The organism is Campylobacter concisus (assembly GCF_003048375.1).
Classification (GTDB): domain Bacteria; phylum Campylobacterota; class Campylobacteria; order Campylobacterales; family Campylobacteraceae; genus Campylobacter_A; species Campylobacter_A concisus_T.
In genome coordinates this window covers 979287-1209972 of the sequence record NZ_CP021642.1, presented here as the reverse complement: position 1 = coordinate 1209972, position 230686 = coordinate 979287, and the positions used below count along the sequence as shown (strand labels likewise).

The following is a 230686-nucleotide window of genomic DNA, read 5'->3' as shown; positions in this document are numbered from 1 at the left end:
TACTCTATCGGCGATGCGCTGGCTAGATCATATAGAAAAAGTGGTTTTAACGTGCTTCATCCTATCGGCTTTGATAGCTTTGGTATGCCAGCTGAAAACGCAGCCATAAAACATAAAATTCACCCTAAAATTTGGACTTACGAAAACATCGACTATATGAAAAAGGAGCTTGCAAGCCTTGGCTTTTCATTTTCTAAAAAGAGAATTTTAGCTACATCTGATCCGCTTTACACAAAGTGGGAGCAAAGCTTTTTTATAAAGATGTTTGAAAAAGGGCTTGTTTATAGAAAAAATGCCATCGTAAACTGGTGTGAGTACGATCAAACTGTGCTTGCAAACGAGCAGGTTGAAGACGGAAAATGCTGGAGATGCGGTAATGATGTTGTGCAAAAAGAGCTTCCAGGATACTACTTCAACATCACAAAATACGCTAGCGAGCTACTTGAAGATCTAAAACTTCTTGAAGGTAAGTGGCCAAATCAAGTCATCACAATGCAAGAAAACTGGATCGGCAGAAGCTACGGCTTGGAGTTTAAATTTAGCCTTGATGAGACTTCAAAAGAGACTTTGGGCGGTAAATTTGATGGCTTTGAGGTATTTACTACAAGACCTGATACGATTTATGGCGTTAGCTACACAGCCCTTGCGCCAGAGCATCCTATAGTAAAAGCGCTTCTTGAAAGTGATAAATTTGATGAAAATAAAAAGGCAAAGATAAAAGCAATACTTAATCAAAGCCCAAGAGAGCGTCAAGCAAGCGATAAAGACGGAGAATTTTTAGGAATTTACGTCATTCATCCACTTACAAATGAAAAGGTCCCAGTTTGGGTTGCAAATTTCATCCTAGCTGACTACGGCAGTGGCGCTATCATGGCTGTTCCTGCTCATGATCAAAGAGACTTCGAGTTTGCAACTAAATTTAATCTACCTATAAAACCAGTCGTAAAGCCGCTTGAGGGTGAGAGTGACGGCTCTAAGGTGTATTCAGAATACGGAGTTGCTATAAATTCTGAGCTTATAAACAGCCTTAGCTCAGAGGATGCCAAAAGCTTTATAATAGAGAAATTTGAAAAAGATGGCCTTGGCAAAAGGATCACAAACTACAAACTAAGAGACTGGGGAATTTCTCGCCAAAGATACTGGGGTGCGCCGATACCTGTCGTGCACTGCAAATGCTGCGGCGTAGTGCCTGAAAAAGAGGAAAATTTACCTATCGCACTGCCTGAAGATGTCAAGATCACAGGCGAGGGCAATCCTTTGGATAAACATCCAACTTGGAAATTTACAAAGTGTCCAAAATGCGGCAAAGACGCGATCAGAGAGACTGATACGATGGATACATTCGTAGAGAGTAGCTGGTATTTTGCTAGATTTGCAAGCGATGAGAAGACGTGGGAGCAAAAAGCACTTGATGAAAAGAGCGTGAATTATTGGATGAATGTAGATCAGTACATCGGCGGTATCGAGCATGCGATCTTGCACCTTTTATACGCTAGATTTTTCCAAAAGGTCTTAAGAGATCTTGGCTATCTAAGAGACGATGAGCCGTTTGAAAATTTACTAACTCAAGGCATGGTCTTAAAAGATGGCAAAAAGATGAGTAAAAGCAAGGGCAATGTCGTAGATCCTGATGATATCATAAATAGATACGGCGCCGATACGGCAAGGCTATTTATACTTTTTGCTGCTCCTCCTCAAAAAGAGCTTGAGTGGAATGACAGCGCAGTCGAGGGTGCGTTTAGGTTTTTAAATAGGCTTTGGGAGAAGGCACAAACTATCAAAAAGATAGATAAACTACCTGAGATAGATCATGAAAGTCTAAATAAAGATGAAAAATTTGCAAGGCTTAAAATTTATGAAGCGCTTAAAAAATCAACCGAGGTTTTTGGCGATACATTTGCTTTTAACACTTTAATCGCTGCTTGCATGGAGGCACTAAACGCTATAAATGCGCAAGATAATGAGGATGTAAATGCTGAGGGCTTTTTTATCATTTTAAATTTACTAGAGCCTATCGTGCCGCATATCGCAAATGAGCTTAGCGAAGAGCTTTTTGACAGAAAAAATTTCACAAAGATAGCTGTAAAAGAAGAGGTCTTTGTAAAAGATAGCATCGCTCTTGCAGTTACAGTTAATGGCAAGAAAAGGGCTGAGTTTGAAGTAGTAGCAAGCGAGAGTGAGAGTGAAATTTTAAAACAAGCTAAGCAAAATGTGGCTAAATGGCTTGAAGGAAAAGAAATTTTAAAAGAGATTTATATAAAAGGCAAATTAGTAAATTTTGTCATTAAAGGATAAATTTTGAGATATTTTTTAGCGTTTTTTATTGCTATATTTATCTGCGGATGTGGCTATAAACCAGTTTCAAAGATCTCGCAGGATTTGGTTGGAGATAGAGTTTATGTTGATGTTATCATCAGCAAAGAAGAGCCAAAAAATAGTGTCTGGATAAAAGACGCCGTAAAAGAGGGCATGGTCGCAAGGCTGCATAAATCACTATCAAGCAAAGATAACGCTGATACTTCGATAATTGTCTCAGTGCAAAATTTAACCTATGAGGCGATAATCTATGATGAATATGGCTATATTACATCGTATAAAGCTTTTTTAATTCTAAATTATAAAACCAAATTTAAAGATGGTCGTGTCGTAGATATACCTGCTACTGGAGAGTATGATTTTAGCGTGGCAAGACGTCAAAAAGATGTAAGATTTGCAGATAGCGTTCTTAGTGATACTCAAAAATATGAAGCTATAAAAGAGGCCTCAAAAGAGGCGTTTGATGAGTACATCGCAAATTTAGCTGTAAAAGGATATAAAAATGGCAGCAGTAACCGTTAGTCAAATAGTCAAGGAAGCCTTGAGCGAGATAAAAGATCGCCATTTGATGCTAACGCCAGAAAATTACACCGAAGTTTATAATGAAATTTCTAAAAAATATGGCTTTACTACCGAAGAGAGCAAAAAGATAGAAAAATATATCTCAAGGCTTGGTGATGACTATAAAGCGCAAGCTATAAGCCTTCATATAAAAACGGTCGATGAGTTTGTAGCTTTTATGACCGCTAGGCTCTCTCATGGTGCTAAAAATGGCACAGCACAAGTGGTTGATGATAAAAAGTTAAAGTCACTAAACGCCTTTGCAAGAAGAATCCTCCAAGCTATCTCTATGCTTCACAACAAAGATGCAAAAGCTCTAGCAGAGCAGGGCATGCAGCTACTTGCTAGAAGATATGATGAGAAAAATCTTGAAGAGATGTGCCTTAAATGGTTTGACTTTGTAAGCTCTTACGATGCTGAATTTTTGGACTTTTTGAAATATTACGGCGTGAGAGACTTTGACGATCTAAAGACTATGAGCGCTGAGCTTGAGAAATTCTTATCTCAAAAAAATGAAAATGCAGAAGAAAATGCTTTAGTGGAGCTTTTAAATTTTGCGCTTGAGCCTTCTATCACAAAGGAGCTTGGCGAAGAGCTTAGCAGCATTAGAAGCGTTTTGAAGCAAAATCCACAAAGCCTAAATAGCAAAGAAATTCAAGATAAGATAAAGACCTTTGTTGATCGCAGGATAGAAGAGGATAGAAGCGAGATCATCGAAAAAGTGGGCTCGATAAATAACATCTTGCAAAACATAGGCGATAGAATTTCTGACATCGCAGCTAGCTCAAAAAGTAGCTCAGCTAAGGCGCAAAGTATCAAAAACGACCTTAAAAAGGTAAATTTAAATGAGAATAGCATCGATCATGTAAAGAGCATGCTTATCGAGATCGCAGGTGCGCTTGAGATCGAGAGCAAGGAGCTTGGCCTTGAGATGAACAGCAAGCAAGCGACCATTTCTGAGCTTCAAAACAGGGTCACAAGCCTAGAAAAAGAGCTTGAAGCTGCTAAGCTTGAGAGCAAAGAGGACTTTTTGACAAAAGTGGCTACAAAAAGAGCTTTGATGAGTGAAATTCAGCGTATCGAAGAGGCTTATAAGCGTTACGGCACGGACTATTCGATCTGCTTTGTTGATATTGATTTCTTTAAAAAGATAAATGACACCTACGGACACGAGGCTGGCGACGTGATCCTTTCAGCCGTGGCTCAGGTGCTTAAGAAAAATGCTAGAAAGGTTGATTTTGTCGGTAGATATGGCGGCGAGGAATTTGTCATTTTGCTACCAAGTACAAGCCTAAAAGATGGTGTTAGATTTGGCGAGAAGCTAAGAAGCATGATCGAAAATTTCAAATTTATCTATAAAAACGAGCGCATCAAAGTTACCATTAGCTCTGGTGTGGCGACAAGAAGTGCAAATTTAAGTGACACGATGACGCTTGAGGGTGCTGATAAGATGCTCTATCTTTCAAAAGAGGGCGGCAGAAACCAAGTCATGCCAAAGATAATCGAGGAAAAATGAGCCTAGCGAAATTTCTTGATGGCAAGCCACTTTACTACAAAGAGATCGACTATGGCAGGATCATAAGGGCTTATGATACGATCAAAGGCTATCTAAAGCCTTTTAAGATAATCCACATCATCGGCACAAATGGCAAGGGTAGCACAGGCCGCTTTTTAGCGCAAATTTTAAGCCAAAAGGGCGCAAAAGTAGGCCACTACACGAGCCCACATATATTTAAATTTAACGAGCGATTTTGGTTAAATGGCGAGGTCGCTAGCGATGAAATTTTAGAGAGAGCTCATGAGCGTTTGCAAGCTCTTTTGAGTGATGAATACAAGATAAAAACGAGCTATTTTGAGTATATGACGCTACTTTCTGCGGTGCTTTTTGAGGGTTGTGACTACTTTGTCTGCGAGGCTGGCATGGGCGGCGTACTGGATGCGACAAATGTCTTTGAAAAAGAGCTAAGCATCTTTACTCCGATCGGCTTTGATCACACGGCGATATTAGGCAATAGCTTAGAAGAAATTTCACGCACGAAATTTGAAGCCATGGGCAAAAGAGCTATCTTAAATGATGAGATGAACGAGATAAGTGTGGCTATCGCAAAAGAGATCGCAAGCGAAAAAGGCGCAACTCTGAGCTTTCCAAGAGAAATTTTGACCAAAGAGAATTTAAACGAGATCGCAAACTACGCAGATAAATTTAACCTACCAGAGTTTTTGCGCTCAAATTTAACTCTAGCCTACGCCGCGGCTAAAATTTTAGATAGTAGCATAGATATCAAAAAGCTTGGCGCTTTATCGCTTCACGGCAGATGTGAAAAGATCGCTTCAAATTTATACGTTGATGTCGGTCACAACGAGCTTGGTGCAAAGGCTGTGGCTAAGAAATTTAGCCAAGAAGAGTTTAGCGGCAAGAAGCTAACGCTAGTTTATAACTCGTTTTTAGATAAAGATTTCAAGGCAGTTTTGGCAGCTCTTAAGCCAGTTGTCAAGGACGTGCTACTTTATCACTACCACTGCGAGGGCAGGGAGCTTGGCGGAGAGCTCATAAACAAAGCGCTAAATGAGCTTGAAATTTCGCATAGAGAGTTTGAGCCAAGCGATATGAACGATATAAAAGAGGCAAAAAACGGCAAAATTTACCTAGCATTTGGCTCGTTTCACCTGGCCGAAGCCTTTTTAAAAGAGTACTATGCAAGCAAAGGTCTATGAGTATCTTTTAACACACGCCCCACAAATTCTCATCTGCGAAGATGACAAAGAGGCGGCACTCTGCGCTGATGCGGCCAGTTTTGCTGGCTTTAGCGCATTTAAACTACCTGATTTTAGAGCTAAAAAGGGCGATGATCTAAGAAGTTTTAACGAAGAGCTCTTTGAAATTTCATCCGTTCTTAGCAAATATTATAAATTTGATGGCAAAAAGATCATCATAAGCCCATTTAGCACGCTTTTAAACCCACTTCCAACGCAAAAAAACCTAGAAAGCTCAACGATCAAGCTAAAAGATAATCTAAATTTAAACGAATTTGCCGACTTGCTCATACGATTTGGCTACGAGTGCGTCGATATCGTTGAGAGCGTTGGCGAGTTTAGCATACGCGGCGAAGTGATCGACATTTATGGCGTAAATATGGATGATCCTGTTAGAATTTTACTCTTTGGCGATGAGGTGGAGAGTATCAGAAACTACAACACCGCCACGCAAATTAGCAACAAAAATGAGCTAAGCGAAGCCGAGATCGTTCCGTTTATAGCAAATTTGAGCAAAGATGAGTTTGAAAAAGTTAGCCAAAAGATCGAGGATATGCAAAGCGACGCTTTGGTGAGCGATCTAAATTCGCTTGGATTTTGGGCGATAGATAGCTTTAGCGACTACTTGAAAGTTTTTGACTCAAAACTTGTTAAAAAGATCGATTTTGAAATTTATGATGCGCCTGAGGAGAAATTTAAGGGCATTGAAATTTTGCCTGAGCCAAAGGTCTATAAAGACCTAGAAGTTACTTTAAATTTTGACTTTTTTGAGCTAAATAAGAGCAAAAGCATAACCGTTCTTTCAAGAAATGAGGGGCTTTTTAAGGGCTATGAGCTTGATGGCTTTGCCAACGTAAAGCTTGAGATTTCGCCCCTTGTAGTAAATTTAACCTCAAGCGACAAGATCGTAGTATCACTTAATAAATTTGAGAAAAAAAGGCGAGTTAAACGCTCAAGCCTCGTGGTAGATGAGCTAAAAGTAAATGACTATGTCGTGCATGAAGATTATGGCATAGGCAGGTTTTTAGGCCTTGAAAAGATCAAGGTTTTGGGTGCTACGAAAGAATTTGTAGTAATTGCCTACCAAAATGATGACAAGCTTCTTTTGCCAGTTGAACATCTAAATTTAATAGATCGTTATATCGCGCAAAATGGCTCTATGGCGGTGCTTGATCGCTTAGGCAAGGCAAATTTTGCCAAGATAAAAGAGAAGGTTAGAGAAAAACTCTTTGCGATCGCTTCAAAGATCGTAGCGATGGCGGCAAAAAGAGAGCTAATCGCAGGCAAAATTTTACAAAAAGAGGATATCTCTTATCTAAATTTCGTCCAAGACGCTGGCTTTTCATATACGAGCGACCAGCAAAAAGCGGTAAATGATATAAAAGATGAGCTAAAAAGCGGCAAGGTGATGGATAGGCTGCTTAGCGGAGATGTTGGCTTTGGCAAGACTGAAGTTGCGATGAATGCCATATTTACCTGCATAAAATCAGGCTTTAGCGCGTTTTTCTTTGTGCCAACGACGCTTCTTAGCTCGCAGCACTACAAGACGTTAAGCCAGAGATTTAGCAAATTTGGCATAAAGGTCTTTAGGCTGGATCGCTTCTCAAGTGCCAAAGAGAAATCAAACCTGCAAAAAGCGCTAAAAGAAAATGAGCCCATAGTTTGCGTGGGTACGCATGCGCTTCTTAGCGTAAAGGCTGAAAATTTAGGGCTTATCGTCGTTGATGAAGAGCATAAATTTGGCGTCAAGCAAAAAGAGCAGCTAAAAGAAATTTCTCAGCACTCACACATCCTAAGTATGAGCGCCACGCCGATACCAAGAAGCCTAAATATGGCGCTTAGCAAGATAAAAACATATAGCATTTTAGCCACTCCGCCAAGCTCAAGGCTGGATGTGAGAACAAGCGTGAGAGAGTGGGACGAAAAGGTCATCAAAGAGGCGATTATGCGTGAGCTAAGACGCGGCGGGCAGACCTTTTACATCCACAACCACATCGCAGACATCGAGCAGACGGCAAATGAGCTAAGAAAAATTTTGCCAAAGCTTAGAATTTTGATACTTCACTCAAAGATAAATGCAAAAGTCGCTGAAGATGAGATGATGAAATTTGAGCGGGGCGAGTATGACCTACTACTTTGCACCAGCATCGTTGAAAGCGGCATCCACCTGCCAAATGCAAACACCATAATCGTAGAAAATGCTAATAAATTTGGCATGGCTGACCTGCACCAGCTGCGCGGTCGCGTGGGTAGAAGCGATAAGCAGGCTTATTGCTACTTTTTGGTTGAGGATAAAGATGCCATTAGCAAAGACGCGCTAAAACGACTTGTGGCACTTGAGGGCAACTCATTTTTGGGTGCTGGCTCAGTGCTAGCCTATCACGACCTTGAGATAAGGGGTGGTGGTAACATCATCGGCGAGGCGCAAAGCGGTCACATCGAGGCTATCGGCTACTCGCTATATCTAAAGATGCTAGAAGATGAGATAAACAAGCTTCTTAATCAAGACTCCGCAAAGCTTGACAAGATCGATCTAAAGCTTAGTGTGAGCGCCTTTTTAAATCAAGAATTTATAAGAGAAGATAGGCTAAGGCTTGAAATTTACAGGCGCCTTAGCAAGTGTAAAGAGGTCGCTGAAGTCTATGAGATACAAAGCGAGCTTGAGGATAGATTTGGCAAGATAGATACATTTACAAAGCAGTTTTTAGACCTTATCATCATCAAAATTTTAGCTCTAAAAGCTGGTATAAAGACGATCTCAAACAGCGAGCAAAATATACTAATAACAAAAAATGATGACGAGAAGATCAGGCTAAAGTCACGTAGTAAGGACGATGACGATGTTTTGGCTGAAATTTTGGTCTATCTAAGAAAGGATAAGAGATGATAGATTGGGGTATGAAGTACGCAGCGATTTATAAAAGTACAAAAGGGATGTTAAAGCCGGTTGAGGATATTGATTTTGTCGATATAGACTCACTTTATGGACTAGAGAAACAAAAAGAAATTTTGCTAAAAAATACTAGAAATTTTATAGCGGGCGACGAGGCAAATCACGTGCTTCTTTGGGGCGAGAGAGGATGTGGCAAGTCAAGCCTTGTAAGGGCTGTTTTTACTAAATTTTATAAAGAGGGACTTCGCATCATTGAGATTGGCTGCGAGGATCTAAAATACCTTGGCGACATCATCGACGAGATTAGAAAGAGCGAGTTTAAATTTATCATTTTCTGCGACGATCTAAGCTTTGAAAATGGTAGCAATGAGTATAAATTTCTAAAGCCTATCATGGATGGCTCTATCCAAAAGCCGCCAAAAAACGTCCTTTTATACGCCACATCAAATCGCCGCCACCTAATAAGCGAGTTTAAAAGCGAAAATGAAAACTCAGAGCTAATAGACGGAGAAATCCACTACAGCGACGCAGCTCAGGAGAAAATTTCTCTCTCAGATCGCTTTGGTCTTTGGATCAGCTTTTATCAAGGCAACTACGATGAGTACCTAAAAATGGTTGATTTTTACTTTAAAGACTACACTGGCGACAAAGATGAGCTTCACACGCTTGCTAAAAATTTCGCTACCCTAAGAGCTAGCAGAAGTGGCAGGACTGCAAAGCAGTTTTATCTAACTTTTAAAGAAAATTTAAAATGAGATCAACTGATCTGTTTTTAGCTCTGCTAAATCACAAAAAGAGAAATTTAGACGAGCTAAAATGGCCAGGCGAGGACACTTTTGAGGTTATTTTGGGCGCTATTTTGGTGCAAAATACCAACTGGAAAAACGTAGAAAAAGCGCTAGATAATCTAAAAAATGCCAGCAAAGATAGCCTAGACGCCATTTGTGCGCTTGAAAACAGCGAGCTTGCCACTCTCATAAAGCCAAGTGGCTTTTACAACACAAAGGCAAAACGACTAAAGACGCTTTGTCTAGCTATAAAAAATGAATTTGAGAGCTTTGATAATTTTAAAGAAAATGCAAGCCGCGAGTGGCTCATAAGCGTAAAAGGCGTTGGCGCTGAGACTTGCGATGCAATACTTGCTTATGCTTGCGGCAAGCCTTACATGGTTGTTGATGCTTATGCGCTTAGGATAATGGCATATTTTGACTACATTTTTGAGAGCTACGACGAGGCGGCTGAGTGGTTTAGCTCGCTTGATTATGATGAAATTTATAAATTTCTTGATAGTGAGAAATTTGACGAAACTGAGGTTTTAAAGCTCTATCATGCGCTTATTTTGGAGTTTTGCAAAGAGAATTTTAAAGGCAAAATTTTAAGCCAAAGCGGACAAGAGGTGCTTGATAGCATTAAAAACTAAATTTTTATTTTAAATTTAGCGCAAATTAGGACTTTTTATGTTTTATTTTAAATTCTATGCTAAATTTACGAGAAATTTATTTTAGGAGGAGTGATGATCTACGATAACATCGTAAAAACGATCGGTAATACACCTATCGTAAAGGTTAAAACAGGTGCTGACGAGGCTGAAATTTACGTAAAATTAGAGTTTTTTAATCCAGGCGGCTCTGTAAAAGATAGGATCGCATTTAATATGATCACAAAAATGCTAGCTGATGGCACGCTAAAACATGGCGACACTATCGTTGAGCCAACAAGTGGCAATACAGGTATCGGCGTAGCTATGTGCGGTGCTGCACTTGGCTTTAAAGTGATCCTTTGCATGCCTGAGAGCATGAGCATCGAAAGACGCAAGATCGTTGCTGCTTATGGTGCTCATCTTGAGCTAACTCCTGCAGCTGGTGGTATGAAAGCAGCGATCGCAAAAGCTACTGAGCTAGCTTCTCAGCCAAATCACGTAATGCTAAGCCAGTTTGAAAACAAGTACAACCCACAAGCTCACGAGCTAACAACAGCTGCTGAGATCGTGGCTGATTTTAGCAAGCTTGATGCCTTTGTAGCAGGCGTTGGTACAGGCGGCACGATAAGCGGCGTGGCAAAAGTTCTAAAAGAAAAAGGCTATGACACTAAGATCATCGCAGTAGAGCCTGAGGCATCACCGGTTTTAAGTGGCGGCAACCCAGGACCACATAAAATTCAAGGCATCGGAGCTGGATTTTTACCAAATACAATGGATATGAGCCTAGTTAGCGAAGTAGAAAAAGTAAGCAACGATGACGCACTAAACGCAGCTAGAGCGATCGCAAAGAGCGATGGCTTGATGATAGGCATAAGTGGCGGCGCTTCTTACGTGGCTGCAAAAAGAGTGGCTAAAAGACTTGGCGCTGGCAAAAAAGTGCTTTTCATAGCTCCAGATAACGGCGAGAGATACCTAAGTACAGAGCTTTACGGAGCGTAAAATTATGTGGGAGAGTCTAAAAGAGCTAGTTCAAACCGTCCGTGAAAAAGACCCATCGGTGCATAGTTGTTGCTTTTTGGCGATACTTATAAACACTCCTGGCATCCATGCGGTTTTATTTCACAAAATTTCTCATTTTTTATATGAGAAAAAGTGGTTTTTTCTAGCTAGACTCATCTCGCAAATCGCAAGATTTCTAACAGGTATCGAGATCCACCCGGGCGCTAAGATCGGCAGGAGATTTTTCATAGATCACGGCATGGGCGTGGTTATCGGCGAGACAGCTGAGGTCGGTGATGATGTGATGATGTATCATCAAGTGACACTTGGCGGCACTGGCAAAGAGTGTGGCAAGCGCCATCCGACCATTAAAAATGGCGTGACTATCGCCGCTGGCTCAAAGATACTTGGTGCTATAACGATCGGTGAAAATGCCAAGATCGGCGCAAACTCGGTCGTGCTAAAAAACGTCCCAGCAAACGCAACCGTAGTTGGCATACCTGCAAGAGTTGTCAGGGTAAATGGGACAAAATTTGAGCCAGAATTTATCATTTAAAATTTAAATTTACTCCCACTGCACCATAAAAAAGCAAATTTTTGATACGGCAAATTTACTATCCATAATGTTACCAGTGTTTTTAGCTTTGCGCTACCTATCATAATATTTGTCATTTTAGTAAATTTGATAACAAAATTTATCAGACAAAAGCTGCGCCAAAAATCTTACGTAAAATTTAATCAAAGAAATATAGCTGATACGTTTAGTGCAAAAGAGATAGCAAAGAAATTTGGCAAAAACGCAAAAGATGTAAATGAGGTTTTGTTAAATTTAGGCTTTATAAAAAAATGTGACAACGGCTACAACGTGACAGATGTTGGCAGATACTATGGCGGCATGCAAAATTTCTACATGGGCAGGGCAAGCGTTAGGTGGGATGAGAGGCTACTTTGTAATGAAAATTTCATAGACGAGATTACAAAAGCTGGCGAAAAATCTAGCAAAAAAGAGCAAAAAGAAGACTTTAGAGAGAAATTTAAGGCTGAATACCGAACAAACGACGGTCACTATGTAAGAAGTAGGGCAGAGCTAGTTATAGCAAACTGGCTTTTTGCTGAGGGCATGGCTTATGAAAAAAGAGTGCCGATAAAAGAGGATGTCTATTGTGATTTTTACATACCAAAAGGTAAGGTCTATGTTGAGTTTTGGGGCTTGGAAGATGACGAGGCATATCTAAAAAGAAAAGAGAAAAAGATAGAGCTTTATAAAAATATGATCTAAATTTAATAGAGATAGATAACGACAAAATCGGTAATTTAGATGACTATCTGCCAAAAGAGCTTTTGAAATTTGGTGTGAGTTTAAATTTGTAGAAAAAAAGGGGCGAGCGCCCCTGTGATTATTTTAAAGTTTGGATGTATTCAGCTACTGCTTTTGCATCTTCATCGCTCATTGGAGTAGCGATAGGCTTCATCATAGCACCAAGACCAAATTTATTTGCTCCTGTTTTGTAGCCTTTTAGAGCTGCTTCGATAGCTGCTGCATCAAGTGATGTTAAAGCTGGAACTTTGTTATTGAAAACTTTTTCAGCTTTAGCGCCATGACAGGCAACGCATTTTTTATAGATAGTAGCGCCATCTGCAGCGAAAGCAGCAGTTGAAAGTAGTGCTGCAACACTTGAAACGATTAGTAGTTTTTTCATTTGTCATCCTTTTTAAAAAACGTGCCGGCATTATAATACAAAAATGTAAATTTGCAAGGGGCGGGTTAAAATATTTTGGCTATAATCACCAAATGATAAAAGAAACAGCCAACAAAGCACTTTTTTTAGACCGAGATGGCGTCATAAATGAAGACGCTGGATACGTTTGCGAGATCAAAGACTTTAAATTTATTGATGGCATTTTTGATGCGTTAAGAGAATTTGCTAAGGCTGGCTACAAGCTCTTTGTCGTGACAAATCAATCAGGCATCGGCAGGGGCTACTACACACAGGAGCAGTTTGACGCTCTAAATAAATTTATGCTAGAAAGCTTTAAAAAAGAGCAAATTTTTATCACCAAAGTCTATTTTTGTCCGCACTCTCCAGAGCAAAAATGCACCTGCAGAAAACCAAATCCAAAAATGATACTTGATGCTTGCAAAGAGTTTGACATCGACCTTGAAAACTCGCTCATGATAGGCGATAAACCAAGCGACGTCGAGGCTGGCAAAAGGGCTGGTGTGGGCAGAAATTTCTTGCTTGATGGCATAAATTTTAAAGATGTAAGAGATGTTTTAAATAAGCTAAAAAAGGAAAAATCACTATGAATTTAAAAGGAAAAATCACTATGAATTTAAACGGAAAAAAGATAGTTGTAACTGGCGGCGCTGGCTTTATCGGCTCAGCTTTGGCACACTATTTTGATGAAAACTATAAAGATGCTCACGTGCTTGTTGTGGATAAATTTAGAAACGACGAGACATTTAGCAATGGCAACCTAAAAAGCTTTGGTCATTTTAAAAATTTACTTGGTTTTAAGGGTGAAATTTACGCTGGCGACATCAATGATCCTAGCACGCTTGAAAAGATAAAAAGCTTTCGCCCAGACGTCATCTACCACGAAGCAGCGATCTCAGACACGACCGTAAAAGAGCAAGACGAGCTAATAAAAACAAATGTAAATGCCTTTGTAAATTTGCTTGATATCTGCGAGAGTTTGGGCGCAAAGATGATCTACGCTAGCTCAGGGGCGACTTATGGCAATGCAAAGAGCCCACAAACAGTTGGCGAGTGCGAAGCGCCAAATAACGTTTACGGCTTTAGCAAATTAAGCATGGATAATATCAATAAAATTTACGCAAAGCGCGGCGTGAGTGTGGTTGGACTGAGGTATTTTAACGTCTTTGGCAAGGGCGAGTTTTTCAAAAACAAAACAGCCTCGATGGTGCTTCAGTTTGGTCTGCAAATTTTAGCTGGCAAGACCCCAAGGCTCTTTGAGGGCAGCGACCAGATCAAACGCGACTTTGTCTATATAAAAGATATCATTGACGCAAATATAAAAGCGCTTGATGCGCCAAGTGGCGTCTATAATGCAGCTACTGGCAAGGCTAGAAGCTTTCAAGATATCGCTGACATCTTGCAGCGTGAGATCGGCGTAAATTTAGGCAACGAATATATCAAAAACCCATTTATCGGCTCTTATCAGTTTCACACCGAGGCCGACGTGGCCCCAGCTCGCGAGGCATTTGGCTTTAGCGCGACTTGGAGCTTAGAGGAGGCGATAAAAGACTACTTGCCAGAGATAAAGAGAATTTATAAGGAAGAGATAAATGGCTAAGAGAGTTAAAATTTTAGTCGTCGGCGATTTGATGCTAGATCACTACATCTGGGGCAGTTGCGAGCGCATCTCGCCTGAAGCGCCAGTGCAGGTTGTTAAGATAAATAACGAAACCTACACGCTTGGTGGCGCTGGTAATGTGGTGAGAAATTTACTCTCGCTTGGCGCAAACGTGAGCGTGGCTAGCGTTTTAGGAGATGATGAGGCTGGCAAAAAGATAAAAGAGAAGCTTGCTGAGCTAAATGTAAAAGATGAGCTGATCCTCACTGAAAAAGGGCGCGAAAGCTCGATAAAAAGCCGTATCATGGCATCTCATCAGCAAGTTGTCAGGATCGATAAAGAGAGTGTTGTAAAGATAAATTTAGAAGATGAGCTAGTCTTAAAAGTCAAAGAAAATCTTGCAAATTTCAAGGCGGTCTTGCTAAGTGACTACGGCAAAGGCGTGCTTAGCGACAAGATCTGCCAAGAGATCATAAACGAGTGCGTGAGGCTAAAAATACCAGTGCTCATAGACCCGAAAGGCAGCGACTACTCAAAATACAAAAACGCGACCCTTCTAACGCCAAATAAAAAAGAGGCGAGCGAGGCTACAAATTTAAAGATAAAAGACAAGGCCGAGCTTGAAAAGGCGATAAAGCAGCTAAAAGACGAGCTAAATTTAACCTATTCGATCATCACAATCTCAGAAGAGGGCATCGCGCTTTATGATGACAAATTGCACATATTTGCGGCAAAAGCAAAAGAGGTCTTTGACGTCACTGGCGCTGGAGATACGGTGCTTGCGACACTTGGCTACATGCTAGCAAACGGGGCTGATATAAAAGAGGCGATCAAGATAGCGAACCTCGCAGCAGCCGTCGTCGTAGCAAAGATAGGTAGCGCAACGGCTAGCTTTAACGAGATCGAGCAGCTGCTAAATAGCTCGTTTGGGGCAAATTTCGAGCACAAGCTTAAAAGCGTTGAGGAGTTAGAAGAAATTTTGAGCCAAAAGGGCAAGAAAAAGGTTGTTTTCACAAATGGCTGCTTTGATATCTTGCACGCTGGGCACGTAAAATACCTTGCACGTGCAAGAGAGCTTGGCGATCTTTTGGTTGTTGGGCTAAATTCAGACGCTTCAGTTAAGAGGCTAAAAGGCGAGGCTAGGCCTATAAACTCGCAAGATGATAGAGCCTGCGTGCTAAGCGGGCTTGGATTTGTTGATTATGTCGTGATATTTGATGAGGATACGCCATTAAATTTGATAACAAAGATAAAGCCTGACGTGCTTGTAAAAGGGGCTGACTATAAAGGCAAAGAGGTCGTTGGCAGCGAGATCGTAAAAGAGGTCAGGCTGATAGACTTTGTCGAGGGCAAAAGCACAACAGGGATAATAAAAAGGATAAAAGATGCTAAAAACGATGATAAAAAATGAGCTCGAGGCTCACCAAAAGACCTTTAGCGAGCATGTAAATTTACTTGACAGCTTGGAGCGTGCTTGCCAGATGGTGGCTGATACGCTAAAAAATGGCAAAAAGGTACTGATATGTGGCAACGGCGGCTCTGCGGCGGACGCACAGCACTTTGCAGCCGAGCTAACTGGCAGATATAAAAGCGAGCGTCAGCCACTACCTGGCATCGCGCTAACTACCGACACTTCGGCACTTACGGCCATTGGCAACGACTACGGCTTTGACTACGTTTTTTCACGTCAGTTTGAGGCCTTAGCTCGTCCTGGTGACTTGCTCGTGGCGATCTCAACAAGTGGCAACAGCAAAAATGTCCTTGAGGCTATAAAAAGTGCTAAGAAAATGGGTGTATCAGTGCTTGGACTTAGTGGCAAAGGAGGTGGCGCTATGAATGAGGGCTGCGATCTAAATTTAGTCGTTAGCTCAAGCGATACAGCAAGAATTCAAGAGTCACACATCTTTTTTATCCACACGATCTGCCAAGCTGTAGATGAGGCTTTTAGGGGCTAAAATGCAAGAAGCGATGGATAAATTTTTAAGTGATCCTAGCGAGAAAAATGAGATAAATTTGATATCGGCTTTAAAAAAGGCTACTTTTTTTGCTCCAGTGCTTTTAAACCAAGCACTTGCAAAGCCTGATGGCGGCGTAGTTTATGAGGAGGAGGGCTCAAATATCAAATTTATCCTGCTTGAAGATGAGGGCGAGAAGCTTAGCTATTTTCCGGCATTTACTAGCAAAGAGGCGATGAAGCTTTGGCGAAACGACAGCGAGCAAGAGAGCATTGAGATAGGCCTAAAGGAGTATCTTGCGATGCTAAAAGAGAGCAGTTATGCTGGCGTCGTTGTGGATGCTTTTAGTTATGACTTTGTGCTAAAAAGAGAGCTGATAGAGAAAATCCTCGCTTAGTGCGTAATAAAATTTATAAAATTTTATGTATTATTTTATGCAAATGGCTTTGATGAGGTAAATTTAAACTGCTGGCTTGTTTGATTTTGTTTTATGGGCTAGCTTTGCTGGGACTGGCGCTGATTTATAAATTTAACTTTTTTGAGCGCGTTTATTAAATTTGATATTAGAGATGAGTTGAGGCTAAATTTGTATGAGGGTTTAAATTTAATGAACCACAAAAATTTATTAATTTTTAAATGCTTATTGGCTGAAAATTTCAAATTTATATTTTAGCACTCTAGTGATACGTAACTTTAGCTTTTACTAGAGAGATTGATAACCACATAAGCTAAGACTAAAATTTATAACTGAGCTTAAATTTAATGAGCTGCAAAATTCATTATCTCGTTTATAAAACTTAGTTTCATATATCAAATTTACGCTTTTATTATTGGTAGTAAGATTAAATTTAATATACGATTTTCAAAGCCAAAAGGGCGCTTTGAATTTTGAAGATTGGTTGCTATCCTGCAGCAAAGATATGTGCATAAATTTTATAGTTTTTTGCTTGAGAAATTTACATCGCAGATGAGTTTTTGGGCTGTTTTAAAACAGCTGTGAAATTAAATTTATTCGATGATGCTTTAAATTTGGCTCTTAATGGATTAAATTTGACTTTCAGCATAGAAAATTTACAGGTCTAGTGCTGTATTTGCTAAGGTTGAAGCGGACATTTACCTGAAAACCTGAGTAAATTTGCTGCTTAAGGCTTTAAATTTTACTTTTCAGATTAAATTTATAGCTAAAATTAAGCCCAAAAAATAGTTGTAATAAACTAAAAATAAATAAATTTACCGATAGAAATTTTAAATTTTGCAGGCTTAACGCTTTAGTGTAAATATCGTAAAGGTAAAATTTACTGGTTGAGCTTTAAAATTCACTCTTTTGTGGGTCAAATTTGTTGCCTTTATACTCTAAATTTAAATGCAAAAGCAGTTTATCTCAGAGATAAAATAACTAAAATCAAATTCACGGTTTTACTCTAATTATTAATGTTTGTGGGCGCTCTAGCTTGAGAGTTGGAGTAAAATTTAGTTTTAAATTTGATCTTTGTAGATCAAATTCGCAGATAGAAATTTTAAATTTTTGCAGACTTGTTAAGATTGTTGTAGAAAATTTGGTGATAAAAAGTTTAAATTAGCCTTTAGTAGATCAAAATTTACAGACTAAAACGCTCTATTTGCTAAAAAATTTAGAGAGATTTTCTATTTGAACGCCGTTTGCAAATAAATAGCCTCTATTTATCGCTGGGAGCTTTAAAATTCTAGCTTTTTCTTTAAATATTTTTGGCATTACGGCTTTGCAAAATGGCGTCACTAAAACAAATTCATTAGCGTAGCCAACGGCGATCTTGCCGCTTAGCACCACGCTTGTTTGCTTTGCTAAATTTATGCTTAGCTCATCTTTTTGAGCCTTGCTTAAGAGCACATTTAGCTCTTTTGCCGCCATATCGATGCCTCGAACCACGTTACTATCATTTTTTATAATGAAAATTTCATCATCTATCTTTGTGATCTCTGGTAGCAAAATTTGCCTATCAGCCTCCAAAAACTCAAAGCTTTTCTTCACGCCGCTAAAATACTTGTCCAAAAATGGCTCACTAAAATTTAGTCTCACAAAGCTTCTTTTAAGCTTGCCATCTAAATTTGTCTCATCGACAAAATAGCGCAAACCTCGCTCGTCAAGGTAGTTTTGAAGCTCTTTTTTGCGTAAATTTAAAAGCGGCCTAACCAGCCAAAAGTACTCCCTCTTCTCAAGCTCGCTCATGCTAAAGAGCTCTTTTAGTCCAGCGCCCTTGCCAAGCTGCATTAAAAACCACTCAAATTTATCATCAAACTGATGCGCTAGGATCAAATTCTCATAGCCATATTTTTGGCAAATTTCTCCAAAAAACTCATACCTCGCCTCACGTGCGTTTTTTTCAAAATTTGACTTACCTAAATTTACGCTTTTTATGTAGATTTTTTTGCCAAATTTACTAGCAAGCTCTTTGGCGCTTTCAACTTCAATTTTACTCTGCTCTCTGGCGTTGTGATCGACTATGGCTAGATCAAACTTGACCCCAGCCTCGTGTAGAATGTAAAAAAGTGCAGTGCTATCGATGCCGTGCGAGAAGGCAAGCAGGTTTGCGCCCAAGCTTAGCCTATCAAGCGCATTTTGGCTTATCATTTTGCTTTTTTGACGATGGTGGCGACTAGTTTTTGATCAACCACGTCGCTAATCTCACAAAGGTAGAGCGAGCCGATCTCAAGCTCTTTTACGTCGCTTTCGTTTATTAAAATTTCGCCGTCTATATCTTTGTCCCAGATATCTTTTTTGGCAGCGTAAAACATCTCGCCCTCGCTGCTAATGCCCTCAAGCGATGCGTAAATTTGCTTGCCAAGCTCTTTTTGCAAGCTCTCGTTTATTGCTTTTTTGGTGATCTTTTCTATCTTGCTTAGCCTTTTTGAGATGATTTTTGCTGGTATTTGCTCCATTTCAAAAGAGGCTGTGTCTTCTTCTTTTGAGTAGGCAAAGGCGGAAATTCTATCAAATTTAAACTCTTCTAAAAACGCGCAAAGCTCGTCAAAATCCCCCTCGCTCTCGCCTGGGTGTCCCACGATGACGCCAGTTCGTAAGAATGAATTTTCGGCATTTCTCATCAAATTTAAAAGCTCTTTTATCTTTTTAGCACCACTTCCACGCTTCATTATCTTTAGCATATTTTCGCTGATGTGCTGGATGGGCATGTCAAAGTAGTTGTGAAAGATGGGCGAGGCGATGATACGCTCTATTAGTCCTTTGCTGGTCGTGCTTGGATAAAGATAAAGTATCCTAGCACTCCTTACGCCTTTTATCTTTTCTATCTCGTCTATTAAATTTATTAGTCCGTCGCTAACGCCCTGATCACGCATATATGAGCTTGAGTCTTGTGATAAAAAGCTAAAGTCGTAGTAGCCTTTTTTGACTAGATTTTTGACCTCATTTACGATGTTCTCAAGCGAGCGTGATTTTAGCTTGCCCTTAAATGTCGGTATCGCGCAAAAGCTACATTTTTGGTTGCAGCCCTCTGAAATTTTGATGTAGGCGTGGTAGTTTGAGCCAGTTATCACACGCTCTTCGTTTGCTTGCAGATAAGTCTGCGGGCTAAATAAATTTTGCTTTTTCAAGATGATCTCATCGATCTTGTCATAATCAGCCACGCCGGTAAAGAGATCGACCTCTGGTAGCTCTTTTATGAGCTCATCTTTGTATCGCTGCATAAGACAGCCAGTCACCACGAGCAAAGAGCCATTTTTACGAGCTTCGTGCATCTCAAGGATGGTTTGTATGCTCTCTTCTTTGGCAGACTTGATAAAGCCACAAGTATTTACGATGATGACGTCGGCGTCGCTGATATCGTCCGTGATATCGTAGTTTTGCAAGCGCCCAAGCATGATCTCTGAATCAACTAAATTTTTATTACAACCAAGCGAGATTAGATGAAGTTTTGGCATTTTTAGATCCAGATGTTGTCTATTAGCCTAGTTTTGCCAACATAGGCGGCTACTAAGATGATGGTATTGCCTTTTTCTACCTTTGAAATTTCATTTAAATTTCTATCTGTAACCGCGACGTAATCAACTTTTAGTGGCTCTAAAACCTCAAGCATATTTGCCTTGATCTCGCTTGCGTCCTCTTCGCCATTTTGGATCAAATTTTGCGCTTTATTTAGCGATCTTGAAAGCCTTAATGCGTTGCACTTATCTTCGTCGCAGATATAGATGTTTCTGCTTGAAAGTGCTAGGCCGTCTGGCTCTCTAACGATATCGCAAGCTACTAGCTCGATGTTTAAGAAAAATGTCTTTATCATATTTTGCACGATGATGAGTTGCTGGGTGTCTTTTTTGCCCATATAGACGCTATTTGCACGAGTTAGGCGAAATAGCTTATTTAGCACTCTTAAGACGCCATCAAAGTGCCCAGGCCTAGTTTTACCCTCTAAGATGGCTGAAAGCTTCTTTGGAGCGACGATGAGAGGCTCATCTTCAAAGTAAAGCTCATTAGCATCTGGTATAAAGATAGCGCTAACGCCGTTTTGCTCGCAAATTTGGATGTCGCTTTGCTCTTTTCTTGGGTATTTGTCCAGATCTTCGCCTGGTAAAAACTGAGTTGGATTTACAAAAGTTGAGACGATGCTTGTCTCGTTTTGGCTCACACATTTTTTGATGAGGCTAACGTGTCCGTTGTGAAGTGCGCCCATTGTCGGCACAAAACCGATCTTGCCGCTTGCATTTTGGACAAAATTTTCAAGCTCTTTTATAGTTCTTATGATCTGCATATTTGACTCTTTTTATCTAAATTTTAACTTGGCATTGTAACAAAAAAGGATTAAAAGGGCGTAAATTTAAAAATGTAAGCAACTTTTGGCTAAAATCGGCAAAAATTTATGGAGAAAAACTTGGATAGTTACGAATACAACGAGCTTTTAAAGAAGCTACAAACAAAAGTTGAAAACATAGGCTCTATCGTAAAGCCTGACGAGATAAAGGCTAGGCTAAAAGAGATCGAGGACACTGAGCAAGACCCTGACTTTTGGCAAGATATCGCAAGAGCTGGAGCGCTAAATAAAGAAAAGACAAAAATTTCAAATATGCTTGCTAAATTTAGTGACGCCAACCAAGCAGTTAGCGACGCAAAGGAGTTATTTGAGCTAGCAAATTCTGAAAATGACGAGGAGACTATAAATTCTCTATTTGAAGATGCTAAAAATTTAGATGAAAAGATAGTAAATTTAGAAATTTCTATGCTTTTAAGTGGCGAAGATGACGGCAAAAACGCGATCGTATCGATACACCCAGGAGCTGGTGGCACTGAGAGCAACGACTGGGCGAGCATGCTTTATAGGATGTATCTTAGATTTTGCGAGCGTGAGGGCTTTAAGGTTGAGACTCTGGACTTTCAAGAGGGCGAAGAGGCGGGGTTAAAGGATGTGAGCTTTATCGTAAAAGGCGAAAACGCTTATGGTTACTTCAAGGCAGAAAATGGCATCCACAGGCTCGTTCGCACAAGTCCATTTGATAGCGCAGGACGCCGCCACACTAGCTTTTCTAGTGTCATGGTAAGCCCTGAAGTAGATGATGATATAGAGATCGAGATCGAAGAGAAGGATCTAAAGATAGACACTTATAGAGCCAGTGGCGCAGGCGGTCAGCACGTAAATAAGACTGAATCAGCCATCCGCATCACGCATATACCAACTGGCATCGTCGTGCAGTGTCAAAACGACCGCAGCCAGCACAAAAACAGAGCCACAGCGATGAAGATGCTAAAGTCGCGTCTTTACGAGCTTGAGCTGATGAAGCAGCAAGAGGCGAGCAACAGCGTCGAAAAGAGTGAGATCGGCTGGGGGCATCAGATAAGATCATACGTGCTTTTCCCGTATCAGCAGGTAAAAGACAACCGCAGCGGCGAGGCATACTCGCAAACTGACGCGATACTTGATGGTGATATCAAAAAGATGATAGAGGGCGTTTTAATCGCCCAAAAGGCTGAGGCGTAGTAAAATTTAAAAGAGATGAGAGCTAAAATTTCATCTCTTTTAGCTTCGTGCAGGCTTTTTCTTTGCCATGGTAGCAAGCCTCATCAAGATAAATTCTAGCTTTCTTATAGTCATTTTTGCCAAGATATATAAGCCCTAGATCATAGCTAGCCTCGCTTGAGCCAAGGCTAGTTGCTTTTTCGTAAAAATATATCGCTTTTTCTAAATTTTTATTGACCCCAAGGCCGTACTCGTAGATGTATCCAGCATTTCTTAGTCCGTCTATGTTGCCGTATCTACCAGCTGTCTCAAACCAAAAAAGCGCCCTTAAGATATCCTTACTAAAGCCTTTGCCGTCACGAAAACAAACGCCAGTTTGCTGCATGGCTAGGACGTTGCCATCTTTTGCGTAGTCATAAAATCTCTTGCAAGCCTTTGGGTAGTTGCCCTCGTTATATAGATAGATGGCGTCTGCTATCTGCTCGACTTCAGGATCAAGTGGTGGCTCGCTAAGACCTAAATTTTGCGAAATTTGATCTGCAGAACAGCCCCAAAATAGCAAAATGCTAAATAGAAAAATGATAAATTTTTTCATATTTGTCCTTGAAAATTTAGGCGATTTTATCGAATTTTATCTTATAATGATCGCAAATTTAAGCAAAAAGGAACGATATGGATCATAACGCACTTTTGACACAGCTTGGCTACAACATAGATGAAACGACCACTGAGCATATGCGTAGAATTTTAAATAACACTGACGGCCTTTTGCCAAAGAGTGTGATCGAGCTAAACGATCATCTAAAGCCGCACCTTTGCTTTGTAGCGATGAGCGGGAGTGAGGATAGGCTAAAGATAAAAAACGTTGCAACCGTCAAAGAGATAAAAGAGCGTGTTGATGAGATCATCAAAAGCTGGGCAAATAAATACAAAATGGATATCAAAAAGATAAACGAAACTACATACTACATAATGGGAAAAATTAAATGAAATATGACATTGTTATTATTGGATTTGGTAAGGCTGGCAAGACGCTAGCTGTAAAGGCTGCTGCGCTTGGCAAAAAAGTCGCTCTAATCGAGAGATCGCCAAAGATGTATGGAGGCACTTGCATAAATGTGGGCTGCATACCGACAAAGCGTCTAATCACAGCTGCAAAAGAGGCGATATATGCAGATAATAGCGTTGAAAACGAGTATTACACGCTTAGCATAGAAAACAAAAATAAGCTAATCTCAGCTTTAAATTCTAAAAACTATGCGATGCTAAATGATAAAGAAAATATCGACGTGATCGATGGCGTTGGCTCGTTTAAAGATAAAAATAGCGTCCTAGTTACGACATCAAATGGCGAGCAAAAAGTCGTTGAAGGCGAGTTTATCATCATAAATACCGGCTCAAAAGAGGCGTATGCGCCATTTGAGATAACAAACTCAAACGTCTTTTCAAGTAAAACTTTGCTCGATCTAAAAACTATGCCAAAGCATCTTGTCATCGTTGGCAGCGGATTTATTGGCATCGAGTTTGCATCGATGTTTGCGAATTTTGGCTCAAAAGTGACCATCGTCGGACGCTCACCACTTCTAAAAAACGAAGATGAAGACATAGCTAAAAGTGTAAAAGATGCGCTAAACGTGCAGGGCATCGAAATTTTAGAGGGTTGCGAGATAGAGAGTCTAAAAGACAATGCACTAAATTTCAAACAAGATAATGAAGATAGGCTCATCAAGGCAGATGCGTTCTTAGTAGCGCTTGGCAGAGTGGCAAATTTAGATGATCTAAATTTAAAAGCAGCTGGCGTCGAGCTAAATGAAAAAGGCTTTATAAAGACAAATGAGCACCTTCAAACAAATGTGTCAAACATCTATGCAGTGGGCGACGTGCGCGGTGGAGAGCTTTTTACCTACACGAGCTTGGATGATTTTAGGATAGTTTTCTCGCAAATTTTTGGCGATAAAAAGCGCACTACACAAAACAGAAGTATCCATGCAAATGTGCTATTTACCGACACTCCGCTAGCAAGAGTTGGCGTAAATGCAAAAGAAGCTAGCAAGCTTGGGCTAAATTTCAAGGAGCTAAAACTTAGCATGGCAGCAGTGCCAGGAGCAAAGGTGCTAAATCACGATGTGGGCATGCTTAAAGCGATCGTTGAAGCTAGTAGTGGCGAAATTTTGGGGGCTAGCTTTCACTGCATCTACGCAAATGAGATCATAAATGAGATCGCGATCGCTATGAATTTAAAAGCAGATGCAAATTTCTTTAAAAACCAAATTTTCACTCACCCAAGCATCAGCGAAGCCCTAAATGACTTGTTTGGACAATATTAAAAGGACAAAAATGAAAAAATATCTACTACTTTTAACTGCTCTATTTTTCACAGGCTGCTTAAACGTGATCGGCATCGGAGAGACGCCAAAGCAAGATGACTCATGGCAACAACCAAAGGACGAAAAGGTGGTGCAAAACAAAGAGCAAATTTCAAAAAATGCCATCGATCTTTTAACACCAAAGTGCGAGAGCGGCGATGCTGAAGCTTGCAACGATTTGGGTGTAAATTTTGAGCTTATGAAAGAGTATGACAATGCCTACGCAAACTACAAAAAGGCTTGCGATGCGAAGGTGCAGCTTGCTTGCTCAAACCTTGGCACACTCTATGAAAACGGCCTTGGCGTGAAAAAAGATCCAAAAAAAGCGGTCGAAATTTACAAAGATAGCTGCAACAGTGGCGGCGTACAAGCTTGCTACCACCTAGGAAACGCCTACCGCAAGGGCGAGATCGTAAAACAAGACTACTATCTAGCGATGGAGGCCTACACAAACGCTTGCAACGCTGGAGATCTCCCAAGCTGCGCAAATATCGGTGCGATGTATGAGCTAGGTCTTGGTATGAACAAGGATGAAAAGAGAGCTTATGGAATTTACAAAGTCGCTTGCTTTCGTGGTTTAAACAAGGCGTGCCCACAGATGAAAAGACTAGGCGCAAAGCTTGGCATGTAAGCAGGAAAATAAGTGAAAAAAGTTTTAAATTTCGGGCTTATCGTAGCTGCTAGCTTTATGCTAAGTGGCTGCTGGTCGTGGCAAAAGATGGTGAGCTTTGGCTTTTGGCAAAGTAATGAGGAGGCTAGGGCAGAGCGTCTTGAGCTTGAAAAAGAGAAGATGGTGCAAAACTGCGAGAGCGGAAATAGCATCGACTGCAACAACTTAGCTGTAAATTTTAGCAACGAAAAGGACTTCGTAAAGGCAAAAGGCTACTACGAAAAGGCTTGCAATGCTGGGCTTGCAACGGCGTGCTCAAATTTGGGTCAAATTTACGAGCAAGGGCTGGTTGAGGAGCAAAAAGATCTAGAAAAGGCTCTAAAACTTTATAAACTTGCTTGCGATAGTGGCGACGGCGTTGGCTGCTACAACGAGGCTATGGGGCTAAAGTCATACATCGAAAGCGAAAATTTAAAAACTCATAAGATAGATAGAACTAAGGCCGAGGCTAGGGTGCTAAGGCTTTTGGCAAAGAGCTGCGAGCTTGAGTATGCGCAGTCTTGCTTCTTGCTTGCGAAGCTAAGCGGCGATGAAACAAAGGCGGACGCACTTTATAAAAGAGCCTGCCAACTTGGCAAATGCGTGGATAAAAAGTAAGAATTTGTGTAGCTTAAATTTATAAAAGCTACACAAAGTTAAATTTAGTTTAATCCACTAAGTCTATATCCCACACCTGAGATGTTTTTGATGAGGTCGGCGTCAGTTTTTGCCCTTATCTTTTTGATAGTCATTCTAAGGGCTTCGTTGCTCATCGATTTTTCACCCCAGACATAGTTTTCTATCACTTCGTAACTCACCACTTTTTTATATTACTCACGAGCAAAAAGAAGAGTTTTGCCTCATTTTTTGGCATCTGTACCTCTTCACCATTTTTGAAAAGCTGCTTGCTCTTCATATCGTATTCGTAAATTTCTTTAAATTTGATCCTGCTTTCAAGAATATCTTTTGTCGCCATTATGATCTTGGTTTGAAGCTCTTCACATAGTTTTGCAACCTCGCTTTGTGTGCCAGCATCTGCGTGTAAGAGCTTGTTTGACCTCTTGTAGCAGAGATGGCTCTAGCTTTTTTATATCCAAGTATTTGCTAAGAAGCGGTGCAGTTTTAATTTTATGTGGAGAAATTTATTAAATTTAATTACTTCAATCCAAAAACTTTTATGTTAAAGGTTGTGTGGATTTTGTCATTTTCGCCTTTCATGACGATAGGAAATTCGGCTTTTATGATGCTGTCATAGCTACTAAGCGCGTCTAAAAAGTCATAAAATTTTTGTGGGGTTTTTAGTGAGCTAGTGACATTTAGGCGGTATCTAAAGAACTTCTCAGTTGCGTTATTCTCGCCTTCTTCTATCTTGCTAAGGCTCACTTCGCTAAAAAATTGCGATGCGAAATTTATAAATTTATCCTTATCAAAAGCTGTATCATAAGCCAAGATGATAGCACCATCTTTTTGTCTTGTCGCCTCAAGTGCTTTAAATTTAGCTTCAAATTCATTTTTTACCTTCGTGTATGATGAGGTTTGCGAGTAGTTTTGTCTTGAGAGGTTTTTAAATTCTTTTATGTTTGGCACGATAAAGCCAAATATCATAATGAAGCAAACTATGATAAAAGCAAATATAAAAAGTAAAAGCTTTACTGGGTCGATTTTTTCTAAGCTCGTATCTTTTTTACTCATTATATCCCTCAGAATTATCAATCTTATTTGTGCTTATAAAGCCGTACCAGCCGTTTTTGCTCTGATAAAAGCTAGTGTTTGACGTGGTGAAAATCGACCTTAGCGGCGAGGCTAAGAGCTGGTTAAAGACATCCTTTGTTGGCGTTATGCCGCGGATGATGAGTGAGTTTTTGTCCATAAAAACCTCTTCAAGCGTGATGCTATCAGGCACAAGGTCAAAAAGGTTGTGCAGGCTTTGCTTTAGGATAGAATTTGACGTAAAGATGTCGTTTGCAGAGTCTATCTGCACGGCAAGCTTGGCTGAAATTTCATCCGTAGTGACTATCTTTTGGCTAAGCTCTTTTTGCTCATTTGCTAGGAATTCTATATTTTTCTTGGTTGAGTAGTTTTTATAAACGATGAAGAAATTTGCCACCAAAAGCACCACAAAGACAAAGCCGATAAGGCTTAGCCAGAGCTTACTAAAGATAGATAGAAGCGGTCTTGGTTCTGGAGTGATGAAGCTAAATTTCATAGTGTTATCTCTTCTTGCATGATCTCATTCATGATGTGATTTGTGTTGATCGGATAGCTTGATGTCTCCACAAATAGCTCTGATTGCAGGTATTGTAAAAAGGTCGCACTTGTTTTTGTGTTTTCAAAAACGATGATCTGCTCGATAAAATCGCCGCCGTAGATTGGATTTTCATAAAATTCTTTCATAGCTTTTGCGATGTAGTCAAACATCTTCATATCGCGCCCAAAGATCGCCACTGACTTCTCGACATTTGTCGAAGCTGGCATGTTTAGCTCGTAGTTTAGATCTTCAAATTCTTTTGGTTTATCATCGCTTAAGAAATCATCCAAACTCTTAAAATCATCAAGCGCCGTTGCGCCATCTTCTTCTTTTACGATGAGGTTATCTATGTCTGTTATATCCTCTTCTTTTAGGCTTTCGATCTCTTCGTTGCCCTCTTCAGCGTCACTCATATTTAAAAACGTAGAGAGCTTCATCTGCTTATCTTTAAATATCGCAAGCGCAAAAGAGTGCGAGTGGATGTAGAGATATAGCGTGGTTTTTGGCGAAATTCCACGCTTTAAAAGCTCGTGAAAGAGCAGGGCGATAGGCGAGTAGATAAGATCAACGCTGCCTTGCCCAAAGAGGTTCTTATATCTTCTTATAGCATTTAAATTTGCATATATGCTCCAGCTATCTTGCATCACAAGGCTGGTTAAATTTTGCGTGTTGATGTTAAAATTTTTATACTCGTCAAAGTTAGCAGTAGGCAGCGCACCTTGTGAGTCGTCGTTAAAAAAGAGCGAAACATAGACGCCAAAATATGTCTTTTCTTGCTCTTCTATGTATTTTAAAACTTTTTCATCGACACCATCGATGCTTATGTCTGTAAATTTAGCATTTATGGTTTTTATAAGCTTGCCATTTCTAAAGACCTGACCGTAAAAAACGCACTCATTGCCCTCGATCACGGCGCTTAAGAAAAGGTTTGAAAAAAGCTTTTTGATGCTAAAAGACATAACTCTCCTAAATTTAGTGCATTATTTTTGATATGTTAGCCAAAAAGGGATTAAATAAGTTTAAAACAGCTCGTTTTTTAGTTTTGCAAACGCCTCTTTCATCTTCAGAGCTTCGCTTTTTAGCTCCTCATCAAGCAGTGCAGAATTCTTTAAGCTTTCAAAATCCTCTATCATCACATCACACATCATTTTGATGCGCTCATTATCAGCCTTACTGACGCCATTTTGGCTCATTTTTTTGATGCGCTCTAAATACTCTTTGCCGTTTTTTATGTATGAGCTAAATTTCATAGCTGCATTGCTTTGATTAAGCGTGGTGGCTGCCATCTTATTGTAAGCATCAAGATCAAGGGCTTTTTGGCTTAAATTTATAGCCTTTTCATACTCTTTGCTCTCGTAGTAAAATTTCGCTTCAAGAGCGAGTTTATAGGAGTTGTCGCTGTAAAAAAATAGCCCAAACAAAGCTATTATAAAAATGGCTATAAAGATAGAAATTTTATTTTTCATAAATTTCGTCCAAAATTTCTCTTATATCATCGCTTATTTGCGGATTTTTATGTGCATATTTTTTCCACCAAATTTTTAAATTTGACCTAAAGTCCTCTTTATTTTGCTCTGCGCTCTTGCCGCCGTCATTTTGCGAGGCCCGCCAAAGCTCATTTTGTATCTTCTCTTTTGCCTCTTTTTGTTCTAAATTTGCCACGCTAAAAGGGGCTGAGAGACTAAAATTTATAGTTGAAAATGGCTTTGGAAGTATCATCTTGTCCCAGCTTTTAAACTCCCAAAACGAGTTTGCTTCGAAATTTAGAGCATAAATTTCGCAAGACGACTTTTGCGCGATCACCGCAGCTCCGTCTGCGACGCTGTGTCTTGGACCGCGTGGGCCATCTGGCGTGATGATGACGTCGTGGCCTTGTTTTATCTCTCTTAGAGCCTCTATAAGCGCCCTTGCACCGCCTTTTGAGCTACTGCCTCTAATGGTACCGATGCCAAAAAATTTGATTATTCTGGTGATGAGCTCGCCATCTTTGTGGTCGCTTATTATCACCTTGCCTTGTTTTCTGTTTTGGCTGCTCCACCAGCGTCTGTAAGCAAAGCTCATAAAGCTAAGCCTGCCGTGCCAAAAGACGACGACGCAGCCATTTTGTGGCAAGAAATTTGGAGTGTAGCTCTTTTTGCAGGTTAGAAAAATGAGCCACATCAAAATGTAGATGAAAAAGACGCCAACGCTCGTGGCGAGCTTTTCAAGGGTGTTTTTAAATTTGCAGCTCGCCATACAAAACCATTCGTTTTGGGTTTGTGATCTTTACTTTTTGCGTAGTGCCAAGAAGCTCCTCGCTGCCATCAACTTGAACTAAAAAGTTGTTAAAACTTCGCCCAGCAACGCCGCCGTTTGCTCTTAGCTCTTCAAAATATACATCAAAAATTTTATCTTTTTGTGCCGCCACGATCTCGTCTAAAATTTCGCTATGGCGATTTTGCAGGCGCGTTAGCCTTTCTGAAGCGGTCTTGTCGTCTATTTGATTTGTAAAAGTAGCTGCCTTTGTAAGCGGACGAGGCGAATACTTAAAGCTAAAAATTTGCTCAAATCTAACTTGTTCAAGTACGTCCATCGTATCTTCAAACTCGCTATCACTTTCGCCCGGAAATGCGACGATGATATCAGTTGAGATGCTCACATCTGGACACATCTTTCTAAGTCTTAGCGCGCGGTCTAGAAACCACTCTTTTGTGTATCCGCGCTTCATTTCACGCAAAACTTTGGTGTTTCCGCTTTGAAGTGGCATGTGCATAGACTTGCAAATTTTTGGGTTGTTTGTGAAAATTTCAAGAAATTTATCATCCATATGAAGTGGGTGCGGGCTTGTAAATCTTATCCTCTCAAGGCCCTCTATCTCGCTTATCTTTACTAATAGGTCGCTAAAATCGATATTTTCTTGCACGCCTGAAAATCTTTTGCCGTAGTTATTGACATTTTGTCCTAGTAAAAATATCTCTTTTGCACCGCTTTTTGCGGCCTTTTCTACCTCTTTTAAGATGAGGCTTGAAGGGATAGAAATTTCATCGCCTCTGGTGTGCGGGACGATACAGTAGGTGCATTTTTTATCGCAGCCGATCGAGATGTTGATGTGGCTTTTGTATGGCGAGCCTCTAAACTCGCCAAATGCGTATTCGCTCTCGTCGTGGTTGATATCGGTTGAGATAAATTTAGGCGTATTTACAGCCTTTGTGATCTTGCTAACATTTCTTGCGCCAAGAACAAAATCAACATAAGGTGCGCGCTTAAAAATTTCACTACCCAAATGGCTTGCAGTGCAGCCACAAACGCCTATCTTTGCACCTCTTTTTTTGGCTTTTTCAAAAGCTCCGACCTCGCTAAAGAGCTTGTGAACTGGCTTTTCACGAACTGAGCAGGTATTTATAAGGATTAAATCAGCTTCTTCAATGTTTTGTGTTAAGGAGTAGTCTTCTTTTTGTGAGAGCTCGGCTATGATATGCTCGCTGTCACGAACATTCATAGCACAACCTAGAGTTTGGATAAAGAGTTTTTTACTCATTAAAGTATATGCACTTCATACATATAATCGCTATCATCAAGGCCGTATTTCACGGTTCTGTGATAAACGCTTAGTCCTTTTTCTTCAAAGTGCTCGACTAAGGCGATTAGTTGTTTGTGTGTGTTTTCTTTATCAAAATAGAAAATTTTCTGACCTTCTTTTTCGACAGCTGCCTCTATCTTTTCTAGTGAAATCGTTTTTGGTTTTGCGTCTAATTCGGCTCTTGCAAGTTTTAGCTCCATTTTTAATCCTTTCAAAATCTTAAATTTTAATCGGTCAATATATCAAAATCATCATAAAAAATGGATTAAATAAAAGTTAATAACAAGCTTAATCTTATTAAAAGTATGGCTTATGTATAATTTCAAAACTTCACGAAAAATCCCCGAAATTTATCGTCACAATGGAGAAAAAATGGAAAGAATATCAGACATTATAGAGTCAATTGCAAATGAGAAAAATTTAGAGATAGAAGATGTAAAAGAGCGCGTCATAAGAGCCTTGATAAACACTGCAAAAAGGGTTTATGGCGAAAATTATGAATATGATGTAAGTATCGATGCGAATAAAAATTTAAAGCTTTATCAAAAAATTTCAATCGTAGCAAACGACGATGAGAGGCTTGCTGAAGACAATGAGCACTTTTTAAGCTTAAAAGAGGCTAAAAAGATAGATAGTGGCGTAGAGATCGGCGACGAGCTCACTTACGAGCTAAGCCTTGATAACCTTGGCAGAACCGCGGCTCAAACGCTTCACAAGGAGCTTGAGTATCACATCCAGCGCCTAGTTGAAGAGAAAATTTTACAAAAATATAACGAGATGAGCGGTCACATGGTCTTTGGTCCGGTTGTTAGGGTTGATAACGACGAAAACACCTTTATCGAGATAGATGAGCTTCGTGCCATCTTGCCACGTAAAAACCGCATAAAAGGCGAGAAATTTAAAGTAGGTGACGTGGTAAAAGCGGTCATTAGAAAAGTTTTTACAGATAAAAATTTAGGCATAAAAGTAGAACTCTCAAGGACTTCGCCTAAATTTCTTGAAGCACTGCTAACTTCGGAGGTGCCTGAGATAAAAGATGGCGGCATCATCATCCAAGGAAGTGCGAGGATCCCTGGCGAAAGGGCTAAAGTAGCGCTCATCTCAACCACTCCAAACATCGATCCAGTCGGCGCAACCGTTGGCACAAAGGGCGTTAGGATAAATGCCGTAAGCAAAGAGCTTCACGGTGAGAGCATCGATGCGATCGAATACACCACTGAGCCAGCGATCTTAGTAGCTCGCGCTATGGCACCTGCGATCATCACATCTGTAAAGATCGAAGAAAACAAGGCGATTGTGACACTTGCGAGCGAGCAAAAAAGCAAGGCAATCGGTAAAAATGGCATAAATATCCGCCTTGCAAGCATGCTAACTGGCTATGAGATCGAGCTAAATGAGCTTGGCTCAAAAACTAGCAGCAGCGGCGAAAATGGCGAAATGGTTAAAGATCTAAAAGCTCTTTTTGGTGATAACTAATGAAATTTCAAATAAGAAAAGCGACTGAGGGCGATATAGACGTGATCTGTGAGCTTGTAAGAGAGCTTGCGAGCTATGAAAAGATGAGCGATCAAGTCACTTTTACAAATGAAATTTTTGCAGACTCTATCTTTAATAAAAATCACGCAAAAGCCCTTATCTGTGAGAGTGAGGGCAGGGCTATTGGCTATGCTATCTATTTTTACACATTTTCTACATTTTTGGGGCTTGGCGGGATGTACCTTGAGGACATCTACGTCAAAAAAGAGTTTAGAAATCAAGGCATCGGTAAGGCATTTTTTAAATTTCTAGCTCAAATTTGCAAGGATGAAAATTTAAAAAGGCTTGAGTGGTGCTGCCTAAACTGGAATGAGCCAAGTATCAAATTTTATGAAAGCATGGGTGCTAAAAATCAATCTCTTGAGTGGAGAACCTACCGCTTAGACGGCGAAAATTTAGAAAAACTGGTAAATTTATAGTTTCTAGTAAAAGCTCAAATTTGCTTTGAAATTTGAGCTTGCTGGTGATTAAAATTTATATGTATATCCCATATAAAGACCGAGATTTGTCTCTTTTGTGTCAACAAAATCAAATTTACTAATCTTGCCGTAGTCAGTTCTATCAGCTTTTAGACCAAACTCAACTGCATTGTTTTCATTTATAGAGTACTCAGCGCCAACTCTTGCACCTAGTATCCAGCCGTTCGTGCTAGCACTTTCCATCGGATTTTCAGCATCGCCACCTCTTAGTTTAAGCTTTGAAAAACCAGTGTAGCCACCAAGAACTAGTTTAAGATCTTTTGCCACACTTGGAGTATAGTCAGCTCCAACTATAAATTTATGAGTTTTCCACTCAGCTACGCTTTTATCTTCGTCATTTGCTGTTTTCTTAACTTTAAAATCATAAATGTAAGCACCATAAACTCTAGCCACATCAAAGTCATAACCAGCTTTTATGCCAAGACCTGGTTGAGCTTTTTTAAATTTGATCTTTGAGCCGTCATCGCCTTTTACAGTAAGCTTTGATCCAAAAGAGTAGTCTCCTTCAACTCCTACAAAGGCTCCTTGCGCTAAAGCAGCGGCACTAGCTAGGCTTAAACCTAAAGCAACTTTTAAAACTACATTTTTCATTTTTACTCCTTATTTAAAAAATGTTACGTGGCTATTTTAAATTTTCTTATATTAAATAAAGTTTAAATATTCAATGAAATTAATAAAAAACATAAAATAATTCAATTGTTTTCTTATCAGAATAAAATTTATAAAATCACTCAAAAAGAAGGAGTGTAAAGTGGGTAAGATGACAAAACGTGATATGGCTTATCATTTAGACGTTGATGTCGCGACGCTTTACAACTGGCGAAAACACAAACCAAACCTTTATCGTATCGTGATGCTTGGATTTAAATTTGATGAGCTTATCGAGCAGAGCAAAAAGACTTGCAACGAGCTTTGTGAATATGAAAATTTAATCAATCAAGACATAGAAAAATTTAGTAAATAATCGTTTAAAAATCGTAATCTCTTTTATAATTGCAAGTGCTTGAAAATTTAAAATTTCTAAGATATTTTTGGCTAGATATTTTAAGTGAAAATTTGAGCTCAAAGCAAGCGCTTTAAGCTCAGTTAAATTTACTCGTTTAGGATAGAGAGAAGCTCTTTGTTATCTTTTGTTTTTAGCATTTTTGCGTATAAGAATTTAAGTGCTTCGACATCGTCCATTGTCGCGATCGCAGAGCGAATAGCCCAAATTTTTTGAAGCTCGTCAGGTTTTTGAAGTAGCTCTTCTTTTCTTGTGCCTGATTTTAGCACGTTGATAGCTGGGTAAATTCTGCGGTCTGAGATGTTGCGATCAAGCACGATCTCGCTGTTTCCAGTGCCTTTAAACTCTTCAAATATCACTTCGTCCATGCGTGAGCCAGTGTCGATTAGCGCGGTTGCGATGATGGTTAGTGAGCCGCCGTGTTCGATGTTTCTAGCTGCGCCAAAGAAGCGTTTTGGCTTGTGAAGTGCGTTTGCATCCACACCGCCTGTTAGCACCTTGCCGCTTGGTGGGGTCACTGTGTTGTAGGCGCGTGCTAGACGGGTTATGCTATCAAGCAAGATGATGACGTCTTTACCCATCTCAACTAGACGTTTTGCCTTTTCGATGACTAGCTCTGCTACGCGGACGTGGTTAAGCGCTGGCAGGTCAAATGTCGAGCTAAATACCTCGCCTTTTACGCAGCGCTGCATGTCTGTAACTTCTTCTGGTCTCTCATCGACTAGAAGCACCATTAGCTGCGCTTCTGGGTGGTTTTTAGCGATGCCGTGAGCTAGCTCTTTCATAAGCTCAGTTTTACCGCTTCTTGGAGGTGCGACGATGAGGCCACGCTGACCCTTGCCAATAGGCGTGAAAAGATCAAGCACACGGCCTGTTAGCTTCATCGGGTCATACTCTAAATTTAGCTTTTCAGTTGGGAAAAGTGGGGTTAGGTTGTCAAAGAGTGGCCTCTCTTTTGCATCTGCTAGAGGCATGTAATTTACAGCTTCGATCTTTAAAAGGGCGTAGTATTTTTCTTGATCTTTTGGCTCTCTTACTTGGCCGGTGATGATGTCGCCCACACGAAGTGCAAATTTGCGGATCTGAGAGTTTGAAACATAAGCGTCGTTTGAGCTGTCGCTTAAATTTGCATCAACAGCCCTTAAAAAGCCGTAGCCCTCGTTTGTGATCTCTAAAATTCCAGTAAATAGTATAAAGCCGCCTTGTTTTGTCTGGGTTTTTAGTATCTCAAATATCAAATCCTGCCTGCGAAATTCGCGTGGATTTTCGACGCCAACGCCATTTGCGATCTGCACTAGCTCGTCTAAGCTAAGCGTTCTTAGCTCTTCGATCTTGTGTCCGTCGACTGGTACGTGGGTTCTTGATGCTTGATGTTTTTTTGTAGTTTTTGTGTTTTGAGCAGCACTTTGCTCAGTTTGGTTGTTGTTTTCCATTTTTCCTCTTTAAATGCGGGGATAAGATTGCAGAATTCTGGGCTTCAAAAGTTTTTTGAAAGTTTTGGCATTTTATAAAAATAAAACTTTGTTGTCAAGAAATGATATAATCTTGCGAAAATGAAAAGGGATCTCAAAATGATGGATTTTAAAGATGGCAAACGCGAAAAGAAGATAATAAAAACGACGTTTATCGGCATAATTACTAATTTTTTCTTAGCTGGAGCAAAAATTTTTATAGCTATGGTTTCAAACTCAGTTGCATTGATATCAGATGCTATAAATAACATTAGCGATGCAGGCTCAAGTTTCATCACGATATTTGGCTCAAAGCTAGCTAGCAAGATGCCTGACGAGGATCATCCGTATGGATATGGCAGGACCGAGTATATCGGCGGTCTCATCGTTTCAGTTATTGTGCTGATGCTTGGTTTTCAGTTTCTAAAAACATCGGTAGAAAATATCTTTGCGCCAGAGCCTACTAACTTTACGATGCCATTTTTGGTATTTTTATTTTGTGCAATATTTGTCAAATTTGCACTTGGATTTTACTACAAAAAGGTCGGCAAAGAGACCAAGTCTATCTCGCTTAGGGCTGTGGGACAAGGGGCTTTAGGCGATGCTATCATCTCGTGCGTGATCTTAGTTTCAGCAGCACTCTCATACTTTGCCAACATTCAGATAGATGGCTATGCGGGCGCTTTGGCATCATTTTTCATCATTATAAACGGCGTGTTTTTGATAAAAGAAACCTTTGATAAGATCATCGGGCAGCGTGTAGAAAAGGAGATCAGCGATGAAATTTATGCTGCTGTAAATCGCTGCGAGATCGTGCGCGGGGCATACGACCTGATACTGCATAACTACGGCACGCAGCGCTACGTGGGCTCTGTAAATGTCGAGATAGACGAGCATTTGCCACTTAGTGAGGTTTCGCAGAGGCTAAATGAGCTTCAGATTGAGATATATAAAATTTATAGGATATATCTGGTTTTTGGCGTTTATAGCGTAAATTTAGGTCAAGAAGAGAGCCGTGCCTGCGTGGCAAATTTACTCTCACGCTTTAGCAGCGTGCGTGGATTTCATGCATTTTTTATAGACACCAAGAAAAAGAGCGTGAGGTTTGACGTGGTGGTTGATTTTGCTGAGAGAAATTTAGGCGAGCTACGTGCTGCGATCGAGCGTAAGATCTCGTTAAACTATCCAGGATATAAAATTTTCATCGTGATAGATAGGGAATTTGCGTGAGATTTGGGGATAAATTCGGTAGCGGTTAGGGCACTTTAATATGTTATAATCATGTGGCTTTAAAAATATAAAACTAGAGCATAAAAATTTTAATCTAATCGTGAGAAAATGGCGTTTTTAAAAATTTTGACTTGTGCGTTTTCGATGAGTTTTTGCTTTATGAGTATCTACGGGCTTACGACTAGCGCGGTAGAGCTTGTGTTTTTTAGCGAATATAACCCCGCGGGAGATGCTGATCCTCTCGGCGATTTGGGCGATACGCTTGATTGGCTTCAGTTAAATATCGCTTATTTGGTTGGTTTTTGGATATTTTTTAGCGGCGTGTGCGCAGTGCTTTATAAGCGGCTAAGTTATTTTGACGAAATTGCAAAATTTTTCATAGATTTGTTTTTACCTGCCACTGCGACGATTATTTTGGCGCTTATTTTGGGTGCGATACTCCCGTTTGCGGTTGGGGCACGGCGAGGAGACTTTGTTATTGCTCAAGGGGTTGGCATATTTTTAGCCGAAATACTTTTTATAGTCACAATAGCTCGCTTGCTAAAAAGAGAGCAAAAGTAGTAAATTTAGCGCTCAAGACGCCATTTATATTACTACAAGTTTCCAAGGAGCGGTTATGGGTAAAAATTCTTTGTAAAATTCGAGGCCAAAATTTGCAAGCATTAAAAATTCGCTCGTAAATTTGCCAGCGTTTTCAAAATGTGAGTTTTGCCAAAAATCTGCTGTAAAATTTGACGGCTTTTGCAAAACGTCTGCCAAATTTAGTCCGCTCGGTGCAAAAACTCGGCTATAAAATTTACATGTAAATTTAAGCATCGTAAGTTTGGCTTCATTAAATTTAACTCCGCTAAACACTCGAAAACGAGGCAAAAATCGGCTATCAAATTTGATAGCCGATTTAAATTCGTCAAATTTACCGCCAAATCGACGCATCCGTCAAAAAAGACTGCACTCGCTTACATGCGCAAAAAGCAAAAAACTAAAGCGATAAAATTTAAAAAATCAGTGTTCGCTCTTTAGCCCAGCACCGCACATCGATATGATGCTTCTGCCTTCTATCTTGTGCGATTTTACGTAGCTTGCGTAGGCGGCGTAGATGGCTGCTGTGGTGTGCTCGACGTAAAAACCGCGGCTTGCTAGGAAATTTCTAGCTGGCTCAATATCCTCTTCTTTTATCGTGATCACTTCGCGTTCTCCTGCGTACCTGCTAGCTAATATCTCAGTGCCACGAGCAGGTTTTGCTATCGCTATACCCTCAGCCAAAGTTGGCTCTGGCTTGATCGTACGTGGCTCGCTTGTTGCCCCTAAAAATGGCGCGCACTTTTCGCTTTGAACGATGAAAATTTTAGGTAGTTTTTTGATCACTCCAGCCTCAAATAGCTCGTTTAGCGCTATCTCGCAGCCTATTAGCAAGGTGCCGTTGCCAACTGGCAGAAATAAATTTTTAGGAACAAAGCCAAGCTGCTCGTAAATTTCATATATATATGTTTTGGTGCCTTGGTAAAAAAGCGGGTTAAACACGTGGTTTGCGTAAAATATGCCCTCATCTTTTGCCCTTTTTCTACAAGCATCTGCCGTCTCGTCGCGTGTGCCGTCAAAGACAACCGCCTTTGCGCCGTAGTACTCAAGCATCTTTATCTTTTTCTCGCTTGTGCCTTTCGGGACGTAAATTTCACACTCTATCCCAGCTCTTGCAGCGTATGCAGCGACCGAGTTTCCAGCGTTTCCGCTGCTATCTTGCAAGATCTTTTTGATGCCATGAGTTTTACAAAACCAAATAAGCATCACCGCACCTCTATCTTTAAAGGAGAGCGTTGGCATCGCGTAGTCCATTTTAAGGTAGAGTGAGTCATCAAATTTCACGCTCTTTGTTAGTCCTTCGCCAAGACTGATGTCACGCCAGAGCTCATTTTTGATAGGGAAAAACTCGCGGTATCTAAAGAGGCTAAACTCGTGCTGGTCGATCAAATTTAGATCAAATTTGGCTGGCTTAAACTCCAGATCATAAAGCCCGCCACACTCGCACGCAAATATAGGTGTCTCAAAATCTGCGCTCTTGCCGCACTTTGAGCAGATAAATTTAGGCATTTTTGCTCCTTTTAAAATTTTCTATCAAGTATCGCTGTGGCTTCGATCTCTAGCAGGCAGCCAAAGTGAAGTTTGTTTGTTGGTACTACGACGCGAGCTGGCTTGTGCTCGCCAAAAAATAGCGCATACTCGTCATCTATCTCGTCCCAAAAGTCGATATCTGGCGTATAGATGCGGCACATCAAGATGTCATTTCTTGTCGCATTTGCTAGTTTTAGCACATTATCAAGGTTTTTTAAAGCCTGTCTTGTTTGCGCCTTTAGCCCCTCTGGGATCTGCCTAGTCTTTGGGTCCATGCTAAGCTGACCTGAGATGTAGAGGATGCCGTTGTGCTCGGTCGCCAAAGAGTAGTGAGCCTTTTTCTTTTTTGAAATTTCGGTCTCATAAATTTTCATATTTTCTCCTTAAAAATTTAAAGGATTATAGATAAAAAATTATTATTACCACTTAAATTTCATAAATTTTCATAAAAAATTATATTTTTTCTTATCGAAATTTTAAAAATATTTTGGCTAAACTTAAACAAAAACAAAAGGCGCCTTATGCACCATATATTAAAGGCATTTATCCCAACGGCAAATCTCATACAAAAAAGCTCGCCATTTGCCTGCGAAGTCGTGCTACACGATCTCTCACACCCGCAGTGCTCAGTCGTATATGTAGCTGGCGACGTCACTGGCAGAAAGGTCGGACAAAGCTTTGACCATCTTGTAAGTGAGGTCTTAAATAGTAAAAATTTCAAAGACGACTACGTGGCAAACTACTTTTTTACAAAGGACGAAAAGCTGGTGAAGTCTTCAACCGCCTTTATCAGAGATGAAGCAGGCGAGATCATAGGGGCGATATGCGTAAATGTCGATGCGAGCGTGGCAAAGAGCCTTTTTGAAATGGCTGGGAATTTCTTAAAGACGAGTGAAAATGAGCCAAAGAGCGAGCAAAATGACGATGTGATGCAGATAGTTTTAAATTTAATCGACAAAATCATCGCCAAAAACGAGGGTAAGAAGCTTAAAAAAGAGCAAAAGCTAGAGCTCGTTGGCTTTATGAACGAAAAGGGCATTTTTAACATAAAGGGCGCTATCGAGGTCGTGGCAGCCAAGCTAAACGTCTCAAAGATCACGATATATGGCTATTTAGACCAGCTTAAAAAGAAGCGCCCGTGAAGTGTAGGTGTGCTCACTGCAAGCAAAGCTTTGATGAAAGCGCTATGATAGAGGCTAAAGGCGGGCTTAAGTTTTGTTGCGTCGGCTGCAAAGGCGTCTATGAAATTTTAAATGAAAATGGCCTTGGCGAGTTTTATGAACGACTTGGCAAAAACACGCTAAATCCTGCTAATAGCGGCGCAAATGTCAAAAATTTAGCGGCAAATTTTAGCGAGCTAGTGACAAAAGAGGGCGAGTTTTCTAAAATTTCGCTTCTCATTGACGGCATCACCTGCTCAGCGTGCATCTGGCTGCTTGAAAAGGCGCTTTTTAGCCTACCTGGTATCTTGGAGGTAAATATCAACTCGCTTAGCCAAAAGGCAGTCATCGTTTACGATGAGCAAGAGCTTTTGGTGGAGCAGATAATCGAGAAAATTTACGCCGTTGGCTACACTCCAAAGGCCTACGCAGCGAGCCAAAAAGAGGACGAGCTAGTCAAAAAAAGGCGAAATTTCTACGCAAAAGCGCTTGTTGGCGTCTTTGCCACGATGAATATCATGTGGCTGGCGATCGCGCAGTATGGTGGCTACTTTAGCGGTATCAGAAGCGACGTGAAAGACCTGCTAAGCTTCGCGCAGTTTGTGCTGGCAACGCCTGTGCTTTTTTACACTGGTAGCGAGTTTTTCAAGGGGGCAAAGATCGCCATTAAAAACGCCTCGCCAAATATGGACCTGCTCGTTATCACGGGGGCTAGCATAACCTATATCTACTCGGTTTTTGCGATGCTTACAAGAAGCGGCGAGAGCTATTTTGACTCGGTTGCGATGATCATAACCTTTGTTTTTATCGGTAAATTTTTAGAAATTTTAGGCAAGAAAAAGGCACTTGAGACTTCAAATTTTTTAAGCGATATGTTGCTTGCAAAGGTGTGCGTTTTAGAGGACGGCAAGGACATTTTAAAAGAGCCAAAGGATGTAAATTTAGGCGAAAAGATCGTGCTTAGATCAGGCGAGAGGGCGCTACTTGATGGGGTGGTGCTTAGTGGCGAGGCAAGCGTGGATAGCTCAAGCTTAACAGGCGAAAGTTTGCCACTTTTGCTAAGCTGTGGAGACGAGGTTAAAAGTGGCGTTGTCTGTCTAAACGGGCAGATCGTCTATGAGGCAGGGCAAATTTTTAAAAAACTCATATCTTAATAAGCTTATAAATTTACTCCAAAACGCAGAGCTAAAAAAGCCAAATATCGAGCTAGCAGTCAATAAAATCGCCTCGAAATTCTCTCTTGGCGTGCTAACTCTAGCATTTTTTACATTTTGGTTTTGGTATTTTAAATTTAGCTTTTCAGAAGCGGTAGTGACAGCCGTGAGCGTCATCGTGATCGCTTGCCCTTGTGCGCTTGCCCTTGCCACGCCAGTTAGCAGCGTCTGCGCCCTTGGGGTTGCCTTTAAAAACAAGGTGCTTTTTAAGGAGGCTAAATTTTTTGAAAGCCTTGCAAAGTGCGACGTGGCGGTCTTTGACAAAACTGGGACGCTCACAAAGGCTAAATTTGAAGTTGGCGAGTTTTTTATAAAAGATGGCGCGAGTATAGATAAAATTTACTCGCTTTGTCTCATCTCAAACCACCAAATAAGCGTGGCAGTGGCTGAGCTTTTAAAGCAAAAAGGCGCAAAAAAAGTTGAGCTTGAAAATGCAAATTTAAGCGTGGCAAAGGGAGTTAGCGCTGATATTATTGGTGAGCATTTTGTGGCTGGAAGTAGGCGCTTTTTGGCTGAAAATGGGGTGAAATTTGATGAGAGCGAAGAAAATGTGAGCTTTTTTGTTGGCAAGCAGGGCGAGCTGGTGGCTAAATTTTACCTAAAAGATAGCGTAAAGCCCGAAGCAAAGGCGCTTATGAACGAGCTAAAGAGCGCTGGTATGAGTGTGTGTATCCTAAGTGGCGACGTGCAAAATGTGGTAAAAAATGTGGCAGATGAGCTTGGCGTGAGCGAGTTTGGAGCAGGGATGCTGCCTGATGAAAAGGCTAAATTTATAGCTGGTCTTAAGCAGCAGGGCAAAAAGGTGCTGATGGTGGGGGACGGCATAAACGACGCAGCTGCGCTTAGCCTTGCTCACGTGGCTATTTGCATGGGAAGTGGCGCGGCGGTGAGCTTAGAAAAAAGCGACGTGGTGCTACTTGATGATAGCCTGCAAAGCCTTGCAAAAGCGGTGAAAATTTCAAAATTTACTTATAAAACGATAAAGCAAAATTTGCTCTTTTGCCTGCTTTATAACGCCCTTAGCCTGCCATTTGCCGTGTGTGGCTACGTCATGCCGCTATTTGCTGCGCTTTTCATGTCGGCAAGCTCGCTAAGCGTCATACTAAACTCGCTTTTTATAGTTAGAAAATTTAAGGACAAATAGTGGATACAACGACTCTTGCCATGCTTGTTTTTATCTCGGTTTTGATGGGGGCGGCCCTGCTTTTTGGCGTGCTTTGGGGGATAAAAAATAGGCAGTTTGAAGACTACCGCAAATTTTTAGACGGAGCGAATTTGGACGACGAAGACGCGCTAAATGAAGCCTATGCGCTCGAACTTCGCAAAAAAGAGGCTCTAAAAAAGAGGCTAGAAGCTAGCAAAAATGAGCATGAAAGCAAGGGCGAGCATGATGAGGCCGACAAAAAACTCTAAAACTTTCCAAGAGATGGGCCTTGCAAAAATAGGCGCTAAAAACCTAGCCAGATAGCCAAGTGCGAAGAAAAAGCAAAACGAGGCAAGGCTAGCTCCCACGCCAAATATCAAATTTTCTTCTTTAAATTTAGTCGAAACCGAGCCTATTAGGATCATGGTGTCAAGATAGACGTGAGGGTTTAGCCAGGTAAAAGCGAGCGTTAAAAGGATGTTTTTCTTTAAATTTGATCTGGCATAATCGCTGCTGGTATCCATACTAAGATCCTTAAAAAAGCACGAGTGAAAGCTCTTTAGCGCGTAAAATAGTAAAAATAAAAAGCCACCATATAGGGCGATTTGCTTGATGATGGAGAAATTTTGCACGAGGCTACCAAGCCCAAAAACTCCTGCAAAGATCAAGAGGGCGTCACTAATGGCGCAAATAAGGCAAATGATAAAGATATTTTCTCTTTTAATGCCCTGTTTTAGCACAAATGCGTTTTGCGCGCCAATGGCTAAAATGAGCGATAAAGAGGTGAAAAATCCAGATATAAATGCTTGCAAATTTATCCTTTCCGCTAAAGTTTGGCTTAAATTTAGCAAAATTTAACTTTATCATAACCATAAATTTATGCCTTTTTTTATAAAATCAGCAAATTAAAATTGCAAAAAGGAAAGCAGTTGCAAGCACTAGCCCTAAAATATCGACCAAAAAATTTTGACGAGCTCATCGGACAAGAAGCCGTAAGCAAGAGCCTAACCCACGCACTTGACGAAAACAGAGTGAGCCATGCTTATTTGTTTTCAGGCCTTAGGGGAAGCGGTAAGACATCGAGTGCTAGGATATTTGCAAAGGCTTTGGTTTGCGAGAAAGGGCCAACTTCTAGGCCTTGTGAGGTCTGTGCGCAGTGCGTGATGGCAAACGAGTCGCGCCACATGGACATCATCGAGATGGACGCAGCTAGCCACAGAAAGATCGACGACATAAGAGAGCTCATCGAGCAGACAAAATACGCTCCTACGGCTGCTAGATATAAAATTTTCATCATCGACGAAGTGCATATGCTAACAAAAGAGGCGTTTAACGCCCTTCTTAAAACGCTTGAAGAGCCGCCAAGCTATGTTAAATTTATCTTAGCAACGACCGATCCGCTAAAGCTTCCAACGACTGTGCTTTCAAGAACGCAGCATTTTAGATTTAAGCAAATAAGCAGATACGAGATCGTAAAACATCTTGAATTTATCCTTAGTAAAGAGGGCGTGAACTACGAGAGGGAGGCGCTTGAGATACTAGCTAGAAGCGGCGGCGGCTCGCTAAGAGATACGCTAACGCTTCTTGATCAAGCTATCATTTATGGCGCTGGTAATATCACAAAATCAAGCGTGGCAGCGATGCTTGGACTTCTTGATCCAAGTAGGATCGAGCAGATCATTGAGCACGTCGCAAATGCCGATAAAAACGCCATTAGGGTGCTAGTAACCGAGCTTGAGACTTATGAGCCAGAGATGATCATAGATGAAATTTTGGCAAATTTAAAGCAGAGATTTTTAGACAACGACCCAAAATTTTCGCTTCTTATATATGAGAGATTTTTTAGGATTTTGGCGCAGGCAAAGTCGATGCTAAGCGTATCAAGCGACAATGGCTTTGTGCTGATGCTTATGCTTTTTATGATGATAGAGGCGCTAAATCTGCAAGATATCGATGAAGCTATAAAGCTTGCTAAGAGCGAGCCTAGCGTGGCTATGGAGCCAAAAGCTGGCGTGAGTGAGCAAATTTTAGCCATAAAAGAAGCGCCAAAGACGCCATACGAGCAGTTTGTGGCAAAAATTTATGATAGAAGTTTTGAGCTTGGTGAAATTTTTAAAAATCACATAAGTTTTAGCTTTTTAAATGAAAATGAGCTTGGCTTAGTCGTCAATGCAACTGGCGATGATCTGGCATTTTTCAAAAAAAGCTGGGGCGTAATGCATGAAATTTTACATACAATTTTTGGTAAAAAAATAAAAATTGTAAATGCTAAGACTCAAATTCTTGCCCCAAAGCCTGAGCCACAAACTCCGCCACAAGAGCCACAGGATAAATATAGCTACCTTGATGAGGAGATCGCTAAGATAAAGGCTAGGCAGCAAGACGAGCAAAAAGATGAGCCAGCAAGCCAGCCAGCCGTAGTGCCTGAAACTAGGGTAAATGCGCTATCTCAGTCTCAAAATGACTTTGCAAAAGAGCTGATGTCGCTAAGTCAGAGCAAAAGCCCAGAGGAGCTTAAAAAACAAAGAGAAGAGGGCGTGATAAAAGAGGCAAATAGGCTCTTTGGACAGCCTGAAGTGCAAAATAGCTAGGGATTTGGCTCTTTGCAAATTTGCTTGATTTAGCGTTTTAAATTTAGCTTTTTGGCGTAAATTTATAAATAAAAGTTTTTTAATGAATTTATCTGCTGCTATCCTGACTAAATAAAATCTCAAATTTATATTACAAATTTAAAAGAGCTAGGGCTTATTAAATTTGAGCTTTTAATGATGCAGATAAATTTAAAACTCTGGCAAATTTACCCCTTGTTTGCAAAATCAAATTTAGCTCAAATTTATCTGCTATGACTATTTTTATATATAAGCTTTAAATTTCTAAATTTGCATGAGTTTTGGCTTATTAAATTTAAAATTTATTCTTGTGCGTAAAGCCAAGTTTAGCTCAAAATTTAACTATATAGATTTTATATTTTTTAAAAATTTATCTGTTGTGGTTAAAAAATTTCTAAGCGATAGAGCTTATTGGATTTAGCTCTAAATTCAATAGCCGCAGGATTTTATATTTTAAATTTGATTAAAAAAGTCTCCAAGCCCAAAATGAGCTTGGAGACTCTCTTTTTAGCAAGAGAAGCAGGTCTTAAACTCATAAGCGGTTGGGCGTGCTTCGTAAGGCCAAACCTGAGTTTCAAATTTCATGTGCTGATAAGTGTCGATGAAAAGATCGGTCATTATCGGTTTTAGGTATTCGTTATCGCGGATAAGCGCTTCAAGGCTGCCACGAAGTGTGTGTGGGAGCTGCTCTATGCCACGCTCTCTAATCTCATCAAGGTGAAGTTTAAATAAATTTTCATCCATCGGACCAACTGGCTCGTATTTGTTTTTAACGCCGTCAAGGCCCGCCATTAGCATCGCTGAGAAGGCTAGATAAGGGTTTGCTGTGCTATCTGGAAATCTCATCTCAGCCCTAACTGACTTCTCGCCAGCGCCGTAAGGTATGCGGATGCTCGCTGAGCGGTTTTGGCTCGAGTAGGTTAGGATAGATGGCGCTTCAAAGCCTGGGATTAGGCGTTTGTAGCTGTTTGTGCTTGGGTTTGTGAAGGCTGCAACGCTTCTTGCGTGTTTTAAAACGCCGCCGATGTAGTGCCTTGCAAAGTCACTTAAATTTGCGTAGTTGCCCTCTTTGTAGAATAAATTTTTGCCATCTTTCCAGACTGATTGATGCACGTGCATGCCGCTGCCGTTGTCGCCATAAAGCGGTTTTGGCATAAATGTAACTGTCTTGCCGTTTAGGTGAGCGACCATGCGAACGACGTATTTGTAAATTTGAACGTTGTCAGCAGCCTCAACTAAGTTGCCAAATTTCACGCCGATCTCGCCTTGACCTTGTGCGACCTCGTGGTGTCCTAAAAATACTTCAAGACCAACTTGCTCTAAAACTTGCATCATTTCAGCTCTTAGATCGACCATGCTGTCGATTGGCTGGGTCATCAAGTAGCCGCCTTTTCTGCGTGGGCGGTGACCTGTGTTGTAGCTATCTTTGAAGTCTGCAGCGTCGTTCCACTCGCCTTCTTCGCTATCTACTTGATACATCGCACAGTTTGGACTGTCGATGATTTTGACGTTGTCAAATACAAAAAATTCATTCTCAGGGCCAAAATATGCCTCATCGCCAAGTCCGCTATCTTTTACATATTGCATCGCTCTTTTTGCGATCGAGCGAGGGCATTTTTCATAAATTTGACCTTTGTAAATGTCGTAGATATCGCAAAAAACAACGACTGTGATATCAGAGGTAAATGGGTCCAAAAACGCAGATGTCGCTTCTGGCTTCATTATCATATCGCTCTTGTCGATAGGCTGCCAGCCATTCATCGAGCTAGCGTCCATTGGGATGCCGTTTGTGAAATTCTCTTTTGTAACAGCTTTTATGTTGTAGCTTATGCTGTGCCAAGCGCCGTTTAGATCGGTAAATCTAAAATCTACAAATTTAACTTCATTTTCTTTGCAAAAATCAAAAAAATGATCGATGTTTTGGACAAATTTTCCCATTTTTTATCTCCTTCTGGTTTTCAATTTTAGTATTGTATCACAAAATTTTATATTTAAGATTATCTTTATATTTTATTTGACCCCAAACTAAAATTTTACTAATTCTCTATCTCTATTTTTAAATATCGCACACTTTGAATATCCCAAATTTCTAGCTATCTGCTCGCAAATTTCGCCGTTTTTGCCGATATCTTCTTTGGCGTGAGCGTCTGAGCCAAAGGTGATAGGTATATCATTTTGGGCGATGAGCTCTAGTAAATTTACGCTTGGATACTGCTCGCCGATAGGTTTTCTAAAGCCAGCTGCGTTTATCTCAACTACCAAATTTGCCTCTTTTATCGCTTTTATCGCGTTTTTAGCTAGGACCCTGACATCTTTTTTAGGTAAAAATTTAAAGAGTTTTAAAAGATCGATGTGCCCCATGATGTCAAATTTACCAAGTTTGGCTGATCTTTCTATGTGGTCAAAATACTCTTGCCAAATTTGATCCAAGTCTTTGCCCTCGTAACCACCGATAAATTCAGGGTTGTCAAACGCCCAGCCATTAAAAAAATGGACAGAGCCTATTAGATAATCAACCTTTCTAGCAAAAACTCGCTCGTCCATAAAACCATCTAAAAAGTCCATCTCGTAGCCAAGTAAAATTTCTATCTCACCGCTAAATTCCTCTCTTAAACGTAAAATTTCGTCTTCGTAGCTTTGCATCTCTTCAAATTTCATCCTATAAGCTTCATCGTAGTTCATCGGTGCGTGATCGCTAAAACCAAAGTATCTTGTGCCAGCTTTTATGGCGCATCTCACAAATTCTAGTGGTTCGCCAACTGCGTGGTTGCAAAGAGGTGTGTGGTTGTGAAGATCGACGGTCATTTTTAGCCTTTTAAAGTCGTTTATTTTTCAAAAATGCTACCTAAAATTTGATAAATTTAAAGATAAACGCATGCTTTTTAAACTTTCTTTTTATTTAAATCCTATATAATCAAGGCAAATTTTATTAGGAGCTTTTATGACCCAAGAGGAACTTGACGCACTTATGGCAGGCGGATTAGAGGATGATTTAGGTGATACTAAAGATGCCAGCCAAGAGACCGCGGACGTCAAAGAGGAAACAGACGAGGTAGCAGAAGTTGCAGAGGCAATGAGTGCTAAAGCAGATGAGCCACAAGCAAAGTCAGAGAGTAGCTCAAAACAGAGCGAAAACTACAGAGTGAGTGCAGACGGCGTTTGGCCACCACCACCACCGACTGAAGACCATAAAATGGTACATCAGCTTGACGATGTGACAAGAGATAGCGAAGAGAAAGCTACTCAGATGTTTGACAAGCTTGAGACGATAAATAACTTTTTTATGGACGCTGAGAGCGACTCAAACAGCCTAAAAGACGCGATAAACTCAAACGTTGAGTTATTTACGACACTAAGTGAGAAATTTCCAAATATTGCTGCATTTAGCGAAGCTTTGGAGAACAATAACTCGCTTCTTGGCACGATCGATAATATCATCTCAAATTTACAAATGGGACAAGATGAGATCATGATGGCTATGGATATGATGCAGTATCAAGACATCCACAGACAAAAGATAGAGCGTGTTATCAACGTTATGAGGGCACTTAGCAAATATATGAATACATTGTTTGAAGGTCGTATCGATGATGATAAGCGTGTTGGCTCTGCTGTTCATATCGCTGGTGATACAACGACTGAAAACCTTGTCAGCAACGACGACATCGAAGCCTTGATAGAAAGTCTGGGTAAAAAATAGTGCTAAAAAGGCCTGAGCTTTTATCTCCAGCTGGGAATTTAACAAAACTTAAAATCGCCCTTGAGTATGGAGCCGACGCTGTTTATGGCTCGGTGGCTAGCTTTTCGCTAAGGACTAGATCGGCAAGGGAATTTAACCTTGAGACCTTCAAAGAGGCGATAGACTACACACACGAAAAGGGAAAGAAATTTTATGCGACCATAAATGCCTTCCCTTTTAACTCTCAGATAGAGTCGCTAAAAAGGCACTTACAAACCATCTCAGCGATGAAGCCAGACGCCTTTATCATCGCAACTCCAGGCGTCATGAGCCTAGCAAAAGAGATCGCTCCAGATATCGAGATACACCTCTCTACTCAGGCAAACGTTATGAACGTGCTGGATGCTAAAATTTATCACGATATGGGCGCAAAACGCATCGTCGTGGCTAGAGAGATGAATTTAAAAGATGTTATAAAGATAAAAGAGGAAATTCCAACCCTTGATATCGAAATTTTCGTCCATGGCTCGATGTGTTTTGCCTATTCTGGAAGATGTTTGGTAAGCTCAGTGCAAAGCGGACGTATGTCAAATCGTGGCAGTTGCGCAAATGACTGCAGATTTAAGTATGAACTCTACGCAAAAAACGAAGAGAGCGGCGTACTTTTCCGTCTAGAAGAGGATGAAAACGGCACTCACATCATGAATTCAAAGGATCTTTGCCTCATCTCACACATCAAAGAGATCGTTGATAGCGGTGTCATTGATAGCTTTAAGATAGAGGGTCGCACAAAGAGCGAGTACTACGCAGCTTGCACGGCAAGAGCCTATAAAATGGCGATAGATGACGCCATTGACGATAAATTTGACGCACAAATTTATGAAAATGAGATAAATACGCTGAAAAATCGAGGTTTTACGGACGGCTACTTGGTGCATAGACCTTATGAACGAACCGATACGCAAAATCACACGAGCAGCCTAGAAGAGGGCACTCATCAGGTAAATGCCATAAGTGAAGATGGTGAGTTTTTTAAATGTAAATATAAAATTTTCCCAGATAAGAGCTACGAGATCGTTGCGCCAACTGGCTCGCATATAGATGATAGTGAAAATGAAATCTCTAAGGTCTATTCGCAAGATGGCAAGAAATTTATCAAATTTAAGCAGCTCATCACCAAAAAAGGCAAGGTTATGAGCGAAATTCACAGCGGCAATGAAAATGAGATAAACCTCGGCGTTAAGCTGCCAAAATTTAGTTTTTTAAGGGAGAAAATATGAAATTTGTTTCTATTATAATGGGAAGTAAAAGTGACTATGAGATCGTTAGCGAGACGGCAAAGACTCTGGAGAAATTTGGCGTAAAATATGAACTGATAATCAGCTCAGCCCACAGAAGCCCAAAAAGAACTAGCGAATACGTCGCAAATGCCGAGAAAAAGGGCGCAAAAGTCTTTATCGCAGCTGCTGGTATGGCGGCTCACCTAGCTGGAGCGATCGCTGCAAACACAACAAAGCCAGTGATCGGCATACCAATGGCAGGATCGGCTTTAAGCGGCGTTGATGCACTTTATTCAACTGTGCAAATGCCAAGTGGTATGCCAGTGGCGACCTTGGCTATCGGCAAGGCTGGCGCAATAAATGCAGCCTATCTTGCGGTGCAAATTTTAGCCCTTGAAGATGAGGGGCTAGCAAACGCGCTAAAGGCCGACAGAGAGGCAAAGATAAAGGCTTTAGAGGAAGACTCTTCAAAGGTTGAAGTGATACTATAAAAGGAGAAGCGGTGCAGACCTATCTTGGAGTTGATGAATTTTGCAAACTTGTGCACTTGGAGCGCGAAGTTATCGAGGATATGATAAATCGTGGCGTTTTAAAAACCAAAGAGGAAAACGGAGAAATTTTGATAGAAGCGAGCGAGGGAACGATGAGCGTGGTGCCTAGTGTTTCGCAAAATTTATCCTTGCAGCCACAAAGCCAAGATGGTTTTAGCTTTGTGGAAAAGACGATTGGCACGATACTAAATTTACACGAAAAGGTGCTTGACGCAAAAGATGAGACGCTTGAGACCTTAAGAAATGAGAATAAATTTTTAAAAGAGGCGCTCATTTCGATGCAAGAGCTCTATGATGAAGATAGAAAAACGGTCGAGACGCTTACAAAACAGCTTAAAATTTCACAAGATGAAGTTGAATTTTTAAAACGAAAATACAAGCTCATGTGGAACCAAGCGGTTGAAAATTTTAACGGACAAAAGTAGTTTATGAAGATTATAAATTTAGATGATAGCTTTGAAATTTATGGAGTAAAAACTCGCACTAAAAATGAAGATGAAATGGACGGCAAGGGCAAAATTCCAGCTTTATGGTCTAAATTTATGGGCGAGCTCTATGATGGCAAGAGCGAAATTTATAGCGTTTACTGCAATTACGAAAGTGATCTTAATGGACATTACGATAACTTTATCGGCACAAGATCACGCCAAAAGGGTGATGAAAATTTAGATATACAAAGCGGAAAATACGCTCTTTTTAGCTTTGCAAATGAGCCGCAAAATGTTGCAAAATTTTGGGGTGAAATTTGGAGATATTTTGAAAGTAGTGAGCTAAAAAGAACCTATAAAACAGACTTTGAAAAATACCTAAAAGACAAAATAGAAATTTATATATCAATAAAATAAAAGGCAAAAAATGACATTTTCACAAATAATACTAACGCTTCAAAACTATTGGCAAGAGCAAGGCTGCGTCATACTTCAGCCATACGACATGCCAGCAGGTGCGGGCACATATCACCAAGCGACATTTTTAAGAAGCCTTGGACCAAAGCCATGGGCAACCGCATACGTAGCTCCAAGCCGCCGTCCGACTGATGGCAGATACGGCGAAAACCCAAACCGCCTTGGCGCTTACTATCAGTTTCAAGTACTCATAAAACCAAGCCCAGAAAATATCCAAGAGCTTTATCTAAAAAGCCTTGAAAGACTTGGTCTAAATTTGAAAAATCACGACATCCGCTTTGTCGAAGACAACTGGGAGAGCCCTACACTTGGTGCTTGGGGACTTGGCTGGGAGGTCTGGCTAGATGGCATGGAGGTTACGCAATTTACCTATTTTCAACAAGTTGGCGGCATCGCATGCGAGCTCATATCTGGCGAGATAACATACGGCCTTGAGCGCTTAGCCATGTATCTACAAGACGTAAATAGCGTCTACGACATCGTTTGGGATGACTCTAATGGCAAGATCGTAACCTACGCTGATGTGCATAAACAAGGCGAGTATGAGTGGAGCAAATATAACTTTGAAGTGGCAAATGTTGATATGCTTTTTAACCAGTTTGAAAACGCATTTAACGAGTGCAAGCGTTGCTTGGAAGCTAAAATTTCACTGCCTGCTTACGACTACTGTATGCTTGCGGCTCATACGTTTAACGTCCTTGACGCGCGCGGAGCGATAAGCGTGACGCAAAGACAAGACTACATCTTAAAAATTCGCGAGCTTGCGAAAGAGTGCGCGCTAACATATAAAGAGAGCTTAGAGCAAAAGTAAAATTTGATGAAAATAGCTGAAATTTATAAAATCTTAGATGAAATTTGCCCCTTTGCTAGCCAAGAGTCTTGGGATAATAGCGGCCTGCAAGTTGGCTCATTTGACAGCGAATTTGAGCGAATTTATCTAAGCCTTGATCTTGATAGCGAGCTTTTGCAAAATGTCTTGCCAAACTCGCTCATTATTACACACCATCCGCTCATTTTTAAGGGGCTAAAGTGCCTAGACTATAGCCTCTATCCAAGCTCGCTCATAAGAGAGATGGTGATAAAAAATATCTCGCTCATCTCGCTTCACACAAATGCCGACCTTGCATTTTTAAATGAAAAATTTGCGACGCAGGTTTTGGGGCTTGAAATTTCAAGCAAAGAGGGCTTTTTGATCTACGCTGATGTGAAGATGAAATTTGGCGAGCTTTGCAAATTTGTAAAAGAAAAACTTGGGCTAGAAAATTTAAGAGCCGTTCATGCAAAAGATGAAATTTCTAAAATTTGTATCTGCACTGGAAGCGGCGCAGATCTCATCCAAGAGGTCAAAGCAGACGCCTTTTTAACGGGTGATCTAAAGTATCACCAAGCCCTTTATGCAAAGGAAAATGGACTAAATTTGATCGACATAAATCACTATGAAAGCGAGCGTTATTTTAGTGATTTTTTAGCAAAATATTTGCAAAATCTAAAAATTGAAGTTATAATAAGCAATTCTAAAAACCCATTTACATATTGCTAACAAAAAAGGAAACATTATGAATAAATATTTGCAACAATTAGTTGAATTATCTGATCTTGACAAACAAATAGACGGCTTCACACCGCGCATACAAGAAGTAGAAAAAGCCTATAAAAGCATAGAAGAAGAGTGTGAAACTATAGCGGTTAATGCAGAAAGACTTGACGAAGAGGTAAATGATCTAAAATCACAAAAATCAGGCACAAACGCTCATATCGCAGAATTTAGTGCTAAGATCAAAGATGTGGCTAAAAAAAGCTCAAGCGCAAAAAGCGAAAAAGAGATAAAAGCACTAGGTCTTGAAGAAGATATCGCAAAAGAGCAACTTGAAGCAGCAAATGAAGAGATCGCTAGACTTGAAAAACTAATAGACAATAAAAATGCTCAAAAAGATGAGCTAAACGCTAAAAAAACAGAGCTTGAAGGAAATTTAGAAAAGATAAAAAGCGAGGTTTCATCTGAGCTTGAAAAGATCGAAAAGGAGCGCAAAGAGGTCTATGCTAAAAAAGATAAACTTGTCGCTGCGATGAACCAAAAAATCCTAGCATTTTATGAAAAAATAAGAAAATGGGCTCACAACACAGCCGTTGTGCCTGTTAAAAAACAAGCTTGTTATGGTTGCTTTATGCAGATAAATGATAAAACTTTCTCTGCGGTTGTAAAAGGCGAAGATATCGTTACTTGCCCGCATTGTGGCAGAATTTTGTATAAACAAGAACAATAACACATTTCGTGATAATAATATATTATTTTTTAGCCTCAATACTCTATTTTTTTGGGGCTATTTTTCTACTTTTGTTAAGTTTCAAAAAAAAATACCATAGATCGATCCCGGCACGTTTTTTTCTCTTTAATAATCCTAAATTTAAAGACGCGGATGTGCATTTTCACGCTTGCTCATTTGGCGAGGTGCAAGCGCTTAAGCCTTTGATGCAAAAATTTGATAGCAAAGCCATAAGCGTGGTGACAAATACGGGCTTTGAAGCAGCAAGTAAAATTTGTGCTAACACAAGATTTTTGCCATTTGAAATTTTCTTGCCATTTTGGCTAAAAAAGAGCAAAATTTTAGTCATTTTTGAGGCTGAGCTTTGGCTCATGCTAGTTTTCATGGCGAAGCTAAAAGGCAGTCGAGTGATACTCATAAATGCAAGAATTTCAGATAGAAGTTACAAAAGCTACTTGATATTTGGCTTTTTTTACAGATATCTTTTTAAATTTATAGATAAAATTTACGCCCAAAGCGAGCTTGATAAAGAGCGGCTAAAGTCGCTTGGAGCAGGCGAAATAGAGGTCGTTGGCAACATAAAAGCTGCGTTTTTACCAAGTGTAAGCAAAATTTATGAAAAGCCAAAAGTTAGAGTGATCGTGCTAGCAAGCACACATACTGGCGAAGAAGAGATGATTTTAGATAATTTAAATTTAAAAGAAAACGATCTTTTAATCATCGCACCACGCCACCCTGAGAGATTTGCTGAAGTGGAAAAGCTAGCGAGCGATTACGCTAAAAAGTATGACTTTAGCTTTGCTAAATTTAGCCAAAAGCATAAATTTGAAGCTAAAGTAAATTTGCTTGATACTTTAGGCGAGCTTGTAAATATCTATGCTATTAGCGATGTAGTCGTACTTGGAGGCAGTTTTGTGCCAAATATCGGTGGGCACAATCCAATCGAGTGCGCACAATTTAGCCCAGTGATAATTAGCGGCGAGTTTATATTTAATCAAAAGACGCTATTTGGCCTAGTTGAAAACATCTACATCGCAAAAGCAAGCGAGATCGGTGACATAATAGATAGTGACGCCAAAAAGAGCAAGATCGCCGTGCAAGCAAGCGCTGATGCGATCATAGAAGATATAAGGAGCACTTTATGAGTGAAGAAAAAGCGTATAAAATTTTAGCCAAACAAAAAAATATCTCAAACAACGAGGCAAAGGAGCTAATCGACAGCGGGCTAGTCTATGCCAAGGGACAAAAAGTGATGATCGCTCGTGCGCTAATGAGCGAAAATACTAAATTTAGCGTCGAAGAGATGCCAAAGCCAAGCATTATCTTTGAAGATGAAAATTTAATAGCCATTAACAAACCAGCTGCCATAACTAGCGAAAAAATTAGTCAAATTTATAAATTTCCACTCCTTCACAGGCTCGATAAAGACACAAGCGGCGTGCTGCTTCTTGTAAAAAATGACGAATTTGCGAGCCTTGCCATAAATGAGTTTAAAAAGATGAAGGTTGAGAAAATTTACGTGGCAGCAGTTAGGGGCATCATGAGCGAGGAGGTCGTCGTAAATGAGCCGATCTTAACGATAAAAAATAAAAATGGCGCCTTCTCAAAGATCTCAAAAGATGGCAAAGAGGCGATCAGTGAAATCTCACCGCTCATGGTTGTGGGCAAAAAAACGCTGGTAAAAGTTGCCATAAAAACAGGTAGGACGCATCAGATAAGAGTGCATTTGGCTAGCTTAAATTTACCTATCGTTGGCGATGAGAAATACGGCAAAAATAGGGCAAATAGAATGTTTTTGCATGCCTATTCTATCGCTCTTTTAAACTATAAATTTAAAGCGCCGATCCCAAGAGAATTTAACTCTCTTGGATTTGAGCTATCTAATAAATTTGAAATTTAAAGAGCAATAAAGAAATTATTTAGTAATATACGCCCTTTAATAACAACTTACGAAAGGTGATTAGTGTTCGAACAAATTAGCGAGTCTTTTAGATTAGCTGTTAGCAAGATACGTTTTGTAGATGACGAAAAAGCTCTAAAAAACGCACTTGACGTGCTCAAAAAAGCTCTTTTAAAAGCTGATGTTCACCACAAAGTCACTAAAGATCTACTCGCGTCTATCGAAAGCGAACTAAAGCAAACTGGCGTTGGTCAAAAGAATTTCTTAGATGCGATCAAGTCAAATTTAACTACTATCTTAACAGCTCCTGGCAACCAAGGCTTTGTCTATGCACCAGTTGCACCGACCATTGTTTTGATGGCTGGCTTGCAAGGTAGCGGTAAAACAACGACAACTATCAAGCTTGCAAACTATCTAAAGCTAAGAAAGAAAAAAGTTTTAGTTGCGGCTTGCGACTTGCAAAGATTAGCAGCGGTTGAGCAGCTAAAACAGCTCTGCGTTGCAAATGATATCGATCTTTTTTATATAGAAAATGAAAACAACCCTATAAAAGTAGCAAAAGAAGCACTAGAAAAAGCAAAAAGCGGCCTTTATGACGTGCTTTTAGTGGATACTGCTGGTCGTCTTGCGATCGATGAAAAGTTGATGCAAGAGATAAAAGATGTAAAAAATGCGATAAATCCACATGAAATTTTCTACGTAGCTGACGCTATGAGCGGACAAGATGCCGTAAAGACAGCTACAAGTTTTAATGAAATTTTGGGAATTTCTGGAGTTATCCTTTCTAAATTTGACTCTGACTCAAAGGGCGGCGTAGCTATTAGTATCGCAAAACAGCTAAATATCCCACTTAGATTTGTTGGTACTGGCGAGAAAGTAGCTGATATCGAGAGCTTTATACCAGACCGTATCGTAAGCCGTATAATGGGCGAGGGCGACCTAGCTACTTTGGTAGAGAAAACATCGACTATTATCGATGAAAAAGAGGCAAAACGTCTAAATCAAAAGATAAAAAAAGGTCAATTTAACTTTAATGACTTTTTGGATCAAATGGAAAGCGTTAAAAAACTTGGTAGTATGAAATCTTTGATGGGGATGATACCTGGACTTTCAAATATTGCAAATCAGATAAAAGATATAGACCTTGATAATTCAAAAGAAATTTTGCATATTAAGGCTATGATAAACTCTATGACGCAAAAAGAGCGTGAAAATCCAGACCTTTTAAACAATAGTAGAAAAAGGCGTTTGGCAGCTGGCTCTGGACTATCTCAAGTAGAGGTAAATCGCTTTTTAAAGCAGTTTGAAAATGCTTCAAAGCTTGCTAAGAAATTTTCAGGAAAGGGCGGAGCAAAGGGACTTGCAAATATGCTTTCACAAGCAAATTTAAAAAGACCTGTTTGATAAAAGGGTTTAAATTTGGATATTTGTTATCTAAATTTAAGCTTTATTTAAAAACAAGAGGAGAATATAATATGGCAACAGTAGTAAGACTAACAAGAATGGGACGCAAAAAAAGACCTTTTTATCGTATAGTTGTTACAGATAGCAGAAAAAGACGCGATAGCGGTTGGATAGAGAGCATTGGTTATTACAACCCTATGGTTGAGCCAAATGTTATAAATTTCAACAAAGAGAGATTGGATTACTGGAAAAGTGTCGGTGCTAAACTTAGCGACAGAGTTGCACAAATTACAAAATAATGGTTGAAAATTTTTTATACGAATACGCCAAGCTTATAGCTGATTTTCCTGAAAAGGTGACTATTGAGCGTCAAGAGCTTGGTGAAAATTTTGTCGAGATCATTATAAGTGCTGATAAGGTTGATACTGGAAAGCTTATCGGTAAAGACGGCAAAATGATAAATGCTATAAAGACCGTTATTATTGGCTGTAAAGCCAAAGACAATACAAGTTATAGAGTAACGGTAAAAGCTATTGAATAGTGATATTGTTGAAGTCGCTACCATCGGTAGATGTGTTGGTTTAAAGGGCTATTTAAAGCTTCACAACAAGAGCGACTTCCCAGAGCAATTTAAAAAGGGCGCGACTTTTTTTGATAAAAACAATGATCAGCTCATCATAAAAGATTATAACAGATCAAAAGAGCTGGTTTTGTTTGAAAATTTTGATGACTTAGACTTAGCTAAAACACTTGTAAACAAAACTATTTATACTACAAAAGAGCTCACCAGAAAAAACTGCAAACTAAAAAAAGATGAATTTTTTCAGTTTGATATTGTTGGCTTAAAAGTTGTAGAAAATGGTGAAATTTTGGGTGTCGTAGAAGATATCCAAGATAATTTTGCAAATTCACTTTTATACATAAAAACTGATGAAGAGCTTATCGCAGGTGGTAAACCAAAGAATTTCTACATTCCATATTTGGAGCGCTTTATTGAAAGCGTAAATTTGGATAGTGGAGAGATTTTAGTAAAAGGCGCTAGAGATATCTTAGAAAATTCATGAAATTTACGTTTATTACACTTTTTGAAAATTTAGTCAAACCTTACTTTTGTGATTCTATTTTAAAACGTGCGATTAGTAATAAATTTATTGAAATTGATTTTATAAATCCAAGAAATTTTACCAACGATAAGCACAATAAAGTTGATGATTATATGATTGGAGGTGGAGCAGGGCTCTTGATGTTTCCACAGCCTTTAGATGAGTCGATCAAACTTCTAAAAGAAAAAGACAAAAATACCCATGTTATTTTTTTAACGCCAGCTGGTAAAAAATTTAGTCAAAATGACGCAAAAAGACTCTCTAAAAAAGATCATATTTGTTTTGTCTGCAGTAGATATGAAGGTCTTGATGAGAGGGTTATTGAGCTTTGGGCGGACGAAGTTTTTTGTATAGGTGATTTTATTTTAACTGGCGGAGAGCTGCCTGCACTTTGTATGAGTGACGCAATATCAAGAAATGTGCCCGGAGTTTTAGGAAACGACATGAGCCTTGAAGTGGAGAGTTTTGAAGATAATTTGCTTGAAGCCCCATCTTTTACAAAACCTGATAATTTTAAATCCATCTTTGTGGTTTCAGAGTTTTTAAAGGGTAATCATGCTAAAATCCACAACTTAAAAAACAAGATGGCTCACTGCAAAACAAGGTACTTTCGCCCTGATTTATATCAAAAGCTAAAGCCACATAAATAAGGAAAAACATGAGAAATAAATACATTGAAGCGTTTGAAAATGCTCAAATTGTTGGTAAGAATATCCCTGACTTCCGTGCAGGAGATACATTGCGTGTGGCTACTCGTATTCACGAGGGAGACAAAACGAGAATTCAAAATTTTGAAGGCATTTGTATAGCTAGACGTGGTAGCGGCACTGGTGAAACATTTATCATCAGAAAAATCGGCGCTAACAGTGTTGGTGTTGAGAGAATTTTCCCGATATTTAGCGATTCTATCGAAGAGATAAAGGTTCTTAGAAAAGGTCGTGTTAGAAGAGCTAAGCTATTCTATCTACGCGAACTACGCGGTAAAGCAGCTAAGATCCGCGAACTTAGAAAATAAAGCTTTTTCCCTGAAATTTTTCAGGGATTCTCTCCTATAAACTATATTTAAAATCATTTTTATATTACTTCATATTTATACTTCATTAATCACTCTTTGCTAGAATTTTACCTCAAATTTACTTTTAAGGAATGGAAATGAAAAAAATTTTGATTTCACTTGCAGCTATTGCGTCTTTGGCTATGGCAGCAATCAATCTAAACACAGCTACAAAAGAGGAACTTATGAGTCTTGATGGTATCGGCAGTGCAAAAGCAGATGCTATCATCGAGTATAGAAAAGCAAATAAATTTAACTCAATCGACGATCTCAAAAATGTAAATGGCATCGGCGATAAAACTTTTGATAACCTAAAAGGTGAAATTTCTACTACTGGCAAGAGCGAAGTAAGCGAAAAAGCAAAAGCTAGTAAGAAGAAAATGGATGAGGTAAAAGACGAGATGAAAGATAAAATCTCTGATAAAAAAGATAAATTTAAAAAGAAGGCTTCTAAAACTAAAGAAGAGCTAACTTCTAGCAAAGAAGATGAAACTAGTATGGGTGAAAAAGCAAAAGATGAAAAAGACAAAGTTGTTGACAAAGTAAAAGAAAAGAAAGAAAAAGCTGCTTCAAAAGCTAAATCTAAAAAAGAAAAACTTAAAGAAAAACTAGAGAAATAAAACATTTTAAAACCTGCTTGTCTTTACAAGTGGGTTTTATAAATTCATATATTTTTTGTTTTAATTATAATTGACAAAAAGTATTATAACCTTCTTTAAATTTCATTGATCCGATAATTTATTTTATTTTAATATTTGGTCAAGGCGTTTTTCTGAATTGTGTCAAAACAGCTGCCATCTAACTTTGCCAACTAAAAATTTATATGGAACTGCCCCAAAAAAACGACTATCAAAAGAGTGATTGCGGTTGTCGCCAACCATGTTTGGTGGATTTCAAACTCCAACGGAGTAAATTCTAATCGGAAGTGGAGAGCTTATAGGCCAACTTCACCAGTTGTTTCAAACTCCAACGGAGTAAATTCTAATGAAAATTCGGCTACTTTCAGCGATATTGCCGAAAGTTTAAAACTCCAACGGAGTAAATTCTAATATGCTTGCCCTTATTCTTCTTAGCTCGCTTATTAGCTCGTTTCAAACTCCAACGGAGTAAATTCTAATGCGCTTGCTTCACTTTTGCCTTTACAAGACGAACGTTTCAAACTCCAACGGAGTAAATTCTAATCTAAGGCACTTAAAAGATGATGGTATTCTTAGTTTTGGTTTCAAACTCCAACGGAGTAAATTCTAATAAAAGTATTAAAAATGACTAGGCAAGAATTAGCAGAGTTTCAAACTCCAACGGAGTAAATTCTAATTTTATGATATTGCTTAACCAGTTTTTAAAACCATTTTGTTTCAAACTCCAACGGAGTAAATTCTAATACCACTAGGATTATTAATTGAAGTTTGAAAGCCGTGTTTCAAACTCCAACGGAGTAAATTCTAATACCACTAGGATTATTAATTGAAGTTTGAAAGCCGTGTTTCAAACTCCAACGGAGTAAATTCTAATAGATATTTCAAAGAAAACATAATGATCTCAAAGCGTTTCAAACTCCAACGGAGTAAATTCTAATGACGAAGTCCGCCAAATGGTGGCTCTTGTCAAATGTTTCAAACTCCAACGGAGTAAATTCTAATCTACAAGCGCAGGCATATACTACCACCCCATAAATGTGTTTCAAACTCCAACGGAGTAAATTCTAATCTAAAGCAAAAAACAAAACATAAGAAACAACTATAGTTTCAAACTCCAACGGAGTAAATTCTAATTCGGTTATGCTGGCAAAAGACAAGATGGAAACTGGTTTCAAACTCCAACGGAGTAAATTCTAATGCAATGCAGTAGTTGTTTCTAATTTGGAAACATGGTTTCAAACTCCAACGGAGTAAATTCTAATCTTTTTAACTGGCTTTAGTCCTCGCCCCTTAGCGGTGTTTCAAACTCCAACGGAGTAAATTCTAATGCCTTTTTGTTTGGCAAAATCTCACAAGTGACTGCCTCGTTTCAAACTCCAACGGAGTAAATTCTAATGGCGATGGCGTTTGGCATTGTCGATCAAGAGGGCATGTTTCAAACTCCAACGGAGTAAATTCTAATAAGTTGAAATAGTAGAATCAATCTTGCCAGTTTCTCGTTTCAAACTCCAACGGAGTAAATTCTAATTATCCAGCACAAATACAGATAGCTATATCATCATTAGGTTTCAAACTCCAACGGAGTAAATTCTAATTTGTCGCTTTTCTCACTGCTGTTTCTACTGCTGAAATGTTTCAAACTCCAACGGAGTAAATTCTAATTTTGAATTTTTTGGAGCAGACCAAAAATTAGAATGTTTCAAACTCCAACGGAGTAAATTCTAATTTTATGATTGCTCGCAGAGTTAAGGGCTTCATAAAAGTTTCAAACTCCAACGGAGTAAATTCTAATGAGATATTAGATCAATCCTGCCATTTAGTTTTCTAGTTTCAAACTCCAACGGAGTAAATTCTAATATATAGCTAGGTTTATGTGTAGTTTCAGCCATTTTAGGTTTCAAACTCCAACGGAGTAAATTCTAATAGTAGTTTATCTGCCTTAGAATATCGAAATATTACTTTGTTTCAAACTCCAACGGAGTAAATTCTAATTCTTGGCTAAATATAATATAAGTGTGTACAAAGGTGGTTTCAAACTCCAACGGAGTAAATTCTAATTAATGAGCCTAGTGTTATTGAATATACTATTACTGGGTTTCAAACTCCAACGGAGTAAATTCTAATTAGGATTTCAAACTTACGACAATTGTTTATTTTATAGTGGTTTCAAACTCCAACGGAGTAAATTCTAATTTGAACTTCTTACAAGACCACCTTTTAGAATGTATTTGTTTCAAACTCCAACGGAGTAAATTCTAATTTTAAGCCACTCAATCACGGCGATTTAGCCTACTATAGTTTCAAACTCCAACGGAGTAAATTCTAATTTCACTTATCCTTACTCTTTGTGAGCGAGTGACGTCTTGTTTCAAACTCCAACGGAGTAAATTCTAATTATAAAATGAGAGAAAATCTATTAACAGTCGATCAGCGTTTCAAACTCCAACGGAGTAAATTCTAATTATCTGGAGATGAAAGTAGGGCAGGGACTAAATTTAGTTTCAAACTCCAACGGAGTAAATTCTAATTAATGAGCCAGCTGGGTCATAAAAGCCCCCCTTCGCCGTTTCAAACTCCAACGGAGTAAATTCTAATTTGCAGCTCCTATTCCGTTACCGCCATTCGTGGGAGGTTTCAAACTCCAACGGAGTAAATTCTAATTTGGAAAAACGGCTGCAAAGCAATGTTTTATGATGAGTTTCAAACTCCAACGGAGTAAATTCTAATTCAAATCGTCAGGAAAGAGTTAGTCAATATACTAAGTTTCAAACTCCAACGGAGTAAATTCTAATTCAAATTTTCTACATTAAAGACCCAAATTTTCTACATGTTTCAAACTCCAACGGAGTAAATTCTAATTTTTGTATCGCCAAAATTTGGCTTATCGCTTGCAATATGTTTCAAACTCCAACGGAGTAAATTCTAATTTTGGTTGGCGATCTCTGCGCCTTTGCCAAAAAAGCGTTTCAAACTCCAACGGAGTAAATTCTAATTTGTATGCCTGCTCCGAAAATAGCGATCTAAACAAAAGTTTCAAACTCCAACGGAGTAAATTCTAATTAGCACCAAAAAGCTGATTTTATAGGTGTTCTAGTGCAAGAAGTCTATATTTTTTCGCCTTAAATTTGACTAAAATTTAGTCATGTACAAATACGCCAAGCCCTAAATTTCAAGCATTTTAAAATCTTAAAAAACGCTTTATTAAAATGCGATTTCACTCCCACCTAAAGCCTTCATAAGGCGCGTCCTCGCAGATACACTTTTTAAGCTTATTTGCTTCGCGGCGGATCACCTGCCTCCACGTTAGCTCCCTACCGCCCACCGTGAGCGTCTCGCAAAGGCGCGAGATCATCTTTAGCTCGATCTTTTGCACGGCGTCGTTGCTAAATTTTATCCTGCCAGCGTCCGTTTGGAAGTCTTTTGCGGTGATCTCTTTTTTATTTAGCATGTTAAAAATCAGCGTGTCGCCCAAGATCGGCTTAAAAATCTCCGCAAGGTCGAGGTGAAGGCTTAGCGCGCGGTAGTTTGGCTCGTGCAAAAAGCCAATGCGAGGATCTAGCTCGGTCTTGTAAATTTCGCTTAGGCAGATGTTGTAGATACGCGTATTTACGTAGCTTATGAAGCTATTTATCTTATCAGCTGGCGGGCGTTTTGAGCGGACGGTAAATTTAAAGCTTCGCTGATCTGCGATGATCTCGTTCCACTTTTCGTAGTAGAGCTTTTGAAATGCACCCTCTACCGCCATGATAGCAGGCACGCTAGTGGCGGCATCTAGTGCCTTTATGTGAGGCTGCACGTCAAATTTTACGCCGTGTCTTTTGCAGTTTGCAGCGTCATTTATGATGTGGGCTCTAGTGATCTCGCGCGCGATATATGCACGTTTGATCGGATCATCAAAAGAGCGGAGCTGGCAAAGCAGCACAAAGCCGCTTTTATTTACGGAGTTTGGCGTGTTTGGGTAGAAATTCCCGCGAAAGCTCTGATACGGACTAAAGATGTGCAAAAGGATGTTATTATCCGCTAAAAATGCGATGGTGTAGGTGTCGATCTGCACCTTTGCCAGCATGTAAATTTCATCGATCGCGTTTACCGGCAGGATCTTGCACGAAGCTCGCTCGCCCATCTCGTCAAATTTTTCAAAATAGATATTGTTATCTTGCCTATAAAGCCTACCTGGACTAAGTATAAAGTGCGTCCTATCGTTCTTTTGCATATTTGCTCCTTAGCTAAATACCGGGCTATTTTTATCTACGCCAATGACGATGCGCTCGGAGTATTTTAGTGAGTTAAATGTATAGATGACGATGGAGTCTAGCTCGCTTACGCACTCTTTTTGCAGCGTCTTGCTTAGTTTTTTAAAGTCGCTCTCGCGGATCTCGCCCTCATAGACTGAAAACTGCACGCGAGGCAGAAACTTCTCGACCGCTTTTCTGATACGATTTGCGTTATTTCGCTCTTTTTGCTCGCGCCCTACGATGTCGTAAAAAAGTATCACATACATCTTGCCTCCTAAACAGTGCAATAGTCGTGATATGCGCAGTTTTGGCAAAATTTGCCCTGCGTAAATTTGGGTGGCTTTTCTAAATTTGCAAGTGCGCTTATCTCGCCTAAAATTTGCTCCATTAGAGCGAAATTTTCGCTGGTGTCATCAACTAATATCACCTTTTTACCGCTTATTAGTTTGCCTTTTACCTCTTTTAAATTTAAGCCAGTTTTTAAAAGATAGATGTAAAAAAGCAGTTGCATCTTGCCTGCAAGCTCGTTTTTTAGGCTCTTTTTATACTCAGTGATGAGGTAGTGGCCGTGCTGTTTTGAGAGTTTGTCAAATTTTAGGTTGCCAAAGGCAAATTCTTGCAAATCGCGCTCTTTGATGTCCGCCAGCGCCTTGCCCATCAGCACGTTTTCATCCTCTTGGTCGGCATGGATCTGATGCGCGTAAAGCCACGCCTCGCGCTTACAGGTGAAGTAGTAATTCACAAGCGTGCCAGTGATCTGATCTTTTGAGAACATTAGTCAAATACCTCATCGGTTATGTCTAAATTCGTATCTTTTTTAAGGCCATACTCGGCACTATAAAAATAAGACGAGCCAAACGGCAGATAAAACATATCTTTTAGTCCGTTTATTTGTTTTAAATTAGGCATTAGCTTATTCATATCTTTTAACGTTACGTTTATGCTAAATTTTGACAACTTTCTGATGTGGTTTTTAAAAAGATCTTTTATGGTAAATTTCTCATTCGGACTATTTTTTATTTCAAAAATTTTAGCTTCAAAATCTTTAATAAAATTTTCTTTAGGCTCGATTATTATGGTTTGTTTGTAGTTGTCGTTCATGATTTCCTCTATTTTTTGATTTATATTTTCAAATTCCAACTTTTCTATCTCGCTTTTTACATGCAAATTTTCCAGTTGATTGCTTATCTTTTGAAAATACAAATTTGAAATTTCTAAAATTTCGCTCTCTCTCACCTCTTTTTGCTTAAGATCGCTCAAAATAGTTCCACTTACTTTATACAAATCGCCGTAAATCAAATTTGTAAATTTGCTTATTTCAGGAAAGACGTATAGCTCGCCTCTTGTTGCTCCAAAATGCCTATTTACGCGCCCTGCTGTTTGTATGATAGAGCTAATGGGCGAGACTTCGCGAAACCCAATGTCAAAGTCAAGATCCACTCCCGCCTCGATGGACTGCGTGGAGATAAGTAAAATTTTGCTTGCGAGCGGATCAACTTTACTTTTATTTACCGCGCACCTTACAGCCTCTATAGTAGCACGCTTGTGATCATCATACATATATCCGTTTAGGCAAAAGCAGCTAAATTTATCCCTTAGTTTTGTAAAAAGCTCCTGCGCTTTTTTGATAGTATTTACGACGACTAGAGTATTTTTATCGCTTGCAGCCTCGCAAATCTTTTCTAAAAGCTCATCTTCGCCGCCTATATCAAGCCATTTTATGACGTATCTGTCCTGCTTTGAAAAATAGTCTAAATTTGAAATTTCTTTAAAATTTTCGCTTTTTATGACCGGCATCGTCGCTGACATAAATATAAAAATAGTGCCAAGCCTCTGCGAAATGATCTCGCAAAGCAGGATAAAATCTTTTCTAAAATTATATGGGATCGCTTGCGCCTCATCGATGATAACGACGCTATTTTTTAGCTGATTAAATTTAACATTATCTTTGTTTTTATTGCCAAATAGCGCAAATATCAGCTGATAAAGCGTAGTTACGTTTATCTCGCCGCTAAAAGACTCCATCAAAAATTTGATCTTTGAGTATCTATCCTCTTGGGTTAGATTTTCTTCGCCTATCGTCGTTTTGTGATGTGCCTTGCTGACCAAAATATCGCTATTTTTATAAATTTTCGCGACTATATCGTAGGTTTGATCGATTATCGAAGTAAATGGAAGCGCATAAATTATGCGAGGTTTATTAAATTTCAATGCAAAATTTAATGCCGTCAAAGTCTTACCATAGCCAGTGGGCGCAGTCAAAGTAAAAAGTTTGCACTCTTTGTCAAAGTTGTTTAAGACAAAATTTCTAAACGCATCTCGCTTTTTATTTGGCGGCAAATTTTGGATATCACTCTCTAAAACATCTATCGGTATATCTTTGCTTTGCTGTTTTGGCATGCTAAAGATAGCTTCAAATTTATCGTTATAAATCAAATTTGAATATAGGCTTTTGAAATTTATAAAGTCCTCATAGGTAAATTTGTGCCTGTACTGCGATAAAACTAAGTATTGACGAAGCTTTTCCGCTCTATCTAAAAACTCATCCTTTTTTGTAGATAATCCAGAATAGATCTTAATGTTTTTAGCAGCGCCAGCCACTTCATCCCACTGCTCTAGCTCTTTTTGGTTTTTAAAAAATTTATTAGCTTCTCTGGCTAGCGTCATTAAATTTACCACGTCGCCGTGGTGCGAAACGATAGCAAGAAAGCCAAACAGGGTTGGTATCTCATCAAATTTTGAGTTTAACAAGAAAAAATATGCCGACAAGAGCGAGTGGTTTTTATCCAGCTTGTCGTTTGAAGTATCTCTGATGTAAATTTGAAAATTATTTTTCAGTTTTGCGATGTCGTGGTAGAGTTTGACCTGCTTACCCAGCTCATCGTCGTCAGGCGAGATCATATTTTTTATATGATTTTCTAAAAGTTTATTTGGATGAGACCAAAACTCGTCAAATAAAATAGACTCTTTCATCATTTATCTGATAAATATTTCCATGATTTTTAGATTTTATAAGCTCTTTGCCATTTATCTCCATAACAAAGTCTTTAAAATCTTTAAAAATTCGTCCATTTTCGCAGCCACAAGGCATTCTTGCCGTAGTTAATTTCGCATTTTCATTAATGTCTTCAAAAATAAAATCATCCATAAGCGTAAATGTATTTATAAAGCTTTCAGCTTGCGATATTTTTTCGCATATTTTTATATCGATCCAGCTAAAATCCGCTATACAAAAATTTATCCCAAGATAGGGCGTAAAGGCGGTTTTATGCTCTTTTAAATTTGAGATTATTTTATCTTGATACCTTTGCCCTAAATTTTCTAAATTTAAAAATACGACATAAGATGGCGAGCAGATTAGCTCTCTGTAAAACTGCTTTTTCTCTTTTGCGTTTTGATAACCTTCCTCTATGTGCATATTGCTTGATAGGGCAAATTTTATGCCGTTAAAGACAAAACTTTTTTTTAAAATTTGCCTATCTATTTTTACGCTGTATTGGATGTTTGATAGCTTAAAGTACTCTTCTTCGCCTATAACAGCGCCTAAAAAGCCCATTATAGTGGTCTTTGGCGGTACTGGATAGGTCAAGCTAGAGTAAATCGTCGCTGGATGCGAAAAATGAGCGTAATCGCCAAATAATCTAAAAGCAACAATGCTCATTTTATGCCTCTATCTTTTTCCAACTGCTGTCAAAATTTTCTTTGTTTATCGTTTCAAAATCATAATCGCTCATATACTCTATCTTTTCTATATTTGCGGCGTATCTCGCGAGTTTATTTTTTAAATTTGTAAAGTCGATAGTGTATTCATTGATGCTTCTTATCACTCTATCTTCTTTTTCGCTTTTTAGGCTTATGCTATTGTTTAGATCGCCTGCAAACGTATCGTCTTTGTATGTGATGATTAGCATAAACCTCGGAGTTTGACCGATTTTGGAGCGAGTTGTTAGGTTTTTAGTGCCGTGCCATAAAGCTTTTAAAATTTTAGCCTCATCGGCTTCGTTAAAGCCTGTTTTTGCTGCATTATAGTTATCTATGATGCCATAAGTAGCAAAAATAGCGTATTTTATAAATTCCTCTTCTCTAAAAGTCGCTTGATCTTTTTGTTTTTTTGGATCATTTGGATCGTAGTCGCTAGCAAAAGCGCCAGTTCCTTTAACATGCTCTACTTCGACCTTGTTTAGGGATTTGCTTAGTCTAAACTGCACTGGTCCAGTAAACTGAACGCCTGCAGTTTTTATCTCTTTGTCTTGCTTCATCTCGTCTTTATCTGAAATAGGCAAAACTCCGCCAAATGCGCGGATATCGATAAATTTAGACAAAATTTCTTTTTGCAGTTCGCTTTTGCCTTGCTTTATGTTTATACTCTGTCTGATAGCCGTTTTAGCGTCTAGCAGGGCGTCTTCTATCCTATACTCCTTTATAAAAATCGACGCCTCATCTTTTTTCATGATCTCATCTCTAATAGTCCTTTTTATGCGCACGTCCGTCACCTCGGCTACGCCAGTTTCATCATCTCGCCTAGGAGCGTTATCCTTTAGCATATCACCGTTTGGGTTCCAGTTCTCTCCGTCCCATAAAAAAAGTATCTCTTTTTTTTGCATCTTATTCTCCTTATTTTGTTTTTTCTTTTATAAATTTACGATAGTCACTTCCGCCCATAGCAAAGGCAAGTGTAGTATGTGAGGTTTTTACCATCTTTCTCTCCTTAGAAAAGACCTGCGGTAAAATTTCGATCAAACACTCTTTTATGTTTTCAATGTTAGCATTTGGCTTGCCAGAAGCAGCCTTAAGCTTTCTAATCATCTCATCGCACTTGGTCCAAATTCGTTCTAAATTTTCCATGCTTATCGATCCGCAGTCGTTAAGCCAGTTGCTAAAGGATACGCCGCCGTTCACGCCAAGCTGCCAGTTTATCATGGCCGCGCTTAGCATACCGAGCAAATAAGCGCTAGTGAGCGCATCGTTTTGATTTAAAAACTCGCTATTTTTGATTAGCTCTTTGATTAGTTCTTTTTTATCGGTTAAATTTTCCAAATCGCACTCCTTTTGAAAGACTAGTTTTTTGTTTAAGACATTGATCTCATTAAAGAAATTTTGATATTTTGCAATATTTTCAAACTTTCTTTCTTTGTAAAAATCGTTAAAGTATTTGCTCCATTCCAACTTTTTTGCATAGCTTTTATTGACGCTACCATAATAAATCAGATCGCTATATCTTTCTATCATAATCTCTAAATCAAATTTATTTCGCGATAACAAAAAGCTCATCACGCCAAGCCTGCTTTCAAATAAATTTTGCAGATAGATCGTCTCTTCTGTGCCGCTATTTTTTTCATAGAAGGCTTTTATGTTAAAATGGCTCATTAAATTTGAGATGCGAGAGATAAAAGATGGTAAAACATCGTCTATCGCAAGCTTTAAATCGATAGCAGCGTTGCTTTGCGTGTAAAATAAAATCGTATTTAAAACAGGTAAATTTTCCTGCTTTTTAGCTGTTGTCTCGAGATAATAATCTATGCTAAATTTTATGGCTTCCTCGGCGATTTCAATATTTTTTATGTCGTTCTTTGAAGTCTCTTCAAGTATTTTTACAATTTCTTCTAAATTTACTGAGCTACTCAAAATAGTCGGTAAAATCGCCATTTTCATACCATAAAAATTATGCGATAGCTTATCTTTTATCGCCTTAAAGCCATTTTCTACCTTTTTTGCACTATTGGCGCTCAGTGGCAGTAGTTTTGATTTGATAAATTGCATATTAGCAGGCATCTCATTTACCGAGCAAAACGCTAAATTTGCATCACCGCCGATACCTTTTTTGTTTGTCAAAATATCGTATCCGTAAGATGATTTTTGCTCTTTTACGCTGATATGATTTTCAAAAATTTGCTTAAAATATGCAGAAACTGGCTTGCCATTATATGAGAGCGAGAAAAAAGTAGCAACTTTTTTGCCTTTTTCGTTTTTTAGCTCATCAAGACCTTTGATCTCATCTATAATACCAGCAAAATACTCTTCGTTTATGCTTGATAGTATGGATAAAATAGCGTCTTTTTCTATAATGCTTGGCTCAAAAAAAGAGAGCAAATTTGATATGGATTTTAAAATGCCTCTTATAAATTTAGCTTCGTCTTTATTTATTTCTTTGGATAAAAATTGAGAATTTGGGAAAAGATTGCCAGAATTTGCCCCAACGCCAAATCTACATATTATTAGGTCGTCTTTGCTTATGTTTAAATTTGGCTCTATTCGCTTGGTTTTTATGTCGCAGAGATAGACTTTGATCTTGTCATATTTGTGAGCGCCATTTTTGAGCTTAAGCTCTTCTTTTTCATATACCTCGCCTATGTCAGCAAGAATTTTAACTATATCAGCCAAAACATGTTCCTTAAACTAAGTAAGCGTTACTTTACTCCAAATATTTTTAAAAGTCAAATTATCATATTTTATACAATGATATTTTGATCTATTGTCTATTTTGTTGTACAATAATCCAAGAAAAGCAAGCCAAATAGTAGTTTCCTTGTAGGATTTGAAATTCATATTTTATTCAACTTGCTTTTCTTCTACTGCTTCTAAAAACCCTAGTCCGCAGTTCATACATCCACTACCAACCCCCACATCAAGGATCAAATTTATAAGCTCTGGCCTTGCTTTGATGTGCCATTTTGCAGGCCATGCCTTGACTGGCATATTGTTGTTACCGTAGTAAAAATATAATGGCTTTTGTAAATTTTGCCAAAGCAAATTTAGCTCAAATTCGCCCTTATATTTATACCCCATAAGTGTTTCAAATCTTTGCAGCGCGTTTGTTTTCATCATTTCAAGATGTCTAGAGTCTTGCGGCTCAAGATGCACTTTGTATCCCAAAAGTCCAACGACCGAACACGCAACACATCCCTGAAAAGTAGCCTCATTTTGTAAAATTCTATGCTCTTTTACCGACACAGATGTATCAACTAAATAAATGTTGCCAAGTTTTAATCCATCTTTTAGCACAGCAAAAGCGATCGTTTTTTCAAATTCTGGCACAAACGAGCTAAATCTTATCTCTAAGCTTAAGCCATTTAGATTAAAATCAAAATTTGATCTTTTAAAATTTTTACCGCTTTCTTTATGTGTGTATCCGTCATGTTCAGCCTTTGGCAAATAGCTATAAATATAGCCTTGTATGAGCCTGGATAAAGACTTTACTATTTTTAAATTTTGAGTAGGTAGGCGTGAATTTATAATGATCATCCTTGCTCCTTATTTGTTGCTAAAATGGATTATAACTCAAAATTTTGTAAAAAATAGACAATTATATAAAATAAATTTTTTAGAATTTATTTTTTATTTTAAAATAATGTAGCTAAATAAAATCAAAGACTTATTTTAAAATTCAAATGCTCTTTTCTTGACATATAATAATGTTTTTTGTATAATCTCAATTCTTTTTTAAATAATCATGTCTTGCTAGCTCAGTCGGTAGAGCATCTCACTTTTAATGAGGGGGCCGTTGGTTCGAATCCAACGCAGGACACCATTTTTTGGGTTTATGACCCTTTCGTCTAGTGGCTCAGGACTCTACTTTCTCTGTGTAGGAACAGAGGTTCAAATCCTCTAAGGGTCGCCAGATATTTTAAATTTTAGGTCGCTTAGCTCAGTTGGTAGAGCGCCACCCTTACAAGGTGGATGTCATAAGTTCGAGTCTTATAGCGACCACCATTACTTTTAGGTGCAGCGGTAGTTCAGTTGGTTAGAATGCCGCCCTGTCACGGCGGAGGTCGCGGGTTCGAGCCCCGTCCGCTGCGCCATCTACTTTTAAATTTTTCATTTTTTTATTTTTGTCTTTATTTTTTAAGTTTAATGCAATTTTTTTATAAAATATTCTGTTAAATAATATGTAAAATAATACATAAAATATTGTCTTTAGAAAAATTTAAAATATATTTTTCTTTATTAAAAATTTTTAGTTTTTATAGCAAAAATAACAATGAAAGCCCAATTTTCACTCGATTTTCTAAACAAAGAATATTTTAATTTTAAAACCAAATTTAATATAAAATTTTTTAATTATCTTTATAGCATTATTGAAAATCAAAATAAAAAAATATCTATATTTAATGTACGAGGCATATTTTAAAATTTAAAGTCAAAATTTGTTTTATCGCGCAAATATATAAATTTTATGCCTATATGAGATAAATTTATCCTGCCAAATGGCTAATATAAACCTCAAAAGCTTAAATTTTGGTGTAAATTCTATTTTTTCTCAAAAGTGATTACCGGCAAAGAAAAAATATTATTTTTATCTTTTGATTATCAAAATATCAATATAATCGTAAAAATTTATAAAAGGATAATTATGGCACTTGAAAATGTATTAAAAGCGATTGAGGATATAAAAAATGGGAAAATGGTCGTAATGGTCGATGACGAGGACCGCGAAAACGAGGGCGATCTAGTCTTTTCAGCAGCTAGCAGCGACATGCAAAAGGTAAATTTTGCTATCACTCATGCAAAGGGCGTGCTCTGTCTTGCGATGGACGAGGCAAACGCCAAAAGGCTTGACTTGCCGCTAATGGTAGCCAAAAACACATCGAGCCACGAGACAGCTTTTACGGTTACGATCGACGCAAAAGACGCAACAACGGGCGTGAGCGCATACGAGCGCGATATGACGATCAGGCTTGCAGCTGATGCTAGCTCAAAGCCTGAAGACTTTGTGCGTCCAGGACACATCTTCCCGCTCATCGCCAAAAATGGCGGCGTACTAGTTCGCACAGGCCACACCGAGGGCTCGGTCGATCTTTGCAAGCTCGCTGGCGTTGCTCCGATGGCTTCGATATGTGAGATCGTAAAAGAAGATGGCACCATGGCAAGACGTGATTATTTAGAGGAGTTTTGCAAAAAATTTGGGCTAAATATGATCAGCGTTTCTGACTTGGTTGAGTATAGGCTAAGTCATGAAAGCCTCATAAGAGTTGGCGAAAAAAGTGACGTGATGATCGCAGACTGTGCTGCAGCAAGATACGATATCACCGATCACAAAGGCAAAATCCACTCAGCTTATATTTTTGGCGAGCCAAAGAGCAAGACAAATGTCAAATTTCAAAAGATCATAGCCGATCACGAGCTTTTGAGCAGTCCAAAATACGAAGAGCTTTTAAAAACTATCAAATTTCTAAGCCAAAATGGTGGAATTTTGATCTTTTTAGATAGTGACAACTCAAACACAAGCAAAGACTACGGCATCGGAGCGCAAATTTTAAATCACTTTGGCGTAAAAGAGATCGAGCTTTTAAGCTCAAATAAAAATAAAGAATTTGTAAGCTTAGCTGGTTTTGGGCTAAATATAGTCGGTTATAAGGAAATTTAAATATCACCAAATTTAGCCAGTTTAGCTTAGCTCTGGCTAAATTTTATAATACTTTCTGCATTATTTTTTACAGATAACACACATTTAAATTAGTATTACACATTAAATTTAAGAAGTTTCTTTTTTGTTTAAGTTTAACTAGCATAATTTTAGTTCATAAACCAGTTTTCATGCTAAAAATTAAATATTTTACTTCAAATATATTTTATAAAATAAATCAAATTTAATTAAAAAATTTCTATTATATTGCTAATTTACGTTATTTTTATAGATTTAATCACTCTTTAATATAAAATATTATTTAAAACAAAAGATTAAATTTATATTTTAAATTTTATAATTCTACTAATATTTCACAAGGAGGATGAAATGAGATCTATATCAAACAAGATCGCATTGACGCTTATTGTTCTTTTGAGTGTATGCTTTGCTGTGATGTCGGCTGTTAGCTACTTTAACGCAAAGGATGAGGTGGTGAAACTGATCAGCCAAAACCAAGATCAAATTCTATCTGACATAAAGTCTGTGACGCAAAGTTTTATTGATGACTACATGGAAGACTCGCAAAAGCTTGCAAACAAGCTAGCAGGTAGCATTGGTAGAGAAGATGAAATTCTTGCTCGTTTAAAATCTACAAAAGAAAATTTAAAATCAATAGTCATAGGTGCTTATTTTGCAGCAGAGAGCAACGGCTATACTTATGGCTCAAATGGTAAAACCTTAACCCCAGAAAAAGATAAATACGAACCAAGGGGCAGGGGCTGGTATATCGCCGCAAAAAGTAGTGGAAAAACTATCTTTACAAAGCCATATATAGACATGGTCGCTCCAGAGCACGATCTGTGCATGACTTTCTCTACACCGATAACGGAGGGCGGCAAGCTTTTAGGAGCTACATTTACTGATGTTAATATCAGGCTTTTAAGTAAAAAGCTTCTAAAGATGGGTAAAACCGAGTTTGGCTATGTTTATTTTATGGATAAAGATGGTGTTATCTTGTTACATGATGACGAAAGTCTTATAAATAGTTCTGTTGAAGCGACTAAGACCTTGGCTGCTAAATTTGCAAGTAAAGACTTTGATGAAAACGGACTAATCTCTTATAAAAATGCGAAAAATGAAAATGTCTTGGCTAAAATTTTGCCTATAAACGACGACGGCTGGCTCGCAGTTGCTGCGATAAATGCCGATACTTTCACGAGCCAGACTATGCCCCTCCTAAAGATCCAACTAATCCTAGCAGTGCTATTTATCGTTATCCTCTCAGCATTTGTCTATTTCTTACTTAAAAAGTCTCTTAACCCTATAAAAACTATCCAATCTAAGCTTGATGATCTATTTAAATTTGTAACTTACGAAGCAAAAGCACCAAGCAAGCTAGAGGTAAGATCAAATGATGAATTTGGTGAGATGAGTAAAGCTATAAATGAAAACATCGACAAAGTCGTAGCTGGCATCAAAAAAGATAGCACTATGATAGATGAGCTAAATAAGGTAGCAAATTTAATGATTAAAGGAAGCCTTGGAGCAAAGATAGGCTCAACTCCAAACAACCCATCGCTAAATGAGCTAAAAGAGCTACTAAATAAATTCTTTACATCTATCTCAGCAAATTTAAAGGGCATAACAAATGTTCTTAGCTCATATACTAAAAATGACTTTACTGCAAAGGTTGAGATAAACGAAGAGCTAGAGGCTGATCTAAAGGCTATGATACTTGGAGTATCTAATATGGGCGAGGTAATTTGCACTATGCTAAACTCAAATTTAAATGATGCCAAGATGCTTGAAGAAAAAGCTACAACCCTAGCTTCAGCTATGAAAGAGCTTACACAAGGTGCTAGCACACAAGCAAGCTCACTTCAAGAAAGTGCAGCTGCAGTTGAGCAAATGAGTAGCTCAATGAATGCCATCTCTCAAAAGACAGCTGATGTTATAAGACAATCAGATGAAATTAAAAACATCATAACTATCATTAGAGATATAGCAGATCAAACAAACCTTCTAGCTCTTAATGCTGCAATAGAAGCAGCACGTGCAGGAGAACATGGTAGAGGATTTGCAGTTGTTGCTGATGAAGTTAGAAAACTAGCTGAACGTACTCAAAAATCTCTTGGTGAGATAGAAGCAAATACAAATGTATTAGCTCAATCAATAAATGAGATGAGTGAATCAATCAAAGAGCAAAGTGAAGGAATAAATATGATAAATCAATCAGTTGCTCAAATAGATCACCTAACAAAAGAAAATGTTGTAATTGCCAATAGGGCTAATGAAGTAACAAGCGATGTTGATAACATGGCAAAGACTATAGTAAGTGAAGTAAGAAAGAATAAATTTTAATCAAACTGCTTCATAAATCTTTATAAATTTCAACCTGGTTTAGACTGGGTTGGAATTTAATATTTTTAAATTTAATTTTTATCCAACTGCTTTAAATTTAATAATCAAAAAGCTTAAACAAAAATGCATGCAGTGCTTTAGCACAATTGCATGCCACCTCTAACGTGCGAGGGGATTGGGGGATTTAAAAAGGGGGATAAGGGGACGGCTTTGCTTCGCAGGCTCGCAACTGCAAGCAGACCGTAATTCAAGTCCCCTTGTCTCCCTTTAGAATAATTTGAATAAAAAAGAAATTTACAAATTTAATCAAGCTATTTTACAAATTTTAAAATTTCATGAACGAGTAATTTCGGCTTTAAAATTTGAGCTAAGCGCTAAGCGAAGCCAAATTTTAGCAGTCAATTCTTAGGGGTGAATGAAAGTTTAAAATTTGCAAAGCAAGTTTAAATTTGACTGCGTGATATGCTCGCTCATAAATTTTAAAATTTAATAAAAACTTTTGAAGGTCAAATTTAAATTTATAGCTATTTATGCTTTGCTTCGTGCTCTAGTAGCCAAATTTTAGTTGGCAGACCCTCGCCGCCTGAGTAGCCACCAAGGCCACTGCTGGATAGCACCCTGTGGCAGGGGATGATAATAGGCACTGGGTTTTTGGCATTTGCTGAGCCCGCTGCTCGGTAAGCGTTTTTGTGGCCTGCAGCAAGTGCAAGAGCAGCGTATGTGGTCGTCTCGCCGTATGGTACTTTTTGCAAAACATCATAAATTTTAGCTCTAAATTTGGTCGTTTTTACATCAAGTCTAACGCTAAATTTTTTAAGCTCACCCTTAAAATAGGCTTCTAGCTCATCCAAACAAAGCTTTAAATTTTCATCTTTTACCGCAACTTTTTCAAATTTATCTACAAAATTTATCTCACAAATTCCATTTTCACTAGAAACGATCTCTAAAATTCCAATGGGCGATTTTAGGTAGGCTTTTGACACATTTGCTCCTTGAAATTTGAAATTTTGGGCAAATTTTACTTTAGATTGTTTTGCTTTTTGATAAAATGCAAGCAAAATCAGCGATTTTGGACTAAAAACGAGCAAAATCACAAAGGAAATTTATGAGCTTTTTTACCGACTACGAAAAACACGTGAGTGAGCGAGAAAAAGAGGGCGTGCCGCCGCTTGCGCTAAACGCCAAGCAAACAAGCGAAATTTGCGAGCTTATAAAACTTGCTGGCAACTCTAGCGGCGATGAGAAGGTGCAAAACGAGCTAAATTTTCTTATAAATTTGCTCACAAATCGCGTAAATCCTGGCGTTGATGACGCGGCAAAGATAAAGGCAGAATTTCTTGGCGAGGTGATAGAAGGACTTAAGATAGACGGGCTTGATGCAGTTCGTGCCATTAAAATTTTAGGCAAGATGCTTGGCGGATACAACGTAGAAATTTTGGTGCGAGCGCTAAAAAATAGTGATGATGTTATCGCACAAGCCGCCGCAAATGAGCTAAAAAATATCATTTTGGTGCATGAGCATTTTGATGAGATCGCAAAGCTAGCAAGCAGCAATAAATTTGCAAAAGAGGTGCTTGTTTCTTGGGCAAATGCCGAGTGGTTTGCACATAAAAAGCCACTTGATGAGTGCATAAAGGCAGTGGTTTTTAAGGTGCCTGGCGAGACAAATACAGATGATCTAAGCCCTGCAAGCGAAGCCTATACAAGGGCTGACATACCGCTTCACGCAAAAGCGATGCTTGTTAAAAAGATGCCTGAGGGGCTAGAAATCCTAAAAGAGCTAAAAAGCCTTGGCAAGAGCGTGGCGTATGTTGGCGACGTGGTCGGCACTGGTAGCAGCAGAAAGAGCGGTATAAACTCGATCCAGTGGCACTTGGGTGATGAGATAGAGGGCGTGCCAAATAAAAAAACCGGTGGCATCGTGATCGGCACGACCATAGCTCCGATATTTTTTAACACCGCTGAAGATAGCGGCGCGCTCCCGATAGTTGCAAACGTAAATGAGCTAGAAATGGGCGATGAGATAGAGATTTATCCATTTAAAGGCGAAATTTATAAGCTAGCAGGCAATGAAAAAAAGCTCGTGGCAAATTTTAAACTAAGCCCAAACACCCTAAGTGACGAGATAAGAGCAGGCGGCAGGATACCTTTGATGATAGGTAGGCAAGTCACCAAAAAGGCTAGAGAGGCCTTGGGGCTTGGCGAGGAGCAAATTTTCATAAAGCCAGATCAGCAAAAAGAGCTAGGTGGTGGCTATACGCTCGCTCAAAAGATGGTCGGCAAGGCTTGTGGCAAGGCTGGCGTGAGAGCTGGGGCCTACGTGGAGCCTGAAATTTTGACCGTTGGCTCGCAAGACACCACTGGGCCTATGACTAGAGATGAGATAAAAGAGCTTGCTAGCCTTAGTTTTGGGGCGGATTTTGTCTTGCAAAGCTTTTGTCACACGGCTGCTTATCCAAAGCCAAGCGACCTTGAGATGCAAAAGAGCTTGCCTAAATTTATGACGCTTCGTGGTGGAGTTAGCCTAAGGCCAGGTGATGGCGTCATCCACTCGTGGCTAAACCGCATGGTCTTGCCTGACACGGTGGGCACTGGCGGCGATAGTCACACGAGATTTCCTATTGGCATTAGCTTTCCAGCAGGCAGCGGCCTAGTGGCGTTTGCGGCGGTGCTTGGTATGATGCCGCTAAATATGCCAGAGTCAGTTTTGATCAAATTTAAAGGCGAGCTAAAAGAGGGCGTGACGCTTCGTGATCTTGTCAATGCGATACCTTATTTTGCTATCAAAAAAGGGCTTTTAAGCGTTGAAAAGAAAAACAAAAAGAACATTTTTGCGGGCAAAATTTTAGAGATTGAAGGGCTTGAGAGCCTAAAAGTAGAGCAGGCGTTTGAGCTAAGTGACGCTTCGGCTGAGCGCTCGGCGGCTGCTTGTGTGGTAAATTTAAGCGTTGATAGCGTTGCGGAGTACGTTCGCTCAAACGTTGCGCTAATTGAAGCAATGATAAAAGCTGGGTATGAGAGCCGTGAAACGCTTGCCAGGCGAAAAGAGAAGATGCAAAAATGGCTAGAAAACCCAACTCTTTTAAGAGCCGACAAGGACGCAAGATATGCTGAAATTTTAGAGATTGATTTATCCAAGATAGATGAGCCGATCCTCGCCTGTCCAAACGACCCAGACGACGTGGCTACGCTAAGTGAAATTTTAGCCGATAACAAAAGAGCGCATAGCATCGACGAGGTCTTTGTGGGTAGCTGTATGACAAATATTGGCCATTACAGGGCGCTTGCTAGAATTTTAGAGCGTGAGAGCAAGCTTACTACTAGGCTTTGGATCGCGCCGCCAACAAAAATGGATAAAAAGACGCTTGAAGATGAGGGCGTTTATGAGATATTTAGAAGGCTGGAGGCTAGGACAGAGGTGCCAGGCTGCTCGCTTTGCATGGGCAATCAAGCAAGAGTGAACGATAATGCCGTTGTTTTTTCGACCTCGACTAGAAATTTTGACAACAGAATGGGTATGGGCGCAAAGGTCTATCTAGGAAGTGCCGAGCTAGCCGCTGTATGCGCGCTACTAGGGCGTTTGCCAAGCGTTAGTGAGTATAAAAAAATAGTAAGAGATAGTCTTAGTTTAAACAAAGATCAAATTTATAAATACCTAAATTTTAATGAAATAAGCGAGTTTAGTATATAAATTTGTTACAATATCGCGAAATTTTAAGGAGCTTTGATGAAAAAAGTAGCTTTTTTTCTCTTTTTTAGCAGTTTTCTTTTTGTAAATTTACACGCATTAGAGTGCGGTGATCTTGCTAAAAAAGAGAGCTTTAAAACTACTCCAAACGAGCTTGCTTACGCGAATGAGGGGCTATTTTATTGCGATGGCTCGCTTTTAAATTTAAAAGAGGTAAAAGAGCTTTTTGATGCGAGTGTGGCTGTTAGAAGCGAGTCTCAAAGCTGCGTTGGCGAGGGCGTTTATAGAGAAAATTTAAATAAATTTAGATGGGTCTTGCTAAAGGCTTCATTTGCCCCTGAAATCTATCAAAAAGAGCTTGAAAAGCCAGAGGTGGCTGAAGCTCAAAAAGATGCTCAGATGGAGTACTTTAGATACTGGGCGAATGAGAGCTTGTTTAACTTTTTAAAATATAAAAAATTCAGCGAAGCTTATAAAAACGCTCAAACTCCGCTGGTTAAATTTTACGAGGCTTTAGGCGTTGATAGTGCAAGTGCCGCCTACTACGCAACTAGCGTGATAAATGAGTTTTTAAGCTTTAGCGTCGGCAAAAAGGTAAATAAGGCTAAAACTCTAACTTCTGAGCAAAAGATGATGGCTCAAAAGCTAAGCCAAGACGAGCTTGCAAATTTGCTTTATTCTAAAAATTTCACCACCGCTGAGCTTACAAATTTACTTGATATTGCACTGCTAAATGACAAAAGTAGCGAGATGATAGAAGAGATCATAAGGCGCGGGGCTGACGTAAATTTAGGCGATGAGACACCGCTATTTTTTGCTCTTAAAAATTTAGAAAATGTAAAAATTTTGCTTAAAAATAGAGCCGATGTAAATCACAAAAATTTCTTTGGCAAAAGTGCGCTTTTTTACGCTGTGCAGTTTGAGGATGCGCCTCTTTGCGAGCTTTTGTTAAAGAGTGGGGCAAATGCAAACGAGAGCTATATCGACGAGCAGTCTAAGATGAATATGATAAATTTAGGCATGATGCAAGTAGAGGATACGTGCGGCCTAGAGCATACAAATAGAAGCGTTTTCATGCATGCAGCAGCTCATGCGACGCCTGAAATTTTAAAGCTTTTGATAGATAACGGTGCCGATATAAACGCCACTGATGATGCTGGATTTAACGCGCTTGATTATGCGATTAAAGATAAAAATGAAAAAAATATTAAATTTTTAGAAGAGCTTGGGTTAAAGCCAAATTTTAATTAGGAAGAGATATGAAAAAGACAGCTTTTGTGACAGGTGCGACATCTGGCTTTGGCGAGGCGATCGCTAGACGACTTTCTAAAGAGGGCTACAAGATAGTAGCTCTTGCAAGGCGCGAAGATAGGCTAAAAAAGCTTGCGAGCGAGCTTGGCGATACGCACATCATCGTAGCTGACATACGTGATAAAGAGGCTGTTTTTGGCGCAGTTGATAGCCTGCCTGATAAATTTAAAGACATCGAAGTGCTTGTAAATAACGCTGGGCTTGCCTTGGGACAAGAAAAGACGATAGATGCGAAGGTAGAGGACTTTGATACGATGATAGATACAAACGTAAAGGGTCTCATCTACTCGACAAAGGCCGTTTTGCCGCTACTTTACAAGCAAGAAAAGGGCTATATCTTTAACCTAGGCTCGACAGCTGGCTCGTGGCCATATCCTGGTAGCAACGTTTATGGCGCTACAAAGGCCTTTGTAAAGCAGTTTAGTCTAAATTTAAGAAACGATCTAGTTGGCACTAATATCAGGGTGACAAACATCGAACCAGGGCTTTGCAAGACTGAATTTAGCGAGGTTAGATTTAAGGGCGATAAGGCAAAGGCTGATAGCATCTATGAGCATACAAATTTCATCACGTCTGAGGATATAGCGACCATTTTGCTTAACTGCCTAAATATGCCTGAGAGCGTAAATATAAATAGGGTCGAAGTCATGGCAAATACGCAGACTTGGGCTGGACTTGCGATAGAAAAATTTTAAGGAGTTCTTGTGAGACAAATTTTATTATTACTATTTTTTAGTGCCACGCTTTTTGGTGTCGACCCAGAAGTCGCCAAAAGAAACGCACAAATTTACGGCGTTTTCACGCTTATACCGCCAGTTGTGGCCATAGCGCTTGCTTTTATCACAAAAGACGTTATATTGTCGCTATTTATCGGTGTTTTTAGCGGAACTTTTCTTATAAATATCGTTAATGAAAATGTATTTATGGGCATCATCAAAGGCTTTACAGGCATCGTTTCAAGAGTGGTTGAGTCGATGGCTGATAGCACTGATGCAGGCATCTTGCTTCAAGTGCTTTGTATAGGTGGCGTGGTCGCACTTATCACAAAGATGGGCGGCACAAAGGCGGTTGCTCTTTGGCTTAGCAAAAAGGCAAAAACTGGCGTTTCAGCTCAAATTTCAACTTGGCTTATGGGTATTTTTGTATTTTTCGATGACTACGCAAACGCCCTAATCGTTGGCCCTATCATGAGGCCAATAAGCGATAAATTTAAAATCAGCCGCGAAAAGCTAGCCTTCATCATCGACGCCACTGCAGCACCGATTGCAGGTATTGCTATCATCTCTACATGGGTCGGACTTGAGGTTTCGCTCATCGAAAAGGGCTACGAGCTAATCGGCGAGACAGGCATAAACGCTTATTCTATATTTATCGAGACCATTCCATATAGATTTTATAACCTCTTTATCTTGTTTTTCATCGTCTGCACAGCTTTGATGCAACGCGAGTATGGCCCTATGCTAGCAGCTGAAAGACGCGCTAGAAAGGGCGAGCTTCACTCTGGCAAAACTCAAATTCAAGACCTTGAGGATAAGACTCTTGAGCCAAAAGAGGGTGTAAAACTAAGCGCTTCAAATGCGATCGTGCCACTTCTTGTGCTAGTTATCGGCGCATTTACTAGCTTTTATTTTAGCGGTCTTGCTGCACTTGAGGGCGATACTCTTAAAAATGCACTTGCAAATCCGCTTTCATTTTCAACATTTAAAGATACTTTTGGCGCAGCTGACTCTGCTACATCGCTATTTCAAGCAGCACTCCTTGCTAGTATAGTAGCTATCACGATGGGCGTTTGGCGCAAAATTTTTGATGTAAAAGAGGCTATTAGCACGTGGGTAAAGGGCTGGAAAACTATGATCATCACGGTAGTTATCTTGCTTCTTGCGTGGAGTCTTAGCGCGGTTATAAAAGAGCTTGGCACTTCAAGATATTTGGTTGATTTGCTAAGTGATTCAACGCCTAAATTTATCTTGCCAGTGGCTGTTTTCATCCTTGGCTCATTTATCAGTTTCTCAACTGGCACTAGCTACGGCACGATGGGCATTTTGATGCCTCTTGCTATCCCGCTAGCTTATGCAGTGGGCAAAAACTACGGCCTAGATGGCGATGCGATGCACGCTTATATGATCGTAAATATCTCAAGCGTTCTAACTGGCGCTATCTTTGGTGACCACTGCTCGCCGATCTCTGATACTACGATACTTTCATCAATGGGCGCAGGTTGTAGCCACATCGATCACGTCTCAACGCAGATGATCTACGCACTTAGCGTTTGTGCGGTTTGTGTGCTTGTTGGCTACTTGCCTGTCGCACTTGGTCTTAGCGTTTGGATCGCACTTCCTTGCGGATTTTTAGCGATCTGGGCTTTGGTTAGATTTGTCGGTAAAAAAGTCGAAGAGAAAGCGGCATAAATTTGGACTGCAAATACCTAAAAGAGTGCGGATCATGCACTCTTTTTACCCCTTATAGTGAGCAAATTTCATTTAAAACTGATCTTATCAAGCAAAATTTCTCCCACTTTTACGAGGGTAAATTTGATCTTTTTAGCTCAAGCCCAAAGCACTACCGCACGAGGGCTGAGTTTGGCATCTGGCACGAGGGTAGCAAGCTTAGCTATACGATGCACGCTAGCGAAAAAGGCAAAAAGGTATTCATAGATGAGTGCCCAAAGGTTTGCGAGCAAATTTCACATCTCATGCCAAGGCTACTTGAGAGCTTGCAAAGTGATGAAAATTTACGCACAAAGCTCTTTGGAGTGGAGTTTATCGCCTGTAAAAGCGGCACATTAGTCACGCTTCTTTATCACAAAAAGCTTGATAGTGAGTTTGAAGTGGCGATGAAAATTCTAGCTAGCAAGCTTGATGTGATGATCCTAGCTAGATCTCGCGGTCAAAAGCTGCTAAGTGGCGAGCTAAATTTAGTTGATGAGCTAAATGTTGATGGGCAAATTTATAAATTTAGCCTAAGTGAAAATGCCTTTATCCAGCCAAATAAAGCGGTAAATGAGAAGATGATAACTTGGGCAAAAGAGTGCGTGCAAGGTGGCGCTGACCTACTGGAGCTTTACTGCGGACATGGGAATTTTACTATCCCGCTTTCGTTTAAATTTAAAAATGTCCTTGCCACTGAAATCTCAAAAAGCTCGATCGCAAATGCCCTTAAAAACTGCGAGCTAAATGGGGCAAAAAATATCAAATTTTTGCGAATGGACGCCGATGAGCTGATGAGTGCATTTGCTGGTGTTAGGGAGTTTAATAGGCTAAAAGATATAAGCTTAAACGACTTTAACTTCTCGTACGTCCTTGTCGATCCGCCTCGCGCAGGACTAAGTGAAAGCGTCATAAATTTCATTAGAAATTTCAAAAACATCATCTACATCTCGTGCAATCCAGAGACATTAAAAGAAAATCTAAATGAGCTTACTAAAAGCCATAAAGTGATAAAATTTGCGCTCTTTGATCAGTTTGCTAACACTCATCACATCGAGTGTGGCGTGCTACTAGAGGCAAAAGATAAATTTTAAAAGGAAAGTTAAAAATGGTTTCATTAAACAAAATAATCCAAGCAAAGATAACGATCGGTCACTTTGTAAATAAAACTCCGTTTGCGCTAAGTGCAAAACTTAGCAAAATTTTAGGCGCAAATGTCTATCTGAAAGAGGAAAATTTACAACGAACCGGAGCTTACAAGATAAGAGGCGCTTACAATAAAATAGCTAGCCTAAGCGATGAGGAGCGAAAACGTGGTGTCGTGGCTGCAAGCGCTGGCAATCACGCTCAAGGTGTGGCGATAAGTGCAAAAGAATTTGGCGTGCATGCTTGCATCGTCATGCCAGAATCAACCCCACTTCTGAAGGTGGCTGGCACGAAGGATCTTGGCGCTGAAGTCATTTTAAAAGGTGATAACTTTGATGAGGCGTATGAATTTGCAGTAAATTATGCCAAAGAAAAAGATATGACCTTTGTTCATCCATTTAACGATGAGTACGTCATGGCAGGGCAGGGCACTGTTGGGCTTGAGATGCTTGATGAGATAAGCGACCTTGATATGGTTGTAGTGCCAGTTGGCGGCGGTGGCTTAGCTAGCGGCGTGGCAAGCTGTATAAAACAAGTCAATCCAAAAACTAAAGTCGTTTGCGTCGGTGCAAAGGGCGCTCCAGCGATGTTTAATAGCTACGGCGCTAAAAAGAGCATAAACTCAAAGTCAGTTCGCACTATAGCCGATGGCATCGCTGTGCGTGATGCGAGCGAGATAACACTTAAAAATATCGTTGAGTGCGTGGATGAGTTTGTTCAGGTCGATGATGAGGAGATCGCAACTGCGATTTTGTTCTTGCTAGAGACGCAAAAGATCGTAGTTGAGGGAGCTGGCGCAGCTGGCGTGGCAGCACTTATGCATGATAAGATCAAATTTAAAAAAGGTGCAAAGATAGGCGTGGTGCTAAGTGGCGGAAATATCGATGTTCAGGTGCTTTCTATCATCATCGAAAAGGGTCTTATCAAGTCTCACCGCAAGATGACCTTGCAAATCACGCTTGTAGATAAGCCAGGAGCACTCATGAGCTTAACTGATAGTCTTAAATCAGCAAATGCAAACATCGTTAAGATCGACTACGACCGCTTCTCTACTAAGCTTGACTACGGCGATGCAAGCATCACTATCACGCTTGAGACAAAGGGTCTTGAGCATCAAGAAAAGATCAAAGATACGCTTAATAAAAACGGCTTTTCTTTCACTCAACTCTTCTAAATTTACAAGCTCGCTACCTTTTAAAGTAGCGAGCATTTCTAACTAAAACAATATCTCAAATTTAGCATTTACGCTGTTTGATCTTACATCTTTAGCAAAAGCTCCAGTGTAAGAAAGGCCTAAATTTACATTTTTATAGACATTTGCTTTTATGCCAAGGCTAGCTGTGCCAAGGTTTTTAACCTCTTTACCCTCTAGCTCTAGATATCCAGCATTTGCGACATTTACGCCGATAGTTGGTTTTGTGTCGCCAACTAGTCTGTTATATGCTAGATCAGCTTCAAATTTCATCTTGGTGTTACCTAGACTAAATGGTACACTAGGGTTTAGACCAAGGCTAAAAATGCCTAAATTTCTAGTTTTTTCATCAACATCCATTTTGAAAATTCCTACATTTTGGCTTGTGCTATCAGTTTTCATGCGTAGATAGCTTGCACCCACATAAGGATTTAGCGAGAAATTTTCTGTATTAAAGCTAGTTAGGGCTAAATTTGCATAAGCATTAAGCGCTTTTTCTTTGCTTTTTATATGATCGTTTGAGTAAAAGCTTGCGATTGTTGCACCATTTTGAGTTTTGCGCTTAGCATCTGTGTATAGGACGCCAAGGTCTAGTTTCGTGCTAGCGATCTCGCTTTTGCCGTATATGCCGATGCTTTTGCCTTTTGTCTTATAGGCATCATCACCGTCTTCTTTTACTTTTTCTGTGCTAGCACCAAGAATACCGCCAAGTACAAATGCGTCATTTACACTGCCGTCAAATCCAAAAAGCTGTGTCATAGAGTTTGCTTTTATGTCATTAAATTTCATAGCGTCAAACATGGTATTTGACCAAAATTTCATACCGTTTGAGTCGCTTGCTCTTATGCCAAATGGGTCAGATTCGTGGTTGATGACTGCATTTTTAAGCATGATGCTTTCTAGTAAAAATGCATTGTGCTGAGCTAAATTTGCCTCATTTGCAAATGTTTTTAGAGTTTGTTTTGCCTCTTTTGGTGTAGTGTAGATGAAGTATCTATAAAGATCGCTTGTGATAACTGCTGGCCTGCTTCTAAATGGCGAAGGAAGTAGCGCTGGCTTGCTAGCTGTGCTTTCTATGAGCTCTGCAACTTTCTTTTGGTTGTCATTAGCTGCGATGCTTGTCATTGTATTTTTTGATTTTTTAAGAGTAAGCTCTAACTTGTTGTCGCTATAGTTTTTACTAAGATCAAAAAACGCATACTCTCTTGAAAGGGTATCTTCATAGCCTTTGAAATTTCCAGTTGCAGTAAATGTCTTTGATTTTGTGCTGTCGTTATAGAGCCTTTGCATGATCTCTAAGCTTGGCTCACTTATGTTTATAAATGAGTTTTTCTCAAAGTTTAGATCCAAATTTGAAGCGCCGTTTGAGACGATGTAGCTACCGCCTGATTTGATAGTGGCTTTTACTACGTCATTTGAGCTTTTTTTGGTCACTTCTCCTAAAGATAGTTGCAAGGTAAATTTATTTCTACTAACCTTTGGCACGCTCATTTCTCTTACAATTTCTAGTGCGCCGCCATTTTCTACTATCACGTCGCTTGATTTTAGAGATTGATTAAGAGCTGTGATCTTGCCGCCTTTTATTATGGTCTTGCCAGTGTAAGAGTTGTCTCCTGCTAGGCTTAGTGTGCCTTGACCTCTTTTTATAAGAGTACCTTCGTAGCCCTCACTTGCCCTTAACTCTCTTGCTCTTTCTCTAGCGTTACCTATCTCAAGTTCGGCTTTTTGCTCTGGTGTTAAATTTGCTATTTTTTCTAGCTCAGTCTTGCGCTCGGTCCAAATTTTAGCCTCTGCATCATCTTCTGTTTTTCTAAATTTGATGGCCACATCGCTTATGTTGTTTGAGTAGATATCATCGCTATTTAAATTTATATCAAACACGCCTAGAAGCTGACCTGGTCCAAACATCGCCTTATATAGATCCACTACGCCCCAGCCCCAGCGCTCATCAGGCACTCCAAGCGCAGCACTAAAGCCTGAAATTTTTCTAGTATCAGCTGGCTCTTTGAAGTCATCATGAATTTGCCTTGCAGTAGTTAGTAACACCTCTCTTATCTGAGCGTTACTCATATATGGGTATCTTTGCATGATGACACCAAGTGCACCAGTGACGTGTGGAGCTGCCATTGATGTGCCGCCTTTTGTGCCGTAGTCTGCTTTGCCAGTTTTTAGATCAACGACGGTTGAGTATATAGGTTTTGCAGGTGCTGCCACGCTCCACCATTTTGAGTGGCCAGGTGTGTTATAGCGCTGCGTGTCGCCCTCTAGCTGGCCAGTGACGTTTAGCCAGTACTTCTCAGCATCAGGTCTAAAGTATGGAAGCATCGCTCTTGTATATGACTCTTTCATCCCGTCTCTATTGCCAGCAGTAAAAATTTGGATGACGCCATATCTTGTAGCGACCTCATAGGCTGCATCTAAGAAATTTTTGCCATTTACTACAAATGGATAGTAGCTTTTATAAGCAGCATCAAGATCTTTGATATCTAGGTTATTGCCGCCATCATACCCAGTAGCACCTTCGTAGGCTTTGTAAAATTTACGGTTTGAGCCCCAGCTGTTATTTATCGCTCTAGCTCCACTCTTTGCTAGCCCTTCGTATGATTTTAAAAAGAAGTTGTAGTCTTGATTTGGACCATATGTCATGCCGTCAGTGCCGCCGGTATTGCCCATTATAAGTCTTGCATCAAATGCTACGCCGTGCATACCCACGCCATCTCTTGAGGCAGCTATCGTGCCAGCTACGTGAGTGCCGTGAGAGTCATTTACTCCAGCTATCCAGTCACCATCTATGCTAAATTTTTCACCTTTTTTAAAGTCACCAAAGTCTTTTTTATTTTTTTTATCGCTGCCTTTTCCGACTAATGGTGAGTTGCCATGCTCGGTATCTGGGTATCTTTGACCATCTTTATAGTAGCTACCAGAAACTTTTAGCGCGCTTACTCTGCCATCACTAAATTCTGGATGGCTAAGTAGCACACCAGAGTCCATAACGCCAAGCGTTACGCCTTTGCCAGTTGCTCCAAGAGCATATGCAACGGCTGCGTTCATGCTCACTAAACCCCAGTCGGCCTTATACTCATCGCTCTGCCAGCTTTTTATATCGCCAAATTTACCTCTGTTTTGCTCACTAGCACTTAGCTGATTAGCAAGCAAAAGAGTGCAGCAAGCAACACTTAAAAGGATGCACTTTTTGCTTGAAACGGATCTTTTCATATCTCGTCCTTTACATAAAATTTAAACCAATTCTAAAATTCTTAAAATAAATTATTAATTAAAATAATAATAATTTAATGAAAAATCGTAGGCTAAATTTACGAAAATATACGTTATTTACGCTAGTTTTACATTTAACAAGATATTTTATAAAAGACTTAATCTAAAATTAGTTATTTAAATATAATTTTTTTTATCTCTATTTTTAAAACTATTATTTATATATTTTTTTAAAGGATTATTATTTTTCATTAAATTTACAGGACTAAAATTTCGCAAATTTATTCAAGGATGGGATATGAAAAAGAGTTTATTAAGCCTTGCGTTGTTTTGCACTTTAGCTTTTTGTGCCGATGATGAGGTGGTTGGCAAACAAAACGATCAAGTATGGATAGGAGCTATGGGCGGATGCAATCTTTATGTATTTTCACTAAAGACGACTGACGCGCCAGTAGATAAGCTAATAGCCAAAGATGAGGCGCAAAAAGAGCTTGTGGCAAATACTAAAAATTTACCAAACAAACACAACGTAATGTTTGCAAAGTGCGATGACTACACGGCGCTCATAGATAGCGGCTATGAAGATAGCTTGGAGGTTTTAAAGTATGATCTGCAAACTTTTGGCAAAATAAAGCCGGAGGATCTAACCTATGTCATCATCACGCACGCTCATCCTGATCACATAGGCGGGCTCATAGATGGAGGCAAAAAGACATTTAAAAACGCCAAGCTTCTTATAGATGAAAAGGAGTGGGACTACTGGATGAAGGGCAAAGATGAGAGGATAAAAGAAATTTTATCGCTTTATAAGGATGATAAGAGCTTTTTTGACCATAAAAAGCCACTATTTGACGGGGCGCTAAAGATCATGGCTATCCCAGCTTACGGTCACACTCCAGGGCACAACATGATAAGCTTTGAGGCAGATAACGACAAGATCATCTTTATAGCCGACCTTCTTCACGTCCTAGCAGTGCAAGAGGTCGAGCCAAGCATATCTATCACTTATGATATAGATCCAGCCCAAGCTGCAAAAACGAGAGAAAAGGTGCTTGATGGCTTGGAGGACGAGACTACAAAGATAATAGGAGCTCACATGCCTTATAAGAGCCCCATCACATTGCCAGAGTGAGTAAATTTCTTTTGCTTTACAAATTTAGGATAAAATGCGGGCTTTAAAGGAGAAAATATGAGCGAATACGCAAATTTGATATTAGCTATCTTGCTAGCTATTTTGGCATTTGCATTTTATAGGTCAAACAAGGCACTAAAAAAGGCAAAAGACGATAGCGAAAATGTCTCAGTAAGCACTGAAATTTCGCAGCTTAAAAGCATCGGCGAACTATCTGTTTTTCAAGTTTATAGCAAAGAGATCGTCACAAAAACAGATCATGCGTTTGGAAATTTTGGCAAAGAGTATCTAAGGTGGCTCGTAAGCGAGAAGAAGCTTTCGATGATATTTGAGTTTGAGATAAATTTCATCTACGATCTAACCAGCCCAAAACTTGAGATCATGCAGATCGCAAACTCTAGCTATAAGATAAAAATGCCCCCATGTAAGTATAAATTTTCAATCGCCGATATGAAATTTTACGATGAGAAAAACGGCAAATTTATACCATTTTTGTTGCCTGACTCACTAAATGGCTTTTTTGGTAGCACTTTTACTGAAGAAGATAAAAATAGGCTCATAGAAGAGGCAAGAAATGAAGTCAAAAAGATGAGCGTTCGCCTTATCTCGCAGCTTCAAAGCAAAATCCACAAATCAGCTCGCGATACGCTTGAGGCGATAGCTAAGAGCTTTGGTGCAAATAAGGTCGAGTTTGTCTTTGACGATAGTGACGAGCAGATAAATGAGCAACTAAATTTAGAAAATATCGCATAAAAATTAAATTTAAAGGAGAAAAAATGAGTGTAAATTCACAAGAGGTCACACAAACACCTGGTAACAACACAGTCTTTCAAACATGGGTCTTAAAAGGCGACAAAAAGGCATGTAAAGAGGGCTTTGCTAAGCTTTGTGCTTTGGTTGTAAATTTAAATAAAACTGCCAAAGTTAGATTTGGCGCAAATGAAAATGTAAATTGCGTCCTTGGCGTGGGTCATGATGCTTGGAAAAAGCTTGAAATTTCAAAAGAATTACCAAAAGAGCTTGTAAATTTTAAAGCTATAAAAGGCGATAAACATGAAGCTGTTAGCACAAAGGGCGATATCCACATCCATATCCGCGCGCTAAATGCGGCTGACTGTTTTGACATGGCGCAAAATATCAAAGAAGTTTTGTTTAAATTTGCAGAGCTTACAGATGAGACTCAAGGCTTTAAGTACCATGACGGTAGAGCGATAATTGGCTTTGTCGATGGCACTGAAAATCCTGATGGTGAAGATAGAGATCTTTTTGCAAAAGTCGGCAAAGAGGACGCTAAATTTAAAGGTGGTAGCTACGTTTTTGTCCAAAAATACTTCCACAAAATGAAAGAGTGGAACGCCACAAGCGTAAGCGAGCAAGAAAAGGTTATAGGCCGCTCAAAAGAGTATGACATCGAGATGGACGAGAGCGTAAAACCTACAAATTCACACTCAGCTGCTGCAAATGTCGGCGACGATAAAAAGGTCGTGCGCGGCAATATGCCATTTACTGAAGGCAGCAAAACCGGCACTTACTTCATTGCTTATGCAAGCACATTTTCAACGGTTGAGCTTATGCTTAAAAAGATGTTTATCGGCGAGCCAAAAGGCAACTCAGATAGGCTGCTTGACTTTAGCACGCCAGTAACTGGGGCTTTATATTTTGCTCCTACGCTTGATATGCTTGGTGACTACGAGGGATAAATTTAGCTTGGGGCGAAGTAAATTTGCCCCTTTAAATTTATAAGGATAAAGATGCCAGAGTGGTTTATCTACGCAGCTCTTTCGGCTGTTTTTGCTGCACTTACAGCGATCTTTGCAAAGCTAGGCGTAAAGGACATCGACAGCGATTTTGCGACATTTATAAGAACGATCGTTGTTGTTTTGATGCTTGTTTTGCTTTTAAGCGTGGCTAAAAAATGGCAACCGCTAAGCTCACTAAGTCCTAAAAACTGGCTCTTTCTCATATTAAGTGGCATGGCGACTGGGCTTTCGTGGCTCATGTATTTTAAAGCTATGCAAGCAGGTAAAGTCTATCAAGTAGCGCTGGTTGATAAATTTAGCGTTGTGCTGGCTATCATTTTGGCTGTCATATTTCTTGGTGAGAGGCTAAATTTAAAAGAAATTTTAGCTGTTTGCCTTATCGTATCTGGCGTGTTTCTACTCATTTTTAAATAAAATTTTCTGCGTTATTCTTAAAGTATATTTTTAATTTTAATTTGTAATTAATTAAAAAGCCCCTAGAATTTGACAATTTCATTTTGAAGGGAGAAATATGAAAAAAATTATTCTATCAGCCATCGTAGCTTGTGCTGCATTTGGTGCAGGTATGAACTACACAGATGTCGTAAAGGACGTATATGCTGACGCAAACTCAGCTAAGAGCATAGGCAGGCTGCTACCAACCAACGCAGTTGAAATTTTACAAACAAGTGGCGACAGAGCGCAGATCAAAGTAAAAGGCTATCAAAACCCAGCCGTTAGCAACGTGGTTTATTTTGCTGATGGCGCGAGGATCATCTCAGTAGCGTTTGCAAAAACTGCACCTTTTGACATCAAAGTCATAAAAGAGGGCAAAAACGGTAAATGGAACGAGGTAGAGACAACGGTTTTTGTTCAAAAAGATGGCTTTAGCACTGACGTAAATGCGATGTTTGCAAAAGCTGATAAGATGTATAAAGAGAGCTGTGGCGTTTGCCATGCGTTGCCTCAAACTACGCATTTTAACGCAAATCAGTGGCCGTCACTGCTAAAATCAATGATCGGCAGAACAGCGATAGAGAAAAAAGACGAGTGGCTAGTTATCGAATACCTACAAAAACACTCATCTGACGTAAATTTAGGCAAATAAGGAGAAAAAATGAACGAGAACAGACGAGATTTTCTAAAAAAAGGTGCAACAGCACTTGCAGCTACACCTTTGCTTTCAGGTGTAACAGCTTCAAATTTGTTTGCTGATGAGGTTAAAAAGGGCGTTGTAAAAAATGGCGAAACTCTTACAGCTGCTCACTGGGGCATGCTAAAAGTGACAACCAAAAACGGCATCGCTGTAAAGTCAGAGCCTATCCAAAAGACAAGTGAAATTTACAACCCACTTCAGCACTACACACCAGATATGATCTATAAAAGTCGTATCAAACACACAATGGTAAGAAAGAGCTACCTTGAAAATCCAGATAGCCCAAAACCAGAGCTTCGTGGCATAGATGAGTGGGTCGAGGTGCCTTATGAGGACGCGATCAAGCTAGTTGCTAAAGAGCTTAAAAAAACAAGAGCGCAAAAGGGCTTACAAAGCGTATTTGCAGGTAGCTACGGCTGGAAATCAAGCGGAAATGTGCATAACTCAATAATTTTACTTCATAGATTTATGAACCTTAGTGGTGGTTTTGTTGGCTCATTAGGGGATTATTCAACAGGTGCTAGCCAGATCATCATGCCTCACGTTGTAGGTAGTATCGAGGTTTATGAGCAGCAAACTAGCTGGCCAGTCGTGCTAGAAAACTCAAAAGTCGTAGTCATCTGGGGTGCAAACCCACTTGCGACACTTCGCATAGCTTGGACAGCGACTGATGAGCAGGGCTTTAAATACTTTGAAGAGCTAAAAAATAAAAAAGATATCAAAGTGATCGTTATCGATCCTATCAGATCTGAAACAGCACAATACTTTGACAAAGCTCAGTGGATCGCTCCAGTGCCAAACACCGACACAGCGATGATGCTAGGCATGATGCACTACCTATATGAAAGCGGCAAATACGATAAAGAATTTATCGAAAACTACACTTATGGCTTTGATAAATTCCTCCCATATCTACTTGGCAAGACAGACAACACTCCTAAAAATTTAGAGTGGGCGAGCAAAATTTGTGGCATCGACAAAGATACTTTAAAAGAGCTAGCTGATACATTTGTAAGCAACCGCACGATGCTAATGAGTGGATGGGGCATGCAGCGCGCTCATCACGGCGAGCAACCACACTGGGCGATGGTGACACTTGCAGCTATGATCGGTCAGATCGGACTTCCTGGCGGGGGATTTGGTTTAAGCTACCACTACTCAAACGGCGGCGCACCAACATGCAAGGGCGCAGTCATCGGCGGTGTAAATAGCGCAAGTGTGGGTAAATTTAACGAAAAAGGCGAGTTTATCGGCACTGATACGGGAGAATTTGACAAACGCGGTCGCTTCGTAGCAAAAGCAGCCGCAGTAGCGGGTACAGGTCAAAGCTGGCTACAAAAAGCAACCAACTACGCTTTCCCAGTAGCTCGTATCGCTGATGCGTTGCTTCACCCTGGCAAAGTGATAGATCATGACGGCAAAAAGATCACCTACCCAGACATCGACTTTATCTACTGGGTCGGCGGCAACCCACTTGTGCATCACCAAGATACTAATACAAATTTAAAAGCGTGGAGAAAGCCAAGAACCGTAGTCGTTCATGAAGCTTACTGGACACCAACAGCTAAGATGGCTGATATCGTCTTTCCAGTCACAACAGAGTATGAGAGAAACGACATCACGATGACTGGCGACTACTCAAACATGAACATCGTGCCGATGAAACAAGTCGTTGAAAAATACCGCGAAGCAAAAGATGACTATCAAATTTTCACTGACCTTTGCAAGGCTTATGCTAAAAATTTAGCCATCGCCTACACAGATAACGGCAAAGACGAGTTTGACTGGATCAAAGAGTACTATGACGCAGCCTACGCTCAAGTAAAAGCGGTCCCTGAGCTTGCAAGCGATATGAAGCCATTTGAAGAGTTTTGGAATGAAAACAAACCAGTCACATTTGCCTCATCTCAAGATAGTGATAACTGGGTAAGACTTGGCGAATTTAGAGAAGATCCTGTGCTAAACGCACTTGGAACGCCTAGCGGTCTTATCGAAATTTACTCAGATACGATCGAGAAAATGGGCTATGATGACTGCAAAGCGCACCCAACTTGGTTTGAGCCGATCGAGTGGCTAGGCATGAAAGATAAACCAGCAAAATACCACATGATAAGCGCTCACCCAACTGACCGCTTGCACTCACAGCTAAGCCAAACTTCACTTCGTGAGAAGTATGCTATCGCTAACCGCGAGCCAGTGTGGATAAACGAAAATGATGCAAAAGAGCTTGGCGTAAAAACTGGTGATTTGGTGTGTGTATTTAACGCTCGTGGCGAGGTACTAGCGGGCGCATATGTGACTAAAAACATCAAAGAGGGCGTTGTAAAACTAGCTGAGGGCGCTTGGTATGACGGCTTTGATAGTGGCATCTGCAAAAACGGCTCTGCAAACGTGCTAACCATAGATATTCCAACAAGTAAGCTAGCAAACGGCAACATCAGCCACACAGCTCTTGTAAATATCAGAAAATATCAAGGCGATGAAGCACCAAAACTTACAGCGTTTTCTGAACCAAAATTTTCTAAATAATCTCAAAGCAGGGGAGTGATCTCCTGCTTAAATTTATCTTTGCTTATAAAATATCTTTAACTACTTTTTCAAATTTATCTATTCATTTTCGTAAATTTTAGAGAAAATTTAAATATTTTTTATTAATTAATATTATTTATTTGTAATTAAAATTTTCTTAAATCACCTAAAATAGAGCATTTGTTTAGTAAAGTAAATTTATTATTGCTTAAATGTAATTTATATTTTCAAGTTATATTTAATTATTAAAGTAATAAAATCCGCTTCGTTTTTTGGGAGAAACAGCCAATATAACGTATCTTGTAATGCAAAGGAATGAAAAATGAATAATCTAAGTATAAAAATAAAGATCCTACTAATTGTAATTTTAAGTCTTATTTGTTTAAGTACGACAAGTATTTATATTTTAAATGGCGTTTTTAAGACTAGAAGCCAAGCTGTATCAAGCCTTAATACAGCTGAAGATATCATAAAACAAAGTGAATTTATCCATGAACTTCAAAAAGAGCGCGGCTATAGCGCAGGCTTTATAGCTAATGGCAAAGATGCTGATAAAAATTTAAAAGAGCAAAGAGCTAAAGTTGATGGCGTTTTGTCTAAACTTTCTAATAAAGATGAACTCTCAAGCGAGCTTAATAGCATAAGAGCAAAAGTAGATAGCAAAGAAAGTTTTGCTCTCATAGCTCCTAAATTTCACGATATGATCGAAAATACACTTATATTTGAAAATTCTCTCGCAAGCAGCTCTGAGCCTGATATGAAAGATAACTTGGCTAGAATTTTTAGTATCTCAAAGATCAAAGAGTATTTTGGTATCACAAGGGCGGTGCTAAATGCTGCCTTTATAAAACATAACATCGATAAAAATACATACGTAAATTTGGTTTCATTTAACGCAAACATCAAAAATCTCATAAATGACTACGTGAAATTTAACGCAGGCACATACGCAGATAGCTTGCAAAAAGAGATCTTGCAAAGTGATGAGTTTAAAAAGATAGATGATATCATCAAAAGTGCTATCGCTACTCCAGATGAGACAGCTGGCAAGATCGAAGCGGCTAGTTGGTTTCAAAGCATCACAAATTTGATCGATAGCTTTAGAAGCTATGAGCTTTATTTGTTAAATGATATGAAAGATAAAGCTTTACAAGATATGAGCGAAGCTGGCAACTTAGCTGTTTCTATGGTTATTTTGCTTGCCTGTTTTATACTATTGCTTGTTTTGGTTTCATTTTTTGTCGGTAAAAATATCATCTCAGGTATCGATAGCGTAAAGGGCGGGCTAAGCGAGTTTTTCTTATATCTAAACAACAAGACAAATTCTGCCAAACTTCTAAGCTTAAAAGGTAAAGATGAAATTTGCATCATGTCTTCTCTTATAAACGAAAACATCCAAAAGATCCAAACAGCTAAAGAAAATGAAAATGCTTTCATCCAAAAAGCCAACACCTTTGTAAATGAGATAAAAGATGGCAACTATGAAGCAAGCTTAGAAGCTGATACTAATAACCCAGCTCTAAATCAACTAAAAAGCACATTTAAAGATCTACAACTTGCTCTTAAAAGTGCAATATCAAGTAATGGTAAAGATGTACTTGATCTACTAAACACTTATAAAAACCAAGACTTTACAAAAAGACTTGATGATGATGGTAAGATAGCAAGTGGTATAAACTCTCTAGGCATTGAAATATCTAAAATGCTAAATGACAATCTAAACCAAGCTCAAGTACTTGAAGAAAAAGCTAAACTTCTAGCTAGCTCAGTATCAAAAGTAGCAAGCTCAGCAAACACTCAAGCAAATAGCTTACAAGAATCAGCAGCTGCAGTTGAGCAAATGTCTAGCTCAATGAATGCCATCTCTCAAAAGACAGCTGATGTTATAAGACAAAGTGATGAAATTAAAAACATCATAACTATCATTAGAGATATAGCAGATCAAACAAACCTTCTAGCTCTTAATGCTGCAATAGAAGCAGCACGTGCAGGAGAACATGGTAGAGGATTTGCAGTTGTTGCTGATGAAGTTAGAAAACTAGCTGAACGTACTCAAAAATCTCTTGGTGAGATAGAAGCAAATACAAATGTATTAGCTCAATCAATAAATGAGATGAGTGAATCAATTAAAGAGCAAAGTGAAGGCATAAATATGATAAATCAATCAGTTGCTCAAATAGATCACCTAACAAAAGAAAATGTTGTAATTGCCAACCAAGCAAACGAAGTAACATCAGAAGTAGATGAGATGGCTAAAGCTATTGTTGAGGATGTTAGGAAGAAGAGGTTTTAAAAGACTTATTGTAAAGATAACCAAAGACCACGATAAAACACAAAGCATAGTCCTCTAAATTTAGAGGACTATGTGAATTTTAGACTACTTGTTTTTCTGCTTTAAATTCTAAATTTAACTTATAAAACTATCCATAAAATTTTAAAATTTCATGAACGAGTAATTTCGGCTCTAAAATTTGAGCTAAGCTGTAAGCGAAGCCAAATTTTAGTAGTCAATTCTTGCGAGTGAATGAAATTTTAAAATTTGTAAAATACTTTTTTAGAAATTTAAAGTTTTCTTTCTTTGTTAAGGGAGACAAGGGGACTTGAATTACGAAGCCGTCCCCTTATCCCCCTTTTTAAATCCCCCAATCCCCTCGCACGTTAGAAGTGGCATGCCTCAGTGCTTTGCACTGCATGCAAATTAAAACTCTAGCAAGTTTAAATTTAGCGATATGGTATGTTTGTTCATAAATTTTAAAATTTTAGAGATATTTATTATATGTATTTTTATATGTAAAATTTTACAAAATTTCAAGTCTTGCGCTGATATCAGCAACGCCTTTTGAGTACATCGCAGAAGTGACTATCGCATCGGCATTTGCATAATCTTTTGCGTTTGATAAATTTACGCCGCCAGCTGCTAGTATCATAGTATTTGGCGAAATTTCATCTCTTAAGGCTAGCACGTTTTTGATAAGCTCTGGGCTAAATTTATCGCACTGCACGACGTCGCAATTTGCTTTTAAAAGCTTACCTGCTTCGTCTAAATTTTCAGCTTCAATGCATACTTTTCGCTCAGCCATTTTTGCTTTAAACTCTGGCAAATGCGATAAAAATTTATCAAAGCTACCGTAGGCTTTCATGTGGTTTTTAAAAAATAAAATACTATCGCTAAGCCCAAGCCTATGGATGCCACCACCGCCTTCAAGTACGGCTTTTACACAAAATTTCTTTGCAAATGGGAAGCTCTTTCTAGTTGCCAACACTTCACATTTTTCATTGACACTTTTTGCAGCTTTTGACATTTTGTTTGTGTAGGTTGCGATGGCGCTAGCATATTCTAGTGCGACTTGGGCTAGTTTCCAAGCCTTATGCACGTCTTCGTAGCTACCATAAATTTTTATGATCACATCGCCAGCCTTGCAAATTTGAGAGTTTTTGACAAAAATTTCGCTCTCGCAGCCAAGTAGTCTTGCTATGCTTGCTGCCACATCTACGCAGCTAACGCAAATTTCATCACGCGAGTAAATTTCAAGCGAGGCTTTTTTATCGATATCTTGAAGCGACGTTGTGAGGTCAAAGTAGGGTAGGTCCTCGTTTATGTAGTCTAAAATTTCAGCGTCGCTTAGTCTCATTTTATGCCTTTTTTGAAGCGGTTTTTGCTTTTACGATCATCTTTTTAAAGATGCCGTTGTCGTAAAGTCCAGCGTGGTAAAGCACAAAGCATGTAAATGCGATGCCAGAAGCTACGTGGAATTTTTTAACAGATCTATTTTTCATAAAAAGTGCGCTTAGGCAAACGGATGCCAAAGTGACGCTCATGCCGACCTTTGCTACTTGTCTATGGGTGTTTAGGTCTAGTAGTTTGCCGCTTATCTTTATATCTTTTCCCAAATTTTCTCCTTTAGTTTTTGCTCCAGCAGCTTGTATTTTTGATGCCTAGACTCTCTGGGTCAAATTCTGGATTTTTACCAGCTTTTCTTTGAGCTTCGTAGTCTTTTATCGCTATTATCACCACTTTTGATAGTAAGAAAATAGCGATGATATTTATCGTAGCCATAGCCGCCATCGTGATATCAGCGATGTTCCAAGCGAGTTTTAAGTTCATCTGAGCGCCTATAAATATCATAATCACTGCTGTGATCTTAAATGCTAGCGTTAAATTTTTGCTTTTTGTTAGAAATTTCATATTTGCCTGTGCGTAGTAGTAGTTGCCGATGAGCGACGTGATGGCAAATAGCACTACTGCAAGGGTCGTAAAGTGTAGTCCAAAGTCGCCAAAATACTCTTTCATCGCTGCTTGAACAAGAGGTAGGGCGGTTAGCACTTCGCCACTTACGCCAGTTTGTTTTGTAAGATATGCCTGAGAAAAAAGCACGATCATGCCAGAGGCGACGCATATCGTCATATCGATAAATACCGCCATTGCTTGCACTAGCCCTTGTTTTACTGGGTGGCTTGTGTGCGCCGCAGCCGCTGCATTTGGCGCTGAGCCCATGCCAGCTTCATTTGAGAAAAGTCCTCTTTTTATGCCTATCACGATCACGCTTCCAGCAAATCCGCCAAATATCGCTTTAAAATCAAAGGCGCTTTCTATGATCATCTTGATGACGGCTGGAATTTCTTTGAAATTTAAAACGATCGCGATGATAGCTAGCAAGATGTAAGTAAGCGCCATGAAAGGCACGATATATGAGCTAACTTTGCCGATGATGTGGCTCTTACTAAAAAACATCACAGCCGTAAATGCTGTAAGTATAAGTCCGATGCCAATAGGCAAGCCACTTTGCGCAAAGGTGATATTGCTGCCTGCTTTATCGTAGTAAATTTCAAAAGCAGAGGTCATAGTGTAGCTTTGAAGCCCGTTAAAACCATAAGCATAGGTGATGATGAGGATGATGGCAAACAAAGAGCCAAGCCACTTTATGCCAAGCCCGTTTTTGATGTAATAAGCCGGTCCGCCTTTAAAGCCAAAGACATCTTTGGTTTTATAAATTTGAGCCAAAGTGCTCTCGATAAAGGCTGAAGCTGAGCCTAAAAACGCCATCAAGCACATCCAAAAAAGTGCTCCTGGACCACCTGCGACGATGGCAGCTGAAATTCCAGCGATGTTGCCGATGCCAACGCGCGAAGCAGTCGAGATCATCAGCGCTTGAAACGGAGTTAGATGGTGCTTGTTATACTTATCCTTTTTCTCTACCAGAACTCTGCAAGCTTCAAAGAACATCCTAAACTGCACAAAACGGGTAAGGTAGCTAAAATAAATTCCTGAAGCTACAAGGATGATAACCAAAAAATATCCATACAAAAAGTCGTTGGCTACATCCATTTTGCCGTTTAAAAAGTTTAAGAAATTCTCAAACACCATCTATCCTTTCAAATTTATTTTGACTTGATCTTCACGCCCTTCATTGAGTTGAGCAGAAGCCAGATCGTCGTGCCATTGTGAAGCATGGCAGTTGCTATTGGATTTAGCATGCCAAGCGTTGCGGCACTTAGTATAGCTGTATTTACGCCAACGGTTGAGCGGAAATTTGAGCTAATTAACTTCATAGTTTTATTAGCAAGCTCTTTTGCAAGCGCTACGCTCATGATGTCATCTTTTAAAAGGCTTATATCAGCTGTTGCTTTAGCGATATCAGCACCTTTGTGCATGCTGATGCCAACATTTGCTTTTGTTAGGCTTGGCGCGTCATTTATGCCATCACCTACAAAAGCGACCTTTTTGCCCTCACTCTTTAGCTCTTCGATGATCGCTGCTTTGTCCGTTGGCAAGCACTCAGCATAGACCCTATCAAGCCCAAGCTCGCGCGCTACCTCTTCAGCTTTGCTCTTTATGTCGCCACTTAGCATAACTATCTCTTTCACGCCAAGATTTCGTAGTTTTGCCACCATATCTTTAGCGTTTGTTCTCATATCATCTTTCATAGCGATCACACCAACAAGCTCTTTGTCGTATCCTACATAAAGCAGGGTTAAACCGCTTTGTAAAGCCTTATTTATAAGCGCTTCATGAGCTTTAAAGCTTATCATCTCATCATCTTCTAAGAAGTGCCTACTGCCGATAACGACCTCTTTGCCGTGCATAGCAGTTTTTACACCGTGAGCCACAATAAATTCAACCTCGTCGTGGTGGATATGACTAAATCCACGCTTGTTTGCAGCCTCAACTATCGCTTCAGCTACTGGGTGGAAGTAGTGTTCCTCGGCACTTGCGGTTAAATTTAAGATATCAGCCTCTGAAAATCCATCTTTAAAAGAGTAAATTTCAACCACACTTAGGCGTCCATGAGTTAGAGTGCCGGTTTTGTCAAAGACAAATGTATCAACCGAACTTAGAGCCTCGATCGCCTTTGCGCCTTTTATGAGGATGCCGTTTCTGCCAGCCTTTGAGATGCTTGACTTAAACGCAACTGGGGTAGCAAGCTTAAGCGCGCAAGAGTAGTCAGCTTGAAGCACGCTTGCAACGCTGTTCATATTTTTGTTTATAACATACGAAAGCCCAGCAAGAGAGAGTGTGACTGGCACTAGTTTATCAGCTAGTTTTAGAGCTTTTACGCCGATGGCTGATTTTTCATTAAGTGAAGTTTGGATGTACTCTTTGATCCTTGCGGTTGCGGTGTCGCTACCTACGTTTTCAGCCCAAATTTTGATCCTGCCCTCATCGACAACAGTGCCGCTTATGACGCGGTCGCCTCTAGCTTTTGCTACAGGCTCGGCCTCTCCAGTCATTGAGACTTGATTGACATCAGCATTGCCCTCGACGATGTAGCCATCAACGCCTATCGTCTCGCCAGCTCCGACTACTACGATGTCGCCTTTTTTTAAATTTTCGGTTTTTACCTTTTCAAGCGTCTTTTCACCGTTTAAATTTCGCTCGACCCAGACCTCTTCGATGTTTGGTTTGGCTAGCTCTTTGATGAGATCATCACTTCTGTGGCTAGCACTTTCTTCCATGTATTCGCCGATATTTATCATCAAATTTGTGCTATTTGCAGCCAAATGATCACCCATTGCAAGGCTTGTGCCAATAGCAGTTGCCTCGAGCACTTTTGAGGTGATGCCCTCATGCCTTAGCTCTTTTGCGCCTTCTATTAAATTTGGAGCTGTGGCGTAAAGAGTTACGGCTGATTTTAGAGTTTTATTACTCATAAATGGCGTTACGCCAAGTGCAGCAGCAGCTTTGTAGATATTTGCTTTGCTAGGTAGGCTCTCATCTTTTGGCTTGGTTGGAAAATCATAGCTTTTTATAAAATCTAAAATTTTCTCGTAGCTCTTATCAAACTCAACAACGATGCTTTTTGCGTATTTATTTACACGCACGCTTTTTGCATCGGTTCGCTCTGAGATCGCAGCCTCGATAGCGCTGACATCGCTTCTAGCGTTTAGGCTCTCGCAAATAAACCTCGCTCTATTTTTGCTCTTGTGAGCTAGAGTGACCTTATTTTTGTGAGTCAAGTTCTGCTTTGACATCTTCAAAACGCTCTTTTAGTTCTTCTATGCCAGCGTTTATTAGCTCGCCACCTTTGATGATCGCTTTAAATACGCACTCTTGTGCTTTTGGATTAGTTAGCACATAAGCTGCTATGCCGCCTAAAAGTAGGCCTTTTACAAAGCCAGCTGCGTTAAAATTTTCAGGTACAAATGGTAAATTTTGAGCTGCATTGTTTATCGCATTATCAACTGCACTTGGCTGAGTTGCTGCTGCGTCATTTGCTGCTACTTCGTTTGCGTTTTCTTCATTGATATAAGGGTTATTCATTATTTACTCTCCAATTTTATTAGTTCTTCAGCTATCAAAAGACCGCCGATGCCAGCTGCAGTAAAAGCTGCTGCGTTTAGATATTTTTTTTGTGCTATTAAATTTGAAGCGTGAATGCCAACAGCACCTACAAAACCACCAGTTACGGCGTATTTTGCTATCTTTTTAGCGACGTCTTTTTTAGTTGCTCTGTTGTTTAGATAGTCGCTAAAGCCAAGCGCAGCCGCACCCATGCCAGCGATCAAGGCTCCACTGATGAAGTGATCAAATGGAAGCCTTGTGTTTGAAAGTGTAAAAAGACTATTTTCTTGCATTCTCTATCCTTAAGCTATATCGTTTGGTGTGATAGCTTTTGGAGCTGCTGGCTTTTTAGCACGTGGTTTTCTTGTTTTTTTAACCACTTTTTCAGCCTCTTTTTCTACTTTTTTAACGCCACGTTTTGCTTTTTTCTCTTCTTTGACCATAAAGTCTTTTGCGTCTTTTGCGACGTTTTTACCTTTTTTATAAAGATCTTTTGCAGCCTCTTTGCCTTTATCTAAGCCATCTTTGGCGCACTCTTTGATCTTATCTCTTTTACTCCAAGCAACTACTGCTAAACCGCCTATTGCTAAACCTGCTAAAAATGGTAATGCCATTTTAAATCCTTTCTTTGTTTGATTTTGTAAATTATTCATCTTCTTCATCCTTATTAAAATTTTTGCTAACTACTGAAATGCCTAATGCCCCAAGCGCAAGCCCGCTAAAAAACGAGAAATTTGGGTTGTTTGTGATCTTTGCCAACTCGCTTTTATCAGCCTTGCCACTTGCGATATTTTGCAAGCTTTTAGTTATCTCATTAAAGTCATTTTGATAGCTTTCTAAAATGTTTGTTATGCCATTTTGCTCAAAATTTTGTGAAATTTCATTTAAATTTAGCTCATTTTTTGCTCCAGCTCCACTATAAATTTCTTTTAAGCAGTGCTTTAAAGAGGCGATATATTCGTTATTTGAAGTAGCCCAAAGTCTAAAAAATAGATCTTTTAGCTCCTCATCGTCTAAGCTTTCACAAAATTTCTCATACATTTTGTTTAGCTCATTTTCATAGTTTAGTGCCTCTATCAGCGCATCTTCTTTATTTTTTGCTGGCAAAAAGATAGCTTCATTTTCGCAAACAAGCTCATACTCATGCGCACTTGCAAATTTCTCTATCAAGATGATCGCATTTTTTCTCACACTTGCGATTTGATCAAATACTTCGCCAAATGAAGCTAGACCTTCATATAGCCTAAGTGCGTTTTTTTCGCTCGTATAAGAGGCGTTTAAAAGCTCGTTAAGCATATTTTACTTCTCTTGCTACTTCATTTACTTTAGCTGAAATTTCTTCTAAATTTTGCCCTTTTAAGAGATCCTCCCAGAGATTTTTAGGGAAAATTTCATGATCGTATTCGATCGTTACAGAGCCGATTATCTTGTTAAATTTAACATTTTTTATGCCATTTATCTGGGCGATCATATCATCTAAACTAGCTAAATTTACGCTACTACTTAGCTCTTTGATCTTTGGGCTAACCCTTACTCTTAGTCTGCCATTTGTGTGAGCTATCATCGAAAAATAGCTTGCAACTTGTGCTAAAGTTTGTGTTTTTATATCCATTTTCATCCTTTTATTTTGTCTGCGTATTATCTAACCTGCAACTTAAACAAATCTGAAATTTTTTTGTCTTTCATTATCAAAAAGCAAAATGAAATGATAAATTTAAACCCCATTTTTTGCTTGGCAATCACTACAAATTCCATAAAGTATCATCTTGTGAGACTCTGCGCTAAATGACCTTTGGCTACAAATTTGCTCCTGCCTTTGCTCTATCATCTCATCTTCAAAATCAACCACCTTTCCGCAAATTTCACATATCAAGTGATCATGAGAGGATTTTAAATTTAACTCGTAATTTTTAACACCATTTTGCTCAAAACTATTTGCTAAATGGTGGTTTTCTAAAAAATTTAAAAAGGTATATATAGAAGTCATTGAAATTTCATTTTTGTAAATTTCATAAATTTTTTGACAAATTTCTTGAGCATTTAGATGTGACTTGCTTGCAAAAAGCACACGCAAAATTTGCTCTTTTATCTCAGAGCCTTTTTGGTTAAAAGCTTTTAAAAACTCGTTAAAATGCTTGTAAAATAGTTCAAAGTCTTCCACAAAATCCCTATCAAATTGATAATGAATGTAAAGATTTTACAACTTTTCTACTAAAAAATGCATAAAATTTATTACAAATTCTAAGTAAAGTATTTTATAAGCTTCTTTTGGTATAGTTTCGCATTTTTTAAATCAGAATTAAGGAACGAAATGACTTACGACGAGCTAGAATTAGACGCCGTTTTGTTAGAGGTTTTGGAAAATAGAGGCAGCTTTGACTCGATGGATGATGAAGAGCTTTATGAGCTTATCGAGCAAGTCGCGCAATATACAGACGGCGACTACGAAGAGGCGTTTGAATATATGACTCAATTTTCTCCAATCCCTAAAAAACGCTTTGTATCACTATTTATGGTTTAGCAAAAGGCTAAGCCATAATCTTGCTAAATTTATAAACTAAAATTTCTAAAATCTTTAAAATGTAAAAAAAGAGAGCCTGACTCTTCTAAAAGAGCCAAGTTGCGAGGTTATTATAAGAAGTATTTTGAGATTATCTCTTTAAATTTGATTGTGTATTTGCTAGCTTTTGGGCTGTTGTTGTAGATATCTTCAAAGTCATACATTCTCTCGTAGTAGTCGTTTGTATCTTGTGCGTTTATCTTAAGTCTTGCCACATCTAGGCTAACGCCAACAAAAGCTCCACTTGTCTTGCCACGCTCCTCGACAAATGCTGAAATTTCAGGCAAATCACTAGCTATCGCCACTTCGTTGCCAACGCCACCAGTTGCTTCTGCTTTTAGACTGATCGTATCTTTTGCGTTAAACAAGCTTGCATAGGCTTCTGAGTTTTTAAACAAGATGATCATATCAGCCGAGCTATATCCTAGCTGAAGGCCGATGCTGCCAGATGTGTAATTTACAAAAAATGGGCTTGACCACTCGCCATTGTCGTTTTTAGCGATAAATACGCCTCTGCCTTTTGAGCCAGTGATGATCGCGCCTGCTTTTGTTACGTCTGGGATGATAGCGATGGCTTTGATGCCTGTAAATTTGGTATTTGGTTTTAAATTTCTAGTGCCAAAAGCGTTTAAAATGTTTATCGCATTTTTTAATTTTTGGTTTTGAATCACATCAGCGTTTAAATTTAACGCAAAAAATGAGCCGATCAAAAAGAGTAAAGTTAGAATTTTTTTCATCAAATTTCCTTATTTAAATTTTTTGTTATTATAGCCTAAAATAAACTATTATTTAAAAATTTATTAATGAAATTTTATGAGATTTCATTATAAAATGCCCATTTTTAAGGAAAAAATATGAGCTTAATACTTTTTGTGGAGTACGTTGGTATCGCATCAGCTGCGCTTAGTGGCTTTTTGTTTGCTGTAAAGAGGGAGTGTGACTGGCTTGGCGTCTTTTTGTCCGCATTTTTGACCGCACTTGGAGGCGGTATCATGCGTGATATGCTCGTTGGTAGGGCAGTTTATTCATTCACTCACTACATGCCAGTAAGCGTCGTCATCTTTATGCTTGTCGTATCTAGGATCACAAATTTACATATAAAAAGAGAGGGCTTGGAGAAGAAATTTGTCTTTATCTTTGCCGACGCGATCGACGTTATCTGCTTTTCTATCGTCGGAGCGATGGTTGCCATCGAGTATAGTTACAACATCTTTGGCGTCATGATGATAGCCTTTTTTAACGGCGTTGGCGGCGGTATCTTAAGAGATATCTTGCTAAATGAAGTCCCGTGGTTTTTACGCACCGGACTTTATGGCACGATAAGCCTTGGCGTGGGGCTTGCTTACTTTATCCTCTATCATCTAGGCCTTACCAACATATTTTTTACCATGCTCTTGCTAGCTGCTGGTATAACGGTCAGGATGTTCGCATTTTACAGAGGCTGGAAGCTGCCTGATCTATGAAATTTAGCGAGTTTTTTGATATCTGGGTCAATGAAAACTACTATAAATTTGGTGTGGATATCGGCAAGAAGGGTGATTTTTACACAAATGTAAGCGTTGGCTACCTCTTTGGCGCCTGCCTTGCAAACTACTTTTTAAAGCTACTTAAAAATGGCGAAATTTCTAGCTCTTGCAAGGTCGTGGAGATCGGCGCAAACTCTGGTGATATGCTGGCTGATTTTGCTCAAGGCATCTTTACACTTGAGCCAGAAATTTTGTCAAATTTAGAGCTTATCATCATTGAACCTCATGAAATTTTACGTAAAAAACAGCTTGAAACCTTTAAAAATCGCTTTGGTGACGAGGTTAGAGTAGGACACTATGAAAATTTGGGCGAGTGCTCGTTTGATGAAATTTTTGTCATCTCAAATGAGCTACTTGACGCATTTAGCTGTGAGGTGATAGACGCAGATAATATGCTTTTTGTGGATGATGAACTAAAATTTCACTGGCAAAAGGCAGATCGAAATTTACTAAATTTAGCAAAGAAATTTGGCATAAAAAAGGGCGAGATATCAACTAGTTATGCCAAATTTGCGCTCCAGCTTGCAAATGCGGCAAAAAAGGTGAGATTTTTAAGCTTTGACTACGGAGAATTTGAGCCAAAAAATGAGTTTAGCCTAAGAGTTTTTAAAGATCATCAAGTTTTTTCATTGTTTGAAATTTCAAACCTCGCGCCATATTTTAAAAGCTCAGATCTAACTTATAGCCTTTGTTTTAAGCAGGTAAAAGAGGCTTTTTGCGAAGCTGGCTTTTTGATGCTTAAATTTAAAAAGCAAAATGATGCTTTGGTTTGCGACTTTGGCGTGGATGAAATTTTATCTTTGGTGCTTGAAAAGGGCAGCAAGCAAGCCTACGAAAATGCAGCAAAACAAGCGAAATTTCTACTCTCGCCCGAGTTTTTGGGTGAGAAGTTTAAATTTATAGAGTTTTTAAAGAGCTAGCCTGGCGATATCGGCGTAACCCGCCTCGCAAGCCTTTAAAAGGTCGTTTGGAGCTATCTTTATCTGCTTGCCTCTTACTCCAGCGCTTACTAGCACGTACTCTTGCTCTTTTGCTCGCTCGTCGATGAAGGTCGCAAAGTGCTTTTTCATAGCAAGTGGCGAGCAGCCGCCTCTGATGTAGCCGGTGATCTTCTCTAGGTCTTTTAAATTTATAAGCTCGCAGCGTTTGGCACCGCACGCATGAGCAAGTGCTTTTAGATCAAGCTCCAGATCGCCTTGCAGGCAAGCAACGACAAAATTTTTAGGCTCACACTGGCAGACGATCGTCTTATAAATTTGCTTTATATCTTGCTTGGTGCTAGCTGCTACATGAACGGCTGAAAGATCATTTAGATCGACTTCGTATTCAAGTATCTCATACTCTATTTTTAGCTTGTCTAAAAGCCTAGCGGCGTTGGTTTTATGTATCATCTTTTCTCATTTTTGTGAATTTTTTGTATAATTATAGCCAAAACTTAAAGGAGGAAAGATGGCTGAAGAAGTTGAAGAGAAAAAAGCAAAAAAAGGTGGCAATGGCGCTTTGATGATAATCATCATCGCGATATTTGTTTTATTGCTAGTTATCGGAGGGCTAGTGGCGTTTTTGATGCTTAGTTCTGACGAGCCAAAAGAGGCAAATATGGCGCAAACACCAGCTCAGACTCAAACTCAACCAGCACCCGCTCAAAACAAAGCAAAACGCGGTGGCAACGACTATTCGAACATGGGACCTATATATCCGCTTGATCAGTTTGTCGTAAATTTACTTAGTGAAAATGGATCAAGATTTCTTAAAACTAAGATCGATCTAGAGCAAAGCGACGAGCTGCTAACTGCCGAGCTTGATAAGAAAAAGGCACTTTTAAGAGATATCATCATAAGAACGCTCTCTTCTAAAACTTACGAAGAAGTAAGCACTGCAAAGGGCAAGGATAGGCTAAAAGACGAGATCGTCGGTAAGCTAAATGAAGTGCTAAATGATGGCTACATCAAAAACATATTTTTTACTGATTTTGTGGTGCAATGATAGGCATCGATATCGTTAAGATAGATAGAATTTCAAGACTTAAGGCTCGTCACGGCGAGCTTTTTTTAAAGAGATTTTTAAGTGATAGCGAGATCGCGCTAGCAAAAAATGATGCGACTTTGGCTGGATTTTGGGCGGCCAAAGAAGCAGCTAGCAAAGCCCTTGGTGTGGGTATCAGCAAAGAGTGTGGCTTTTTAGACATTATGCTCAGCAAAGACGCAAGAAACGCACCAAAGATAAAATTTAGCCCAAGAATTTATACAAGCTTTAATATCAAAGAAGCAAGCCTTAGTATAACTCACGACGGCGGATTTGCCGTAGCTGCAGTGATGATAGTGTGAAATTTATCTGTTTTAGCTTTTAGCTACTTTTTTATGTAAAGTCTAATTTATAAATAAATACCTATATAAACTTTTTTACAAAAAAGACGAAATTTGATGTAACCTTTGGTGATCATAAAAACTAAGGATAGTAAAATGCAAATTTCTAATAATCTTTCAACCTCTAACTACCTCTCAAGAGAGAACATAGCAAGAGAGATGGGCTTTAAATTTAATGATATAAATGAGATACTTAGTAACGATATGGATCATGGTATGACATTTACTAAGTATGCAAGGCTAGATGATAAAGAAAGAGCAAGAGAGTATGACAGATATAATCACTCACTTACTGGCTTTGTAAAAGGTGAAGGAGAGGCAAGAGTAAGCATACTTGGCAAGCTAATGGGCTATGACGACTCTTTTTCAAAAGATGAGATAGATGAGCTAAAGAAATTTATAGATGATAGCGGTGCTTTGGGGCTTGAGAGAAATCCAGCATTTGAGCCAAAGGGGATTTTTAAAGATCCATTAAATAGTAAAAAGCTCAGTGTTGATGATTTTATAGATCAGTTTGCAAATAAAAAAATCCTCTCTTTTATAGCTTTTGGCGGTAGTAAGACAGCTGAACTACTTGATAGCGATATGAGCGTTGATGAGTTTAAAGGCAAATGGGCTAAATTTGCACTAAATGAGCGCTTTGGTTTAGAGTTTGACGAGGAGCTAGCAAAAGATACTATAAATTCTATCAACGATCTTGAAACACAAAACGAAGAAGATAAAAAAGAGAAGAAATTTACACCTATACAAGTTACTAAAAAATCTCAAACCTATAAGCTTGAAGCCGATGAGAGATTTAAGGAGATATATAAATTTATTAAGAGTGAATTTGATAGTGGCAAGAGTATGTTTGAAATTTTAGAAAAAGTGGCAAAGCTTAAAGTGGATAAGACAGCGTAAAGGGGAGTTTAAAATGATAACTAGCATAAACGGACTTAGCAACACACCGATACAAGATAACACTATTCAAAAAGAAAATGCAATAGAAAATGTAGCCAAAGAAGGTAAGCAAGACAAAAGCGTCAGCGAAGAAAAATTTGACTACTCAAAGAATCTTTTTAAACCCTGGAGCAAAACTATAAAAGAATTTATAGATATAGACAAAAGCAAAGAGGGCTGGATAGCAGATACTATAAATCGAATAGATAATATGCTATCTAATTACACCATTCAAGAAAGACGGGCTTTATCAGCAAAAAGAGAGCCAGAAAATATGGAAGAATTTAGAGTTCGCGAACTCCAAGATTACATGGACTGGTTGCTTACAAACTCTATAGACGGCAAACCAACGATAGTTGGTAAAATGGTTGGTCTTGGCACAGCAGAAGAGGAGGCGGAACTAGAAGCTTTTGTAAAATCATTTTCTGAAGACACAATGATGAGTAATGATGGTGCTGCATTGTTTGTTAGAGCAGATCTAAGCATAGAAGAGTTTAAGAAGCTTTATAGAGAAGATGTAGAAAAAACTACAAAAGAGCATAAAGAATTTCTAGCCAAACTACACAAAGAAGAACAAGAATACAATGCAAATTTTGCTAAAGAGCAGGCTGAGAAGAAATTTAAACCTATGCAGGTTAAAAAGAAGTATGAGACCTATGATATAAACAAGGATCAAAAATTTCTCTATGCAAGAGAGCTTTTAAATTTCAAAGAAAAAAGAGGCATAGATGTCTTAGAGCTTATGCAAAAGATAGATAAGAAGCAAATTTTAAATAAGATGGCTTGATGGATAAAGATAGCCACCTTTTAAATTTATCTATTTAAACTTTTGTCTCATTTTGAAGCTTTGTGGCATGAGCTAGCACACTATCTACTATCTCACCAGCACTTTTGCCGTATTTTGAAGTGAGTATTTCTTTTTAGTAACTCTTCTAAAATAAATTTGATCATCTTCTCATTTTTTAAAAGCCTTGAGAGAGGCACCATATCATCAGCTAGGCTTTGCTCACTCATTAGCTTTGAGTAAGAGCTTGCCTCCACGCTAAGCTTCGTCTCGCCACTATCACTAGCGATAGGACTAAAGCTCTTTAAAAATCCCACAAATACACCAGCATTGCTATAAGTATTATCTGCTTGATATACCGACATATCTGGATTGAATGTATATTCATCACTGGCTCTTGTGCCAAGACGCTCTTTGCTAAAATTTAGCTCATAGACCTCGTGGCTTACTCCAAAGCCTCTAAGCTCATCTCTAACGCTCTTTGCATCGTTAAATTGATCAAATGTTTTATATACATTTGTAACAGATATTAGGCTCACATCTTTTAAGAAATTTGCATTTTTACCAAATGTTTTTTGGTTGGTATCCATGCTAAAGCCTTTTGGTAAATTTGCTAGATCAGCTTCGCTATATCTATCTTTCTCGTCCCCTACAATGCTTTTAAAAAGGTTATAGTAGTGTTTTGTGGTATCAGCTACGTCTATCTTTTCAAAGGCAGCCTTGCTTCTATCTTGTGTGAAGAGATATGTTTTATTGTTGTATCTAACTATCTCATCAAGTGTGCTTTTGTGGATTTTAAAGTCCTGTGGCAAGCCTGCAGCCTTGTTAAAGTCAGCTCCCATAAAGCCTGCTTTATCTACTGTGTAGCCATAAGCTTGAAGGTCATTAAAATTTAAAGAGATAAGGCTGTTTTGTGAAGAAGTGGTATAAGTAAATTTAGCTGGTTCTTGGTTTGGCTTGCTACTCTCTTCTTTAATACTTTGTTTTATAAGATCACTAAAATTTGTATATCTCTCACGTTTGTGTTGTTGCTTGGTGTATGAATTTACATTGGTGCCTAAGATGCTAATATCATTCATGGTTTGCTCCTTGATATTATCTGTAAAAGAGTAAGCATGATTTGTTCCAGAGTAAATTTACATCCACTCAAGCACTTGCGTGATATCTTTGGCGTAAAAGCACTTTAGACCTTGCGTGTCAAGCGGTTTGTTTGGGATGATGGCATTTTTAAATTTCTGCGTTTTTGCCTCTTTTAAGCGCTGATCGAGATTGAAAATTTCTCTTATCTCGCCGTTTAGGCTTAGCTCGCCGATGAAGACGCTGTCCTTGCTGATAGGGCGGTTTTTGAAGCTGCTGATTATCGCTGCGATGACGGCTAGATCGGCCGCAGTCTCACTTATCTTAACGCCACCTGAAACGTTTATGAATACGTCGTAGTGCCCAAGTGGAATTTCAAGTTTTCGCTCAAGAAGTGCTAGCAGCATATCTAGGCGGTTTCTCTCAAAGCCAGTGGAGCTTCGTTTTGGATAGGCGCTTTCGCAAACAAGCGCCTGAATTTCGATGCTAAGCGCCCTTGAGCCTTCCATTATGATGGTGATAGCACTGCCACTCATCGCCCCGCCACGTGTGAAAAATTTACTCGATACCTCATTTGCACTCACCAGTCCGTGCTGGCTCATCTCAAATATACCAACCTCGCTCGTCGAGCCAAAGCGGTTTTTAAACCCACGCAAAATTCTCAGCTCTCTGCTCGCGTCGCCCTCGAAATAAAGCACTACATCGACCATGTGTTCAAGCACTCTAGGCCCTGCGATAGAGCCCTCTTTGGTGATGTGACCGATGATGAAAACACAGATATTTTGGCTCTTTGCAAGCCTCATCAGCTCAAATGTGATCTCACGAACCTGCGTGATCGAGCCTGGTGCGGAGGTTATATTTTGGCTATAAAGCGTTTGTATGGAGTCAATGACTAGCACCTTGTAGTCGCTCTTTTGCACTTCTATCAGGATATCTTCTAGACAAATTTCAGTTAGCAGGTATAAATTTTTATCCACAGCATTTAGCCTGTCAGCTCTCATTTTTATCTGGCTTTGGCTCTCTTCGCCGCTTACATAGAGCGTTTTTTTGCCGTCCTTTGCTAAATTTGAGCCGATTTTTAGAAGCAAGGTTGATTTACCAATGCCTGGGCTGCCGCCTATAAGCACAAGCGAACCCTCGACCACGCCACCACCAAGAACAAGGTCTAGCTCGCTATCTTTGGTGCTAAATCTCGTGAAATTTTGAATTTCAACTTCATCAATACTTATGGCTTTGCTAGGTGTGCCACTACTTTTTGCTATCTCTTTGCTTATCTTTATCTCTTGCTGGCTAAGCTCGACAAAGCTATCCCAAGCCCCACATTGTGGGCATTTGCCCAGCCACTTTGCTTGTTGATTACCGCAGGCTTGACACTCAAAAACTGGCTTTGCTTTTGCCATAATATATCCTTTTTAAAATTTCAATTATCATCACTCCAAAGGCCGCTCCGATCATGTCAGCCACGATGTCAAGCAGGCTAAAGCTCCTATTTGGTAAAAATGCCTGAACGAGCTCTATTTGCACGCCAAAGGCTAAAAGTGGGGCTAAATTTTTTAAAATTTTAAACTCATAGCCAAGGTAGAGCAGTATATAAAGGACGAAAAAAGCTAAAAAATGGTTTGCTTTGTCCCACGAATTTTCGATGATCGCAGGACTTTTTGGAGTAAATGCAAGAAAATCAATCGCCAAAAGAGCAGCAAAAAAGCAAATTTTACTAAGAAATTTTACCCTACTCAAAAATGGCGTCCATCAGCTCGTCTAAAAACTCGTCTGGGTTAAATTTGATGATATCGTCCATGCTCTCGCCAACGCCTATATAAAATATAGGTAGCTCAAGCTCCCTTGCCACGCCAAATAGCGCTCCGCCCTTTGCAGTGCCGTCAAGTTTTGTGATGATGACGCCATCAAGCGAGACGATCTCATTAAACGCCTTTGCCTGCGCGACGCCAGCGTTGCCCTGCGTGCCATCAAGGATGAGGATCTTGCGATGAGGCGCCTTTTCGTAGGCTTTTTTGCTGATACGAACGATCTTATCAAGCTCGTTTGCTAAATTTGTCTGGTTTTGAAGCCTGCCAGCCGTGTCTAAGATGACGCGGTCGATGCCTTTTGCAAGAGCCGAGCTAATCGTGTCGTAGGCAACAGCTGAAGGATCATGTCCTTGCTGAGTGGCGACTATTGGCACACTTAGTCTGATTGACCACTGGCGAAGCTGCTCGATCGCTCCAGCTCTAAATGTATCACAAGCGCCTAAGATGACGCTTTTGCCGTTATTTTTATATAAATTTGCTAGCTTTGCGATAGTTGTCGTCTTGCCAGCGCCATTTACGCCAAGGATAAGATCGACAAATGGCTTGTCAGGCTCGATCACGCGCTCCTTTTCGTAGATAAAATAGCTACTCATAACGCGTCTAAGATCAGCTCTGCTCACTTCATCTTGCGGCGGCAAGTAGTATAAAATCTCCTCCACGATCTCGTAAGCCACGTCAGCCTCTAGTAAAATTTCTTCTAAGCTCTCTTTGTTGATCTTTTTTGACTTTTTAGCCGAGCTTATCGCCCCAAAGGTCTTTTCAAAGCCTCTTTTTAAAAACTCAAGCATTATTTTATGGCCCTATTTATGTCAGTTTCAAGCATCTCTTCAGGCACAAGACCGATGTAACCTTGAGCGTAGTCGCCATTTGCTTTAAAGAGTGCAGATGCAGGGAGTCCTTTGATGCCGCCCATCGCCTTTTCAAATAAGAAATTTCCCTCGCCAACTGCGATGTCGTATTTGATCTTATACTTTTGAGCAAATTCTTTAACCTCGTCCTCACTCTTGTCTTCAAGCAAGACAGCAACGATGTTTAGCTCGTTTTTAAATTTCTCACTTAGGTTGTTTAAAGATGGGATCTCAGCCTTGCAAGGTGGGCACCAAGTAGCGAAAAATACGTAAAGTGTCGCTTTTTTGCCATCTTTTACGTCAAAGCCGTTGCTTCTTTTTGTGATCTGCATAGTTGTGCCGTTAAGCAGTTTTAGGCTTATATCTTTTACTTCGTCACTTTGTGTGCTCTCGCTTATCTTTGGTGTGAGCGTATCTTTGCTTAAATTTTCATCTTTGCTGGCATTTTCTTCTAAATTTTTACTTTGCACAGCTGGCTCGCTAGTGTTTTGCTCGCTCTTTTGGCTTTTGTTGTCGTCGCCGCATCCGAAAAATGCAAAAAGACAAAGTGATGTTATAATTGCGCGTTTTAGTGTCATAAATTTCCTTTTGAAAAATGTTTCAGGATTATACAAGAAAGAGCATAAAATGAGCGTTAATTTAGAAAAAAACGAATTTAGAAAAAATGCAAGAGCAAATTTGATAAAGCTTGCTAAATTTAGAGCAAAATGCACGCATTATAAGGCGGTAAAAACACTTTTAAATTTGATAAATTACACAAATTCTAAAAAGGTGCTCTTTTATCTGCCGCTTAACTACGAAGTCGATGTGCTTAAAATAAGACGAAATTTATCACATAAATGTGAAATTTTTGCCCCTTTTATGGTAGGTCTTAGCTTAGAGATGGTAAGATTGCGACTGCCATTTCTAACTTATAAATTTAATGTCAGACAGCCATCTGGCAAAAAAATGAATAATGTTAAACTCGATATGGCGGTAGTTCCAGCGATTGGGGTTGATGGAGCTATGGCAAGGATAGGGCACGGAAAAGGATTTTACGATAGATTTTTTGACACTTTGCCCGTTAAGCCAAAACTGATAGTTTTCTTAGAGGTAAAAGACTTCTACACCAAAGATGTGCTCTCGCAGGCGCACGATGCGGTGGGAGACTTTTATATAACCCCAAGCAAAAATTATATAAAAAGAGGAATAAATGATAGAGGTTTTAATAGGCTTAGGAGCCGGTGTGGTGGGCGTTGGAGCAGGGTATCTCTACGCCAAAAAGATAAATGATGCAAACTACAACATATTTTTAGAGCAGGCAAAAGCAAAGGCAAAAGCTATCGAGTATGAAGCTGAGCTAACGCTTAAAAACTCTAAAATTTCAGTACAAGAGGCTGAATTTGAGGCTAAAAAAAGATACGACGACAAGACGACAAAGCTTCAAAAAGAGTATGCAAGTAAATTTGATGAGCTGACCAAAAAAGAGAAAATTTTGCTAAATGAGCAAGAGCTTTTAAACGAGAGCAAAGAGCTTTTTGAAAAAGATAAGCAAGATGCGAAGGTCACTTATGAAGAGGGTTTAAATTTAAAAGCGACTTATCAAAACAAAGTAGAAGAGGCGATAAGAGTGCTTGAGCACGCTGCTGGCTTAACGGAGGAAGAGGCAAAAGAGGTCGTGCTTAAAAAGGTCGAGGAGAAGTCACGCGCCGACATCGCTCACATCGTTAGAAAGTACGAAGAAGAGGCAAAAAGAGAGGCTAAAAAGAGGGTTAATTATATCTTGGCGCAGGCTACGTCAAGATTTGCTGGAGAATTTGCGGCTGAGCGTCTGATAAATGTCGTAAATATCAAAAACGATGAACTAAAAGGCAGGATCATCGGCAAAGAGGGACGTAACATCAAAACCCTTGAAATGGTGCTTGGCGTTGATATCATCATCGATGATACCCCGCACGCGATCATACTAAGCAGCTTTAACCTTTACAGACGTGCGATCGCTACAAGAGTGATCGAGCTTTTGGTGGAGGACGGCAGAATTCAGCCTGCAAGGATAGAGGATCTTCACAAAAAAGTAACTGAAGAATTTGAGCAAAGCATACAAGAAGAGGGCGAAAACATCGTCATGGACCTTGGTCTAAATAAAATTCATCCAGAGATAGTAAAACTAATAGGCAAGCTTAAATTTAGAGCAAGCTACGGTCAAAATGCCCTTGCGCACAGCCTTGAAGTGGCTCACCTTGCTGGCATCATCGCAGCAGAGTGTGGCGGAGATGAGAAGCTAGCAAAAAGAGCTGGCATACTTCACGACATCGGCAAAGCACTAACTCACGAGTACGAGGGCAGCCACGTCGATCTTGGAGCTGAAATTTGCAAACGCTATAAAGAGCATCCAGTCGTCATCAACGCGATCTATGCTCACCATGGCCACGAAGAGGCTACAAGTATAGAAAGTGCTGCTGTTTGCGCAGCTGATGCACTAAGCGCAGCTCGTCCAGGGGCAAGACGTGAGGTGCTTGAGAGCTTCCTAAAACGTGTCGAAGAGATAGAAAACATCGCAAAAAGCAAAGAGGGCATCAAGCAAGCTTATGCGATCAACGCTGGTCGTGAGATCCGCGTCATCGCAAATGCTAAACTCATAAATGACGATGAGGCAGTGCTTGTGGCAAAAGAGATAGCTCAAGAGATCGAGAGCAAGGTGCAGTATCCTGGTGAGATAAAAGTAAGTGTCATCAGAGAGACTCGCGCTGTTGATTTTGCGAAATAACGGCAAGATATGAAATTTCTTTTATCATTGATAATATTTTTCTCGCTTGGCTTTGCCAGCGAGGAGCTCGTGCTGGACTCGGCAAATTCGTTTATAACGACGATGAGAGGCGCTAGAAACGCTCCTATAAAAGAGCTTATCGAGCAGTCAAAAGCGACAATCATCTTTCCAAGTGTAAAAAAAATAGGCTTTGTAGTTGGCGGTATGGGTGGCGACGGCATAATGGTCGTTGGCAACCTAAATTCGCCAACTGAAATTTTACCAGTTAGCATAAGTGGCGGCAGTATCGGCATCCAGCTTGGCTACGAAGATAGCTCGCTTGTGCTTTTTATATTTAAAGATAGCATCATCTACGACATAAAAGACGCTAAGATCACGCTTGATACAAAGCTTTCGGTAGCGTTTGGCGACATCGGACGCAATTACAGCAAGGTAAGCGACTTTAAATTTTCAAGCGACATCTACGCCTACGCTGCAAATGATGGATTTTTCGCAGGAGCTAGCTTTGGCGGAGCAGTGATTAGCGCAAAGGATGAAATTTTAAAACAAAGTGGCTACGCATACGAGCAACTAATATCTTCAGCTTCTAAACTTTTGGGGCAATGATGCAAGACGTTATAAACTCAATTTCTACTTACGGCTACATCGTGCTATTTTTTTACAGCCTTGGTGGTGGTATGGTCGCGCTTATCGCCGCTGGGATATTAAGCTTTGCTGGTAAAATGGACATCACTCTTAGCATAATCGTCGCTGCCGTGGCAAATACGATCGGCGATACTTTGATCTTTTACGTCGCAAGGTTTAACAAAAGCTCGCTTATGCCTTATGTGAAAAATCACAAAAGAAAGCTTGCCTACGCTGGAATTTTGGCAAAAAAGCATGGCGATAAGATAATATTTATCAAAAAATTTATCTACGGCGTCAAAACTTTGGTGCCTATCGCACTTGGATTTACAAAATACTCTTTTTATAAATTTAGCGTTATAAATTTGATCTCTTCGGTGCTTTGGGCGGTGATCGTCGGTCTTGCTAGCTATAAAGCAGGGGATTATTTTATGAGTGTGAGCAATTATCTTGGCGAGCATGGCTATATCATGCCACTTACCATGGTTGGCTTGTTATTAGGTATCTGGTTGTTTTTACAACACATTACAAAAAGGAGAAAAGTATGAAAAAGGTGATATCTGCTCTAATCGTAGTTATCGTGATCGTCGCAGGCGCTGTTTATTTCGCCTCAAACAAGGTTGAGGAGAACTATCAAAGGATAGTTGATAGACTAAATGATGTAAATGGCTTTAAAGTTTCAGAAAACAGCTATCAAAAAGGCTTTTTTGGCTCAAAAGGATCGTTTGATCTTATCGTTTCAAAGGATCTTTTGAAAAATTTAGCCGGCAAAGATGTAGATGAGGATCTAAATTTCAAGGTGGAAAATGAAATTTCTCACTCAGTGCTTGCATTTGTAAATGGCTTTGATATTGACTCAAAAATTTCTATACAAAATGAGGCGATAAAAAATATCGTTGCTTCATTTCTTGGATCAAACGTCGTCGCAACGGCTAAAACAAAGGCTAGCGTGAGTGGCGATAAAGATGTAAATGTTAAATTTAGCGATATCGACTTTAGCGACAAGCAAACTATGAATGTTTATACAAAGGATGTGAAATTTGGCTTGAAACTGGACGCAAAAGATAATGTAAATAGCGCAAACTTGGGTCTTGAGAAAGTTGCCTTAAAAGATCTCAATGAAGAAAATAAAGCAGAAGTTAATCTTGAAGGCGTCGATATAGATACAAGCTACACTGTACCAGTTGAAATTTCAAAGATATTTGAGAGCAAGCTGGCTCCTTACATAGCAAAGGCTAAGATCAAAAAACTAGCATTATTAGATGAAAAAGATGGCAATGTTGCTTTAGACGATATTGAGTATAACTCTAAATTTGAAGTCTCAAATGATCTTGGTAGCTCAAAAGATGTGGTGAAGATAGGTGCAGTTGCTGTTAATAAAGTGAAATTTACAGATTTTATCTTAGATAGCAAAATAGCAAATATCAACGTGCCAACTATAAATAATATACTTGATAGACTAAGTAATGTAAATGTTGATACAAATGAGAGTATCTTTGCTGGGTTAAATTTGGACGAAGTAATGGGTCAAATTTTAGAGAAAAATCCAAGTGTGAAAGTGGATACATTAAGCTTTAAAAATGGCGATAATGCGATAAATTTAAAACTAGATGCTGCTATCAATGGCTTTAAAAGCGGAGAAAGTCAGCTTGCGATCTTTGATAAGCTATCACTTAATGGCGAGCTAAGTGCGGATGAGACTTTGGCTAAATTTTTTGATACGCTCTTCCCAGAGATGACTCTTATCGAACCAACACTTATATCTGCTGGATATTTAAAAGAAGATGGCAAAAAAGTAGTGAGTAAATTTAAGTACGATCCAAATAAAAAAGATATTATTTTTAATGAAAAGGTTGGACTTCAAAATTTCTTTATGGGCTTTTAAAAAATTAGCCTAATTTTTATCTACTTTTAAGCATCACTTCTATATACTTCACTTTCTGTTTTGCAGAACGCAGAGCAGAAAGTTCTTTTAACTTACAATTGTTAAACTATTAGTCAATCTTTGAAATCTAAACAAGTGATCGATTGAGCCAGTCTATTATGATTAAATAATAGATTAGACAAACTAATATAAAAACTAAAAGTTTTTTTGATTAAAAACTTCATAATAAAAATCCTATCTATTAGATAGGTAATTAATATGGAGAGTTTGATCCTGGCTCAGAGTGAACGCTGGCGGCGTGCCTAATACATGCAAGTCGAACGGACGAGTAAGAGCTTGCTCTTATGAGTTAGTGGCGCACGGGTGAGTAATGTATAGCTAATCTGCCCTACACTAGAGGACAACAGTTGGAAACGACTGCTAATACTCTATACTCCTATCTAACATAAGTTAGATAGGGAAAGTTCTTCGGTGTAGGATGAGGCTATATTGTATCAGCTAGTTGGTGAGGTAATGGCTCACCAAGGCTATGACGCATAACTGGTCTGAGAGGATGATCAGTCACACTGGAACTGAGACACGGTCCAGACTCCTACGGGAGGCAGCAGTAGGGAATATTGCTCAATGGGGGAAACCCTGAAGCAGCAACGCCGCGTGGAGGATGACACTTTTCGGAGCGTAAACTCCTTTTGTTAGGGAAGAACAATGACGGTACCTAACGAATAAGCACCGGCTAACTCCGTGCCAGCAGCCGCGGTAATACGGAGGGTGCAAGCGTTACTCGGAATCACTGGGCGTAAAGGACGCGTAGGCGGATTATCAAGTCTCTTGTGAAATCCTATGGCTTAACCATAGAACTGCTTGGGAAACTGATAATCTAGAGTGAGGGAGAGGCAGATGGAATTGGTGGTGTAGGGGTAAAATCCGTAGAGATCACCAGGAATACCCATTGCGAAGGCGATCTGCTGGAACTCAACTGACGCTAATGCGTGAAAGCGTGGGGAGCAAACAGGATTAGATACCCTGGTAGTCCACGCCCTAAACGATGTATACTAGTTGTTGCTAAGCTAGTCTTGGCAGTAATGCACCTAACGGATTAAGTATACCGCCTGGGGAGTACGGTCGCAAGATTAAAACTCAAAGGAATAGACGGGGACCCGCACAAGCGGTGGAGCATGTGGTTTAATTCGAAGATACGCGAAGAACCTTACCCGGACTTGATATCTAACAAATCATCTAGAGATAGAAGAGTGTCTGCTTGCAGAAATGTTAAGACAGGTGCTGCACGGCTGTCGTCAGCTCGTGTCGTGAGATGTTGGGTTAAGTCCCGCAACGAGCGCAACCCACGTCATTAGTTGCTAACAGTTCGGCTGAGCACTCTAATGAGACTGCCTTCGTAAGGAGGAGGAAGGTGTGGACGACGTCAAGTCATCATGGCCCTTATGTCCGGGGCGACACACGTGCTACAATGGCATATACAATGAGAAGCAATATCGCGAGATGGAGCAAATCTATAAAATATGTCCCAGTTCGGATTGGAGTCTGCAACTCGACTCCATGAAGCCGGAATCGCTAGTAATCGTAGATCAGCCATGCTACGGTGAATACGTTCCCGGGTCTTGTACTCACCGCCCGTCACACCATGGGAGTTGATTTCACTCGAAGCCGGAATACTAAATTAGTTACCGTCCACAGTGGAATCAGCGACTGGGGTGAAGTCGTAACAAGGTAACCGTAGGAGAACCTGCGGTTGGATCACCTCCTTTCTAGAGTACATATAGATATTCTCTCACAAGATATCTATAAGAAAGATATTCTCAATCATCCTTGTTTAGTTTTGAAAGATTGATAGACCTATAGGGGCCTATAGCTCAGCTGGTTAGAGTGCACCCCTGATAAGGGTGAGGTCACAAGTTCAAGTCTTGTTAGGCCCACCAGAGAATTTAATTGGGGAATTAGCTCAGCTGGGAGAGCGCCTGCTTTGCACGCAGGAGGTCAGCGGTTCGATCCCGCTATTCTCCACCATAAAATAGTTTAACAGTAAAAGTCTATATTAAGTGTTTTTAGAAACATTTACTTTAGACTTTTAAGTGTCTTAATCTTTATTGATTACGAAGTTGCCGAAAGCAACTTTGTGCTTTAGGGGTTTCCAAAGGGTGTAACTCTTTGGTCGTAAAGACTAGCTTGCTAGTCTGCGAAGTCTAAATGTTCTTTTAATTAATATTGTTAATAGTCACAAGCAAGTTTTAAAAACAATTTTACAGGACTTGTTAAAGATTTAAATTTCTATTCTCTTTGCATTTAATGCAAAAGTTTGACATCACAATCTATTTAGGATTTAAAACTTATCTAAATAGTAGTCAATGCTTTCCGTCTTGAGAGTTAGAATTTAAATGTAGTAACTAAAGTTATCTTTAACAAGGAAGTGATGCGAATTAGAATAATCTAATATAGAAAAGGTAAGCTACAAAGAGCAAGTGGTGGATGCCTTGGCTAGTAGAGGCGATGAAAGACGTGCCAGGCTGCGATAAGTCTCGGGGAGCCGTCAAGGGGCTTTGATCCGGGAATTTCTGAATGGGGCAACCCAACTAATAGAGATATTAGTTACCGTATAACGGAGCGAACGAGGGGAATTGAAACATCTTAGTACCCTCAGGAAAAGAAATCAAAAGAGATTACGCTAGTAGCGGCGAGCGAACGCGTAAGAGGGCAAACCACTAGTTTACTAGTGGGGTTGTAGGACTGCAATATAGACTAAACTTAGCTAATAGAACAACCTGGAAAGGTTAGGCACAGAGGGTGATACCCCCGTATATGAAAGCTTTGTTTTACTTAGCAGTATCCTGAGTAGGGCGGAACACGTGATATTCTGTCTGAAGCTGGGTAGACCACTATCCAACCCTAAATACTACTACTAGACCGATAGTGCACAAGTACCGTGAGGGAAAGGTGAAAAGAACTGAGGTGATCAGAGTGAAATAGAACCTGAAACCATTTGCTTACAATCATTCAGAGCCCTATGATTTATCAGGGTGATGGACTGCCTTTTGCATAATGAGCCTGCGAGTTGTGATGTCTGGCGAGGTTAAGGAAACCCGGAGCCGTAGCGAAAGCGAGTCTTAATAGGGCGTTTAGTCAGACGTTGCAGACCCGAAACGATGTGATCTATCCATGAGCAGGTTGAAACCGGTGTAAGAGCCGGTGGAGGACCGAACCCGCTAGCGTTGAAAAGCTATGGGATGACTTGTGGATAGGGGTGAAAGGCCAATCAAACATCGTGATAGCTGGTTCTCTCCGAAATATATTTAGGTATAGCGTCATGTAGTAACACTAGGGGGTAGAGCACTGAATGGGCTAGGGCATACACCAATGTACCAAACCCTATCAAACTCCGAATACCTAGTGTGTAATCATGGCAGTCAGGCGGCGAGTGATAAAATCCGTCGTCGAGAGGGGAACAACCCAGACTAACAGCTAAGGTCCCTAAATCTCATTTAAGTGGAAAACGATGTGGAGTTACTTAAACAACCAGGAGGTTGGCTTAGAAGCAGCCATCCTTTAAAGAAAGCGTAATAGCTCACTGGTCTAGTGATTCTGCGCGGAAAATATAACGGGGCTAAAATGAGTACCGAAGCTTTAGACTTAGTTTTACTAAGTGGTAGGAGAGCGTTGTATTTGCGTTGAAGGTATACCGGTAAGGAGTGCTGGAGCGAATACAAGTGAGCATGCAGGCATGAGTAGCGATAATTGGGGTGAGAATCCCCAACGCCGTAAACCCAAGGTTTCCTACGCGATGCTCGTCATCGTAGGGTTAGCCGGGTCCTAAGCAAAGTCCGAAAGGGGTATGCGATGGAAAATTGGTTAATATTCCAATGCCAACTATAATGTGCGATGGAAGGACGCTTAGAGTTAGAGGAGCCAGCGGATGGTAGTGCTGGTCGAAAGGTGCAGGTTGGAGTTCAGGTAAATCCGAACTCCTTTAAGCCGAGGCCTTACAGGTACGTGAAGTTTTTCGGAATGAATCGTAAATCCTTGATACTGTCGAGCCAAGAAAAGTTTCTAAGTTTAGTTATAGTTGCCCGTACCGTAAACCGACACAGGTGGGTGGGATGAGTATTCTAAGGCGCGTGGAAGAACTCTCTTCAAGGAACTCTGCAAAATAGCACCGTATCTTCGGTATAAGGTGTGCCTAACTTTGTGAAGGATTTACTCCGTAAGCATTGAAGGTTACAACAAAGAGTCCCTCCCGACTGTTTACCAAAAACACAGCACTCTGCTAACTCGTAAGAGGATGTATAGGGTGTGACGCCTGCCCGGTGCTCGAAGGTTAATTGATGACGTTAGCTCTGCGAAGCGTTTGATCGAAGCCCGAGTAAACGGCGGCCGTAACTATAACGGTCCTAAGGTAGCGAAATTCCTTGTCGATTAAATATCGACCTGCATGAATGGCGTAACGAGATGGGAGCTGTCTCGAAGAGGGATCCAGTGAAATTGTAGTGGAGGTGAAAATTCCTCCTACCCGCGGCAAGACGGAAAGACCCCGTGGACCTTTACTACAGCTTGACACTGCTATTGGGATAAAAATGTGCAGGATAGGCGGGAGGCTTTGATCCATAGACGCCAGTTTATGGTGAGCCATTGTTGAGATACCGCTCTTTTTTATTCTGATAGCTAACTAGCTTGAGTTATCCTCAAGTAGGACAATGTCTGGTGGGTAGTTTGACTGGGGCGGTCGCCTCCCAAAATGTAACGGAGGCTTACAAAGGTTGGCTCAGAACGGTTGGAAATCGTTCGTAGAGTATAAAGGCATAAGCCAGCTTAACTGCGAGACATACACGTCAAGCAGAGACGAAAGTCGGTCTTAGTGATCCGGTGGTTCTGTGTGGAAGGGCCATCGCTCAAAGGATAAAAGGTACCCCGGGGATAACAGGCTGATCTCCCCCAAGAGCTCACATCGACGGGGAGGTTTGGCACCTCGATGTCGGCTCATCGCATCCTGGGGCTGGAGCAGGTCCCAAGGGTATGGCTGTTCGCCATTTAAAGCGGTACGCGAGCTGGGTTCAGAACGTCGTGAGACAGTTCGGTCCCTATCTGCCGTGGGCGCAAGAAGATTGAGGAGAGTTGACCCTAGTACGAGAGGACCGGGTCGAACCAACCACTGGTGTACGAGTTGTCCTGCCAAGGGCACCGCTCGGTAGCTATGTTGGGATGTGATAACTGCTGAAAGCATCTAAGCAGGAAGCCAACTCCAAGATGAATCTTCTTTTAAGAGCTCATATAGACTATGTGTTTGATAGGCTGGGTGTGTAATGGATGAAAGTCCTTTAGCTGACCAGTACTAATAGCTCGTCTGCTTATCTTTTAATAAGCATCACTTCCTTGTTAAGGATAAAAACTTAATAAGATATGTTTTTACAAAACTTTGTTTATGACTTTTAACTTTATCTAGTAGTGTTAAATAAGAGATTTAGCTATTATATCTTTTATTTAACACTGCCCGTGACTATACAGACGAGGAAACGCCTTGCTCCATCTCGAACCAAGAAGCTAAGCTCGTCCTGGCTGATGATACTCTCCCTTACTGGGATGTTGGAAAAGTAGGTCGTTGCGGGCTTTGTTGTTAGTCTGCTTTAATTCTTATGTTATTAATCTTGTTTTTATTGTTATTTTTTATATATGATAAGATTCTTATATTTATTTTATATTATTAGATTGATTATCTTTTTAAATTTATATTTTATAGAGTTGTAAAATTTGAGCTACTTTCGTTTAGATCAAATGAATGTGATAATGGATTAATCGCTTTAAAATAAAGTTTTTAGTTTGTAAACCATTGCAATTTTTAAAGAAAAGATTTTGTATTTTTTTATTCTTTTATTCTGATAGAAACTTAAAAGAGCCTATGAAGTTTTAGAACCCAAAACTTAAGCTACTTGATGTAAATAGATACAAGTATCGACAAGGTAGGCTTAGTTAAGAAAGTCTTATTAAACAAAGACATAAGCGACGGAGTAAAAGCTAAAGCAGTTAATAGGCTAACTAAAAATAAAATTAGTCAAGGTGTAAAAACTAGCTATATATCTACTAAAAACTCAGATAATAATTAAAAGCCATATTTTTAGGGCTTACTCTCTTTTTTATAATTAAACAAAATTTATTCTTTTTTGCCAAAATTGGGTAGATTTGGCACAGCCGTTAATGATAAATTGCCATTAAATTGCATAAAATGAGCAAAGAAATGGCAATAACTACAACTAGGTTTCAAGCCCAGCTACAAAACGTGAAGGCTTAAAGCCCTCAGTCTATGAAAACATAATCTTAATAGGTGCTGACGAGACGCCTATACTTAAACTAATTGGCACTTCAAGTGTTAAAGGTATAAAGACTCTTGGCTAACTGACAGCTTAGCTGCCCCAAAGAAAAACGCACAGCTAGAAATTTCTGACTTTGATGATCAGATCAAATCAAGCGTGCAAAAGACTTCAAACGCAGTGCAAATTTTCACTTCAAACGTTAGTGTTTCAAGAAGTATGCAAAACAGCTAAATGAGCTTGGAGCAAAGCTAGTTAAAAACCTCTCTGATAAATTTACAAGTAAATTCTTGATCGGACTTGAAAACGGCAAAAGCATCAGCACTAAAGAAATTTACAACATCACTTACCTTGAAAACGACCTAAAATTTAAAGAACTATCTAGCAAAGATAGGCTTTATAAAAAGGTAGATGCGAGAGTTTAGGAGTAAATTTATGCAGACTAAAAACCTTTGTAAAATAAATCTTTTCACAAAAAAGACGATATCTTTGGTGTGAAGCTAAAAGGATATTAGATGATAAACACACTTGGTAGCTACCCATTAAATTTAGAGCAGAACATAAAGGTATCAACCAAAGTTGCCACTAAACAAACAAACTCAGAGGTTTTAGGCTACAAGGTAGATAAGGATGGCTACTTTACAGATGAGTTTAATAAGCAAGCTGGCATACCAAGCGATTATAAAATTCACTCAAGCACGCTGGAGTCGTTAGTAAGGATAGAGACGCAGTCTGACTATATGCAAAGGACTTTTGATAGCATCGACATACTAAAAACCGTAAATAATGCCTATAAAATTCTCTCCCAAGTAGTTGGCGAAGACACACTAAACTCAAAAGATAGCTTTAGCTTAGATGAGATAAGAAATTTCCCACAAGGCTTTGAGTATAACCGCCAAAGCATGCAAGTAACAAAAATTCATAACTCCATTCATGAATTTGGCTCGGCTGCGGCTGATTTTAACGGCAAAGAGTCAAATAAGCAGATGATAAGCACGCTTTTTTTCAACCCAAGCTTTAAAGGAGGAGACGGCAGACAGCCATTAAAACCAACAACTGATATCTTTAATAACAACAATGGCGGCAAAGAAAACACGGTCATTGGTATATTTATGGATCCGCATGGAGAGAAATACACTAATAAAGACGGCTCAATAACTAAAGGCGGACTTATAGCAGCCGTTATAAACAACAACCTTGATGTAAGAGAGGGCGAGACAACAGCACAAGGCAAAAGAGAAGGCTATGATAAGAGCATAGATAGTAAAGAATTTAATAGGGCTTTTGAGTTGTTTGAACTTATGGGCGAGATGAAATTTGGACCTGGCTTTATAAATGCTACTGATAACGATATAGCTGGCATGCCTAAATATATGCAAGACTACATCAGGTCTAAAAGAGACTTTGTCTATATCGACTTACAAAGTGGCTTTGTCAGCACTCCTGAAGATAGGCGTAGGGGATATGAAGAAGACGAGCTCTCATTTAAAAAGATGATGGAGCATAATCTAAAAATGCTAAAGCTTCTTTTTGGTGAGATAGATAAAGATGGTAAGAAGAGCAAAGACTTTATGGATAGCTTTTTGAAATTTAGCATGCCACCTTTAAATTTAGTAAAAGAGCTAAATGAAAACCCAGCTGGAAAATATCTAGTAGATATGTTTGGCATAAAAAGAGATGTTGATATAAAGGCGTAAGGGGAGTTAAAATGATAACTAGCATAAACGGAGTTAATAACAAACCGATACAAGAAACCACTATCCAAAAAGAAAATATCCCTAAAGATACCAAAGATGATGAAAAGGCCAAAATAGAAGCTTTATGGTATAGTCCAGTTGGAAAGAGCATAAAAGAGATTATTGACATAGACGAAAATGAAGATAATTGGGTTGCAAAAACGATAAGCAAAATAGATAATATGCTTTCTAAGCGTTACAATACCGAACAAGATCGCAACGCCATGTCGATGAAACAGCCAAAAACTTTAGAAGAAGCAAAAGATCAAGTCCTTATAATGTATTATGATATATTAAAGGAAAACTCTGTTGATGGCAAGCCAACCATGATGGGCAAACTAATAGGTCTTGGCACAAAAGAAGAGGAGGCTGACCTAAGAGCTTTTATGGATAGTATGTCTTCTCTTTATCCAAATGAAAACAAGGAGTCGCTTAGTCTTTTAGATAGAACCGACCTAAGCATAGATGAATTTAAGACTTTATTTGCCAAAGCAAGAGAGAAAGCAACAAAAGATGTCGAAGAGCAAAGAAAGCAAATAATCAAAGAAGAACAAGAATACAATGCAAATTTTGCTAAAGAGCAGGCTGAGAAGAAATTTAAACCTATGCAGGTTAAAAAGAAGTATGAGACTTATGATATAAACAAGGATCAAAAATTTCTCTATGCAAGAGAGCTTTTAAATTTCAAAGAAAAAAGAGGTATAGACGTCTTAGAGCTTATGCAAAAGATGGATAAGAAGCAAATTTTAAATAAGATGGCTTGACTAGAGTTTATCAAATAGTGCTTTATTGTCTATAGGCAAGTCGAGCTTATATTCTCTATGTATATCGTTCTTTGGACCAAGGATTAGGACATAGCCTCCTTGCTTATGTTTATCCCATATATTATAAAACTGATCCTTTGAGCTTATATATTTGCCGTAGCTTGGATCAAGGATAGTTATAAAATCTCCTTGATGATTTATCACAACCACAAAATGAGGAAAACGAGGATCATCCTCTATCTTTACCAGGACTGGCAAGTTTATCTTTTCAAAAGTAGCACGATCAAGCTGATAACCCTCAGAGTCATAGGATAGCTTAGCAGCAGCTTGCTTTAACTGCAAAAAACTCACCATATCGGTATTTAGTTTTTTGTCGCCTTTATTCATCTGCTCTAGCACGTCTTTTTCTGTTAGAATTTTAAAATCAAGCGTATTAATAAGTGTTGCTAATGATGCTGCACCACAAGACTCTTCATAGTTTTGCCTAATTACATCTTGATTTCTTAGCTCCTCGTATGATCTAACAGCAAACCCAGCATAAAGTGGCAAAGATGCCACTGCTGCGCAAAAAAGTAGTTTTAGAATTTTTGCTAAAATTTTATACATATGTTTTAGACAACCTATCTAACTTCTCACTCCAAGAATTTGCTAGAGAATTTATATCCTCGCTAGTTGGCTTAAATTTCTCATATTCGTTTGAGGTGACACTTTCTGCACTAGTGTTCTTTGATCTTGCATACATTAAAAGCGTTAGCTCTTTAAGTCTTTCTTTTATGAGCGCTTTTATGCTCTCGTTATCCTTACCCACTTTTTCAAAATCCACAAAGTACTCTTTATGCTCTCCAGTGCTTGAGATATCATTTAAGGCAGCACTACTTAGCTTAGTCTTTGCACTATCACTTGGTAGTGGTCTAGAACTACGTAAAAATCCCATAAAAAGAGCCTCTTTACTGTAACCTTCATCTGCTTGATATACCGACATATCAGGGTTAAAGCTAAACTCATCACTTGCTTCGCTCATGGTAAAATCAACCTCTTTTACTATGAGCCTAACGCCTGCACTTGATAGCTCTTTGCTAAGAGACTTAGCGCTATTTAGCTCATCGCTGCTAGAGTAGATGTTTGAGATAGTAGAGCTTGATATATCTTTTAGCAGGTGTCCTTTGGCATCATAGTGAGTACCTTTTGTGCTGTAGCCTTTTGGTAGTTTGCCTATATCTGCAAGGGTGTAGCTCTTTTTATCATCGCCTAAAGCAGAGGTCATTTGGTCAAATAGTCTGTAGTAGTGCTTTATGGTGTCAGCCATATCAATGTTGTCAAAGATCTTTATCTGCTCGTCCTTACTCTTGATGCGGTTTAGCACATGGTTGCGCTCGGCAAATCTATTAAGTTCATCAAGCGTGCTTTTATGGATTTTAAAGTCTTGCGGCAAACCTGCAGCTTTGTTAAAATCAGCTCCCATAAAGCCAGCCTTATCTACTGTGTAGCCATAAGCTTGAAGGTCATTAAAATTTAAAGAGATGAGGCTACTTTGTGAAGAAGAGATATAGTTAAATTTAGCAGGCTCTTGGCTTAGCTCGATACTCTCTTCTTTAGTCTTTTTGTTAAAGATATCACTAAAATTTGCAGATCTATCTTGTTTGTGTTGTTGCTTAGTGTATGAATTTACATTTGTGCCTAAGATGCTAATATCATTCATGGCTTGCCTCCTAGCTTTTTGTATAGTTTAAAGCAAAAGGTGTTCCAGCAAATTTGATATTAAAAGAGTACGGGGGAGATATGCCCTCCCCACAAAAAATGTTATTTATTTTTTATCTTCGCCTACTTCTTCGCAAGCTACTTTATAGCGGTATTTGCACGCTAGCTCTAGGTAGCTTTTTTGAGTGGCTGCATCGTTTTTCTCGCCGTAAAAGTCAGCTAACTTATAGCAAGCAAGACCAAATCTTTGCTCGCATGATTTTGCAAACAGCTCATTTGCTTTGCCTTGCATTTTTGGGTCATCTTCATAGTATTCGCCAAGCTCAAAGCAAGCTTTTGGCGTGCCAAGATCGCATGATTTAGTTAGTGATTTTACGATCGTTTCATTGTCTTTTTTTGAGTTGATTGATTTTGAGTTTAGTAAAACTGCAAGTCTATAGCAACCCCTTTTATCGCCTAGATCGCAAGCTTTTTGATAGTACATGACACCTTTGTTGATGTCTCTTCTGGCATATGTTTTACCAAGCTTTAAACACCAAACAGCTTCATTATTTGCGCATTTTTGCTCGATCCTAGCTATCTTTTCAGCTCTACCGCAACCCGAGATAAACAAGATCGCAACAGCAGTTAGAATAAAATTTTTAAACACATTTACTCCTTTATCGTTAAAAATTTATTTAACTGCATTATAAAATCATATAACTTAGATTAAAATTTAAAAAGGAGTAGAAAGGTAAATTTGCCCCAAGAGGGACAAATTTATAGATATAGCATCGTCCCAAGGCGGATCATATTTGAGCCACATTTTATCGCTAGCTCGTAATCACTACTCATGCCCATCGAGCAGATGGCTGCGCCTCTTGGCTTTAGGCTCTCGTAAATTTTATATGTTAGCTCAAAGCTCTTTTGCACCTCTTTTGGCTCATCCACATGCGCTCCGATGCTCATCACGCCTTTTAAATTTATATTTTTGCACTCGCTTTGGATACGCTCATAAATTTCAGCCGCATTTGCGACGCTGACACCTTGCTTTGTATCTTCATCGGCCGAGTTTATCTGAAGCAAAGTATCTAGCTTATAGCTGAGCCTTTTATCGACCTCTAGGGCCCTTTCGAAGCTATCACAGCTTTGCCAAAGCACTGGTTTTAGGCTTATCATTTGATTGATTTTATTATTTTGCAAGCGGCCGATCATGTGCCATTTGATGTCAGTGAAATCTTGCAGCTCTAGCTCTTTTTTGGCTAGCTCCTGGACTCTGTTTTCGCCAAAATTTCTCTGCCCCTGTGCGTAAAGCTCCCTCACTTCAGTGCATGTCACATTTTTGCTAACGGCTATCAGCGTCACATCTTTGCTTAAATTTTCTATCTTTTCAAGTAGATCTTTTAAAACTATCATCATAAACCTCCGCTTAATCTCATAATGTCATTAAAGGTCGCGAGCACCATGATGCCAAGCAGCAGCGCCCAGCCGCAGTAGGTAAGCGCAACAAGCACTCGCTCATTTATCTCGCGTCTAAAAATTAGTTCATAAATGTTAAATAAAATGTGCCCGCCATCAAGCGCAGGGATAGGGAAGAGGTTTAGCACGCCTAAATTTACAGAGATGAGCGCCACGATGGTTAGAAGCACGCTAAGGCTGATCTTAGCGGCCTTTGAAGTGACATCGGCGATCTGCACGATACCGCCGACCTCTTTTAGTGGTACATCTCCAACGACTAGCTTTTCAAAGCTTTTAAAGATGAGCTTTGAAGCCTCAACTGTCTCGTCAAAGGCAAATTTTAGACTTTCTAAACCTGTGTGATAAATTTTCACCACTTCGCCATTAGGCTGGATGCCGATCAGTGGGCGCTGCACCTTTTCATTAAATAAATTTATCGTTTCGCCTATCTTTGGTGTTAAATTTATAGTCATTTGCGAGCCGTTGCGGTCTATCAAAATGGAGCTAGGTTCAAGTTTTACGTTTTTGCTGATCTCGTCCCACTCGTTTATTTTTACGCCATTTATCGCTAAAATTTTATCGTTTATTGTTATGCCAGCGCTCGCAGCTGCCGAGCCTTCAGCTATGTGTCCGACACTTGGCGCAAGCCTCTCAACACCGATAAATCCAAGCAAAATGTATATAAAAAAAGCTAGGATAAAGTTAAAAAATGGCCCTGCAAAAAGGATGTAAATGCGTTTTATGGGACTTAGCACGTTGTAGCTGTCAGCGTCGTAGTTTTTGGCCTTTGGGTCGGTGTCGTCTTGCCCTTTTAGCTGCACGTATCCGCCAAGCGGGATCGCGCTTAGGCAGTAGTCGGTGCCGCCAACGTTTTTGGTGTAAATTTTCTCGCCAAAGCCGATACTAAAGGTATTTACTTTGACGCCGAGCATTCTTGCTACTAAAAAGTGGCCAAGCTCGTGGAAAAATATGAGAAAACTAATGGCTAAAACGGTCACTAAAAAATAAAACGAATACGCATAAAGCCCAAGGCAAAGCAGAGCCAGCGTGAAGAGAATGCCTTTCAAAACTTACCTTTTTTTGAAAAATTGATGAGATTTTAGCCAAAATTTATAAATTTACTCTCAAATTTGCCTTGTCGTTTAGGCGAAAATTTCTCTTAACCAAGAGAGTGTTTTGGCTCTATTTAGCCCTTTACTGAGACTAAAATAAGTTTTGTCTTTATTATCTAGGTCAAATTTCAGATCAAAACGTGACTTTACTTGGTCAATGAAAGGCTTTAAATTTAAAATATCAGGGCAGGGCAAAATATCTTTTGGCAGCTCTTGCAAAAAGCTCATGCCATCATCGTTAAAATTTATTCTAGCCCTTGGCACAGCGTCGTTTCTAAGCTCCATCTCAAATGTGTGGTCATATACAAATGGCGCAAAAAGGCGAATTTCTAAGTGAAATTTACTGGCTAGCTCCTCATCGCTTAAGCCTTGATTGCTAAACCAGTAGCCAAAATTTACAGCATTTAGCGAGATGTCAAAATCATAAGGATCAGCAGGAGTTACGCCGATGCGGCGCAAAAGCTCATATATAGGTAGCTTTGCTTGCAAACTATCATAATAGTCATAAAGCTTTGCAAGTAGTGGATGCGAACGGCCGGCCTTCTCTTGCAAGCGTAAAATTTCAAAGATATATCTGTGGGCAAACGAGTGGTGCGATATCGAGCGAGTGGCCTGCGTGCTTAGATAGTCTAAAATGTCAGGGCTTTTTGAAAAGCTCATCGCACTCCAAATGCCACGCAAAGTCTCTACGTCGTTATCAAACGTATCAAATTTATCTGCATGGGTTTTGTCATATTCTAAAGCGCAGCTTAGTAAAAATTCATTTAGCTCGGGGCTGATCACACCGCCGATCTTTTCTAAATTTTTAGCATCGTGATAGAAATTTGTGTTGATGATCTTTTGATTTAGTTTTTTGGCTTGTTTTTGCAGTGCTGGCTCTAAATTTGCAGTGCGTTCTAAAATAATCTCTTGCAGGTCGCAGCTCAAATTTAACTCTTTTTCATCGCTTTTACGTAGGCAAAGATGTACTCAAATCCAGAATAAAGCGTGAGTGCGACAGCTATCCAGAGCAAAAGCTCGCCACCAGGCCAGCTCATCAGCAAAAATCCAACCGCAAACATCTGCGAAACGGTTTTAACCTTGCCAGCCATCGAAGCCGCGACCTCTACGCCGTCACTTGCCATCACGACACGAAAGCCAGTTATGAAAAACTCTCTTACTAAGATAAGATAAACAGCCCAAGCGCTCGCTCTGCCAAGCATCATAAGGCCTAAAAATGCAGCAAGAATTAGCATCTTATCAGCTAGTGGGTCAAGGATAGCACCAAGCTTGGTCTTTTGATCCCAGCATCTAGCGATGTAACCGTCAAAAAAGTCAGTCACTGAGGCGATCACAAAGATGAGAGCTGCGAAGTAGTTTATCCAGCTTATATGAATTTGCGTAAAAATTCCTGGTGCATTTACGAGCATAAAAAACATAAGCGGAGCTAGCAATATCCTAAAAAATGCCAGTGAATTTGGTAAATTTAAGCTCACAAATATGCCTTTATGCCTAGAAATTCCACTCTCATTTAAAAGTCGTGCCACCATCTATTATAAATGTATGTCCAGTCACCCAGCTAGCCTTAGACGAGCATAAAAATAGACATGCTCCAGCTAGATCAGCAGGCTGTCCCATGCGGTTTAGCGGGCTAAGCTTTGCCGTCATATCGCGCACCTCTTCGTAGTTTGTAAAGGCTCTTAGCGCGTCTGTCTCGATAGGGCCGCCGCTTACGACATTGACGCGGATGTTTTTCTCGCCAAGCTCGGTCGCAGCGTATCTTGCCATCGCTTCAACAGCTGCTTTTGCTGTGCCGTGGCCTGCGTAGTTTTCGATATAGACTAAATTTCCAGTTGAGCTTAGGCTAATGATACTGCCGCCACCCACTTTTTCCATGCGTTTTGCAGCCTCTTGTGAGCCCACGACAAAGGCATTTACGGTTGCTGTGAAGATGTTGTTTATGCCTCTTGGTTTTAGCTTCATAAATTTAGTATATCCACCAGCCACTGCGCGACCTGAGATGATAGCGTTTGAGATGAAAAAATCAACCCTGTCAAAGTCCTCATCTATCTTTAAAAATAGCTCTTTATATGTTTCTGGCTCAAGGATGTTTAGCGCATAGGCTCTAGCTTTTATCTTGTATGTAGCCTCAAGCTCTTTTGCCTGCTCTTTGGCAAGCTCCTCGTTTAAGTTGTAGGTAAAAGCGATATTTACGCCAGCTTTTGCAAATTCTTCGACTATTGCTCTGCCGATGCCTCTAGTGCCTCCACTGATGACTAGCGTTTTACCTTTAAATTCGTTTAGTGTGTCCTTCATTAAAATCCCTTTATTTCGTAATTTTTAATAACTTCTTCGATCTTTTTGAAATTTTCTTTGCTCGGTTTGCAAAGTGGCAAGCGGTACTCCAAAGTGTCGATCAGTCCAGCTAGATACATCGCCGCTTTGATCGGTATCGGGTTGCTTTCGCAAAAGAGCGTTTTGTTTATCGTATAGAGGTTGTCATTTATCAGTTTTGCTTTTTTATACTCTTCGCTCATCGCAAGGTGAGTAAGCTGTGAAATTTGATCTGGCAAGAGGTTTGCAGTGACTGAGATGACGCCCTTGCCACCGTATGATAGGATAGGGTAGTTTATCGCATCTTCGCCGCTGATGACCACCAAATCAGGCTCATGAGCTAGCAGATCGACACATCTATCGATGCTGCCTGTTGCCTCTTTGATGCCAAAAATATTTTTACAATCTTTAAAAAGTCTAAAAACGGTTGCTGGCAAGATATCTACGCCAACTCTACCTGGGACGTTGTAAAGAAGCACTGGAATTTCTATGCTATTTGCGATAGCCTTGTAGTGCTCGTAAAGCCCTTCTTGCGTTGGTTTGTTGTAGTAAGGAGCGACTGATAGGATGCCGTGAGCACCGTGAGCTTGGGCAAATTTAGCGATATCGATGGCCTCGTGAGTGGCGTTGCTACCAGCTCCAGCGAGTACCTTTACATTTGTGCCTTTACATGCATCTACTGCGATCTCGATGCAAATTCTATGCTCATCATGCGTTAGAGTTGCGCTCTCACCAGTTGTTCCAACTGGCACAACGACGTCTATACCGTTTTTTATCTGTCTTTTTATCAGTTTTTCAAAACTGACTTCGTCTATTTTTTGGTTTTTAAATGGCGTAACTAGTGCTGTCATCGCACCTTGAAGCGAATTTTTCACGTCTATTCCTTTTTTAAGATTATTGTCGTGCTAGTTTTTTCATTGAAATATCTATTTGCTATCTCTTTTAAAAGCTTGGCATCTATCTTATCTATATTTTTTTCAAGCTCGTAAAGTGGCTTTATATCGCCTCTAGCAAGGTATGAGCCGTATAAATTTGCCACCTTGCTCGCGCTCTCAAATGAGTAGATAAAATCAGTTTTTATCAAATTTTTAACTCTTAAAACGTCCTCTTTATCTATTGGCTTTCTCTTTAGATCATCTATGATCTTTAAAATTTCAGTCTCAACCGCGATAGCCTCGACATCTGGGTTGCAAACTGCTAAAAATATAAATAAATTTTCATCAACGCAGCTCATGTTGTAAGCGTAAATTTGATTTACAAGCATTAGCTCATCGACAAGGCGCTGCTGTAAAATTGAGCTTTTGCCAGTGGCTAGGTATTCGCTTATCGCATTTAGCCCCACTTGATCAGCGTGTCTGAAGTCTGGAATTTTATATGCGATAGCTAGCATTTGCGTTTGGCTATCTTTGTAGATGATAGCTCTTCTCGCGCCGTCTTGTTCAGGCTCTTTGCAGTGTAGTTTTGGGATAGCTCTTTTGTTTTTTATGCCGCTAAAGTTTTTCTTAGCTAGCTTAAATGCTTCGTCTTTGCCGATGTCGCCGCTTATCATCAAAATGGCGTTTTTTGGCTGATAATATGTAGCGTGAAATTCTTTTATATCAGCGATCTTCCAGTTTTCGATATCTTTTATGAAGCCTATCGGTGTCCAGTGGTACGGGTGGTAGATAAATGCGTGGTTGTAGAGCCTAAAGTAGAGGTATCCCATAGGGTTGTTGTCTGTTCGCCACCTGCGCTCTTCGTGCACCACCTCGCGCTCTGGCTGAAATTCTTTATCTTTTAGGCTTAAATTTTTCATAAGCTCGGCAAAAAGGCCTAGCGTTTTGTCTAAATTTTCATTTGAGGCTTTTATAAAGTAGTGAGTGTAGTCAAAGCCAGTGCTTGCGTTATTTACGCCGCCAAAGCCTTTTACGATCTCGTCAAACTCGCCTGCGCGTAAGTTTTTGGTTGATTTGAAATTTAGATGCTCTAGCATGTGAGCGATGCCACTTTTGCCCATCACTTCGTTTCTAGAGCCAACTTTGTAAAAAACATCGACGCTTATCACTTTTGAACCAAGATTTACCGGCACGTGATAAATTTCAAGTTCGTTGTCTAGTTTAAATTTATTAAATTTTATCAATCTCTTGCCCTCTATTTTTTAACGTTTGCGCCGACTGCTTTGCTGATAGAGGCAAAGCCATCTTTTTTTAAAAGCTCTAAAATTTCTAAATTTATATCCCTTGCGATCATCGGCCCTTTGAAGATAAAGCTTGTAAAAATTTGGACTAAATTTGCTCCCATTTTTATGCGCTCATAAGCCTCTGCACCGCTATCTATGCCGCCACACGCGATAAGCGTCGTCTTGCCATAAAGCTCGTCTGCTACGGCTTTAAAGATATCTTTTGACTTTTTGGCGATCACCTTGCCGCTTAGTCCGCCAAAATCCTTTAAATTTGATGAGTGAGAGAGCGAATAATCAACGCTTGTATTTGAAACAAGCACGCCGCTAGCGCCGTTTTCTACCGCGCAGCTACAAAGCTTGATCGCATCTTCGTGGCTCATATCTGGAGCTATTTTAAAGATGATCGGCTTTTTAGTGAGAGGCAAAATGACGCTAAAAAGCTCTTTTATAAAGCTCTCATCTTGAAGCGCTCTTAAATTTGGCGTGTTTGGCGATGAAACGTTTATGACAAATGTATCGCAAATTTCGCTAAATTCTCTTACTAAAATTTCATAGTCTTTTATCGCGTCTTCGTTTGGTGTAACTTTGTTTTTACCGATGTTTGCCCAGATCGGTATGGTAAAAGGATAGATCTTTTTTACTCTATTTTTGATAGCCTCACAGCCTTCGTTGTTAAAGCCCATCGCATTTTGGATGCTCTCTTCGTCTATGAGCCTAAAAAGCCTTGGTTTTGCGTTGCCAGGCTGCGGTTTTGGCGTAAATGTGCCAAATTCTAAATGCCCAAATCCAAGAGCCGTTAGCGCCTCAAACATCGTGGCGTTTTTATCAAAGCCGCCAGCTATGCCAACTGGGTTGTGGTAGGTGCTTGAGAATAAATTTTGTTTTAGCGCATTGTCATCGACCACGCATTTGTGCGCTAAAAAGCTTAGCGAGCCAGGGAAGATTTTATTTGCCCCAACCATCGCGACTTCAGCGATCTTGTGGGCAGTTTCAGGATCAAATTTGAAAAATATAGATTTTAAAGTATTGTAGTTTAAGCTCATTTTAACCTCTTTAAAATGCCTAAAATTTCTGCAAATCTTAGCAAAAATCGCCTTAAACTAAGGCTTTGCCCTTAAGTCTTGCATAAATTTCATTTCTCTTGCTAAGCTCCTCGTCGCTTCCACTATCAATGATCTTGCCATCACTTAAAACCGCGATCTTATCGGCATTTTCAACCGTGCTTAGGCGGTGAGCGATGACAAAGATGATCTTCTTGCTTCTTAGATTATTTATCGCCTTTGTGATCTCTTTTTCGCTCTCATTATCAAGTGCTGATGTAGCCTCGTCAAAGATGAGAATTTGTGGGTTTTGATAGAGCGCTCTAGCTATGGCGATACGCTGTCTTTGGCCGCCTGAGAGGTTGGTGCCAAATTCATTTAAGATAGTGTTTATGCCATCATCAAGCTTGCTTACAAATTCGTAAGCATTTGCTAGTTTTAGTGCGTTTATCACGGCATCTTCGTTAAATTCTCTGCCGTAAGCCACGTTTTTAGCAACTGTGTCGTTAAAGATATATACGCGCTGGGTTACAAGGCCGATGTTTTGGCGAAGTGAGTGAATTTTGATATCTTTTAAATTTATACCATTTATCAAAATTTCTCCGCCATTTACATCGTAAAATCTCATAAGCAAATTCATAAGCGAGCTTTTTCCGCCGCCACTTGAGCCAACAAGGGCTATAAATTCTGACTTATTTGCCTCTAAATTTATCCCTTTTAAGACCTCTTTGTCGCCGTAGCTTAGGCGGACGTCGTTAAATTTGATCAAATTTATCTCTTCGTTTAGCTCTTTTTGGCCATCTTTTATCTGGCTTACCTTATCCATCAAGAAAAAGGTCCTCTCGCTTGCTGCGATGGCGTCTTGCATCTTGTTGTAGATATTTACGATGCGTTTTAGCGGAGTGTAGAGCATGAAAAGCGCTGTTAAAAACGAGAAAAATGCACCCATATTTATATGCCCGTCGATGACGTCTTTGCCGCCTATTATTATAACAGCTGCCACGCCTATTGAGCCTATGGTCTCCATTAGCGGGCTTACTAGCTGCTCGATCTTTACGCTTTTTAAATTTAGCCTAAAAAATTTATTATTTTCATCAACAAAGCGTGAATGCTCGTATTCTTGGGCGTTATTTGCTTTGATTATCTCGATATTTGTAAAAATTTCACTAAGTGCAGAGGTGATGTCAGATGTTTTTTCTTGTGACTGCTTTGAAATTTTTTTCATCCTTTTAGCAAGGCGCGAGATCGGATAGATCGCTACTGGCATGACAACAAGGGCGAAAAATGCCAGCTTTGGACTTTGATAGACAACGACGCAAAGAAGCCCGATGATAGTTATAAATTCCCTCGTAAGTTCAGGGATCATGCTTGAGACTATCGATCTTATGCGGTCGATGTCGTTTGTCGTTCTGCTGATTAGCTCGCCAGTTCTAAATTCATTGAAAAAATCCATATCTAAATTTAAAAGGTTTGCAACCATCTTTTCGCGAAATCTCCTAATCGTATCTTGCCCGATATATGCCGTAAAATAGGCCTGCATGAAGGTTCCGATGTTTTTTATAACGTAGATCGCGATGATGGCGCAAGGCAAGATGTAGAGCAACTTTTCGTTTTTCTCAACGAAAATTTTATTTAGCACAGGCTCAACGAGATAGGCACTTACCGCCGTTCCGCCACTGGCAAGACCCATGCCGATGATGGCAAAAATAAAGTGTGGGATATAATCTTTAAAATATGGACCAAAGCGCTTTAGCACATCTTTTAAGCCAAAATTATTCATTATTTCTCTCCCAAACCGCGCCATTTGGCGTATCCATGATAGAGATATTCATCTTTGCTAGCTCATCTCTTATCTCATCAGCCCTTGCGAAATTTCTCTCTTTTTTAGCTACCGCGCGCTCATCAAGCAGTTTTTGGATATGCTCTTTTTGCTCGTCACTTACGCCAAACTGAAAATACTCCACATAGTTTGTGATAGCAATGCCTAAAATTTCGCCTATAAGACCCAAATTTGCTAACACTTCAGCCTTATAAGCTTTATCTTTTGGATTATTATCAAGTCTTTCATTTGCCGTTTTTACAAACTCATCGACGCTTGCAAGCGCCTTTGAGGCGTTTAGATCATCACTTAGCGCTTCAAGTAGCTCGCTTTTAAAGCTCTCGTTTATAGCACCTGCTTGCACGCCATCAACCCTTTTTTTGAGGCGGTAAATTTTATCAAGTCTCTTTTTTGAAGCTACTAGGTCTTCATCTGAATAGTTAAAATGCGCCCTATAATGGCTTGTAAGCAAGTAATATCTAAGCACTTCGCCATGAACGTTTTTTAGGGCGTCCTTTACGAAAAAGCTGTTATTTAGGCTCTTGCTCATCTTTTCGTTATTTACTTTTATAAAGCCATTGTGCATCCAGTATTTGCTCAAATTTTTGTGATAGGCACATCTGCACTGGCTTGCCTCATTTTCGTGGTGCGGAAAGAGTAGGTCGATGCCGCCAGCGTGGATGTCGATCTCAAATTTATCATTTTCTTTGTCGCTTAAAAACTCCCTTATCATCGCCACGCACTCGGTGTGCCAGCCAGGGCGACCCTTGCCAAATGGGCTCTCGTACCATTTTTCGTCAAATTTCCAAAGCACGAAGTCTTTTTCATCTCTTTTCTCGCCAAAACTTGCCACACGCGCGATTAGATCGGTGTTATTATCCTTACCGCTAATGCTAAAATAGCCACTATCCTTGCTCGTATCAAAGTAAATTCCATCGCTCGTCTTATACGCCACACCTCTATCCATAAGCACCTTGATGTAGCTAATGATCGCCTCCAAGCACTGCGTAGCCTTTGGTTTAAAGTCTGGATCAAGCACATTTAAAGCGCCCATGTCGCTCTCGTAGTGCGCTATATATTTGTTTGTGATCTCCTCTAGGCTTTGGCCAGTTTGCGCCATTTTATTTAAAATTTTATCGTCGATGTCGGTGTAGTTTCTTGCAAATTTGACCTTGTAGCCAAGCGCTTTTAAGACCCTTCTTAAAAGATCAAAGCTAACGGCTGACTTTGCATGTCCTAAATGCGCGTCGTCATAGACCGTTGGGCCGCACAGGTAGATGCTAACCTCGCCATCTTTAATAGGGCTAAACTCAACCTTTTCTCTTTTAGAAGTATCAAAAATTCGCATTAAATATATCCTTTAAAAATGTTAAACCAAAATAGAGCAAAACCGCCAAAATAGCGATAGCGGCTATAAATTTAGGCTCGATTATAGCTAAAAATCGCTTAGCTCCAAAGGCTCTTATATATAAAATAAGCTGTAAAAATCCCCCGAGCGAGCTTGCAAATGCAAGGCCGGCAGCTCCAAATTTCTGCATCAAAATGACTGCTAGGATCAAATTTATCACAAGGCAGATGATAGAAATTTTGGCTGCCTCTTTTTGCTTCATATTTGCATAGAGCCAAAGTGAGAAAATTTTAGCCAGTCCAAATGGCGTGAGCCCCACCAAATAGGCACTTAGCACCTTGGCGCACTCGGTCGTGTTTGCCCTTACGAAATTCCCTCTCTCAAACAAGAGCCAGATGATAAACTCACTTAGCACAACGCCTGCGATCGTGGCTGCTAGCAGGGCGCAAAGAAGCAGGTAAAAGCTCTTTTTCGTCCAAACTAGGGCGTTGGCTTCATCTTTTTGTTTTAAAAGCCTAGTGATCTTTGGAAAGAGTGCCTGAGAGAGCGCGATCGCAAAGATAGCAAGTGGGAGCTGGAAAATTCTATTTGCATAAAAGAGGTAGCTTATCGAGCCGCTTACTAAAAAGCTAGCTAACCAAGTGTCCATAAATGCGCTTATCTGCATCGCACTTGAGCCAAGCAAGCCGTGGTAGAAATTTATGAAAAAGCCTTTACCCTGCGCTCTTTTGCCCTTAAAATATCCGCTTAGACCGCCCCAAAAAATTTTATTTAAGGCGTTAAATTTCATAGCGATTAGATGCACCAAAACCTGCAAAATGCCGCCTGCAACGACGCCAAAGCTAAGATAAAGTGCGACCACGCTCTCGCTCTTGCCACGAGCCAAAAGTAGTGAAGCGATCATGGCTAAATTTAGCAGTGCAGTAGAAAACGCAGTCGTTGCAAAGTGCCCTTTATACTGAAGTAGTGCCCCCATGAAAGTGACGATATAGACAAGGGCTAGATAGTAGAAATTTATGCGCACAAGTGGCACTGCGTCTGTGATATTTTGCTCGCTCAAGCCGCTTGCGATGATCTTTATAAAGTAAGGCGTAAATAAATTTACAAGAAGCGTCAAAATACCTATAAAAAGTAGAAATTTGATGAAAATTTCAGCCTGAAAGATCGCTTTTTTCTTGTTATTTGTAAAATTTGGCAAAAATGCCTGTGTAAAAGCGCCCTCACCAAAGATACGGCGAAATAAATTTGGTATCTTAAATGCTATAAAAAAAAGGTCGCTAAATATGCCAGCACCAAGGATAGAGGCCGTCAAAAGGTCTCTCATAAGCCCTAAAATCCTTGAAGTCATGATGCCAACTGAGTTTGAAAAAAAGCCTTTTATAAACATCGCCCACCTAGTAAATTTAAAACGCAATAGTAACAAAAGATGCTTTAAAGCTTACATAACCCAAATTTAATAAAGTTTTAGAGATAATAAGAGCCAAAATTTTATGTGAAATGGATCAAATTTGAGCGAAAACGTGCAAGAAAACGAGAGATTTTTACCGCCAACGCAAATTCAAACTTCAACACCTTATCTATCGCTTAAAGAGCTAAGCAAACAATACAGCGTGCCGGTAGAATTTGTGGATTTTAGGCTTTCAAACATCCTCACATACTATAAAAATAAAGATAACGTCGAGCCAGTTTTTGTCCCTGAAGAAAATTTAAGCTTTTTTGATGACAACACATTTTATCTTGACGAGACGCTAGAGATCGAGCAGGTCTATGACGTGGAGTTTTTTGACGTGAGGCTAAATGCCACGCCAAAGCTACCAAAGATCGACATCGGCGTAAATTCAACCATAACAAAGGTCATCGCAAAGGTTAGAGCGAGCAAAGAGTGCGAATACGAGCAGCACTACGAAGATAAGCTTTATGAATACATCGCAAAGCAGCTCATGAAAGCTCAAATTTTAATAGGCATAAGGATCGGCAAGCTAAAAGAGGAGCTAAAGCAAATCGCCTCGATAATCCACGTAAAAGGCGAGCTTGACAAGGACTACACGCTAAATTTAACCCAGGGCATCAACCCTAAAAAAGCGATCGACGCAAAGATCATCTACTACTACAAAGATAAGCTTGATGATATAAAAGAAGAAGATAAGGTTGATTACGCTGATAGGGGCTTTGTCTTTGGCGTGGCAAAAGATGAGCTTATCATGGAAGAGAAAAAGTCTCACGAAGGGGCAAATGGACGCGACGTAAGAGGCAAACTTATAGAGGTGCCAAAGCCAAAAGAAGATAGTGAAAAAGAGATAAGCATAAGCGAAAATATCGAGCGCGTAGAAAATGATGAAAGTATAAAATATATCGCTAAAAAAGCAGGCTACGTGGTCGAGAAAAACGGCTCTTTTGATATAGAAGAGCGCATAGAGATAAATGAAGCAAATTTTAAAACGACTGGCTCGATCCAAGCAGGCACCGACACAAACGTCACATTAGTAGTTCGTGAGACTGACACTATAAAAGATGCTATCGGCACTGGCATCATCGTGGAGGCTGACGAGATCGAGGTAAAAGGAAACGTCGGCGCAAATGCGATGGTCAAAGCAAATGATGTAAATATCGGCGGTCAAACTCACCAAAAGGCTAAAATTTACGCCAAACACGCCAAAATTTCTATCCACATCGGCAAGGTGGAGGCTGAAAGCGTCGAGATAGATAGGCTTGAAGGTGGCACTGTCATAGCAAAAAGAGTAAAAATTAATAGCGTAGTTGGTGGCTCTATAACAGCTCAAAATATCCAGATAGACACACTTGGCTCAAACTGCACCATCACAGCCTCGCATCTAATCGACGTTAGATACCTAAGAGGCACTGATAATAAATTTATCATTGACGCTAGCAAGATGCCTGAGAGTGTGGAGGCTACGCAAGATCAGCTAAGCAAGATCGAAAGCACCAAGTCTGAGCTGGCTACGCTTCTAAAAAACATAGAGAGCAAGAAAAACGTCATCAACGAGAACAAAGACTCGATCTATACGATAAAAGCTAAGATCGAGGAGCTCTCAAAAGCCAAAGTGATACCGCCAGTTACGTTTATGAAAAAGCTAAAAGAGTATCAAGGGCTCGTTAATGAGTATAACACCTTGCTTAGGATATTTAAAGAGAAAAAAGAGCTTTTGGCTGATCTAAAAGATGAGCTTGAGATCATGCAAAATGGCATATTCTCAGCCAAAGTGATAAACAGAGGCAACTGGATCGAGCTAAATGAGATAAGGTTTGTCATCGTCGATCCTCCGCAAAATGTCACCTACATCTCGAAGCAAAACGAGACCGCCCACGTCATCACGCTAGATAAATTTGATAACGGCGGCGAGGTCGAATACAAGATCAAAAAGTCAAACAAACTTGAAGACTACGCGGATATAAATTTCATGGAACAAAAGGTCAAATGATGATAAAAGCAATCGAAGGCGTCGTTACAAAAAAAGAACCCGCATTTGCCATACTTAAGATAAATAGCGGCGTAAGTTATGGGATTTTCATCTCGCTTTTTTGCTCAGCAAAACTTAGTAAAGGCGAAAAGGTCGAGCTTGCCATAACGCAGGTCATAAGAGAAGACGCAAATTTACTCTACGGCTTTTTAGACGCAAACGAGCAAAAGATGTTTGAGATGCTTATCAAGCTAAATGGCATCGGAGCTAGCACAGCGATGGCGGTTTGCTCAAGCCTTAGCTCGCAGGCATTTACAAACGCCATAATAAGTGGCGACGCAGACACCTTTAAAAGTGTGCCAGGCATCGGACCAAAGACAGCTAGGCGCATAATAGCCGAGCTAAGTGACGCTAAACTTATAAACGATGAGAGCGTGCCAAGCTACCAAAATGAGGCGCTTTTGGCACTTGAGGCACTTGGCTTTAAACGTGAGAAGATAGTGAAAATTTTGCCTGATTGCAAGAGTGAAAACACGAGCGATCTTATAAAAGAGGCACTTAAAAAACTAGGATAAGGATAAAAAAGATGAATTTAGGCGTGATATTTGGGGCAAAGAGTTTTGAGCATGAGATAAGCATAGTAAGCGCGATAGTTTTAAAAAACGTCCTAAAACAGGAGCTAAAATTTATATTTTGCGATGCAAATAGGGACTTTTACTTGATCGAGCAAAAAGATATGAGGGCAAATTTCTTTAGCTCTGGCAAATACAAAAACTCAAAGAAGCTATCTTTAGCAAAGGGCGGCTTTTACGCGCACTCGCTTTTTGGCGCAAACAAAGTTGAATGTGACGTCATTATAAATTTGATCCACGGTATGGACGGCGAAGATGGCAAGATAGCGGCACTTTTTGACTTTTACGGAGTCAAATATATAGGTCCAAGGCTTGAAGCAAGCGCGCTTAGCTACAACAAAGAGCTTACTAAATCTCTAGCACAAAAGGCTGGTGTAAAGGCGCTTGACTATGAGATGCTAACTCGTCAAAGCGAGCCAAAATTTCACTATCCTATTATATTAAAGCCAGCAAGGCTAGGCAGCAGCATCGGCGTGAGCGTCGTGCATGATGATAGTGAGCTTGCCTACGCAAAAGACGTGGCGTTTGAATTTGACAAAGATGTTTTGGTAGAGCCCTTTATAAAAGGCGTCAAAGAGTACAACCTTGCAGGCTGCAGGATCGATGGAAAGATCAAATTTTCTATCGTCGAAGAGCCAAAAAAGAAAGAATTTCTTGACTACGAGCAAAAATATCTAAGTTTTTCAAACGAAAACAAGGTAAAAGAGGCGGAAATTTCTGAAGAGCTAAAACAAAAGCTTAAATTTAACTTTTCTAAAATTTATGATTGTGGATTTGACGGAGCGATCATTAGATGCGACTTTTTCGTGATAGATGACGAGGTCTATCTAAATGAGATCAATCCAAACCCAGGAAGCCTTGCAAACTACCTATTTGAGGAGTTTGAAAGCACGCTAAATGCCCTTGCAAACTCACTTCCAAAAGAGCGTGAGATAAAGATTGATTATAAATTTATAAACTCGATCACTTCGGTAAAAGGTAGCGGTAAGCTCTAGGCTATTTAGCGATATATAAAGTAGTTTGTGATATTTTACGTAAAATTTTACATAAAGAGCGACAATGGTAACTTTTACAAAAGATGAAATTTATACAGCAACCGAGGTGGTTAGAAATTTTAGCTCAGTGCTTTCACGTGTGGGAGCTAGCGAGCTAAAACGTGCTGTCATCGTTAAAAACAATAAATTTGAAGCAGTCCTTTTAAATATGGAGGAGTATGAGCGCCTTTGTGAGGCTGTAAGCGTGCTTGAGAGCATTTATGCTGCTAAAAAGAGAGAAAACGATGGCGAGTAGGGCAGTCAAATACGGCTCAGACGAGTATGAGATCAGCTACGAAGTAGTAAATCCAAAATGCAAAAAGGTAGTGCTCTTCTTGCACGGCTGGGGCGCAAACAAAGAGATAATGAAAAAGGCTTTTGGGCACTATCTAAATGACTTTTGCCACGTCTATATCGACATGCCAGGCTTTGGCAAAAGCTCCATTTTTAAGCCCTTAAGAACAAGCGACTACGCAAAAATCGTTGCAAATTTCTGCGCTGAGCTTGGCATAAAACCAGACATCATCGCAGGACACAGCTTTGGCGGTAAGGTCGCAACGCTTCTAAAACCACCATATCTAGTGCTTTTAAGCTCTGCTGGTATAGTTGTAAAAAAGCCATTTATCGTGCAAGCAAAGATAGCAATTTTTAAAATTTTAAAGATATTTGGCTTTGGTAAATTTTATAAACTCTTTGCCACAAAAGATGTGAGCGGCATGAGCAGAGTGATGTATGAAACCCTAAAAAACGTCGTTGATGAGGATTTTACAAAGCATTTTGCCGATTTTGGGGGCAGGGCTTTTATATTTTGGGGTGAAAATGACAAGGCAACGCCTGTAACAAGCGGCGAGAGCATAGATAGACTTATTAAAAATAGCTCATTTTTCCCGCTTAGTGGCGATCACTTTTTCTTTTTGCTCCACGCTAAATTTATAAGCGACGAGATAGAAAAAGGGATAAATTTTGAGCCAAATGAAGCAAAAAATGTCGTGCTAGATGACGATGAGAGCGGGATCGAGGAGATAAGATGAGTATATTTTTAAGTCTAAGCACAGTTTTATTTATCTTTGCGCTTGCTTTTTATGTGATCACTTGCTTTCAGTGGTTTTCATATAGGCCTGAGCGCGTGCTCTTTCACTTCACAAAGCCTGCTTGGCACGTCCTTTTCTTCATCGTGCCTTTGGTGCTATTTTACACGACTGGCAAGTGGTTTTTTATCTATTTTTACTTTGCGCTTTTGCCAGCTCTTTATCTTTGGCATAAAAAACTTGATAAAAAGCTAGTCTTTACTGGCAGGATCAAGCACTTTTTTGCCATCCTTGCTTGCGCTATCATCTTAAACTACGCTTTAAATTTCATCATCCACAAGGCGTTTTTGGCTCCGATGCCACTTTTTGTCTTGGTTGTGAGCCTATTTTTTAGTGAAATTTTAGAAAAGATCAAATTTCAAGGCTTTAAAAACAGGGCGCTTAAAAAACTTGGCGCAAACAAAGAGCTAAAGATCATTTTAATCACCGCAAGCTACGGCAAAACGAGTATCAAAAATTTCTTATTTGAAATTTTAAAAGATAGCTTTGTCTGCTATAAAACGCCTCGCAGCGTAAATACAATGGCCGGCATCATCAAAGATATCAATGAAAATTTAAGTGAGCAAACGCAAATTTACATCGCAGAAGCAGGCGCTAGACTAAAGGGCGACATCCTAGAGATCACCAAATTTCTAAATCCACAAATCGTCATCGTTGGCGAGATCGGCGCGCAACACATTGAGTACTTTAAAACGCTTGATAATATCCGCGCGACAAAGCTTGAAGCACTTCAAAGCGCTCGCTTGCAAATGGCATTTTTACATAGCTCGACAAAAAAAGAGCCAAGCCAAAATTTAGAAATTTACGATGAAAACCTAAAAGATATAAACGCAAATTTAGATGGAATTTCATTTACGCTTGATGGCAAAAACTACGCCTCGCCGCTACTTGGTAAATTTAACGCTACAAATTTAGCCGTTTGCATCAAGGTCGCAAGCTACCTAAAAATGAGCGATGAGGCGATAAAAGAGGCGCTATCTAAGATGAAAAACGTCGAGCACCGCCTAAGCAAGATCGAGGCTGGCGGCAAGCTGATAATCGATGATAGCTTCAATGGAAATTTCTCAGGCATGAGCGCAAGCTACGAGCTAGTAAGCACCTACTCTGGTAGAAAAGTGCTGCTAACGCCTGGTATCGTCGAGAGCGATGCGGAGCAAAATGCAAATTTGGCCAAGGTAATAAATGAAATTTTCGACCTCGTCATCATCACAAGCTCGCTAAACGCCCAAACTCTGCTAAAACACATCGTAAAGCCAAAGATCATCATCCTAAAGGACAAGAACAAAATGCAAGAAATTTTAGCCCAAAACACGCATGCTGGCGATCTTATACTATTTTCAAACGACGCACCGAGTTTTATATGAAAAAGATAGTTTTTTTAGCTCTAATCTTAAGCTTAGCCTCAGGCTTTGACATCGATGACTACGATAGGGGTAATGAGGCTAGAAATGCCGGAGACTACGCAACTGCGTATGAAATTTTTTACGATGGTTGCGAGCAAAAAGATGTGCTTTCGTGCGAGGCTTTGGGCGATATGTTTGTAAATGAAGAGATAAACGAGCAGATGGATAGTGATCTAAAAAAGCACTCAAATATCGAGCTTGGCGTGAGTTATTTTATGAAAAGCTGCGACCTTGGCTATCAAAATGCCTGCGATGACGTGATGAGCCTAAGGGACGATCTAAACATCACTCTGCCTTCTGGTGTCTACGAAAACGCCAAAGCTAGATATGATGAGCTTTTTGAAGAGTTTAAAGAGCAAGAAGCAAATAAGACTATGGAAAATTTAGAAGAGCAAAAGGCTAAAAAATAGTCAAATTTGACTTTGCAGGCAGGCTAAATTTCACATCAAATTTAAAATTTCAAATTTAAATTTGCCGCCTTTATGAAAGCGGCTAATACAAAATAGACATAAAGACAAGCCGCATTTTGCGTTAAAACTACGCACTTTTTGATATAAGCAGGGGTTTTAGTAAATTTATACCGCGAGGCAAAGTATTATTTAGGCTTGCTCGTCTATGGCTTTTAAAATTTTCTCTAAATTTTGACTTCTCACCACTTTGCCGGTAATAAAAAGATCGACAAACCACCAGATGCTTATGACTAAGCCCAAAATGCTAATTATAAAGCTATTTGCACCGATGATCACTACGGCGTTTTGCACATCTTGGTTTGTTGTGGCAGTTCCAATGGCATCAATCGCAGCTCCTGCTATGATGATAATAAAGATAATGTGAGCTAGAAAAAGGGCAAGTTTTAGCACTCCAAGCCAAATTTGCCCTGTCATAAAGCGGTTTACGCCAAAAGCGCCAAAGATCAAGCTACCCACCCAAAAGACAATGGCTGGCGACTTTAAATTTAAGCTAGGCAGCTTTTGCGCTAGCTCATTAAGCTTTTTCTCATCAAGCGAGGCTAGCTTATCTTCTAGCATTTTTAGCAGGGCAAAGTTCTTTGGTAGCTTATCTTGCAACATCAAAACTATAGAATTTGCATTCATTTTCTCTCCTTTTTAAAAGGTGGATTATATAAAATTTGATCTAAATTTAGCCTAGTTTGCCAGATCCTCAGCCACTTTTGCAGCAAGCTTTAGCTTATCACTATCAAAGTGCGTGTAAATTCGCGAGGTGTTTAGGCTTGCATGCCCAAGAGCTTCTTGCACTAGCACTAGGTCTTTTTGCTTTTTATAAAGCATCGTTGCAAAGGTGTGGCGCAGCATGTGAGCGCCATTTTTCTCTTTTCTGATACCTGCTTTAAATAAAATTTGCTCAACTATGCGGCTAACATAAGCTTGCGTGAGCCTCGTGCCTTTTTTATTTATAAAAAGATAGCCCTCTTTGTTGATGTAGTTTATGGCGATTGCGTTTAGATGAGCTTCGATTAGGTGTCGCTTTATCATTACTATGCGGTATTTGTTGCCTTTGCCGCGGATCCTAATGATAAAAAGATCGCCATCTTCAGTGATATCTTTTCTCTTTAAATTTAGTGCCTCGCTCACACGAATTCCGGTAAAGATAATGACCTTGATGATTAGCTTGTTGCGGTTTGAGTTTTGCTTAAAGTCGCTCTCCTCGATCGCCTCAAGAAATTTCTTGACCTCCTCTTCGCCCATAAACTCAGGCAGCTTTTGCCCTTTGTTGCCACTAACGCCGCCCCAGTTTTTTAAATTTATATCAAAAACATGAGCCTTGCCGTCCTCTTCGTTTTGTTTGTCTAAAAAGGCAAAGAAATTTATCACTGAAATTCTGTAGTTTTTCTTGCTCGCGTCACTTAGTCCGCCAGTCGTGCTTGCTAAAATTTCACTTAGCAACTCTTCATCTATCTGTTTTAGGCTGCTAAGCTCATAAAATTTCATCGTCTCATATATCTTTTTAAGCGGATTAAAGTAGGTATTTATGCCAGTTAGTCCTGCATTTCTTGCGCTTTTTACCAGCCCATCAAGCTGCTCTATGTTTTTTATCTCGCGGCTTAAGGCAAAATTTACACTTGCAAGTGCTTTTGGGTCTCTTAGCTCCTTGTTTGAAAGCGAGCTAAGCTTAAATTTGACATAGCGAGTTAGCCAAAATATAAATGAGTTTTCAAAACTATCTTTGCAGTCAAGCGGAAATTTCATACTTAAAGCGTTCTCTCTTTTATCACTCTGGCTGTTTCTATGGCGATCTCAAGCTCTTCGTTGGTTGGGATGATGAGCGTTTTTATCTTAGCGCCTTCTTCATCTATGCACCTCTCGCCTCGCTCGTTTGAGAAATTTAGCTCGTGGTTGATGTGGATGCCAAGATGCTTTAGATCATCACAAATTTTTTGCCTTGTATTTGGCGCATTTTCGCCGATACCGCCAGTAAATATGAGCGCATCAACACGCCCTAAAATGGCGTAGTATGAGCCGATGTACTTTTTCACTCGGTAGCAAAACATATCAAATGCAAGCTTTGCGCGTTCGTCGTTTTGCATCTTAGCTACGACCTCTCTCATGTCACTTGAGCCACAAATTCCAAAAAGTCCGCTCTTTTTATTTAAAAAGTTATCGATCTCGTTCCACTTTAAAACGCCGATATTTAGCAGGTAGATGACTACGGCTGGGTCCATATCGCCACTTCTTGTGCCCATTATGAGCCCTTCAAGTGGGCTAAGACCCATCGAGGTGTCGATGCTTTTGCCATTTTGCACAGCACAAGCTGAGGCGCCGTTGCCTAAGTGAAGCGAGATAGCGTTAAATTTATCAAACTCTATGCCAAGCATTTTGGCTGCTTGCTTGCAGACATATCTGTGCGATGTGCCGTGAAAGCCGTATTTTCTAATGTGATGAGTCTTGCAAACGTCGTAAGGGAGGGCATAGCGGTAGGCGTACTCTGGCATGCTTTGATGAAAAACCGTGTCAAAAACGACCACGTGAGGGACATTTTTACTCTCTTTCATTGCATTTTTTATGCCAGCAAGGTGGCCTGGGTTGTGAAGTGGGGCAAGCGGGCTTATCTCCTCGATCTTTTTAATGACGCTCTCATCAACGATCATCGAGCTAAAAAAGCTCTCGCCACCATGCACTATCCTGTGTCCTATGCCGTCAAGCTCGCTTAGATCGTGCAGTGTATGTGAGGTGGTAAAGAGCTCGTTCATCGCCTCAAGTCCGTCGTGGTGATCTTTTATGAAGCGTTTTACCTCATAAACTTCGCCATTTGCCTTCAGCACCGCTCTTGAGCTAGAGCTGCCGATTTGCTCGACTAGACCGCTTGCTAGGCTCGTTTTTGTCTGCATATCAAAAAGTTGAAATTTTATCGAGCTGCTACCTGAGTTTAAAACTAAAATTCTCATATCACTCTCCTGCTTGTATCGCGCTTATTAAGATGGTATTTACCACGTCTTCGACGAGGCAGCCGCGGCTTAGGTCATTTACTGGTTTTTTTAGCCCTTGAAGTATCGGGCCTACTGCTAGGGCGTTTGCGCTTCGCTGAACTGCTTTGTAGCAGATGTTTCCGCAGTTTAAATTTGGAAATATAAAGACATTTGCCTGCCCAGCGACATCGGAATTTGGCATCTTTTTGCTAGCCACGCTTAGATCAACTGCCGCGTCAAACTGAATTGGCGCTGCGATCTTTAAATTCGCATTAAGCTCGCTTGCTTTTTTGGCAGCCTCTTTTACAAACTCCACATCAGCCCCGCTGCCACTATCAGCAGTTGAGTAGCTTAGCATGGCGATCTTTGGGCTAAGTCCAAAGGCACTTGCTGTTTGAGCGCTACTTAGCGTGATGCTAGCTAGCTCGTCCGCGCTTGGGTTTGGCGTGACGGCGCAGTCTGCAAAGAGTAAAATTTCTTCTTTAAGCGCCATGAAAAATGCCCCGCTTACCACGCTTACATTTGGCTTTGTTTTTATGATCTGAAGGGCTGGGCGGATCGTATCAGCCGTGCTCATCGTAGCGCCACTTACCAAAGCATCAGCTATGCCTTCATGAATTAGCATCGTGGCAAAGTAAATTTTATCTTTTGCAAGCGCGTTTGCCTTGGCTTCATCCACGCCTTTGTGCTTTCTTAGCTCATAAATTTTCTTTGCAAATTCATCTGTTAGCTCATTTTGCGCTGGGTTTAGCACTTTGGCTTTGCTTAAATCTAGCCCCAAAGTGGCTGCTTTTTTTGAAATTTCGCTCTCAAGTCCTAGCAAGATGATATTTGCCGCACCTTTTTCTAGCACGATGTGAGCTGCTTTTAAAATTCTCTCATCATCACTTTCAGGCAAAACGACTGTTTTGTTTGCTGCTTTGGCTCTTTTTAGAAGCAGGCTTTGAAATTTAAATGGCGTGATGATCTCGGCTTTGTAGCTTAAAATTTCATCAAATTTATCAGTTATTAGAAGCTTTGAGTTTAAATTTAGCGCCCTTAGCTCGCTTGCGTTTTCGTCAAAGACTGGAGCGTTTAAATTTCTAGCTAGCTTTAAATTTAGCTCGCTCTTGCCAAAGAGGCTAAAGCTCTCACAGCCAACGACTATGACGAAGTCGCTTCTCTCCTTTAGCTCTTCAAATTTATCTATAAATTTTAAAAAAAATTCCTTTTCATTTAAATTTATTAGATTTTTTTTGTCGTTTGCGTCTGGAGTTATCTTAAAGATCTCAACTTTTTTGAATTTTGTAGCTATAATTTCCTGCAAATATGCTAGATTTTTGTCTGAAAAAATGTAACAACTTTTCATTTGTGACCTTTTTGGGAACTTAAATTGCTTAATCTTAGCACAAAGATACTTATTTTAAGGCATTTTATGAACTATAAAAAGATTTGGCTCGTCACATTTGCGGGCATTTTTTACACAGGTTGCACCCCAAGTGCAGATCCTCATATCAATATGAAACCTCCAGTTTATGTCGAGCAACTCCCTTCAAAAGATAGTGGCAGCGGTCAAAGCAACGCTGGCAGCCTCTTTGGCAAGGGCGAAAATCCTCTTTTTTCAGATAGAAAAGCGATGAATGTAAATGACATCGTAACCATCGTCATCTCAGAAAATGCAAGTCAAATTTCAAGCGGCAGCAAAAGCACCAATAAAGATAGCACCATTTCGCTTGGCGGTGGCGTTTTCACAGCTGGAGCCGCACCACTTTCAACCGTGGCTGATAATCTAAACAAATACGGCGACATCGGCTTTAAAGCAGGTGGCGGCAATAAATTTACAGGTAGTGGCACTAGCAACAGAAGCGAGAAATTTACCGCAACCATCTCAGCTAGGATCATCAAGATCTTAAACAACGGCAACTACTTCATCGAGGGCAGCCGTGAGCTACTTATAAATGGCGAAAAACAGATCATGCAAGTAAGTGGCGTCATCAGACCTTACGACATCTCGCAAAACAACGAAATCGACTCAAAATACATAGCTGACGCCAAAATTTTGTATAAAACCGAGGGCGAGCTAGACAAATCAACCAAAAAACCTTGGGGCACAAGGCTTATGGAGGCTATCTGGCCATTTTAATGCAAATTTAAAAGCCTAAATTTAACCCATTTAGGCTTTTAAAAATTTATACTTCAAAGCCCTTTCTTCTTAAATATACTAAATTATATTTTTTAAAAATTATTAAAAATTTGAATTGATATTTACTTTCAGAAAAATAGGATTTTTGCTTTATCTTTTGTAAAAATGGGATAAATTCTTACTAAATATTATTTTTTAGCATATTTTAAGATTATTGATAACAAGGCGTTTAAAATTTTATTTTAAAATTTATTTAAATATAATTATTAATAGAATAAAATAATATTTGTCTTCTTTAAAAAAGATAAGATACAAAATAAACAAATTTCTAACGAAGGAGCTTATATGAATAATGACTTGCGTCAAAAGATAAATAGACGCTTAAGCGAACTTAGTGCATTGCCTAAGATGAAAAATGACACTAGTATTGCGCAGCTTTTAAAAGATAAGGGCTTTACTAGGCGTGATTTTATGAAGTGGGCTGGTGCGATGACAGCTTTTATGGCATTGCCAAGTGCGATGACGCCGATGGTTGCTCGCGCTGCTGAGCTAAGCGATAGGCTCCCAGTGATATGGCTTCATATGGCAGAATGCACTGGCTGTAGCGAGGGTTTGCTAAGAACTGACGCTCCAAGCATAGATAGCCTTATATTTGACTACATAAGCCTTGAATACCACGAAACTATCATGGCGGCTGCTGGCTGGCAGGCTGAGGAAAATTTAGAGCATGCGATAGAAAAATATAAAGGCAGATACATCCTGCTAGTTGAGGGTGGCGTCCCAACTGGAGCAACTGAGCACTTTTTAACAGTCGGACCTCACGGCACAAGCGGTAAAACTCACGCCGTAAATGCCTCTGCTAACGCGGCTGCTATCTTTGCCATTGGCACCTGTTCTAGCTTTGGCGGTATCCAAGCAGCTAAGCCAAATCCAACAAATGCAGTCGGACTTTCAAAGGTGACTGATAAACCAGTCATAAACGTGCCAGGCTGTCCTCCAAGCGAGAAAAACATCGTTGGCAACGTGCTTCACTACTTGCTATTTGGCACTTTGCCTGCACTTGATGTTTATAACAGACCTAAATGGGCTTATGGCTTAAGAATTCACGATCTTTGTGAGAGACGTGGTCACTTTGATGCGGGCGAGTTTGTCCAAAGCTTTGGCGATGAGGGTGCAAAAAATGGCTACTGCTTATACAAAGTAGGCTGTAAAGGCCCATATACATTTAACAACTGCTCACGCGAGAGATTTAATCAACACACATCATGGCCAGTTCAAGCAGGTCACGGCTGTATAGGCTGCTCAGAGCCAGACTTCTGGGATACGATGGGGCCGTTTGAAGAGCCGATGGCTGATAGGCTATTTGACACTGTTTTGGGGCTTGGCGCTGATAATGTAAGTGATAAAATAGGCATTGGAATTTTAGCACTTGCTGGTGTTGGCATAGCGGCTCACGCTGCACTAGCTTGTATGAGTAAAGATAAAGAATAAGGCGAAAAAATGAGTGAAAAAAGAATAGTAATAGACCCTATAACACGTATCGAAGGGCACTTAAGAATAGAAGTCGTAGTCGATGAAAACAACGTTGTCAAAGAGGCTTACTCTGGCTCAACTCTTTGGAGGGGCTTAGAGCAGATAGTAAAAAACAGAGACCCAAGAGATGCTGGCTTTTTCATGCAAAGAATTTGCGGTGTTTGCACATACTCGCACTACCGAGCAGGCATAGTCGCAGTTGAAGACGCCCTTGGCATCAAGCCTCCGCTAAATGCTGAGCTAACTAGAACGCTTATGAATGCAGCTTTATATCTTCACGATCACATCGTGCACTTTTATCAGCTTCACGGCATGGACTGGGCAGATGTCGTCTCTGCACTAAGCGCAGACGTACATAAGGCTAGCGAGGAGGCGTTTAAATACACAAGCACGCCATTTGCCACGGGAGCTGATAAACTAAAAGAGGTAAAAGAGAGGGTTGAAGCCTTTGTTAAAAAGGGCAACCTTGGACCATTTGCCAACGCATACTGGGGACATAGCACATATAAATTTACTCCTGAGCAAAACTTAATCGTCCTCTCTCACTACTTGGAGTGCTTGAGAATTCAAAGAACAGCAGCCCAGATGATGGCTATCTTTGGCGCGAAAAACCCACACCCACAAAGCCTAACAGTTGGTGGCGTGACCTGCGTGATGGATCTTATGGATCCAGCTAGAATGGGCGAATATATGAGCAAATTTGCTGAGATCAAAGAATTTGTTGATAGAGCTTACTACCCAGACATCTTGATGGCAGCTAAGGCTTATGTAAACGAGCCAAGCGTTCTAAACGACGTTGGTGTATCAAATTTATTCTGCTACGATGAGTTTTTGATCGGCAAAAATGACCATCTATTTAAAGGTGGTATCATCTTAAATGGCGATCTTAGCAAGGTTTATGATATAGACGAAGACAAGATCACAGAAGAGGCGACAAGGGCTTGGTATAAAAATGACAAAGCACTTCACCCATATGATGGTGAAACCGAGGCAAACTACACTGGTCTTGTTGATGGCGAGAGCATCGACGGTGAGGGCAAGCTAGCTCACAGCAAGCTTTTTGACACAAAGGGCAAATATAGCTGGATCAAAGCGCCAAGATATGACGGCATGCCTATGCAAGTAGGACCGATCGCAAGCATCGTCATAAACTACGCTAAAGGCAACGAGAGAGTTAAAAAAGTAGTCGATGAGTTTTTAGCAAAGAGTGGCTTGCCACTAAGTGCAGTTTTCTCAACTCTAGGTAGAACCGCTGCTCGTATGCTTGAAGCAAAAGTGGTCGCAGAGCACACGATGGACGCATTTAATGCCTTAATCGAAAATTTAAAGACAGATCAAGAGACCTGCACAAAATATGTCATAGATAATAGCAAAGAGTATAAAGGCCACTTCAAAGGCAACGCTCCAAGAGGCGCGCTAAGCCACTGGTGCCGCATAAAAGATGGCGTCATCTCAAACTGGCAAGCAGTCGTGCCAAGCACTTGGAACGCCTCTCCAAAAGATGCCAAAGGTCAAATGGGTAGCTACGAGGCGTGCTTAGTTGGTATGAGGATCGCTGATCTTTCAAAACCACTTGAGATAATACGAAAAATTCACTCTTACGACCCTTGCATCGCGTGTGCCGTGCATGTTATGGACACGAAGGGAAATGATTTGAGTACTTATAAGATAAATCCAAATTTGTAAGGAGAAAAGATGTCACATAAAAATCCTGACAGGATCAGCGAATACGAATTCTCCATCGGCGTTAGGCTGACACACTGGATTAGATTTATAGCTATCACGCTTTTGATTGTGAGCGGCTACTACATCTCTTATGTCTTTATGAGTCCAGAGATCACGAGCGAGCCTACAAATTTCATGCAAGCAAAGTGGCGTTTGGCGCACCAGGTTGCTGGCTTTGTGCTAATAGCGGTATTTATCTTTAAATTCTATCTATTTGTCTTTGATAAACACAGCAAAAAAGAGTGGATGAGCGTGCTTGACTTTTTAAGTCCAAAAGTTTGGATAGCGCAGATAAAGTACTACATCTTTATGGGGCCGCACCCGCACTTAAGGGGCGTTTATAACCCATTGCAGTTTGCCTCATACTTCTTCTTTTACATCATCTTGGCACTCATCTGCCTAACTGGTCTAGTGCTTTACGCTCACGTTTATCACAATGGACTTGGCGGAGCGATATATGAGCCAGCGAGATACTTTGAAGAGCTTATGGGCGGACTAGCAAATGTTAGAACGATACATAGAATTTGCATGTGGATCATCATGATATTTGTGCCAATTCACGTTTATATGGCGATATTTAACGCCGTTAAAGGCAAAAATGGAGCGATGGACGCCATCGTTAGTGGCTATAAATTTGTAAAAGAACACTGATGAGAGTGCTAGTTCTTGGCATTGGCAACGTTATGTTTGCTGATGAGGGCATAGGTGTTCATTTTGTAAATTTGATGGCTAAAAACTATAAATTTACAAGCTCTAAAAACGAGCTTACTCTAATGGACGGGGGCACTTTAGCCCTCGCTCTAACTCACATAATAAGCGAATTTGACTATCTTATCGTCGTTGATTGCATTAGCGCAAATGGTGCAAGTGTGGGCGATGTTTATTTTTTCGACTTTCTAAACGTACCAAATTTTATCAGCTGGGACGGCTCAGCTCACGAGATCGAGATGCTTCAAACCCTTCATCTAATGGAGCTTGCAGGCGACAGGCCGACAACCAAAATCTTAGGTATCGTGCCTAGCCGCATAGAGTCATCAAATTTTAGCCTCTCAGATGAAGTGATAAAAGCTTCTAATATCCTAGAAAAAACGCTACTTGAACACTTAAAGGAGCTTGATTTTAAGTGTGAAAAGGTGGCAAATTTCACTCTAAACGACACCATCGATGACTACGCCAAAAAAGGTTTAAAATGATACTTGCTTTTAAATTTGACTGCTTTAAAGACCCAGCCTTTTTGGCGCCATTTTTACGTGCATTGGCTGGAGATATTAAACACTCTATAAGCTGCAAAGATGATCAAATTTGCCTAAAGGTAAGTGAGTCAAACGAAGAGCTTAGCGCCCTAGCGGACAGAGCTAGCGTCATCTTGCCTTATAGCCTTTATATAAAACATAGCGAGGTTGATACAGCAAATGAGCTTGACGTGGCAGGTGAGATTAAAAAGATAAAATTTGGCACGCTTAGCCCATCTCAAGCTGCGGCATTTTTGGCTAATGGCAAGGCTATTTTAAATGAAAGTGGCGTGCTCTCTTTGAGTAAATTTGATGGCGAGATAACGCTTGATAATTTTAATGAAAAGCTAAAAACCTGCCTAAATTTATTAAAAAATGGTAAGAGCGTTTGCGTAGAGCAAGATGAAAATTTATATGAAATTTCTCTTGGGGTAAAATTTGATGCAAATTTCTTGATGCCTGTAAATTTAAAGCAGCTACCAAAAATTTTTATAGCTGGTGATAGGGCGCAGATCGCGCTTGCTAGCTTTGAAAAGCCACTTTTGGCACTAAAAACGACAGCTATTTATAGGCAAAACCACGAGGGCGCACCGCTATTTTTTGACGCGATGGCGCCAAATGACCTTTTCCTTTACGCCCTTTGCGAGCAGCTAAATAAAGAGGGCTTTAGCTTTTTAAGCGCTAAGGTAAAGGAGCAAAAAAGCGCCCTTTCAAGGCTTGCTTTGCTCGAAAATAGCGCACTTTTAAGCCCATTTTTTTATACAAAAGATGAGAAATTTGAGTTTAGCTATTTTGGCGAGGTGGCTTTGGGGCTAAAATTTAGCAAATTTAGCGACGATGAAATTTGCCTGCTTTCAAAATCAAGTAAAACACAGCTTCTATTTTTACCAAAATTTAGCAGCTTTGAAGAAATTTATGAGCTTATAAGAGCTGATGAGAGCGGCGAAAGACTACTTGAAAACTTTAGTAAAGAGCGCGTCTTGCCAAGCGGTAAATTTAGCTCAAATGCTAGCTTTTTCTCGCTATTTTGCATAGCTGGACGCTTGCTTGGCTTAAGCAGTGACTTTAAAAAAGCAGGGGAGAATTTGCTTCTTATGGCAAGCGATTTTAGCGGTCAAAAGGGCGTTAGGATAGATTACAAAATGAAAGATGACTTTGGTTTAGACGGGGTTAAGTTTGTAAAAAGTATTATTTCATTTATCCTTGCTGGCGCTGGAGAGAAGAATATCAGCTTTGGTTGCACCGAGTCTTTGGCGCATTTTTTGAGCGATTTTAGCTATGAAAAACGAGATAAATTTAACATTAAAAATGTTACTTTAAGCGGGGATTTATTTTATAATAAGGTAGTTAGCAACTTGATAAAAAAGCACCTAAACCCAAATATAAAAACAAATTTTGACCCCGGATTTGGCGTTGAGATCAAGCTTTAGATATGAGATCAAAGGCTTAGTTCAAGGCGTTGGTTTTAGACCTTTTGTCTATACTTTAGCGGATAAATTTAAGCTTGTTGGCGAAATTTACAACGACGACGAGGGCGTGAAGCTAAATTTTAGTGGCGAAGAGGCTAGCTTTTTGGCTTTTGAAAAAGAGCTTTATGAGAAGCTACCAGCCCTTGCTAGGATCGATGAACTGCATAAATTTAAGATAGATAAAATTTATGAAAAGCTTGAGATCGTAGCCTCAAAGTCGGCTACCAAACAAGCGCCTATCTTGCCTGATTACGCGCTTTGCGATGACTGCTTGCGCGAGTTTTATGACCCTACAAATCCACGTTACAAATACCCATTTATAAACTGCACCAACTGCGGACCGAGATTTTCCATCATCAAAGCATTGCCCTATGACAGGGTAAATACGACGATGAGCGAGTTTAAGATGTGCGAATTTTGTGAGAGCGAGTATAAAGACCCGCTTAACCGCCGCTACCACGCAGAGCCGATCTCTTGCCCAAACTGCGGGCCAAAGCTCTATCTAAAAGATAAATTTGGCAAGGTGCTTGCCAGTAAAAACGAAGCAGCCAAAGAGGCGGCTAGGCTCATAAACGAGGGTAAAATTTTAGCCATTAAGGGGCTTGGTGGCTTTCATCTAGTTTGCGACGCGACAAATGAAGACGCAGTTTGCGAGCTAAGAGCTAGAAAGCACCGCCCAAGCAAGCCCTTTGCTCTGATGAGTAAAAATCTACAAAACGCTAGAGAGATAGCGCAAATTTCAGAAGCAGAGGTGAAGCTTCTTAGCTCAAATTTAAAGCCAATCGTCCTACTGAAGGCAAAAAATGGCTCAAATATCGCAAAAAGCGTCGCACCAAATTTAAATAAGCTTGGCGTCATGCTCGCATTTAGCGGCATACATCTTTTGCTATTTGACTATCTTGAACACGACATCATCGCAACTAGCGCAAATATCTCAGGCGAGGTTGTGATAAAAGATGAGAGTGAGCTAAGGGAAAAACTAGGTGAGGTTATAGACTTTTACCTTGATCACGACCGAGAAATTTACTCGCCAAGTGACGATAGTATCGCATTTTGCATTGGAGATGAAGTTGTTTTTACAAGGACGAGCCGAGGGCTAAATCCAAATTTCATCCATACAAATTTCAAGCAAAAAGGGACATTTTTAGCACTTGGAGCGGAGCTAAAAAGCTCATTTTGCATCTATAAAGACGGACTTTTGATAGTTAGTCCATATATCGGCGATCTAAAAAACGTGGCGACTTTTGATAGGTTTAAGGACATTTTCACCCTTTTTGAAACGACTTATGATCTAAAAATAGACAAGGTCATAGCCGATTTGCATCCAAATTTTTTAAATACAAAATGGGCGAAGAATCAGGGCTTTGAGCTAGTTCATCTGCAGCACCACTACGCACATTTGCTAAGCGTGATCTTTGAAAATGATTTGCCAGACAAAGAGTATCTTGGCTTTTGCTTTGACGGCACAGGATACGGAGAGGACGGCAAAATTTGGGGTGGCGAGGTTTTTAGGCTGGATAAAAAGGGCTTTAAAAGGGTTTATCACTTTGATGAATTTAGCTTATTTGGCGGCGAAAATAGCATAAAAAATATCTACCTCATCGCTTATTCTATTATTTTGAAGTATCAGCTTGAGGACGAGGGGCATAAATTTCTAGTAAATTTTGATGAAAAGGTGCTTAGAAATTTCAAGATTATGGAGCAAAAGGGGCTAAATTTAGTAAAAACTAGCTCGGTTGGTAGGATATTTGACGCATTTGGTGCGATAATATGTGGCATTTTTCACTCGAGTTTTGAGGGCGAGAGTGGCATGAGGCTTGAGGCACTTTATGATAAAAATTTAGATGTGTGTTATAAATTTAGCCTAAATGACGGAGTTATCGGCTTTAAAGATGCCTTTAAAAGCGCTTTAAAAGATGAGCCAAGAGTGGCTGCAACGGCATTTATAAATGGCATGGCTGATATTATTTTTGAAATTTCTAAAAATGAGAAAAAAGAGATTTTACTAAGTGGTGGAGTTTTTCAAAATAAGACTTTGCTTGAGCTTATTTACAAAAAATTTACTAAAGCAAATTTGAAATTTTATATCAATAAGAAATTCTGCAGTAACGATTCTAACGTAAATTTAGGGCAAATTTATTATTATTTATCCACATTTTCTAATAAGTGATGTATAATGATTATAAACGGTAATCAAACGAGAAAGGAGCAAAAAATGGATAGTGTTATACGTTTTAGTGTTTCTTTGCCTAGTCAATTACTAGACGAACTGGATAGAAAAGTTAGCGAACAAGGCTACGCTTCTAGGAGTGAATTTACAAGGGATTTGATCCGTGATAAAATCGTAAGCGACAGCTGGAAGGACGCTAACGAGGAGTTGATTGGGGTTTTGACGCTCATTTATGTGCATCATCACAACGATTTGGTGAATAAAAAAATGGATATCGAGCATGACTCTGATGTGAAGATCATCTGCACAAATCACGTCCATGTCGATCACCACAACTGCTTAGAAACAATCTCTATAAGGGGCGAAGCGGAGAAGATAGAGCGCTTTGCTGATAGGATTGCTGGCTTAAAGGGTGTTAAGTTTTCTAAACTTACAAAGGCCGCTGTGCCTAAATTTTAAGCTAAAAGCTTTTTTGGCTCTTAATTTAGGATTTTTGTAAATAGCTAGCAGTGCTCTTGGCTGCGGAGCTTGTCTTATTTTGTCTTTTTGTTAGTTTTTAGCAGTTTTTGTGATCCATTTTTGCAAATTGTTATTGGGTTTTGCTATTTCTTGCTTGCCTGATATCTTTTTTGTGGCGAAAGTTTGATGACCGTTTGTTTTTTACTTGGGCTTTGGCTAAAGCTAAATTTGCAAAAGCCCGCCCAAGTTTTTTGTCTTTTTAAATTTCTCCCCTTTTTTGCTTTATTTTTTGTTTTGGCATTTTTGGCGCTTGTATGCTATCATTAGCCACAAAAAAATGTCATTTAAAGAGAATACAAGATGAATTTTTACAATAGAAATTTTCTAGCCAAAGAGCTAGATCGCTGGCAAAAAGAGGATGTGGTCGATAAGGCCACCGCTTTAAAAATAGCAAATTTATATGATATAGATATAAACGCTCATAGCGAGAAGACCAGCTTTATCTTAAAGTTGGTTGCTTATCTCTTTTTTGCGCTGGCATTTTTTACCCTTGTTGGAGCTTACTGGGAGGAGATACCAAGGATGGGACGCCTTGTCATCATCTTTGGCGTGCTTGCTCTTTTAAATTTTGGCGGAGTTTATTATCTTAAAAAAGGCAAAGATAAGCTTGGCACAGCTACGCTCTTTTTGGGAAATTTCTGCTACGGAGCAGCCATAGCGCTTATCGCTCAAATTTATAATATTAGCGACGAGCCAAGTGGCGGAGTTTTGCTCTGGAGCGTTGGAGCTATGGCGCTCTCTTTTGCTAGCAAAAAGGCCTTGCTAGTGGCTCAAAGCCTTGTTTTTGCGACGATCTGGTTTGTTTTAAAGGGCATGGGTGGCGAGTTTGCTTATGAATTTATCGTCTTTATAGCCCTTGGCGCCTACACGCTTTACAAAAGTGACTCTATTTTTCTTGCGATTGTGCTTTTAGCGGATATATTTTTCTATATCATTTCGCTTTGCGCTAAGATCAGTGGGTTTGATGAATTTTATGGCTATGATGATCTTATGTTTAGAGCGCCGATGGCTGCTACTTTATCGCTCTCATACGCGCTTTTACTTGTCGCGCTCTTTAGCACGTTAGCTGGCTTTAGAGATAGGCTAGCGCACCTTGTAAAAGGCTTTGGCAAGTATCTTGGCATCGTTATCTTGATCGTTTGCCTGATAGCTTATGCAAATGGCGATATCTACGAGCTAGAAGAAGATAAATTTTGGTTTGCAAAAGCATTTTTTTATAGCAGTTTTGGCAAGGTTTTTGCCGTATTTAGCATCGCTAGTATTGCGCTATTTTTCAAAGAGAAAAACAAAAGCGGCTTGTTTCTTAGCTTGATACTCTTTGCGTTGCCATTTGTCTTTAGTCTGGGCGTTGGATATGCAAATATCTTCTTCTCGCTAGCAAACATCATCGTCGCTGCCGTGCTTATCAAAAATGGCGAGCTAACGCTTGGACTATGCATGATATTCTTAGTTGCGGTGGTTAGATACTTTGAGCTAATAGGCGATTATTTGTGGGCTACGGCGCTATTTATCGTCTTTGCCTTCGTCGTGCTCGCAGTTGCTGCTAAAAAAGGACGTACAAAATGAAGATAAGATCACTAATACTAGCCATAATCTTTCAAATTTTACTAATAATTGCGATGCTCGCATACGCGCTCATGCCACTTTATCTTGGAAAAGAGATAAAAGTGAGGGTAAATCTCTACGATCCAAGGGATCTCTTTCGCGGAAACTACGTGAGCTTGAGCTATGATTTTTCAAATCTGCAGCAGTATAAATTTGATGAAAAAACTGGCGTTGAGACAGATATATATGATAGAAATATCTCAAAAAATGATGAAATTTACGCCATTTTAAAGCAAGATGCTAATGCTACTTACGCTTTTGATAAATTTAGCTTTACTAAGCCAAAAGACGCTCTTTTCTTAGCAGGCAAATTTGATGGATATTTATTTGTAAAATATGGCATCGAAGAGTTTTACATGCCAACTAAAAAGGCAAAGCAGACTGAGCGAGAGATGATGGATCAAGATGTGGATGCTGTTGCTGTTTTGATGGTGATGGATGATGGTAGGGCAAGGCTAAAAGATATCATCATCACACCAAATGGCAAAAAAAGAAGCAATGATGAAAATTTTGATGAAAATGGCTACACAGATGATAACGAGAGCTTTGAAGAGCCAGTTCGCTTGCAAGATCAAAGGTAAATTTAAAGGGATGATTAAAAAACGGGTTAATTTATCTCATTTGCATAAAATGCCCTTAAATTTTAATTTTATTTTTAAATTTAAGCGTTAAAATCTCTGAAAATTAATAAAAAAGGATAATAAAATGTGTAAAGATTGCGGTTGTTCAATGGGAAATCACGCCCACACTCACACTCACGCTGATGGCACTACTCACTCACACCCACACACTCATGATGGGCATACAGATCACGCTCATGACGCACACGAGCATAGTCACGAGGCTCACGCGCACCCTGTGCTAAACGAGAGCAAAACCATAGACGTGATAGAGAAAATTCTTTCTGAAAACGACAAAGAGGCCGCTCACAACAGAGCGCATCTTGATGAGAAAAAGATACTTTGTGTAAATTTGATGAGTAGTCCAGGCGCTGGCAAGACTACGCTTTTAGAGGCTACGATAAAGGCTGGTAAATTTAAAATAGGCGTTGTCGAGGGTGATTTAGAAACAAATCAAGATGCCGACCGCATAGTAAAAGCTGGCGCAAAAGCTCATCAGATAAGCACAGGTCAGACCTGCCATTTAGACGCTTTTATGGTGCATGAGGGGCTTCATCACCTGCCACTAAATGAGCTTGATCTAGTCTTTATAGAAAATGTTGGAAATTTAGTCTGTCCTGCAAGTTACGACGTTGGTTCACACTTTAACGCTGTGCTTCTTTCAGTGCCAGAGGGCGATGATAAGGTTAGTAAATATCCAGTGATGTTTAGGGCTGCTGACGTGCTTTTGATCACAAAAGCTTCGCTTGCACCGCACTTTGACTTTGATATCGAGCGAGTGAAAAACGACGCTAGAAAGCTAAATCCAAAGGTTGATATCTTTGTAGTAGATAGCAAAACAGGCGAGGGCATCGATAAATGGATAAGTTATTTGGAATTTAAAAAAGAGCTAAGATAATGTGTCTTTCGATCCCTTCAAAAGTAATAGAAATAGACGAAAATAACGTAGCCACCGTTGAGACTCTGGGCGTTACTAGAAAAGTAAGCCTAGATCTCATCTCTGAAGAGGTAAAAGTGGGCGAATACGTGCTAATCCACGTTGGATATGCCATGCAAAAGATTGATACGCAGTTTGCGCTTGAGAGCTTAGAGGTCTATCAAAAGATCGCTGAGGATATGGACGCGGGGAAAATTTGATGGATCTTATCAATGATTTTCGCGATAAAAATTTAATCCTTGCCCTTTCAAAACTGATACAAAAAGAGAGTGTAAAACCGCTAAATATCATGGAAATTTGCGGCGGCCACACGCATAGCATTATGAAATTTGCACTGCCAAGCTTAGTTGGGGAGCATATAAATTTCGTCCACGGCCCAGGCTGTCCAGTCTGCGTGATGCCAAAAAGCCGCATAGACGAGGCCTGTAAGCTAGCTAGCATGGATAATGTGATCTTTTGCACGCTAGCTGACATGCTAAGAGTGCCTGGCTCAAAGACAAGCTTGCAAAAGCTTCGTGGCGAGGGGCATGATATAAGGGCGCTTTACACGCCACTTGATGCGCTAAATATCGCTAAGCAAAATCCAGACAAAAAGGTCATATTTTTTGCCATTGGCTTTGAGACGACGACGCCGATGAGCGCAAATTTAGTTGAAAAAGTGGTGCAAGAGGGCATTAAAAATTTATATTTTCATATAAATCACGTAACCGTCCCAGCGCCAGTTAGAGCTATAATGAGCGATGAAAACGTAAGGATAGACGCATTTTTAGGACCAAGCCACGTGAGCGTCATCACGGGTAGTAAAATTTACAAAGAGCTAGCGAGCGAATTTAAAAGACCAATCGCCATTAGCGGTTTTGAGCCGCTTGACATCATGGCAAGTGTGCTAAATTTAGTCCGTCAGCAAAACGCAGGCACTTATGAAGTCTATAACGAGTACGCAAGGGCGGTCAAAGAAGAGGGTAACGTCAAGGCAAAAGAGCTCATAGCTAAGTATTTTGAGCCGTGCGACTTTGTCTGGAGAGGCCTTGGTGAGATAGCGCAAAGTGGCATGAAGCTAAAAGATGAGTTTGCCTATCTTGACGCCAGAGTGCAGTTTGACTGCAGTGTAGAGAGCGCTGGCGAGAGCAAGGCTTGCATTTGTGGGCAAATTTTAAGGGGGCTAGCAAAGCCGACTGATTGTAAGGTCTTTGGCAAGGTTTGCAACCCGCAAAACCCGCTAGGATCGTGCATGGTCTCAAGTGAGGGCGCTTGTGCGGCATATTTTAAATACGCAAGAGTTGGTTAAGGAATTTAATGAAAAAGATAATGCTAAGCCACGGCGGCGGCGGCGAGGAGATGAACTCGCTTATAAACGAGACGATATTTAAAATTTTTGATAACGAAATTTTAAGGCAGAGCAACGACTCAGCGATACTAAATTTAGGCGGCAAGATCGCGTTTAGCTCCGATAGCTTTGTGGTAACTCCCATTTTTTTTAATGGCGGCGATATCGGCAAGATTGCAGCTTGCGGCACGATAAACGACCTAGCGATGGTTGGAGCAAGTGCAAAATACCTAAGCTGCTCGCTCATCATCGAAGAGGGGCTTAGCATAGAAGAGCTTGAAAAGGTGCTTGGCTCGCTTGCAAAAACTTGCAAAGAGAGTGGCGTGAGCGTGGTTTGCGGCGATACAAAGGTCGTGCCAAAGGGCAAATGCGACAAAATTTTCATAAACACAGCAGGCATAGGCGAGATAGTTTGCGAAGGCGTGGAGCTTAAAAATTTAAAAGCAGGGGCTAAAATTTTAATCTCTGGAGATGTTGGAAGACACGGCGGTGTGGTGCTTGCAGCAAGGGAGGAATTTGAGCTTGGGCTTGATCTAAAAAGTGACTGCAAGAGCCTAAAAGAGGTTGTTTTAAAGCTATTTAGCGCTGGTATAAAGCCGCAGTGCATGCGTGACGCGACTAGGGGCGGACTAAGTGCGGTGCTAAATGAGTGGGCTAAATTTAGTAAATTTGACATCTTAGTTTTTGAAGAAAATATCAAGGTGGCAGACGAAGTGATGGGCGTTTGTGAGCTATTTGGATTTGAGCCTTATGAACTTGCAAATGAGGGCACTTTTGTGATGGCTGTTGATGAGAGCCAGGCTGAAGATGCACTTAAAATTTTAAGAGAATTTGATCAAAATGCGATGATAATAGGCGAGGTTTTGCAGGCTACAAACGAGCGTGTCATCATCGAAAATGCCTATAAATCAAGAAGATTTCTCGAGTCCCCAAAGGGCGAGCTACTACCAAGGATCTGCTGATGCACGAGCTTAGTATCGTTCAAAATTTAGTCAGCCTTTGCGAGAAAAATGCCGCCAAAGAAAACGCCAAAGAGATAAGCAAGATCGAGATAAAGGTTGGCCGTTTAAGTGGGGTCGAGCCTCACTATCTAGAGAGTGCCTTTGATGTTTATAAGGCTGGCACGATCTGCGAAAACGCCGAACTTGTCATAAATTTACAAGGCATTGTTGTAGAGTGTTTAGACTGTGGATTTGGTGGGGAGCTTAGCGAAAATGACTTCACCTGCCCAAAGTGTAAAAGTCAAAATTTAAAGGTGACTGACGGCGAGGATATGTATCTTATGCGCCTTGAGATGAAGTAAAATTTTACATATTTTTATATGTAAAATTTTATGTTTTTTATAAAATATTTTAATAGTGGTAGTAGTAAAAAATAGCTACCAAAACCTTGATCTCTAGCTTTTGATATCTTTACGCACTTTACGAGCCTGGGATAATATAAATAATCAAAAATGAGCGCTACTCTTGGCTTTAGAAGCAGCCAATAATTTTTTTCTATAATTTTCGTGCGTTACAGATTTAAACTACTCAAATATCAAAAACGGAGCCTGCAGAACGTTTCTTATTATCTTTAGTGGCGAGAGTAGGGCGTCTTGCAATATTTGCGTCGAGTACTCCGGCTTTTCAGTCGTGCCACGTATGGCGATGACGGTTGAGAGTGAGCGGTCTTTGCCAAGGATGATTTGGTTGATAAGTGGGATCTTATCGATGATGCCGCTTGCGTCTTTTAGTATCTTTAGCTCTAGGTCGATATTTATCTTTTTGCTATTTAGATCGATCGTGCCGCGTCCGCCGATATCTGCGCTCGTGCCTATCATTTCAATCGCTAAAAACTCGATCACGTCGCCTTTTCTAGTTAGTAAAATTTTGCCATTTTTAACAGTGTAGCCCTTGTCGTTAAAGTCAGGCGTTTTAAAGCTAAGTAGCGACGGCACCGAGTTTAGGAAGCTAAGAAGTTTTTGATAAAAGATGTAGTCTTTTAGATACGTTCCGAAAAATCTTACCTCCGCCTTAAACTCTTTCGTGCTCTCTCCAAGCAGTTTTAGGCGAAATTTACCACCCTCAAAGCTCTTTATGCCAAAAAGGTCGTTGATAAACTCGCCGCTTATGTCGGTTGCGTCTAAATTTATGCTTTTCTCATCGCTAAAATATCCAACTCTGCCTTGCTTTGCCAGTCCATTTAGTGATACGCTCTTGCCCTTTTTCTCGGCGCTAAAGCTGGTAAATGGCAAGGTTTTGTTAAGGTCTTGCAAGATGATGTCGCCATTTTTTGCAAAGAGCTCAAGTGGCGTGCTTTGCTCTTTTGTGTTGTTGTCATCAAGGACAAGCAAATTTAGGTCGTTGCTCTTAGCCTCTATACCCTTTTCAGCGATGTTTAAAGAGAGTTTTTTGCTTGCACTTTGCACTTTTACGCCAGCCTTTGAGACCGTGATCAAAAAGTCATCATTTTCGTATTTTGAGCCATTTTTATCCAAAAACGGCATGTCAAATTTAAGCCCTTTTGCCAAAATTTCAAGATTAACAAAGTCCTTGCTTTTTATGCTCACATCATCAAAGCCAAGCACGCCATTTTGCTTTAAAACTGGGGAGTTTTGCATGATGAAGTTGCTGTTTTTTGTAGCTATCACGCTCTCATCACCAAAGCTTAAATTTATCCCAAAAGGCTCAATGCTAAGCGTGGTCTCATTTGGCTTACTAAAGTCAAGAAGCGCGGTAAATGGCTCATTTTTAAAGGCTAAAATTTCATCATTTTTCTCTTTTAGATCAAAGCTTTCTATGACGCCTTTTATCTCACCGCTGCTTTTTTGTAAATTTATATCTGCTTTTGCATTTGCTCTGAAAAAGTCAAGTCCAAAGCCACTTGCATCGATGTTTAGCGTCGAAGTATTTACAAGCTTTACAAGAGCGCTTTTAGCATTAAATTTACTCCCAGCGATATCTAAAACCGCATCACTTATCTTAAAATCGCCATTTGCTATGACGCTTTTTTCATCAAAATTTTCTAAGCTCTTTTCGTCAAGCTTTATCAAAATTTTTAAGCCAGCGTCCATTTTGCCGCTTAGCTGCCTAACTGGCACGTTGATCTTATAAGCTCTTAGTATCTCATTTATCGCCTCATCGTAAATGGAATTTGTCTTTATAAAAAGCTCTAAATTTGCACTTTTTTCATCAAAGATGTTGTTTATCGCGACGTTTGAGCCATCAAGCTTTTTGCCTTTATAAACTGGAGCTGTAAGGTCAAATTTAAGCTTCGAGTTATTAAGCGTGATGTTTGCCTCAGCGACATTTACAGCTGGCAGGCCTTTATCAAATTTAACAAGTAAATTTTTGGCATTTGCAGTTGCATTTAGCTCGTTTAAGAAAAGATCATTTTTTTTAAGATCAGCCTTGCCGTTTATCTCATTTAGGTGATAGTCATCAGCCACGATGTAGCCATATATCCAGTTTTTAACCTCGCTGTTTAGGTGTATGCGGCTATCAAGCTCAGCGATGAAGTCCTTTATGCTGCCAGCATTTACGTCATAGGCTTTGTAGGTTAAAAGCGTATCTTTTAAGGCAAAGCTAAGCTTGCCATTTAGCTCGTGAGAGGTGAAATTTCCATCAAATTTATAGTCATCTTTGTCAAAATTTGCACTGCCTTCGCCGCTAATGCTAACATTAAAGTCTTTAAAACTTAAATTTTTTACTATGAAGTGGTCTATGCCATCTTGCTGCTCTTTTTGAAATTTGATATCGATGTTTAGATAAGGGCTATCAACGAAAAATATATCATCTAAAAATAAAATTTTGATCTTAAAATTATCGCCTATTTGCACGCTCTCAAGCGAAATTTCTTGAAAAAAGGTCTCGAGGTAGTCCACGCCTTGACTAAGGTTTAAAAGTCTCTCATCACTACTTTTTTGCGTCACGTCTTTTTTAAAGCTTGGAAGCTTGATCTGCTTTGCTCTTACAATTAATTTTTTATCTAACTTTATATATAATTGCTCCAATTTTACGCCGTAAAACTCGAAATCGTTAATTTTTATGCCGTATTTTAAAAGCAAAAGAAGCGAAAGAATTAAAATGATAAAAAATTTTATAAAAAAACCATACCTAGATATTTTTTTTGATATCGTACTCATCGTCGTCCTAAGTCTTTTTGTATATTTAGCACGCCCTATAAACACAAGCAAGGTCGTTTTTATACCAAAGGGGAGTGTGGGCGAGATTATATCTTATTTAGCTAATCGCAACTTTAACTTAAGTGTGATCGACAAGTACGCCATGCGTTTCATCGGCTCGCCTCAGTCTGGCTGGATCGAGATAGGAAAAGATAAAATTTCAAGGGTTGATTTTTTAAAAAAACTTGCCAAGGCAAAGGCTGCGATGACGGAGATTACGCTCATACCTGGCGAAACTACTATCGTTTTTTTAAACCAGATAGCAGCGCAGCTTGGACTTGACGCAGTTAAACTAAATAGCGAATACAACGCACTTGCGCCAGTGAGCGACGGCTTTTTGATGCCAAATACTTATAAAATTCCAGTTGGCATCAGCGAAAGACATCTAGCATATTACCTCGTAAATTCATCTAAAAAGGCACAAAGCGAGATCAGCAGGAAAATTTTTGGCGAATACAACGAGAAAAAGTGGTTTAAAATTTTAACCATCGCCTCTATCATCCAAAAAGAGGCCGCAAACGACGCTGAGATGCCTCTTGTCGCCTCAGTCATCTACAACCGCCTTGATAAGGGCATGAGGCTGCAGATGGACGGCACGCTAAACTATGGTATCTACTCGCACGATGTGATCACGGCTGAGCGCATAAGAAGCGATATGAGCGAGTTTAACACCTATCTAAACGACGGCATACCGCCAAGCCCAGTCTGCTCGGTCTCGATAAATGCGATAAAAGCGGCAATAAACCCTGCAAAGACAAACTACTTGTATTTTGTGCTTGACAAAAAGGCGAAAAAGCACATTTTTTCAAAAACCTTAAGCGAACACAACCAAAATATCGCAAAATAGGGCTAAAATACAACCAGCTTTAATAAAAAAAGTGATAAATTTCAAAAAATCAAAAGGGCTAAAATGAGTGACATTATCTGGACAAAAACCGACGAAGCACCGCTATTTGCAAGCTACTCTCTCTTTCCTATCGTTAAGAGCTTTTTATCACGCGCTGGCATTAGCATAACTAGGGCTGATATAAGCCTTGCTGGGCGAATTTTATCTCTTTTTAGCAAAGAGCTTGGGCTAAATAAGGCTGACGAGCTGGAGCTTCTGGGCGAGCTAACCGCGCACAAAGAGGCAAATATCATAAAACTGCCAAACATCTCAGCCACGCTCGTTCAGCTAAAAGTGGCTATTGATGAGCTTAGAAGTAAGGGCATAAACGTGCCATTTTATCCAGACGAGATCATCACAGACTACGACGAAGAGGTCGCTAAAAAATATCAAAAAGTACTTGGTAGCGCTGTTAATCCAGTGCTAAGACAAGGAAACTCAGACAGAAGAGTCCTGCCACCGGTTAAAGAATTTGCCAAAAAGCATCCACATAGCAACGGCGACTGGGACAAGGCAAATAAAACTAAAATTTGCTACATGCAAAAGGGTGATTTTTATGAAAATGAGCGCTCAATAATCGCTAGTAAAGATGAGAAATTTTATATAAATTTTATAAGTTTAGATGGCAAAAAAGAGCTTTTAAAAGAGCTTGCCGTTCAAAGCGGCGAAATAGTTGATGCTACATATTTAAGCGTAGATGAGCTAGATAAATTTTATGAAAGCTGCTTTGACGAGGCAAAAAAAGAGAATTTGACCTTGAGCTTGCATCTAAAATGCACGATGATGAAGGTTAGCGACCCAGTCATCTTTGCGCATGCGATAAAGAGCTATTTTAATGAGGTTTTTGAGCTATTTGGTGATGAGTTTAAGGCTCACGGTGTTGAGGCAAAAAATGGCTTAAAAGATATGTTTGCTAAAATTTCAACTCTTAAAAATAAAGATGAAATTTTGGCTAAATTTGATGAAATTTTGAGTAAAAAGGCAAAAATTTGGGCACTAAATGAAAGTGCCAGCAACTTTGACGTGCCAAATGACGTCATCATTGACGCCTCCGTGCCTGCGCTCATTAGAAACTCTGGCAAGGTAAAAGATAAGGACGGCGAGCTAAATTTCTCACTTTGCATGATCCCAGATAGGACCTACGCTAGAGTTTATGAGGCCTGCGTGGCGGACTTTAAAGAGCATGGCGCGCTTGATGTGAGCAACATTGGCAGCGTGGCAAATGTGGGGCTAATGGCTAAAAAGGCCGAGGAGTACGGCAGTCACGATAAGACTTTCATCGCAAAAGAGGACGGAGAATTTGTTGTTTGTAACGAAGCTGGCGAGAGTGTCTTTAAATTTAGCGTTAAAAGTGGCGACATTTTTCGGATGACGCAGGCCAAAGAAGATGCGATAAATGCGTGGTTTGAGCTTGCTTTAAAAAGAGGCGAAATTTCAAAAGATGAGCTTATATTTTGGCTAGATAGCAGCCGCGCTCATGATAGAAATTTGATAGCTAAATTTGAAAAATTTAGAGATAAATTTACTAGTGCTGGCGTGAAATTTGAAATTTTAAACTACGAGCAAGCAACTAAAAAATCGCTTGAGGCAATAAGAGCTGGCAAAGACGTCATAGGTGTCACTGGCAACGTTTTAAGAGACTATCTAACCGATCTTTTCCCGATATTTGAGCTAGGTGGCAGCTCAAAAATGCTCTCAGTAGTGCCACTACTTGCTGGTGGAGCGATGTTTGAGACTGGTGCTGGTGGGACGGCTCCGACGCTTGTAAAAGAGCTAAAGGAGAAAAATCACCTGCTTTGGGATAGTCTGGGCGAGTTTTTGGCGCTTAGTGCATCGCTTGAACATCTAGCGTTTTTTAGGCAAAAAAAAGAGGCAAAAGAGCTAAGTGACGCGCTAAATAGAGCGGTTGCTAGCTATCTAGATGAAAACAAAACGCCAAATGCCACTCTTGATACAAGAGAGTCACACTTTTATCTGGCACTTTTTTGGGCAAGAGAGATGGCAAAAAATGGCGGAATTTTAAGCAAAATTTTTGAAAATTTAGCAGACGAGCTAGAGAAAAACGAGAGTGAAATTTTAAAGCAGATTAGAGAAAAAGATGGTGCAAGCGTGGAATTTGGCGGATACTACCTGCTAGATGAAGCAAGAGCAAATGAGGTCATGAGACCAAGTGAAATTTTAAATCAAATAATAGGATAAGAGATGAAAATAAGTGTAGTTGGAGCTGGAAACGTCGGTGCTAGCATAGCTTATGCGCTTTGCATGAGAGAGCTTTGCGATGAGATCGCGCTTGTAGATATATTTGGTGACGTGGCGCGCGCAAAGGCGATCGACCTAGCGCAGTCAAGCTGCGTCTTTAACGCTAAAACTAGCGTTTGTGGCGGCGATGATTTTGTGCTAATTGAGGGCAGTGACATCGTCATAGTCACAGCTGGAAGCCCAAGAAAAGAGGGTCAAACTAGAGAAGATCTGCTACTTAAAAACGCCGTTGTCGTAAAGCAAACTGCGCAAAAGATAGCTGAATTTGCCAAAAATGCAGTGATAATAGTCGTCACAAATCCGCTTGATGTGATGGTTTGGACGGCTCATAAATTTAGCGGTTTTAGCAAAAACAAAGTGATCGGCATGGCTGGCGAGCTAGATAGCGCAAGGTGCAGATATGAGCTAGCGCTTTTAAAAGATAAGGACGCTAGCAAGCTAAGAGCAAAGATCGTCGGCGCTCACAATGACGAGATGATCGTATCAGCTAGCAATATAAGCGAAAATTTAAGTGAAAATGAGCTAAAAGCTCTCAAAAAAGAGACAAGCACTGGCGGTGCAAAGATCGTTAAACTGCTTGGCACTTCAGCTTACTACGCGCCAGCGGCTGCAGCTGTGAAGATGTGCGAGATGATCGTTGGCAAGAGCGATGAGATAATAAGCGCTAGCGTGCTAATAGACGATGAGCTAAGTTGTGGCAGGCTAGTAAGGCTCGGACGTGATGGCTTAAAAGAAATTTTAGAGCTAAATTTAGACGAAGACGAGCAAGAGCAACTAAACAAAAGTGAAGCTGAAATTAGAAAAAATATCAAATTTTTAAAAGAAAACTTAGAGTAGGAAGATATATGATCGTAAAAGAAAATGTCCCAGTTTGGGTAGATGAGAGCAGGTGTAAGGCCTGTGATGTCTGCGTGAGCTACTGCCCAGCAGGCGTGCTAGGCATGAGGCTTGAGCCAAAGGCGGTGCTTGGCAAGATGATAGAGGTGGTCTATGCTGACTCATGCATAGGATGCCGTGACTGCGAGCTTCACTGTCCTGATTTTGCCATTTATGTGGCGGAAAAGGGCTTTAAATTTGCAAAGCTAACGCCTGAGAGCAAAGAGCGAGCTACGGCTGTGAAGGCAAATAAATTTGCCAAGCTTGGAGAGAGCGCATGAGAGAGGTAGTATCAACTGGAAATGCCCTAGTAGCAAGGGCTGCGGTCGAGTGTGGCTGTAACTTCTTTGGCGGATATCCTATCACTCCAAGCAGTGAGATAGCCCACGAGCTAAGCGTGCTTTTACCAAAACATGGCGGTACATTTATACAAATGGAAGATGAGATAGCTGGAATTTCAGTAGCTCTTGGTGCAAGTGCGAGTGGCGCTAAAGCGATGACTGCTAGCTCAGGGCCTGGAATTTCACTAAAGGCTGAGCAAATAGGCCTTGGTTTTATCGCTGAGATACCGCTTGTCATCGTAAATGTAATGCGCGGCGGCCCTTCAACTGGCCTACCAACACGTGTCGCACAAGGCGATATCTTGCAGGCTAAAAACCCAACTCACGGCGATGTAAATATGATCGTCCTTGCGCCAAGCAGCCTAGAGGAGTGCTATACGCAGACCGTGCGCGCCTTTAACCTCGCAGCTAGGTTTATGACGCCGGTTATGCTGCTACTTGACGAGACGATAGGTCACATGCAAGCTAGAGTGCGCCTGCCAGAAATTGGCGAGCTAGAAATTTATAAAAGAAGAGAATTTAGCGGTGAGCCAAAAGAGTATAAGCCATACGAGGCAGCGCACGACGAGCCAGCCACGCTAAATCCTTTCTTTAAAGGCTACCACTACCATATAACTGGGCTTCATCACGGCGCTACTGGCTTTCCAACAGAAGATGGCAAGATCGTTGAATACTCAATGAATAGGCTGTTTAACAAGATAAATTTACACACTGATGAGTGCGAGAAATTTGAAGAGTTTATGCTTGATGATGCTGAAATTTGCATCATCGCTTTTGGCAGCGTGGCGCTCTCAGCTAAGCAAGCGATATTAAATTTACGTGAAAAAGGGCTAAAAGTAGGGCTATTTAAGCCGCTCACACTTTTCCCAGCTCCAGCTAAAAAGCTAAAAGAGATATCAGATAAATTTAATAAAATTTTAGTCTGCGAGCTAAATTTAGGTCAATATAGTGGCGAAATTTCAAAGATCATCTTAAGAGATGACTTTGCAAAACTGCTAAAAGCAAACGGCAGACCGATAAGCCCAAGCGAGATCGAGGCGAAGATAGGAGAAATTTATGGCTTTTAATTATGATAAATATTTACGAACAGATAAAATGCCTACTCTTTGGTGCTGGGGCTGCGGCGACGGCGTCATACTAAAGGCGCTCATCCGCGCTATCGACACCATGGGCTGGGACATGAACGACGTTTGCGTGGTCTCAGGCATAGGCTGCTCTGGCCGCTTTAGCGGATATCTTGACTGCAACACCATCCACACGACTCACGGCAGAGCCGTAGCCTACGCGACTGGTGTAAAGATGGCAAACCCAGACAAGCATGTCATCGTGGTAACTGGCGATGGCGACGGACTAGCGATAGGGGGCAACCACACGATACACGGATGCCGCCGAAATATCGGGCTAAATCATATATTAATCAACAACTTCATCTACGCACTAACAAACTCGCAAACCAGTCCAACCACGCCAAAGGGCATGTGGACGGTCACAGCACAATACGGCAACATTGATCCTAGCTTTGACGCCTGTAAGCTCGCAACTGCCGCAGGTGCTAGCTTTGTCGCGCGTGGAAGCGTCATCGAGCCAGAGAAGCTTACAAAACTCTTTGTAGAGGGCTTTAGCCACGATGGATATAGCTTTTTTGATGTATTTTCAAACTGCCACATAAATTTAGGTCGTAAAAATAAAATGGGCGAGGCGGTGAAAAATTTAGAGTGGATAAAGGACCGCACTACTAGCAAGATCAAATTTGACATGCTAAGCGACGAAGAGAAAAAGGGCATTTTCCCACTTGGTGTGCTGCATAAAGATGAAGAAAAGATCGAATACACCAAGGCTTACGACAAGGTAAGAAGGGCTGCAATGAGCAATGAAGCGATAGATTTTAAGGAGCTAGCATGAAGTCACAACTAAGATTTGTCGGCGTTGGCGGACAGGGTGTCATACTAGCTGGAGAGATCCTCTCAGCTGCTAAGATAAAGGCGGGCGGATACGGCGTCAAGGCCTCTACTTACACATCTCAGGTACGTGGCGGTCCAACGAAGGTCGATATCATACTTGATGAAAAAGAAATTTTATATCCTTATGCAAACGAGGGCGAGATAGATTTCATGCTAGCAACTGCGCAGATAAGCTACGATGCCTTTAAAAGTGGCGTGAAAGAGGGTGGTGCGATCGTTGTTGAGCCAAATTTGGTAAAAGTAAGCGACGAAGATAAAAAGCGCTGGAAAATTTATGAAATTCCTATCATCTCTATCGCAAAAGACGAGGTCGGAAACGTCATCACTCAAAGCGTCGTAGCTCTTGGTGTGGCTGTGGCGATGAGTGGGTGTATGGATGAAAATTTAGTGCGTGAAGAGATGCTAGCAAGCGTGCCAGCTAAGGTCAAAGAGGCAAACGCCAAAGCATACGAGCTAGGCCTAAAATACGCAAAAGAGCTTTTAAAATAAATTTTTGGCTAAATTTGATTTAGCCAAAAACTCACAATATGGATCAGATAAAACTAGAAAATTTCCGCAAAGAACATGGCTTTGAAATGCCGATCATTAGGAGCTTATCGGCTGGTGAGTGCTTAAAGATAAGAGAGAATTTACTTCATAAATTTAGCCTAAATGATATAGATGAGTTTTTTAAAATAGATAAATTTAGCAGGCTTGATGGCTTTAATGCGGACGAAGCAATTTTTGATCTCAATACCGCTTTTAGCAAGCTTGATATCGCCACACCAAATGAAATTTGCATAAATTTTAATAAATTTGAGAGCATTGATATTTTGCATTTTGATGACCTCTCTAAATTTTTTAGCGATATCTGGTATCCCTCCCTTGATGACATTGAGATATTTGATATAAATTTAAGCTTTATTATTTCAGTCAGACACTACGGGGCTATCTATTATTTTACTCTCTAGCTATCAAAAATTTACAAATTTATATGATTTTTGATAATCATACGATTTTTATCCAATTTAAATTTATTAGTTTTAATTATTTATTTAATTTTAAGAAATATCTTCAAAGATACGTAAAATTAGCCATTTTATAACATTTTATCTATTTTCATTAATATATATTGAGAGATAATATTATTTTTACCTTTATCAAAATAATAAATTTATAAGTAGTTGCTAAAAACACGATAAAATGGTCTTTGGCTAAGTGATTTTAGCTATCAAATCTCACTATACAACCTAAAATAAATTCTTATGTTTCTTTTAAGTAAATTTTATGTAAAGTTACATCATTAATTTTTTAATTAATCTACTTGTTTTAAAAAATATTAAGAAATTAACTGGCGGTGCGTCTTAACGCTAATAAACTTATTAAAATAGGAAGTTATCAATGAGTGAAAAATTTACCAGAAGAGAATTTCTACAAAGCGCCTGTATCAGCGTAGGTGCGCTAGCTACAACAGCTGGTGCGACCAATGTTTTTGCTGGCGAGTTGCCAAAGGGCAATGAAAATGGTTTGCCATCTGTTGATGTGCTAATAATCGGCTCTGGCGGTGCTGGACTTCGTGCGGCAACAGCCGTTCGCAAACAAAACCCAAATTTAACAGTCGTAGTTGCCACAAAGATGATGCCATCACGTAACGCGACATGTATGGCAGAGGGCGGTATAAACGGCGTTACTGACTTTAGCAATGGCGACAGCTTCAAGCTTCACGCCTACGACACCGTAAAAGGTGCGGCTTATCTTGCTGATCAAGATGCAGTTGTGAAATTTTGCGAGGCAGCAGGCGCAGTCATCCACGAGCTAGACTACAACGGCATGCTCTTTTCTCGTATAGACAATGGCGACGTGTCCCGTAAAGATAATGGCGATGTTGCATTTCGCTTCATGGGCGGCGCTAGTAAAAAACGCTGTAACTACGCAGCTGATAAAACCGGCCACGTTTTGATGCACGCCTGTCTTGACGACGCTATCACAGCTGGCGTTAAATTTCTAATGGATCACGAGCTACTTGAGATCGGTCTTGAGGACGGCAAGGTCGAAGGCGTTGTTCTTCGCAACATCCAAGATGGTCAAATTTACCCAGTTCTTTGCAAATCTCTAGTCATCGCAACTGGCGGATACACTAGAATTTTCTACAACCGCACATCAGTTCCATTTATAGCAACAGGCGATGGCATAGCTGCTGCGCTTAAAGTAGGTCTTGGTTTTGAAGACCCTGAGATGCTTCAGTTTCACCCAACTGGCGTTCAAAATGGTGGCACGCTAATCACAGAAGCAGCTCGTGGCGAGGGCGGTTACTTGTTAAATAACAAGGGCGAGCGCTTTATGAAAAACTATCACGAAAAGATGGAGCTAGCTCCTCGTGACGTCGTCGCTCGTGCTATCGAGACAGAAATTCGCGAGGGTAGAGGCTTTGGCGAGGGTATGAGTGCTTATGTGCTTTGCGATGTTCGTCACCTTGGCAAAGATACTATCATGAAAAAGCTTCCAAAAATTCGCCACACTGCTATGCTTTTCCAAGACATCGACCTTATCGAGCAACCAGTGCCTATCCGCCCAACAGCTCACTACTCAATGGGTGGTATAGAGGTAGCTAAATTTGATGATATGAGCACAAAAATCCCTGGAATTTACGTAGGTGGCGAGGCTTCATGCGTATCTATCCACGGTGCAAACCGCCTTGGTGGTAACAGCCTAACTGATGCAGTTGTAACTGGCGATCTAGCTGGCAAAGGTGCTGGTGCTTACGCTCAAAATGCAAAATTTGCAAGCGGTAAGAAAACTTCTGAGCTAGCAAAAATGTGGCAAGATAAATTTAAAGCCATAGCAACAGGCGAGGGTGGCGTAAATGATATGTACGCACTTCGTGAAGAGCTTGGTAAAAATAACTGGGATCTAATGGGTATCTTTAGAACTGGTGCAAAACTTGATCAACTCTCTAAAAACCTAGAAGCTATCCAAGCAAAATATGACACCCTTAAAGTGCCAAATCAAAACCCAGTTATGAACACAGCATTTACTGACTATGTCGAGCTTGGCAACCTTATACTTCTTTCTCGTGCAGCATGTCTTGCAGCGCAAAATCGTCTTGAGAGCCGTGGCGCTCACACAAGAGAGGACTATCCAAAAAGAGATGATGTAAATTTCTTAAAACACAGCATAGTCACACTAAAAGACGACAAGCTTGAACTTAGCTACAAAGACGTTGTGACAGGCATATTTTCACTTGACGGCAAGAAGCCAGAGTAAGGAGCTAGGATGAAAATTATTATCGACCGTTTTGACGGAACTAAAAAATATGAATCAACTTATGAGCTAACAAATGAAGAGATCAAAGGCAAAACTCTTTTAACAGTGCTTTTTGACATCAAACAAAAAAAGGATGCGACGTTAAATTTCACAGCATCTTGCCGCTCAGCGATATGCGGTGCGTGTGCTGTTAGAGTAAATGGTCACTCATATCTAGCTTGCGATACAAAGATGAACGAGCTTTTGGCTGAGTTTGGCAATCCAGATACTATTAGAATTTCACCACTTGGAAATTTCAAGGTTATCTCAGACCTTATGGTGGATTGGGAGCCAAGTATCGAAAATTTACGCAAGATCAAACCAAGCATCACTGCTAAGTCAGAATTTAGCGCTGCAAAAGGCTGTAAGCAAAGTCAAAAAGAGTACGACAAAGTCGCACTTGAATGGGACTGCATACTTTGCGGTGCATGCGCTAGCGAGTGCAATAAACTTGAAGCAGACGCGAGTGATTATATGCAGCCATTTGTATTTGTTCATGCTTATAGAGCTGCCTTTGACTCACGTAGCAAAGATCCTATGCCACACCTAAAACCAGCTATCGATAATGGCCTTTGGATGTGTGTAAAATGCCAAGAGTGTGCTGACCGCTGTCCAAAAGGCATAAGCGCATGCGGCGACATAACTGATCTTCGCATCATGGCTATACAAAAAGGCTTTAATGAGGGCATGGGACCAGATCACGCTGAGGCATTCTTAACTGATCTAGTTGAAGGCTCAGGCAGACTAAATGAGGTTAGACTTGCACTTCGTTCAGAAGGCGTTATCAAAAATATGGGCAAACTAGACATCGCTGCAAACTTAATGCTTGCTGGCAAGATGAATCCGCTTCATGTATTTGGCGAAGAAGACATAGAAGGTCATGACGATCTAGTAAAAATGATAAATGCGGCTCGCAAAGCTGCTAGTAAGGAGTAATTATGCAAAATGAATTCGCTTTTTTCCCAGGATGCGTACTCACTCAAGCAGCTAAAGAGGCTAAGATGTCGCTTGAGGCCATCGCTCCAGTACTTGGCTGGAAGCTTCACGAGATAAAGGGCTGGAGCTGCTGTGGTGCTCAACAAGCACAAGACGTAGATCCTATGGCTGCACTTGTGGCAAATGCTAGAAATATAGCGCTTGCAGAGCAGATGAATATGCCGATGCTTACGACATGCTCAACTTGTATGCTAACTCTAACAAGAGCTAAAAGCACGCTTGATAAGGGCGCAAAAGATCGTATCAATACATTTTTAGCTGAAGGCAATATGAAATATAATGGTACATCTGAGGTAACAAGCCTTCTATGGGAGCTTTACCAAAATGTTGATACGCTAAGGGCAAAGGTTGTTAAACCACTTAGCGGATTAAAAGTAGCGCTATTTTACGGCTGCCACAGCCTAAGACCTGAAAAAGATCTACATAACAGAGAAAGCTCAGTAAATCCAAAGAGCTTTGAAACTGTTGTAAGCGCACTTGGTGCTACTATCGTGCCATTTGAGAAAAGACTTGACTGTTGCGGCTTCCACGCTAGCTATCCAGCTGGAAAATCAGTAAGAAAAATGTCAAGCCAGATCGTAAATAACGCTGATCAAAATGGTGCAGACGTAGTTGTAACTCCGTGCCCACTTTGCCAAATGCAACTTGACATCTATCAAGAGAGATATCAAGATGAGAACCACTCAGATGTTAGAAAACCTATCATCCACCTCTCTCAGCTTGTAGGTCTTGCACTTGGTCTATCTGTGGAAGACTTAGGTCTTGATCTAAACATCATCGACGCTAGTAAGATAGCGTAAATTTTATCCCACGTCTTTTGGCGTGGGAAATTTTAAACATAAATTTTTCAAAATAAATAAAATTTGATAACAAAATAGTTTTAAAATTTACTTTGTGATATAGAAATTTTCTTACTGCTAAAATTTATTTAAATTTGCTCTTTTATATCATTGCAAAAATAGCGCACTATCAGGTAATAACACTAAATTTTAGATATAAAAAAGAGCTGTAAAATGACAATTTTTTATATAAAATCACTTTATTTATTTTGTAATACTTTTGGCTATAATCGCGTGAAAATTTTAAATGGATGTTTTAGTTTTAAATTTAAAGGATGAAAGATGCAAAGCGTTGGTGTCGTCGCAAAGATAAGTGGAAAAGTTTTTGTAAAACGAAACGGAAAGTTGATCTTGCTAAAGCAGGGCGACGAGATATTTTTGGGCGATGAGATCATCACGCAAAGCAGCAACGACACTATCGTTGTAAATTTCGACCACGCTGCACCTATCACGCTACTTGAACCACAAACTATCATCATCACAAAAGAGCTATCAAATGCAAAATTTGACGCCCAAGGCAATGAAGCACAAGTAGAAGAGGACAAGAGAAGGATTTTTGGCGAGAGCGAAGAGTCTAGTAGCAAAAGTAGCGACGAAAGCGCTCAAGGCTCTAGCCACCACTCTCATGGCTCAAGCCATGGTAGCGACGCAGCAAGTATAAATGGATCAAATTTTGACACGCAAGGGCACATCTCAAACGTAGTTTGGTTTGATGGCGGTACGCTAGAGCTATCAGCTATCATCTCAAGCGAGCCAGCAATGCCAGTTAGTTCTATTAGCGGAGCAGCGCCAGTAGTGGTCGAGCAAAAAGAGAGTGCTCCAGCTATACCAGCGCCAAGCATCGCACTTTTAAAAGACCTTGATGGCGATGGCTATATCAATATCGCAGAAGCAGGCGGCGATCCTAATCACACAAGCATGGCTGTTGCTTTTAACAACGACGACTTCAAGCCAGGCGACAAAGTGACGCTAGAAGTTGTAAATAACGGCACAAAGACCACGCTTTCTTACAAAGTAGATCCTGCAGGCACAAGTGTGATAAATGAAAACAATCCAAGCGAAATTTTGCCTATCACACCAAATGCAACAAATCCAGATCAAAAAGAATTTATCATCCCAAGCGTTGCTATAACGCCAAATGCCCCGTTTAATGTAAGCTCTAGCATCACGTTAGCAAATGGCGCTAGCTCAGCTCCAGCAAAGGCAGCCGCGAGCGTTGATACCGTTACGCCAGCTCTTAGCTTTACAAAGGTGGTCTTAGGCAAAGACCTAAACGGCGACGGCGTGATAGACGCTAGCGAAAATGGCTTTAATCCAGCCAGCAGTACCCCAAGCGACGATGCGAAGATCGTTTTATCACCAAACATGAAAATAGGCGACAAGATAAAGCTCACTACCACTGATCCTGACGGCACTTTGCATGAAAAGACGCTTGTTAAAACATCTAGTGGCACGCTTGTGGATAAAGATAGTGGCGAGAGCTATCCACTCACAAGTGAGAGCGGCGGAAATGTCGGCTTTAATGTGGCAAGTGCTGTTAAAATTTCATCATCAACGCCAACAAATGTAAATATCCAAATGATAAGCAAATCGGGCAACCCAGGTGCGACAGATACGGTAACTATCGCAAATAATAACGATCCGATCGCTGTTTTTACCCTTGATGAGAATAAAGACGGCATTATAAATGCAGCCGAACTGGCTAAAAGTGGCGGCACGGCGTCACTTATAGATATCTATGTGCCAAACAACGCCGCAGTTGGCGACAAGATCCGCATAAAGGTCGATGACCCAGCTAGCACACCAACAAGTGTCACAAAGACCTATACTATCGCACCTGACGGACTTACTGCCACGCTTGATGGAGGTAGTGAGACTATCTCTATCCAAAATGGCAAGATCACAGTTACTGACCCTACAAGCTCAACTGATCCAAGTAGAAAAAAGCTGAGTACGACGATTATTGATGGTACGACTGGAGCTACAAAAGCTTCAAGCGTGAGTGAAATTTCAAGCGATACGGTCGCACCTGTTAGATCTCCGCACGTGCAGTTTGCAAAAGATAGCGATAAAGACGGCGTGCTAACTAGTAGAGAGAGTGGCTTTAGCCCTGATGGTGCGAAAACCTCTATAAAGATGAAAATTCCAAACGATGCAAGAGATGGCGATAAATTTGAGATAGATATCGCAGGAAGCGACGGCAAAACAGATAAGATAACCATTAAAATTTCTCAAAACGCATCCGGCGCATATAGCGCCACAAGAGATGATGGCGTAGCTATTAGTGTAAATAATGGCATCATAGAGACCACGACAAAACTTTATGGCGTTACGACAAATTTCACGACTACATTTACCGACAAAGCAGGCAACAAAGCAGACCCAGTCACAGACGAGATCACCGTAGATAACAGCATAAAGGTGCAGTTTGCAAGAGATAATGACGGAGATGGGCTAATAGATAGCATCACCACGCCTTCTGGCTCACCATCAACCCAAAGCGACCTTGATATCTACGTGCCTAGCAACGCAAAACCAGGAAGCAATGTAAGCGTCACTATCTCAACTCCGACCATACCAGCTGTAACTACAACTGTCAAATACACAATAAGCGACGACGGACTAACTGCCTTGCCAAGTGACGGCTCAGCGCCACTTCCTATCGTGGATGGTAAATTTAGCATACCAAATGTCCCTATCTCGGTCGATCACTCTACGCCTGTTAGAGCCACTATCACGACACCAAACGAGGTCACCACAACTGATGGCGTTCGCGGTAGGCTCTTTGACTTTGGAATTTTAAGCTACATAGATGACGTCAAGCTTGCCACGCAGATAGATGGCGGAGCTATAAATATCGCTAAATACCTTAGGGTAGAGGACTACGAGAAGGTTATCCAGAAAAATAACTTCGATGATGAGACAAAAACCATAAAAGAGTACAACATCTCACTTACTAACGACGAGCAGCCAAATATTATATTTGGCGTGGACCGCGACCCTGGTACAAAGCTTCGTTTAGCACTTGAGGATGATCATGGTAATGCCAAAATTTTACCAAGTGGGCAAACATATATAGATCTAATAGTCGGCGTAGATAAGCGTGTAAATATGGACTTTGAGGCTCTTGGTATAAAGCTAGATGAGAGATACTCAAACATAAGAGCGACCGTTTTAAAGAGCGATGACACAAAGGATGATGATCTGATAGTTCACGTAGATCTGGACGCTACCCCTGATGCGATCGGCACTCCAACGGCAACTTCTCACGTCACTAGTGTAGATATCTCAGGTAGTGTTGGCACCGATGCGAGCGGTAATAACACGTTAAATAAAAACACCATAAACAAAGTAGATCTTTACGATCTGCTAAATTCCGTCCATAAAAACTCTACTCTTGATGATACGCACAGCTACTCTGAAAATTTTGCTCTGCCAGCAAACAGCACCGGAGCAAATTTCATGATAAAAAATGCCGACACCGCAGGAAATGTCTCTGTTAGCACAGTAACTTTTATCGGCAATAGCGGCCTTGATGCTGATATGTGGTTTTATAACTACGTAGATCCATCGTGGAGGGCTAGAGTTGGTGGCGATTCTGGTGTTTACTCGCAGCGAGGGGGCAAATCCATCTATAAAGACTATATTAAAATTTACTCTCCAAGTGCCTCTACTACATATGATGTTGTACAGTTTGCCTCTGGGACGCACTATAAGACCCTGTCTGATCAAGGCAATATGCACGCAGAAGATCTAGCAAGAGTGGGTAGATATGGCAGTGATGCCTTGTATAGCGCATCTAACCCATACGCACCAAAGAAATTTATAAACGGCGTAGATACGACTGCTGGCACGGGAGAAAATATAAGCTTTGCAAATGGCATACTAAAAGGCAAGCCTGGCAACTATACGCTTGGAGAGTCAAACCCTGTTGGCTCTGACCTTGTCATGAAAATGGATGGTTGGATATATGTAAATGCTCCTGGAAAATACTCTATAAGAGCAGCAGATCTACATAACTACGCAGAGCTAACCATAAATGGCAATACGCTAAAATTTGGAAGTGCAACAACATTTATACAACCATCCACAGAGGTATCATATGGCAAAAATGGTCAATGGTATAGCACTGATTATACTTTTAATAAGGCGGGTTTTTATAAATTTGATTTAGAGTATATGGACGGAACTGGCGAGATGAATTTATCTTTGTATATAATGCCAAAAGCTAGTGCGCCAAATGGACCATACCCGCTAGATGCTTTAGTGGGTTCAGAGCATAGCGGAACTCGCCTTTTTAGCAACAACTACGTTGAAGCGCTCATTCAAAATGACTTTATTAAAAAGATAGGCAATACAAATTCTTACGAGATAAATACAAGCAAATATAGCGAGGCAAATTTTGGAGACCCAATCTATCTAAAACAAGAAGGCGACGTAAAAGGCGGTAACCTAGATGACGCTTTTGTTTATAGTAAGGGCAGGGCGATAGACGGCAAAGGTGGCGTAGATACGCTTATAGTAGTTGATGATGTGGATTTTTCAAATTTAGACAATGTTAAAAAGATAAATAACTTTGAAAAAGTGCAACTTGGCAGCGCAGATCAAGCTGTTTCTATAAAATTTAGTCCAAATGGCATCTTTGACATCATAGATAGTAGAAATACAAGAGATGCGAGCAATAGTCCAGCCAGCGAGAGCGTAAATACCGTGCTAAAGGTTATAGGCGATAGTAAAGACCTGGTGCAGCTTACACATGATTTTGTAAAAGCCACAAAAGCAGATATCACCACGCTAAATAATAAACATAGCGTCGTTGGCGATACGTACAACAAAGTAGATGTCACAAGTGATGGTGACGCGGTAAATCAAGTCTATAAAGCGACCTTTGATCGCTATGAAACTATCAATGGAAGACTGATAAAATCAACACATACCGTTTTTGTAGAGATCCAAGACAGCGTACAAGTTGATCTGTTGTAAAGCTCATCTTGGCTCTTGCAAGAGGAGCAAGAATAGCCTATAAATTCAATTTTATGTAGTTTTATATATAAAATAATATGTAAAATTTTATGCAAATAAAGCTAAATTTGCTCGTTTTTGCTCTTTGCTATCTTTTTTATAAGCTCCATATCGCCGTTCATTGCTAAACTCATAAAGCAAATGCCGTTTGCGCCAGCTTTTATGGCCTCTTTGTAGTTTTTGTTGTCTAGTCCGCCAAGTGCGTAAATTTCTTTATCAAAACTTTTTAGCTCGCTTATAAAATTTACTCCTTTTGGCTCTAAGCCCGCCTTGCAAGAGGTGGCAAATATATGAGAAGCAACGAGCACGTCAGCGATTGAGGCTGAAATTTTAGCTTGCTCTAGGTCGTGAGCTGGGGCGTAAATTTTAGCTGTTTTTCTAAATTCTTCTAAAAAAACGCCGTGATTTTTAAAAAATTCAAGCTGCGCCGAAGTGAGCCAAAAGTCGCTCTTTAGCTTGCAAGCTACGTCAAAAAATTGATTAATGATAAATTTCTTGCGGTAGTTTTCACAAATTTGAGCCACAACCCTAGCAAGATCGTAAAATTGAGCCTCGCTTAGCCCCTTTGCACGAAGCAAAATTTCATCCACGCCAGCCTTACAAAGTAGCTGGATCCTCTTTAAAAAGTCATCGCCCTCATAACTTTCAAAGTCAGCCACGCAGAGAATTTTAAACATAGACATACTCGCTCATCAAGGGCTCTAGGCCGTTTGCTTTTATCATTGCTTTTATCTCATCCACACTTCTGCTATCGCTTATCTCAAACTGCTCGTCGCCCTTTTTCTCTTCGCCGTGAGCGCCGATGCTCACTTTTACGCCAGCGCTTATCTTGTTTGCGGCGATCTTTACGGCGTTGTCGCGAAATTTCGCCTTTTCTCTGGTTGAGATCGTTATGCTGGCTGTTGGCATGAAAATTCTATAAGCGCAGATCACTTGCAAAAGCTCGCGCTCGCCCACGTCGCGTGGATTGATGCGGTCGTTGTTGATGATAGGGCGAAGTCTTGGGCATGAAAATGCGATCTCGGCGTGCGGATACTTTTTTTGAACTAAGCTTGCGTGAAGTGCCGTAGCAAAGGCGTCAAGTCTAAAGTCGTCTATGCCAAGAAGTGCGGCAAAGCCAACTCCTCTCATGCCTCCAAGAATCGCTCGCTCTTGCGCATTTAAACGGTATGGGAAAATTCTTTTATTGCCGCCAAGGTGGATTTTCTCGTATTTTGTGGGATTATAAGTCTCTTGAAAGACGGTCACGTAGTCTGCGCCACTTTTGTGAAGTAGGGCGTAGCCCTCAGAGTTTAGCGGGTAAATTTCAACCCCAACGACTTTAAAAAATTTCTTTGCCAAAGCGCAGGCATTTGCGATGTAAGCGACACTTGAGTTAGTCTCGCTCTCGCCAGTTAGGATCAAAATTTCTTCTAAGCCGCTCTTTGAAATTTCTCTTAACTCCCTTGTGATCTCCTCGTCACTTAGCTTTGCCCTTTTTATATTATTTTTGGCGTTAAAACCGCAATAAACGCAGAGATTATCGCAGTAGTTTGCTATGTAAAGCGGGGTAAAAAGCGTGATGTTTGAGCCAAAATTTGCCCTTGTCTTTGCTTGGGCAAGCTGGGCTATTTGCTCTAAAAATGGTGCTGCAGCAGGCGAGAGCAGGGCTTTTAAATTTTCAAGCGAGCAGTGCTTTGCATTAAGGGCTGCCTTTACGTCTGCTTCGCTGTAGTTTTCAGGCTTGTAGCTCGCGCGCTCTTTTAAAATTTCATCCATAATGTCGCTGCCAACATCTTGCATGTGAGGTAGCAGCTGCATGTGGTCGGTTCTTGTAAATTTCATCAGTCTAAAAATCCAGTGAGCGGAGATGAGGCATTTGCGCTTTTGCTCTTTGCGCCAAGGCCTGCTAGATAGGCATTGCGACCAGCGATGATCGCCTCTTTAAAGGCTCTTGCCATGAGCGGGATATTTTTAGATGAGGCGATGGCTGTGTTTGCCATGATCGCAGCTGCTCCCATCTCCATCGCTTCGCACGCTTGTGAAGGCCTGCCGATGCCAGCATCAACGATGATCTGCGTATCAAGCTCGTTTATCAAAATTTCAATAATATCTTTAAAAACTAGCCCTTGGTTTGAGCCAATTGGCGCAGCTAGAGGCATTATGCAGCTTGCCCCAGCACTTAGCATCGCTCTTGCGGCATTTAGATCTGGAAACATATATGGCATTGGCACAAAGCCGTCATTTGCCAAGGCTTCGCAAGCTTTTATCGTCTCAGCGTTGTCTGGAAAGAGAAATTTAGAGTCAGTTATGATCTCTATCTTAACAAGCTCCCCGCACCCAAGCTCACGTGCGAGCTGGGCGATACGAACGGCCTCTTTGGCGTTTCTAGCGCCACTTGTGTTTGGCAAAAGCGTCACGCCTTTTGGGATAAAGTCAAGTATATTTCGCTCTTTGCTCTCGTTTATGCGCCTAAGAGCAAGGGTTAGGATCTGCGCTCCAGCCTCGTTTATGGCTGAGTCGATGAGCTCGTGCGAGTACTTGCCAGAGCCAAGGATAAAGCGGCTTTGAAACTTCTTGCCGCCAAGGATCAAACTATCGCTTTGCACTTACGCCTCCAAGCCCATAAGTAGTCTAATGACCAAATTTGCCTCGTGATTTGCGCAGACTGCGACGCGCGGCGCCATGAGCCCTTGACCGATCTTCGCCTCGTTTGTGAGGTCGCCGCAAAGATAGACATTTTTGGCAAATTTTATGGTTTTTATGAGATTTGAGCTAAAGTATCCTGCCATGCCAGAGGCGCCGATGATCTTTTTATCTTTTAAGCTTGCTCCAGCTTCGTTTAGTATCATCGCTTTGCCAGCGACGTTGTCAAAGGCTTCGCATAAAATTTCGCACTCGCCAAAGACGCTAGCCACGTTTTTTTCATCTAAAAATATATCGTGAGTTTCGACCTCGACAAAGGGATTGACGTCATTTATCAGCTCTTTAAGCGCCTGCGTCTTTTTCAAGCCGATGTGGCGGACGAAATACTGCTGGCGGTTTAGATTGCTTGGCTCAACGACGTCAAAGTCGGCAAGTACTAGCTTTTTTACGCCAACTCTAGCTAGGCTTAGCGCGATATTTGAGCCAAGACCGCCAAGTCCAGCTACGCCGATCACTGCCTTGCTTAGGGCTAAATTTAGCTCAGGGCTGTTTCGTGAAGCGATCATCGCGCGTAAAACTTCACGCTCAGGCATCACGCCACGCCTTATAAATACGACATTTGAGCCATCTTTTAGCTCGCTATCTTCTTTTATAGCAAAGCCATCAACGATAAAAATGTCTGGCTTTGTCGCGTTAAATTTCTCTAAAAATTTATAAATTTCACTCTCTTTATCGCCAAGCGCAAGCTCTTTTAGCTCGCTAAGGCTTTTTACTGGCACCTTAAATTTTGCGCCATTTAGTACTATCTCTATCATTTTCTCCTCATCCACCGCCAACTAAAGTGACGATCTCATAAGCTTTGCCCTCGCTCATGAAGCGCTCATGCCAAAGCTTTTTTGGCAAAATTTCTCCGTCTCGCTCAAGGGCTATAAATTTAAGCTCATAGCCATTTTGAGCTAAAAAATCATAAACATTTATATCGTTTTCAAGCTCGAAAATTTTGCCATTTACTCTAAATTTGATCATTAAATTTTGTAGCTTTTTACAAAATTTGCGATCCTCTCGATCGCTTTTTTTATGCTCTCGATGTCGGTTGCAAAAGAAATTCTAAAATATCCCTCCATGCCAAAGCCAACTCCTGGCACGGTTGCTACGTTCGCCTCTTCAAGCATCTTTTTGCAAAATCTAAGTGAGTCGCCATCTACCTCTTTACATTTTACAAATAGATAAAATGCGCCATCAGGCTTAACTACGCTTAGCCCAGGGATAGCGTTTATCATTTCAACTGCCACGTCGCGTCTTCTTTCATACTCTTTTCTCATGTTTTCGATATCGTCGTCGGTTTCTCCAAGAAGTGACGGGATAGCGCCTATTTGCACGATCGAGCTAATGTTGCTTGTGCTTTGACTTTGAAGCTTTTTGATGCCAGCAATTAGCCAGTCCATCGAGCTTGCTATGTAGCCAAATCTCCAGCCAGGCATCGCGCCACACTTGCTTAGTCCATTTATCGTGACCGTTCTTTTGAAAAGATCATCGCTTACGGAGGCTACTGCGTGAAATTTCTTGCCGTAGATCACTTTTTCATAAATTTCATCGCTTGTGATGATGATATCACTGCCCTTTAAAACCTCGCCAAATGCCGCGATCTCCTCTTTTGTATATACAGCTCCAGTTGGATTTGTCGGGTGATTTAGCGAAAAGACCTTTGTTTTTGGTGTGATCGCTTTTTTTAGCTGCTCGGCTGTGATCTTGAAATTTGTGCTCTCGTCTGCTTCGATAAAGACAGGCACGCCACCGCAAAATTTAACGATCTCAGGGTAGCTCACCCAGTATGGAGATGGGATGATGACCTCGTCACCTGGGTTGATAAGCGCTTGAAATACATTAAAAAGTGAGTGTTTTGCGCCGATGTTTGTGACGATTTGATTTGCTTTGTAGTCAAGTCCGTTATCTCTTTTTAGCTTTGTTCTTATGGCCTCTATGACCTCAGGCAAGCCCGGTACCGGCGTGTATTTGCCGCTTTTGCTATCGTTATCAAGTGCGTTTTTTACAGTTTCTCTTATCTTTTTTGGAGTCATAAAGTCAGGCTCACCAGCTGAAAGCGAGATCACGTCTATGCCAGCAGCCTTCATCTCTTTGGCCTTTGTGCTGATCGCGATTGTGATTGATTCGCTTAATGTTTGCATTCTGTTTGCTAGTTGCATTTTCGTCCTTTTTAGTTGATTGTCTTTAAGTAGCTATTGTCATTTAAAAATAGATAAAGTTCGCCCAAAATTTGCTTCTTTTGTGTTTCGTTTATCAGAGTTGATTTCTCTAAGCGCTCATTTAGAGTGTCTTGTATCTCGTAGATATCGTAGTCCATGTCCTCCATGATATCAAGGATCGACTGGCTCTCTAGTAAATTTGTAACCTTGTAGCCATCGCTTGTTATCTCCACGGTAGCTTCTGTCGGATGAGTAAAGAGGTTGTGCTTCATGCCGATCACCTCTTGATATGCGCCAACTAGGAAAAATCCCAAGAAATAATCCTCCTTCTCCACATCCACGTCGTGCAAAAGTAGCGGATTTTTCTCGTCATCATAGCTGATCTCGCCGTCGCTATCGCAAGTGATATCCCAGATCGAAGCTGGCAAAGTAGGGCGCTCATCGAGCCTGTCAAGTGGCATGATAGGGAAATTTTGCTTTAGTCCCCAAAAGTCTGGCAAGCTTTGAAAGATCGAGAAATTTAGTAGGTATCTCTCTTGAACCTCTTTTTGAATTTTAGTTAGATCGCTTGAGTTGCTCTTGTTGCCAAGCATCACGACAGCCTTTTTGCTAATGAGCCTTAAAAGCACCTCTGCGTTTGACCTATCTTGCAAATCGACATAGCCTAGATCAAAGAGCGTGAGGATGCTCTCAGTGTGGTGGATAGCGTCGTGCAGGTACTCTAGGGCGTTTGAAGGCTTGATTGACTTATAAAGATCAACTAGCTCGGTTATTAAATTTGGATTATTTTTCTTTAAATTTAGCTTCTCTTCGGTGTATTCTTGAGAAAATAGCTCAAGCACAGGAGCGACCAAAAGTGCGTGAGAAGCGGCGATGTAGCGACCTGACTCTATGAAAATATCTGGCTCGATCTCTTTTTTTTGCTCGCTTATGGTTTTAAGCATATAAACAACGTCGTTTGCATATTCATTTAGCGTATAGTTTCTGCTGCTCTCTTCTTTAAACTGCGAGTACTCGATCGCAAGGCCACCACCTAAATTTATAGCTTTTAAATTTGAGGCGCCCATTTTTCTAAGCTCAGCGTAGATGTTGCCAGCCTCGATGAGTGCTTTTTTGAGCGGATGGATCTCGCTTATTTGAGAGCCGATGTGAAAGTGTATCATCGTGAAGTTTTCAAGTAAATTTGCCTTTTTTAGCATCTTTACAGCTTCTATTAGCTCGGTTGATGTTAGGCCAAATTTAGAGTGTATGCCTCCACTTTTTGCCCAGAGCCCCGATCCTGTCGAGTGTAGCCTTACTCTAAGTCCGATCTTTGGTTTTGGCTTAAAGCGCTCTTTTGCGATGGCGATTATCGCTTCAAGTTCGTTTAAGCCCTCGATCGTTAGCGTGATGTTATGCCCCATTTCAGCGGCGATAAAGCCTATGTTTATCATCTCTTTATCTTTGAAGCCATTTACCGTTATAGGCGCTTTGTCATTGTTGTAAGCCATAGTTAGAAGTAGTTCAGCCTTGCTACCAGCCTCAAGGCCGTAGTTATAAGGTTTGCCAAGGCGAACTAAATTTTTTACAAAGCCAGGATATTGATTGACCTTGAGCGGAAAAACGGCGTTAAAGCTACCTTTGTAGGCAAATTCTTTCTTTGCCTTTGCAAAGCTTGCGTGGATCTGCTCGATCTGCTTTTGGATAAGGTGCGGAAAACGAAGCAGTAGCGGCCCTCTGTAGCCATCGTCTCTTATCTCTTTAACGATGTCGATGATCGCTGGCTTGCTAGCTTCGTTTATGCAGACTTTGCCGTCTTCTATCACAAAATTTGAATTGCCCCAAATGCTAAGTCCAAAATCATTCATCCCAGCTCCTTTTCAAGCTCATCTAAATTTATCGTTTTTTCATCTTTGGTTTCTAAATTTTTATACCAAATTTTATTCTCTTTCATCTCGTTTTCGCCCACGCAAAGGAAAATTTTTGCATTTTTATTGTCGGCATTTTGCAGATGTTTTTGAAGTTTTTTAGCTTCATAAGAAATTTCAACTTGATATTTTTTGCGAAGTTTTGAGCCAAGATTATAGATAAAATCAACATTTGCTGCATCAAGCGCACAAAGATAAACTCCGTCTCGCTCATCTCTAGCTTCACCTAAAATTTCCATTATCCTCTCAACGCCCATCGCAAAGCCAACGCCATAACTTGCTCTACCGCCAAGATATTCAACGAGCCTGTCGTATCTGCCTCCGCCTGCGACTGCGCTTTGTGAGCCGATCTCATTGCTGATAAACTCAAACGCCGTCTTGCAGTAGTAGTCTAGCCCACGAACGAGCTTAGTGTCTATCTCAAATTTAACGCCATTTGCCGTTAAAATTTCTTGCAGTTTTGCAAAATCAGCCTGCGCCTCATCGCTTAAGCTATCAGTTATGACTGGGGCGTTTTTATAAATTTCTTGGCAGCTTTCTATCTTGCAGTCAAGCACGCGGATAGGGTTTAAGAGCTTGCGTCTTTTGCAGTCCTCGCAAATTTTTTCACTGTTTTCATCTAGAAATTTAACAAGTTTTTCTTTGTAAGACTTCATCGAGCTCTCGTCGCCAAGTGAGTTTATTTTTAGGGTTGTTTTGATGTTTAGCCTGTTAAAAATTTCGCTCACCATCAAGATAATGCTCGCATCCTCATAGACGCTGCCCTCGCCAAAACACTCACAGCCAAACTGGTGAAACTCCCTTAAGCGGCCTTTTTGTGGGCGCTCATAGCGAAACATCGAGCCATGATAAAAGCAGCGTTTTGTCACATTTGCTCTGTCAAGTTTTGCCTCGATAAACGCTCTAACCACGCCAGCTGTGCCTTCAGGGCGCAAGCAAACGTCGTTGCCGCCCTTGTCTTCAAACTGATACATCTCTTTGCCCACGATGTCACTGCTCTCGCCGACACTTCTTTTAAAAAGCGCCGTCTCCTCGAGGTGCGGGGTCAAAATTTGCTCATATCCGTAGTTTTTTGCGACTTCCTCGCAGGTTTTTATTATCTGTGCGTAAAGTTTTGCGCGAGCTGGAAGCATATCTTTCATGCCACGAAGTGCCGTTATCATCGCATTATCCTTTTTATTTTTTGTGATTTTACTTAAAATTTATAAAATTTTCTATCTCTTTTGAAATTAGCTCTATGCTTTTAGATGCGTCTATAAAAAGCGTTTCAAAGCCATTTTTGATAAGAATTTGCTTCATCAGGCTTTGCACTTTTAAAAGATACTCTAGCCCACGAGCCTCGATCTTATCGCTGGTGCCTCTATTTTTTAGACGAGAGCTTATAAGCTCATGGCTTGCTTCAAAAAAGACTATCTTATCTGCAAATTTATCATTTAGTGCAAATTTATTAAGCTCTAAAAGCACGTTTTCATCTAAGCTTTCATCATTTGCCAAAGCGTAGGCGATGCCAGAGATAAAGCCTCTGTCGCTTAAAATCAATTTGCCTAAATTTGGAGCGACCAGCTTTTCAAAATGCTCAGCCCTATCAGCCAAAAAGAGTAAAATTTCAGCCCTTTTGCCTATTTTGATGCTTGAGCTTAGTAAAATTTCACGTAAATTTTCACCAAGCTTTGTGCCACCTGGCTCTTTTGTGACGATGGCATCACTAAATTTAGAAGCTAAAATTTCTATCTGCGTGCTCTTGCCAACGCCGTCAATGCCTTCAAACAAAACATACATTTTACGCCTTTAAATTTTTAAGAATTTTTGCTGGCACTAGGTTGCTCACATCGCCGTCGTGGCGCAAGACTGAGCGGACGATCGAGCTTGAGATGAAGGCGTTATTTAAGCTTGGCATAAGATAAACCGTCTCAAATTCGTCCCAGAGTGCAGCGTTTGCGTAGCCGATTTGTAGCTCATACTCGAAGTCACTAACCGCACGAAGCCCCCTGATGACGGTGTTTATGCCGTGCGATTTAGCAAAATCAACCAGCAAGTTATCAAAGCCAAGAACGCTTACATTTTTTAGATCGCAAACTGCCTCTTTTGCCATCTCTATGCGCTTTTCATGTGCGAACATTGGCTGCTTGCTATCACTTTTTGCAACTGCGACGATTACCTTGTCAAAAATTTTTGTAGCTCTTATGATAACGTCTAAATGGCCGTTTGTTATGGGGTCAAAGGTCCCTGGATAGATGCAAGATTTTTTCAAATTTGCCACCTTTTGTAAAGATTATTTTCGATTTTTAAGGCATCAAGCCACTTGCCGATGATGAAATTTTCCATATCAAGAAGGCTCTTTATGCCTGCGTAGTAGCCTAAAACTGGCGGAGCGATAGTAGCTCCAAGAGATGAGAGAAGCTGCATCTGAGAGAGTGCGATCGCAGAAAATGGCATCTCTCTAACGCCCAAAACTAGAGTTTGCCTCTCTTTTAGCGCGACACTTGCGGCTCTTGTGATGAGCGTGTCGCTTATGCCGTTTGCAACCTTTGCCAAAGTATTAGTAGAGCAGGGCGCTATGATCATAGCATCCGTGCCAAACGAGCCAGAAGCAGGACCTGCGCTAAGGTCTTGATCATCATAAATTTTTACACCAAGATCATCTAAATTTAGCCTTAAATTTTCTTCAGCCTCTAAAACTTTCATAGCATTTTTACTAGCTATGACATGCGCCTCGCAACTATCTTTGGCGGCATTTACTAGCTTTAGAAAAAGCCCAGTCCCGCTTGCTCCAGTGACTGCAAAAACTACCTTTTTCATCTGATAACCGCCTCGTCTTTGCCTGAAACTGTGGCCTGTAAAATTTTATTTTCTCTTGTTCTTATCTTTATCATGTCGCCTAAATTTCCATCTTCAAGCGCCTTTACCTCGGCGATTATCTTGACGCCACCCTCGCTTAAAACTGCGTTTAGCATTTGACCTTTTTTGACTAAACTAATGGCGTTAAACTGACGTTTTGTTAAAATTTCTCCGCTTCTTATCTGCATTTTTGTGACAAGAGTTGAGGCGCTAAGTCCAAAGAGTGCATCACGCGGCCATTTGCTAAACTCGATCATCGTTGGTTGATAGTCAAGCAAGCTTAAAATGTGGTTTGTGTTCATTGAGTTTATAGCGATAAAAACTGGCATTTTGGCGTTAAAACTAAATTTAAAATAAAGGCTTTTCAAACTTAGATCAACGTCCTCAAATGAGGCTCTAAAGACGCCTTTTTGGCTATTTTGATCGTTTAAAAATATATTTTTAAAAACTAAGTCTTTAAAATTTGCAGGGAGTTTGTTTTGCGGACTGATGCTAAGATCGCTCACGCTAATGCCTGGGTACTCGTTGCTGATCTCTCTTAGAAATTGCATCTGAATTTCATCCATGATAGAGCAGTTTTTTACAAAAGCTACGCTGCCGCCGCTTTTATCATTATATGTTTTAAAATTTGCTGTTAGAATTTCATAGAGTTTTTTGCTATCTATCTTGGCAGCTCTTTTGCTATCTAAGTTTAAAATTTCATTGTCTTCGCCTTCAAAGCCAAAAGTACTGAGTGAAATTTGATCATTTACGACGCAATACATCGGATAGATGCTGACTTCATTTGCAAAAAGTTTTGTGGAAAGTAAAAAAATGAGTATAAAAAAGATGGAGCGGGAAACGAGATTCGAACTCGCGACCCCAACCTTGGCAAGGTTGTGCTCTACCCCTGAGCTATTCCCGCAATCAAAATGAAGTCCGCATTTTATCAGATTGTTTTTCATTTGTCAAGGATTATGGAAGTTTTATGAGTGAAATTTCACTATTTTGTAAAATTTCACCTTGATCAGGGCTAGTTATCAACACAAAATCACTCTTTAATATATGATTTATCATGCCTGAGCCATATTTTCCGCCGTCAGTTGCTATAAATTTACCATCAGCTACATTGCCAAAAACCGCATTTGCTCTGCCTGATTTTACCTTTAAATTTTCGCTATTTATAGCTTTTTGCGTCACAAAACACTCGCTTTTTAGAAGTGGCAAAACAAGCATCATCGTGCAAAGATAAGCAGCCATAGGGTTGCCAGGTAAGATAAAAATAAGCCTGCCATCTTTTTCATAAGCCTTGCAAGGTCTGCCAGGTCTTATGTCAAGGTGCGAGAAAATTTCGTTGTATCCAAGCTCGCTTAGGGCTATCTTCATAAAGTCAGCCTCCCCAGCGCTTGCTCCACCAGAGCAGATAACGATGTCGTAGTTTGCAGCGTTTAAAAATGCCTTTTTTACAGCATTTAGATCATCTTTTATGATGCCAAGATATGAGCTTTTTTGACCGATTGAGCTTAAAAGTGCGGTGATGCCAAGTGCGTTTGCATTGTAAATTTCATCCTCGCTTGCTCTTTGCCAAGGCTCGATGATTTCGTTGCCACTTGAGTAAATTCCAACACTAGGCTGTTTTTTCACATCTATAAAGCTTATGCCCTGAGCTGCTAGCATCATCACGCTTCTTGTGTTTAAAATTTCGCCACTTTTTAGTAAAATCTCACCAACTTTTGTCTCTTCGCCTTTAAAGCGGTAAGCTTCGCCTTTTTTAAGCTTAGCTGGTGCTTTTACAAACTCACCCTCAACTACGCAATCTTCAAACCTCATGACCGTGTCAGAGCCCTTTGGCATCTTTGCTCCTGTCATTATCTTCACGCACTCGTTTTTGCCGATAGCTAGCTGCTCTTTATCGCCTGCAAAGGCACTTGCGATTATCTTATAAGGTTCATCTTTCTCATCAAATTTAACCGCAAATCCATCAAGCGCTGAGTTATCAAAGCAGGGCAGATCTTTGACCGCTATCACGTCATTTGCCAAGGTTTTGCCAAGAGCCTCACTAATGGGTAAAATTTCACTCTCATTTTTTGGTTTAAATTTAGCTTTTAAAGCCTCAAGTGCGTCATTTACTAGCATTTTTACTCCTCAAGCCTAACTATTTTCGCCCCAAGGCTTTTAAATTTCTCCTCCAGCCTCTCATAACCTCTATCAAGGTGGTAAATTCTATGCACCAAGCTCTCGCCATTTGCGATGAGAGCGGCCAGTATCAGCGCTGAGCTTGCTCTAAGGTCAGTCGCCATGACATCAGCTGCATTTAAATTTGCAGGGGCATAAACGCTTGCGATATGGCCGTTTAATCGGATATCAGCTCCCATTCTAGCTAGCTCACTAACGTGCATAAATCGGTTTTCAAAAAGCCTCTCATCTATTGTGCTAACGCCATTTGCTGCAAGACAAAGCGCCATAAACTGAGCCTGCATATCGGTTGGAAAGCCTGGATACTCAGTCGTTCTTATCTCGACTGGTTTTATCTCATTTGTCGGCAAAATCGTGATCTTATCGCCGTCTATTTCGATGCCAAAGCCCATCTCTTCAAATTTATTTAAAATGGCTGTCATGTGCGCAGCATTCGCCCTTGTGACTGAAATTTTGCTATTTGTGATAGCTCCAGCGCAAAGGTATGTGCCAGCTTCGATCCTATCAGGGATGACCTCGATATCACAAATTTCAAGTAGTTTTTGACCGCTACCAGTGATCTTTAGCTCGCTCGTGCCGATGCCTTCGATCTTAACGCCACTTCTTGCTAAAATTTCACAAATTTGCACCACTTCAGGCTCAAGCGCGACGTTAAAAAGCTCTGTCGTGCCGTGAGCTAGGGCTGCTGCCATGATAATATTTTCGCTGCCAGTTACGGTGATCTTATCAAAAACTATCTTTGCGCCTTTTAGTCCATTTGGCGCGGTTGCGACGACGTAGCCTTGCTTTATCTCGATATTTGCGCCCATTTTCTCAAGTGCGCTTAGGTGCAGATCTATTGGCCTTTGTCCGATCGCACAGCCTCCAGGAAGGCTCACCTCGCAATGTCCAAAGCGCGCTAAAAGCGGACCAAGCGTCAAGATAGAAGCGCGCATCTTTCTAACGATGTCGTAGTTTGCCGTGGTTGAATTTACGCTGCTTGTGTCGATACATAGTGAGTTTTCATCTTTAAATTCACACTTTGCTCCAAGATTAACAAGCAACTGGCAAAGCGTCTTTATGTCAGCGACATTTGGGATATTTGTTAAATTTATCTTATTTTTAGCAAGTAGGGTTAGGGCGATGATAGGTAGGGCGGCATTTTTGGCTCCACTGATCTTTACTTCGCCGCTTAATTTGGCATTGCCTTCTATTTTTAAATAGTGCATCATTATTTTTTGCCTTAAGAAAATATATTTTTTGCCGATTATATTGTTTTTAAACTTAGAGTAAAGAAAACAGGGCGCTATTTTCGCTTTATTTACATTTAAGAGTTAAAATTACGAAAATTAATTATTTTGGATAAAAATATGTTAAGTTTAATAAACAAAAGAATATTTTTTGCACTATGCATTGCACTTTTTACAGGTTGTTCTTTCACCTCAAATGAGCCTAAAATCCCACAAAATGACTACAATCAAACCGCCTCTACAAATGGTGACTTTAGCAGACAAACTTCAAGTGAGCTTTTAGACGAAGATGACGGCAGAGCCGATAAAGAATTTGGTTCATTTTTTAAAAAATACTTAAATACTAGAGCAGGGGGCGACTGTTCAGGCTTCGTATCTATCGTAAATGCAAAATATAAAAATATGTATTTTGATGAAAAAACCATCAATAACTACTACAGCAAGGGTGGCAGAAAGTCAAAAGCCATCTACAACTTCTATGAAAGCCAAAATTTAATCACTCATAAAAATCCAAAAAAAGGCGATCTTATCTTCTTTTCAAACACCCTTGGCAAAGGCATACAAAAAAACAAAGACAAGAAAAACGTCACTCACGTTGGCATCGTAACGGCCATACTCCCAGATGAGACGGTGAAATTTATCCACAACTCTGGTGGCAGGATAATCCACAGCTATATGAATTTAAAACAAAAAAACACGCACCTAAAGGGCGATAAAGAGATAAACAGTTACGTTGTAAGGTGCTCAAACGCTAGCTGCCTAGCGGCAAACAGATTTGCTGGATATGGCAAAGCTAAGTAGCCCAGCTACATTTGCACTTATCCTTTTAAATTTAGCTGCATTTTTTGGCGTTACCTTTATGCACTCGCGTGAGTTATGGCTTGCGCTTGGCTTAAATATCTATTTTTTAGAAAAACTCTATTTATTTCAGCCCCTCACATCTATCTTTATGCACGCAGGCGCAGGTCACTTGCTTATGAATATGATCTTTTTATATCAAGTTGGCACGATGAGCGAGCTATATCTTGGCACGAAGAAATTTATCATTTTTTATATTGTTGGCGGCGTTTTGACGCAAATTTTAAGCTTTATTTATATATATTTTGCATTTGAAAATGAGAAATTTATAAATTTAGTCGGTGCAAGCGGCGCTTTGTGTATGCTCTTTGGCATGCTGGCGACCTCGGTGCTTTACTCCGATAAAAAGGCGTGGTTTGGCTACTTTGCCATCGTTGTCGCCATGAGCTTTTTGCCGCTACTTATGGGCATAAATGTCGCATGGTACGCGCACTTTATAGGCTGGAGCATTGGCTGTTTGTATGCTAAATTTTACTTAAAGAGAGCAGATGAGATTTTACGATGATATCTGGGACATTTTAAACGAAGGTGACGTGGAGCTTAAATTTTTAAAATTTGAGCTATTTTACGAGAAATTTAGATCAAATTTGGATATTTGTTTTGATGAAATTTCTGCGCCAAATGAGCTAACTACCCCGTGCTACGCTAAATTTTGCGACGTTGTTAGCATGAAAGAGCTAAACAAAAAGGTAAAGCCAAAAGATAAAAACCTAAATTTCATCCACTCAGTCACTCATATCGAGTTTAGCGCTATCGACATCGCGCTTGATGCTTGTTATAGATTTAGAGGGCTGCCAAGGGAGTTTTACGAGGACTGGCTGGAGGTGGCTGAGGACGAGATCAGGCACTTTTGCATGATAGAAAATTTACTCACAAAGCAGGGCGGCAGATACGGCGAGCTAAGCGTGCATGATGGCCTATTTATCGCACTTCAAAAGACTTCAGATAGGCTTACTAGCCGCATGGCGCTACTGCCAAGATATATGGAGGCAAACGGGCTTGATGCAAACGCTCACATAATCAAAAGACTAGAAGCTGAGGGCGGGCAAGAAGAGCTAATAGAGTGCCTAAAAGTCATCTTAAAAGAGGAAGTCTCTCACGTTTATAAGGGCGATAAGTGGTTTAAATTTGCCTGCAAAAAAGAGGGTGTTGATGAGAAAAGCTACTTTGATATCATTTTAAATTTATATCCAAATTCATTTAAAAGCATCAGAGAGATCAACGAAAAGGACCGCTTAAAGGCAGGTTTTAGCGAGGAAGAGCTTAGTTGGATAAAGAATTTCTCAAAGGAGAGATCATGAGCAAAATTTACTTCATAAGGCACGCAAAAGCAGTTGATGAGAACAAAGACGGCGCAAAAGACGCCTCAAGAGAGCTTAGCCCAAAAGGCAAAGAGGACGCTAAATTTATGGCTAGCAGGCTAAAAATGTATGATGTGATGCCTGGAGCTATCTTTTCAAGCAGTGCTAAAAGATGTGAGCAAACAGCAAAAATCATCGCTAAAACTTTAAAATTTAAAGAAAAATCCATAGAGATCAAGGACGAGCTTTACGACATAAGCTTTGAGGATCTTTTGGAGTTCGTAAGAAATTTAGACAAAAATTTAGATGAAATTTTCATCATCACGCACAATCCAAGCATAACTGAAATTTGCGAATATCTAAGTGACTCATCGATTGACAATATCCCAACGTCAGGCATTTTTTGCATTGAGTTTGAGTCTGAATTTAAAGAGCTAAAAGAGGGCAGTGCAAAAGCTTTGTTTTTTGACCACCCAAAGAAACATCAATAAAAAATCCACAAATTCACTCATCGCAATTTGACAGGCACAAAGGATATCTACTTATTTGATTTTTCAAATGCAAGTTTTACTTTTGAACCAAAAATCTTTTTCTACTCAAATTTTAAAATTTATCACTCCAGTTTTGAAAATTTAACCATTTCAAGTTCAAGCCGCCAAGCATAAAAGCAAATTTAAAATCAACCATAATTGCAATGCCAAAATATGACAAAAGGTAAAAAGCAAGATATTTTATATATTTTGTATTGAAAACTGTAATTTTCAAATTGATATTTTAAAATCCTTATTCTTCTCTTTTGAAAGTTTTAAATGGCTATATTTGGCTAGGTTTTGCATTTTATCTTTTGTGTGATCTAAATTTATCCATTAAATTTAGCGTAAAAAAATTTGTAAGAAAATGAGTTAAATTTTACACTTTTCAAAAATTGTGAAATTTGCATTTATCTTATACATAACTTAAAATTTGATCTACCCTATTTTGAAAATGTGAGCAAGAGCTATCTTTGGAGTTTGTAGCTCTTAAAAACAATACGACCTTGCAAAAGCCGCGATAAATGTAAATAAAGTACTTGCTTGAGATGGCATTTTGGAGACAAATTTAATCACAAGCTTTTTAAAAAGCTGATAAGGCGATCTTGCGTGCTAAATTTAAGAGATAGTAGTTAAATTTACTATGAAAACACACATGAAAACTATTTTTAAAGACAAAGTGCGTTAATTAAAATTTATCGTAAAAAAGTGTGCGGATATCTAGTGTGTAGTTTTTGGGCATAAAGATCGGCGAGTCTAAAATTTCAAGAATGCCGTCATCAAATGAGAGAAATTCCACTACTCTTTTGCGATTGTTGTCAGTTTTTATGCTCATATCAACTAGGCGAAGTATCTTTACGATCTGCATTTTATCTACTGTCCATTCAGAAAAAGCTAGAAATTTAGAGTCCTCTGAAAACAAAAAGCAAGCAGTTGCTCTCTCGCTAAGTAAAATTTGGTGGGCGATGTAATCTTTAACTAAATTTTTATCCATTGATGACGTTTTTACGTGGTTTGAAAATTCTTTTTTTAAATTTATATAATGCTCGCTATTTACAAAAAGCCGTAGCACACCAATGGTTGGAGCACCCATAGCGACCTCACAGCCTTCAAATTTGGCGCTAAATTTGCTATCACTGCTGCATGCGTTTGCCTCATAGTCCCAAGCTGAGCTCATAAATTTACCTATTAAATTTATTTATTAAATTTGCCTGCCATGGCTTTGTAGATATTTAGCTCATCTTGTAAAAGCGTGTATTTTGCTTTTAGTAACCCTATTTTAGCCTCTAGCTCGCTGTTTTTAGCCTCTAAAAACTCTTTTAGCTCGACCTTGCCATAGGAGTATTTTAGCTCGTAAATTTTTGAAATTTCCTCGTAGTTTTTTATCTGCTCTTGGTAGTTAGCAAGTAGTGCTTCGTCGTTTAGGTAGCCTTTGTAAAATGCGTCTATCTCGTTTAATGCGCTATTTAGAGTGCTTATGTAGTTTAGCTTTGCAAGCTCGAAATTTGCCTCGCTAACCTTTAAATTTGACTTTAGCTTGTGATAGTTTAAAAATGGTAAATTCAAAGCGATGTTGCCATTTAAAAATTTAAGGCTAAATGCTTCCTCTTTTTTGTCGGTGCTGCTTTTGAGGCTGGCTCCTAGCGTGATGCTTGGATAAAACTCTTTTTGGCTCGCTTTGTAGTTTAAGATGCCCTCTTCTATGCGGAAAATGGCCGCTCTTAGATCAGGTCGGTTTGCTATGGCGCTTGTTGGCACATCTAGATCAACGCCCGCACTTTTTACAGGACTTAGCGTGAGACCTTCAAATTTAAGCTCAAATTCTGGCCTCTCATTTAGCAAAATCCTAAGCGTTTTTTTAGCACTCAAAAGCTCTTTTTTGGCACTTTCTATCTTATTTTGAGCGCTTAAGAGCTGTGAGTTTATCTGTTTTAGGCTTAACGCCTCCTCTTTGCCAAGCTTAAATTTAAGCCCAACTATCTCATTTAACTCATTATAAATTTCTAAAATTTGCTCATAAGTTTTTATGCTCTCGTTTAGATATAAAATTTGAAAATAAGCATCTGTTACGGAGTTTATGACGCTTAGTTTGCTAGCCTCCAGATCAAATTTAGTTGCCCTTGCTTCAAACATCGCTGCGTCTTTGCTATCTGCTAGCTTTTGCCAAAGGTCAAGCTCGTAGCTAAGCCCTATGCTTGAGCCAAAACTTCTACTAGAAGCGTCGCCCTCTTTTATGTTTTTGCTACTTGTTGCCTCAAAACCAGCGTTAAAGCTTGGGATTAAATTTGCCTGCAAAACGCCAGCTTGAGCGAGCGCTTTATTTACATTTATGGCAGCTTTTGCAAGGTCGGTGTTGTTTTTAAGAGCAAGCGCTATAAGCTCATCAAGGTAGCTTTGATGATACTGCTTCCACCAAGAAGTGTTTAAATTTAGCTCGCTACTGGCGTTATCTTCAAGTAAAATTTGCTTGTAGTTTTCATCTATATTTTTAACAGCACAGCCGCTTAAAACGAGCACCAAAGCTAGGCTTAGAAATTTCATATTACTCCCTTGAAAGCGCATCTATTGGATTTAGTTTTGAGGCGTTTTTGGCAGGCATGTAGCCAAAGATGATGCCAATCGCCATCGATGTGACAAGTGCAAGCACGATCGAGCCGTTTGAAAAGATCATGCTAAAGCCGTTTAAGAAGTTGTTAAAGATGTAGCCGATAGCGTAGGATAGGACGATGCCGATGGCTCCGCCGATAAGGCAAAGTAGCACCGCCTCTATCAAAAACTGCTGCAAGATGTTGCTCTGTCTAGCTCCGATCGCCATTTTTATGCCTATCTCTTTGGTGCGCTCGGTGACTGAGACTAGCATGATGTTCATGACGCCTATGCCACCAACTACGAGCGAGACGACGGCGATGCTTGAGATGAGCAGGCGCATGGTCGAGATGGTCTCTTCGATCGTTTGCTTGATGCTGTCTGAGTTTCTTGTAAAAAAATCCTTTTTGCCGTGCTTGATCTCTAAAAGCTCGGTTAGTGTTTTTTCGGCGATTTGCGCATTGACGCCCTCATTTACTTTGACGGTGACCGAGCTTATAAATTTATCTCCAGTGACCTTGTTTAGCACGGTCGTGTATGGGGCGTAAATTTTAAGCGTGCTTGAATCGCCCATCTTAAAATCATCCTTTTGCAAAACGCCGATAATGCGAAGTGGCTTTTTGTTAAAAAGTATGATCTTGCCGATAGGATTTTCATTTGCAAATAGTCTATTTTTGGTGTTTTGATCGATTAAGGCGACTGAAGCGGAGTTTAAAACCTCGTCATCATCGTAAATTCTGCCCTCTTCAAGTTTTAGTCCATTTACGTCAAAGCTCCCTACTCCACCACCTTTTAGGCTCGCACTTAGCGAGATATTTTCATAGGTTAGCACGCCTGAAGTGCTTGTATTTGGCGTGACTGAGTCCAGAAAGGACTGCTTAGCAAGCATGTTTGCGTCGCTTATGGAGAGCGTTTTTACCTTGCCTGAGAGCATATCGCCAAAGCCTTTACCGGGCATGATGTCGATCGTGTTAGTGCCGATCTTTCTGATACCAGCTAAAATTTGCTCCTGCGAGCCTTTGCCAAGGGCCACGACGCTAATGACCGCAGTTATGCCAATGATAATGCCAAGCATGGTAAGAAGCGATCTTAGTTTGTGAGCTAGCATCGCATTTACCGACATTTTAAAGCTTTCAATTAGCTGGTCTTTATAGTAGGTAAATTTGCTCTTTTCTGGCTGAGTTTGCTTTGTGGCCTCGTAAATTTTGCTATTTTTTACATTGTCACTTACGATGTTGCCATCTTTTATCTCGATCACACGGCTAGCATACTCAGCGATTTTTGGGTCGTGCGTGACGATGATGATAGTGTGACCTTTTTTGTAAAGATCAACTAAAATTTCCATCACTCTTAGACCACTTTTGCTATCAAGCGCGCCAGTTGGCTCGTCTGCTAAAATGATCTCGCCACCATTCATCAGCGCCCTTGCTATGGAGACTCTTTGCTGTTGTCCGCCAGAGAGCTTGTTTGGTAAATTTTTAGCCTTTTCACTAAGTCCAAGAGAGTCTAAAATTTCCATCCCTCTTTTCTCTCGTTCGCTCTTGTTTGCACCTGCGTAGATGCTTGGTAGCGCTACGTTTTCAAGGGCGTTCATCGTGCTAAGAAGGTTGTATCTTTGAAATATAAAGCCAAATTTATCCCTTCTAAGCTTGGCAAGGGCGTCGCTGTCAAATTTTGATATATCTTTGCCGTCCAGCAAATACTCGCCCCCACTTGGGCTATCTAAGCAGCCAAGGATATTCATAAGAGTTGATTTACCAGAGCCAGACTGGCCGATGATGGCTATAAACTCGCCCTTTTTTATCTCTAAATTTATGCCGTGTAGGATCTCTATCTCATTTTCGCCTAGCTTAAAGCTTTTAGTGATGTTTTTTAGGCTTATCACTTAAAACTTCTTATGTTCTTTTGTGATCATCTTAGCGATCTCGCTTGATGAGCCTTGAGATGTGATAATCTCGTCACCCTCGTTTATACCGCTGATGATCTGCGTATCGAGGTTGTCTTTTATGCCGGTTTTGACCGCTGTTTTTACTGGCTTGCCATCTTTTAGCACATAGACAAAAGTGCCATTTTCATCTTTTTTGATGCCGATGCTTGGCACGATGATGGCGTCCTTTACGTTTGCTATTAAAAGCTCGTTTTGTGTGGTCATGCCTATTCTTAAAATTCCATCTTTATTATCAACGATGCTTTGCGCGTAGTAATAAACCGCCGAGCTACTGCTAGAGCTACTTGAATATGAAGACTTACTGCTGCTACTTGAGCCGTAGCTGCCATCACTTAGTGTGGTAAGCCCCGGGTCGATCGAGCTAACAGTTGTTTGAAATTTCTTCGTTGGTTCAGAGAGGATCGAGTACTCAACTGGCGTGCCGACTTTGATCTTTGTGATGTCGCCCTCTGCTATTTGCATCTTCATCTTCACATGGCTAAGATCGGCGATATTTACGATAGTTGGCGTAGTTTGGTTGGCATTTACAGTTTGACCCTCTTCAACCTGCACGCTTACAACGGTGCCGTCCCTTGGTGCGGTGATCTTTGTGTAGCCTAAATTTATCTTAGCGGTGCTTAGCTCGATATTTGTCTGCTTGATCTGCGCTTCAAGCTCCTTTATCTTGGCGCTATTTGCACTATATGTGTTTTTTGCGCTTTCAAATTCTTGCTTTGAAGTGGCGTTTTTGGCAAAAAGTGCATTTTCTCTATCAAACTGCGTTTTAGCGATATTTAGAGCCACTTTTGCGCTTTCAAGCTGGGCTTTGTAGATGGCAAGCTGAGCTTCTTTATTGTCTATGCTATTTTGCTGGGTTGAGCTATCGATACTTGCGATCATATCGCCCTTTTTTACCTGATCTCCAAGCTTAACATATAGCTTTTTTATCTGACCGCTCACCTGAGCTCCCACGTCGATTAGCTCGGTGGCGAAAATTTCTCCAGTTGCATCGACTTTTTTGCTAAATGAGCCTTTCTTTGCCTTTTTGGTGATAAACTCCACCTTTTCATCTTTTATATTAAAAAATTTATCATAGATGAAGTATCCACCAACGCCTAAAATAAGCAGGATTATTAAAATTTTAGTTTTTTTCATCGCTTCTCTTTGTAAAAAATTGGTAAATTCTACTTCACAAGAGTAAATACTCTCTAAGCTTCCTCTTTTGCCATGCCAGCCTCTATCAAAAACCTACTTGGTTGGTAGGTCACCTTCTTTATCTTGTCGTATTTTGCATAGCTAAGATATAGCTCGTCTTTTGCCCTTGTGACCGCGACGTAAAAGAGCCGCCTCTCCTCTTCTAGGCTGCCGCCCATGCTCATTAGCTTTAAATTTGGAAAGCGATTTTGCGCGAGATCGACGATGAAAACTTGGTCAAACTCAAGCCCCTTGCTCGCATGCACACTGAGCAAGCTAACGCCCTGCCCTTCGCTCATCTCGTTGCTTCCAAGGGCTAAGAAGTTGTAAAATTTACTGATATCTTGATATTTTTTAGCTAGCTCGCTTAGCACCACGCTCTTTGCCATTATGCGCTCTTTGACCTCTTCTTTAAGTGCTAGATCGACGTTGCCATTTTTTAGAGTTGCCCTTTTTGTACTGATGTTTTCGACGATTAACGAGTAAATTTTGCTAGTTTTTATCTCATTTATCATCGTGGCTGGCTTTGAGATATTTCTCATGCCTCTTAAAAAGTTGTAAATTTCATATAAAAACTGCGCCCCACTCTCGCTTAGCTTTTGTAGTTTTAGAACTGGATGACCTAGAAATTTATCGCTAAAGCCAAGCTTAGAAAACCTTGAAACTTCGGCAAATTCATCAAGGTCGTCAAAAAGTCCTAGCTGGTAGTTTCGCCTTTTGTTTGATGAGATATTTACGCTCTCATCTGGCTCAACTATCCCTTTTATCAAATTTCCATGTCCAAGCTTAAGCAGTGCGTCAAAAATTTCTTTGCTAACTGCGCTGCCAACGCCTTTTGCGTATTCGCAGATGTGGATAAATGCCATTATATCTTTTGGATTGACATAAATTCCCATGATGTCGATGAGCGCCTTGATCTCGCGGCTCTCAAAGAAGCTCACCCCACCCTTTCGCTTTGAGCCGATACCTCGCTCTTTTAACGCGACCTCGATGCCGTCTGCTGATGAGTTATTTCTAAAAATTATGGCGATATTTTCTCTATTAAATGGCGAGAGCGAGATGATATCGGCGATATTTTGATACTGATCAAAAAGCTCGTTATAGACAAGTAGTCTTGGAGGCTTGAAATTCCCTTCGCGGCTAACTGTGAGGTGCTTTTCATAAAGCCTTGGGTTGTTGTTTATGACCTTGTTTGCAAGGGCAAGTATACTTGAGCTTGATCGGTAATTTACATTTAAAGCGTAGATATTTGCGTTTGGGAAGCGATCTTTAAATGAGCCAATGATCTCGATATTTGCGCCGTTAAATGCGTAGATGCTCTGGTCAAAATCGCCCACGCAAAAGAGGCTCTTTGTCTTAAATGCGTCTATGAGGCTGCCTTGAAGCGTGTTTGTATCTTGATACTCGTCGATCAAAATTTCATCATAAGCTAAATTTGCCCCATTTTTTAGCTCGTCGCGCATTTTTATGAGAAGATCGTTAAAGTCAGCGTAAGAAAATTTAGCCTTTTCAGCCTCAAACTCCTCTAAAACATCTTCATAAATTTCAGCATAAACGCCCTGCTCTTCGCTCTTCTCACTTATCCATTTGCCAAAAGTGGTGCCTTGTTCGCTGTTTTGAAAGAGCGAGTAAAGGTCGTATAGATAGGCTCCGCCGTAAGGTTTGACGTCGCTTAAATGGTAAAATTTACGCCTTTCAACAAGACTTTTTAAAAGCGTCTTTAGCTCGCTTGGCTGCTTTAGCGTGACGCCTTTATCAAGGCTTTTTAAAAGCGAAAATGAGACCGAGTGGAAGGTGCCTGCGGTGATTTTGGAGGTGATTTGCTTGTCAAAATACCTATTTAAGCGCTCTATCATCTCGCTGGCTGCTTTGTTAGTAAATGTTAGAAGCAAAATTTTCTCAGGCGAAATGCCTAAATTTAGTAAATGAGCGATGCGAGCGACAATCGTGCTAGTCTTGCCAGTGCCAGCTGAAGCGATGATGAGATTGTGTCCAAATGGCGCAGTTGCGGCGGTGTATTGTTCTTTGTTTAACCTAGATAAGGGCATTGTTTCCTCTTTTTTAAAAAGGCCTAATTATAGCTACTTAAACTTTAACAGCTATAATCACGCGGATGAAAAAGTTTAAATTTATAAAATTTCTTGCCCTATTTTTGGCTTTAGTGGTTGCTATTTTTTTGATACTTGATCAAATTTATCCACTAAATTTAGATGCGCTTAAAAAAGACGAAGCCAAAATTTTGCTTGATAAAAATGGTGAGATCATAAATATGAAGCTTAGTAGCGATGGAATTTGGAGATTTCATGAGAAAAGCTTCCCAAACTCGCTAAAACAATGCGTCATTCTCTTTGAAGATAGATACTTTTACTACCATTTTGGCGTAAATTTTGCCTCCATTTTTAGGGCATTTTTCCACAACCTAAGAAGCGACAACCGCATAGGCGCTAGCACTATCACGATGCAAGTAGCTAGGATGCTTGAGCCAAGTGATAGGAGCTATAAAAATAAGATAAGAGAAATTTTTAGAGCATTTCAGCTAGAAATTCACTTTAGCAAGGATGAAATTTTAAATTTATACCTAAATTTAGCCCCGTATGGTGGTAATATCGAGGGTGCAAAGGCGGCTAGCTTTTTTTACTTTGGCAAGGAGCTAAATGAGCTTAGCTACGCTCAGGCCGCACTTTTAAGCACAATACCTAAAAATCCAAATAGAAATAGGCTTGACCGCGTCTCAAACATAAATGCGCTAAAAAACAGGGTCATAAAAATGCTTTACAAGGCAAATTTAATCGATCTTAGTGCCTTTAAAAGAGCGCAAGCCGAGCCATTTAAAAATGTAAGGATAAGAGCTGTCGTAAATGCTAGCGACTACGCAAATGTCGCTTTTAAAAACCAAATTTCAAAGGCGAGTTTGGATCTAAATTTGCAAAAAGATATACTTAAAATTTTAAAAGACGCGATGTTTTCGCTAAAGGCTAAAAACGCAAACAACGCAGCAGCGGTAGTCATCGATAATAAAAAAATGAGCGTTGCTGCCTTCATAGGCTCGCATGATGAGCGCGCACGCGACGGCAAAAACTCAGCCCTAAATATGAAGCGAAATACCGGCAGCACGCTAAAGCCTTTTATCTACTCGCTTGCGCTTGATAGCGGGCTTATCACGCCAAGTTCACAGCTGATAGACACGCAAATTTATCTAAATGAATATGTGCCAAAGAACTTTAGTAACGACTTTTTGGGGCTTGTAAGCGCAAAGGACGCTCTAAATTTTAGCCTTAATATCCCAGTTATAAATTTAGACTTAAAGCTAAAAGACAACTCGCTTTATGAGCTGCTTGAAAAGGTAAATTTAGTTGATGAAAACAAGGAATTTTACGGCTCTTCGATAGTTTTAGGCAGCGCTGAGATGAGCCTGATTGATCTTGCGCATCTTTATACGATATACGCAAATGGCGGGGTTTATAGGCCGCTTGAGTTTGCGGGCAAAAGCTACAAAAATGAAGACAAAAACATAACCCTCATCTCGCCTCAAAGCGCATATCTAACCGCTAAAATGATGAGTGAAGCTTCAAGATCATATCTAAAAAATGCTTGGCAATATGCGCAAAACACGCCAAAAATAGCCTTTAAAACTGGCACAAGTGCAAACTCACGCGATCTTTACGCCATTGGAGTTGATGAGGACTACACAATAGCCGTCTGGGTGGGCAACTTTAACGCCGAAAAAACTGACAAACTAACTGGGCTAAATGACGTTTCAAAGATCGTTTTTGATATGTTTAAGATCACGGCGCAAAGGCAAAATTTAGAGTTTATGAGCGAGCCAGAGGGCATCGAAAAAGTGCCAACCTGCCTTGATGCTTTTAGTTACGAGACGTGCAAAAAAACGGCGCTTGATGATAGGATAGTTGGAGTTAAACTGCAAGATAAATGCGAGAGTTTAAGAGGCGAGGAGCTTGAGTTTTTGATAAAAAATGGCTTTTTAGACAAAGACGAGGTCAAAAATAGTCCTTGCGCTGAAGTCTTTAAAGACAAAAAGCCAGTCTTTGCCTATCCGTATGACGGCGAAGAGATCGTGACAGATGAAAATGTAACACAAATTATGCTAAAATGCTACGCGTTTTTAGGTGATGAAATTTACTTAAAAGTGGATGATTTGAACTTTTCTAAGATAGAAAACGCGAGCGAAAAAAGGCTAGATCTAACTCTTGGCGAGCACACTTTAAAATGCCTTGATCAAAACTCAAATCAAAGTGAAATAACAATAAAACTAAGGAGATAAAATGCAGCAAAAAGCGCTACTTCTAGCACTTTTAGGAGCGGTAAATTTATATGCTTTAAGTCTAAATGGCAATGTCGAGGTAAAGTCACCTTTAAGCGTAGAATTTGGACTAGAAGATGATGTTAGCAAAAATCTCATAGGCACGCTAAGCGAGAAAAAGCTCATCTCATGTGAGCCAGCGCTAAGTGGCACGGTGAAATTTAACGCTCAAAGTCTTACGCTTTTTACAAAAGATATGCACGCAGGTGTAGAGTATAGCTGTAAGCTAGAAAATGGCAGCAGCGCTAGCTTTGAGACGAGAGAATTTGCGCTTGAGAAGATAGAAAAGCTCTCTGATAGCAAATTTATCCTTAAATTTAATGACGAAGTTAGTGATGAGCTTGTAAAAAAAATAGCCGTAAAAGGTGCAAGCTTTAATGCCTTGCAGCTCTCTCAAAACAGCTTTGAGCTTGATCTTGATAAAAATATAAGCGAGCCTACTTTTGATCTTGGAGAAAATTTTGAGAGTAAATTTGGCGCTAAGCTTGCAGGCGATGGCGTGGTGAAATTTAGTGAGCAAGCAAGCGATGAGAGCGTAAATATAAATGCTGAGGCAAATAGCTTTGAGATAGCTAAAATCTATCCAACTAGCCTTGATAACGGCATTTTGGCCTTTAGAATTTATCTAAAAGAGTGGCTAAGCGATGATAATAATCTAAAGAAATTTATAAAGATAAAAGGCGTAAAAAGCTTTAGCATAAGCGACGTAGCATATAAAAATGATGATGAAAATAGCGCGCCAAATTCTGAGCTTGAGGGGTATGATTATTACATCGATATCACAAGCGATGAGTTTAAACCGCAAAATAGCTATGAGATCACGATAAAACCGGGCTTTGGAGATGACAGAAATGTCGTAAGAGAGGCTAAAACCTACGAGGTGGTCGCTAGCAACTTCACTCCATTTGCAAATTTTACAAACGAAGAGCCATACATCTCAAGCGTGGGCGAGATCGGCATTAGAAGTGCAAATTTACCTGAGCTAAATGTAAGTGTTGAAAAGCTAAGCGATCAAAATTTTAGATACTTTTTAAATTTCAACGACAATAGCGAAGATCTAAGCAATTTTAGCTCAAAAGTAGCAAGCAAAAGCTACAAGCTAGAGGGTGCATTAAACGAAATTTCGCTAAACAAGATCAAGCTTGACTTTGCAGGAGCAGGAGACGGCGTTTATAAGATAAGCTTAAACTACGGCAAAGATAAGAGCGTCTCAAAGGTCGTCTATCTAAGCGACATCGCCATAAATGCAAAGCTTGGCAAGGATGAAATTTTCGTCTTTGCAAACCGCCTTGGCGAAAACACAATGCTACCAAACGCAAATGTAAAAATTTATGGCAAAAGAAACGAAGAGATCGCAGTTGGCGCGACAAATGACGTTGGCGTCTTTAAATTTAACAAAAAAGATATCTACAAAGAGATCTCATCGATCGTCGTCTCACTTGGCAAGGAGCAAAATTTCCTCATCATAAAAGATGGCGAAGCGCTAAATGAGGCAAAGCTCATCAGCCAAAATCCAAGCGAGAGCATCGATGCTTACACGCATTTTGCCTCAAATATCATAAGACCAAATGAGAGCTTAAAAGGAGCTATCTATCTAAGAGATAGGGACTTTAACCCGCTTAAAAATATGCCAGTTAAGATCAAATTTATCGATCCGCAAGGCAAAAGTAGCGCCCAGATCACGCAAAATACAAATGATGTTGGCATGATAAATTTCGAAAAAGAAATTTTAAGCGATCTAAGCGGTAGATTTAACATGCAGATAATCTACGCTAGCAAGGTGATAGCAAGCGTGCCATTTTATGTCGAGAGCTTCGTGCCAAACAAGATAAAAAATGACATAGCCATAGATGCGGATAAATTCTTTTCAAATGAGCTAGTAAAGGTAAATTTGACAAGCAGCTATCTCTTTGGCGGAGCAGCTAGCGACCTAGCTGGCAGTATGCAGGTTAGCTTCTTTGATGATGAGTATAAAAATAGCGAATTTAAAGAGTATAAATTTAAAAATGACACCCTAAAAGCGGCTGCTTATCCAAGCATAGAAAATGATCTAACTCTTTCAAAAGATGGCAAATCAAGCCAAATGATAGATCTTAGCTTTAACACTAAAAACGCGCCTTCAATAATAAAAGGCGTCATAAATTTCAACGTAAATGACGATGGCAAAAACGTAAGTGACGCAAAAAGCTTTACGCTCTATCCTTACAAAGATATGGTTGGCATCGCTGCTAGCACGGCATTTGCTGATCCAAACGAAGATGTAAAGATAAGAACAGTCGTTGTTGATATGCCAAGCCAAAAGGCAGTGAAGTCAAATTTGAAATTTGATGTAAAACGTGTCACATGGCAGTATCAAAGGGACGCAAATGGCTATATAAAATGGATCCAAACGCTTGAAGATGTGGATAGTTTTTATAAAAATAGTGGCGAGTTTAGCTATAAATTTACGCAAAGTGGCTCATACGTCATCACTGCTACAAATTTAGTAAGTGGCGCGAGCACGAGCCTAGACATCGACGTAAGCGGCTATAACTACTCAACTCTAGCGCCTACAAAAGAGCTTAGCAAGTCTCAGATAAAGCTAAACAAAAGCGTCTATAAAAAAGGCGACGAGCTAAGCGCAGACATAAGCTCAGCGATAAAAGAAGGCATCGCACTTGTCACGCTTGAAGATGCAGGTGTCAAAGCTTATAAAGTCGTCAAGATCAAAAACAACTCAGCAAACGTTAAATTTAAACTTGACTTTGACTTTAACGGCCTTTATGTGAGCGCAAATATCTACCGCATGACTGACGCTGGGCTAACTCCGTTTAGAACCTACGGCAAGGTCTATGCAAACGGCGATAAATCTTCAAGAAAGATAGAGCTTAGCCTAGAAGCGCCAAAAAGCGCAAAGAGCGATGAAAATATCAAAATTTCACTAAAAACCAAGCCAAAAGCTTATGTAGATTTATTTATCACAGATGTTGGCATTCTTGATATCACATCGCAAAAACCAGCCGATCCGCTTAAGTTTTTTGACAAAATTTTACCTGATGGCGTCTTTGACTACGACATCTATAATATGCTCACAAACTACAAGGTCGAGGGCAAAACGTTAAGCTTTGGCGGTGATGCCGCGGCGATGGCAGTGGCTGCAAAAATGGCAAAACATGCAAGCCCAGTTGATAGCAAAAATGTAAAAACTTATGCAAATTTAGTGAGCCTTCAAGCGGACGACAAAGGCGAAATTTCATACGAGTTTAAAACGCCAAATGGCTTTAATGGCGCCATTAGAGTAGATGCTGTGGCAAATGACGCAACTGCAATGAACGCCGTAAGTAGCGAGATAAAAGTAAAAGATGATGTGATCATTAAGCCAAGCGCTTTGATTTATCTTTTAAAAGGCGATGAATTAAGCGCAAACTTAAGGCTTATAAATACGACAAATGCCGACAAAAACCTTACTATAAATGTAGCATCAAGCAAAAATTTAAACATCAAAACGCAAGAAAATGCCAACCTAAAGCCGTTTGAAAACAAGGCGTTTGTGCTTAAAATTTCAGCCCTTGAAACAGGTGCTGGCGAATACAATGTCACAATAAGCGATAAAAATGGCTCAAAAACGCTTCAAAATTTACTAGACGTCGTTAGCCCTTATACGATCAGTACCTACGCAAAGAGCAGCGTCTTTGACAAAGAGAGTAAAATTTCACTACCAAAAGGCTATCACGATGTGAGCGTTGATGCCTCAAGCTCGGTCTCAAGCGTGCTTTTAGCAGCTTCAAAGAATTTAGTCCAGTATCCTTACGGATGCGCTGAGCAAAGGAGCTCAAGACTGCTTGCGCTTTTAAATTTAAAACCAAAAGATGAGCTTGAAAAAAGCGATCAAAAGAGATTTATCGCAAGCGGCATAGATGAGCTAGTCAAGATGCAAAAACCAGACGGCAGCTTTGGCTACTGGAGCGATCTAGGTGAGACAAATGCATTTGCAAGTATCTTTGCAACTGATGTTTTACTTGACCTTAGTGAGGCTGGATACGAGGTAAGTAAAGGCGTCAAACAAAATGCGCTAAACTCTCTTTTAAAATACGCAAACAACGACTTTGAGGCACTTTACGCACTTTATGTAAGCTCACGTGCAAATATGGCCGATAGATCAATCTTAAATAAAATTTATGACGACAAAGCCTACAATAAAACAGCACTAAGTAAATACCTAATGGCAGCAGCCCTAAAGCTAAACGGCCTAAATGACGAGGCAAAAGTCGCGCTAAAAGATATCAAAAATGCTAAAACAAGCGAAGAAAATCCATCTGATTTTAGCTCAAAAGTAAGAGACAACGCATTTATCTTATATCTGCACGCAAAATACTTTGAGAAAAACGACTACTCAGACGACCTTGCAAATTTTTTGATAGTAAATTTAAATGAGCTAAGCTCAACGCAGGAGCGTGCATTTGTGCTTAGAGCGCTAAATGCCTACTTTGGCAAAGATAGTGGCGAGAAAAATAACAAATTTAAGCTTAGCTACAACGGCGAAAATAAAGAATTTGATGGCCTTTTAAGCACCTCATTTACTACAAAAAATGGCGAATTTAGCATCACTCCACTAGGCTCAAATAAGCTTTATGCGACTATCTTAAGCTACGCTTACTTGCCACTTGAGATCAAACATAAAATCGAGCCAAAAGAGCTTGACATCTACCGCGTTTTTGTCGATGAAAAAGGCAAAGAGCTAGGTCTTGACAGCCTAAAAGTAAATGACGTCATCTACTCAAAAGTGGTGATAAACTCAAAAACAATGGTTAAAAATGGCGTTATTAATGAGATCGTAAGCAGTTGCTTTGAGCCGATAAATGAAAATTTAAGCAACTTTAGCAAGAGCTTAAAAAACAGCTTGCAAGTTGAGTATAAAAGCATAAAAGATGACCGCGTGCTAAGCTTTTACACGCTAAGTAACGACGAAAAAGACGCCGTGCTTTACACACCTTACCGCGTAAGACTTGGCGGTAAATGTTCGCTTGGTGCAGTCACAACTGAAAATATGTATAACGAAAGACAAAACGACTACGACTTAGCCGTGAGAAGCTTTAACGTAAAATAGCCATATAAATTTCGGGGCGTTTAACCGCCCCAAGCCCATATTTCCCCACTTTTGCAAAGATTTTTTTAAACAAATTTTAGATAACATTAAGCATTTTTTAAACGAAACTGAGGAGACAAAAGTGGCAGAATTTTACAATGCAAAAGAGATAGAAGATAAATTTTATAAAATTTGGGAAGAACGCGGATACTTCGAGATAGACGCAAACAAAGATATCCAAAAAGATGGACGTAAATTTTGCATTATGATGCCACCTCCAAACGTGACTGGCTCGCTTCACATCGGACACGCCCTAACCTTCACACTTCAAGATATCATGACTCGCTACAAGAGGATGGACGGCTACAAGACACTTTGGCAGCCAGGACTTGACCACGCTGGCATCGCTACTCAAAACGTCGTTGAAAAGCAGCTTCTAGCACAAGGTATCAAAAAAGAAGAGCTTGGACGTGAGAAATTTGTAGAAAAAGTGTGGGAGTGGAAAGAAAAAAGCGGCGGCATGATCGTCCATCAGATGCGAAAACTTGGCATCACTCCGGCTTGGTCACGCCAGAGATTTACTATGGATGAGGGCTTAAGAAAAGCTGTGAAAAAAGCCTTTGTAAATTTATACGACAAAGGGCTAATAGTCCAGAAAAATTACATGATAAACTGGTGTACGCATGATGGCGCACTCTCTGACATAGAGGTCGAGCACAAAGAAAACAAAGGCAAGCTTTATCATTTGAGATACTACTTTGCAGACAAGCCAAGCGAATTTGTTGTTGTTGCGACTACTCGTCCTGAAACATATTTCGGCGATACGGCCGTAATGGTAAATCCAAACGACGAGCGCTATAAAAATTTAATCGGCAAAAAAGTGGTACTACCTATCATAAATAGAGAGATCGAGATCATTGCAGACGAGCACGTTGATATGGAGTTTGGAACAGGCCTTGTTAAGGTCACACCTGCGCACGATCAAAACGACTACGAGGTCGGCAAAAAACACAACCTTGAATTTATTACCGTGTTTGACGAAAAAGGCATCTTAAACGACAAGTGCGATAAATTTGCAGGACTTGAGAGGCTTGAGGCTAGAGATATCGTCGTGGCCGAGCTTGAAAAACTTGGCAATGTTGAAAAGATAGAAGATTACGAAAATCAAGTAGGTTACTGCTACCGCTGCAAAAACGTCGTCGAGCCATACATCTCAAAGCAGTGGTTTGTCAAAAAAGAGATCGCGGACGAAGCGATACAAAAGGTCTCAGAGGGTCTTGCTAAATTTTACCCGCCGCACTGGATAAACAGCTTTAACGCGTGGATGAGAGAGCTAAGAGACTGGTGTATCTCACGCCAGCTTTGGTGGGGACATCAAATTCCAGTATTTTACTGCGATGATTGCGGTCATATGTGGGCTGACGAGGACGAGCCATGCGAGTGCAAAAAGTGCAAAAGTAAAAACATCCACCAAGACCCAGACGTGCTAGATACGTGGTTTAGCTCTGGTCTTTGGCCATTTAGCACACTTGGCTGGGGTAATGAAAATGAACTAAAAAATGAAAAATGGTTTGAAGGCGACTTGGCTGAGTTTTATCCAAATAACCTTCTTATAACTGGCTTTGATATATTATTTTTCTGGGTTGCTAGGATGATGTTTCAGGGTGAAAACGCCCTTGGCAAGCTGCCATTTGACGACATCTACCTGCACGCGCTTGTAAAAGATGAGTTTGGCAGAAAGATGAGCAAAAGCCTTGGCAATGTCATCGACCCACTTGATAGCATAAATGAGTATAGCGCCGATATCTTGCGCTTTACACTAACGCTTCTAGCCGTTCAAGGACGCGATATCAAGCTAAGCGACGCTAAGATGAAACAGGTAAGAAATTTCACCAACAAGCTTTATAACGCGAGCAAATACCTCATGCTAAATGAGAGCAAATTTGCAAATTTAGAGGATATCAAGCTTCAAACAAAGCTTGGAATTTATATGAATAGCCGCTTTAACGAGTGCGTGAGAGAGGTGCGCGAAAACATCGACGCCTACCGCTTCAATGACGCTGCAAACACACTTTACAAATTCCTTTGGGATGAGTTTTGTGACTGGGGCATCGAGCTTAGCAAGGCTGACAAAGCGAGCGTAAAAGAGCTTGGAAGTATATTTAAAGAGGCGATGAAACTGCTAAATCCTTTCATGCCGTTTCTCTCAGAGTATCTATTTCAAGAGCTTAGTGGCACACAGCTTGAAAATGCAAAATCAATAATGGTTATGAGCTATCCAGAGATAAAAGAGCGAAATTTAGAGGTTGAGAAGAAATTTGAGCTAGTTATCGAAGCGATCGTGGCTATTCGCCGTGCAAAAGCGACTATCGATCTTGGCAACTCAAAGATAGCAAAAGCCTTTGTTAAATTTAACGAAAAAATAGATCTTGACGAGGTTAAAGAGTATATTAAACTGCTTGCAAAATGCGAAGAGATCGGCTTTGTAGATGAAAAAATCGAAAATTCAATAAGAGATGTGAGCGAAAATTTAGAGGCATTTATCCCGCTTGAAGGGCTTGATATGAGCGGTATCATCACAAGGCTAAGCTCTCAAAAGACAAAGCTTGAAAAAGAGATAGCCAAACTCTCAGGCATGCTAAATAACCAAAATTTCGTGGCAAACGCACCAAAAGAGGTCATAGAGACGAACAAAGAGGCATTAGAGAGCGCTGAGGCTAAATTTAAAAAAGTATGCGAAGAGTTAGAAGCTCTTGGAGAAAAATAGTGATAAAAATAGAAAATTTAACCAAATTTTACGGTGATACGCAGATCCTTTTTGATGTAAATTTAGAGGTTAAAAAGGGTGAAATTTTTGCTATCGTGGGACACAGCGGTGCTGGTAAATCAACGCTTTTAAGGTGCATAAACGGACTTGAAAGCTATCAAGGTGGCAGCCTAAAAGTCTTTAATCAAGAGATAAAAAATTTAGACGAGACGCAACAGAGACATTTAAGGCGAGATGTTGGGATGATATTTCAGCATTTTGCCTTGATGGCTAGAAAAAATGTCTTTGAAAACGTCGCTACTCCGCTTAAATTTTGGGGTTACAAAAGCGATGAAACCGAGAAAAGAGTGAGAGAGCTTTTAAATTTAGTCGGCCTTGAAAGCAAGGCAAAAAGCTATCCAAGCGAGCTAAGTGGCGGTCAAAAACAGCGTGTCGCGATCGCTAGAGCGCTTGCTTTAAATCCTAAAATTTTACTAAGCGACGAGGCGACTTCAGCTCTTGATCCAAACACGACAAATCAAATTTTAGAGCTGCTTGAAAAGATAAACAAAGAGCTAGACATCAGCGTCGTTATCGTCACGCATGAGATGGAGGTTGTAAAATCAATCGCAAAACGCGCGATACTGCTAGAAGGCGGCAAGATCATAGGCTCTGGAAGCATCGAAGAGCTATTTTTAAAGCCAGATGAGAAGATGAAAGAGTTTCTGGGTGAAGTTGAAATTTTGCCAAGCACTGGCACAAATATCAGGCTATTTTTCCCAAAAGAAGTGGCTCAAAACAGCGTGATCACGCACATGGCAAGAAGCCTAAATATCGACTTTAACATAGTCTGGGGCAAGCTTGAGAAGTTAAACGACAACGTCCTCGGCTCGCTTGTCATAAACATAGACGAAAAAGATAAAGAAAACGTGCTTAACTATATCAAGCAAAGTGGCGTTTTGTGGGAGGTTGCTTGATGTTTGGTATTGATTTTTCTAAATTTCCAGATGTTTTTTCTAGGATACTTTTGCCAGCTATCGGCGAGACGCTATATATGAGCATAGTCTCTACCTTGCTCGCCTTTGCCATAGGCCTCATACCTGCGGTTTTACTCATCCTTTCAGACAAAGACGGACTAAAGCCAAACAAACAGCTTTATTTTGTACTAGATATCGTTATAAACGTGCTTAGAAGCTTTCCATTTATCATTCTCATCATCGTGCTCTTTCCAGTTACAAAAATGATCGTAGGCACAAGCATCGGCACCACAGCTGCGATCGTTCCACTAACTATTGGCGCGGCTCCGTTTGTGGCAAGGCTCATTGAAAATGCTCTAAAAGAGGTTGATAAGGGCATCATCGAAGCTGCTCAAAGCTTTGGAAGCTCGAAATTTCAGATCATCTTTCGCGTGATGTTTGTAGAGGCTCTTCCTGGCATCATCTCGGCATTTACGCTAACGCTTATCGTAAATATCGGCTTTTCAGCGATGGCTGGTGCAGTTGGCGGTGGCGGACTAGGATCAGTCGCTATAAACTACGGATATCAGAGATTTCGCCCAGATATCATGCTCTACACCGTGGTTATTCTTATCATTATGGTTCAAATTTTTCAAGTTTTAGGCAACTATCTCTATAAAATTTCAAAAAAATAAGGCCACATTTTTTATCTGATTTTAAGCTTTTTTCCTTAAAATTGCAAAATTAATTTTAGCTGAAAGGACAAAAGATGAAATCAGATATGTGCCAGATGTGCCGCCTACTAAAAAATGCGTCGTCGAAAGACTAATCTCTAAGCACAGAATTTCTTTTTAAGTGCTTAGAAAAAGCTTAAGTGCTTAAAAAGAAATTTAACCTTTTAGCTTAAATTTATCCTTTTTTGGTGCTTGGCAAATTTTAAAAAAGGATAATAAATGAAAAAACTACTTCTTACCTCTTTAGTTGCCCTAGGCCTTAGCGTTAGCGCAAATGCTGCTGACAAATCAAAAACAATAATCGTCGGTGCTACACCTATCCCACATGCTGAAATTTTAGAGGTTGTAAAGCCTATTTTGGCAAAAGATGGCTACACACTTGAGATCAAAGAATTTAACGATTACACCACGCCAAACCTTGCGACAGAGGACGGCGACCTTGATGCAAACTTCTTTCAACACATCCCATATCTTGAAGAATTTAACAAAAACAAAGGCACTCACCTTGTAAAAACAGTTGGCGTGCACCTCGAGCCAATGGGCGTTTATTCTAAAAAGATCAAAGATATCAAAGAGCTAAAAGATGGCGCAGTTGTCTCTATCCCAAACGACCCAACAAACGAGAGCCGCGCACTTGACATCATAGCAAGTACCGGACTTATCAAGCTAAACAACAATCCACTAAAAACCCCGCTTGATATAGTTGATAACCCTAAGAAGCTTAAATTTGAAGAGATCGAGACTGCTCAAGTGCCAAGAACGCTTGATGACGTTACTATCGCAGTTATCAATACAAACTACGCGCTAAATGCAAATCTCAATCCAACAAAAGACGCACTTGTGATCGAGAGCAAAGATAGCCCATACGTAAATTACGTAGTTGTAAAAGCTGGCAACGAGAACAGCCCTAAAACTAAAGCACTTGATAAAGCGATCAACTCACCAGAAGTTAAGAAATTTATCGAGACAAAATATAACGGCGCTATCATCCCAGCGTTTTAATTAAATTTATAAAAAGTGACGTAAAAGCTTTTACCTTTTTAGCGTCGCTTCAAATCAAATCAAAAAAAGGAAAAACAATGAAATTTATCAAACTTTTAACCGCATCTATAGTTGCTCTAAGCCTTCACGCAGCCGACAAGGACCATACTATCACTGTTGGCGTCTCACCAGTGCCACACGCTGAAATTTTAGAATTTGTAAAACCAAAGCTAAAAGATAAGGGCTACGACCTTGTTATATCTGAAATTTCAGACTATTCGATACCAAATGTCGCCACAGAAGATGGCAGCTTAGACGCAAATTTCTTTCAGCATTTGCCATATCTTGAGGAGCAAAACAAGGCTAGAGGCTTGCATCTTGTAAGCGTTGCAAACGTCCATGTAGAGCCACTTGGCTTTTACTCTAAAAAGATAAAAAACATAAAAGATCTAAAAGATGGCTCAAAAGTGGCGATCGCTTATGATCCGTCAAATGGCAACAGAGCACTTAGAATTTTAGAAAAAGCTGGTCTTATAGAGATCGATAAAAACGTAAAAGTTGCAACTGTAAATGACATAACTAAAAATCCTAAGAATTTACAATTTGTCGAGCTAGAAGGCGCTCAGATACCAAGGACGCTTGATGATGTCGATATCGCTGCTATTAGCACAAATTTCGTCCTTGACCTTGGCATGAGCGTGGCAAAAGACGCACTTTTACTTGAAGATGCCAACAGCCCTTACGCCAACATCATCGTCACAAGAGCTGGCAACGAGAACAATCCTAAGATCAAAGCTTTAGTCGATGCGGTTCTTAGCCCTGATACTAAAAATTTCATCATCACTCGCTACAAAGGCGAGGTCATACCTGCATTTTAAAACGGGGCGAGCTTTCGCCCTATCTATCTTTTTTGAGTTAAATTTTTATTTGCTTTGTCATACAAAAATATCATTAAAATCAATAAAAATGGATATATAAGAACATCAAATTTAAAGCCTCTATAAACAAACATTTCAATGAAATCAGAGAAAAATTTGGCACAAATTGGTATATGAAATAAAATAAAATTTATGCTTCTAATAGCAAAAGCAAAAAATAATATTGGCGTTATCAATAAAAAATATAAAAAATATTCTTTTGCATATATGTATATAAATATCAAAAAGCAGCCTGAAAGAATTATCATAAGATGTGGTGTTAAGTCTATTTTTAAGATATTGATATCTTTTAGAATGCTGTTTTTATCTATGAAAATATAAAGAATAAACAATGGTAATGATATCTCAATGATCAAATAGGCCAAGTTATATACAAAATAATCAAATTTGTTTGTGATACTAATGTTAAGACAACAAAATAAACAAAGTAAAGCGATTAGAAATTTAAGCTTACTAAAATTTATTAAGTTTTTTAAAACCGCGCTACACCTAATAGCAACAAATCCAAGTTCTTTGCTTTGTATCTCTGTAAATAGCCAAAATAAAATAGTTTTCACAACCAAACAATCCTCTCTATTTTTTACTTATATTTGGCTATTATACACTTCAAAGAGAGCTACATCTTTGTATTTTATCAAAATAATCTTTCTAATTTATCTAATAGTATCACTTTGTACTTTGGCGAATAAGCCTCTCTCCATGCACCACCCAGCCCATAAACAATAAGAATTTCTTTTAATAGCGCAAAAATTTCCTCAATGGCCAATGCGCTATAAGTAATTGGCTTTATGTCTAATAAAAGCCATGCTTTGTCATAAGATACATGTTCTATTGTTTTATTATATAGCTCATTTTCTAGTATGATTTCAAACATTTTACCTTTATAGTAAAGTATCCATAGGCTTTTTGAAAGGTACCCATGATCCATCTTTGGATCATGAAAAAGCCACTCTCCATAAGCCAGCAGTCGCGCTCATTGTCTATAATCCAATACTATTGATCAGGCAAACTCTTATCGGATGGATTATATTTAAGAAAAATGTTAGTAAGGCCATACCTTTCATCATCCTCTTTTGTGATAATCGCATTTTCAAATGCCATTTTTATCCTTAAAATTTGATGTTTTAAAATTATATTATATATACTCAAATACTTAAGCGGCACTTTGCTACAATGCCTCATTTTAAGATAAATTTTGGAGTAAAAATGCTACATGACATTATTGATTTTATAGTCTCAAGCGTGAGCAGCTGGGGCTATGCTGGCATATTTGTGATGATGTTTTTGGAGAGCTCGTTTTTTCCATTTCCAAGCGAAGTGGCGATGATACCAGCTGGATATCTAGCTCACAAAGGCGAGATGAGCCTAGCGCTTGCTTTTATCTCAGGCACTCTTGGCAGCTTGCTTGGGGCCATTTTTAACTACTATCTTTGCTACTTTTTTGGACGCGAGATCGTCTTAAAATACGGCAAATTTGTTGGTATCACTCACGAAAAGATGGATAAATTTGAGGCATTTTTTAATAAACACGGCGAAATTTCAACATTTAACTCACGCCTCATCCCAGGAATTCGTCAGTATATCAGCCTGCCTGCTGGGCTTGCTAAGATGAATATTTTTAGATTTTGCCTATTTACCACACTTGGTGCTGGGATTTGGTGCGCGGTTTTGCTTGGAGTTGGCTACTTTCTAGGCTCAAATCCTGACAAACAGACACTTCTAACGATCACGATCGCTCTTTTGGCGGTGGTTGCGATAATAAGTGCTATCTATATATTAAAGCAAAGAAAGAGATAATACATATAAAAATACATAAAATTTAGTGTATTTTGCAAATTTAGCTTAAATTTCTAGCTAAATTTAGCCTAGCTAATCGCTCTCATTTTTTCTAATCTAGCTAAATTTCTTGAAATTTTCTCTAGCTCGCCTTGCTCGCAAACCTTCTCACCTGAGTAAAAAAATTTCACATTTGGAGTTAAATTTGCATTTGAAATCGCAAGTCCAAGCTCGCTTATAAGGCGCTTTATCGTCCCTTCGTTGCCGTCTATTATGCTTACATTTGGAGGCAAAATTTCTCTTAAGCTATCTTTAAAATAATTAAAATGCGTGCAGCCAAGCACCAAAAAGTCAAATTTACTTAGATCAAATTTACCTAGCTCATCTTTTAGATACGACTTAACGTTTTCGCTCTCAAATTCAGCCTTTTCAGCGAAATTTACAAGGCGAGGCAGAGCAAGTAGTTCGGTTTTATCTTTTGCGTTTAAATTTGTGATTAGCTCTTTTAGCTTTGCGCCATTTACGGTGACTGGAGTGGCAATTACAAGCGTTTTTAGGGCGTCATTGCAGCTTAGATCGTGAGCCTTTTTTACAGCTGGCTCCATGCCGATGATCGGCACGCTTAAATTTGCTCTAAGCTCTTTTATCGCCACGCTTGTTGCAGTGTTACACGCTACCACAACAGCTTCTGCGCCATTTCTAACAAGAAATTTCACCGCATCAAAGCTAAATTTTAAAATTTCATCCCTGCTCTTTTGTCCGTATGGGACATTTTTCACATCTGCGTAATATAAAAATTCATGCTCGCTAAGCTTGCTTAAAGCTTCGTTTAAGACGCTAAGTCCGCCAAGCCCAGAGTCAAATATACCTATCTTCATGCCCATCCTTAAAGCCTGCAATTATAGCAAATAATATCTTTGTAAGCCGTTTTTTATTATACTTTGGCTCATTTTAAAGTTGGAGTTAAATTTGGCAGTTGATAAGGTTATTTTCTATCTTTGCGCGACTTTGATCGCCATAAGTATCATTTTCTCACTATCTTTGCCAGTTTTTACAGTTTTATTTTTTAACTACGACGAATTTCACTTTTTTATCCGCCAGTTTGCAGTCGGCTGCATAGGAATTTTTCTCATGTGGTGGCTCTCCAGGCTAAATCCCGACAAAGCGCTCGTTTGGATAGGCTTTGGTCTGCTTATCTCTTGTGGTATCGCTATGGGACTCATGCATGCCTTGCCAGCTTCGATGGTGACTGACTCTGGAGGTGCTAGACGCTGGATCAGGTTGCCTGGCTTTTCACTTGCGCCAGTTGAGTTTTTCAAAGTCGGTTTTGTCTATTTTTTGGCGTGGAGTTTTACTAGAAAATTTAGCGACGGTAAGAGGACTTTGATGGCTGAGCTAAAGATACTTTTGCCTTATATCATCCTTTTTGGTATCGCTATCTTTCTTATCGCCGTTATGCAAAACGACCTTGGTCAGGTTGTAGTTTTGGCACTTACCTTTGTGACGATGGCGCTTTTTGCAGGGGCTAGTGTTAGGCTCTTTGGTATCGGTATATTAGGCGCTGCCTTTGTCATGACGGTGGCGATCGTTAGCTCTGAGCACAGAATTTTACGTATAAAGTCATGGTGGGGCACGATACAAAACATGGTTCTCTCTTTCTTGCCAGATAGCGTGGCAAACGTGCTTAGAGTGGCAGACGCACCAGAGCCATATCAAATTTCTCACTCACTAAATGCAATTAAACACGGCGAGTTTTTTGGCGAGGGGCTTGGAGCTGGGATATTTAAGCTTGGCTTTTTAAGCGAGGTGCATACAGACTTTGTGCTAGCTGGCATAGCTGAAGAGGTCGGCGTTTTTGGCATTTTGTGCATAACAGCGATCTTTATCACGCTACTTTATAGGATATTTAGAATTTCAGCTAGGAGCGAAAACAAGGTCTATCACCTATTCTCACTTGGTATCGGTCTTATCTTGTCGTTTTCATTTTTGATGAATAGCTACGGCATCACATCGATCACGCCGATAAAAGGTATAGCTGTGCCATTTTTAAGCTATGGCGGCAGCTCCGTGCTTGCTATATGCATCGGCATCGGCATGGTCTTGATGGTTAGTAAAAAGGCAAAACTATGATAGTTATTTGTGGTGGCGGCACTGGCGGACATTTGGCGATCGCTAGAAGCTTTTGTGAGGAGCTAAATAGACGAGGTATAAAGCCAATTTTCATCGGCTCAACTAGCGGTCAGGATAAATTTTGGTTTGAAAATGATGATAAATTTGCAAAAAAATTCTTCTTACCAAGCAGTGGCGTCGTAAATAAAAGAGGTCTTGCCAAGCTAAAATCACTAACAAACATCGTAAGTCTAGCTCTAAAGTGCAGGCAAATTTTTAAAGAAAATGGCGTTAAAGCAGTCATCAGCGTGGGAGGCTACTCAGCAGCGCCAGCAGCCATAGCGGCCATCATCTCAAAAACGCCGCTTTTCATCCATGAGCAAAATGCCGTAACTGGCAAGCTAAATAAAATTTTAAAGCCATACGCAAAGGGCTTTTTTAGCTCTTATGATGAGCTCTCGCCCTGCCCTTACCCTGTGGCAAATAAATTTTTTGAAAGCCAAAGAGTTAGAAGCGAGCTAAAAACGATACTATTTTTAGGTGGCTCACAAGGCGCAAAAGCTATAAATGAGCTAGCTATAAATTTAGCCCCATATCTTAAAGAAAAAGGGATAAAGATCATTCATCAATGCGGTAAAAACGCCCTTGATGAGCTTAAAAAAAGATATGATGAGCTTGGCTTTAGCGAGGCAAATTTAGAAATTTTTGACTTTAGCAAAGAGATAGAAAAGAAGATGAGCGAGGCTGATCTTGCCATATCAAGAGCTGGGGCTAGCTCGCTTTGGGAGCTTTGCGCAAACGCCCTGCCATCTATCTTTGTGCCGTTTCCTTATGCCGCTGGTAATCATCAGTTTTATAACGCTAAATTTCTAAAAGATAAAGGCATAGCTGAAATTTGCCTGCAAAATGGCGAAAATTTAGACAAAGACGAAGTCATAAAAATGATCGAGAGCT

217 protein-coding genes, 7 tRNA genes, 3 rRNA genes, 2 pseudogenes and 1 CRISPR repeat array (2 of these 230 only partly in view) are annotated in these 230686 nt (G+C 40.1%); of the genes and pseudogenes, 137 read left to right on the top strand and 92 right to left on the bottom strand.

Annotation, left to right across the window (positions count from 1 at the left end):
- The 10 genes from leuS to CCS77_RS10655 form a co-directional block, all read left to right on the top strand.
- A protein-coding gene (gene leuS / locus CCS77_RS06025) for a leucine--tRNA ligase (RefSeq protein WP_107916868.1) crosses the window boundary here: on the top strand, nt 1-2295 show its 3' portion. It extends 171 nt beyond the left edge of the window; the window shows 2295 of its 2466 coding nt (coding positions 172-2466); its start codon lies beyond the left edge, outside the window; the stop codon is at nt 2293-2295.
- Nucleotides 2296-2298: 3 nt separating this feature from the next.
- Nucleotides 2299-2838, top strand: coding sequence for an LPS assembly lipoprotein LptE (gene lptE, locus CCS77_RS06020; protein WP_103594562.1), 540 nt, complete (start codon nt 2299-2301; stop codon nt 2836-2838).
- Nucleotides 2819-4393 carry a GGDEF domain-containing protein gene (locus CCS77_RS06015; RefSeq protein WP_103594561.1) on the top strand — a complete coding sequence of 525 codons (1575 nt, stop codon included), beginning with the start codon at nt 2819-2821 and terminating at the stop codon, nt 4391-4393. Before lptE ends, CCS77_RS06015 begins: the two co-directional genes overlap by 20 nt.
- Complete coding sequence (locus CCS77_RS06010; RefSeq protein ID WP_107916867.1) at nt 4390-5592, top strand: Mur ligase family protein; 1203 nt, start codon at nt 4390-4392, stop codon at nt 5590-5592. The genes CCS77_RS06015 and CCS77_RS06010 overlap by 4 nt, the downstream gene beginning before the upstream one ends.
- Nucleotides 5573-8518 carry a transcription-repair coupling factor gene (gene mfd / locus CCS77_RS06005; RefSeq protein WP_107916866.1) on the top strand — a complete coding sequence of 982 codons (2946 nt, stop codon included), beginning with the start codon at nt 5573-5575 and terminating at the stop codon, nt 8516-8518. The genes CCS77_RS06010 and mfd overlap by 20 nt, the downstream gene beginning before the upstream one ends.
- Nucleotides 8515-9279 carry an ATP-binding protein gene (locus CCS77_RS06000; protein WP_021089571.1) on the top strand — a complete coding sequence of 255 codons (765 nt, stop codon included), beginning with the start codon at nt 8515-8517 and terminating at the stop codon, nt 9277-9279. The genes mfd and CCS77_RS06000 overlap by 4 nt, the downstream gene beginning before the upstream one ends.
- Nucleotides 9276-9944, top strand: a complete 669-nt coding sequence (locus tag CCS77_RS05995) for an endonuclease III domain-containing protein (RefSeq protein ID WP_107916865.1) — start codon at nt 9276-9278, stop codon at nt 9942-9944. Before CCS77_RS06000 ends, CCS77_RS05995 begins: the two co-directional genes overlap by 4 nt.
- A gap of 93 nt (nt 9945-10037) precedes the next feature.
- Nucleotides 10038-10943, top strand: a complete 906-nt coding sequence (gene cysK, locus CCS77_RS05990) for a cysteine synthase A (RefSeq protein ID WP_012139961.1) — start codon at nt 10038-10040, stop codon at nt 10941-10943.
- 4 nt (nt 10944-10947) lie between these two features.
- Nucleotides 10948-11499 (top strand): serine O-acetyltransferase EpsC, encoded by a 552-nt coding sequence (epsC, locus tag CCS77_RS05985; protein WP_009294053.1) that lies wholly within the window; start codon nt 10948-10950, stop codon nt 11497-11499.
- A gap of 126 nt (nt 11500-11625) precedes the next feature.
- On the top strand, nt 11626-12222 hold the full coding sequence (locus CCS77_RS10655) for a hypothetical protein (RefSeq protein WP_021089574.1): 597 nt from the start codon (nt 11626-11628) through the stop codon (nt 12220-12222).
- A gap of 118 nt (nt 12223-12340) precedes the next feature.
- Here CCS77_RS10655 and CCS77_RS05975 read toward each other — a convergent pair whose 3' ends face one another.
- Nucleotides 12341-12643, bottom strand: coding sequence for a c-type cytochrome (locus CCS77_RS05975; RefSeq protein ID WP_009294052.1), 303 nt, complete (start codon nt 12641-12643; stop codon nt 12341-12343).
- A gap of 92 nt (nt 12644-12735) precedes the next feature.
- On the opposite strand from CCS77_RS05975, the gene gmhB reads away from it, so the two are divergent.
- The 6 genes from gmhB to CCS77_RS10740 all read left to right on the top strand — a co-directional run bounded on the left by gmhB (nt 12736) and on the right by CCS77_RS10740 (nt 17796).
- Nucleotides 12736-13251 carry a D-glycero-beta-D-manno-heptose 1,7-bisphosphate 7-phosphatase gene (gmhB, locus tag CCS77_RS05970; RefSeq protein ID WP_107916864.1) on the top strand — a complete coding sequence of 172 codons (516 nt, stop codon included), beginning with the start codon at nt 12736-12738 and terminating at the stop codon, nt 13249-13251.
- A 20-nt stretch (nt 13252-13271) separates the two neighbouring features.
- Entirely contained in the window at nt 13272-14261 is a 990-nt protein-coding gene (rfaD, locus tag CCS77_RS05965; RefSeq protein ID WP_107917300.1) for an ADP-glyceromanno-heptose 6-epimerase, read from the top strand.
- Nucleotides 14254-15672, top strand: a complete 1419-nt coding sequence (rfaE1, locus tag CCS77_RS05960; protein ID WP_107916863.1) for a D-glycero-beta-D-manno-heptose-7-phosphate kinase — start codon at nt 14254-14256, stop codon at nt 15670-15672. Before rfaD ends, rfaE1 begins: the two co-directional genes overlap by 8 nt.
- Complete coding sequence (gene gmhA / locus CCS77_RS05955; protein ID WP_021089569.1) at nt 15647-16216, top strand: D-sedoheptulose 7-phosphate isomerase; 570 nt, start codon at nt 15647-15649, stop codon at nt 16214-16216. Before rfaE1 ends, gmhA begins: the two co-directional genes overlap by 26 nt.
- 1 nt (nt 16217) lies before the next feature.
- Nucleotides 16218-16613 (top strand): SseB family protein, encoded by a 396-nt coding sequence (locus tag CCS77_RS05950; RefSeq protein ID WP_009294047.1) that lies wholly within the window; start codon nt 16218-16220, stop codon nt 16611-16613.
- 1054 nt (nt 16614-17667) lie between these two features.
- Complete coding sequence (locus CCS77_RS10740) at nt 17668-17796, top strand: hypothetical protein (protein ID WP_021089606.1); 129 nt, start codon at nt 17668-17670, stop codon at nt 17794-17796.
- A gap of 35 nt (nt 17797-17831) precedes the next feature.
- Here CCS77_RS10740 and tilS read toward each other — a convergent pair whose 3' ends face one another.
- Genes tilS through panC form a run of 3 tightly spaced genes read right to left on the bottom strand, consistent with a single transcriptional unit; the run spans nt 17832 to nt 20955 of the window.
- On the bottom strand, nt 17832-18824 hold the full coding sequence (tilS, locus tag CCS77_RS05945; protein ID WP_107916862.1) for a tRNA lysidine(34) synthetase TilS: 993 nt from the start codon (nt 18822-18824) through the stop codon (nt 17832-17834).
- Entirely contained in the window at nt 18821-20131 is a 1311-nt protein-coding gene (gene rimO, locus CCS77_RS05940; RefSeq protein ID WP_107916861.1) for a 30S ribosomal protein S12 methylthiotransferase RimO, read from the bottom strand. Before rimO ends, tilS begins: the two co-directional genes overlap by 4 nt.
- A 2-nt stretch (nt 20132-20133) precedes the next feature.
- Nucleotides 20134-20955 (bottom strand): pantoate--beta-alanine ligase, encoded by an 822-nt coding sequence (gene panC / locus CCS77_RS05935; protein ID WP_107916860.1) that lies wholly within the window; start codon nt 20953-20955, stop codon nt 20134-20136.
- Nucleotides 20956-21075: 120 nt separating this feature from the next.
- Here panC and prfB point away from each other — a divergent pair, with 120 nt between their 5' ends.
- On the top strand, nt 21076-22176 hold the full coding sequence (gene prfB / locus CCS77_RS05930; RefSeq protein WP_107916859.1) for a peptide chain release factor 2: 1101 nt from the start codon (nt 21076-21078) through the stop codon (nt 22174-22176).
- 22 nt (nt 22177-22198) lie between these two features.
- Here prfB and CCS77_RS05925 read toward each other — a convergent pair whose 3' ends face one another.
- The gene (locus CCS77_RS05925) at nt 22199-22750 is read right to left on the bottom strand and encodes a tetratricopeptide repeat protein (RefSeq protein WP_107916858.1); all 552 of its coding nucleotides are present in this window, start codon (nt 22748-22750) and stop codon (nt 22199-22201) included.
- Nucleotides 22751-22827: 77 nt separating this feature from the next.
- On the opposite strand from CCS77_RS05925, the gene CCS77_RS05915 reads away from it, so the two are divergent.
- From CCS77_RS05915 to CCS77_RS05900, 4 genes are read left to right on the top strand one after another with little or no spacing between them, the layout of a single operon-like run.
- Nucleotides 22828-23145: a hypothetical protein gene (locus tag CCS77_RS05915; RefSeq protein ID WP_002941809.1), complete on the top strand. Its 318-nt coding sequence runs from the start codon at nt 22828-22830 to the stop codon at nt 23143-23145.
- Nucleotides 23142-24482, top strand: a complete 1341-nt coding sequence (locus CCS77_RS05910) for a dihydrolipoyl dehydrogenase family protein (protein ID WP_107916857.1) — start codon at nt 23142-23144, stop codon at nt 24480-24482. Before CCS77_RS05915 ends, CCS77_RS05910 begins: the two co-directional genes overlap by 4 nt.
- 10 nt (nt 24483-24492) lie before the next feature.
- Nucleotides 24493-25152 carry a tetratricopeptide repeat protein gene (locus tag CCS77_RS05905; RefSeq protein ID WP_002941997.1) on the top strand — a complete coding sequence of 220 codons (660 nt, stop codon included), beginning with the start codon at nt 24493-24495 and terminating at the stop codon, nt 25150-25152.
- A 12-nt stretch (nt 25153-25164) separates the two neighbouring features.
- A complete protein-coding gene (locus tag CCS77_RS05900; protein ID WP_107916856.1) occupies nt 25165-25788 on the top strand; it encodes a tetratricopeptide repeat protein in 624 nt (207 codons plus the stop codon).
- A 44-nt stretch (nt 25789-25832) separates the two neighbouring features.
- Here the strand turns inward: CCS77_RS05900 and CCS77_RS10650 are convergent, their stop codons facing one another.
- The 9 genes from CCS77_RS10650 to CCS77_RS05860 form a co-directional block, all read right to left on the bottom strand.
- Nucleotides 25833-25988, bottom strand: coding sequence for a helix-turn-helix domain-containing protein (locus CCS77_RS10650; RefSeq protein WP_236635251.1), 156 nt, complete (start codon nt 25986-25988; stop codon nt 25833-25835).
- Complete coding sequence (locus CCS77_RS10645; RefSeq protein WP_236635250.1) at nt 25985-26146, bottom strand: hypothetical protein; 162 nt, start codon at nt 26144-26146, stop codon at nt 25985-25987. The genes CCS77_RS10650 and CCS77_RS10645 overlap by 4 nt, the downstream gene beginning before the upstream one ends.
- A gap of 179 nt (nt 26147-26325) precedes the next feature.
- A complete protein-coding gene (locus CCS77_RS05890) occupies nt 26326-26862 on the bottom strand; it encodes a hypothetical protein (RefSeq protein WP_107916855.1) in 537 nt (178 codons plus the stop codon).
- Nucleotides 26855-27376 (bottom strand): membrane protein, encoded by a 522-nt coding sequence (locus CCS77_RS05885; RefSeq protein WP_002941847.1) that lies wholly within the window; start codon nt 27374-27376, stop codon nt 26855-26857. The genes CCS77_RS05890 and CCS77_RS05885 overlap by 8 nt, the downstream gene beginning before the upstream one ends.
- Entirely contained in the window at nt 27373-28377 is a 1005-nt protein-coding gene (locus CCS77_RS05880) for a hypothetical protein (RefSeq protein WP_107916854.1), read from the bottom strand. The genes CCS77_RS05885 and CCS77_RS05880 overlap by 4 nt, the downstream gene beginning before the upstream one ends.
- A gap of 60 nt (nt 28378-28437) precedes the next feature.
- A complete protein-coding gene (locus CCS77_RS05875; RefSeq protein ID WP_107916853.1) occupies nt 28438-28884 on the bottom strand; it encodes a hypothetical protein in 447 nt (148 codons plus the stop codon).
- A complete protein-coding gene (locus CCS77_RS05870) occupies nt 28874-29653 on the bottom strand; it encodes a lysophospholipid acyltransferase family protein (RefSeq protein ID WP_107916852.1) in 780 nt (259 codons plus the stop codon). Before CCS77_RS05870 ends, CCS77_RS05875 begins: the two co-directional genes overlap by 11 nt.
- Nucleotides 29634-30935, bottom strand: coding sequence for a tRNA (N6-isopentenyl adenosine(37)-C2)-methylthiotransferase MiaB (miaB, locus tag CCS77_RS05865; RefSeq protein WP_107916851.1), 1302 nt, complete (start codon nt 30933-30935; stop codon nt 29634-29636). The genes CCS77_RS05870 and miaB overlap by 20 nt, the downstream gene beginning before the upstream one ends.
- Nucleotides 30935-31177, bottom strand: a complete 243-nt coding sequence (locus CCS77_RS05860) for an HP0268 family nuclease (RefSeq protein ID WP_002941786.1) — start codon at nt 31175-31177, stop codon at nt 30935-30937. The genes miaB and CCS77_RS05860 overlap by 1 nt, the downstream gene beginning before the upstream one ends.
- A gap of 172 nt (nt 31178-31349) precedes the next feature.
- On the opposite strand from CCS77_RS05860, the gene nusA reads away from it, so the two are divergent.
- Both nusA and CCS77_RS05850 read left to right on the top strand, forming a co-directional pair.
- Nucleotides 31350-32453, top strand: a complete 1104-nt coding sequence (nusA, locus tag CCS77_RS05855; protein WP_012139939.1) for a transcription termination factor NusA — start codon at nt 31350-31352, stop codon at nt 32451-32453.
- On the top strand, nt 32453-32932 hold the full coding sequence (locus CCS77_RS05850) for a GNAT family N-acetyltransferase (RefSeq protein ID WP_103620656.1): 480 nt from the start codon (nt 32453-32455) through the stop codon (nt 32930-32932). Before nusA ends, CCS77_RS05850 begins: the two co-directional genes overlap by 1 nt.
- A 48-nt stretch (nt 32933-32980) precedes the next feature.
- Here the strand turns inward: CCS77_RS05850 and CCS77_RS05845 are convergent, their stop codons facing one another.
- Nucleotides 32981-33583, bottom strand: coding sequence for an outer membrane beta-barrel protein (locus CCS77_RS05845; RefSeq protein WP_107916850.1), 603 nt, complete (start codon nt 33581-33583; stop codon nt 32981-32983).
- A gap of 160 nt (nt 33584-33743) precedes the next feature.
- Between CCS77_RS05845 and CCS77_RS05840 the strand changes: the two genes are divergently transcribed.
- Entirely contained in the window at nt 33744-33956 is a 213-nt protein-coding gene (locus CCS77_RS05840; RefSeq protein WP_103575997.1) for a transcriptional regulator, read from the top strand.
- 128 nt (nt 33957-34084) lie between these two features.
- On the opposite strand, the gene rho is transcribed toward CCS77_RS05840, so the two are convergent.
- Nucleotides 34085-35428 (bottom strand): transcription termination factor Rho, encoded by a 1344-nt coding sequence (rho, locus tag CCS77_RS05835; protein WP_002941811.1) that lies wholly within the window; start codon nt 35426-35428, stop codon nt 34085-34087.
- Nucleotides 35429-35566: 138 nt separating this feature from the next.
- Here rho and CCS77_RS05830 point away from each other — a divergent pair, with 138 nt between their 5' ends.
- A complete protein-coding gene (locus CCS77_RS05830; protein WP_236635248.1) occupies nt 35567-36676 on the top strand; it encodes a cation diffusion facilitator family transporter in 1110 nt (369 codons plus the stop codon).
- A 108-nt stretch (nt 36677-36784) separates the two neighbouring features.
- Nucleotides 36785-37237, top strand: a complete 453-nt coding sequence (locus CCS77_RS05825; protein WP_236635246.1) for a hypothetical protein — start codon at nt 36785-36787, stop codon at nt 37235-37237.
- Nucleotides 37238-37261: 24 nt separating this feature from the next.
- Here the strand turns inward: CCS77_RS05825 and CCS77_RS05820 are convergent, their stop codons facing one another.
- From CCS77_RS05820 to CCS77_RS05810, 3 genes are all read right to left on the bottom strand, one after another.
- Nucleotides 37262-37609: a hypothetical protein gene (locus tag CCS77_RS05820; RefSeq protein ID WP_107916847.1), complete on the bottom strand. Its 348-nt coding sequence runs from the start codon at nt 37607-37609 to the stop codon at nt 37262-37264.
- 69 nt (nt 37610-37678) lie between these two features.
- On the bottom strand, nt 37679-38764 hold the full coding sequence (locus CCS77_RS05815; protein WP_107916846.1) for a pyridoxal-phosphate dependent enzyme: 1086 nt from the start codon (nt 38762-38764) through the stop codon (nt 37679-37681).
- 11 nt (nt 38765-38775) lie between these two features.
- The gene (locus CCS77_RS05810; RefSeq protein ID WP_107916845.1) at nt 38776-39159 is read right to left on the bottom strand and encodes a RidA family protein; all 384 of its coding nucleotides are present in this window, start codon (nt 39157-39159) and stop codon (nt 38776-38778) included.
- A 147-nt stretch (nt 39160-39306) separates the two neighbouring features.
- On the opposite strand from CCS77_RS05810, the gene CCS77_RS05805 reads away from it, so the two are divergent.
- From CCS77_RS05805 to ccoS, 4 genes are read left to right on the top strand one after another with little or no spacing between them, the layout of a single operon-like run.
- The gene (locus CCS77_RS05805; RefSeq protein ID WP_107916844.1) at nt 39307-39927 is read left to right on the top strand and encodes a helix-turn-helix transcriptional regulator; all 621 of its coding nucleotides are present in this window, start codon (nt 39307-39309) and stop codon (nt 39925-39927) included.
- Nucleotides 39924-41099 carry a heavy metal translocating P-type ATPase metal-binding domain-containing protein gene (locus tag CCS77_RS10700; RefSeq protein ID WP_250645217.1) on the top strand — a complete coding sequence of 392 codons (1176 nt, stop codon included), beginning with the start codon at nt 39924-39926 and terminating at the stop codon, nt 41097-41099. Before CCS77_RS05805 ends, CCS77_RS10700 begins: the two co-directional genes overlap by 4 nt.
- On the top strand, nt 41062-42303 hold the full coding sequence (locus tag CCS77_RS10695; protein WP_250645216.1) for a heavy metal translocating P-type ATPase: 1242 nt from the start codon (nt 41062-41064) through the stop codon (nt 42301-42303). Before CCS77_RS10700 ends, CCS77_RS10695 begins: the two co-directional genes overlap by 38 nt.
- The gene (ccoS, locus tag CCS77_RS05795; RefSeq protein WP_087580846.1) at nt 42303-42572 is read left to right on the top strand and encodes a cbb3-type cytochrome oxidase assembly protein CcoS; all 270 of its coding nucleotides are present in this window, start codon (nt 42303-42305) and stop codon (nt 42570-42572) included. The genes CCS77_RS10695 and ccoS overlap by 1 nt, the downstream gene beginning before the upstream one ends.
- On the opposite strand, the gene CCS77_RS05790 is transcribed toward ccoS, so the two are convergent.
- Nucleotides 42507-43115 (bottom strand): LysE/ArgO family amino acid transporter, encoded by a 609-nt coding sequence (locus CCS77_RS05790; RefSeq protein WP_236635245.1) that lies wholly within the window; start codon nt 43113-43115, stop codon nt 42507-42509. The genes ccoS and CCS77_RS05790 overlap by 66 nt on opposite strands.
- Before the next feature lie 117 nt (nt 43116-43232).
- On the opposite strand from CCS77_RS05790, the gene CCS77_RS05785 reads away from it, so the two are divergent.
- Entirely contained in the window at nt 43233-44894 is a 1662-nt protein-coding gene (locus CCS77_RS05785) for a DNA polymerase III subunit gamma/tau (protein ID WP_107916842.1), read from the top strand.
- Nucleotides 44895-45419: 525 nt separating this feature from the next.
- On the opposite strand, the gene glnA is transcribed toward CCS77_RS05785, so the two are convergent.
- Together glnA and CCS77_RS05775 are read right to left on the bottom strand one after the other, a co-directional pair.
- On the bottom strand, nt 45420-46850 hold the full coding sequence (glnA, locus tag CCS77_RS05780) for a type I glutamate--ammonia ligase (RefSeq protein WP_103587267.1): 1431 nt from the start codon (nt 46848-46850) through the stop codon (nt 45420-45422).
- Nucleotides 46851-46937: 87 nt separating this feature from the next.
- Nucleotides 46938-47717 (bottom strand): histidinol-phosphatase, encoded by a 780-nt coding sequence (locus CCS77_RS05775; RefSeq protein WP_107916841.1) that lies wholly within the window; start codon nt 47715-47717, stop codon nt 46938-46940.
- 136 nt (nt 47718-47853) lie between these two features.
- Between CCS77_RS05775 and CCS77_RS05770 the strand changes: the two genes are divergently transcribed.
- The 17 genes from CCS77_RS05770 to CCS77_RS10870 all read left to right on the top strand — a co-directional run bounded on the left by CCS77_RS05770 (nt 47854) and on the right by CCS77_RS10870 (nt 59672).
- Entirely contained in the window at nt 47854-48612 is a 759-nt protein-coding gene (locus tag CCS77_RS05770) for a chemotaxis protein (protein WP_107916840.1), read from the top strand.
- Nucleotides 48612-49871 carry a peptidase U32 family protein gene (locus CCS77_RS05765; protein ID WP_107916839.1) on the top strand — a complete coding sequence of 420 codons (1260 nt, stop codon included), beginning with the start codon at nt 48612-48614 and terminating at the stop codon, nt 49869-49871. Before CCS77_RS05770 ends, CCS77_RS05765 begins: the two co-directional genes overlap by 1 nt.
- Nucleotides 49868-50362, top strand: coding sequence for a 5-(carboxyamino)imidazole ribonucleotide mutase (purE, locus tag CCS77_RS05760; RefSeq protein WP_021085555.1), 495 nt, complete (start codon nt 49868-49870; stop codon nt 50360-50362). The genes CCS77_RS05765 and purE overlap by 4 nt, the downstream gene beginning before the upstream one ends.
- Before the next feature lie 11 nt (nt 50363-50373).
- A complete protein-coding gene (locus CCS77_RS05755; RefSeq protein WP_002942132.1) occupies nt 50374-50847 on the top strand; it encodes a DUF3972 domain-containing protein in 474 nt (157 codons plus the stop codon).
- A 3-nt stretch (nt 50848-50850) separates the two neighbouring features.
- Complete coding sequence (locus tag CCS77_RS05750) at nt 50851-51267, top strand: GyrI-like domain-containing protein (RefSeq protein ID WP_107916838.1); 417 nt, start codon at nt 50851-50853, stop codon at nt 51265-51267.
- A gap of 10 nt (nt 51268-51277) precedes the next feature.
- On the top strand, nt 51278-52138 hold the full coding sequence (glyQ, locus tag CCS77_RS05745; protein WP_107916837.1) for a glycine--tRNA ligase subunit alpha: 861 nt from the start codon (nt 51278-51280) through the stop codon (nt 52136-52138).
- Between the two features lie 6 nt (nt 52139-52144).
- Nucleotides 52145-52867: a Nif3-like dinuclear metal center hexameric protein gene (locus tag CCS77_RS05740; RefSeq protein ID WP_107916836.1), complete on the top strand. Its 723-nt coding sequence runs from the start codon at nt 52145-52147 to the stop codon at nt 52865-52867.
- Nucleotides 52868-52883: 16 nt separating this feature from the next.
- Nucleotides 52884-53591 carry a zinc ribbon domain-containing protein gene (locus CCS77_RS05735; RefSeq protein WP_103634791.1) on the top strand — a complete coding sequence of 236 codons (708 nt, stop codon included), beginning with the start codon at nt 52884-52886 and terminating at the stop codon, nt 53589-53591.
- An 8-nt stretch (nt 53592-53599) separates the two neighbouring features.
- Nucleotides 53600-54736 carry a lipid IV(A) 3-deoxy-D-manno-octulosonic acid transferase gene (waaA, locus tag CCS77_RS05730; protein ID WP_107916835.1) on the top strand — a complete coding sequence of 379 codons (1137 nt, stop codon included), beginning with the start codon at nt 53600-53602 and terminating at the stop codon, nt 54734-54736.
- Nucleotides 54733-55491, top strand: coding sequence for an RluA family pseudouridine synthase (locus CCS77_RS05725; RefSeq protein WP_107916834.1), 759 nt, complete (start codon nt 54733-54735; stop codon nt 55489-55491). Before waaA ends, CCS77_RS05725 begins: the two co-directional genes overlap by 4 nt.
- Before the next feature lie 63 nt (nt 55492-55554).
- Entirely contained in the window at nt 55555-56895 is a 1341-nt protein-coding gene (gene ffh, locus CCS77_RS05720; RefSeq protein WP_107847865.1) for a signal recognition particle protein, read from the top strand.
- Between the two features lie 71 nt (nt 56896-56966).
- The gene (gene rpsP, locus CCS77_RS05715; protein ID WP_009293992.1) at nt 56967-57194 is read left to right on the top strand and encodes a 30S ribosomal protein S16; all 228 of its coding nucleotides are present in this window, start codon (nt 56967-56969) and stop codon (nt 57192-57194) included.
- Nucleotides 57194-57436, top strand: coding sequence for a KH domain-containing protein (locus CCS77_RS05710; protein ID WP_009293991.1), 243 nt, complete (start codon nt 57194-57196; stop codon nt 57434-57436). The genes rpsP and CCS77_RS05710 overlap by 1 nt, the downstream gene beginning before the upstream one ends.
- The gene (gene rimM, locus CCS77_RS05705) at nt 57429-57959 is read left to right on the top strand and encodes a ribosome maturation factor RimM (protein WP_107916833.1); all 531 of its coding nucleotides are present in this window, start codon (nt 57429-57431) and stop codon (nt 57957-57959) included. The genes CCS77_RS05710 and rimM overlap by 8 nt, the downstream gene beginning before the upstream one ends.
- Nucleotides 57956-58648, top strand: coding sequence for a tRNA (guanosine(37)-N1)-methyltransferase TrmD (gene trmD, locus CCS77_RS05700; protein ID WP_107916832.1), 693 nt, complete (start codon nt 57956-57958; stop codon nt 58646-58648). The genes rimM and trmD overlap by 4 nt, the downstream gene beginning before the upstream one ends.
- Before the next feature lie 8 nt (nt 58649-58656).
- The gene (gene rplS / locus CCS77_RS05695; RefSeq protein ID WP_107916831.1) at nt 58657-59013 is read left to right on the top strand and encodes a 50S ribosomal protein L19; all 357 of its coding nucleotides are present in this window, start codon (nt 58657-58659) and stop codon (nt 59011-59013) included.
- Nucleotides 59014-59150: 137 nt separating this feature from the next.
- Entirely contained in the window at nt 59151-59672 is a 522-nt protein-coding gene (locus tag CCS77_RS10870; RefSeq protein ID WP_107916830.1) for a ComEA family DNA-binding protein, read from the top strand.
- A gap of 162 nt (nt 59673-59834) precedes the next feature.
- On the opposite strand, the gene CCS77_RS10635 is transcribed toward CCS77_RS10870, so the two are convergent.
- The 9 genes from CCS77_RS10635 to CCS77_RS05650 form a co-directional block, all read right to left on the bottom strand.
- The gene (locus tag CCS77_RS10635; protein WP_219811385.1) at nt 59835-59933 is read right to left on the bottom strand and encodes a S26 family signal peptidase; all 99 of its coding nucleotides are present in this window, start codon (nt 59931-59933) and stop codon (nt 59835-59837) included.
- Nucleotides 59934-59942: 9 nt separating this feature from the next.
- Nucleotides 59943-62750: direct repeats of the CRISPR family, unit length 30 nt; unit sequence GTTTCAAACTCCAACGGAGTAAATTCTAAT.
- 154 nt (nt 62751-62904) lie between these two features.
- Nucleotides 62905-63903: a CRISPR-associated endonuclease Cas1 gene (gene cas1 / locus CCS77_RS05685; protein WP_107916829.1), complete on the bottom strand. Its 999-nt coding sequence runs from the start codon at nt 63901-63903 to the stop codon at nt 62905-62907.
- Nucleotides 63904-63912: 9 nt separating this feature from the next.
- On the bottom strand, nt 63913-64191 hold the full coding sequence (gene cas2, locus CCS77_RS05680; RefSeq protein ID WP_087580826.1) for a CRISPR-associated endonuclease Cas2: 279 nt from the start codon (nt 64189-64191) through the stop codon (nt 63913-63915).
- Between the two features lie 8 nt (nt 64192-64199).
- Complete coding sequence (locus CCS77_RS05675) at nt 64200-64700, bottom strand: CRISPR-associated protein Cas4 (protein ID WP_107916828.1); 501 nt, start codon at nt 64698-64700, stop codon at nt 64200-64202.
- On the bottom strand, nt 64700-66898 hold the full coding sequence (locus CCS77_RS05670) for a CRISPR-associated helicase/endonuclease Cas3 (RefSeq protein ID WP_107916827.1): 2199 nt from the start codon (nt 66896-66898) through the stop codon (nt 64700-64702). The genes CCS77_RS05675 and CCS77_RS05670 overlap by 1 nt, the downstream gene beginning before the upstream one ends.
- Nucleotides 66876-67586, bottom strand: a complete 711-nt coding sequence (cas5, locus tag CCS77_RS05665; RefSeq protein WP_107916826.1) for a CRISPR-associated protein Cas5 — start codon at nt 67584-67586, stop codon at nt 66876-66878. Before cas5 ends, CCS77_RS05670 begins: the two co-directional genes overlap by 23 nt.
- A 1-nt stretch (nt 67587) precedes the next feature.
- Nucleotides 67588-68529, bottom strand: coding sequence for a type I-B CRISPR-associated protein Cas7/Csh2 (cas7b, locus tag CCS77_RS05660; RefSeq protein ID WP_107916825.1), 942 nt, complete (start codon nt 68527-68529; stop codon nt 67588-67590).
- Between the two features lie 10 nt (nt 68530-68539).
- The gene (locus tag CCS77_RS05655) at nt 68540-70306 is read right to left on the bottom strand and encodes a TM1802 family CRISPR-associated protein (protein ID WP_107916824.1); all 1767 of its coding nucleotides are present in this window, start codon (nt 70304-70306) and stop codon (nt 68540-68542) included.
- Nucleotides 70307-70474: 168 nt separating this feature from the next.
- Nucleotides 70475-71167 carry a CRISPR-associated endoribonuclease Cas6 gene (locus tag CCS77_RS05650; RefSeq protein ID WP_107916823.1) on the bottom strand — a complete coding sequence of 231 codons (693 nt, stop codon included), beginning with the start codon at nt 71165-71167 and terminating at the stop codon, nt 70475-70477.
- Nucleotides 71168-71377: 210 nt separating this feature from the next.
- On the opposite strand from CCS77_RS05650, the gene CCS77_RS05645 reads away from it, so the two are divergent.
- The 6 genes from CCS77_RS05645 to CCS77_RS05620 all read left to right on the top strand — a co-directional run bounded on the left by CCS77_RS05645 (nt 71378) and on the right by CCS77_RS05620 (nt 75632).
- Nucleotides 71378-71453, top strand: a tRNA-Lys gene (locus CCS77_RS05645).
- Between the two features lie 14 nt (nt 71454-71467).
- Nucleotides 71468-71543 (top strand) — tRNA-Glu (locus tag CCS77_RS05640).
- Nucleotides 71544-71559: 16 nt separating this feature from the next.
- Nucleotides 71560-71635 (top strand) — tRNA-Val (locus CCS77_RS05635).
- Nucleotides 71636-71647: 12 nt separating this feature from the next.
- Nucleotides 71648-71724: transfer RNA gene (locus tag CCS77_RS05630), tRNA-Asp, on the top strand.
- Nucleotides 71725-72275: 551 nt separating this feature from the next.
- On the top strand, nt 72276-73289 hold the full coding sequence (locus CCS77_RS05625) for a bifunctional 3,4-dihydroxy-2-butanone 4-phosphate synthase/GTP cyclohydrolase II (RefSeq protein ID WP_107916822.1): 1014 nt from the start codon (nt 72276-72278) through the stop codon (nt 73287-73289).
- A 369-nt stretch (nt 73290-73658) separates the two neighbouring features.
- The gene (locus CCS77_RS05620; RefSeq protein WP_107916821.1) at nt 73659-75632 is read left to right on the top strand and encodes a methyl-accepting chemotaxis protein; all 1974 of its coding nucleotides are present in this window, start codon (nt 73659-73661) and stop codon (nt 75630-75632) included.
- Nucleotides 75633-76156: 524 nt separating this feature from the next.
- On the opposite strand, the gene CCS77_RS05615 is transcribed toward CCS77_RS05620, so the two are convergent.
- The gene (locus CCS77_RS05615; RefSeq protein ID WP_107917299.1) at nt 76157-76615 is read right to left on the bottom strand and encodes a methylated-DNA--[protein]-cysteine S-methyltransferase; all 459 of its coding nucleotides are present in this window, start codon (nt 76613-76615) and stop codon (nt 76157-76159) included.
- Between the two features lie 122 nt (nt 76616-76737).
- On the opposite strand from CCS77_RS05615, the gene CCS77_RS05610 reads away from it, so the two are divergent.
- The 6 genes from CCS77_RS05610 to ilvA are packed head-to-tail and all read left to right on the top strand — an operon-like array spanning nt 76738 to nt 85377.
- On the top strand, nt 76738-79323 hold the full coding sequence (locus CCS77_RS05610) for a bifunctional aconitate hydratase 2/2-methylisocitrate dehydratase (protein WP_107916820.1): 2586 nt from the start codon (nt 76738-76740) through the stop codon (nt 79321-79323).
- A 36-nt stretch (nt 79324-79359) separates the two neighbouring features.
- A complete protein-coding gene (locus CCS77_RS05605; protein ID WP_107916819.1) occupies nt 79360-80571 on the top strand; it encodes an ankyrin repeat domain-containing protein in 1212 nt (403 codons plus the stop codon).
- 8 nt (nt 80572-80579) lie between these two features.
- The gene (locus CCS77_RS05600) at nt 80580-81326 is read left to right on the top strand and encodes an SDR family NAD(P)-dependent oxidoreductase (protein ID WP_107916818.1); all 747 of its coding nucleotides are present in this window, start codon (nt 80580-80582) and stop codon (nt 81324-81326) included.
- Nucleotides 81327-81335: 9 nt separating this feature from the next.
- Nucleotides 81336-83039, top strand: coding sequence for a Na+/H+ antiporter NhaC family protein (locus CCS77_RS05595; RefSeq protein ID WP_107916817.1), 1704 nt, complete (start codon nt 81336-81338; stop codon nt 83037-83039).
- Between the two features lie 2 nt (nt 83040-83041).
- Complete coding sequence (gene trmA, locus CCS77_RS05590) at nt 83042-84151, top strand: tRNA (uridine(54)-C5)-methyltransferase TrmA (protein ID WP_107916816.1); 1110 nt, start codon at nt 83042-83044, stop codon at nt 84149-84151.
- Nucleotides 84152-84165: 14 nt separating this feature from the next.
- On the top strand, nt 84166-85377 hold the full coding sequence (gene ilvA / locus CCS77_RS05585; protein ID WP_002942811.1) for a threonine ammonia-lyase: 1212 nt from the start codon (nt 84166-84168) through the stop codon (nt 85375-85377).
- Between the two features lie 42 nt (nt 85378-85419).
- Here the strand turns inward: ilvA and CCS77_RS05580 are convergent, their stop codons facing one another.
- Complete coding sequence (locus CCS77_RS05580; RefSeq protein WP_107916815.1) at nt 85420-88611, bottom strand: S8 family peptidase; 3192 nt, start codon at nt 88609-88611, stop codon at nt 85420-85422.
- Between the two features lie 298 nt (nt 88612-88909).
- Here CCS77_RS05580 and CCS77_RS05575 point away from each other — a divergent pair, with 298 nt between their 5' ends.
- The 8 genes and pseudogenes from CCS77_RS05575 (at nt 88910) to CCS77_RS10860 (ending at nt 97460) form a co-directional block, all read left to right on the top strand.
- Nucleotides 88910-89743, top strand: a complete 834-nt coding sequence (locus CCS77_RS05575; RefSeq protein ID WP_107916814.1) for an MBL fold metallo-hydrolase — start codon at nt 88910-88912, stop codon at nt 89741-89743.
- A gap of 57 nt (nt 89744-89800) precedes the next feature.
- Nucleotides 89801-90496 (top strand): DUF4230 domain-containing protein, encoded by a 696-nt coding sequence (locus CCS77_RS05570; RefSeq protein WP_002942821.1) that lies wholly within the window; start codon nt 89801-89803, stop codon nt 90494-90496.
- Nucleotides 90497-90519: 23 nt separating this feature from the next.
- Nucleotides 90520-91443, top strand: a complete 924-nt coding sequence (locus tag CCS77_RS05565; RefSeq protein ID WP_021085056.1) for a Dyp-type peroxidase — start codon at nt 90520-90522, stop codon at nt 91441-91443.
- Nucleotides 91444-91494: 51 nt separating this feature from the next.
- Nucleotides 91495-91917, top strand: coding sequence for an EamA family transporter (locus tag CCS77_RS05560; protein ID WP_107916813.1), 423 nt, complete (start codon nt 91495-91497; stop codon nt 91915-91917).
- 97 nt (nt 91918-92014) lie between these two features.
- Entirely contained in the window at nt 92015-92590 is a 576-nt protein-coding gene (locus CCS77_RS05555; protein ID WP_002942837.1) for a cytochrome c, read from the top strand.
- Between the two features lie 9 nt (nt 92591-92599).
- Nucleotides 92600-95167 (top strand): molybdopterin-dependent oxidoreductase, encoded by a 2568-nt coding sequence (locus tag CCS77_RS05550; protein WP_107916812.1) that lies wholly within the window; start codon nt 92600-92602, stop codon nt 95165-95167.
- Nucleotides 95168-95489: 322 nt separating this feature from the next.
- Nucleotides 95490-96290, top strand: a pseudogene (locus CCS77_RS10865) (nitrate- and nitrite sensing domain-containing protein); the annotation flags it as partial.
- A gap of 9 nt (nt 96291-96299) precedes the next feature.
- A complete protein-coding gene (locus CCS77_RS10860) occupies nt 96300-97460 on the top strand; it encodes a methyl-accepting chemotaxis protein (RefSeq protein ID WP_430516333.1) in 1161 nt (386 codons plus the stop codon).
- A gap of 505 nt (nt 97461-97965) precedes the next feature.
- Here CCS77_RS10860 and modD read toward each other — a convergent pair.
- From modD to CCS77_RS05495, 10 genes are all read right to left on the bottom strand, one after another.
- The gene (modD, locus tag CCS77_RS05540; RefSeq protein WP_107916810.1) at nt 97966-98799 is read right to left on the bottom strand and encodes a ModD protein; all 834 of its coding nucleotides are present in this window, start codon (nt 98797-98799) and stop codon (nt 97966-97968) included.
- A 1-nt stretch (nt 98800) separates the two neighbouring features.
- Nucleotides 98801-99058: a helicase gene (locus tag CCS77_RS05535; protein WP_107916809.1), complete on the bottom strand. Its 258-nt coding sequence runs from the start codon at nt 99056-99058 to the stop codon at nt 98801-98803.
- Nucleotides 99059-99068: 10 nt separating this feature from the next.
- Entirely contained in the window at nt 99069-100532 is a 1464-nt protein-coding gene (locus tag CCS77_RS05530) for an alanine/glycine:cation symporter family protein (RefSeq protein ID WP_035145198.1), read from the bottom strand.
- Nucleotides 100533-100546: 14 nt separating this feature from the next.
- Nucleotides 100547-102637 (bottom strand): heavy metal translocating P-type ATPase, encoded by a 2091-nt coding sequence (locus CCS77_RS05525; RefSeq protein WP_430516327.1) that lies wholly within the window; start codon nt 102635-102637, stop codon nt 100547-100549.
- Complete coding sequence (locus CCS77_RS05520; RefSeq protein WP_012001864.1) at nt 102606-102926, bottom strand: hypothetical protein; 321 nt, start codon at nt 102924-102926, stop codon at nt 102606-102608. The genes CCS77_RS05525 and CCS77_RS05520 overlap by 32 nt, the downstream gene beginning before the upstream one ends.
- Nucleotides 102926-103240, bottom strand: coding sequence for a hypothetical protein (locus tag CCS77_RS05515; RefSeq protein WP_009293949.1), 315 nt, complete (start codon nt 103238-103240; stop codon nt 102926-102928). Before CCS77_RS05515 ends, CCS77_RS05520 begins: the two co-directional genes overlap by 1 nt.
- 9 nt (nt 103241-103249) lie before the next feature.
- Nucleotides 103250-103600, bottom strand: coding sequence for a hypothetical protein (locus tag CCS77_RS05510; RefSeq protein ID WP_107916807.1), 351 nt, complete (start codon nt 103598-103600; stop codon nt 103250-103252).
- Entirely contained in the window at nt 103593-104243 is a 651-nt protein-coding gene (locus tag CCS77_RS05505; RefSeq protein WP_107916806.1) for an aminotransferase, read from the bottom strand. The genes CCS77_RS05510 and CCS77_RS05505 overlap by 8 nt, the downstream gene beginning before the upstream one ends.
- Nucleotides 104236-104559: an HMA2 domain-containing protein gene (locus tag CCS77_RS05500; RefSeq protein ID WP_002942231.1), complete on the bottom strand. Its 324-nt coding sequence runs from the start codon at nt 104557-104559 to the stop codon at nt 104236-104238. Before CCS77_RS05500 ends, CCS77_RS05505 begins: the two co-directional genes overlap by 8 nt.
- Nucleotides 104560-104661: 102 nt before the next feature.
- Nucleotides 104662-105108: a Fur family transcriptional regulator gene (locus CCS77_RS05495; protein WP_107916805.1), complete on the bottom strand. Its 447-nt coding sequence runs from the start codon at nt 105106-105108 to the stop codon at nt 104662-104664.
- Between the two features lie 150 nt (nt 105109-105258).
- On the opposite strand from CCS77_RS05495, the gene CCS77_RS05490 reads away from it, so the two are divergent.
- Nucleotides 105259-105468 (top strand): hypothetical protein, encoded by a 210-nt coding sequence (locus tag CCS77_RS05490; protein ID WP_002942234.1) that lies wholly within the window; start codon nt 105259-105261, stop codon nt 105466-105468.
- Between the two features lie 110 nt (nt 105469-105578).
- On the opposite strand, the gene CCS77_RS05485 is transcribed toward CCS77_RS05490, so the two are convergent.
- On the bottom strand, nt 105579-106244 hold the full coding sequence (locus CCS77_RS05485; protein WP_103569923.1) for a lipid-binding SYLF domain-containing protein: 666 nt from the start codon (nt 106242-106244) through the stop codon (nt 105579-105581).
- 117 nt (nt 106245-106361) lie between these two features.
- Between CCS77_RS05485 and CCS77_RS05480 the strand changes: the two genes are divergently transcribed.
- Nucleotides 106362-106970, top strand: a complete 609-nt coding sequence (locus CCS77_RS05480; RefSeq protein ID WP_021093519.1) for a trimeric intracellular cation channel family protein — start codon at nt 106362-106364, stop codon at nt 106968-106970.
- Complete coding sequence (locus CCS77_RS05475; RefSeq protein ID WP_107916804.1) at nt 106967-107953, top strand: SAM-dependent methyltransferase; 987 nt, start codon at nt 106967-106969, stop codon at nt 107951-107953. Before CCS77_RS05480 ends, CCS77_RS05475 begins: the two co-directional genes overlap by 4 nt.
- On the opposite strand, the gene ybaK is transcribed toward CCS77_RS05475, so the two are convergent.
- Complete coding sequence (ybaK, locus tag CCS77_RS05470; protein ID WP_002942247.1) at nt 107942-108424, bottom strand: Cys-tRNA(Pro) deacylase; 483 nt, start codon at nt 108422-108424, stop codon at nt 107942-107944. The genes CCS77_RS05475 and ybaK overlap by 12 nt on opposite strands.
- Nucleotides 108425-108482: 58 nt before the next feature.
- Here ybaK and fliL point away from each other — a divergent pair, with 58 nt between their 5' ends.
- The 4 genes from fliL to CCS77_RS05450 all read left to right on the top strand — a co-directional run bounded on the left by fliL (nt 108483) and on the right by CCS77_RS05450 (nt 111125).
- Complete coding sequence (gene fliL / locus CCS77_RS05465; RefSeq protein ID WP_002942267.1) at nt 108483-109019, top strand: flagellar basal body-associated protein FliL; 537 nt, start codon at nt 108483-108485, stop codon at nt 109017-109019.
- The gene (acpS, locus tag CCS77_RS05460; protein ID WP_009293941.1) at nt 109016-109360 is read left to right on the top strand and encodes a holo-ACP synthase; all 345 of its coding nucleotides are present in this window, start codon (nt 109016-109018) and stop codon (nt 109358-109360) included. Before fliL ends, acpS begins: the two co-directional genes overlap by 4 nt.
- A 135-nt stretch (nt 109361-109495) precedes the next feature.
- Nucleotides 109496-110299 (top strand): hypothetical protein, encoded by an 804-nt coding sequence (locus CCS77_RS10620; RefSeq protein ID WP_107916803.1) that lies wholly within the window; start codon nt 109496-109498, stop codon nt 110297-110299.
- A gap of 13 nt (nt 110300-110312) precedes the next feature.
- Nucleotides 110313-111125, top strand: a complete 813-nt coding sequence (locus CCS77_RS05450; RefSeq protein ID WP_107916802.1) for a cell surface protein — start codon at nt 110313-110315, stop codon at nt 111123-111125.
- 92 nt (nt 111126-111217) lie between these two features.
- Here CCS77_RS05450 and CCS77_RS05445 read toward each other — a convergent pair whose 3' ends face one another.
- The 5 genes from CCS77_RS05445 to CCS77_RS05425 are packed head-to-tail and all read right to left on the bottom strand — an operon-like array spanning nt 111218 to nt 115433.
- Complete coding sequence (locus CCS77_RS05445; RefSeq protein ID WP_107916801.1) at nt 111218-112201, bottom strand: Cj0814 family flagellar-dependent secreted protein; 984 nt, start codon at nt 112199-112201, stop codon at nt 111218-111220.
- A 57-nt stretch (nt 112202-112258) separates the two neighbouring features.
- Entirely contained in the window at nt 112259-113599 is a 1341-nt protein-coding gene (gene radA, locus CCS77_RS05440; protein ID WP_107916800.1) for a DNA repair protein RadA, read from the bottom strand.
- Nucleotides 113574-113936 (bottom strand): VanZ family protein, encoded by a 363-nt coding sequence (locus CCS77_RS05435; RefSeq protein ID WP_107916799.1) that lies wholly within the window; start codon nt 113934-113936, stop codon nt 113574-113576. Before CCS77_RS05435 ends, radA begins: the two co-directional genes overlap by 26 nt.
- A complete protein-coding gene (gene ftsY, locus CCS77_RS05430) occupies nt 113929-114795 on the bottom strand; it encodes a signal recognition particle-docking protein FtsY (RefSeq protein WP_009295514.1) in 867 nt (288 codons plus the stop codon). Before ftsY ends, CCS77_RS05435 begins: the two co-directional genes overlap by 8 nt.
- Nucleotides 114795-115433 carry a TlpA family protein disulfide reductase gene (locus tag CCS77_RS05425; RefSeq protein WP_107916798.1) on the bottom strand — a complete coding sequence of 213 codons (639 nt, stop codon included), beginning with the start codon at nt 115431-115433 and terminating at the stop codon, nt 114795-114797. Before CCS77_RS05425 ends, ftsY begins: the two co-directional genes overlap by 1 nt.
- Before the next feature lie 49 nt (nt 115434-115482).
- On the opposite strand from CCS77_RS05425, the gene CCS77_RS05420 reads away from it, so the two are divergent.
- The 14 genes and pseudogenes from CCS77_RS05420 (at nt 115483) to CCS77_RS05355 (ending at nt 128921) form a co-directional block, all read left to right on the top strand.
- The gene (locus CCS77_RS05420) at nt 115483-116127 is read left to right on the top strand and encodes a 5-formyltetrahydrofolate cyclo-ligase (protein ID WP_107916797.1); all 645 of its coding nucleotides are present in this window, start codon (nt 115483-115485) and stop codon (nt 116125-116127) included.
- Nucleotides 116048-117601 carry a ribonuclease Y gene (rny, locus tag CCS77_RS05415; RefSeq protein WP_034901872.1) on the top strand — a complete coding sequence of 518 codons (1554 nt, stop codon included), beginning with the start codon at nt 116048-116050 and terminating at the stop codon, nt 117599-117601. The genes CCS77_RS05420 and rny overlap by 80 nt, the downstream gene beginning before the upstream one ends.
- A gap of 9 nt (nt 117602-117610) precedes the next feature.
- Nucleotides 117611-118207 (top strand): lipid-binding SYLF domain-containing protein, encoded by a 597-nt coding sequence (locus CCS77_RS05410; RefSeq protein WP_103650515.1) that lies wholly within the window; start codon nt 117611-117613, stop codon nt 118205-118207.
- Nucleotides 118207-118773 carry a DedA family protein gene (locus CCS77_RS05405; RefSeq protein WP_180999442.1) on the top strand — a complete coding sequence of 189 codons (567 nt, stop codon included), beginning with the start codon at nt 118207-118209 and terminating at the stop codon, nt 118771-118773. The genes CCS77_RS05410 and CCS77_RS05405 overlap by 1 nt, the downstream gene beginning before the upstream one ends.
- Entirely contained in the window at nt 118770-120110 is a 1341-nt protein-coding gene (locus CCS77_RS05400) for a DUF945 family protein (protein ID WP_107916796.1), read from the top strand. Before CCS77_RS05405 ends, CCS77_RS05400 begins: the two co-directional genes overlap by 4 nt.
- Nucleotides 120111-120365: 255 nt before the next feature.
- Nucleotides 120366-121876: ribosomal RNA gene (locus CCS77_RS05395) — 16S ribosomal RNA — on the top strand.
- A 94-nt stretch (nt 121877-121970) separates the two neighbouring features.
- A tRNA-Ile gene (locus tag CCS77_RS05390) sits at nt 121971-122047 on the top strand.
- Nucleotides 122048-122059: 12 nt separating this feature from the next.
- Nucleotides 122060-122135, top strand: a tRNA-Ala gene (locus tag CCS77_RS05385).
- A 432-nt stretch (nt 122136-122567) separates the two neighbouring features.
- Nucleotides 122568-125472 (top strand): 23S ribosomal RNA (locus tag CCS77_RS05380).
- Between the two features lie 133 nt (nt 125473-125605).
- Nucleotides 125606-125724 (top strand): 5S ribosomal RNA (rrf, locus tag CCS77_RS05375).
- Together the 16S, 23S and 5S rRNA genes with 2 tRNA genes alongside form the textbook arrangement of a ribosomal RNA operon.
- Nucleotides 125725-126508: 784 nt before the next feature.
- Nucleotides 126509-126655: pseudogene (locus tag CCS77_RS10855) on the top strand (SU10 major capsid protein); the annotation flags it as partial.
- A 56-nt stretch (nt 126656-126711) separates the two neighbouring features.
- Nucleotides 126712-126846 (top strand): hypothetical protein, encoded by a 135-nt coding sequence (locus tag CCS77_RS10735; RefSeq protein WP_256372116.1) that lies wholly within the window; start codon nt 126712-126714, stop codon nt 126844-126846.
- Nucleotides 126847-126936: 90 nt separating this feature from the next.
- Nucleotides 126937-128118, top strand: coding sequence for a Cj0814 family flagellar-dependent secreted protein (locus tag CCS77_RS05360; RefSeq protein WP_107916795.1), 1182 nt, complete (start codon nt 126937-126939; stop codon nt 128116-128118).
- A gap of 11 nt (nt 128119-128129) precedes the next feature.
- Nucleotides 128130-128921 (top strand): cell surface protein, encoded by a 792-nt coding sequence (locus CCS77_RS05355; RefSeq protein ID WP_107916794.1) that lies wholly within the window; start codon nt 128130-128132, stop codon nt 128919-128921.
- Here CCS77_RS05355 and CCS77_RS05350 read toward each other — a convergent pair whose 3' ends face one another.
- The 14 genes from CCS77_RS05350 to murJ form a co-directional block, all read right to left on the bottom strand.
- The gene (locus tag CCS77_RS05350; RefSeq protein ID WP_107916793.1) at nt 128922-129527 is read right to left on the bottom strand and encodes a C39 family peptidase; all 606 of its coding nucleotides are present in this window, start codon (nt 129525-129527) and stop codon (nt 128922-128924) included.
- Complete coding sequence (locus CCS77_RS05345; RefSeq protein ID WP_236635243.1) at nt 129520-130620, bottom strand: Cj0814 family flagellar-dependent secreted protein; 1101 nt, start codon at nt 130618-130620, stop codon at nt 129520-129522. The genes CCS77_RS05350 and CCS77_RS05345 overlap by 8 nt, the downstream gene beginning before the upstream one ends.
- A gap of 105 nt (nt 130621-130725) precedes the next feature.
- Entirely contained in the window at nt 130726-131268 is a 543-nt protein-coding gene (locus CCS77_RS05340) for a tetratricopeptide repeat protein (protein ID WP_103570427.1), read from the bottom strand.
- A 110-nt stretch (nt 131269-131378) separates the two neighbouring features.
- Entirely contained in the window at nt 131379-132017 is a 639-nt protein-coding gene (locus tag CCS77_RS05335; RefSeq protein WP_201741701.1) for a YggS family pyridoxal phosphate-dependent enzyme, read from the bottom strand.
- Nucleotides 132014-133123: an RIP metalloprotease RseP gene (rseP, locus tag CCS77_RS05330; protein WP_103615627.1), complete on the bottom strand. Its 1110-nt coding sequence runs from the start codon at nt 133121-133123 to the stop codon at nt 132014-132016. The genes CCS77_RS05335 and rseP overlap by 4 nt, the downstream gene beginning before the upstream one ends.
- Nucleotides 133124-133198: 75 nt before the next feature.
- Nucleotides 133199-134095: a hypothetical protein gene (locus CCS77_RS05325; protein WP_107916792.1), complete on the bottom strand. Its 897-nt coding sequence runs from the start codon at nt 134093-134095 to the stop codon at nt 133199-133201.
- A 2-nt stretch (nt 134096-134097) separates the two neighbouring features.
- Entirely contained in the window at nt 134098-134697 is a 600-nt protein-coding gene (gene pgsA / locus CCS77_RS05320; RefSeq protein ID WP_236635241.1) for a CDP-diacylglycerol--glycerol-3-phosphate 3-phosphatidyltransferase, read from the bottom strand.
- Nucleotides 134675-135463, bottom strand: coding sequence for an enoyl-ACP reductase (locus CCS77_RS05315; RefSeq protein ID WP_107916791.1), 789 nt, complete (start codon nt 135461-135463; stop codon nt 134675-134677). The genes pgsA and CCS77_RS05315 overlap by 23 nt, the downstream gene beginning before the upstream one ends.
- Complete coding sequence (gene dapA, locus CCS77_RS05310) at nt 135463-136332, bottom strand: 4-hydroxy-tetrahydrodipicolinate synthase (protein WP_051267829.1); 870 nt, start codon at nt 136330-136332, stop codon at nt 135463-135465. The genes CCS77_RS05315 and dapA overlap by 1 nt, the downstream gene beginning before the upstream one ends.
- Nucleotides 136333-136358: 26 nt before the next feature.
- On the bottom strand, nt 136359-137600 hold the full coding sequence (locus tag CCS77_RS05305; protein ID WP_107916790.1) for a M16 family metallopeptidase: 1242 nt from the start codon (nt 137598-137600) through the stop codon (nt 136359-136361).
- Between the two features lie 11 nt (nt 137601-137611).
- Nucleotides 137612-138685: a quinone-dependent dihydroorotate dehydrogenase gene (locus CCS77_RS05300; protein ID WP_107916789.1), complete on the bottom strand. Its 1074-nt coding sequence runs from the start codon at nt 138683-138685 to the stop codon at nt 137612-137614.
- A 52-nt stretch (nt 138686-138737) separates the two neighbouring features.
- Nucleotides 138738-140462, bottom strand: coding sequence for an ABC transporter ATP-binding protein (locus tag CCS77_RS05295; RefSeq protein ID WP_107916788.1), 1725 nt, complete (start codon nt 140460-140462; stop codon nt 138738-138740).
- Entirely contained in the window at nt 140455-141849 is a 1395-nt protein-coding gene (cysS, locus tag CCS77_RS05290; RefSeq protein ID WP_107916787.1) for a cysteine--tRNA ligase, read from the bottom strand. Before cysS ends, CCS77_RS05295 begins: the two co-directional genes overlap by 8 nt.
- Nucleotides 141836-143236 carry a murein biosynthesis integral membrane protein MurJ gene (murJ, locus tag CCS77_RS05285; protein ID WP_107916786.1) on the bottom strand — a complete coding sequence of 467 codons (1401 nt, stop codon included), beginning with the start codon at nt 143234-143236 and terminating at the stop codon, nt 141836-141838. Before murJ ends, cysS begins: the two co-directional genes overlap by 14 nt.
- Nucleotides 143237-143357: 121 nt before the next feature.
- Here murJ and CCS77_RS05280 point away from each other — a divergent pair, with 121 nt between their 5' ends.
- The 7 genes from CCS77_RS05280 (at nt 143358) to CCS77_RS05250 (ending at nt 149835) form a co-directional block, all read left to right on the top strand.
- Nucleotides 143358-145289 (top strand): flagellar assembly protein A, encoded by a 1932-nt coding sequence (locus CCS77_RS05280; protein ID WP_107916785.1) that lies wholly within the window; start codon nt 143358-143360, stop codon nt 145287-145289.
- Nucleotides 145289-145843 (top strand): Holliday junction branch migration protein RuvA, encoded by a 555-nt coding sequence (gene ruvA, locus CCS77_RS05275; protein ID WP_107916784.1) that lies wholly within the window; start codon nt 145289-145291, stop codon nt 145841-145843. Before CCS77_RS05280 ends, ruvA begins: the two co-directional genes overlap by 1 nt.
- Before the next feature lie 11 nt (nt 145844-145854).
- The gene (locus CCS77_RS05270; RefSeq protein ID WP_107916783.1) at nt 145855-146895 is read left to right on the top strand and encodes a D-alanine--D-alanine ligase; all 1041 of its coding nucleotides are present in this window, start codon (nt 145855-145857) and stop codon (nt 146893-146895) included.
- 64 nt (nt 146896-146959) lie between these two features.
- Entirely contained in the window at nt 146960-147190 is a 231-nt protein-coding gene (locus tag CCS77_RS05265) for a type II toxin-antitoxin system Phd/YefM family antitoxin (protein ID WP_002942153.1), read from the top strand.
- On the top strand, nt 147180-147965 hold the full coding sequence (locus CCS77_RS05260; protein ID WP_107916782.1) for an alpha/beta fold hydrolase: 786 nt from the start codon (nt 147180-147182) through the stop codon (nt 147963-147965). The genes CCS77_RS05265 and CCS77_RS05260 overlap by 11 nt, the downstream gene beginning before the upstream one ends.
- A complete protein-coding gene (locus CCS77_RS05255) occupies nt 147962-149386 on the top strand; it encodes a Mur ligase family protein (protein ID WP_107916781.1) in 1425 nt (474 codons plus the stop codon). The genes CCS77_RS05260 and CCS77_RS05255 overlap by 4 nt, the downstream gene beginning before the upstream one ends.
- On the top strand, nt 149383-149835 hold the full coding sequence (locus tag CCS77_RS05250) for a hypothetical protein (protein WP_107916780.1): 453 nt from the start codon (nt 149383-149385) through the stop codon (nt 149833-149835). The genes CCS77_RS05255 and CCS77_RS05250 overlap by 4 nt, the downstream gene beginning before the upstream one ends.
- Before the next feature lie 189 nt (nt 149836-150024).
- Here CCS77_RS05250 and CCS77_RS10485 read toward each other — a convergent pair whose 3' ends face one another.
- Genes CCS77_RS10485 through pta form a run of 4 tightly spaced genes read right to left on the bottom strand, consistent with a single transcriptional unit; the run spans nt 150025 to nt 154197 of the window.
- Nucleotides 150025-150519 carry an NINE protein gene (locus CCS77_RS10485; protein WP_201741700.1) on the bottom strand — a complete coding sequence of 165 codons (495 nt, stop codon included), beginning with the start codon at nt 150517-150519 and terminating at the stop codon, nt 150025-150027.
- A 51-nt stretch (nt 150520-150570) separates the two neighbouring features.
- Nucleotides 150571-151632, bottom strand: coding sequence for a tyrosine-type recombinase/integrase (locus CCS77_RS05240; RefSeq protein ID WP_021085106.1), 1062 nt, complete (start codon nt 151630-151632; stop codon nt 150571-150573).
- Nucleotides 151633-151634: 2 nt separating this feature from the next.
- Nucleotides 151635-152828 carry an acetate kinase gene (locus tag CCS77_RS05235; protein ID WP_107916779.1) on the bottom strand — a complete coding sequence of 398 codons (1194 nt, stop codon included), beginning with the start codon at nt 152826-152828 and terminating at the stop codon, nt 151635-151637.
- 1 nt (nt 152829) lies between these two features.
- The gene (pta, locus tag CCS77_RS05230; protein WP_107916778.1) at nt 152830-154197 is read right to left on the bottom strand and encodes a phosphate acetyltransferase; all 1368 of its coding nucleotides are present in this window, start codon (nt 154195-154197) and stop codon (nt 152830-152832) included.
- Nucleotides 154198-154263: 66 nt separating this feature from the next.
- Here pta and flgH point away from each other — a divergent pair, with 66 nt between their 5' ends.
- From flgH to hypA, 15 genes are all read left to right on the top strand, one after another.
- Entirely contained in the window at nt 154264-154971 is a 708-nt protein-coding gene (gene flgH, locus CCS77_RS05225; RefSeq protein WP_002940928.1) for a flagellar basal body L-ring protein FlgH, read from the top strand.
- Between the two features lie 345 nt (nt 154972-155316).
- Complete coding sequence (locus CCS77_RS05220) at nt 155317-156462, top strand: hydrogenase small subunit (protein ID WP_107916777.1); 1146 nt, start codon at nt 155317-155319, stop codon at nt 156460-156462.
- Between the two features lie 9 nt (nt 156463-156471).
- Nucleotides 156472-158190 carry a nickel-dependent hydrogenase large subunit gene (locus CCS77_RS05215; protein WP_107916776.1) on the top strand — a complete coding sequence of 573 codons (1719 nt, stop codon included), beginning with the start codon at nt 156472-156474 and terminating at the stop codon, nt 158188-158190.
- Between the two features lie 9 nt (nt 158191-158199).
- On the top strand, nt 158200-158880 hold the full coding sequence (gene cybH, locus CCS77_RS05210) for a Ni/Fe-hydrogenase, b-type cytochrome subunit (protein WP_107916775.1): 681 nt from the start codon (nt 158200-158202) through the stop codon (nt 158878-158880).
- The gene (locus tag CCS77_RS05205; protein ID WP_107916774.1) at nt 158880-159422 is read left to right on the top strand and encodes a HyaD/HybD family hydrogenase maturation endopeptidase; all 543 of its coding nucleotides are present in this window, start codon (nt 158880-158882) and stop codon (nt 159420-159422) included. Before cybH ends, CCS77_RS05205 begins: the two co-directional genes overlap by 1 nt.
- Entirely contained in the window at nt 159419-160891 is a 1473-nt protein-coding gene (locus CCS77_RS05200; RefSeq protein WP_107916773.1) for a hypothetical protein, read from the top strand. Before CCS77_RS05205 ends, CCS77_RS05200 begins: the two co-directional genes overlap by 4 nt.
- Nucleotides 160875-163100 carry a carbamoyltransferase HypF gene (hypF, locus tag CCS77_RS05195; protein WP_107916772.1) on the top strand — a complete coding sequence of 742 codons (2226 nt, stop codon included), beginning with the start codon at nt 160875-160877 and terminating at the stop codon, nt 163098-163100. Before CCS77_RS05200 ends, hypF begins: the two co-directional genes overlap by 17 nt.
- Nucleotides 163101-163145: 45 nt before the next feature.
- A complete protein-coding gene (gene nikR, locus CCS77_RS05190; protein WP_103638568.1) occupies nt 163146-163559 on the top strand; it encodes a nickel-responsive transcriptional regulator NikR in 414 nt (137 codons plus the stop codon).
- A 360-nt stretch (nt 163560-163919) separates the two neighbouring features.
- Nucleotides 163920-165185: a DUF2157 domain-containing protein gene (locus CCS77_RS05185; RefSeq protein WP_107916771.1), complete on the top strand. Its 1266-nt coding sequence runs from the start codon at nt 163920-163922 to the stop codon at nt 165183-165185.
- Nucleotides 165182-165805: a GDYXXLXY domain-containing protein gene (locus CCS77_RS05180; protein ID WP_107916770.1), complete on the top strand. Its 624-nt coding sequence runs from the start codon at nt 165182-165184 to the stop codon at nt 165803-165805. Before CCS77_RS05185 ends, CCS77_RS05180 begins: the two co-directional genes overlap by 4 nt.
- Nucleotides 165806-165929: 124 nt before the next feature.
- Complete coding sequence (hypB, locus tag CCS77_RS05175) at nt 165930-166742, top strand: hydrogenase nickel incorporation protein HypB (RefSeq protein ID WP_021093192.1); 813 nt, start codon at nt 165930-165932, stop codon at nt 166740-166742.
- On the top strand, nt 166742-166981 hold the full coding sequence (locus CCS77_RS05170) for a HypC/HybG/HupF family hydrogenase formation chaperone (protein ID WP_009293878.1): 240 nt from the start codon (nt 166742-166744) through the stop codon (nt 166979-166981). Before hypB ends, CCS77_RS05170 begins: the two co-directional genes overlap by 1 nt.
- Entirely contained in the window at nt 166981-168069 is a 1089-nt protein-coding gene (hypD, locus tag CCS77_RS05165; protein ID WP_107916769.1) for a hydrogenase formation protein HypD, read from the top strand. The genes CCS77_RS05170 and hypD overlap by 1 nt, the downstream gene beginning before the upstream one ends.
- Before the next feature lie 8 nt (nt 168070-168077).
- Nucleotides 168078-169070, top strand: a complete 993-nt coding sequence (hypE, locus tag CCS77_RS05160) for a hydrogenase expression/formation protein HypE (protein WP_107916768.1) — start codon at nt 168078-168080, stop codon at nt 169068-169070.
- Nucleotides 169070-169411, top strand: coding sequence for a hydrogenase maturation nickel metallochaperone HypA (gene hypA / locus CCS77_RS05155; protein WP_021085088.1), 342 nt, complete (start codon nt 169070-169072; stop codon nt 169409-169411). Before hypE ends, hypA begins: the two co-directional genes overlap by 1 nt.
- 222 nt (nt 169412-169633) lie before the next feature.
- Here the strand turns inward: hypA and CCS77_RS05150 are convergent, their stop codons facing one another.
- Nucleotides 169634-172099, bottom strand: coding sequence for an AsmA-like C-terminal domain-containing protein (locus tag CCS77_RS05150; protein ID WP_107917296.1), 2466 nt, complete (start codon nt 172097-172099; stop codon nt 169634-169636).
- Nucleotides 172100-172172: 73 nt separating this feature from the next.
- On the opposite strand from CCS77_RS05150, the gene mltG reads away from it, so the two are divergent.
- The 12 genes from mltG (at nt 172173) to CCS77_RS05090 (ending at nt 188693) form a co-directional block, all read left to right on the top strand.
- Entirely contained in the window at nt 172173-173117 is a 945-nt protein-coding gene (mltG, locus tag CCS77_RS05145; RefSeq protein WP_103638573.1) for an endolytic transglycosylase MltG, read from the top strand.
- A 63-nt stretch (nt 173118-173180) separates the two neighbouring features.
- The gene (locus tag CCS77_RS05140; RefSeq protein WP_107916767.1) at nt 173181-175355 is read left to right on the top strand and encodes an NADP-dependent isocitrate dehydrogenase; all 2175 of its coding nucleotides are present in this window, start codon (nt 173181-173183) and stop codon (nt 175353-175355) included.
- A gap of 3 nt (nt 175356-175358) precedes the next feature.
- Nucleotides 175359-176252, top strand: a complete 894-nt coding sequence (locus CCS77_RS05135) for a lactate/malate family dehydrogenase (protein ID WP_107916766.1) — start codon at nt 175359-175361, stop codon at nt 176250-176252.
- An 8-nt stretch (nt 176253-176260) separates the two neighbouring features.
- Nucleotides 176261-176572 carry a 4Fe-4S dicluster domain-containing protein gene (locus tag CCS77_RS05130; RefSeq protein ID WP_107916765.1) on the top strand — a complete coding sequence of 104 codons (312 nt, stop codon included), beginning with the start codon at nt 176261-176263 and terminating at the stop codon, nt 176570-176572.
- A complete protein-coding gene (locus CCS77_RS05125) occupies nt 176569-177699 on the top strand; it encodes a 2-oxoglutarate synthase subunit alpha (RefSeq protein ID WP_107916764.1) in 1131 nt (376 codons plus the stop codon). The genes CCS77_RS05130 and CCS77_RS05125 overlap by 4 nt, the downstream gene beginning before the upstream one ends.
- On the top strand, nt 177689-178534 hold the full coding sequence (locus tag CCS77_RS05120) for a 2-oxoglutarate ferredoxin oxidoreductase subunit beta (protein WP_107916763.1): 846 nt from the start codon (nt 177689-177691) through the stop codon (nt 178532-178534). Before CCS77_RS05125 ends, CCS77_RS05120 begins: the two co-directional genes overlap by 11 nt.
- On the top strand, nt 178531-179082 hold the full coding sequence (locus tag CCS77_RS05115) for a 2-oxoacid:acceptor oxidoreductase family protein (protein ID WP_103567213.1): 552 nt from the start codon (nt 178531-178533) through the stop codon (nt 179080-179082). The genes CCS77_RS05120 and CCS77_RS05115 overlap by 4 nt, the downstream gene beginning before the upstream one ends.
- A gap of 38 nt (nt 179083-179120) precedes the next feature.
- On the top strand, nt 179121-179543 hold the full coding sequence (locus CCS77_RS05110) for a heat-shock protein (protein ID WP_107916762.1): 423 nt from the start codon (nt 179121-179123) through the stop codon (nt 179541-179543).
- Between the two features lie 430 nt (nt 179544-179973).
- Entirely contained in the window at nt 179974-181836 is a 1863-nt protein-coding gene (gene sdhA / locus CCS77_RS05105; protein WP_107916761.1) for an 8-methylmenaquinol:fumarate reductase flavoprotein subunit, read from the top strand.
- 9 nt (nt 181837-181845) lie between these two features.
- Nucleotides 181846-182811, top strand: a complete 966-nt coding sequence (sdhB, locus tag CCS77_RS05100) for an 8-methylmenaquinol:fumarate reductase iron-sulfur subunit (RefSeq protein ID WP_107916760.1) — start codon at nt 181846-181848, stop codon at nt 182809-182811.
- 2 nt (nt 182812-182813) lie between these two features.
- A complete protein-coding gene (sdhE, locus tag CCS77_RS05095; protein WP_103602594.1) occupies nt 182814-183671 on the top strand; it encodes an 8-methylmenaquinol:fumarate reductase membrane anchor subunit in 858 nt (285 codons plus the stop codon).
- A gap of 321 nt (nt 183672-183992) precedes the next feature.
- Nucleotides 183993-188693: a hypothetical protein gene (locus tag CCS77_RS05090; protein WP_107916759.1), complete on the top strand. Its 4701-nt coding sequence runs from the start codon at nt 183993-183995 to the stop codon at nt 188691-188693.
- A 101-nt stretch (nt 188694-188794) separates the two neighbouring features.
- Here the strand turns inward: CCS77_RS05090 and CCS77_RS05085 are convergent, their stop codons facing one another.
- The 15 genes from CCS77_RS05085 to murA form a co-directional block, all read right to left on the bottom strand.
- A complete protein-coding gene (locus CCS77_RS05085; protein ID WP_236635239.1) occupies nt 188795-189415 on the bottom strand; it encodes a thiamine phosphate synthase in 621 nt (206 codons plus the stop codon).
- A complete protein-coding gene (gene thiH, locus CCS77_RS05080; protein ID WP_107916758.1) occupies nt 189402-190556 on the bottom strand; it encodes a 2-iminoacetate synthase ThiH in 1155 nt (384 codons plus the stop codon). Before thiH ends, CCS77_RS05085 begins: the two co-directional genes overlap by 14 nt.
- Nucleotides 190556-191320: a thiazole synthase gene (locus CCS77_RS05075; protein WP_021089084.1), complete on the bottom strand. Its 765-nt coding sequence runs from the start codon at nt 191318-191320 to the stop codon at nt 190556-190558. The genes thiH and CCS77_RS05075 overlap by 1 nt, the downstream gene beginning before the upstream one ends.
- On the bottom strand, nt 191321-192172 hold the full coding sequence (gene thiF, locus CCS77_RS05070) for a sulfur carrier protein ThiS adenylyltransferase ThiF (protein ID WP_107916757.1): 852 nt from the start codon (nt 192170-192172) through the stop codon (nt 191321-191323).
- Nucleotides 192173-192179: 7 nt separating this feature from the next.
- Nucleotides 192180-192383 (bottom strand): sulfur carrier protein ThiS, encoded by a 204-nt coding sequence (gene thiS, locus CCS77_RS05065; RefSeq protein ID WP_107916756.1) that lies wholly within the window; start codon nt 192381-192383, stop codon nt 192180-192182.
- Nucleotides 192383-193561 carry a pyridoxal phosphate-dependent aminotransferase gene (locus tag CCS77_RS05060; RefSeq protein ID WP_107916755.1) on the bottom strand — a complete coding sequence of 393 codons (1179 nt, stop codon included), beginning with the start codon at nt 193559-193561 and terminating at the stop codon, nt 192383-192385. The genes thiS and CCS77_RS05060 overlap by 1 nt, the downstream gene beginning before the upstream one ends.
- An 11-nt stretch (nt 193562-193572) precedes the next feature.
- Nucleotides 193573-195408 carry a biosynthetic arginine decarboxylase gene (gene speA / locus CCS77_RS05055; RefSeq protein ID WP_002940876.1) on the bottom strand — a complete coding sequence of 612 codons (1836 nt, stop codon included), beginning with the start codon at nt 195406-195408 and terminating at the stop codon, nt 193573-193575.
- A complete protein-coding gene (gene hisS, locus CCS77_RS05050; RefSeq protein ID WP_107916754.1) occupies nt 195405-196631 on the bottom strand; it encodes a histidine--tRNA ligase in 1227 nt (408 codons plus the stop codon). The genes speA and hisS overlap by 4 nt, the downstream gene beginning before the upstream one ends.
- Before the next feature lie 28 nt (nt 196632-196659).
- On the bottom strand, nt 196660-197247 hold the full coding sequence (tmk, locus tag CCS77_RS05045; RefSeq protein WP_107916753.1) for a dTMP kinase: 588 nt from the start codon (nt 197245-197247) through the stop codon (nt 196660-196662).
- A 1-nt stretch (nt 197248) separates the two neighbouring features.
- The gene (coaD, locus tag CCS77_RS05040) at nt 197249-197719 is read right to left on the bottom strand and encodes a pantetheine-phosphate adenylyltransferase (protein WP_021092340.1); all 471 of its coding nucleotides are present in this window, start codon (nt 197717-197719) and stop codon (nt 197249-197251) included.
- A complete protein-coding gene (locus CCS77_RS05035) occupies nt 197716-198267 on the bottom strand; it encodes a UbiX family flavin prenyltransferase (protein WP_107916752.1) in 552 nt (183 codons plus the stop codon). The genes coaD and CCS77_RS05035 overlap by 4 nt, the downstream gene beginning before the upstream one ends.
- Nucleotides 198264-199070 (bottom strand): flagellar basal body P-ring formation chaperone FlgA, encoded by an 807-nt coding sequence (flgA, locus tag CCS77_RS05030; RefSeq protein ID WP_107916751.1) that lies wholly within the window; start codon nt 199068-199070, stop codon nt 198264-198266. The genes CCS77_RS05035 and flgA overlap by 4 nt, the downstream gene beginning before the upstream one ends.
- A 65-nt stretch (nt 199071-199135) precedes the next feature.
- Nucleotides 199136-199210: transfer RNA gene (locus CCS77_RS05025), tRNA-Gly, on the bottom strand.
- A gap of 50 nt (nt 199211-199260) precedes the next feature.
- Complete coding sequence (locus tag CCS77_RS05020) at nt 199261-200421, bottom strand: molybdopterin molybdotransferase MoeA (RefSeq protein WP_107916750.1); 1161 nt, start codon at nt 200419-200421, stop codon at nt 199261-199263.
- A 2-nt stretch (nt 200422-200423) separates the two neighbouring features.
- Complete coding sequence (gene murA / locus CCS77_RS05015) at nt 200424-201692, bottom strand: UDP-N-acetylglucosamine 1-carboxyvinyltransferase (RefSeq protein ID WP_103610145.1); 1269 nt, start codon at nt 201690-201692, stop codon at nt 200424-200426.
- A 138-nt stretch (nt 201693-201830) separates the two neighbouring features.
- On the opposite strand from murA, the gene CCS77_RS05010 reads away from it, so the two are divergent.
- Genes CCS77_RS05010 through CCS77_RS04995 form a run of 4 tightly spaced genes read left to right on the top strand, consistent with a single transcriptional unit; the run spans nt 201831 to nt 204360 of the window.
- The gene (locus CCS77_RS05010; protein WP_103610146.1) at nt 201831-202511 is read left to right on the top strand and encodes an NlpC/P60 family protein; all 681 of its coding nucleotides are present in this window, start codon (nt 201831-201833) and stop codon (nt 202509-202511) included.
- Nucleotides 202495-203073 carry a rhomboid family intramembrane serine protease gene (locus CCS77_RS05005; protein WP_103610182.1) on the top strand — a complete coding sequence of 193 codons (579 nt, stop codon included), beginning with the start codon at nt 202495-202497 and terminating at the stop codon, nt 203071-203073. Before CCS77_RS05010 ends, CCS77_RS05005 begins: the two co-directional genes overlap by 17 nt.
- Nucleotides 203057-203869, top strand: a complete 813-nt coding sequence (locus tag CCS77_RS05000) for a ferritin-like domain-containing protein (protein ID WP_107916749.1) — start codon at nt 203057-203059, stop codon at nt 203867-203869. Before CCS77_RS05005 ends, CCS77_RS05000 begins: the two co-directional genes overlap by 17 nt.
- On the top strand, nt 203866-204360 hold the full coding sequence (locus tag CCS77_RS04995) for a SixA phosphatase family protein (RefSeq protein ID WP_107916748.1): 495 nt from the start codon (nt 203866-203868) through the stop codon (nt 204358-204360). The genes CCS77_RS05000 and CCS77_RS04995 overlap by 4 nt, the downstream gene beginning before the upstream one ends.
- Nucleotides 204361-205087: 727 nt before the next feature.
- Here CCS77_RS04995 and CCS77_RS04990 read toward each other — a convergent pair.
- The 5 genes from CCS77_RS04990 to CCS77_RS04970 are packed head-to-tail and all read right to left on the bottom strand — an operon-like array spanning nt 205088 to nt 212154.
- Nucleotides 205088-205576 (bottom strand): flagellar protein, encoded by a 489-nt coding sequence (locus CCS77_RS04990; RefSeq protein ID WP_107916747.1) that lies wholly within the window; start codon nt 205574-205576, stop codon nt 205088-205090.
- Between the two features lie 17 nt (nt 205577-205593).
- On the bottom strand, nt 205594-206940 hold the full coding sequence (locus CCS77_RS04985; RefSeq protein ID WP_107916746.1) for a TolC family protein: 1347 nt from the start codon (nt 206938-206940) through the stop codon (nt 205594-205596).
- 1 nt (nt 206941) lies between these two features.
- Nucleotides 206942-208870 carry a MacB family efflux pump subunit gene (locus CCS77_RS04980; RefSeq protein WP_107916745.1) on the bottom strand — a complete coding sequence of 643 codons (1929 nt, stop codon included), beginning with the start codon at nt 208868-208870 and terminating at the stop codon, nt 206942-206944.
- Entirely contained in the window at nt 208871-210067 is a 1197-nt protein-coding gene (locus tag CCS77_RS04975; protein WP_107916744.1) for an efflux RND transporter periplasmic adaptor subunit, read from the bottom strand.
- A gap of 53 nt (nt 210068-210120) precedes the next feature.
- Nucleotides 210121-212154 carry an ATP-dependent helicase gene (locus CCS77_RS04970; protein ID WP_107916743.1) on the bottom strand — a complete coding sequence of 678 codons (2034 nt, stop codon included), beginning with the start codon at nt 212152-212154 and terminating at the stop codon, nt 210121-210123.
- Nucleotides 212155-212219: 65 nt separating this feature from the next.
- On the opposite strand from CCS77_RS04970, the gene pbpC reads away from it, so the two are divergent.
- The 7 genes from pbpC (at nt 212220) to CCS77_RS04935 (ending at nt 225787) form a co-directional block, all read left to right on the top strand.
- Nucleotides 212220-214388, top strand: coding sequence for a penicillin-binding protein 1C (gene pbpC / locus CCS77_RS04965; RefSeq protein WP_107916742.1), 2169 nt, complete (start codon nt 212220-212222; stop codon nt 214386-214388).
- 1 nt (nt 214389) lies between these two features.
- On the top strand, nt 214390-219513 hold the full coding sequence (locus CCS77_RS04960; RefSeq protein WP_107916741.1) for an alpha-2-macroglobulin family protein: 5124 nt from the start codon (nt 214390-214392) through the stop codon (nt 219511-219513).
- A gap of 121 nt (nt 219514-219634) precedes the next feature.
- Nucleotides 219635-222259 (top strand): valine--tRNA ligase, encoded by a 2625-nt coding sequence (locus CCS77_RS04955; protein WP_107916740.1) that lies wholly within the window; start codon nt 219635-219637, stop codon nt 222257-222259.
- On the top strand, nt 222259-223215 hold the full coding sequence (locus CCS77_RS04950; protein WP_107916739.1) for a methionine ABC transporter ATP-binding protein: 957 nt from the start codon (nt 222259-222261) through the stop codon (nt 223213-223215). Before CCS77_RS04955 ends, CCS77_RS04950 begins: the two co-directional genes overlap by 1 nt.
- Nucleotides 223215-223889 (top strand): methionine ABC transporter permease, encoded by a 675-nt coding sequence (locus tag CCS77_RS04945; protein WP_021086223.1) that lies wholly within the window; start codon nt 223215-223217, stop codon nt 223887-223889. Before CCS77_RS04950 ends, CCS77_RS04945 begins: the two co-directional genes overlap by 1 nt.
- Before the next feature lie 258 nt (nt 223890-224147).
- Nucleotides 224148-224930: a MetQ/NlpA family ABC transporter substrate-binding protein gene (locus tag CCS77_RS04940; RefSeq protein ID WP_021084583.1), complete on the top strand. Its 783-nt coding sequence runs from the start codon at nt 224148-224150 to the stop codon at nt 224928-224930.
- Nucleotides 224931-225007: 77 nt separating this feature from the next.
- Nucleotides 225008-225787: a MetQ/NlpA family ABC transporter substrate-binding protein gene (locus CCS77_RS04935; RefSeq protein ID WP_107916738.1), complete on the top strand. Its 780-nt coding sequence runs from the start codon at nt 225008-225010 to the stop codon at nt 225785-225787.
- 23 nt (nt 225788-225810) lie between these two features.
- On the opposite strand, the gene CCS77_RS04930 is transcribed toward CCS77_RS04935, so the two are convergent.
- Together CCS77_RS04930 and CCS77_RS04925 are read right to left on the bottom strand one after the other, a co-directional pair.
- The gene (locus CCS77_RS04930; protein ID WP_152025743.1) at nt 225811-226404 is read right to left on the bottom strand and encodes a hypothetical protein; all 594 of its coding nucleotides are present in this window, start codon (nt 226402-226404) and stop codon (nt 225811-225813) included.
- A 77-nt stretch (nt 226405-226481) separates the two neighbouring features.
- Complete coding sequence (locus tag CCS77_RS04925; RefSeq protein ID WP_152025742.1) at nt 226482-226721, bottom strand: hypothetical protein; 240 nt, start codon at nt 226719-226721, stop codon at nt 226482-226484.
- Between the two features lie 332 nt (nt 226722-227053).
- On the opposite strand from CCS77_RS04925, the gene CCS77_RS04920 reads away from it, so the two are divergent.
- Nucleotides 227054-227644 (top strand): DedA family protein, encoded by a 591-nt coding sequence (locus CCS77_RS04920; protein WP_107916735.1) that lies wholly within the window; start codon nt 227054-227056, stop codon nt 227642-227644.
- 68 nt (nt 227645-227712) lie between these two features.
- Here CCS77_RS04920 and murI read toward each other — a convergent pair whose 3' ends face one another.
- Nucleotides 227713-228501, bottom strand: coding sequence for a glutamate racemase (gene murI / locus CCS77_RS04915; RefSeq protein ID WP_107916734.1), 789 nt, complete (start codon nt 228499-228501; stop codon nt 227713-227715).
- A gap of 91 nt (nt 228502-228592) precedes the next feature.
- Between murI and CCS77_RS04910 the strand changes: the two genes are divergently transcribed.
- Nucleotides 228593-229753: an FtsW/RodA/SpoVE family cell cycle protein gene (locus CCS77_RS04910; RefSeq protein WP_009293817.1), complete on the top strand. Its 1161-nt coding sequence runs from the start codon at nt 228593-228595 to the stop codon at nt 229751-229753.
- Nucleotides 229750-230686: the 5' portion of an undecaprenyldiphospho-muramoylpentapeptide beta-N-acetylglucosaminyltransferase gene (murG, locus tag CCS77_RS04905; RefSeq protein WP_107916733.1), read on the top strand. It continues 86 nt past the right edge of the window; only the first 937 of its 1023 coding nucleotides appear in the window; it begins with the start codon at nt 229750-229752; its stop codon lies off the right edge, out of view. The genes CCS77_RS04910 and murG overlap by 4 nt, the downstream gene beginning before the upstream one ends.

Bases quoted from the DNA above. Each gene is read 5' to 3' on its own strand.
- pbpC (WP_107916742.1), top strand. From the start codon at position 212,220: ATGAAAAAGTTTAAATTTATAAAATTTCTTGCCCTATTTTTGGCTTTA.
- tilS (WP_107916862.1), bottom strand. From the start codon at position 18,824: ATGATAAGCCAAAATGCGCTTGATAGGCTAAGCTTGGGCGCAAACCTG.
- CCS77_RS05035 (WP_107916752.1), bottom strand. From the start codon at position 198,267: ATGAAAAAGGTAGTTTTTGCAGTCACTGGAGCAAGCGGGACTGGGCTT.
- hypD (WP_107916769.1), top strand. From the start codon at position 166,981: ATGGATCTTATCAATGATTTTCGCGATAAAAATTTAATCCTTGCCCTT.
- hypE (WP_107916768.1), top strand. From the start codon at position 168,078: ATGAAAAAGATAATGCTAAGCCACGGCGGCGGCGGCGAGGAGATGAAC.
- sdhB (WP_107916760.1), top strand. From the start codon at position 181,846: ATGAAAATTATTATCGACCGTTTTGACGGAACTAAAAAATATGAATCA.
- CCS77_RS05510 (WP_107916807.1), bottom strand. From the start codon at position 103,600: ATGAATAATTTACAAAATCAAACAAAGAAAGGATTTAAAATGGCATTA.
- CCS77_RS05220 (WP_107916777.1), top strand. From the start codon at position 155,317: ATGAATAATGACTTGCGTCAAAAGATAAATAGACGCTTAAGCGAACTT.
- CCS77_RS10695 (WP_250645216.1), top strand. From the start codon at position 41,062: ATGAGGCAGGGCAAATTTTTAAAAAACTCATATCTTAATAAGCTTATA.
- CCS77_RS05180 (WP_107916770.1), top strand. From the start codon at position 165,182: ATGAAGATAAGATCACTAATACTAGCCATAATCTTTCAAATTTTACTA.
- hypA (WP_021085088.1), top strand. From the start codon at position 169,070: ATGCACGAGCTTAGTATCGTTCAAAATTTAGTCAGCCTTTGCGAGAAA.
- tmk (WP_107916753.1), bottom strand. From the start codon at position 197,247: ATGTATGTTTTGTTTGAAGGCATTGACGGCGTTGGCAAGAGCACGCAG.
- CCS77_RS05120 (WP_107916763.1), top strand. From the start codon at position 177,689: ATGGCTTTTAATTATGATAAATATTTACGAACAGATAAAATGCCTACT.
- CCS77_RS05890 (WP_107916855.1), bottom strand. From the start codon at position 26,862: ATGAGTAAAAAAGATACGAGCTTAGAAAAAATCGACCCAGTAAAGCTT.
- CCS77_RS05830 (WP_236635248.1), top strand. From the start codon at position 35,567: ATGATGGATTTTAAAGATGGCAAACGCGAAAAGAAGATAATAAAAACG.
- gmhA (WP_021089569.1), top strand. From the start codon at position 15,647: ATGCTAAAAACGATGATAAAAAATGAGCTCGAGGCTCACCAAAAGACC.
- CCS77_RS05140 (WP_107916767.1), top strand. From the start codon at position 173,181: ATGAGTGACATTATCTGGACAAAAACCGACGAAGCACCGCTATTTGCA.
- pta (WP_107916778.1), bottom strand. From the start codon at position 154,197: ATGAAAAGTTGTTACATTTTTTCAGACAAAAATCTAGCATATTTGCAG.
- CCS77_RS05515 (WP_009293949.1), bottom strand. From the start codon at position 103,240: ATGCAAGAAAATAGTCTTTTTACACTTTCAAACACAAGGCTTCCATTT.
- CCS77_RS05255 (WP_107916781.1), top strand. From the start codon at position 147,962: ATGAGTATATTTTTAAGTCTAAGCACAGTTTTATTTATCTTTGCGCTT.
- CCS77_RS05485 (WP_103569923.1), bottom strand. From the start codon at position 106,244: ATGAAAAAAATTCTAACTTTACTCTTTTTGATCGGCTCATTTTTTGCG.
- cysK (WP_012139961.1), top strand. From the start codon at position 10,038: ATGATCTACGATAACATCGTAAAAACGATCGGTAATACACCTATCGTA.
- cas5 (WP_107916826.1), bottom strand. From the start codon at position 67,586: ATGAGCATTGTTGCTTTTAGATTATTTGGCGATTACGCTCATTTTTCG.
- CCS77_RS05610 (WP_107916820.1), top strand. From the start codon at position 76,738: ATGAGCTTTTTTACCGACTACGAAAAACACGTGAGTGAGCGAGAAAAA.
- glyQ (WP_107916837.1), top strand. From the start codon at position 51,278: ATGACATTTTCACAAATAATACTAACGCTTCAAAACTATTGGCAAGAG.
- CCS77_RS05235 (WP_107916779.1), bottom strand. From the start codon at position 152,828: ATGAGAATTTTAGTTTTAAACTCAGGTAGCAGCTCGATAAAATTTCAA.
- CCS77_RS05450 (WP_107916802.1), top strand. From the start codon at position 110,313: ATGATAACTAGCATAAACGGACTTAGCAACACACCGATACAAGATAAC.
- ftsY (WP_009295514.1), bottom strand. From the start codon at position 114,795: ATGCTTGAGTTTTTAAAAAGAGGCTTTGAAAAGACCTTTGGGGCGATA.
- ruvA (WP_107916784.1), top strand. From the start codon at position 145,289: ATGATAAAAGCAATCGAAGGCGTCGTTACAAAAAAAGAACCCGCATTT.
- rfaE1 (WP_107916863.1), top strand. From the start codon at position 14,254: ATGGCTAAGAGAGTTAAAATTTTAGTCGTCGGCGATTTGATGCTAGAT.
- CCS77_RS05650 (WP_107916823.1), bottom strand. From the start codon at position 71,167: ATGATCATTATAAATTCACGCCTACCTACTCAAAATTTAAAAATAGTA.
- CCS77_RS04940 (WP_021084583.1), top strand. From the start codon at position 224,148: ATGAAAAAACTACTTCTTACCTCTTTAGTTGCCCTAGGCCTTAGCGTT.
- CCS77_RS05265 (WP_002942153.1), top strand. From the start codon at position 146,960: ATGGTAACTTTTACAAAAGATGAAATTTATACAGCAACCGAGGTGGTT.
- flgH (WP_002940928.1), top strand. From the start codon at position 154,264: ATGAACTATAAAAAGATTTGGCTCGTCACATTTGCGGGCATTTTTTAC.
- CCS77_RS05270 (WP_107916783.1), top strand. From the start codon at position 145,855: ATGAATTTAGGCGTGATATTTGGGGCAAAGAGTTTTGAGCATGAGATA.
- murA (WP_103610145.1), bottom strand. From the start codon at position 201,692: ATGATGCACTATTTAAAAATAGAAGGCAATGCCAAATTAAGCGGCGAA.
- CCS77_RS05925 (WP_107916858.1), bottom strand. From the start codon at position 22,750: ATGAAAAAATTTATCATTTTTCTATTTAGCATTTTGCTATTTTGGGGC.
- CCS77_RS05505 (WP_107916806.1), bottom strand. From the start codon at position 104,243: ATGCTTAACGAGCTTTTAAACGCCTCTTATACGAGCGAAAAAAACGCA.
- acpS (WP_009293941.1), top strand. From the start codon at position 109,016: ATGATAGGCATCGATATCGTTAAGATAGATAGAATTTCAAGACTTAAG.
- murJ (WP_107916786.1), bottom strand. From the start codon at position 143,236: ATGTTTATAAAAGGCTTTTTTTCAAACTCAGTTGGCATCATGACTTCA.
- CCS77_RS05880 (WP_107916854.1), bottom strand. From the start codon at position 28,377: ATGTCTTTTAGCATCAAAAAGCTTTTTTCAAACCTTTTCTTAAGCGCC.
- mfd (WP_107916866.1), top strand. From the start codon at position 5,573: ATGCAAGCAAAGGTCTATGAGTATCTTTTAACACACGCCCCACAAATT.
- purE (WP_021085555.1), top strand. From the start codon at position 49,868: ATGAAATTTGTTTCTATTATAATGGGAAGTAAAAGTGACTATGAGATC.
- pgsA (WP_236635241.1), bottom strand. From the start codon at position 134,697: ATGGTGGCACGACTTTTAAATGAGAGTGGAATTTCTAGGCATAAAGGC.
- CCS77_RS05345 (WP_236635243.1), bottom strand. From the start codon at position 130,620: ATGAATGATATTAGCATCTTAGGCACAAATGTAAATTCATACACTAAG.
- CCS77_RS05915 (WP_002941809.1), top strand. From the start codon at position 22,828: ATGGATCATAACGCACTTTTGACACAGCTTGGCTACAACATAGATGAA.
- CCS77_RS05530 (WP_035145198.1), bottom strand. From the start codon at position 100,532: ATGGTGTTTGAGAATTTCTTAAACTTTTTAAACGGCAAAATGGATGTA.
- CCS77_RS06010 (WP_107916867.1), top strand. From the start codon at position 4,390: ATGAGCCTAGCGAAATTTCTTGATGGCAAGCCACTTTACTACAAAGAG.
- CCS77_RS05130 (WP_107916765.1), top strand. From the start codon at position 176,261: ATGATCGTAAAAGAAAATGTCCCAGTTTGGGTAGATGAGAGCAGGTGT.
- glnA (WP_103587267.1), bottom strand. From the start codon at position 46,850: ATGGGAAAATTTGTCCAAAACATCGATCATTTTTTTGATTTTTGCAAA.
- panC (WP_107916860.1), bottom strand. From the start codon at position 20,955: ATGCAGATCATAAGAACTATAAAAGAGCTTGAAAATTTTGTCCAAAAT.
- CCS77_RS10485 (WP_201741700.1), bottom strand. From the start codon at position 150,519: ATGAATGCAAATTCTATAGTTTTGATGTTGCAAGATAAGCTACCAAAG.
- CCS77_RS05910 (WP_107916857.1), top strand. From the start codon at position 23,142: ATGAAATATGACATTGTTATTATTGGATTTGGTAAGGCTGGCAAGACG.
- CCS77_RS04925 (WP_152025742.1), bottom strand. From the start codon at position 226,721: ATGTTTGAAATCATACTAGAAAATGAGCTATATAATAAAACAATAGAA.
- CCS77_RS05420 (WP_107916797.1), top strand. From the start codon at position 115,483: ATGAGCGTTAATTTAGAAAAAAACGAATTTAGAAAAAATGCAAGAGCA.
- thiF (WP_107916757.1), bottom strand. From the start codon at position 192,172: ATGATAGAGATAGTACTAAATGGCGCAAAATTTAAGGTGCCAGTAAAA.
- CCS77_RS04935 (WP_107916738.1), top strand. From the start codon at position 225,008: ATGAAATTTATCAAACTTTTAACCGCATCTATAGTTGCTCTAAGCCTT.
- CCS77_RS10635 (WP_219811385.1), bottom strand. From the start codon at position 59,933: ATGGTTGGCGACAACCGCAATCACTCTTTTGATAGTCGTTTTTTTGGG.
- CCS77_RS05350 (WP_107916793.1), bottom strand. From the start codon at position 129,527: ATGTATAAAATTTTAGCAAAAATTCTAAAACTACTTTTTTGCGCAGCA.
- dapA (WP_051267829.1), bottom strand. From the start codon at position 136,332: ATGACAGCACTAGTTACGCCATTTAAAAACCAAAAAATAGACGAAGTC.
- CCS77_RS05170 (WP_009293878.1), top strand. From the start codon at position 166,742: ATGTGTCTTTCGATCCCTTCAAAAGTAATAGAAATAGACGAAAATAAC.
- CCS77_RS06000 (WP_021089571.1), top strand. From the start codon at position 8,515: ATGATAGATTGGGGTATGAAGTACGCAGCGATTTATAAAAGTACAAAA.
- CCS77_RS05770 (WP_107916840.1), top strand. From the start codon at position 47,854: ATGACCCAAGAGGAACTTGACGCACTTATGGCAGGCGGATTAGAGGAT.
- CCS77_RS04990 (WP_107916747.1), bottom strand. From the start codon at position 205,576: ATGAGCTCAGCTTGGGACTATGAGGCAAACGCATGCAGCAGTGATAGC.
- CCS77_RS05995 (WP_107916865.1), top strand. From the start codon at position 9,276: ATGAGATCAACTGATCTGTTTTTAGCTCTGCTAAATCACAAAAAGAGA.
- rfaD (WP_107917300.1), top strand. From the start codon at position 13,272: ATGAATTTAAACGGAAAAAAGATAGTTGTAACTGGCGGCGCTGGCTTT.
- CCS77_RS05085 (WP_236635239.1), bottom strand. From the start codon at position 189,415: ATGTCTATGTTTAAAATTCTCTGCGTGGCTGACTTTGAAAGTTATGAG.
- CCS77_RS05905 (WP_002941997.1), top strand. From the start codon at position 24,493: ATGAAAAAATATCTACTACTTTTAACTGCTCTATTTTTCACAGGCTGC.
- cas1 (WP_107916829.1), bottom strand. From the start codon at position 63,903: ATGCAAAAGAACGATAGGACGCACTTTATACTTAGTCCAGGTAGGCTT.
- CCS77_RS05060 (WP_107916755.1), bottom strand. From the start codon at position 193,561: ATGCAACTAGCAAACAGAATGCAAACATTAAGCGAATCAATCACAATC.
- CCS77_RS04920 (WP_107916735.1), top strand. From the start codon at position 227,054: ATGCTACATGACATTATTGATTTTATAGTCTCAAGCGTGAGCAGCTGG.
- CCS77_RS05550 (WP_107916812.1), top strand. From the start codon at position 92,600: ATGAACGAGAACAGACGAGATTTTCTAAAAAAAGGTGCAACAGCACTT.
- CCS77_RS05875 (WP_107916853.1), bottom strand. From the start codon at position 28,884: ATGAAAAATAAAATTTCTATCTTTATAGCCATTTTTATAATAGCTTTG.
- CCS77_RS05815 (WP_107916846.1), bottom strand. From the start codon at position 38,764: ATGCCTAAATTTATCTGCTCAAAGTGCGGCAAGAGCGCAGATTTTGAG.
- CCS77_RS05555 (WP_002942837.1), top strand. From the start codon at position 92,015: ATGAAAAAAATTATTCTATCAGCCATCGTAGCTTGTGCTGCATTTGGT.
- CCS77_RS05200 (WP_107916773.1), top strand. From the start codon at position 159,419: ATGATACTTGCTTTTAAATTTGACTGCTTTAAAGACCCAGCCTTTTTG.
- cybH (WP_107916775.1), top strand. From the start codon at position 158,200: ATGTCACATAAAAATCCTGACAGGATCAGCGAATACGAATTCTCCATC.
- CCS77_RS05000 (WP_107916749.1), top strand. From the start codon at position 203,057: ATGAGATTTTACGATGATATCTGGGACATTTTAAACGAAGGTGACGTG.
- CCS77_RS05580 (WP_107916815.1), bottom strand. From the start codon at position 88,611: ATGAAAAGATCCGTTTCAAGCAAAAAGTGCATCCTTTTAAGTGTTGCT.
- CCS77_RS05750 (WP_107916838.1), top strand. From the start codon at position 50,851: ATGAAGATTATAAATTTAGATGATAGCTTTGAAATTTATGGAGTAAAA.
- CCS77_RS05825 (WP_236635246.1), top strand. From the start codon at position 36,785: ATGGCGTTTTTAAAAATTTTGACTTGTGCGTTTTCGATGAGTTTTTGC.
- CCS77_RS05950 (WP_009294047.1), top strand. From the start codon at position 16,218: ATGCAAGAAGCGATGGATAAATTTTTAAGTGATCCTAGCGAGAAAAAT.
- CCS77_RS05500 (WP_002942231.1), bottom strand. From the start codon at position 104,559: ATGGATATAAAAACACAAACTTTAGCACAAGTTGCAAGCTATTTTTCG.
- CCS77_RS05360 (WP_107916795.1), top strand. From the start codon at position 126,937: ATGATAAACACACTTGGTAGCTACCCATTAAATTTAGAGCAGAACATA.
- rpsP (WP_009293992.1), top strand. From the start codon at position 56,967: ATGGCAACAGTAGTAAGACTAACAAGAATGGGACGCAAAAAAAGACCT.
- ybaK (WP_002942247.1), bottom strand. From the start codon at position 108,424: ATGATACATAAAACCAACGCCGCTAGGCTTTTAGACAAGCTAAAAATA.
- CCS77_RS05005 (WP_103610182.1), top strand. From the start codon at position 202,495: ATGGCAAAGCTAAGTAGCCCAGCTACATTTGCACTTATCCTTTTAAAT.
- CCS77_RS05600 (WP_107916818.1), top strand. From the start codon at position 80,580: ATGAAAAAGACAGCTTTTGTGACAGGTGCGACATCTGGCTTTGGCGAG.
- CCS77_RS05740 (WP_107916836.1), top strand. From the start codon at position 52,145: ATGAAAATAGCTGAAATTTATAAAATCTTAGATGAAATTTGCCCCTTT.
- CCS77_RS05775 (WP_107916841.1), bottom strand. From the start codon at position 47,717: ATGACCGTCGATCTTCACAACCACACACCTCTTTGCAACCACGCAGTT.
- CCS77_RS05820 (WP_107916847.1), bottom strand. From the start codon at position 37,609: ATGCGTCGATTTGGCGGTAAATTTGACGAATTTAAATCGGCTATCAAA.
- CCS77_RS05670 (WP_107916827.1), bottom strand. From the start codon at position 66,898: ATGAAAGAGTCTATTTTATTTGACGAGTTTTGGTCTCATCCAAATAAA.
- flgA (WP_107916751.1), bottom strand. From the start codon at position 199,070: ATGTATTGCGTCGTAAATGATCAAATTTCACTCAGTACTTTTGGCTTT.
- CCS77_RS05335 (WP_201741701.1), bottom strand. From the start codon at position 132,017: ATGATGATAGTTTTAAAAGATCTACTTGAAAAGATAGAAAATTTAAGC.
- nikR (WP_103638568.1), top strand. From the start codon at position 163,146: ATGGATAGTGTTATACGTTTTAGTGTTTCTTTGCCTAGTCAATTACTA.
- rimO (WP_107916861.1), bottom strand. From the start codon at position 20,131: ATGCCAAAACTTCATCTAATCTCGCTTGGTTGTAATAAAAATTTAGTT.
- cysS (WP_107916787.1), bottom strand. From the start codon at position 141,849: ATGCGAATTTTTGATACTTCTAAAAGAGAAAAGGTTGAGTTTAGCCCT.
- CCS77_RS04945 (WP_021086223.1), top strand. From the start codon at position 223,215: ATGTTTGGTATTGATTTTTCTAAATTTCCAGATGTTTTTTCTAGGATA.
- mltG (WP_103638573.1), top strand. From the start codon at position 172,173: ATGATAAAAAATTTTATAAAAAAACCATACCTAGATATTTTTTTTGAT.
- CCS77_RS05525 (WP_430516327.1), bottom strand. From the start codon at position 102,637: ATGTCAAAGCAGAACTTGACTCACAAAAATAAGGTCACTCTAGCTCAC.
- CCS77_RS05870 (WP_107916852.1), bottom strand. From the start codon at position 29,653: ATGGCGAGCTGCAAATTTAAAAACACCCTTGAAAAGCTCGCCACGAGC.
- radA (WP_107916800.1), bottom strand. From the start codon at position 113,599: ATGGCAAAAGCAAAGCCAGTTTTTGAGTGTCAAGCCTGCGGTAATCAA.
- rplS (WP_107916831.1), top strand. From the start codon at position 58,657: ATGAGAAATAAATACATTGAAGCGTTTGAAAATGCTCAAATTGTTGGT.
- CCS77_RS05010 (WP_103610146.1), top strand. From the start codon at position 201,831: ATGTTAAGTTTAATAAACAAAAGAATATTTTTTGCACTATGCATTGCA.
- CCS77_RS05735 (WP_103634791.1), top strand. From the start codon at position 52,884: ATGAATAAATATTTGCAACAATTAGTTGAATTATCTGATCTTGACAAA.
- miaB (WP_107916851.1), bottom strand. From the start codon at position 30,935: ATGAGTAAAAAACTCTTTATCCAAACTCTAGGTTGTGCTATGAATGTT.
- CCS77_RS05850 (WP_103620656.1), top strand. From the start codon at position 32,453: ATGAAATTTCAAATAAGAAAAGCGACTGAGGGCGATATAGACGTGATC.
- CCS77_RS05845 (WP_107916850.1), bottom strand. From the start codon at position 33,583: ATGAAAAATGTAGTTTTAAAAGTTGCTTTAGGTTTAAGCCTAGCTAGT.
- CCS77_RS05490 (WP_002942234.1), top strand. From the start codon at position 105,259: ATGACTTACGACGAGCTAGAATTAGACGCCGTTTTGTTAGAGGTTTTG.
- hisS (WP_107916754.1), bottom strand. From the start codon at position 196,631: ATGATAACGGCACTTCGTGGCATGAAAGATATGCTTCCAGCTCGCGCA.
- rho (WP_002941811.1), bottom strand. From the start codon at position 35,428: ATGGAAAACAACAACCAAACTGAGCAAAGTGCTGCTCAAAACACAAAA.
- CCS77_RS05885 (WP_002941847.1), bottom strand. From the start codon at position 27,376: ATGAAATTTAGCTTCATCACTCCAGAACCAAGACCGCTTCTATCTATC.
- CCS77_RS04975 (WP_107916744.1), bottom strand. From the start codon at position 210,067: ATGAAAAAAACTAAAATTTTAATAATCCTGCTTATTTTAGGCGTTGGT.
- CCS77_RS05625 (WP_107916822.1), top strand. From the start codon at position 72,276: ATGGCACTTGAAAATGTATTAAAAGCGATTGAGGATATAAAAAATGGG.
- CCS77_RS05185 (WP_107916771.1), top strand. From the start codon at position 163,920: ATGAATTTTTACAATAGAAATTTTCTAGCCAAAGAGCTAGATCGCTGG.
- CCS77_RS05480 (WP_021093519.1), top strand. From the start codon at position 106,362: ATGAGCTTAATACTTTTTGTGGAGTACGTTGGTATCGCATCAGCTGCG.
- CCS77_RS05725 (WP_107916834.1), top strand. From the start codon at position 54,733: ATGAGTGAAGAAAAAGCGTATAAAATTTTAGCCAAACAAAAAAATATC.
- epsC (WP_009294053.1), top strand. From the start codon at position 10,948: ATGTGGGAGAGTCTAAAAGAGCTAGTTCAAACCGTCCGTGAAAAAGAC.
- ilvA (WP_002942811.1), top strand. From the start codon at position 84,166: ATGGTTTCATTAAACAAAATAATCCAAGCAAAGATAACGATCGGTCAC.
- rny (WP_034901872.1), top strand. From the start codon at position 116,048: ATGATAGAGGTTTTAATAGGCTTAGGAGCCGGTGTGGTGGGCGTTGGA.
- CCS77_RS05560 (WP_107916813.1), top strand. From the start codon at position 91,495: ATGCCAGAGTGGTTTATCTACGCAGCTCTTTCGGCTGTTTTTGCTGCA.
- CCS77_RS05260 (WP_107916782.1), top strand. From the start codon at position 147,180: ATGGCGAGTAGGGCAGTCAAATACGGCTCAGACGAGTATGAGATCAGC.
- modD (WP_107916810.1), bottom strand. From the start codon at position 98,799: ATGAGACTAAGCGACGCTGAAATTTTAGACTACATAAACGAGGACCTA.
- CCS77_RS05400 (WP_107916796.1), top strand. From the start codon at position 118,770: ATGAAAAAGGTGATATCTGCTCTAATCGTAGTTATCGTGATCGTCGCA.
- CCS77_RS05605 (WP_107916819.1), top strand. From the start codon at position 79,360: ATGAAAAAAGTAGCTTTTTTTCTCTTTTTTAGCAGTTTTCTTTTTGTA.
- CCS77_RS05405 (WP_180999442.1), top strand. From the start codon at position 118,207: ATGCAAGACGTTATAAACTCAATTTCTACTTACGGCTACATCGTGCTA.
- CCS77_RS05125 (WP_107916764.1), top strand. From the start codon at position 176,569: ATGAGAGAGGTAGTATCAACTGGAAATGCCCTAGTAGCAAGGGCTGCG.
- CCS77_RS05570 (WP_002942821.1), top strand. From the start codon at position 89,801: ATGAGCGAATACGCAAATTTGATATTAGCTATCTTGCTAGCTATTTTG.
- CCS77_RS10860 (WP_430516333.1), top strand. From the start codon at position 96,300: ATGAAAGATAAAGCTTTACAAGATATGAGCGAAGCTGGCAACTTAGCT.
- CCS77_RS05810 (WP_107916845.1), bottom strand. From the start codon at position 39,159: ATGAAAATTTATGAGACCGAAATTTCAAAAAAGAAAAAGGCTCACTAC.
- CCS77_RS05575 (WP_107916814.1), top strand. From the start codon at position 88,910: ATGAAAAAGAGTTTATTAAGCCTTGCGTTGTTTTGCACTTTAGCTTTT.
- CCS77_RS05445 (WP_107916801.1), bottom strand. From the start codon at position 112,201: ATGAATGATATTAGCATCTTAGGCACCAATGTAAATTCATACACCAAG.
- CCS77_RS05110 (WP_107916762.1), top strand. From the start codon at position 179,121: ATGGATCAGATAAAACTAGAAAATTTCCGCAAAGAACATGGCTTTGAA.
- CCS77_RS05475 (WP_107916804.1), top strand. From the start codon at position 106,967: ATGAAATTTAGCGAGTTTTTTGATATCTGGGTCAATGAAAACTACTAT.
- CCS77_RS05205 (WP_107916774.1), top strand. From the start codon at position 158,880: ATGAGAGTGCTAGTTCTTGGCATTGGCAACGTTATGTTTGCTGATGAG.
- CCS77_RS05020 (WP_107916750.1), bottom strand. From the start codon at position 200,421: ATGCTAGTAAATGACGCACTTGAGGCTTTAAAAGCTAAATTTAAACCA.
- CCS77_RS05355 (WP_107916794.1), top strand. From the start codon at position 128,130: ATGATAACTAGCATAAACGGAGTTAATAACAAACCGATACAAGAAACC.
- CCS77_RS05315 (WP_107916791.1), bottom strand. From the start codon at position 135,463: ATGAAGGACACACTAAACGAATTTAAAGGTAAAACGCTAGTCATCAGT.
- thiS (WP_107916756.1), bottom strand. From the start codon at position 192,383: ATGATCAAATTTAGAGTAAATGGCAAAATTTTCGAGCTTGAAAACGAT.
- CCS77_RS05240 (WP_021085106.1), bottom strand. From the start codon at position 151,632: ATGAAATTTCCGCTTGACTGCAAAGATAGTTTTGAAAACTCATTTATA.
- CCS77_RS05115 (WP_103567213.1), top strand. From the start codon at position 178,531: ATGAAGTCACAACTAAGATTTGTCGGCGTTGGCGGACAGGGTGTCATA.
- CCS77_RS05620 (WP_107916821.1), top strand. From the start codon at position 73,659: ATGAGATCTATATCAAACAAGATCGCATTGACGCTTATTGTTCTTTTG.
- murI (WP_107916734.1), bottom strand. From the start codon at position 228,501: ATGAAGATAGGTATATTTGACTCTGGGCTTGGCGGACTTAGCGTCTTA.
- cas7b (WP_107916825.1), bottom strand. From the start codon at position 68,529: ATGCAAAAAAAAGAGATACTTTTTTTATGGGACGGAGAGAACTGGAAC.
- CCS77_RS10620 (WP_107916803.1), top strand. From the start codon at position 109,496: ATGCAAATTTCTAATAATCTTTCAACCTCTAACTACCTCTCAAGAGAG.
- CCS77_RS06015 (WP_103594561.1), top strand. From the start codon at position 2,819: ATGGCAGCAGTAACCGTTAGTCAAATAGTCAAGGAAGCCTTGAGCGAG.
- CCS77_RS04970 (WP_107916743.1), bottom strand. From the start codon at position 212,154: ATGCCCTTATCTAGGTTAAACAAAGAACAATACACCGCCGCAACTGCG.
- CCS77_RS05710 (WP_009293991.1), top strand. From the start codon at position 57,194: ATGGTTGAAAATTTTTTATACGAATACGCCAAGCTTATAGCTGATTTT.
- CCS77_RS10645 (WP_236635250.1), bottom strand. From the start codon at position 26,146: ATGGCGACAAAAGATATTCTTGAAAGCAGGATCAAATTTAAAGAAATT.
- CCS77_RS05975 (WP_009294052.1), bottom strand. From the start codon at position 12,643: ATGAAAAAACTACTAATCGTTTCAAGTGTTGCAGCACTACTTTCAACT.
- CCS77_RS04985 (WP_107916746.1), bottom strand. From the start codon at position 206,940: ATGAAATTTCTAAGCCTAGCTTTGGTGCTCGTTTTAAGCGGCTGTGCT.
- CCS77_RS04995 (WP_107916748.1), top strand. From the start codon at position 203,866: ATGAGCAAAATTTACTTCATAAGGCACGCAAAAGCAGTTGATGAGAAC.
- CCS77_RS05860 (WP_002941786.1), bottom strand. From the start codon at position 31,177: ATGGAGCTAAAACTTGCAAGAGCCGAATTAGACGCAAAACCAAAAACG.
- CCS77_RS05805 (WP_107916844.1), top strand. From the start codon at position 39,307: ATGCACCATATATTAAAGGCATTTATCCCAACGGCAAATCTCATACAA.
- CCS77_RS05520 (WP_012001864.1), bottom strand. From the start codon at position 102,926: ATGAATAACCCTTATATCAATGAAGAAAACGCAAACGAAGTAGCAGCA.
- fliL (WP_002942267.1), top strand. From the start codon at position 108,483: ATGGCTGAAGAAGTTGAAGAGAAAAAAGCAAAAAAAGGTGGCAATGGC.
- CCS77_RS05410 (WP_103650515.1), top strand. From the start codon at position 117,611: ATGAAATTTCTTTTATCATTGATAATATTTTTCTCGCTTGGCTTTGCC.
- sdhE (WP_103602594.1), top strand. From the start codon at position 182,814: ATGCAAAATGAATTCGCTTTTTTCCCAGGATGCGTACTCACTCAAGCA.
- nusA (WP_012139939.1), top strand. From the start codon at position 31,350: ATGGAAAGAATATCAGACATTATAGAGTCAATTGCAAATGAGAAAAAT.
- gmhB (WP_107916864.1), top strand. From the start codon at position 12,736: ATGATAAAAGAAACAGCCAACAAAGCACTTTTTTTAGACCGAGATGGC.
- trmD (WP_107916832.1), top strand. From the start codon at position 57,956: ATGAAATTTACGTTTATTACACTTTTTGAAAATTTAGTCAAACCTTAC.
- CCS77_RS10870 (WP_107916830.1), top strand. From the start codon at position 59,151: ATGAAAAAAATTTTGATTTCACTTGCAGCTATTGCGTCTTTGGCTATG.
- CCS77_RS05250 (WP_107916780.1), top strand. From the start codon at position 149,383: ATGAAAAAGATAGTTTTTTTAGCTCTAATCTTAAGCTTAGCCTCAGGC.
- CCS77_RS05090 (WP_107916759.1), top strand. From the start codon at position 183,993: ATGCAAAGCGTTGGTGTCGTCGCAAAGATAAGTGGAAAAGTTTTTGTA.
- sdhA (WP_107916761.1), top strand. From the start codon at position 179,974: ATGAGTGAAAAATTTACCAGAAGAGAATTTCTACAAAGCGCCTGTATC.
- speA (WP_002940876.1), bottom strand. From the start codon at position 195,408: ATGAATGATTTTGGACTTAGCATTTGGGGCAATTCAAATTTTGTGATA.
- CCS77_RS05135 (WP_107916766.1), top strand. From the start codon at position 175,359: ATGAAAATAAGTGTAGTTGGAGCTGGAAACGTCGGTGCTAGCATAGCT.
- CCS77_RS04960 (WP_107916741.1), top strand. From the start codon at position 214,390: ATGCAGCAAAAAGCGCTACTTCTAGCACTTTTAGGAGCGGTAAATTTA.
- CCS77_RS05215 (WP_107916776.1), top strand. From the start codon at position 156,472: ATGAGTGAAAAAAGAATAGTAATAGACCCTATAACACGTATCGAAGGG.
- thiH (WP_107916758.1), bottom strand. From the start codon at position 190,556: ATGAAATTTACAAGAACCGACCACATGCAGCTGCTACCTCACATGCAA.
- CCS77_RS05295 (WP_107916788.1), bottom strand. From the start codon at position 140,462: ATGAATAATTTTGGCTTAAAAGATGTGCTAAAGCGCTTTGGTCCATAT.
- CCS77_RS05300 (WP_107916789.1), bottom strand. From the start codon at position 138,685: ATGAGCTTAAACTACAATACTTTAAAATCTATATTTTTCAAATTTGAT.
- CCS77_RS05425 (WP_107916798.1), bottom strand. From the start codon at position 115,433: ATGACACTAAAACGCGCAATTATAACATCACTTTGTCTTTTTGCATTT.
- CCS77_RS05565 (WP_021085056.1), top strand. From the start codon at position 90,520: ATGAGTGTAAATTCACAAGAGGTCACACAAACACCTGGTAACAACACA.
- CCS77_RS05675 (WP_107916828.1), bottom strand. From the start codon at position 64,700: ATGTTCTCAAAAGATCAGATCACTGGCACGCTTGTGAATTACTACTTC.
- cas2 (WP_087580826.1), bottom strand. From the start codon at position 64,191: ATGTATGTGATACTTTTTTACGACATCGTAGGGCGCGAGCAAAAAGAG.
- hypB (WP_021093192.1), top strand. From the start codon at position 165,930: ATGTGTAAAGATTGCGGTTGTTCAATGGGAAATCACGCCCACACTCAC.